Origin of the sequence: Mycobacterium sp. AMU20-3851 (assembly GCF_043974665.1) — a bacterium.
Lineage (GTDB): Bacteria > Actinomycetota > Actinomycetes > Mycobacteriales > Mycobacteriaceae > Mycobacterium.
In genome coordinates this window covers 1929235-2159920 of sequence record NZ_CP146371.1, presented here as the reverse complement: position 1 = coordinate 2159920, position 230686 = coordinate 1929235, and the positions used below count along the sequence as shown (strand labels likewise).

Sequence of the window (230686 nt, the reverse complement as noted above, 5' to 3'; positions counted from 1 at the left end):
ATCACCGTCGCACGCGCCGACATGATCGGGGTGAAGTAGAGCAGCAGGCCCGCGCCCACCACCAACACCGCGATCAGCACCGTCCACATCAAAACCTTGAGTCCACGGATCACCCCGCGGTGTGACGGTTTCGGCTGCTCGGCCTGCCCGAGGACGCGGCGCTTGGCTTCCCGACGGCCCTGCTCGATGGCCATGGCGCGCGCCTGCGCGGCCCGGCGCTCCTCCCGTTCGCGGCGGGCCCGGCGACGCGGCCCCTCGAAGTCCTGCTCGGAAGCCGCTTCGGCGTCCTCGGCGCCGGCGGCTGCCGTGTCGGCGGTTTCGTCGGCCGCCGCATCGGCGATGTCCTCGGCCGCCGCGTCGGGGGCCGAGGACGTTTCGGGCTCCTCCTGCCCGTCGGCCGGGTCGGCCATCTAGGGCACCGTCCGGTCGGTCATCTATCGCGCCATCCGGTCGGCCCGTGCATCCAGGGCGCTGAGGATCTCGCGGGACAACAGGGTGACATCGCCGGCGCCCATCGTCACCACCACGTCCGACGGCGCGGCCACCGCGGCCACGCGGTCGGCGACCGCCGAGAAATCCGGGACGTAGTGCACCGGCACGGTGACGTGCTCGGCGATGCTGCGCCCGCTGACCCCGGCGATCGGCTGTTCGCGCGCCGCGTAGACGTCCAGCACGAACACCTCGTCGGCGGTGCTCAGTGCCGCACCGAACTCGCGGGCGAAAGTCTGTGTGCGCGTGTACAGATGCGGCTGGAACACGACGATGGCGCGGCCGGCGGATTCGTCGGCCAGGGTGCGCAGCGCCGACAGCGCGGCCGACACCTTGGTCGGGTGATGGGCATAGTCGTCGAACACCTTGACCCCGGCCGACACCCCGACCAGCTCGAACCGGCGGCGGACACCCTCGAAATCGGCCAGCGCCTCCAGCACCACCTCGGGATCCGCGCCCGCCTCGGTCGCCGCGAGCAGCGCGGCCAGCGCGTTGAGCGCCATGTGCCGGCCGGGCACCAGCAACCGCATGGTCCGCGGCCTGTCCTCCCCCGCCAACTGCAGTTCGGCCACCGCGCTGGTGCCGTGCTGTTCCCAGCTCAGCAATGCGCCGGCCAGGTCGTCCCGCCCGCCGGACCCGTAGCGCAGCACCCGGATGCCCAGGGCCGCAGTGCGTTCGGCGAGCGCGGCCGCTCCCGGATCGTCGACGCAGACCACGAGTGCGCCACCGGGCTGCAACCGCTCCATGAACGCGTCGAACACGTCGATGTAGGCCTGCTCGCTGCCGAAGAAGTCGAGATGGTCGGCCTCGACGTTGGTCACCACCGCGATGTCGGGCCGGTACTGCACCAGCGACCCGTCGCTCTCATCTGCCTCGGCGACGAAGTAGGGGCCGCTGCCGTGGTGGGCGTTGGTGCCGGCCGCGCCGAGCTCTCCACCGACGGCGAAGGACGGGTCGAATCCGCAGTGCTGCAACGCCACGATGAGCATGGACGTGGTGGTGGTCTTGCCGGCGGTGCCGGTCACCATCAGCGTCTTGTCACCGGCCATCAGGTCGGCCAGCACCACCGGGCGCAGGATCACCGGGATGCCGCGGCGGCGTGCCTCGACGAGTTCGGGATTGGTCTTGGGGATGGCCGCGTGGGTGGTGACCACCGCGGTGGGGCCGCCGTCGAGCATGTCCAACGCCGACGCGTCGTGCCCGATTCGGATCTCCGCGCCGCGGGCCCGCAGCGCCGAGATGCCGCGGGATTCCTTGGCGTCCGAACCGGAGACCTGACCGCCGCGGTCCAGCAGGATGCGGGCGATACCGGACATGCCGGCACCACCGATTCCGACCATGTGCACGCGCTGCAGTTGTGGCGGTAGACCCTTCATCGCACGGCCTTTCGGTCGGTGCGGCCCTGACGCGCCACCTCGAGCGCCACTTCGGCGACGCGGCGGGCCGCGTCACGGTGCCCGGCCAGCGCGGCGGCCGTGGTCATCCTCTGCAGCCGGTCGGTGTCGGCGAGCACCGGCACCACGGTGTCGGCCACCTTCTGCGGTGACAGGTCGGCGTCGTCGAGCAGCAGGCCGCCGCCGGCGTCGACCACCGGAAGTGCGTTGAGTCGTTGCTCACCGTTGCCGATCGGCAGCGGCACGTAGACCGCGGGCAGGCCGATCGCACTGACCTCGGCGACCGTCATCGCGCCGGACCGGCAGATGGCCAGGTCCGCGGCCGCGTAGGCCAGGTCCATCCGGTCCAGGTAGGGCACCGCGACGTAGCGGACGCCGGGCGTACCGGACAGGTCCGGCAGTTCCAGGGTGTTCTTCGGCCCGTGTGCGTGCAGCACCGAAATACCCTTGGCGGCAAGTGCTTCGGCCGCACCGGAGACCGCCCGGTTGATCGATTGGGCGCCCTGGGATCCGCCGAACACCAGCAGCACCCGGGCGTCGTCGGCGAACCCGAAGGCGGCGCGCGCCTGCGCGCGCAGCGCAACCCGGTCCAGGGCGGTGATGCTGGCCCGCACCGGCACACCGACCACCTCGACCCGGCCGAGGCCCGGATCGGGCACCGCCGAGAGCACGCGCTGAGCCGACCGCGCGCCGAGCTTGTTGGCCCATCCGGCGCTCGCGTTGGCCTCGTGGATCACCACCGGGACACCGGGTCGCCGCGGCCCGCGCCGGGCGGCCAGGTAGGCGGGCACCGACACGTAGCCGCCGAAACCGATGACCACGTCGACGTGGACGTCGTCGAACACCGCCCGGGTCTCGCGGACGGCACTGCGCACCCGCAGCGGCAGCCGCAACAGATCCTTCGACGGTTTGCGCGGCAGCGGTACCGGCGTGATGAGTTGCAGGTCGTAGCCGCGTTCAGGAACCAGCCGGGTCTCCAGACCACGCTGGGTGCCCAGTGCGGTGATGCGCACCTGCGGTTCCAACTCGGTCAGTGCATCGGCCACGGCCATCGCGGGTTCGACGTGTCCCGCCGTGCCGCCCCCCGCCAGAACGACCGATATCGTGCTCACCCGTAACGCTGACCTTCCAATGACCGGCCTCGTCCCTGTGAACGCGGCTGTTGGCCACGGCCCTGCCGTGGCGCCTCGGATTGACCCCGGCGCGCGGTTTTCACCGGCCGGCCGGAGCCTCGACCCTCTCCATGATGCCCTGCGTGTCGGGTCGCACCTTCGCCAGGATGGTCACTTCGGCGCGAACCCGCGGTCCTGGCCGCCGGGGCGGCCCGGCGGGGCTTCTTGGCATTGCCGGCGGCGCGGTTCTTGGCCGCCGATTTCGCGGGCGATTTGGACGGCGCCTTCTTGACGGCCTTCTTGGCGGCCTTGCCGTCCTTGGTGCGCAGCCGGTCGCGCGCCACCTCCAGGCGACTGGGCACATACGGCGCGGGCAACGGCAGCCGCAGCAGTCGGTTGACGCGGTCGTCCCGGCCGGCGCGCAACGCGGCCACCGCCTCCGGTTCGTGCCGGGCGGCGTTGGTGATCACGCCGAGGATCAGCAGGGTGGTCGCCGTCGAGGTACCGCCGGCGGAGATGAGCGGCAGCTGCAGGCCGGTCACCGGCAGCAGGCCCACCACGTAACCGACGTTGATGAAGGCCTGCCCGATCACCCACAGCGTGACGGTGGCGGTGAGCAGACGCAGGAAGGGGTCGGCCGAGCGGCGCGCGATGCGCATGCCGGTGTAGGCGAACAGCCCGAACAGGCACAGCAGCCCGGCCGCGCCGATGTAGCCGAGTTCCTCGCCGATGATGGCGAAGATGAAGTCGTTGTGCGCGTTGGGCAGATAGTTGTACTTGGCGCTGCCCTGACCGAGGCCGTCACCGAAGATGCCGCCGTTGGCCAGCGCGTAGCGGGCCTGCCGGGCCTGGTACCCCGAGCCCTGGCCGTCGGCCATCGGATTGAGCCAGGACTGCACGCGGGCGGAACGGTAACCGGCGGACAACGCCAGCACCCCGCCGGCGAGGATCACCGCACCCATCGAGCTGAGGAACACCCGCAGCGGCAGGCCCGCGTACCAGAGCAGGCCGAGCACGATGATGCTCAGCGACAACGTCTGCCCGAGGTCGGGCTGCAGCACGATGAGAGTCAGGGCCAGGCCGGCGGCCGGCACCAGCGGAATCAGCATCTCGCGCAGGCTGGCCTGTTCCATCCGGCGGGCCGCCAGCAGGTGCGCACCCCAGATGGCCAACGCGATCTTGGCCAGCTCGGAGGGCTGCATGGAGAATCCGCCGAACACGAACCAACCGCGGGAGCCGTTGGCGATCGTGCCGATCCCCGGGATGAGCACCAGCACCAGCAGCACGATGCTGATCGCGAAGCCCGGGAAGGCCAGCCGGCGCATCAGCGAGATCGGCATGCGTAGCGCGAGGTAGAACAACACCAGGCCGACGGCTGTCCACATCACCTGCTTGGCGAAGACCGTCCAGGGCGAGCCGCCGGTGTCGTAGGAGTACACCCCCGATGCGGACAGCACCATGATCAGGCCGAGGCTGATCAGGATGGCGGCCACCGCGATGATCAGATGGAAGGACGTCATCGGCCGGCTCAGCCAGACACCGAAGCGGGTCCGCGGCTGGTCGACCGTCGCGGTGATGGCGGGTTTCGCCGCGCCGTCCTCGGCAGCTTTGCCGGGGCGTCGCAGCCGTGACCGCAGGCCACCCAGTGGATTCTTCACACGCAACCCACAGAAGTCACAGGCGTAACGCCAGCCCCACTAGTCCCCGGCACCCCAGAATCCTCCCCCGTCCCACGGCGTGCGGCGCGGATATCAGGGGCGTGTCGCCCGATCGAAGATGCCAGCTAACGCGATGGAGACCGGATGGTGGCCGCGACGATATGAAACCGGCCGCCGGACAGCTGTCGGCGAACGAGTGAACTACGCGCCGACGACCCCCGAGCGCGGCGCCTACGCGCCGACGATGCTGAGCCACTCGCCGTAGAACAGCGCCACACCCAGACCACACGCAATCGCGGTCAACAACCAGAACCGGATGATCACCGTCGTCTCCGCCCAACCCACCAACTCGAAGTGATGGTGGAACGGCGCCATCCGGAACACCCGCCGCCCGGTGGTCCGGAAGGCCAAGATCTGCACCACCACCGAGGTCACCTCGGCCACGAACAGCGCGCCCAGCACCACCGCCAGGATCTCGGTGCGACTGGTCACCGACAGACCGGCGATGACGCCACCGAGGGCCAGCGAACCGGTGTCACCCATGAAGATCTTGGCCGGCGCGGCATTCCACCACAGGAACCCGATGCAGGCGCCCGCGGTCGCCGCGGCCACCAACGCCAGATCCAGCGGATCGCGCACGTTGTAGCAGCCCAGCCCGGGGCTGGTCGCGCAGGCGTTGCGGTACTGCCAGAAGGTGATGAGCACGTACGCGGCACTTACCATGGCCATCGCACCGGCGGCCAGCCCGTCCAGGCCGTCGGTCAGGTTCACCGCATTCGACCAGGCGCTGACCAGGATCACCACGAACAACACGAACACCAGCGGCGGCAACGTCACGGTGGCGATCTCGCGCACGTAGGACAGTTGCGCGCTGCCCGGGGTCAGCCCCTCGGCATTGCTGAACTGCAGCACCAGCACGCCGAACAGCACCGCGGCGGTCAACTGACCGATGGACTTGGCACGCTTGTTCAGGCCCAGGTTGCGGGACCGTCGGATCTTGATCAGATCATCGATGAACCCGACGATGGCCAGCGCGGTGGCCAGCCCGAGCACCAGCAGGCCGGACGCCGACGGGCCCTCCCCGCCGAACGCCAGCCCGACCAGGTGAGTGCCCAGGTAACCGGCCCAGATGCCGGTGATGATCGCGACGCCGCCCATCGACGGGGTGCCGCGCTTCTTCTGATGGCTGGCCGGGCCGTCCTCGCGGATCTCCTGGCCGAATCCCTGTTTGGTGAACAGCCGGATCAGCACCGGGGTCAAGACGATGGAGACCGCCAGCGCGATGGCGACCGCGAACAGGATCTGCTTCACCGGTGTCAGCCCTCCTCGGCGAGCTGATCGGCCAGGGCACCGAGCCCGGCCGCATTGGAGGCCTTCACCAGCACGATGTCTCCCTCGGCGAGTTCGGCGCGCAGCAACGCCAGCGCGGCGTCGGCGTCGGGCACCTGGATGGCTTCACTGCCCCACGAGCCCTCCATCACCGCCCCCTGCTGCATGGCGCTCATCGCTCTCCCGGTTCCCACGACTATCAGACGAGACACATCTAAGCGCACGGCGAACCGGCCGATGCGATCGTGTTCGGTTATCGCATCGTCCCCGAGTTCACCCATCTCGCCCAGAACGGCCCAGCTACGCCGCTTCTGCCCGGCCGGCCCGGCGGACTGACGGGCCATCCACGCCAGTGCCTTGAGTGCGGCCATCATCGAGTCGGGATTGGCGTTGTAGGCGTCGTTGATCACCGTCACCCCGTCGCCGCGGGTGCTGACCTGCATCCGGCGGGCCGATACCGGGCCGGCCCCGCCGAGCGACTCGGCGACCTGCGCCGGGTCGGCGCCGCACTCCAGTGCCACCGCCGCGGCACACAGTGCGTTGGACACCTGATGCTCCCCGTGCACCGCCAGCGCGACGTCCACCGACCGGTCACCGGCGTGCAGCGTGAAGCGCGGGCGGGCCAGCTCGTCGAGCGTCTCGTCCGACGACCAGATATCGGCACCGGCCCCGCGTGACACCCGCACCACCCGGGCCGCGGTCCGCTCGGCCATCGCCGCGACGGCCGAGTCATCGGCGTTGAGTATCACCACCCCGGACGACGGGACAGCTTGCGGCAGTTCAGATTTGGTAGCCGCGATGATCTCGCGTGAACCGAACTCGCCGAGATGGGCGGTGCCGACATTGAGCACCACCCCGATCGAGGGCGGCGCGATCGCGGCCAGCGCCGCGATATTGCCGGGATGGCGCGCCGACATCTCCAGGATCAGGAAATCGGTCTCGGTGGTGGACTGCAGCACCGTCCACGGATGGCCGAGTTCGTTGTTGAACGATCCGGGCGGTGCGACCACCGCACCGAGCGGTGCCAGCACCGCGGCCAGCAGATCCTTCGTCGAGGTCTTGCCCGAGGATCCGGTGACCCCGATGATCCGCAGCCCCCCGGCCACCAGTTCGGCGGCGACCGCCGACGCGAGCCGGGCCAGTGCGGCCAGCACGGCGGCACCCGAACCGTGGGCGTCGTCGTGTTCCAGTGCGCCCGAGGCGGTGTCGGCGGCATCGGCGGGCGGCACGACGATCGCCGGCACCCCCACCGGGCGGGCGGCGAGCACGGCCACCGCGCCCGCGGCCACCGCGCCGGCCGCGAAATCGTGTCCGTCGGACCGCGCACCCGGCAGCGCCAGGAACAACCCGCCCTCGGTGATCTTCCGCGAATCGAACTCGACGGTGCCGGTGACCCTGGTCGCGGCCGCCTCCTCGGCGGTGATGTCGGCCAGTTCGCCGCCGACGATGTCGGCCACCTGCGCCAGCGTCAGCGCGATCATCGGGTCTGCCTCTCCAGTGCCTCTGCCAATTCCACCCGGTCGTCGAACGGGCGGGTGGTGCCCCGGCTGGTCTGCCCGGACTCGTGCCCCTTACCCGCGATCAGCACCACGTCCCCGGCGCGCGCCCAGTCGACGGCATAGTCGATGGCGGCGCGGCGGTCCCCGACCTCGACGACCTCGGCGTGCCCCCCGCGGGTACCGGCCAGCACCGCCGCCCGGATCACCGCCGGGTCCTCGTCGCGCGGGTTGTCGTCGGTGACCACCGCCAGATCGGCCAGCTCCGCGGCCACCCGGCCCATCGGTTCCCGTTTACCCGCGTCCCGGTTCCCGCCGGCCCCGAACACCACCGCAAGCCTGCCGCCGGCGGGCAGCTGGGCGCGCAGCGTTTGCAGTACCGCTTCCAGCGCCCCCGGCTTGTGCGCGTAGTCGACCAGCGCCAGAAAGCCCTGACCGCGGTCGACGCTCTCCAGCCGGCCGGGCACCGCCGCGGCCCGCAGACCGGGGGCGCTCTGTTCCGGCGACACCCCGACCACGTCGAGCAGCGCCACCGCCAGCAGGGCGTTGGCGATGTTGTAGTGCCCGGGCAGCGCGATCTGCAGCGTGTGCCGCGCCCCGGCCGGGTCGACGGCGACGAACTCCTGCGCACCGTGTCCCACCGTGCGCACCGCCGCGACGGTCCAGTCGGCGCCGGTGTCCCCGGTGCTGACCCGCACCGGCGCGACGGAGCGCGAGGCGATCTCACGACCGGCTTCGTCGTCCACACACACCACCGCGTGCGCGGCATGGGTCGGCGAGTCCGGCTCGAACAGCCGGGCCTTGGCGTCGAGGTAGTCCTGCATCGTCGGATGGAAGTCGAGGTGATCCCGGGACAGATTGGTGAAACCGCCGGCCTGGAACGCGGTGCCGTCCACCCGGCCCAGCGTCAGCGCGTGGCTGGACACCTCCATCACCACGGTGTCCACCCCGCGTTCGACCATCACCGCCAGCAGGGCCTGCAGGTCCGGGGCCTCCGGGGTGGTCAGCGCACTGGGCTCGTCGCGGCCGTCGATGCGGATCCCGACCGTGCCGATCAGTCCGGCGGTGCGGCCCGCGGCCCGCAAACCGGCCTCGACCAGGTAGGTGGTGGTCGTCTTGCCGGACGTGCCGGTGATCCCGATGACCCGCAGCGCCTGTGACGGATATCCGTAGACCGCGGCGGCCAGGCCGCCGAGCACCGCGCGGGGTTCGGGATGCACCAGCACGGGTGCGCCCAGGTCGGCGGCCAGGTGCTCGGCCCCCGCCGGATCGGTCAGTACCGCAATGGCTCCCGCGGCCACCGCGTCCACGGCGAACCTCGCCCCGTGCGCGGAACCACCGGGCAACGCAGCGAACAGGTCTCCGGGGCGTACGTCCTGGCTGCGCAGCGTCACGCCGGTGACGCGGAGGTCAGCCGGGTGCGGCGCCGCGACCCCGATCCGCTCGGCCAGCGATCCGAGCAATTCACCGACGGGATGGGAGGGACGCAGTTTCATGGCCTTGCCACAGTACCGGGGCAGCGGATCGACGCTCGGTGCGGCGCGGCCGCGCTCAGGTGACCTGCAGGGTGAGCGGCGGGCCCGGATCCGGCGACAACGGCACGTTCTCGCGCTGCAACAGCCAGGACGCGATGTTGTGGAACAGCGGCGCCATGGTGGTGCCGGGCTGTCCGTCGGCGGTGCGGTGCGGGTTGTCGGCCATGATGCCGACGACGTAGCGCGGATTGTCCGACGGAGCCATCCCGGCGAAGGTGATCCAGTAGTGGTCGTCGTAGTAGCAGCCGCAGTTCGGGTTGATCTGCTGGGCGGTGCCGGTCTTGCCCGCGACCTGATAGCCCTCGACGGCCGCCTGCCAGCCGGTGCCCTGCTGGACACCGCGCGGATCGCGCTGCACGGTCGCGCGTAACAGGTTGCGCACCGCGGCCGCGGTCTCCGGTGAGACCACCCGGATTTCTTCCGGTCGTTCTTCCGTGGTGCGGGTGCCGTCGGCGGCGATGGTGGACTTGATGATCCGCGGCGGGACCCGCACCCCGTCGTTGGCAATAGCCTGATACATGCCGGTCATCTGCAGCAGGGTCATCGAAAGGCCCTGTCCGATGGGCAGGTTGGCGAACGAACTGCCCGACCACTGGTCGATGGGCGGTACCAGGCCGGCACTCTCACCGGGCAGCCCGATGCCGGTGCGCTGTCCCAGGCCGAACTTGCCGAGCATGTCGTAGAAGCGTTCCGGACCGATGCGCTGGGCCAGCATCAGGGTGCCGACGTTGGAAGACTTCCCGAAAACCCCGGTGGTGGTGTAGGAGTCGACGCCGTGCTGCCACGCGTCGCGCACCGTGACGCCGCCCATGTCGATGGAACCGGGGACCGACAGCACCTCGTCGGGGTTGGTCAGACCGAGCTCGATCGCCGTGGCGGCGGTGACGATCTTGTTCACCGAGCCGGGTTCGAACGGCGAGGACACCGCCGGATTGCCCATCTGCCGATGGCCCTGGCGGCCGACGTCCTGGGACGGGTCGAAGGTGTTGTCGTTCGCCATCGCCAGTACCTCACCGGATTTGGCGTCCAGCACCACGGCCGACACGTTGCCCGCGCCGGAGACGTCCTTGACCTGCTGCACCTGCTGCTGCACGTAGAACTGGATGTCGTCGTCCAGGGTGAGCTGCACGGTGGAGCCGTCGACGGCCTCGTGCCGGTTGCGCATGCTGCCCGGGATCATCACCCCGTCCGACCCGCGGTCATAGGTGACCGATCCGTCGGCGCCGGCCAGCTTCGCGTCCATGGAGTCTTCCAGGCCCAGCAGGCCGTGACCGTCCCAGTCGATGCCGCCGACAATGTTGGCGGCCAACGAGCCGCCCGGGTACTGCCGGATGTCCTGACGCTCGGAGCCGACCTCGGGGAACTTGTCCATGATCGCCTCGGCGACAGCCGGATCGACGGCGCGGGCCAGATAGGCGAAGGTGTCCTTGCTGGTGAGCTTGCGCAGCACGGTCTTGGCGTCCGGCTTGTTGTTCAGCCGGGTGGCGATCTCGTCGGCGATCTCCCGGAGCCGGTCGTCGGGGTCGGGCTCGTCGGGGTCCTTGGCCTTGGCCTCTTCGAGTTCCTTGCGGACCCGGACCGGCTGGAAGGTCAGCGCCCGGGCCTCGATGGTGAAGGCCAGTTTGTCGTGGTTGCGGTCGATGATGCTGCCGCGCACCGCCTTCTGCACATCGGTCACCTTGAGCTGACCGGCCGCTTCGGCGCGCAGGCCGGCGGCGTTGGAGATCTGCAGATTGAACAGCTGAGCGGCAGCCACCACCAGCACCAGAAAAATGACCACATTGCCGGCCCGGTGCCGGAACACGAACGAGGAACTGCGCAAACCGGTCTGCGCTTCGGCGTGCCGGACCCGCCGGTCCGTCGCGACGTGTTCCTGGGTCTTCTTGGATCGGCTCATGCGGCCGGTACTCCGGGGGCCTCGACGTGTTCCTCGAGAACCGGTGCCCGGGCGGGCGCCGGGGCGGGACCGAGGTTCTCCATGCCGCCGACCGGCCCGGGCTGGGCGGGCAGTTCCGGGGCCGCCAGATGCGGCAGTCCTTCTGCGGGCGGCAGATCGGCGATCGGCGGCGCCGCAGCCGGGTCAACCGGGGCGGCCAACGGGGCCACGGGGGCGGTCGGGTCAACCGGGGCGGCCAACGGGGCCGCGGGGGCGGCCGGGGCGAGCGGGGCCGTCAACGGGGTCGCCGCGGCCGGGGCGGGCGTCTCCCGAGGCGGGACCCGCACCACCACCTCGCGCGGATCGACGACCCGCGGCGCCGGTGCATCGCCGGTCGGCGCCGGACGCGCGGTGCGTCCGGGAGCCGAAGATTCCGGAACCACGTCGGGCAGCGGGGTGTTCAGCGGCGGCGGGGGTACGCCCTCGGCGGGTTTGGGTGTGCCCACCACCACCCAGGCCCCGGTGGGATCCTGCACCAGGTGGGCGGTGTCGCGGGACGGGATCATGCCAAGCTCACGGGCGGCCTCGGCCAGCGCCGGTGGGGCCTGGGCCTCCAGCACATCACGCTCGAGCGCTTCCTTCTGCTGCGCCAGAGCCTGATTCAGCTGGCGCGCGTGGCCGAGTTGGTAGGAGCGTTCGGCAGCGTCGGTGGACAGCCACAGCGTGACGCCCAGCCCGAGGCCGAGCGCACTGATGACCAGCACCACGAAGGGCACCCGGGAGACCAGCTCCCGCGGGTTGAATTCGATGGCCGCCAGCCGGGTGATCAGCCGTTCCCGCAGGGGTGGGCGGACGACCTTGGGGGCCTTGGCCTTACGTGCCTTGGCACGCGCCTTGGCCTGGCTGGCGTTCTTCGGCCTGGCCGGCCCGTCGACGGGCCGGCGAACCGGGGTGGTACGCGGAGCCGGGCGTTGCGGACGCTGCTCGGGGGCGCTGCGCCGCTTGCGGGCCGGCGCCTCGGCGCGTCCCCGGGCACGCTGGGGCTTGGCGCGGCGCGGCTCGTCGGTGCCACGCTGCGGTGCGGGTCGCTTCCCCCTCATGAGCCATCCTTTCCGGCAACCTTTTCCAACGCCCGCAAGCGCACCGAGGCACTGCGTGGATTTCGTTCGATCTCGTCGGCGTCGGCCTGCTCGGCCCCCCGGGTCAGTGATACGAATTCGGCCTCATAGCCCGGCAACTCGACCGGGAGGCCGGGTGGCGTGCGCGACGCCGTTGCGGCGGTGAACAGCCCTTTGACGATCTTGTCCTCCAGGGACTGGTAGGCCATCACCACGATGCGGCCTCCCCCGGACAGCGCGGCCAGCGACGCGGGCAACGCCTCGCGCAAGGAGTCGAGTTCGGCGTTGACCGCGATCCGCAGCGCCTGGAACGTGCGCTTGGCCGGGTGTCCACCGGTCCGCCGGGTGGCGGCCGGGATCGCCTCGTACAGCAACTCGACCAGTTCGCCAGTGGTGCGCAGCGGCTGGCGCGCCCGGCGCTTGACGATGCGGGCGGCGATCCGGCCGGCGAAGCGCTCCTCGCCGTACTCACGCAGAACCCGGGACAGGGCCCGCTCGTCGTAGGTATTGAGAATGTCGGCCGCCGTCAGCTCGGCGTCGGGATCCATCCGCATATCCAGCGGGGCATCGTGGGCGTAGGAGAAACCGCGGTCCACCAGATCCAGCTGCATCGAGGACACCCCGAGGTCGAAAAGCACTCCGTCGACCGTGATCTCGTCACGATCGGCCCAGTAGCCGTCGTAGCGGGTGCGGACGTGGCGGAAGCGGTCCCCGAACGGAGCCAGCCGCTCGGTGGCGATGCGCAGGGCGTTGGGGTCCCGGTCCAGCCCGACGACGTGCAACCCGGGCAGTTCGGTGAGGAAGCGTTCGGTGTGGCCGCCGGCCCCGAGGGTGGCGTCCACCAGCACCGCGCCGGTGCCGTCGGGATGGTGGCGGGTGAGCGCGGGCTTCAGCAGTTCGACGCAGCGGTCGATGAGAACGGGAACGTGCCCGTGCGGGCCGGAGTCTTGAGGCACTGCGACTCCCCTGTCGCGATGAGGCGCCCCTGCAACGGGGTCCCTGCCCGAGAAGATGGACCTGGCGTCGGGGAAGTACGCCAGGGCCGGATCGGGCAGAGGCCGCGTTGCACGGGCATCGGGTTCAGATGATGTCGCGAAGAGTGTCATCGCTGGCCGCGGAGAAGGTCTCTTCGTGGGTCTCCTGGTACTGCTGCCAGGCCTGGGCATCCCAGATTTCGAGGTGCCCCAGCGAACCGGTCACCACGCACTCTTTGGACAGGTTGGCGTACCGGCGGTGCTCGGCCGACAGGGTGATGCGGCCCTGTGCGTCGGGATGCTGTTCATCGGCACCGGCCGCCAGGTTTCGCACATAGGCGCGGGCCTGCGGGTCGCTGCGCGATGCCAGCATCGCCTTCTCGGCAAGCTTCTCGAACTCCGCGCGCGGGTAGACAGCCAGGCTGTGATCTTGGCTTTTGGTGACCATCAACCCTCCTGCCAGTGCGTCGCGGAACTTGGCGGGCAGTGTGAGCCGCCCCTTGTCGTCGAGCTTGGGCGTGTAGGTACCGAGAAACATCTCGCCACCTCCGACCACTCGGCTGGATTCCGAGTCGTTTCCGCCCGCTTCGCGAAGCTCCGGTTGCTCCGCTGTCCGCCACTTTACCCCACAATCCCCCACTTGGCTCCATTTGCTGCCACCGAGTTACCCGAACACCCCACTCCACACCGCCAGATCCCACGCCAACCCCGGGGCGGACATGGGGTCACCCCCGAGCGGCGCGATGAAAGACCAGCTCAGAGCGGAAAGCCTGCGGGCGGGAGCGCCGTGGGGAACGGTGGGGCAAAAGTGGGGGGAACACCCTGCCCGGGTCGACACGCCGCCCCGGCCCGCCGGTTCGCAGGCACAAAAAACGGGGTAGCTCGCCAATCGAGCTACCCCGGTGGGGAAATGTGGAGCGGGCCGGCGCGGCTCATCCGCGAGGGCCCGGACGTCCTACTCGTCGAAGCGACGACGGAAGCGATCCTCCATGCGGCTGGTGAACGATCCGCCGGCATTCTTGTTGCGCTTGGTCCGCGACGGCCCCGAGGACGACGCCGCCTTGTCGACCGGCACGGGCCCGCGCGGACCGGTGATGGCGAACACCACGCCGCCGAACATGACGATGAATCCGATGACGGACAGGATCGGGAAGCTACCGATCATCGTCGCCTTGATGGCCACGCCGGATACCAACATCGCCAGACCGACGACGAACAGTGCGACGCCCTGCAAGCGACGACGAGCCGACGGGGCCCGCAGATTGCCACCCCGAACACTGGAGGCGAATTTGGGGTCCTCGGCATAGAGCGCGCTTTCGATCTGGTCGAGCATGCGCTGCTCGTGATCGGAGAGTGGCATCCGTCCCTCCTAGTCCCGCGCCCGGTCCCGGCTGTTCCGGAACCTCTCATCTCGTGTGCTGTGCCCGCAGTCGCGGGCATCCGATCACCATGATACGAGGTCAATCTGAGCCGTACCACCTACTTCGTCCACGATTGTATGACCTCCGCCACCAAAGTCGGCCATCACCTCACCCGCATGAGCACAACCCCGGACCCGGGACCGATAATGAAGGTGATCGTCCGCACGACCGACCCCGCGAAGGACCACCCGTTGCCGACATATCTGGTCGACCTCTCGGCCGAGGTGATGCGTCGACGGTTGAACGAGGCGCTGACGGTGTACGTGGACGCGATGCACTATCCCCGCGGCACCGAGGAGCAGCGCGCCTCGATGTGGCTGGAACACACCCGCCGGGCCGGGTGGAAGGCCGTCGCCGCGCTGAGCACCACCGAACCCCTCGCAGAACCGGCCCCTGCGGACGCGGCCGAGGCGCTGGACACCGGGGAGCTGCTCGGCATCGCGTACGGCTACAGCGGCGCGCCCGACCAGTGGTGGCAGCAGCAGGTGGTGCACGGTCTGCGTCGCACCGGGGCCCAGCCCGACCAGACCGATGCGCTGCTCGGGGACTATTTCGAACTCACCGAACTGCACATCCACCCGCGCGCGCAGGGGCACGGACTCGGTGAGGCCCTGGCCCGCCGGTTGCTCAGCGGGCGCCCCGAGGCCCGGGTGCTGCTGTCCACTCCGGAGATCAACGGTGAGGCAAACCGCGCCTGGCGGCTGTACCGCCGGCTCGGCTTCGGGGATGTCATCCGGGACTACCACTTCGCCGGGGATCCCCGCGCGTTCGCCATCCTGGGCCGGTCGCTGCCCCTGGACTGACGGGGTCTGGCACGATGACCGGGTGTCCGTGCGCCCCCGTCGCCACCGGCTTTCAGCCCTGGTCCTGCTGCTGTTGATCGTCGTGCCGTTCGCCGTCGGCTGCGTCCGGGTACGTGCCTCGATCACGGTGTCCCCCGACGACCGGGTCTCCGGTCAGATCGTTGCCGCTGCCAAGCCCCGCGATGACGACGACAAGGGACCGCAGCTGCTGAACTCGCTGCCGTTCAGCAACAAGGTGGCCGTCTCCCGCTACGAGCGCGGTGACTACGTCGGCTCCCAGGCCGTGTTCTCCGACCTGACGTTCGCCGAACTGCCCCAGCTCGCGAACATGAACCGGGACGCCGCGGGGGTGGACATCTCCCTGCGCCGCGCCGGTGACCTGGTGATCCTGGAAGGCCGGGTCGACCTGACCTCGCTGAGCGACCCGGAGGCCGACGTCTCGCTGAGTGTGTCGTTCCCCGGCGAGGTGACCTCCACCAACGGCGACCAGGTGTCCACCGGCGTCGTGGAGTGGAAGCTCAAGCCCGGCGTGGTGACCACGATGAACGCCCAGGCCCGCTTCACCGATCCGAGCGCGCGCTCGTTCACCGCGGCCGCGATCTGGCTCGGGATCGGGTCGATGATCGTGGCGGGCGCCATCGGCGCGCTGGCCTGGATGAGCCGCGACCGGTCACCGCGCGTCGGATAGCCGGTCGGCTCGGCGGGCGTATTCGGCAACGCGACCGCATAATTGCGTGCTGGTAGGCCTCCGACTCCCATGAGTCGCCATGGAGGCTCTACGCTGAAGGCGCTCGGGGGAGCAAATCGGGACCAGAAAGGGGCGACCGCTGAGCGTGGATACAGCGGCACCGTCAGCCGCCGAGTTGGTACACGCCGTCATCGAACAGCTGCGGCTGTACCTGGCCGAGCGCCGGCGTGACGCGGCCTATATCGGCAGTGAATACGCGGAGCTGACGGCAGCCCTCGAGGAGTTCGTGCTGCGCGGCGGCAAACGGGTGCGACCGGCGTTCGCCTACTGGGGTTGGCGCGCGGTCGCCGGCCCGGACCGCACGTCCGACGCCGACGCGCTGCGGCTGTTCTCCGCATTGGAACTGTTGCACGCCTGCGCCCTGGCCCATGACGACGTGATCGACGCGTCGGCCACCCGGCGCGGGCTCCCCACCGTGCACCGGCACTTCGCCGACCTGCACCGGGAGAACAACTGGCGCGGGTCCGCCGAACAATTCGGCCTGTCCGCCGCGATCCTGCTCGGCGACCTGTCCCTGGTGTGGGCCGACGACATCGTCGCCACCGCGGATCTGCCCGCCGACGCGCACCTGCGGGTGCAGAAGGTGTGGGCCGACATCCGCACCGAGGTGCTCGGTGGCCAGTACCTCGACATCGTCGCGGAAGCCAAGGGCGCGGACTCGGTGTCCTCGGCCATGAACGTCAACACCTACAAGACCGCCTCCTACACCGTGTCGCGGCCGCTGCAGCTCGGGGCGGCCGCCGCCGCGGACCGCCCGGACGTGCAGGCCATCTTCCATCAGATCGGCACCGACCTCGGGGTGGCCTTCCAGCTGCGCGACGACGTCCTCGGGGTATTCGGCGACCCCGCGGTCACCGGTAAGCCGTCCGGAGACGATCTCCGCTCGGGCAAGCGCACCGTGCTGCTGGCCGAGGCCGTCGAACTGGCCGAGCAGACCGACCCGGCGGCCGCCAAGCTGCTGCGCGAATCCATCGGCACCGAGCTGACCGATGTGGGCGTCAAGGAAGTGTGCATGGCCATCGAGTCCGTGGGCGCCCTGGCCGCAGTGGAGAGCCGCATCGCCATGCTGCACCGCCGCGCCCTGGATGCCATCGAACAGGCCAAGATCGATCCGCAGGCCAAGGTCGGACTCGCCGAACTGGCCGGCCTGGCGTCGAATCGGCTCGCCTGAGGAGATGTCTACCCCGGTCTCGGTCGAGTCCACGAAAACCGGCCTCAGCGCGCACATCTCCAGGCTGCTGCTGTTCGCCGCATCGCCGGAGGGCCGCCCGGCCCGGCTGGGATTTCTGGGCGCGGTGCTGATCACCGCGGGTGGTCTCGGCGCCGGAAGCACCCGCCTGCACGACCCGCTGCTGGAATCCCTGCACCTGTCCTGGCTGCGCTTCGGGCACGGCCTGGTGCTGTCCTCGGTGCTGTTGTGGGGCGGCGTCGCATTGATGCTGACGGCGTGGTTGTGGCTGGGCCGGCGCGTCGTCGATCGCTCCGCATCCCAGTACACGATGCTGGCCACCACCGGATTCTGGCTGGCGCCACTGCTGTTGAGCGCCCCGGTGTTCAGCCGGGACACCTACTCCTATCTGGCGCAGGGCGCGCTGTTGCGGGACGGTTTCGACCCCTATGTGGTCGGCCCGATCGAGAATCCGAACTCGCTGCTCGACGACGTCAGCCCCATCTGGACCACCACCACCGCCCCCTACGGACCGGCGTTCATCCTGGTGGCCAGGTTCGTCACGATGATCGTCGGCAACAACGTCGTCGAGGGCACCATGCTGCTGCGGCTGTGCATGCTGCCCGGGCTGGCGCTGCTGATCTGGGCGACGCCCCGGATCGCCCGGCACATCGGCGCGAACGCCCCTGCCGCCCTGTGGATCTGCGTGCTCAACCCCCTGGTCATCATTCACCTGATGGGTGGCGTCCACAACGAGATGCTGATGGTCGGGTTGATGATGGCCGCCATCGCCCTGACCTTCAGTGGCCGTCCGGTCCTGGGCGTCGGTTTCATCGCCACCGCCGTGGCGGTCAAGGCCACCGCCGGGATCGCACTGCCGTTCATGGTGTGGGTCTGGATGCGGCGGCTGCGCGACACCCGCGGCTATCACCCGGTCGCGGCGTTCGCCGTCGCGACCGCCGCCTCGGCGGTCATCTTCGGTGCGGTGTTCGCGGTGCTGTCCTGGCTGGCCGGCGTCGGCCTGGGCTGGCTGACCGCGCTGGCGGGTTCGGTGAAGATCATCAACTGGCTGACCCTGCCGACCGCCGCGGCCAACCTGATCAACGTGATCGGCGGGCTGGTGATGCCGGTCAACTTCTACGCCGTACTCGAGGTCACCCGCATCCTCGGCATCGCGACCATCGCCATCTCACTTCCGTTGCTGTGGTGGCGTTTTCGGCATACCGACCGGGACGCGCTGACCGGGACCGCGCTGGCGCTCGGCGTGGTGGTGCTGTTCGTGCCCGCCGCGCTGCCCTGGTACTACACCTGGCCACTGGCGGTGCTCTCGACGCTGTGGCAGAGCCGCGCCGCCGTCGCGCTGATCGCCGGGTTCTCCACCTGGATCATGGTGATCTTCAAACCCGACGGCGCGCACGGCATGTACTCGTGGATCCATGTCGGCCTGGCGACCGCGTGCGCCATCGCGGCCTGGTATGCGCTGTCGCGGGCGCCGGAACAGCCCGCGGTGCGGGCCGGCCAGTAGGTCAGTACGCCAGCGCCTGGGCCCGGCGGATCACCTCGCGGGCCTGATGCGAGCGCAGCGCGTCCACCGGCCGGGCATTCTCCACCCGTTCGGTGCTGCCGTCCCGGCTCAGTGTGAGCGACTCGTCCGGGGTGAACAGCCAGCGCATCGCCTCGGTGGCGTCGAAGCCGCCGTCCTTGAGCACGACCAGCAGACCGGGAAGCTGTTTGAGCACCTTCCCGTTCTCGTCGAAGAACACCTTCGGCACGACGACGGAGCCATTGCGGCGCACCGCCGCCAGCGTCCCGTCGCGCAGGTGCTGGTGCACCTTGCTGACCGAGACGCCGAGAAGCTTGGACACCTCCGACAGTTCGAGGACTGCTTCGTCGGGATCGAGGATGTCGTTGGCCGCCGGAATGCTCACGGACAGATTCTAGGCTCCCCGCATCCCGCCCGGAGGACGACACCGCGATCCGTACCATGTCTGCGGTGGAGAATTACCAGCGTCCGGACCCGCTCGTCGGCACCGCGCTGGAGGGGCGTTACCGCGTCGACGCGGTGATCGCCACCGGCGGGATGTCCACGGTGTACCGCGGGCTGGACACCCGACTGGACCGCCCGGTCGCGCTCAAGGTGATGGACGCCCGCTACTCCGGGGACAGCCAGTTCCTGGCCCGGTTCCAGCGCGAGGCCAAGGCGGTGGCCCGGCTCAAGGGTGAGGGTCTGGTCGCCGTGTACGACCAGGGCGGCGGCGCACCCGGCGCGGAGCCACCCTTTTTGGTCATGGAATTGATCGACGGCGGCACCCTGCGCGAACTGCTGCGCGAGCGCGGACCGATGCCCCCGCACGCGGCCGCCGCGGTGCTGCTGCCGCTCTGCCACGGGCTGGCGGTCGCGCACGCGGCCGGGTTGGTGCACCGCGATGTGAAGCCCGAGAACGTGCTGATCTCGGATGCCGGTGAGGTGAAGATCGCCGATTTCGGGTTGGTGCGCGCGGTCGCCGAGGCGGGCATCACCTCCACCAGCGTGATCCTCGGCACCGCCGCCTACCTGTCCCCCGAGCAGGTCGCCACCGGGGACTCGGACCCGCGCAGCGACGTCTACGCGATGGGGATCCTGGCCTACGAACTACTCACCGGGCGCACCCCTTTCACCGGGGACACCGCGCTGTCGGTGGCCTATCAGCGGATGGACCACGATGTGCCACCGCCGAGTTCGGCGATCGCGGGTGTGCCACCGCAGTTCGACGAGCTGGTGCGCCGGGCCACCGACCGCGATCCGGACGCCCGGTTCGCCGATGCCGACGCCCTCGGAGCCGCCCTCGCCGATCTGGTCGACGAACTCGGCCTGCCGCCGTTCCGGGTGCCCGCACCCCAGCAGTCGGCACAACACCGCGCCGCCACCGCGTTTCACAGCCGGGTGCAGTCGGCGCTGGCCCCGGACGCGCGCCCGACCGAACCGCACCGCGACACCCGGGTCTTCACCCCCGCCGAGTGGCAGCACCCACCGGAGCCCGCCCGCGATGTCGACAACTACCAGGACGAGCTCGAATACCGGCCCGCCGCAGCACAATTCGCCGGTATCGACATCGACGAGTTCCACTGGGCCCGGCAGCGCAGCAGGCGTGTGCTGCTGGCCTGGGTGGTCGTCGTGCTGATCCTGGCCGGATTGGCGGCCGCCGGCGGCTGGACGCTGGGCAACAACCTGCAGACGCTGCTCTGACGGCTGCGCGCAGAACTAGTCGCGGAGCATCTCCGCGACGAGGAACGCCAGCTCCAGGGACTGCTGGGTGTTCAGCCGAGGATCGCAGGCCGTCTCGTAGCGGCCGGCCAGATCGGAGTCCGAAATGTCCTGGGCGCCACCGAGACATTCGGTGACGTTCTCCCCGGTGATCTCGACGTGGATGCCGCCGGGGTGGGTGCCCAGCGCGCGGTGCACCTCGAAGAAGCCCTGCACCTCGTCGACGATGCGGTCGAAGTGCCGCGTCTTGTACCCGGTCGACGACTCATGGGTGTTGCCGTGCATCGGGTCGCACTGCCAGATCACCTGATGGCCGGACGCCTCGACTTTCTCGATGATGGCGGGCAGCACGTCGCGCACCTTCTGGTTGCCCATCCGGCTGATCAGGGTCAGTCGGCCGGCCTCGTTGCGCGGGTCGAGACGCTCGACGTACTCGACGGCCAACTCGGGCGAGGTGGTGGGCCCGATCTTGATGCCGATCGGGTTGGCGATCACCTCGGCGAGCGCGACATGGGCGCCGTCGATCTGGCGGGTCCGCTCCCCGATCCACAGGTAGTGCGCCGACAGGTCGTAGAGCTTCGGGTCGGCGGCGGCCACCGCGGCATCGGCCACGTCGACCGGCGAGGACCCGGTGTCCATCCGCAGCATGGCGCGCTCGTAGTCGAGCACCAGAGCCTCATGGCTGGCGAAGATCTCGGCGGTGTCCAGGTTGCGGTCGTTGACCCCGCATGCGGTCATGAAGTTCATGCCCCGGTCGATCTCGCCGGCCAGCGCCTCGTAGCGGGCTCCGGCCGGGGAGGTACGCACGAACTCCCGGTTCCAGTCGTGCACCTGGTGCAGCGAGGCCAGTCCGGAGGAGGTCAGGGCGCGGACCAGGTTCATCGCCGCGCTGGCGTTCGCGTACGCGCGTACCAGTCGGGACGGGTCGTGATCGCGGACCGCGGCATCGGGTGCGAAACCGTTCACCATGTCCCCGCGGTAGGACTTGAGCCCCAGTGCGTCGGTGTCTGCGGACCGCGGCTTGGCGTACTGGCCCGCGATCCGGGCCACCTTCACCACCGGCATGCTGGCGCCGTAGGTCAGCACCACCGCCATCTGCAGCAGGGTCCGGATGTTGGCCCGGATGTGCGGTTCGGTGTTGTCCACGAACGTCTCGGCACAGTCGCCACCCTGCAGCAGGAACGCCTCACCGCGGGCGACCGCGGCCAGCTGGGTCTTGAGCTTCTCGACCTCGGAGGCCACCGTGATCGGCGGCACGCTCTCCAGCACGGTGCGCATGGCCTTGGCGTGATCGGGGTCCCAGCTGGGCTGCTGCAGCGCCGGCTTGGCCAGTGCGGCGTCCAGCCGGTGGCGCAGGTCCTCGGGCAGCGGCGGCAGCGCGGGCAGCTGATCGATGGGCACGTCGACAGTCCAGTTCACCGCTCCATGGTAACCGCGCGACCGCTGCCGATTTACCCGCCATACCCGCAGCTCAGCCCGGGGAGCGCACCGCCCAGTCGCCCTGGTCGGTCATCAGCTCGTAGCGGCGCAGGTTGTGCCGGGCGTCGACCAGTGCATCGTGGGCGTCACGCGGCCGCGGGGGCATCCGCGGTGAGCCCTTGTCCTCCCAGAACTGGCGCAACTCGCGGGTGAACCGGGGTATCGCCGGCGGCAGGTCGGTCATCGGTCCCCACAGCTGGCACAACACCACATGGTCATAGGCGCCCACCCAGGCCCACAGCTCGATCGGTTCGTCGCCGTCGATGTCGAAGAAGTTCTCCAGGTCGCTGCGGATCTGGCGGCGCGAGCGCCACAGCTTCGACGACGGCGACGGCAGCTTGGGCAGCACGTTCTTGCGCACCCAGCTGCCGGCCCGCTCCGGATCGAATTCCGTTGAGATGGCGTAGTATTCGCGACCGTCCTCGGCGGCCACACCGATCGAGATGAGCTCGATGGTGCGCCCGTTGTCGATGAACTCAGTGTCGTAGAAATAACGCACTTCAGCGGGCTCCCTCGGTTTCTGCAGGCACGGCGGGCGCCGGAGCAGCGTGGATCTCGCGGTCCAGTTCCTCGTTGACCTTGGCGTCGTCCGGGAAATGCGGCTCGCCCGCGACGACGTGTTGAACCCACAACTTCGCCTGCACCACCGGTCTGCGCAACCGGCGTTCCCGTTCCAGCGCCTTGTGCATCTTGCGAGGCCGCATCGTATAACGCCAGCGCGCCCACGGTGCGTGCGGCCGGGACAGCCGGATGGCGCCGATCACCAGCAGCGGGGTGATGAACATGCCCACCAGGCCGGTCCACACCTTGCCCTTCATCAGCACCACCACCGCCAGCGCCAGCGTGAGCACGGCCATCACGATCACCGTCGCGCGGGCCTCCACGGTGTCGTCGGCCCGCCAGATGTCGATATCGAAGAAGGACAGCGGGTTGAACCCCAGGATCAGCAGGCCCGCCACGGCGATCGCCACGAACACGGCGTCCACCGAGGTGCGGCCGTCCTCGGCCCAGTACACGTCCTGCAGATGCAGGATCAGCGCGAACTCGTCGAGCACCAGCGCCGCGCCCATACCGAAAAGAACTGCCGCGACGGTGAACTCCGCCACTCCCCCGTTGACCGCCAGGGTCACCATCGTCACCCCGGACACCATCACCAGGATGACGCCGAACACCACGTGGTGCAGATGCACGCCACCGCCCACCGACAGGTTGCGCGGCTGCCACCACTTGCGCGGCGCGTCGGTGCTCGGATGGCTGCGGATGTAGCGGACGATGAGACGGGTCACGAAGAACGTCAGGATGAACGCGATCAGGCAACACAGCAGCGGTAGGCGGTCACTGGTGATGAAGTCCAGTCCGACGTTCAGGTGCACGGTCGAAAAAGATACGCTGCCCGCCGCCCGCCGACCGCCATCAGCGGGTGTGTGCCGTCCGCCGCGTCGCCCACCCCCGATAGGCTGGTCGACGACATGAGGATTCGGAGGTCGCCCGTCGGGGCTGGTGGGCGATCGGTCCTTGAGCGGGCCGGCGCGGGACAGATGCTGGCCTGGCGGCTCTTCCAGCTGGTCACCCTGGCGCTGCTGGCCTGGGCGGGTTGGCGCCTGCTCGGCCAGGCCATCTACCGCATCGACATCGACGTCTACCGGATGGGCGGGCGGGCCTGGCTGGACGGCACCGAGCTGTACAACGACGCCACCGTCTTCGAAACCCAGGCGGGGCTGGACCTGCCGTTCACCTATCCGCCGCTGGCCGCCGTCGCGTTCGCCCCGTTCGCCTGGCTGTCGCTGCCCGCGGCGAGCGCCGCGATCACGGTGACCACGCTGCTGCTGCTGATCGTCTCGACCCACATCGTGTTGACCCGGCTGAGCGTCTGGGAGACCTCGTCGCTGCGCGGTCCGGCCTGGGCCCGCCGGCTGTGGCTGGCCGTCGCGCTGGTGGCGCCGGCAGTGGTGTTCCTCGAACCCCTCCGGGCCAACTTCGATTTCGGCCAGATCAACGTGGTGCTGATGACGCTGGTGATCGCCGACTGCGTCCCGCGCCGCACCCCGTGGCCGCGAGGGTTGCTGCTCGGCCTGGCCATCGCGGTGAAACTGACCCCGGCGGTGTTCCTGCTGTATTTCCTGCTCCGCCGCGACTTCCGGGCTCTGCTGGTGACGACGGCCTCGGCGGCCGGGGCCACACTGCTCGGATTCGTGCTGGCCTGGCGGGACTCCTGGGTGTACTGGACCGAGACGCTGCGTGACACCGAGCGGATCGGCTCCGCGACGCTGAACACCAACCAGAACATCTCCGGGATGCTGGCCCGGCTCGGCGCCGGCGAGGACGCGCGATTCGTGCTGTGGGTCGCGCTGTGCTTCGCGGTTCTCGGCCTGACGGTGTGGGCGGGCCACCGGCTGCTGCGGGCCGGCGGGCCGGATGGCGACGAGGCGGTGCTGGCGCTGGTCTGTGTGGCGATGTTCGGCCTGGTGGTGTCGCCAGTGTCCTGGTCGCACCACTGGGTGTGGGTGCTGCCGACCGTGGTGGTCGCCCTGGTCCTCGGGGTTCGGCACCGCAACCTGGCGCTGGTCCTGGTCGGCCTGGCGGGGTTGGCGCTGACGATCTGGACGCCGATCACCCTGATGCCGGCACACCAGGAGACGGCGGCGACGCTGTGGCGCCGGCTGGCCGGCGGTTCGTATCTGTGGTGGGCGCTGCTGGTGATCGCGGCGGCGGGTCTGTTGCCCGGTAGACGGGACCGGGCCGAGGACGAGAAGCCCGCCGACGCGCTGCCCGCGGCGAGCTGACCGCCGCTAGCCCGCCTTGGCGGGGACGGCGGTCTTGCCGTCCGATTCGGCCTGCTGCTTGAGATCGGCGGCGTACAGGTCGACGTACTCCTGACCGGACAGCCGCATCAGCTCGTACATCACCTCGTCGATGACGGCCCGCTCGATGAACCGGTTACCGGCCAGCCCCTCGAACCGGCTGAAGTCCATCGGCTTGCCGAAGCGCACCTCGACCCGGCCGAAGTGCCACATCTTGCTGCCGGGCGGGTTGACCACGTTGGTGCCCACCATGGCCACCGGGATGACCGGGATACCGCTCTCCAGGGCGACCCGGGCCAGCCCGGTCTTGCCCTTGTAGAGCCGCCCGTCCGGCGAGCGGGTGCCCTCCGGATACATGCCGAGCAGCTTTCCCTCGCCGAGGATGCGCTGCGCGGTGGTCAGGGCGGCCTGCGCGGAATCCGCATCGGTGCGGTCGATCGGCACCTGGTTGGTCGAGGAATAGAAGAATTTCGTCAGCTTGCCCTTGAGGCCGGTACCGGTGAAGTACTCGGCCTTGGCCAGAAAGGTGATCCGGCGCTTGACCACCAGCGGCAGGTAGAAGCTGTCCGCGACGGCCAGGTGGTTACTGGCCAGAATCACCGCGCCGGAGTCCGGAACATATTCCAGCCCTTGCACTTTCGGCCGGCCCAATAGGGTCAGCAACGGGCCCATCAAGATGTACTTGTAGAACCAGAACCACATGGACCCTCCTGCAACGGCACCCGGGACCAGGACCGGGCCGGACGGGTCAACTCTACCCAGCCGAAGTGGGAGCGACCACATCGAGCACGGGCCGGCCGCTACTCCTCGAAGGTCACCGGGATCTGCTCGTAGCGGGTGCCCCGGTTCGGCGGCGTTCCGCCGTCCGGGCCCGGCGGTGGCGGCTCCGGGGCCGCGGCGTCGGAGGCATCACCGACCATCGCCTGGATCACCGTCAGCAGTGCCACGCTGTGTTCGGCGATCACCGTGAGCAACGGATGCTGTTCCCCGTTGACCAGCGCCGCGAGGGCGCACACCGGGCACCACACCTGCTGGCAGGGGCCGGGACCCGCGCTGTCGGCGGAGGTGGCCCGCGCGGCGGCCATCCGCACCGCGGGGTCGAGCTTGTCCAGGATGGCCTGGGCCAATTGCCGCAGTTCCGGCGGGATCTCGGGGTGGGCGCTCATCGCGCGGCCGCCGTCATTTGGGCCACACCGCCGGATTCGGCCTGAAACGTACTGTCAATTCCCCGCCCCGAAACTGTGCATCGAAGACGATGCAGCGCCGCAATACCGATGCCAGTCGAACCCGCCGCCGCATCCCGCCGGACCCGATGATGAGGTCATCGTCGACCCGGCCGAGCGTCAACGCGCCGGGGTCGACCTGCGGCAACTCTAACCGCATCCGGTAGACGGCCTCGAGACCGGTTCCGGACTCCCGGTCCACCACCGGACGCAGCGGCGCCGGCGGCGCGGACCCGTCGCGCAACCGGGCGGCGTCCAACAGCTCGCCGAGCGCCTTGGGCCCGATCGGCTCACCCGGCAGGTGCGGCACCAGCACCAGCTTGACGTCACCGATGGCCGCATCGAGCTCGTCGAGCACCGCACGCTGCTCGGCGATCCGCTCGGAATACCAGTCGAATGCCGGATGAGCGGGCAGGTTCCGGTACTCGAACGAGTCGTCCTGCACCAGAATCTGATTGACCAGCAATTCGGCCACCGACACGCCCATCAGCGTGAGCGCGCCCAGCGTCCGGGCGGCTTCGGCGGCGACCACCCGTTCGGCGGTGAGCACCAGGTGCGCACCGACCCGCGACGCGTCCGCGAGCAGGGCGGACAACCGTTCGGTGCCGTCGGCCACCCGCTCCAGCAGGGTCAGCATCGCGGCCGAGGCCAGATCGGCGGGCGGCTGCGCGAGGCGCCGGTACCGCGGCCAGGCCCGCTCCAGGTAGAGCCCGAAGGTGGCGGGCAGGGTGAGCATCCGCAGAGCGTCCGCGGTGGACGCGCAGTCCACCACCAGGTGGTCCCAGGCACCGGACTCGGCGAGCTCGGCCACCTCGTGCAGGCCGAGTACCTCCTGGATCCCCGGCAGGGCCGACAGCTCTTCGGGGGCAACGGTTCCCAGCTCGGACTGAGGGAACTTCTGTTCCAGGACGCCGGCGATCTCCCGCCACCGGGTTTCCAGCAGCGCCAGGGTGTCCAGTGCGAGTGCGTCCAGCGACCCCCCGCCACCGTCACCGGATCCGGTGTCCAGATCGGCGAACACCCGGGTGGGCTCGCGCCGCCCGGTCGGGACGACGCTGACGCCCAGCACGTCACCGGTGGAGTGTGCCTGATCGGTGGACACGATGAGCACCCGCAGCCCGCTGCGCGCGTCACGCACCGCGGTGGCGGTCGCCAACGTGGACTTTCCTACCCCACCCTTGCCGACGAACAGGCTGATCCGGGCCGGCGCGGGTACTTGGTCCGCACTCAGTTCACTCCCACCTCGACTCGTTTCTTGAGGTCCTTTAGCGCGGTGTCCGTCAGCCGCCGTTCGGCCTTGCGTTTCAGCAGCCCGATCATCGGGATGACCAGATCGACCGAGAGCTCATAGGTGACCTCGGTGCCAGAGCCCTTGGGCGACAACCGGTATGCCCCTTCCAGCGCACGCAACAGCGTGCTGGACACCAACGTCCAGGTGACCGACCGACGGTCGGCGGCCCATAGGTAGGTGAGCACCATGGTGTCCTTGAGCACCGCGGCGTCCAGCACCAAGCGGGCCGTCTTCGGGTTACCCGCACCGTCGGTGTCGAGCACCTCGGCTTCGGTGTACTCGGCGACCCAGTCCGGATAGGCACCGATGTCGGCGATGACGTCCATCACCGCCGAGGGATCGGCCTCGATATAGATCGTCTGCGCCGTCTTTTCCGCCACGTCACGAAATCTACCCGCACCCTCGACGGGCCTGCTCACCATCAGCTCAGGCGTGACACCCCGACCGGTCGGGCCGCCTCCAGCCTCGTCTTGATCTCGAACGACATCTTCTTCCCGGCCACCCGGCGGGCGTGGTTGAGCTTGGCCAGGTCGAGCTTCGCCGGGTCACCGGGCGGCTCGGCGTGCAGGAAGTAGTGCAGGATGACGCCGTCCATCATGGGCTGCAGCCACACCTCCATGGTGCCGGTCAGCGCCCCGGCGACGGTCCAGCGGTGACCGGCCGGACCGCGGTCCTCGACCACCGTCAGGCGCAGGTCCGGCCACCAGCGCCGCCAGCCGGCGACGTCGGCGACGGCCTGCCCGACCTCGGCCGGGTCGGCACACACAAAAGTCTCATCGGCGATCTGGACGCTGTTCATCACCGTCTAGCTTCACACATGGACCCGGGGCCCAATGAACGCACTGTGACCTGGTCGACGTGGCCGCCGACTAGGCTGTCGCGAAAAGATCGATTCCACGACCCGAGGGGCCAAGATCGTGCGTGAGTTCACCGTTCCGGCGTCGTTCGAGATCGCTGAGTACGACACCGTCGTCAACTCGGTGTACTCACACGAACGGCAGGATCCCGACCATGTGATCTTCCAGCGCGTGGTCGACGGCAGCTGGACCGATGTCACCTGTGCTCAGGCAGCTGCCCAGATCCGCTCGGCGGCTTTGGGATTGATCGCCCAGGGTGTGCAGGCCGGCGACCGGGTCGCCATCCTGTCGGCCACCCGCTACGAGTGGCCGATCATCGACTTCGCCATCCTGTCCATCGGCGCGGTCACCGTGCCCATCTACGAGACCTCGGCAGCCGAACAGGTGCGCCACGTGCTGGACAATTCGTCGGCCGTGCTGGTGTTCGCCGAGACCGACGGCCACGCCGCCATCGTCGAGCAGATCAGGGACAAGGTGCCCAACCTGCGCACCGTGTTGCGCGTGGACGCCCTCGACACGCTCGCCGAGGCCGGTGCGGGTGTCGACCCGGCCGAGCTGGACGCCCGGATCGCGGCCACCAGGTCCTCGGACCCGGCCACCCTGATCTACACCTCGGGCACCACCGGGCTGCCGAAGGGCTGCCAGCTGACCCACGCCAACCTGCTCTCGGAGATGCACGGCGCCAAGGCCTGCTTCCCGACCCAGCTGGCCAAGGGCGAGCGGATGCTGGTGTTCCTGCCGCTGGCCCACGTGCTGGCCCGGGCGATCACCATCGCGGCCTTCGCCAACAAGGTCACCCTCGGCTTCACCAGCGACATCAAGAATCTGGTCCCGACCTTCGCGGTGTTCAAGCCGACCCTGGTGGTGTCGGTGCCGCGGGTGTTCGAGAAGGTCTACAACACCGCCGATCAGAACGCCCGCGACGGCGGGAAGGGCCGCATCTTCGCACTCGCCGCGGACACCGCGATCGAGTACAGCAAGGCCCTGGACAAGGGCGGGCCCGGCCTGCTGCTCAAGGCCAAGCACGCGCTGTTCGACAAGCTGGTCTACGGCAAGCTGCGCGCCGCCCTCGGCGGCAACTGCCACGCCGCCATCTCCGGTGGCGCCCCGCTGGGCGCCCGGCTGGGGCACTTCTACCGCGGCGTCGGGCTGACCATCTACGAGGGCTACGGCCTCACCGAGACCAGCGCCGCCATCACCGTCAACCAGGTCGGCGCGATCAAGGTCGGTTCGGTCGGGAAGCTGTTGCCCGGCAACAGCATGCGGCTCGGCGACGACGACGAGCTGCTGGTCCGCGGCGGGGTGGTGTTCGGCGGGTACTGGCAGAACGAGGAGGCCACCAGGGACGCCTTCACCGACGGCTGGTTCCACACCGGTGACCTCGGCGCCATCGATGCCGACGGGTTCCTGACGATCATCGGGCGCAAGAAGGAGATCATCGTCACCGCCGGCGGGAAGAACGTCGCCCCGGCCGTGCTCGAGGACAGGCTGCGGGCCCATCCACTGATCAGCCAGGCGATGGCGGTCGGCGACGCGCAACCCTTCATCGCTGCGTTGATCACCATCGATCCGGAGGCCTTCGTCGGCTGGAAGCAGCGCAACGGCAAGCACGACGGCTCGTCGGTGGCGGATCTGACCGAGGACCCCGATCTGGTCGGTGAGATCGAACTGGCGGTCAAGGAGGCCAACCAGGCGGTGTCCAAGGCCGAGGCCATCCGCACCTTCCGCATCCTGCCGGTCGACTTCACCGAGGACACCGGCGAGCTCACCCCGACGCTCAAGGTCAAGCGCAAGGTGGTCGTGGAGAAGTTCGCCGAGCACATCGCGGCGATCTACGCCTGAGTCCCGCGGATCAGTCCACGAGCAGACGCTGCAGGCGCGCGCCCTGGGCCCGCCACTGCCAGTTTTCGACCACCCAGGCCCGGCCGGCCGCACCCATCCGGGCGGCGGTGTCCGGGTCGGCGAGCAGATCGCCGACCGCGGTGACGATCTCGTCGACATCGGTGCCGTCGACGACGCGGCCGGTCTCCCCGTCGCGGACCGTCTCCGGCGCACCCCCGGAACGGCCGGCCACCACCGGCACCCCGCACGCCGAGGCCTCCAGGAACACGATGCCCAGGCCCTCGACGTCCAGTCCGGCACCCCGGGTCCGGCACGGCATGGCGAACACGTCGGCCATCGCATGATGGGCAGCCAGTTCCTCGCCCGGCACGCCACCGGTGAACAGCACGTCATCGGCGACACCGCAGCGCTGCGCCAGCTCCTGCAGGGTCTGCCGGTACGGCCCGCCCCCGACGATCACCAGGGCGGCACCGGGCACCCGGCGCCGGATCCGGTCGAAACCGCGGATCAGCATGTCCTGGCCCTTGCGCGGCACCAGCCGCGACAGGCACACCACCACCGGCCGGTCCCCCAGCCCGTACCGCTCCCGCAACACCGCCCGGGCCGCCGGATCGGGGGCGAACCGGTCGACGTCCACGCCGGGTGACAGTCGTTCCAGGCAGGCCCGCGGACCGAACGCCGCGGCGAACCGGCGACGGGTGTAACTGCTGACGTAGGTCACAACATCGGCGTGATCACCGATGCGGCGCAGTGCATTTCGCGCCACCGGCAGCATCGACCAGCCCACCTCGTGTCCGTGCGTACTGGCCAGCACGCGGGACGCCCCGGCACTGCGGGCCAGGGGCGCCAGCAGCGCCAGCGGCGCGGCCGCACCGAACCACACGGTCTCGATCCCGTGTTCGGCGATCAGGGCGCGCATCCGACTGGCCACCGTCGGTTCCGGCAGCATCAGCGTGGTCGGGTGGCGCACCACCCGGTAACCGGCGTGGCGATCGTAATCCGGCGCGCCCTTCCATTTCGGCGCGTACACCGTCAGGTCGTGCGCACCGGCCGCGAGCTGACCGGCTGTGATTTGAGCTACGAACGCCTCCAAGTAGGACTGGATCCCGCCGCGGCGGGGCGGGAAATCGTTGGTCACCAACAGCACCCGGGTCATCTGCGCTCCTCACTACCGGTGATAACGCTATCCGCTCATCCACTGCCGCCACTGCAGCACCACCTCGTCGATCCCGGCGCCCAGGGTGTCCCGGACGGCCGTCTCCGCGTCCGGGTGTCCCGGACCGGCCGCGCGCAGGTATAACTCGCGCAGGGTGCCCGGGCCGTAACGGTCGGCGACGTAGCGGCTGAACCACCACGCCCGGTCGTAACCCAGGGAGCGCCCCGCGCCCTCGGTCTGCAGGTCGGTGTCCGAGGGCAGCCGGGCCAGTTCGGCCGCCCGTTGCGCGCCGGGTGGCGCGGCGGCCGGGCGGGCCACGTAGTCGGCCACCCCCTCGGTGAGCCACAGCGGTGCATCGGCGACCGTCCGGTCCCGGGCCGCGTAGTGAAAAAGCTCGTGGCGCACCACGATCCGCAGTGCCTCGTCGCTCATCTTCGCTGCGCCCGGGGCGAACACCATGCCCTCGGCGGTGGTGGCCGCGGCGATGTCCCCGGCGCCGTGGGCGAGGGCGCGGAACTGTTCCTGCGAGCCGGTCACCACGACCGCGATCTCACCTGGCCAGTCCGGACCCCAGAAGTCCGAGACCGCCGCCGTTGCGGCGGGCAGTTCGGCCCCGATGCGGTCGATCAGCTGCGCCGTGCCGGCACCGCCGAGGCCGCGCAGGTGTGCGGTGCGCCCGTCCGGCAGCGCGATGCTGGTGGTGGCGGCCGCAGCACCGGACGCGGTAATGGGCGGGCTGGGCGAGGAGTCAGGCGGCTGCCCGGCCTGACAACCGGCCAGCAGAACCACGGCTGCCAGCACACCGATCAGGCGAGGCAGCCCAGCGCCGATCAGGCGAGGCAGCTCAGTAACGACGAACGTTGTAGATGGGCGCGTTGTTGACCGGGGCCACCACGACGGGCTTCCCGAAGGTCGAGGCATGCACCATCATGCCGTCGCCGATGTAGATGCCGACGTGCGACGCATCCGAGTAGTAGGACACCACGTCGCCGGGCTGCATCTGGTCGGTGGAAACCGGCTGTCCGCCGGCGGCTTGGGCGTAGCTGGAATGCGGCAGCGAGATGCCGGCCTGACCGAACGCCCACTTGACCAGACCGGAGCAGTCGAACGCACCCGGGCCTTCGGCACCCCACGAGTAGGGCGATCCGATCCGGGTCAGTGCCGCCTGCACGGCCACCACGGCCGGTCCGGAGCCGGGCGCCGGGGGCGCGGCCGCCGGCGGCGCCATGTCGCCGGGCGGGATGCCCGCCGGCGGCGCGGCCAACACGCTGGGATCGTTGTTGGGCAACACTTCGGGGCCCGGTGCCGGAACCGTCGCCGGTACGGGCGGGATCGCCGCCAGCGTCTGCCGCTGGGCGGGCGTCAGCAGCTCGTACTGCGACTTGACGACGGCGATCTCGACCTGCAGTTTGCTTTGCTTGGCCTGCAGGTCTGCGCGCACCGCGGCGGCCTGTTCGGCCGCGGTCTTCGCGTCGGCCGCGGACTGCGCCGAGGCCGATTCGGCCTGCGCGGCCCGCACCGTGGTGGTGCGGAAGCTCTGCATCTGCGTCGACATCTCGGCGGCCATCACCCGCTGCACCGCGAGCTGGTCGATCAGCACCTGCGGCGAGCTGGCGGTCAGCATGGAGTCCAGGCCGTCGGTGCGCCCGCCCATGTACTGCGCGGCGGCGATCTTGTCGACCGAGCTCTGGAACTTTGCCAGATCGGCTCGGGCGGCGTTCACCGCGGCGGTGTCGGCGGCGTGCTTCTCCTCGGCGGCACGCTGCGCGGCCAGCTTGTTGTCCAGGTCCAGCTGGGCGGCGTGCATGTTCTCGGTGGCGATCTCGGCCTGGTGGGACAGCTCGTTGAGCTTTGCCAACGCGTCCTGAGCCGGGTCGGCCTGCACACTCGTGGCGAGTATGCCGCCGAATACCGTGAGCCCCGCTAACGCACCGATCAAGGGTCGCTGGACGCCACTCATACGTCGGTGTGTGCGATCAGGCCTCAAGATATTGCGTCCTTACAACTGCGCTTCAGCCGCGACGAGTCGCTATCAGGTCTCGAACAGGTTACGAAACGGCATCGGGCTTGTCCAACGGAAGACGTGAATTTAACAGCTTCCGGCGGCCGGAGTTCCGCTTCCCAGCGTTGCTGGAGGTCACTCGCGTGTCCTCATGCCACTCCAGTTCTACCATCCGGGCGCTCGTGCCGATGGATCGGAACGAGCCGCAGCCGCGGGGCGAGGCCGACCTCGGCGAGGACGTCCAACGCCTGTCGTTCGTCGTCCAGCAAGGTTTCCGGGACACCCAGCAGAACGCTGACCACGCAGTCCTGGCAGCCCGGGCCACGCACCGCGCAATCGTCGCAATCGATCACCACGGAGCCGGTGTCCAGCGGTTCGTCGGGTTGATTCACCTGTGCTCGGTTCATCGCTCGTCCTCTCGTTCTCGGTACGTCCTCCGCACCGTAACGACGGGTACCGACACGCCCGGAGGAGCGCGACACGGTGGGACCCGACCGTTGTCGGTGCCGGCGCCTAACGTTCCCGTCGTGCAGCAGCTGAGCTTCGGCGACGTGGCCCCATCTGCGGGCTTCGCCGGCGTGGCCCCGTCTGCGGGCGGCGACCCCGTCATCGATCTGGCGCTGTCCGACACCACCTTCGTGGTGGTCGATCTGGAGACCACCGGTGGCCGGGCCACCGCCAGTACGCCCGGCGGCAACGACCACGACGCCATCACCGAGATCGGGGCGGTCAAGATCCGCGGCGGGGTGGTGCTCGGCGAACTGGGCACCCTGGTCGATCCGGGTCGCAGCATTCCGCCGCAGATCGTCGCGCTGACCGGCATCACCTCGGCGATGGTCTACGACGCGCCCCGGATCGACAGCGTGCTGCCGGCGTTCCTGGAATTCTCCCGCGGGGCGGTCCTCGTCGCGCACAACGCAGGCTTCGACATCGGGTTCCTGCGGGCGGCCGCGCAGCGGCTCGGTCTGCCCTGGCCACACCCGCAGGTGCTGTGCACGGTGAAGTTGGCGCGCCGGGTGTTGACCCGCGATGAGGCTCCCAGCGTGAAGCTCTCGGCGCTCGCGCGGTTGTTCGGCGCTTCCACCACGCCCACCCACCGGGCGCTGGACGATGCCCGCGCCACCGTCGACGTCCTGCACGGGCTCATCGAGCGGGTGGGCAACCAGGGGGTGCGCACCTACCCCGAGTTGCGGGCCTACCGTCCCGACGCGGTCGCCCCGCAGCGGCGCAAGCGGCACCTGGCAAACGGCGTGCCGTCGACGCCGGGGGTATATCTGTTCCGCGGTCCCGGCGACGAGGTGCTCTACATCGGCACCGCGGTGGATCTCCGTCGCCGGGTCGGCCAGTACTTCACCGGTGCGGACCCGCGCACCCGGATGAAGGAGATGGTGGCGTTGGCCACCCGGGTCGACCACGTCGAGTGCGCCCATGAGCTGGAGGCCGGGGTGCGCGAACTCCGCCTGCTGGCCGCACACGCCCCGCCGTACAACCGCCGGTCCAAGTTTCCGCGCCGGTGGTGGTGGATCACGCTGACCGATGAGGCGTTTCCCCGGTTCTCGATCGTGCGGGCACCGCGCAGTCGGCACGCGATCGGCCCGTTCACCGCACGGGCGGACGCGGTCAGCACCGTCGACGTGCTGGCCCGCGGCACCGGGGTGCGAACCTGCACCGCGCGCCTGGGCCGCAACGCGCTGCACTACTGCGAGGAACGCGAGCTCTCCCCCTGCCCCGCACCGCGCGGCATCGACATGGCGCAGTACGCGGGCGCACCGCGCCGGGCCGCCGAACTCATCGACGGCACCGACAGTTCGGCTTTCGCGACGGTGCTGGGCCAGATCGAGGAACTCGCCGCCCTGCACCGCTACGAGACCGCGGCCCGGCTGCGCGACCACACCGCGGCGGCCGTGGAGACCACCTGGCGCGGGCAACGGCTTCAGGCGCTGGCCGCGGTGGACGAACTGATCGCCGCGCGCCCCGACGGGCGCGGCGGCTGGGAGCTGGCCGTCATCCGACACGGGCAACTGGCGGCCGCCGGATGTGCCCGCCGCGGTGTCCCGCCGATGCCCGTCGTCGAGGCGATCACCGCTGCGGCACAGACGATCCTGCCCTCCGAGGCGCCGCTGGGCGGGGCGCTGGTCGAGGAGACGGCGTTGCTCTGCCGGTGGCTGGCCGGCCCGGGTGTGCGCATCGTCAGCACCGGCGGCCTGGAGCGCAGCGACCCGGGGTCAGACATTGCAAGCGGCTACGCCAGCCCGATCGGCTGCGCGGCGCGGTGGGCCGAATGGGCGGCCACCGCCCGCTCGGCACGACTGGCCGCCCGCCGCACCGAGGCCGACTTGGACGGTGCCGCAGACGATTTCGATGACCGCTACGGAGTGCGCCGGCCGCGCCGGCCGCACGCCCAGGCGGTCTGAGTCAGCTGCCGGCCTTCTGGGTGAACCGCACCCAGTTCGCCAGAAGTCGTTCTGCCGCACCGGAATCGATCGCCTCGACCGCACGCGCCAAGCCGGATTCCCAGGCCGGGACCCACTGCGCGGCACCGGAGAGGCCGGCGTGCGCGACCATCGCGCCGGCGGCGTTGAGCACCACGGCATCACGCACCGGGCCCTTCTGACCGCCGAACACCGCGCGCACCGAGGCGGCGTTGGCCTCGGCGTCCCCGCCCACCAGCTCACTCAGATCGGCACGCCGGAATCCGAAGGCCGCCGGGTCCAGCGTCAGCCGCTCCACCGTGCCGGCCTGCACCCGCCAGATGGTGCTGGTGGTCGTGGTGGTCAGTTCGTCGAGGCCGTCGTCGCCGTGTACCACCAGCGCGCTGGAGCCGCGGGAGGCGAACACCCCGGCCATCACCTCCGCCAGGTCCCCCCAGGCGCAGCCGATCAGGCCGGCCCGAGGTGACGCCGGGTTCGTCAGCGGGCCGAGCAGGTTGAACACCGTCGGCACCCCGATCTCGCGACGCACCACCGAGGCGTGCCGGTAGGAGGGATGGAACTGCGGCGCGAAGGCGAACGCGATACCCACCTCGGCGGCACTGCGGGCCACCTCGTCGGGCCCCAGGTCGATCCGGACGCCGAGCGCCTCCAGGGTGTCGGCACCGCCGGACAGCGAGGACGCGGCCCGGTTGCCGTGCTTGATCACCGGGACACCCGCGGCGGCGGTCACGATCGCGGCCATCGTGGACAGGTTGACGGTGTTCGATCCGTCGCCCCCGGTGCCGACGATGTCGACCGCGTCGGTGCCGATCGCCGCGGCCGGGATCCGGCGGGCGTGCTTGAGCATGGTGTCGGCAAGTTCGGTGACCTCCGCGGAGGTCGGTCGCTTCATCCGCATCGCCACCGCGAACCCGGAGATCTGCGCCGGCGTCGCCGCCTGGGTCATGATCTGGTCCATCGCCCACGCCGCCTGGCCCCGCGCCAGGTCCTGATGAGTGGTCAGCCGGCCCAGGATCTGCGGCCAGGTGGTGGACATGACGGATGCGTTCTCAGCGGATGACACGCCGTGATGCTATCGCTCGGCCGAGACCCGAACCGAGGCCGTGCGCAGTCAATACCAGGACACGTTTCAACTCAATTACGAACCCGGGTGGAGTTAATCAACTACAAAGCGTCATACTTGCACCTGTGACGAGCGCTGTTGGGACTTCCGGGACCGCGATCACCTCCCGCGTACATTCGCTGAACCGACCGAATATGGTCAGTGTTGGCACCATCGTGTGGCTTTCCAGTGAGCTGATGTTCTTTGCTGGACTCTTCGCGATGTACTTCACTGCGCGGGCTCAGGCGCAGGGCGCATGGCCGCCCGAGCCGACTGAGCTCAACCTGTGGCTCGCCGTACCGGTGACCGCGGTGCTGATCGCTTCTTCTTTCACCTGCCAGATGGGCGTGTTCGCCGCCGAGCGCGGCGACGTGTTCGGGCTGCGCCGGTGGTACGTGATCACGCTGCTGATGGGAACGTTCTTCGTTCTCGGCCAGGCGTATGAGTACGTGCACCTGGTCCAGCACGGCACCACCATCCCGGGCAGCGCCTACGGGTCGGTGTTCTATCTGGCCACCGGCTTCCACGGCCTGCACGTGATCGGCGGTCTGGTCGCCTTCGTCTTCCTGCTCATCCGCACCAGGATGTCCAAGTTCACGCCGGCACAGGCGACGGCTGCGATCGTGGTGTCGTACTACTGGCACTTCGTCGACATCGTGTGGATCGCTCTGTTCGCCGTCATCTACTTCGTCCGATGATCGGTAAGCCGATGCGTCGGACGATCGGCTCCGCCGATGTGTCCGGTGAAAGTCACGCCATGAGAAGGGGTTCGATGACCAGCAAGTCTCGCCGCCGGTTACGCCGGCGGCTGTCCGCGGCGGTACTGCTGCTGCTCGGGCTGTCTGCCGCAGGCGTCACTGCCGCCACCCTGACGCCCACACCGCAGGTGGCAGTGGCCGATGAGTCGCAGTCCGCCCTGCTGCGGACCGGCGAGCAGTTGTTCGAGACCTCGTGCATCAGCTGCCACGGCGCCAACCTGCAGGGTGTCCCCGACCGTGGTCCCAGCCTGATCGGCACCGGCGAGGCTGCCGTGTACTTCCAGGTCTCCACCGGCCGCATGCCGGCCATGCGCGGCGAGGCTCAGGCACCCCGCAAGGACCCGATCTTCGACGAGCACCAGATCGACGCGCTGGGCGCCTACGTGCAGGCCAACGGCGGCGGACCCGTCGTGCCGCGCGAGGCCAACGGACACATCGCCGACGCGTCCCTGCTCGCCGGTGACGTCGCCCGCGGTGGCGACCTGTTCCGGCTGAACTGCGCCTCGTGCCACAACTTCACCGGCAAGGGCGGCGCGCTGTCCTCCGGTAAGTACGCGCCCGACCTCGGTGAGGCCGCCAAGGTGCCCGCCCAGGTCTACACGGCCATGCTCACCGGCCCGCAGAACATGCCGAAGTTCTCGGACCGCCAGCTCTCCCCCGAGGAGAAGGCCGACATCGTGACCTACGTGGTCGAAGCGGCGAACACCCCGGATCCGGGCGGCTACGGCCTCGGCGGATTCGGACCCACCACCGAAGGCATGGCCATCTGGATCATCGGAATGGTCGCCGCCGTCGCCATGACGTTGTGGATCGGAGCTCGCGCATGAGCGGGGACGTCAAGGGCAGTGACACCTCGGGCGCCCCGGTGCCCGGGCAGCCCACCGACGCCGAACTGGCGGAGATGTCACGCGAGGAACTGCTGGCCCTGGGCGGCAAGCTCGACGGTGTCGAGGTCGTCTACAAGGAGCCGCGCTGGCCGGTCGAGGGCACCAAGGCCGAGAAGCGGGCATCGCGGACCGTGGCCTACTGGCTGCTGGCCGGTGGCTTCTTCGGCCTGGCGCTGCTGCTGGTCTTCCTGTTCTGGCCGTGGGAGCACGTCCCCTACGGCGAGGAAGGGGAGCGCCTCTACACGCTGGCCACCCCGCTGTACGGCTTCACCTTCGGTATGTCGATCCTGTGCATCGGTATCGGCGCGGTGCTCTTCCAGAAGAAGTTCATCCCCGAAGAGATCACCATCCAGGACCGCCACGACGGCGCCTCCGCGGAGATCCACCGCAGGACGATCGCCGCGAACCTGACCGACGCCCTTGAAGGTTCGACCATCAAGCGGCGCAAGCTGATCGGCCTGTCGATGGGCATCGGCCTCGGCGCGTTCGGCCTGGGCACCCTGGTGGCCTTCATGGGCGGTCTGATCAAGAACCCGTGGAAGCCCGTCGTGCAGACGGCCGAGGGCAAGAAGGCCGTGCTGTGGACCTCCGGGTGGACCCCGCGGTTCCACGGCGAGACCATCTACCTGGCCCGCGCGACCGGTATCCCCGGCGAATCGCCGTACGTGAAGATGCGCCCCGAGGACATCGACGCCGGCGGCATGGAGACCGTGTTCCCGTGGCGCGAGTCCGACGGCGACGGCACCACCGTGGAGTCCAGCCACCACCTGTTCGAGATCGCGATGGGTGTCCGTAACCCGGTGATGCTCATCCGCATCAAGCCGCAGGACATGAAGAAGGTCGTCAAGCGGCAGGGCCAGGAGAGCTTCAACTTCGGTGAGCTGTTCGCCTACACGAAGGTCTGCTCGCACCTGGGCTGCCCGTCCTCGCTGTACGAGCAGCAGACCTACCGCATTCTGTGCCCGTGCCACCAGTCGCAGTTCGACGCACTGCACTTCGCCCGGCCGATCTTCGGCCCGGCGGCCCGCGCGCTGGCACAGCTGCCCATTACCATTGACAAGGACGGCTACCTGGTCGCCAACGGCGACTTCATCGAACCCGTCGGACCGGCATTCTGGGAGCGCAAATCATGAGTCCCAAGCTCGGAGAAATCGCAGCCAAACAGGGCGATGCGATCGACTCCCGGTATCACCCGTCCGCCGCGGTCCGCCGCGGAGTCCTGAACAAGGTCTTCCCCACGCACTGGTCCTTCCTGCTGGGTGAGATCGCGCTGTACAGCTTCATCATCCTGTTGATCACGGGTGTGTGGCTGACGCTGTTCTTCGATCCGTCGATGGCACACGTGACCTACGAGGGTGTGTACCAACCGCTGCGCGGTGTGCAGATGTCGCGGGCCTACGAATCGGCGCTGGAGATCAGCTTCGAGGTGCGCGGCGGTCTGTTCGTCCGCCAGATCCACCACTGGGCCGCGCTGCTGTTCGCGGCGTCGATCATGGTGCACCTGGCGCGCATTTTCTTCACCGGCGCGTTCCGGCGTCCGCGTGAGGCCAACTGGGTCATCGGCTCGCTGCTGCTGATCCTGGCGATGTTCGAGGGCTACTTCGGTTACTCGCTGCCTGACGACCTGCTGTCGGGCACCGGCCTGCGTGCCGCGTTCTCCTCGATCACCCTCGGTATGCCGGTCATCGGCACCTGGCTGCACTGGGCGCTGTTCGGCGGCGACTTCCCGGGCGAGATCATCATCCCGCGGCTGTACGCCCTGCACATCCTGCTGATCCCGGGCATCATGCTGGCGCTCATCGGCGCCCACATGGCGCTGGTCTGGTTCCAGAAGCACACCCAGTTCCCCGGCCCCGGCCGGACCGAGAAGAACGTCGTCGGCGTGCGCGTCATGCCGGTGTTCGCGGTGAAGTCGGGCGCGTTCTTCGCCCTCATCACCGGCCTGCTCGGCCTGATGGGCGGTCTGCTGCAGATCAACCCGATCTGGGTGCTCGGCCCGTACAAGCCGTCGCAGATCTCGGCGGGTAGCCAGCCGGACTTCTACATGATGTGGACCGACGGCCTGGCCCGTACCTGGCCGGCGTGGGAGTTCTACATCGGCAACTACACCATCCCGCAGTCGGTGTGGGTGGCGATGGGCATGGGCCTGGTGTTCATGCTGCTGATCGCCTACCCGTACATCGAGAAGAAGCTCACCGGCGACGATGCGCACCACAACCTGTTGCAGCGTCCCCGTGACGCACCGACCCGGACCGCTGTGGGTGCCGCCGCGATCTCGTTCTACCTGCTCATGACCTTCATGTGCATGAACGACATCATCGCGCTCAAGTTCCACATCTCGCTGAACGCGACGACCTGGATCGGCCGTATCGGCATGGTCCTGCTGCCGATGATGGTCTACTACATCACCTACCGGTGGGCGATCAGCCTGCAGCGCAGCGACCGCGCGGTGCTGGAGCACGGCATCGAGACGGGCATCATCACGCGGCTTCCGCACGGTGCCTACATCGAGCTGCACCAGCCGCTCGGCCCGGTGGACGAGCACGGGCACCCGATTCCGCTGGAGTACCAGGGCGCACCACTGCCCAAGCGGATGAACAAGCTCGGCTCCGCGGGCCAGCCCGGAAGTGGCAACTTCCTGTTCCCCGATCCGATCGAAGAGCACGAAGCGCTCGCCGAGGCGGCCCATGCCGCCGAGCACAAGGCGATCGCGGTGCTCAGGGAGAACCAGGACGCCATCCACGGAACGAACGGATCCAACGGGCACCACTAGTCCCGGAGGATCACCAGGAGGCCCGCGCAGCATCGCTGCGCGGGCCTCCTCGGTTTCTGGGTCGGGCAGAGGTTTCCGGGTCGGGCAGAAGGGACGAGACACATGCGACTGTGGTCGTTGCACCCACGGGCCCTGGACAGCCGCGGCCTGGTGGCCTGCTGGCGAGAGGCGCTGCTGGCCCAGAAGGTGCTGCAGGGCACGACGAAGGGGTTCCGGGAACATCCTCAGCTCGACCGTTTCAAGGCCTATCCGAGCCGGGCGGCGCCCACTCCCCTACCCTGCATCGGCGCCTACCTCTGGGTGGTGGCCGAGGAGGCGCAGCAGCGCGGCTACAAGTTCAACCGGGACCTGATCGTCGAGCCGCCGGACGCGGTGGTGCCATTGATCGACGTGGCCATCGGCCAGATCGACTACGAGCGTTGGCTGTTGGCCGCGAAACGCCGGGAGCGCGGCAGCGCCCCGGAGGGCTTCGGGCCCGCCGACGTCGATCCGACACCGCATCCGTTGTTCCAGACGGTGCCCGGCCCCATCGAACCGTGGGAGCGCGTCCTGCCCGCGTTCGGCTGACCCGGACGGGTCACCCCGGCAGCAGGTCAGTTGGCGCCGGTCACCGCGCGCAACTCGCGCAGGTAGAACCACGGCAGCACCGGCATCGCGACGGTGACGATCCCGGCGATGATGTAGAACGCGATCGCCGCGCCCCCGCTGTCGGTGGCCATCAGGTAGGTGGCGGCGCCGACGGCAAGGACACCGGCCCCCACCGCGCACGCGATGGACAGTGCGCACCGCACGTACACCTGGTCGACGAGCGCGGCACCGCGGGCGCCCAGTCCGCCGGCGTCGCCGACGCTGCGCGCGGTCTCCTGTCGGCGCCGTTCTGCCCGGGTGGGGACCGCGGCGATGTCCTCGGCCACCGATCCGCCGGCCGGGGTGTAGTCACGGATCGAGCGGTGCCCGCCCTGCCGGCGGGCCCGCACCAGCAGCGGGATCGCGATCACGATCACCGCCGCCGAGACGCCGATGACCGTGTACAGCACCCACGGCGTCTCCGATCCCGATGCCTCCGAGATCTCGGCGCGTACGGTGCCGCGTCCATTCGCCAGATCGACCAGGGCCACCGTCGCGGCGACCGCCGCGCCCAGGGCCAGCAGCCAGATCGCCGCGCAGGCCCCGAGCAGGATGCGTTCCAGGTTGTCCGGGCCGGACAGCGTGCGTCGGGTTGGTTCAGTGTCTTTGAGCATCAGCAACTCGTCTGTGCGGCATTACCGGTGTTGGACGACAGCACGGTGCCGTCGCTGGTGGTGATCGAGCAGTTCAGCCGGCTCACCAGGAACAGGCTGGACGCCTGCACCGAGCCGACCTCGGACTGCGAAATCGGGGTCACCGTCAACGACCACGGGATGTAGACGTTGCGCTGGGTGCGGCTGCGCCCTGACGCGTCGATGTAGGTGACGGTGATGATGTCGCCGGGCGCCTTGGTGCCGGTGACCGAGTAGGTCACCTGGCGCGGACCGGGCGGCCGCGTGGTGGTCGGCGGAGGCGGCGGCGCCTCGCTGGTGACCGGCGGCGGCGCCGGTTCCTCGGCCGGCGGCGGAGGCGGCGGTGGCTCCTGCGTCACCGTCACCGTCTCGGGCGGCGGTGGCGGCGGCTCCTCGGTTGTCGGAGGCGGAGGTGGCGGCGGCTCCTCGCTGGGTGGCGGCGGGGGCGTCGTGGTAATCGCATCCTGCACCGGCGGGGCCGTGGTGGTGGATGTCTGCGGGTTGGCCAGACCGGTGGTGTCGGTCCGGGTGACCAGCAGCGCGACCGAGGCGACCAACGCGACGGCGGCGATGATGGCCACCACACCGACCACCCAGGGCCAGCGCGGGGGCGGGCCCTCCTCCGCATCGGTCAGCGCATAGTTGTCGTAGTCGTAGAGCGCCGGATCCGGCGGCACGTACGGCGCGCTGCTGAACTGCTCCGATTCCGGGGCGGAGTATGCCCGGGAATGGATGTCGGTCTCGTCGGTGCCGGATTTCTTGTCCGCACCCGAAGACTCCGGTCCTGACGGCCCGCTCATCTGCTACTACCTCGGCCTATCCTTCTCGACTGCTGCCTCGGCAACACTACCCAACCAGGCGACGGCGGGGACCACGCCACCACGGCACGTCAGCGAACTGACGCACGGTTGTGACCTGGCGGGAAAGAGGTCAGTGCTTCTCGGGGCCGACGTAGTACTCGAAGACCAGCCCGGCCGCGGACGCCAGCACGAAGCAGATGCCCGCAACCATCAGCCACGGCAGCCACAGGGCGGTACCGACGGCGGCGATCGAGAAGGACAGCGCGATCAGGACCGGCCACCAGCTGTGCGGGCTGTAGAAGCCCAGCTCGCCGGCGCCGTCACTGATCTCGGCGTCTTCGTAGTCTTCCGGCCGGGTGTCGAGACGACGCGCGACGAAGCGGAAGAACGTACCGGTGATCAAGCTCAGCCCGGTGGTCAGCACCAGCGCGGTGGTACCGGCCCACTCCACGCCACCGGTGGCGAACATCGCGGTCAGGACGGCGTAGACGATCGCGCACAGCGCGAAGAACGCGGTCAGGAACTCGAACAACCTGGCTTCGATATGCATGTGTCAATCCCTACTTGCTCGCCTGGGCGGGAGCACCAACCTGCTCGCCGCGACGGGAATCGAACGGAGCTGTCGTGGTGGCCAACGGAGCCTGGTTGATCGCCTCCAGCGCCTGGGCGTTGGTGAGGCCGGCGGTCCGGGCGTCGAGGTAGGCCTTGAAGTCGTTGGGCTCGACGACGCGCACCTCGAAGTTCATCATCGCGTGGTAGGTACCGCACATCTCGGTGCAGCGTCCGACGAAGGCACCGGTCTGCTCGATCTCGCTGACCTGGAACACGTTGTCGGAGTTGTTCTCCTTGGGGTTGGGCAGCACGTCCCGCTTGAACAGGAACTCCGGCACCCAGAAACCGTGGATCACGTCGGCCGAGGCGATCTGGAACTCGATGCGCTTACCCTTGGGCAGCACCAGGACCGGGATCTCGGTGCTGGTGCCGAGGGTCTCGATCTTGTCGAAGTTCAGGTAGCTGCGGTCTTCGCCGTTGCGGCCGGCGATCGGGCCGACCTGCTTGATGCCGTGCGCATCGACGCCCTCGGGCACCGACTCCATGGCCGCCTTGCGCTCGTTGTCGACACCGTCGTAGGACAGGGTGCCGTCGGTGAACTCGACCTTCTGGTAACCGAATTTCCAGTTCCACTGGAAGGCGGTCACGTCGATGACGACCTCAGGGTTGGGATCCTTGTGCAGCATCCGCTCCTGCACGACCACGGTGAAGTAGAACAGCACCGAGATGATCAGGAAGGGCACCACCGTCAGCACCAGTTCCAGCGGCATGTTGTAGCCGAACTGGCGGGGCAGTTCGGTGTCGGTCTTCTTCTTGCGGTGGAAAGCGCTGGTCCAGAAGATCAGCGCCCACACGATGCCGCCGACGACGAACGACGCGATGACCGACCAGACCCACAGGTCACGGTTCAATCGGGCTTCGGGGGTGATGCCATCGGGCCACCCCAGTCCGAATACGTCCTGGTAGTTGCAGCCACTGAGCAGGATGGTCATACCACCCAGGACCACTGACAACGCCACCAAACGGTACCCGCGAGCGGTCACGTCGGCGCCTCCTAAATGAAGTCGGTGAACCGCAGCGCGGTCGGTCAATCTTGGCGAATACTACGCAGCGTAGACCACGCCTCCCGGAGTGAGCGAAGCGACCGACCGATTCGGCATACTGGCCCGGTGTGCGGACTGCTGGCGTATCTGACCGACCCGTCCGTCGAGACCTCCCCCGCGCTGGTCGAGGCGGTTTCGGGAGCCTCGCATCTGATGCGGCACCGTGGCCCGGACGAGCCCGGGACCTGGTCGGACGGCGACATCGTGCTCGGTTTCAACCGTCTTTCCATCATCGACATCGCGCACAGCCATCAACCGCTGCGCTGGGGTCCGCCGGAGTCCCCGGACCGGTACGCGTTGGTGTTCAACGGAGAGATCTACAACTACCTGGAGCTCCGCGAGGCGCTGCGCGACGAGTTCGGTGCGGTGTTTCACACCGACGGCGACGGTGAGGCGATCGTCGCCGGATTCCACCACTGGGGCACCGAGATCCTGACCCGGCTGCGGGGCATGTTCGCCTTCGCGCTGTGGGACACCGAGACCCGTGAGCTGCTGTGTGCGCGGGACCCGTTCGGGATCAAGCCGCTGTATCTGGCCACCGGTCCCGGCGGCACGGTCGCCGGCAGCGAGAAGAAGTGCCTCCTGGACCTGGCCGCGACGGCCGGGCTGGATCTCGGGATCGACGAACGCGCGGTGCAGCACTACACCGTCCTGCAGTACGTGCCCGAGCCCGAGACGCTGCAGCGCGGGATCCGGCGCCTGGAGTCGGGCTGTTACGCCCGTGTCCGGCCGGGACAGGAACCCGAGATCAGCCGCTACTTCCGGCCGAAGTTCACCGCTGTGCCGTTCAAGGCCGGCGCCGAGCAGGCCCGCTATGACGAGATCACCGCGGTGCTGGAGGACTCCGTCGCCAAGCACATGCGCGCCGACGTCACCGTGGGCGCGTTCCTGTCCGGTGGGATCGACTCGACGGCCATCGCCGCATTGGCGATGCGGCACAACCCGCGGCTGATCACGTTCACCACCGGCTTCGAGCGGGAGGGCTTCTCCGAGATCGACGTCGCGGTGGAGTCGGCCAAGGCGATCGGCGCCCGACACGTCACCAAGGTGGTGAGTGCGGCCGAGTTCGTCGCCGCCCTGCCCGAGATCGTCTGGTACCTCGACGAGCCGGTGGCCGACCCGGCGCTGGTGCCGCTGTTCTTCATCGCCCGCGAAGCCCGCAAGCACGTCAAGGTGGTGCTCTCCGGCGAGGGCGCCGACGAACTCTTCGGCGGTTACACCATCTACCGGGAACCGTTGTCGCTCAAAGCTTTCGACTACCTGCCACGTCCGGTGCGGCGGTCGCTGGGCCGGGCGTCGCAGCCGCTGCCCGACGGCATGCGCGGCAAGAGCCTGCTGCACCGCGGGTCGTTGACGCTGCAGGAGCGCTACTACGGCAACGCGCGCAGCTTCTCCGATGCGCAGTTGCGCGCGGTGCTGCCCGGGTTCCGGCCGGAGTGGACGCACACCGATGTGACCGCGCCGCTGTACGCGTCCTCCGACGGCTGGGATCCGGTGGCCCGGATGCAGCACATCGACCTGTTCACCTGGCTGCGCGGGGACATCCTGGTGAAGGCCGACAAGATGACCATGGCGAACTCCCTGGAACTACGGGTGCCGTTCCTGGATCCCGAGGTGTTCGCGGTGGCATCCCGGCTGCCGTACGACCAGAAGATCACCCGCACCACCACCAAGTACGCGCTGCGCCGGGCACTGGAGCCGATCGTGCCCGCGCATGTGCTCAACCGGCCCAAGCTGGGCTTCCCGGTGCCGATCCGACACTGGTTGAAGGCCGGCGAACTGCTGGACTGGGCGCATGCCACGGTGTCCGCGTCGCAGGCCGGTCACCTGATCGACCTGGCCGGGGTGCGCACCATGCTTGAGGAGCACCGCAATGGCGTCAGTGATCACAGCCGCCGGTTGTGGACGGTGCTGATCTTCATGCTGTGGCACGCCATCTTCATCGAGGGCAGCGTCACCCCGCAGATCAGCGAACCGACCTACCCGGTGCAGCTCTGATTTCCGCCCAACCGAACAAACGGCAGCAGGTCAGCCCAGCGCCGCCTCAGCCGATGCCGGCGCCGAGCGCCTTGGAGATCTCGGTTCCGGCTTCCTCGCCGTAGGCGGCGGTCAGCCGGCTGATGGCCGATTCGCGGTTCCAGCTCCATTCCTGCGGGCCGGGGGCCTCCAGCACCAGGGTGGCGACCATGGACGCCAACTGCGCGGACCGTTCCAGGCTCAGCCCGGCGGCCCGGCCGGTCAGGAAGCCGGCGCGGAACGCGTCGCCGATACCGGTCGGGTCCTCCTGGTGGGTTTCCGGGACGACGTCGACGTGGATGAACGTGCCGCCGTCACCGCCCGCTCCCGACACAATATCGACGCCCTTCTCCCCCAGCGTGGTGACGCGCAGCTTGATCTGGCTCATCACCTGCGCCTCGGACAGGCCGGACTTCTGCAGCAGCAGGTCCCACTCGTAGTCATTGGTGAACAGGTAGGTCGCCCCGTCGATGAGGCGGCGGATCTCCTCACCGGAGAGCCGGGCCAGCTGCTGGGACGGGTCTGCAGCAAACGCCAGCCCCAGGGAACGGCACTCCTCGGTGTGCCGGAACATCGCCTCCGGGTCATTGGCACCGATGATCACCAGTTCCGGTGCGCCACTGCGCTTCACGAGGTCGGCCAGGTCGATGTTGCGGGCCTCGGACATGGCACCGGGGTAGAAGGAGGCGATCTGCGCCATCGCCTCGTCGGTGGTGCAGACGAACCGCGCGGTGTAGGCGGACTCGGAGATCAGCACATTGTCGGTGTTGACGCCGTGGTCGTTCAGCCACTGCCGGTAGTCGCCGAAGTCCTGACCGGCCGCACCGACCAGCGCCACATCACCACCGAGCACCCCGATGGCGAAGGCCATGTTGCCCGCGACGCCGCCGCGGTGGATGACGAGGTCGTCGACCAGGAAGCTCAACGAAACCTTCTGCAGGTGCTCCGGCAGGAGTTGTTCGGAGAACTTGCCGGGGAACTTCATCAGATGGTCGGTGGCAATGGAGCCGGTCACGGCAATGGTCACTGGAGAAGCCCTTCGGTGTTCTTTAACGTCGCTAAGCGAACACTACAGAGGCGAGCACCCGCCCGCTTCGGTCCACGGTGGACACCACCCGGTGCGCTAGCCTGCAGGTGACTACGCCGAGCGGTCGGCTCCGACCGTCCGGCGCCCGCCCCGATCCCGGAAAGCAACCGATGTCCGGTCCTGTGCCGTATCCCGAATCCACTCCCCCGCAAGGCTTTCCGCCGAACCAGGGACCTCCGTTCACGCCGCCGCAGGCGGGCCCGTTCCCCGGTTCGTATCCGGGGCCGCTGCCGCCGCCGGTGCAGTATCCGAAACGCAAGCCGGTCCGCCTGATCCTGGCCGCGGTCGCCGCGGTGATCGTGGTGGCCGCCGCCGTCGGGGCGGTGCTGGTGATCTCGGCGGCCGAGGACGAGCCGGCCGCCGCGATGACCCCGGACACCGCCAAGACCGCCATCCAGGGTTTTCTGGATGCGCTGACCGACGGGGACGACCAGGCGATCGCCCGGCACGCGCTGTGCGGGCTCTACGACGCGGTCGATGACCGCAACTCGGACCTGGCGCTGGCCGATCTGACCTCGGACGCGTTCCGCAAACAGTTCACCCAGGTCGAGGTGGTCTCGGTGGACAAGCTGGTGCCGTGGTCGACGAGTCAGGCCCAGGCGCTGTTCACCATGAAAGTGGTGGCGCCCGGCTCGGGCCGCGGTGCGGCCAAGGTCGGTAGCGAACTGCAGGTGGTGGCCCAGCTACTGCAGTCCGATGACGAGATTCTGGTCTGCTCCTACGTCCAGCGGGCCCGGTGAGCCCGCTGGACGGTCAGCGGATCAGTTGAACGAATCGCCGCAGGCGCAGGAGCCGGTGGCGTTCGGGTTGTCGATGGTGAAACCCTGCTTCTCGATGGTGTCGACGAAGTCGATGGTGGCGCCCTGGATGTACGGCGCGCTCATCCGGTCGACGGTCAGCGCCACGCCACCGAACTCGGTGGTCAGGTCGCCGTCGAGGGTGCGGTCGTCGAAGAACAGGTTGTACCGCAGGCCGGCGCAACCACCCGGCTGCACGGCGATGCGCAGGGCCAGATCGTCACGACCCTCCTGATCGAGCAGCGCCTTGGCCTTGCTGGCGGCCGCCTCGGTCAGCACCGCACCATGGGTTTCGGTGGTGGTGTCGTCCTGAAGAGTCATTGCAGTCTCCTGAAGTACCGGTAGTGATTGGCGCAATCGCGATGTAGTCAACGGTACCTTGCCGGCGTGCTATTCCCGACCCGTGCGCGGGGATCAGTCGGGCCAGTCGGCCGCGGTGCGCTGGGACAGTCCCCGTAACTGCGTCCGGGCTTCGTCCATCGCCCGCTGCACGGATCCGGCGAATTCGCTGATCGAGTGGGCCGCGGCGATACCGGCCGCTCCCAGCGCAGCCGGATCGAGGGTGACCTGCCCGGCCAGCACCAGCACCGGGGTTCCGCGTTCGCGGGCCCCGCCGGCCAGCGCGCTGACCACCTTGCCGTGCAGCGATTGGTCGTCGAAACGGCCCTCACCGGTGATGATGAGGTCTGCGGCGGCCACGTCCGCGGCCAGATCGGTGTGCTCGGCGATCACCGCGGCCCCCGGCTCCCGGCGCCCGCCCAGCGCCAGCAGGGCGGCGCCGATCCCGCCGGCCGCACCGGCCCCCGGCTGATCGGCGACGTCACCACCGAGTTCGGCGGCCCAGGACCGCAGCCGGTCCTCCAGCAGTTCGACGGTGGCCGGGTCGGCCCCCTTCTGCGGACCGAACACCGCGGCAGCACCCATCGGTCCCAGCAGCGGGTGTTCGACGTCACTGGCGGCGATCAGTTCGATGCCGGCCAGCCGGGACCTCGCCTCGGACAGTCCGCCCAGCGCCTCGACGAGTCCGCGGCCGCCGTCGGTGCACGAACTGCCCCCGAGACCGACGACGATCCGCCGGGCGCCCGCATCCACCGCGGCGGTCATCAACTCACCCACTCCCCGGCTGTCCGCGGCCACCGCGGTCTCCGGGTCGGGGTGCCGGCCGAGCAGTGTCAGCCCGCACGCCTGCGCGCATTCGATGTAGGCGGTGCCGTCGTGCAGCACCCATTGTGCGTCGGTCCAGGTGCCCAGTGGACCGTGCACCGTCGCCGTCCGCCGCCCGCCGAGCCGGCTGGCCAGGACGTCGACGAAGCCGGGGCCGCCATCGGACTGCGGGGCCAGCGTCAGCCGGTCGCTGCCGCGGGCCGCCGCCCAGCCCGCGGCGATGGCCTCGGCGGCCTGCACCGCGGTGAGGCTGTCCCCGTAACAGTCCGGCGCGATCAGCACTCCCAGGCCCGTCATTCCAGCAGCGTAGAGCCTGGGTTTCGGAGGTGCATGCCGGGCGGTCGGCGGCCGGGAAGTAATCTGGACGGCGTGAATCTGCTCGGCCGCAAGAAGGACAATCCGTCACCGGACGACGACGAGTCGACGCCTCAGGCGGCCCCCGCCGGGGACGACACGACTCCCCGGGTGACCGCCCCGAAGGGCCGGCCGACTCCCAAGCGCAGTGAGAGCAGCCGTCGGCGCGGCCCCGTCGCCCCGGCCCCGATGACCACCGCCGAGGCACGCAAGCGCCGCAAAGAGGTCGGCGGCCCCAAGCTCACCAAGGAAGAGAAGCGCGCCCAGAAGCTGACCCGGCGCGCCGACATGGCCGACCGCCGGGAACGGATGATGGCCGGCGAGGACGCCTACCTGCTGCCCCGCGACAAGGGACCGGTCCGTCGCTACGTGCGCGACCTGGTCGACGCCCGCCGCAACCTGCTGGGCCTGTTCATGCCGATTGCGCTCGGCCTCATCCTGATCACGCTGTCGGTGCCCTCGCCCGCTGTGCAGCAGCCGCTGTCCTTCGCGATGCCGGTGCTGCTGGTCGTGATGGCCATCGACGGTGTGCTGGTGGGCCGGTACGTGAACCGCAAGGTCGACGAGAAGTTCCCGAACAACACCGAGACCGGTTTCAAACTCGGTTTCTACGCCGCCAGCCGCGCCTCGCAGCTGCGCCGGATGCGGGCGCCGCGGCCGATGGTCAACCGCGGCGACGACGTCTGACTCGGTATATGCCCGGCCGCTCCGCTGACCCTGGGGTGCGGGTATTGGTCCTCGGCGGGATCCGGTCGGGCAAGTCGCAGTGGGCCGAGACCGATATCGCCGCGCCGGCCGTGCGCTACGTGGCCACCGGCCGCACCGACTCCGGGGATCCCGAATGGTCGCGACGCGTACAGGCCCATCGCAGCCGCCGCCCGGTGCACTGGTCGACCCTCGAAACCGCCGATGTGGCTACGGCATTGCGCACCGACAACCGGACCGCGACGCTGGTCGACGACATCGGTGGCTGGCTGACCGCCACCATGGACCGCCGCGACGCCTGGAACGGCGGGTCGGTGAGCGCCGACATCGACGAATTGTGCGTCGCTGTCCGGGGATTCACCGGCAGACTGAGTCTGGTGAGCCCGGAGGTGGGGTTGACGATCGTCCCCGCGACTGCCGGTGGCCGGTTGTTCGCCGACGAACTGGGCACGCTCAACCAGCGGCTGGCCGCGCTGTGTGACCGGGTGGTGCTGGTGGTGGCCGGGCAGCCACTGGTCGTGAAGGAGAGCATGTGAGCACGTTCCCTGCGGTGGTCCCGCCGGATCCCGAGGCCGAGCGCGCCGCCCGGGCCCGGCAGCGCAGCCTGACCAAACCGCCCGGGTCGCTGGGCCGGCTGGAAGACCTTTCGGCGTGGGTGGCGGCCTGCCAGGGCACCTGTCCCCCAAGTCAATTCAGCCGTGCCCGGGTTGTGGTGTTCGCCGGTGATCACGGGGTCACCGCGGCGGGGGTCTCGGCCTTCCCGTCCGAGGTGACCGCGCAGATGGTGGCCAACTTCGACGCCGGCGGAGCCGCGATCAACGTGCTGGCCGAACTGGCCGGCGCCGGGGTCCGCGTGGTGGACATGGCGGTGGACGGCGACCCGCGCGATGACGCCATCGGCGCACACCGGATCCGCCGCGGCAGCGGGAACATCACGGTCGAGGACGCGCTGACCGCCGAACAGGCCGCCGACGCCGTCGCGGCCGGGCGCACCATCGCCGACGAAGAGGTGGACGCCGGCGCCGACCTGCTGATCGCCGGCGACATGGGTATCGGGAACACCACGCCGGCAACGACTTTGATCGCCGCACTGACCGGCTCGGAGCCGGTGGCGGTGATCGGGCGCGGCACCGGTATCGACGATGCGGGCTGGGCCCGTAAGGCGTCGGCGATCCGCGACGCGCTCTACCGGGCCCGCGGCGCCGTCGCCGATCCGTTTGCGCTGCTGCGGGTGTGCGGAGGCGCCGACCTGGCCGCGATGGCAGGTTTCCTGGCTCAGGCCGCGGTACGGCGCACCCCGGTGCTGCTCGACGGCGTGGTGGTCACGGCGGCCGCACTGGTCGCCGAGCAACTCGCCCCGGGCGCATCGGCCTGGTGGCGGGCCGGGCACCGGTCCACCGAACCCGCGCACACCCTGGCGCTGCGGCACCTGGAGTTGGAGCCGATCCTGGATCTGCGGATGTGCCTCGGGGAGGGCAGTGGTGCCGCGGTCGCGCTGCCGGTGCTGCGCGCCGCGGTGGCCACCCTGGCCTCGATGGCCACCTTCGCCGAAGCCGCAGTGGCCGGCGCCCCCGACTCTGACTCATGATCGCCTCGCTCGCTTCGGCTTTCGCGTTCAGCACCGTGCTGCCGATCCGAAGCGACCGACCGTTCGGGCGCGGCGCGCTGACCGCACTCCCGGTTGTCGGGGCGGTGCTGGGTGGCGTGGCCGCGGCAGTGGTCTGGGCGGGTGCCGAACTGTTCGGGTCCGGCCCGCTGCCGGGTGTGCTGGCGGTCGCGGCGCTGCTGCTGCTCACCCGCGGCCTGCACATCGACGGGTTGTCCGACACGGTCGACGGGCTGGGTTGCTACGGGCCCCCCGAGCGTGCGCTGACGGTGATGCGCGGCGGCACGGCCGGACCGTTCGGCGTGGCCGCCGTCGTGGTGGTGCTCCTGGTGCAGGGCCTGACCTTCGGCGCCGTCGGACCGGAGGCGGTTATCGTCGCCGTGCTGGCGGGGCGGGTCGCGGTGCTGGTCACCTGCCGGCGTTCGGTGCCGGCCGCGCCCGGCAGCACCCTGGGCACACTGGTCGCGGGCACCCAGCCGGTCTGGGTGGTGGCAGCCTGGGCGGTGGCCCTGGCCGCCGCGGCGGCGTTCGCCACCCCGCGGCCGTGGCAGGGTCCGTTGGTGGTGCTGGTGACGCTGGGCCTGAGCGCGGTGCTGGTGGCGCACTGCGTGCGCCGGTTCGGCGGCATCACCGGCGATGTGCTGGGCGCATCCGTCGAGGTCACGACCACGCTCACGGCGCTGGGTCTGGCTATCCATTAGCGTCGAAGGGGTGAGTGCGCCGACTTTCACGCTGGACAACCGCTTCGCCACCGACCTGCCCGAGCTGGCGATCAGCTGGCAGGCACAATCCCCGCCCGCCCCGACCCTGTTGCTGCTCAACGAGGCATTGGCCGATGAGCTGGGCCTGGATCCGGACTGGCTGCGTACCCCCGACGGTGTCGGCCTGCTCACCGGCACGACGCTGCCCGCGGCGGCGACGCCGGTGGCCCAGGTGTACGCGGGCCACCAGTTCGGCGGGTTGCAGCCGCGCCTCGGCGATGGCCGGGCGCTGCTGCTCGGCGAGTTCGGCGACGGCCGGGACCTGCACCTCAAGGGTTCGGGCCGGACACCGTTGGCGCGCGGCGGGGACGGGCTGGCCGCGGTCGGGCCGATGGTCCGCGAATACCTGATCAGTGAGGGCATGCACGCCCTGGGCATCCCGACCACGCGCTCACTGTCGGTGGTGGCCACCGGCGCGTCCGTGCACCGGGAGACGCCGCTGCCCGGTGCCGTGCTGGCCCGGGTGGCCGCCAGCCACCTGCGGGTCGGCAGCTTCCAGTACGCCGCCGGCACCGGGGACCTCGGGCTGCTGCGCCGACTGGCCGATCACGCGATCGCCCGCCATCATCCCGGCGCCGCGGCGGCCGCCAATCCGTATCTGGCGCTGTTCGACGCGGTGATCACCGTGCAGGCGCAGCTGGTGGCGCGCTGGATGCTGGTCGGATTCATCCACGGCGTGATGAACACCGACAACGTGACGATCTCCGGCGAGACCATCGACTACGGGCCGTGCGCGTTCATGGACACCTTCGACCCGGCGACCGTGTTCAGTTCCATCGACAGCTGGGGCCGCTACGCCTACGGCAACCAGCCGGCCATCACCGGATGGAACCTGGCGCGGTTCGCCGAGACGCTGCTGCCGCTGATCGACGACGACGTCGAGAAGGCCATCGAGGTCGCCACCGAGACCCTCGGTGGGTTCGCGGCCCGCTACCAGGAGGCCTGGCGCGCCGGGATGCACGCCAAGCTGGGCCTGCCCGCAGGTACCGATGACGCGCTGGTCGACGAGCTGCCCGCGCTGCTTGAGGAGCACAAGCTGGACTACACCTCGTTCTTCCGGGGCCTGGCGCGCGGCGACGTGGCGTTGGGGCTGATGAACTGGGTACCGCGCTGGCGCGCACATCAGCCCGACACCGCGGCGATGGACCGGGTCAACCCGGTCTACATCCCGCGCAACCACCTGGTCGAGGAGGCGCTGGCGGCCGCGACCGCCGGTGATCTGGAACCTGCGGCCCGCCTGCTGGACGTGCTCGGCGATCCGTTCACCGAACGGCCCGGGCTGCAGCGCTACGCCGCACCCGCATCCGAGGACTTCGCCGCGGGGTACCGCACGTTCTGCGGGACCTAGCGGCACCCGTCCAACGGGTCGCTCAGTTGAGCTTGGCCATCCAGCCGTGGGTATCGGCGAAGGTGCCGCGCTGGATACCGGTCAACGTGTCACGCAGGGCCATGGTGATCTCACCCGGCTTACCGTCGGCGATGGTGAACTCACCGTCGCGGTGCTTGACGTGCGAGACCGGGGTGATGACGGCGGCGGTACCGCAGGCGAACACCTCGGTGATCTCGCCCGCGGTGGCCTTCTTCTGCCACTCGTCGACGTCGATCTTGCGTTCCTCGATCGCGAAGCCGGCGTCAGTTGCCAACTGCAGCAACGAATCCCGGGTGATGCCCGGGAGCAGCGAACCGGACAGCTCCGGTGTCACCAGGCGCGCCGAGCCACCGCTGCCGAACACGAAGAACAGGTTCATCCCACCCATCTCTTCGACGTAGCGACGCTCGATCGCGTCCAGCCACACCACCTGATCGCAGCCCTGCTCGGCGGCCTGGGCCTGGGCCAGCAGCGAGGCGGCATAGTTTCCGCCGAACTTGGCGGCGCCGGTGCCGCCCGGCGAGGCCCGCACGTACTCGTGGGACAGCCAGACGCTGACCGGCTTGATGCCGCCCTTGAAGTACGCCCCGGCGGGCGAGCCGATCACCAGGTAGCGGTATTCGTCGGCGGGACGCACACCCAGACCGGGCTCGGTGGCGATGATGAACGGACGCAGGTACAGCGATTCCTCACCGCCGGCGGCGGGCACCCACTGCTCATCGACGGCGATCAGCTGGCGCAGCGACTCCAGGAACACGTCGGTGGGCAGTTCGGGGATGGCGAGCCGGTGCGCCGAACTCTGTAGCCGGGCGGCGTTGGCCTCCGGCCGGAACGACACGATGGAACCGTCGGCCCACCGGTAGGCCTTCAGCCCCTCGAAGATCTCCTGGCCGTAGTGCAGCACGATTGCCGACGGGTCCAGCTCGATCGGGCCGTACGGCACCACCTGCGCGTCGTGCCAGCCGTCGGCCCTGTTGTAGGACACCGACACCATGTGGTCGGTGTGATAGCGACCGAACCCCGGGTCGGCGAGGATGCCGGCTCGTACTTCATCGCTTGCCGGAGTGCTGGTGCGGGCAAGCGTGAATCCGAGAGGGCCGTCAGTCATGGACCGATTGTATCGCCCGAGGCTAGCGAGTTTTTACCGCCACGAACGGTGGGGTCACCACCTCGCATTCCAGTGCCCGGCCCCGCACGTCGACGGTGACCGTCTGCCCGTCGGTGATGCCGGCCGCACTGTCGATCAGCGCCAGCGCGATACCGACTTTCAGTGTCGGAGAGAAGGTTCCCGACGTGGTGACACCGATGGGCGCCCCACCATCGAGGACCGTCAGGTCGGCGCGCAGCACTCCCCTGCCCAGCGCCTTGAGCCCCCGCAGCACCCGCTTCGGGCCGGCCTGCTTCTCGGCCAGCAACGCTTCGCGGCCCCAGAACTGCTCCTTCTTCCAGCCCACCGCCCAGCCGGTGCGTGCCTGCAGCGGTGAGATGCCGAGCGAGAGCTCGTGCCCGTGCAGCGGGTAGCCCATCTCGGTGCGCAGGGTGTCCCGGGCGCCGAGGCCGGCCGGCTCACCACCGGCGGCGCGGACGGCCTCGAGGAGCGCGTCGAACACCACGCCGGCGCGGTCCCATTCCGGCAGCAGCTCGAACCCGTGCTCACCGGTGTAGCCGGTGCGGCACACCCGGGTGAACACACCGTCGAACTCGGCGTCCGCGTAGCCCATGTAGTCCATCGAGGTGGGCAGGCCCAGGTGAGCGACGATCTCGGCGGCTTTCGGACCCTGCACCGCGAGCACCGCGTAGGAGCGGTGCTCGTCGGTGATGGTCAGCCCGGCCGGGGCGTGACGCTGCAATTCGGCGACCACCGCCGCGGTGTTGGCCGCGTTGGGTACCAGGAAGATCTCGTCGTCGGACACGTAGTAGGCGATCAGGTCGTCGATCACTCCACCAGATTCGTTGCAGCACAGCGTGTACTGCGCTTTGCCCGGGCCGATGCGGTCGAGGTCGTTGGTGAGCGTGGCGTTGACGTAGGCGGCCGCACCCGGCCCGCGTACCAGCGCCTTGCCCAGGTGGCTGACGTCGAAGAGGCCGACGGAATTCCGGGTGGCGTTGTGCTCGGCGACGGTGCCCGCATACGACACCGGCATCAGCCATCCACCGAACTCGGCGAAACTGGCGCCCAGCGCGCGGTGGCGGTCTTCCAGCGGTCCGTGCAGCAGATTGTCAGTCACGAACACACCCTAAGCCCGCCATGCTGGCGGCACACTGATCCGGTGGTGGACTTCGACGCGCTGGAAGCGGCCGGCATCGCCGATCCGCGCGGCCGGCGCGCCCTGATCGAGTACCTCGACGGGCTGGGTTTCACCGCCGAGGAGATGGTCCAGGCCGAGCGGCGAGGACGGTTGTTCGGACTGGCCGGTGACGTGCTGCAGTGGTCGGGCCCGCCGGAGTACAGCCTGCGGTCGGCGGCCGAGACGCTGGGCCTGCCGGTCCAGGACGTGGCACGGGCCTGGGCGGCCCTGGGTCTGACGGTGGACGGCCCAGATGAGCCCGCATTGAGCAAGGCCGACGTCGACGGCCTGGGCACCTGGGCCGATATCCGGCGGATCCTCGGCGACGAGGCGGCCACCGGGTTGCTACGGGTGATGGGGGCCAGCATGGCGCGGCTGTCCGAGGCCATCTCGTCGACCATCCGGGCCGGCTCTCCGGACATCCAGATCGAGCAGTCCCACGATGAGCTGCGCACCGCCCGGGCGTACCGCGCCGCGGCCGCGTTCGTGCCGCGCCTGGGCGAGATGATCGACGCGGTGCACCGCCACCACCTGATGAACACCCGCCGCTATTTCGAGCACGTGGTGCGTGACGGGTCGGCAAATGTGGTCTGCGGTATCGGGTTCGCCGATCTGTCCGGATTCACCTCACTCACCCAGACGCTGACCACCGTCGAGCTGTCCGAACTGCTCAACGAGTTCGGTGCGGCCACCGCCGATGTCGTGCACTCGGCGGGTGGCCGGCTGGTCAAGTTCATCGGTGACGAGGTGATGTGGGTGGCCTCCGATCCCGGGCAGTTGCTGCGGGTGGCACTCGGCATCGTCGGGCACCCGCGGGCGGCCGAGGCCGGGCTGCAGATCAGGGCGGGTCTGGATTACGGCACCGTGCTGGCCATCAGCGGGGACTACTTCGGCAACCCGGTCAACCGGGCGGCCCGGCTGGTCTCCGCCGCCGCACCCGGCCAGATCCTGGTTTCCGAGGCGGTGCACACACTGATGCCCGAACAACCGACCGGCCCTCCGCAGGCGCTGAGCCTGAAAGGGTTCAGCGAGCCGGTCACCGCGTATCCGCTGATCTGATTAGGGTGAACGGGGTGAGCAGCGCATCTGGCTACCAGGCCCCCACCGTCACCGTCAGCTCGTCCCTGCCCGCCAGGGGCCTCTCCGAGGCCGTCCTGGTCGTCGGCGTCGTCACCGGCGACGACGGCCCGGTGGTGGCCGAGGCTCAGACCCACCTGTCCGCCGACGCGACCGCCGCGATCGAGTCCGGGCTCAAGGCGCTGGGTGCCACCGGCGGCGAGGGCCAGCTGCATCGCCTGGTGATCGACGAGCTCCCGGTGGCCAGCGTGCTGACCGTGGGGCTGGGTGAGGCGCGGGACTGGCCCGCCGACACCATCCGCCGGGCGGCCGGTGCGGCGGCCCGCTCGCTGGACAAGGTCGGCACCGTGGTGGCCGCGCTGGCCGCGGTGGACCTGGAGGCCACCGTCGAGGGTCTGATCCTGGGCGCCTACCGCTTCAACGACTTCCGCAGCGACAAGACCGCGCCCAAGGACAATGGTCTGGGCAAGATCGTCGCACTGGCTGCCGACGCCAAGGCGGTGACGAAGGCTGTAGCGCAGCGCGCCGTGGACATCGCCTCGTCGGTGGCGACCGCCCGGGACTTCGTGAACACGCCGCCGAGCCATCTCTATCCTGCCGAATTCGCCAAGCAGGCAAAGGCTTTGGGCGAAGCGGTCGGCCTACAGGTCGAGGTGCTCGATGACAAGGCGCTGGCCAAGGGCGGCTACGGCGGCATCGTGGGGGTGGGCAAGGGCTCGTCCCGGCTGCCGCGCCTGGTGCGGCTGACCCATAAAGGCAAGGGCCGCAACCCGAAGCGGGTCGCACTGGTCGGTAAGGGCATCACCTTCGACACCGGCGGCATCTCCATCAAGCCGGCCGCCAACATGCACCACATGACCTCCGATATGGGTGGTGCGGCCGCCGTCATCGCCACGGTGGTGCTGGCCGCCAAGCAGGACCTGCCCATCGATGTGATCGCGACCGTGCCGATGGCCGAGAACATGCCGTCGGCCACCGCACAGCGGCCCGGCGATGTACTGACCCAGTACGGCGGCATCACAGTCGAGGTGCTCAACACCGACGCCGAGGGTCGGCTCGTCCTGGCCGACGCCATCGTGCGGGCCTGCGAGGACGATCCGGACTACCTCATCGAGACGTCCACCCTGACCGGCGCGCAGACGGTGGCCCTCGGTGCCCGCACCCCGGGTGTGATGGGCAGCGACGAGTTCCGCGACCGGGTGGCGGGGCTGTCGCAGGAGGTCGGTGAAAACGGTTGGGCCATGCCGCTGCCCGAGGAGTTGAAGGACGATCTCAAGTCGACGGTGGCCGACCTTGCCAATGTCAGCTCGTCGCGTTACGCGGGCATGTTGGTCGCCGGTGTGTACCTGCGCGAGTTCGTCGCCGAGGGTGTGCAGTGGGCGCACATCGACATCGCCGCGCCCGCCTACAACACCGGTGGGCCGTGGGGTTACACGCCCAAGGGCGGTACCGGGGTGCCGACGCGCACCATGTTCGCGGTGCTGGAGGACATCGCCGCGAACGGCTGATGCGGCGAAAGCCGCTGCGGGGGTGGACGGTCGGCGCTTCGGATCTGGGACTGCCGGCCGCCGATCCCGTTCGTTGGTCGCCGATCGGGCACACCGGAGACCGCGCGCCCATCCAGCGGGGGCCTGCCCCCGCCACCCCCATCAACGCAGATTACTCCGCGCGGTACTGCGCATCACCTGCGGAAAGGCGTGCGCCGCCCCGTAGACCAGGTACGCCTCCGGGGTCACCGGCCGCACCGGCTTGTTCTTCTGCACCGCGTCCAGGATGGCCTTGGCCACCTTCTCGGGGCCGTACCGGCGGAACGCGAAGCCCTTCTTGATCCGGGTGCGCAGGGCGTCGACCTCGGATTCGTGGCCGGGCAGGTCGAATTGGGTGCCGTCGATGATGTTGGTGTCCACCACGCCGGGGCACACGGTGGTCAGCCCGATGCCCGCGGGATCCAGTTCGGCGCGCAGGCAATCCGAGAACATGAACACCGCGGCCTTGCTGGTGGCGTACGCGTTCATCACCCGGGTCGGTGCGTAGGCCGCCATCGAGGAAACGTTGACGACGTGCCCGCCGGACCCGCGCTGCACCATCCGCGGCGCGAAGGCCCGGCAGCAGTTCACCACCCCGCCGAAATTGACGTTCAGCACCCGGTCGTACTGCTCTGGCGAGGTGTCCAGGAACATCCCGGCGTGACCGACCCCGGCGTTGTTCACCAGGATGTCGGGCACACCGTGGGTGTCACACACCTGCTCGGCGAACCGGTTCACCGCGTCCGCGTCGGCCACGTCGAGACGGTAGGCGTGCGCGCTGCCGCCCGCGGCGGTGATCTCCGCGACGGTGGCCGCGGCGGCATCTTCGTCGATGTCGCTGACCACCACTTCGGCGCCCTGTTCTGCGAACGCCACCGCGGTGGCGCGGCCGATGCCGCTGCCGGCGCCGGTCACCGACACCAACCGGTCCCCGAACGGCGCACGTTCCACACCGACCCGGGCCCGGGCGAGTTCGCGATGTGCGGGCGCCCCGGAGAGGTGATCGACGAGTTGGGTGACGGCGCGGGCCAGTGCGGCCGGATGCGACATCGGCGCCCAGTGCCCGGCGATCAGGTCACGACGCCACAGTTGCGGCACCCAGGATCCGATCTCGGCGAAGGCGTAGGACCGTACGTACGGATCGTTGGCATTGACGATCAGCTGCACCGGGACGTCGACACGGTGGTCGGCACGGGCGGTACCCAACCCGCGAAAGAAGTTGGCGCGGTACACCTTCATGCTGTTCGCGGCATCGCCGACGAAGGTTGCCGAATGGTGGATGGCCTCCGGCGCGATGCCGTCCTTGAGCAGCCGGCGCCGCATGTTGCCCCGGGCGAACGCGAACCGCACGGCCGCCGGCGCCAGCACCGGAGTGGAGAACGCCCCCATGTAGGACAGCCGGGCCAACTGGCTGAGTCCGCGGACGAACCGCCGCGGCCGGTACGGCCGCTTGAGGCCGTCGATGACGAAGCGGTTGAGGTGGTCACTGCTCGGGCCCGACACCGAGGTGAACGACGCTACGACGGACGTGGATTCGGGCCGCGCGAGGTACTCCCACACCCCGACCGAGCCCCAGTCGTGGGCGAGCACATGCACCGGCGCGTCCGGGCTGACGGCGCCGGCGACGGCCGCGAAGTCGTCGGCGAAGCGGGCCATCGTGTAGCTGGAGAAGTGTCTGGGCACCGCCGAGGCACCCACCCCGCGGTTGTCGTACCGGATGATCCGGAACCGGTCGGCGAGCAACGGGACCACGCCGTCCCACAGCACGTGAGAATCCGGCCAGCCGTGCACCAGCACCACCGTGGGTCCGTCCGGATTGCCCTCTTCGAAGACGGCGATCCGGGTGCCGTCGGCACTGTCGACGAACCGTTCGGCCCTGTCAGTCATGGCTATCCTTCGAGGTCTCTGCGCATGGCCCGGTCGCGCTCGATCCGGCGTCGGGAATCGTAGTCGCGCATCCGCTGCGGATAGCCCACCTTCTGCACGTCGTAGACGGGAACGTTGAGCTTCCCGCTCAGCTTCCGGGCCCCCGCGTGCCCACCGGTGCGCCGCCGGGTCCATTCGCCGTCGGCGGCCACCAGCACCACGGTCACCTCGGTGACGGTCGTCTGGGGTTCGACGAACGCCTCCACACCGGTGTGGGTGGCAACCCAGTTGCGGAGGTAGGTCAGATCGGCTGAAGCTTGTTCACGGTCCTGCGCGCGCGATCCGCCTCGCGGGCGCCGCCACCTGTCCAACAGTCCCAACTGCGGATACTCCTCTCGCATGCCTTCTTCGATGGTGCCAGAGCATGGAGTCGACGGTCCGTCACGAACGAGCACCGCGGACATGACAGGATAGAAGGGCAGACAGCAATCGATACGTGACGATGACTTTCGAGGAGTCAAAGCCCATGGCAATCTCCGTCCAGATGCCCGCACTCGGTGAGAGCGTCACCGAGGGGACCGTCACCAGATGGCTCAAACAAGAGGGCGACACCGTCGCCGTCGACGAACCCCTCCTTGAGGTCAGCACCGACAAGGTCGACACCGAGATCCCCTCGCCCGCCGCCGGTGTGCTCACCAAGATCATCGCGGCCGAGGACGACGTCGTCGAGATCGGCGGCGACCTCGCTTTGATCGGCGAAGAGGGCGAGTCCGCCCCGTCTGGTGACTCCACCCCCGCCGAGGAAGCTCAGCCCGAACCCGAGCCGGAACCCGAGCCCGCCGCCGAAGAGGCCGAACCCGAATCCCAGCCGGCCGAACCCGAGCCGGCCAAGCCCGCCGCCTCCGGCGGCGGCAAGTCCACCTCGGTGACGATGCCCGAGCTGGGCGAGTCGGTCACCGAGGGCACCGTCACCCGCTGGCTGAAGAAGGTCGGCGACACCATCGAGGTGGACGAGCCGCTGGTCGAGGTGTCCACCGACAAGGTCGACACCGAGATCCCGTCGCCGGTCGCCGGCACCCTGCTGTCGATCAGCGCCGAAGAGGATGACGTGGTCGCCGTGGGCGGCGAACTGGCCAAGATCGGCGACGCCGGTGCCGCATCCGAGCCCGAGCCCGAGCCCGAGCCGGAGCCCGAACCCGAACCGGAGCCCGAGCCCGAGCCGGCCCCCAAGGCCGAGGCCAAGCCGGAACCCAAGCCCGAGCCCAAGCCGGAACCCAAGCCCGAGCCCAAGCCGGAGCCGAAGTCCGAACCCACGCCGGCGGCCGCGAGTGCGCCGTCCGGTGATGGTTCGCCCTACGTGACCCCGCTGGTGCGCAAGCTCGCCTCCGAGAACGGCGTCGACCTGGCCTCGGTGAAGGGCACCGGCGTCGGCGGCCGCATCCGCAAGCAGGACGTGCTCGCCGCCGCCGAGTCCAAGAAGGCTCCCGAGGCCCCGGCCGCGGCTGCCCCCTCGGCACCGGCCGCCAAGGCTGCCGCCTCGTCGGCACCCACACCGGCGCTGGCCCACCTGCGCGGCACCACCCAGAAGGCCAACCGGATCCGGCAGATCACCGCCAAAAAGACCCGGGAGTCGCTGCAGACCACGGCGCAGCTCACCCAGGTGCACGAGGTGGACCTGACCAAGATCGTGTCGCTGCGCGCCAAGGCCAAGAAGAGCTTCGCCGAACGCGAAGGCGTCAATCTGACCTTCCTGCCGTTCTTCGCGGTCGCGGTGGTCGACGCACTCAAGGCGCACCCGAACATCAACGCCAGCTACGACGAGGACAGCAAGCAGATCACCTACTACGACGCCGAGCATCTGGGCTTCGCGGTGGATACCGAGCAGGGCCTGCTCTCCCCGGTCGTGCACAACGCCGGCGACCTGTCCCTGGGCGGCCTGGCCCGCGCGATCTCCGATATCGCCGCGCGCGCCCGGTCGGGCAACCTGAAGCCCGATGAGCTGTCCGGTGGCACCTTCACCATCACCAACATCGGCAGCCAGGGCGCGCTGTTCGACACCCCGATCCTGGTTCCGCCGCAGGCGGCGATGCTGGGCACCGGCGCCATCGTCAAGCGTCCCCGGGTGATCGTCGACGAGTTCGGCAACGAGTCGATCGGTGTGCGTTCGGTGGCCTACCTGCCGCTGACCTACGACCACCGCCTGATCGACGGCGCCGACGCCGGCCGTTTCCTCACCACCGTCAAGCGCCGGCTTGAGGAAGGCGCTTTCGAGGCCGACCTGGGGCTCTAACCGATGGCGGGGATGGTCGTCGCGATCGCGGGTTCCTCGGGTCTGATCGGATCGGCGCTGACGACGGCGTTGCGCACCGCCGATCACCGGGTGATCCGCCTCGTGCGCCGTCGCCCGTCCTCCGCCGAGGAGGTGTTCTGGAATCCGGACACCGGTGAGTTCGACGTCGGCGAGCTGGCCGGCGTCGACGCCGTGGTGAATCTGTGCGGCGTCGGTGTCGGATCCAAGCGGTGGTCCGGGGCGTTCAAGCAGAGCCTGCGCGACAGCAGGATCGGCCCCACCGAGGTGCTTGCCGGGGCGGTCGCCGACGCCGGTGTGCCGGTGCTGGTCAATGCGAGCGCCGTCGGCTACTACGGCGACACCCGTGATCGCGTGGTCGACGAAACCGCCTCGCGCGGAAGCGGTTTCCTGGCGCAGCTGTGTGCGGACTGGGAGGCTGCCACCGCGGCGGCAGACCAGGGCGGCGCGCGGGTGGTGCTGCTGCGCACCGGGCTCGTGCTGTCGCCCGGTGGCGGGATGCTCAGCCGGTTGCGCCCGCTGTTCGGGTTCGGCCTGGGGGCCCGGCTCGGCAATGGGCGGCAGTACTTTCCGTGGATCAGCCTCGACGACCAGATCCGGGCGATCCAGTTCCTCATCGACCGCCACGACGTGTCCGGTCCGGTCAATATGACCGGGCCGGCGCCGGTCACCAATGCCGAGTTCACCGCGGCGTTCGGCCGTGCGCTGAAACGCCCGACCCCGGTGAGCGTGCCGGGGTTCGCGCTGCGCGCGCTGCTCGGCGAGTTCGCCGACGAGGGCTTGCTGAGTGGGCAACGGGCCATCCCGGCCGTGCTGGAGCGGGCCGGCTTCGGGTTCCGGCACAAGACCGTCGGCGAGGCGCTCGCCTATGCCACCGCCGGCGCGCCCCCGGCGTAGCGTTGTCTTTCATGGATTCCATCCGGTCTTCCTCGGCGCCCCTGCAGGTCAAACTGCTGGGCACGGTCGACTATCGCGAGGCCTGGCAACTGCAGCGCGAGATCGCCGAGGAGCGGGTGTCCGGCGGCCCGGACACATTGCTGCTGCTCGAACACCCCCCGGTCTACACCGCCGGGAAACGCACCGAGGCGCACGAGCGCCCCACCGACGGCACTCCCGTGGTGGACACCGACCGCGGCGGCAAGATCACCTGGCACGGACCGGGACAGCTGGTCGGTTATCCGATCATCGGGCTGACCGAGCCGCTCGATGTGGTGAATTTCGTTCGGCGCCTTGAGGAAGCGCTCATCTCGGTGTGCGCGGGCTTCGGGGTGGAGTCGGGCCGGGTCGAGGGCAGGTCCGGGGTGTGGGTCCCGGGCGTTCGCACCCCCGCCAAGGTGGCCGCGATCGGCATCCGGGTGGCACGCGGGGTTACCCTGCACGGCTTCTCGCTGAACTGTGACTGCGACCTGGACGCGTTCGGCGGCATCATCCCGTGCGGCATCGCCGACGCCGGGGTCACCTCGCTGACCGCTGAATTGGGTCGACCCGTCGCAGTGAAAGATGTCACCACCGCGGTGGCCGATGCCGTCTCCGACGCCCTGGACGGACGCATCCGAGTAGCATTGTCCGAGTGACTGTCGTACCCGAAGGCCGTAAGCTCCTGCGCCTCGAGGTGCGCAACGCCGAGACCCCGATCGAGCGCAAGCCGCCGTGGATCAAGACCAAGCTGCGCACCGGTCCGGAGTACACCGAGCTGAAGAGTCTGGTCCGCCGCGAGGGTCTGCACACCGTCTGCGAAGAGGCCGGCTGCCCCAACATCTACGAATGCTGGGAGGACCGCGAGGCCACCTTCCTCATCGGCGGCGAGCAATGCACCCGGCGCTGCGACTTCTGCCAGATCGACACCGGCAAGCCCGCCGAGTTGGACCGCGACGAACCCCGCAGGGTCGCCGAGAGCGTGCAGGCGATGGGTCTGCGGTACTCCACCGTCACCGGCGTTGCCCGCGACGACCTGCCCGACGGCGGGGCCTGGCTGTACGCCGAGACGGTCCGCCAGATCCACGCGCTCAACCCGAACACCGGTGTCGAGTTGCTGGCCCCGGACTTCAACGGCAACCCTGAGCAGCTCACCGAGGTGTTCGAGTCCCGGCCGGAAGTGTTCGCGCACAACGTCGAAACCGTGCCGCGCATCTTCAAGCGGATCCGGCCCGCGTTCCGTTACCAGCGCAGCCTCGACGTCATCACCGCCGCGCGCGACTTCGGCCTGGTGACCAAGAGCAATCTGATCCTGGGGATGGGCGAGACCCCCGACGAGGTGCGCACCGCGCTGGTCGACCTGCACGAGGCCGGCTGCGACATCGTCACCATCACCCAGTACCTGCGTCCGTCACCGCGCCACCACCCGGTGGACCGCTGGGTGCACCCCGACGAGTTCGTCGAGTTCACGACGTTCGCGGAGGGGCTCGGTTTCGCCGGCGTGTTGGCCGGACCATTGGTGCGCTCGTCCTACCGCGCGGGCCGGCTCTACGAGCAGGCGGCACGGGTTCGGACGGCCGCGACTCCACCCGTATCCTGATGTGATGGCGAAACGTACTCCCGCCCAGACCAAGGCAGCCAAGGCCGAGGCCAAGGCCGCCCGCAAGGCGGCGTCCAAGCAGCGGCGCAGCCAGCTGTGGCAGGCATTCCAGATTCAGCGCAAAGAAGACAAGCGCCTGCTGCCGTACATGGTCGGGGCGTTCGTCGTGATCGTCGGGGCCTCGGTGGCGCTGGGCATCTTCGCCGGCGGGTTCACCACGTACTTGATGATCCCGCTCGGCGTCATCCTCGGCGCACTCGTCGCGTTCATCATCTTCGGCCGTCGCGCGCAGAAGTCGGTGTACAAGAAGGCCGACGGCCAGACGGGTGCGGCGGCGTGGGCGTTGGACAACCTGCGCGGCAAGTGGCGCGTCACCCCCGGCGTCGCGGCGACCGGACACTTTGACGCGGTGCACCGGGTGATCGGTCGGCCCGGCGTGCTCCTGGTCGGTGAGGGCGCACCTTCACGGGTGAAACCGCTGCTGGCTCAGGAGAAGAAGCGCGTCGCGCGCCTGGTCGGCGATGTCCCGATCTACGACATCGTCGTCGGTAACGGCGAGGGCGAGGTGCCCCTGGCCAAGCTGGAGCGCCACCTCAACAAGTTGCCCGCCAACATCTCGGTCAAGCAGATCGATTCGCTGGAGTCACGGCTGGTGGCGCTGGGTTCGAAGGTCGGCCCGGCGGCCATGCCCAAGGGCCCGATGCCCAACGGCGCCAAGATGCGCGGCGTGCAGCGCACCGTGCGGCGCAAGTAGCAACTGCCGTCCGCGCGACGGTGTGACTGTCGTTACCGTCCGCTCGCCGCGCGAGCGCTCATCGCCGCACCACGGCGGTCTTGGTGGCCAGGTCGTGCAGGCTGCGCTGGTCGCTGTCGGTGAACAGCGCCGGAATCACCAGCGCGGTCAGCAGGCCGCGGGCGATCGCCCGGCCCACTCCCACATGCCGGCGGTTGTCGACGGACACCACCATCAGTCCGAGCGCTGCCTGACCTGGTGTGAAGCCGAACATCCGCACCGACACCACACCCAGCACCAGCCAGATCACCAGCACCGCGGTGGACAGGGCCTGCAGAGACAGCAGGCCCATGCTCATTCCGAGGGCGGCCAGACCGTAGGAGATCAGCCAGTCGACCAGCAGCGCTGCGGTTCGTCGACCGAATCCGGCGATGGAACCCGGCCCGTATTGCGGAAAACCCAGTCGATGGCCCGGGTACTCGTTCGGCGGCTCCCCCGGCGCGCCCGAGCTTGAAGGTTCGGGTCCAGACAACCAGGATGAGAGATCACGGGCCATGCAGCCAAGCATAGAGCGAGGGCCATTGCGTAACTTCTACGCAACATCCGGTTGATGACCGTGCAACATCGTGTCCTTAGCGTCAACGCGCGGGTCACCAGAAAAGGAGAATTCGTAGTGGCAGAAAAGACCTCCGATGACATCTTCAAGCTGATCAAGGACGAAAACGTCGAGTACGTCGACATTCGGTTCTGCGATCTGCCCGGTGTCGTCCAGCACTTCTCGATCCCGGCATCGGCGTTCGACGAGAGCGTGTTCGAGGACGGGCTCGCCTTCGACGGCTCCTCAGTGCGCGGCTTCCAGTCGATCCACGAGTCCGACATGATGCTGCTGCCCGATCCCAACACGGCGCGCATCGATCCGTTCCGGGCGGCCAAGACGCTGAACCTGAACTTCTTCGTGCATGACCCGTTCACCCGCGAGGCGTACTCGCGCGACCCGCGCAACGTGGCCCGCAAGGCGGAGAACTACCTCGTCAGCACCGGCATCGCCGACACGTGCTACTTCGGCGCCGAGGCCGAGTTCTACATCTTCGACTCGGTGAGCTTCGACTCGAAGATGAACGGCACCTTCTACGAGGTGGACTCCGAGTCCGGCTGGTGGAACAGCGGCGAGCCCTACGAGGCCGACGGCTCACCCAACCGCGGCTACAAGGTCCGCCCCAAGGGTGGCTACTTCCCCGTCGCGCCCTACGACCACTACGTCGACCTGCGCGATGAGATGGCCACCAACCTGACCAACGCCGGGTTCATCCTGGAGCGCGGCCACCACGAGGTGGGTACCGCCGGGCAGGCCGAGATCAACTACAAGTTCGACACGCTGCTGGCCGCGGCCGACGATGTGCTGCTGTTCAAGTACATCATCAAGAACACGGCATGGCAGAACGGCAAGACCGTCACCTTCATGCCGAAGCCGCTGTTCGGCGACAACGGTTCGGGTATGCACGCCCACCAGTCGCTGTGGAAGGACGGCAAGCCGCTGTTCCACGACGAGTCCGGCTACGCGGGCCTGTCCGACATCGCCCGTCACTACATCGGCGGCATCCTGCACCACGCCCCGTCGCTGCTGGCGTTCACCAACCCGACGGTGAACTCCTACAAGCGTCTGGTGCCGGGCTACGAGGCCCCGATCAACCTGGTGTACAGCCAGCGCAACCGCTCGGCCTGTGTCCGTATCCCGATCACCGGCAACAACCCGAAGGCCAAGCGCCTCGAGTTCCGCTGCCCGGACAGCTCGGGTAACCCGTACCTGGCGTTCGCGGCGATGCTGATGGCCGGCATCGACGGCATCAAGAAGAAGATCGAGCCGCTGGCCCCGGTCGACAAGGACCTCTACGAGCTGCCGCCGGACGAGGCCGCCAACATCCCGCAGGCCCCGACCTCGCTGGCCGCGGTGATCGACCGCCTCGAAGAGGACCACGAGTACCTCACCGAGGGTGGCGTGTTCACCGAGGACCTCATCGAGACCTGGATCTCCTACAAGCGGGAGAACGAGATCATGCCGATCCAGATCCGGCCTCACCCGTACGAGTTCTCGCTCTACTACGACGTCTAGGTCGCCGTAGGTCGTTGAGCGCAAACATTGGAGGCCCCCGGTTCGCCGGGGGCCTCCTCTGTGTCGGTGTCAGTGGGTAGGGTCGAAAACCATGATCAACCTGTCCGCCCGCCTGGACGCGTTCGCACCGACGGTGCTGAGCCTGTTCCGTATCGTGTTCGGATTCTTGTTCGCCGCGTTCGGCACCTCGAAGATGTTCGGCTGGCCGATTGCGATGACGCAACCATTCGGCGCTTGGCCCGCCTGGTACGCGGGCCTGATCGAACTGGTCGCCGGCCTGCTGATCATGCTCGGGTTGTTCACCCGTGCAGCGGCTTTCATCGCCTCCGGCACGATGGCGGTGGCCTACTTCTGGCAGCACCAGCCGATGGGGCTGTGGCCCATCGTCCCGCCGGAATACGGCGGCAACGGCGGGTTGAGCCCGATCCTGTTCTGTTTCGCGTTCTTCCTGCTGGTCTTCGCCGGTCCGGGACCCTATTCGCTGGATCGGCTACGCACCCGCACCCCCGAGACTGGCAATTAAACGGACCGTAGTCCTACCATTGGGCATGGCCACGACAGATATCGACACCAAGCTCACGAAGTTCGCTCCCGTTGTGCTCTCGGTTTTTCGAATCGTGTTCGGACTCCTGTTCACCCTGCACGGCACCCAGAAGCTGTTCGGGTTCCCCAGCGCCGCGTCCAGCGGCACCGTCCCGTTCGGCACCTGGCCGTACTGGTATGCCGGTGTCCTTGAGGTGGCCCTGGGACTGCTGATCCTGGTCGGGCTGTTCACCCGCATCGCGGCGTTCATCGCCTCCGGCCAGATGGCCTACGCGTTCTTCAGCTCGCACTTCCCGAAGGCATTCTGGCCCATCGACAACGGCGGTGAACCCGCGGTGCTGTTCTGCTTCGGGTTCTTCCTGCTGGTGTTCACCGGCGGCGGTGCGATCGCCCTGGACAACGTGATACGGCGCAGGTCGGCCGCGCCGGCGGTCTGACTCAGCCGGCTTCGCGCGCCCACGCCGGCGCGATGAAGATCCCCTCGGCTTCCACGGTCACGCCTTCGTCGTCCAGGATCTGGCCGCGGGCAAAGGCTTTGATGCCCTCGGTTCGTTCCACCCAGGCCTCGGCGCGCAGCGGCCCGAGCGGAGTGGCGCGCAGATATTTCAGCGTGAGCGTGCCGGTGAACCGCGGCTGGCGCAGTCCGTCACTGGCCACCTCACCGAGGATGTGGTCGAGCACCAGCGCGCAGATGCCACCGTGCACCCGTCCGGGTGGGCCCTCATAGGGTGCGCCGAGACTGAATTCGGTCCGGCAGCGGCCTGATTCGGTGTGCTCGACCGTCAACGGGGGCGCGATCGCGTTCCGCAACCCGATCACCGGATCGGCCAGGACCACCGGCCGCCCGGTCTCCGCGTGACGCATGGTCCGGGGCCCGTCGTGACGCTGTTGCTCCAGCGTCTCCGCGACCGCCTCCAGGGCGAGCTGTGCCTGCCGGATGGTCGCACTGTCGGCGCCGGTGCTGATGCTGGCCTCGACCAACCGGCGCACCGCCGCCGTCAGGGGCCCGTGCAGTGCCAGCTGACGGTCGTGTTCGTCGGCCGTGATCTCGGTGAACATCATCTGGTTCTATCAGGCGGCCGCGCCACCCCTGAACGCGCCCATCGGCGACGGTCGAGGGCACTTTTGTGGTGTACTTCCAGCAAAGCCGCCGCTGCCCCGACTCGGCCGGCGTCGAGACGGAGGCATTGGTCGTGAAGGACTCGATCACAGCGGGTGACGCGCGCTATGTGGGCCGCGTGGGCGCGCTCGCGGTGGCGCTGGGAATCGGGTTGGGCATCGGTTCCGGCGTCGTGCTGCCGACACCGACGGCATGGGCCGATCCGGACACCGGGGGCTCCGAGACCAGCCAGTCCGACAGCACATCCGGCTCCAGCGGTACCGACACCGCGGGCACCGAAACGGCCGGCACCGAATCGGGCGGGCACAACCCAGATACCGAGCCCGGCGCGAGCACCGCCGCGGCGGAGGCGGCCGTGCCGGACAGCATCGTCGAAGACGCCGCCGAGGTGACCGACCCCGACCCTGTCCCGGCCCGGACGATCAGCCCGAAGAAGAAGCCGCGCACCGCCATCACCGCTCGATCCGCCCGGACCGCGGCGGCGCCGTCGCGGACGACACGGCACGACGACGACGCCGAGCAGCCCGCGACGACGATCCAGCGCGCCACCGCCGCCGAATCGCCCGATAAGGTCTCGGCCCCGGTGGTCACCGCCTCCACATCGGCGGCCGCACTGAACGATGCTGTCCCCCGGGCTGTTCCGCAGCTTTCGCTGCCCACCCCGGCGCAGGTCGTCACCACTGTGCTGTCGGCGCTGACCGCGCCGTTTCACGGCAGCAAGCCCGGCACCCCCGTCGAGTTCCCGGGCCTGTGGGTGATGCTGGCGGCCGCCCGGCGCCAACTCGATCCCAGCCCGGCCGTCACCGCGGCATCGGCCCCGGCCGTCATGGCCGTCGCCGCAGCCGTCAACGGGCAGCCGATCATCGGCGAACCGGTTCTCGGCGAACCCGATCCGACCACCGGCGCCGTCGCCGGACGCGTGGTGGCCACCGATCCCGAGGGTGCCAGACTCAGCTACGCCCTGCTCACCCGCCCCACCGAAGGCACCCTGACCTTCACCTCCGCCGGGGTGTTCACCTACACCCCCACCGCCGCGCAACGCATCCGCGCCTGGCTGGGACCGGTGGACGACGCCGTGTTCACGCTGACCGTGTCCGACGGCACAACCGCCAAAGTCACCACCGCGGTGGCCATCCCGATCAGTCCCACCCCCGTCCACCTCCTGGCCCCGGTGACCGCGGCCGGCAACCCGACCGCGGTCGCGGCCACCAACAGCCGTGCCTACCTGGTCGATTCGACCGCGGGCACGGTGACGGTGGTCAACACCCTCGACGGCACGGTGCTCTCGACCATTCCGGTGGGACGCAACCCGGTTTCGGTGGTGGTCAAGGCCGACGGCAAGGCCGTGTACGTCGCGAACGCCGACGACCGTTCGATCTCGGTGATCGACACCGCCACCAACACCGTGAAACGACAGGTCACGCTCAGCTTCACACCCACCACCCTGGCCATCACCCCGTCCGGTTCGACGGTGTACATCGGCAATGCGACCGGCAAGATGGCCAAGCTGAGCACCTCCACCAACCGCGTCGCCGGCTGGGTCGGCAACACCACCGGCGCCACCTCGGTCATCGTCAGCCCGAACGGCAAACGGGTGTACGTGACGACACCGAACGGCATCACCGTCTACACCACCTCGTCGTGGACGAATGCCGCGAAAACCGTTGCCGGTACCGCGGGTTCGTCGGTGCTGGCGGTCAGCCGGGACAGCGCATCGGTCTATACCGTGACCGGCGGCACCGACGTCACGGTGCGCACGGCCACCGGCGCCGCGACCGGCTCCCAGTTCACCGTCGCCGCGCCGGTCACCGCCGGCAGCACCAACGTGGACGGAACCCTGCTGTTCCTGGCGTCCGCGGACGGCGGTTTCACCGTCTACGGCACCGCGACCCGCACCCGGCTGCGCACGCTGGACATCGGCAGCAGCGCCGGCATGATCGCGGCGAGCCCGGACGGGATGGAGCTCTACGTCACCGACCCGGCCGGCGGCGCGCTGCGCGTGGTGTCCCTGGTCCCGCCCAATCTGCGTCCGGAGGTGGTGGCGCCGACCGGCACCGGCGACGCGGTCACCGGCCGGGTGACCGGTTCCACCGGCGTCACCGACGGCGACGGCGACCCGTTGAAGATCACCGTGCTCACCAAACCGACCAAGGGCACCATCACCTTCGGCGCCGACGGCAGCTTCAGCTACACCCCCACCGCGACCGCCCGGCACAAGGCCGCCGCGGACATCGCGCCACTGTCCGCCCTGACCGATACGGTCACCATCACCGTCGACGACGGCCGCCGCGGCGTTGTCCAGCAGACCATCACCATCGCGGTGGTGCCGGCCAACATCGATCCCACCGTGAAAGTGGCCGTCGGAACGCCCAATTCGAGCACCGGCGTGATCACCGGTTCGGTGAAGGCCACCGACGCCAACGGCGACCGCATCTTCTACGACGGCACCACCGCCACCATGACCGGCACGCTCGTGGTCGGCGGTGACGGTCGGTTCACCTTCACCCCGACCGTCACCGCCCGCCATGCCGCAGCCGGGACCGACCCGGCGGCGGTGCGGATCGCGCACTACACCATCACCGTCGACGACGGGCACGGCGGCGTCGTCGAGGTGCCACTCGCACTCCCGATCAGCCCCCGTAACACCGCGCCCACCGCGCCCACCATCACCGGGCTGAACACCGACGCCGCCACCGGGCGGGTGACCGGGACACTCACCGTCACCGACGCCGACCGGGATGCGCTGACGTTCACCGTGCCCACACCGCCGTCCCGCGGCACGGTGGTGGTGAACGCCGACGGCACATTCAGTTACACCCCCACCGCCGCCGCACGCGCCGGCGGCGCCGGCACCGACTCGTTCCAGGTGACCGTCGACGACGGGCACGGTGGCACCCGGATGCTGACCGTCGCGGTCAGCATCGCCGCCTCCACACCGGGCAATGACCTGCCCGTGCTCGGCGCGGTCGCCTACTCCGTACACGCGGTCACCGGCGTGGTCACCGGCCAGGTGCACGTCACCGATGCGTCGCCGCTGAGCTATCTACTCGCCTCGGTCGCCCCCACCACCGGGGTGCTGAGCATCGACCGGTCCACCGGTGAATTCACCTTCACCCCGACCGCCGCGGCGCGCTACCGGGCGTACTTCACCCCCGGCGAGGACCAGCTGACGTTCACGGTGTCGGCCCTCGACGGCCAGGACGGCATCCCGGTGGACGTCAGCGTCCCGATCACCGCGGTGCACCCCGACGTCGACGGCACGCTCACCCTCGCCGAGTTGAAGAACCTGGCGCTGACCGGCTACGTCGACATCGCCAAGAACCCGAACGGCAAGGTGCGGGCGATCGACGGCACCTTCACCCTCGACACCGTGACCGGCGCGGCCTCGGCCGCGGCCCTGCTGAACCGGATGTCCACCCACCTGGGGATCCCCGCCGGGTTCGCCGACGCCGCGGACGTCACGGTGTCCACCAACGCATTCGGCTCCGTGTACTACCGGCTGCGCCCGACGGTCAACGGCCTGCCGGTGATGGGCGGCGAGGTGGTGCTGACCACCGACAGCACCGGCACGGTGACCAGCCTGATCAGCAGCTACGATCCGGCCGTCAGCAGCGTGTCCACCGTCCCCACCGGAACGGTGGACCGGGTGTCCAAGGTCATCGACCTGGTCAAGGCGGACCTGCTGTCCGACTTCGGTGGGCGCCCCAGCCAGGCGACCAAGGACGCGTTCCTGGCGACACTGAGCTTCGACACCGATCTGGTGATCTACAACGAAGATCTCAACAACCCACCCCAGCTGGCCTGGCGGGTGGTCGTCACCTCGGCGGCCGACAGCATCTACCCCTCGGTGGGGACCCGCTACTTCATCGCCGCCAACGGCCCGAAACCCGGCACCATCATCAACGAGTTCTCCACCGCCCAGCATGCACTCGCACCGGTACGGTCCTCCGGCACAGATCAATTGGGCAAGGTGCGGACCGTCGCCGCGGCCAACACCGGCACCTCGATCGTGCTGACCGACGCGGTCCGCAACATCAGCACCTACGCCACCACCTATCAGAGCGCCTGGTCCGGATTGCCCAGCATCCCGGGCACCGCGGTCGGTTACACGACGAGCTGGCTGAGGTCGGCGGTCTCCGCGCAGGCCAACATGATCCGGGTCCACGACTACTACTCGACGGTGCTGGGCCGGGATTCCTTCGACGACAACCACGCACCCGTGATGATGAGCATCGACTACAACCCCGGCGGAAGTTCGGCGACCGGTTGGCGCAATGCCGCCTGGTCCGGTTCGGTCCTGGTGTTCGGTGATGCCGGAAACACCCAGGCGGCACTGGATCTGGTGGCACATGAGTACACCCATGCCGTCATCCAGTACGTCAACGGTCTTGCCTACCTCGGCGAATCGGGCGCCCTCAACGAGTCCTACGCCGACATCATGGGTGCGCTCATCGAGAACAAGACCGGTGCGGCCCGCTGGCTGTTCGCCGAGGACGCGTCCGGAAACCCGTTCCGCAACATGGAAGACCCGTCGGATTACCGCCAGCCCGAGAACTACAGCGGACGCTACGTGGACAACTGCGGCTGCAACACCAACGACGACTTCGACTATGTGCACAGCAACAGCGGCATCGCGAACTTCGCCGCCTACAAGATGATGGAAGCGACCAAGGACGAGCTGTCCGGGGAGCAGTGGGCGCGGGTGTTCTACGACTCGCTGTACCGACTGCCCTCGACGGCGAAGTTCGTCGACGCCAGGTACGCGATCGTCAGCGCGGCCCGGGCCAACGGGTTCACCGACAGCCAGATCAGCGCCATCAAGGCCGCGTTCGACTCGGTCGGCGTCCGGGACAACCGGCTGATCTAGGCCGGCGGGCTAAGCCCCGAATACGTTGCGCACCACGGCTTTCGCCCGGCGCGTGACCCTCAGGTAGTTGTCCAGGAACTCCCCGCCGTCCCCGCCCGGCCAGCCCGCCGCCGCGGCGACGGCATTGAGTTGCCGTCCCGGCCCGGGCAGCTGGTCGGTGGGTTTGCCCCGCACCAGTACCAGCGCGTTGCGGGCCCGGGTGGCGGTCAGCCACGCGTCGCGCAGCTGTGCCACGTCCCCCTCAGCGAGCAACTCGGCAGCACCGATCGCGTCCAGCGTCTGCAGCGTCGAGGTGTTGTGCAGCGCCGGGATCTCATGCCCGTACCGCAACTGCAACAGCTGCACGGTCCACTCCACATCGGCCAGCCCGCCACGGCCCAGCTTGGTGTGCGTGTTGGGGTCCGCACCGCGCGGCAACCGCTCGGCATCCACCCGGGCCTTCACCCGCCGGATCTCCTGCACCGCTTCGGCAGACACCCCACCCGCGGGGTAACGGGTCTTGTCGATCATCAACAGGAACCGCTCGCCGAGCTCGACGTCGCCGGCCACCCGGTGCGCCCGCAGCAACGCCTGAATCTCCCAGGGCTGCGCCCACTGCGCGTAATAGGCCTCATACGAGGACAACGTCCGCACCAACGGCCCGTTGCGACCCTCCGGGCGCAGCCCGATGTCCACCTCCAGCGGCGGGTCGGCGCTGGGCGTGCCGAGCAGGGAGCGCACCTGTTCGGCGACGGTGGTCGCCCACTTCACCGCAACCGTCTCTTCCACACCGGAATTCGGCTCACACACGAACATCACGTCGGCGTCCGACCCGTAGCCGAGTTCGCCGCCACCGAGCCGGCCCATGCCGATCACCGCGATCCGGGCCGGCGGCCCGCCCTTGGGCGCCCTGTCCCGCATCACCACGTCGAGGGCGGCCTGCAGCACCGCCACCCAGATGGAGGTCAGCGCGCTGCACACGTCGGTCACCTCCATCATGCCGAGCAGGTCCGCCGAGGCGACCCGGGCCAGTTCCCGGCGCCGCAACGTGCGGGCCGCGGCGATGGCGCGCGCCGGATCCCGGTGCCGCCCTGCGGATGCCACCAACGCGCGGCCCACCGTATCCGGGTCCACCTCAGTCAGCTTCGGACCCTGCGGACCGTCGGCGTACAGCTGGATCACGTCGGGCGCGCGCATCAGCAGGTCCGGCACATAGGCCGAGATGCCCAGCACCCGCATCAGTCGTTTGGCGACCGCACCCTCGTCGCGCAACGTGGCCAGGTACCAGCGCAGGTCACCGAGCTCCTCGGAGATCCGCCGGTAGGACAGCAGCCCGGCATCGGGATCGGGGGTGTCGGAGAGCCAGTCCAGCAGGGTGGGCAGCAGAATCTTCTGGATCTGGCCGCGCCGGCCGCCCTCGCCGGTCAGTGCGGCCAGATGCGTCAGCGCGCTCTGCGGACCCTCGTAGCCGAGAGCGGCCAACTGACGTTCGGCTGCCTCGGTGCTCATCGAGTCGAACCCTTGCTTGCCAACCGATTCCAGCAGCGGCTGGTAGAAGAGCTTGGCATGCAGCCTGGACACCCGCATGCTCTGGCGCTTGAGTTCCTGGCGCAGCACACCGAGGGCGTCGTGCTGGCCGTCGGGGCGCATGTGCGCCGCGCGGGCCAGCCAGCGCATCCCCTCGTCGTCGTCGGACTCGGGCAGCATGTGGGTGCGCTTGAGTCGCTGCAGCTGCAGCCGGTGCTCCAGCAGACGCAGGAACTCATATGAGGCAGTCAGGTTCGCGGCGTCGTCGCGGCCGACGTAGCCGCCGGCACTCAGCGCGGCCAGCGCGTCCACGGTGGAGGCCACGTGCAGCGCGTCGTCGTTGCGGCCGTGCACCAATTGCAGGAGCTGCACCGCGAATTCGACGTCGCGTAGCCCGCCGGTGCCCAGTTTGATCTCCCGGTCCCGCACACCGGCCGGTACCAGTTCCTCCACCCGGCGGCGCATGGCCTGCACCTCGACGACGAAATCCTCACGCTCACAAGCGGTCCAGACCATCGGCATCAGCGCCTCGATGTAGCGGGCCCCGAGCTCGGGATCACCCGCGGCCGGCCGTGCCTTGAGCAGCGCCTGGAACTCCCAGGTCTTGGCCCACCGCTCGTAGTAGGCCACGTGCGATTCCAGCGTGCGCACGAGCTGGCCCTGTTTGCCTTCGGGCCGCAGCGCCGCGTCCACCTCGAAGAAGGTGTCCGCCGCGAACCGCATGAGCTCCCCGGCCACCCGGGTGCTGATCGCGTCCGCGTTCTCCACCACGAAGATGACGTCGACGTCACTGACGTAATTCAGTTCGCGGGCACCACATTTGCCCATCGCGATGATCGCGATCACCGGGGCCGGGGTGTCCTCGCCGCATACCGTGTGCACCGCCACGGTCAGCGCCGCCGCCAGTGCGGCATCGGCCAGGTCCGACAGGTGCGCGCCGACCGTGCTGAACTGCAGGACCGGTTCGTTCTCGACGGTCGGGGCCAGGTCGAGCCCGGCCAGCACCAGCAGGCGGTCCCGGTACAGGGTCTGCAACGCCAGGGAGGCCGACCGGCTGTCGGTGGCATTCTCGATGGCCTTCTCGGCCTCGGCGACGAAGGTCCGGCGTAACTCGTCGACGCCGGGCAACGACACCGGGCCACTCAGCAACCGCCAGGACTGCGGGCGGGCCGCCAGGTGGTCCCCGAGCGCCAGCGAGCCGCCCAGCACCGAGAAGAGCCGTCCGCGCAGCGCCTTGTCGGTCAGCAGCGCCCGGTTGAGTTCGGCCCAGTCCGGGCCGAGTTCGTCGGCCAGTCGCACCATCGCCTTCAGCGCGGCGTCGGCGTCGGGCGCCCGGGACAACGACCACAACAGTTCGACGTAGTCGTCGGTGTTCCACCCGAGCCGGTCCAGGTCGTCACGCGCGGTCAGCTCGACCAGGCCGAGCCGTCCCACGCCGGGCAGTTTGGGTCGCTGCGTCGCGGGTTTGGCCACGTTGACGACGTTACCCGGGAGGGGTGCGGACTAGAGCGACAGGTAGTGCTTGAGCTCGAACGGGGTGACGGTGCTGCGGTAGTCCTCCCACTCGGCCCGCTTGTTGCGCAGGAAGTAGTCGAACACGTGCTCCCCCAACGCTTCCGCGACCAGTTCGGAGTTCTCCATCTCCGAGAGCGCCACGCCCAGGCTGCTGGGCAGCTCCTTGTACCCCATCGCGCGCCGTTCCTCGGGGGTCAGGCTCCACACATTGTCCTCGGCCTGCGGCCCCAGCACGTAATTCTTCTCGATGCCACGCAGGCCGGCGGCCAGCAGCACCGCGAAGGCCAGGTACGGGTTGCAGGCCGAGTCGGGGCTGCGCACCTCGACCCGCCGCGAGGACGCCTTGTGCGGGGTGTACATCGGCACCCGCACCAGGGCGGAGCGGTTGGCCGCACCCCAGGACGCGGCCGTCGGCGCCTCGCCGCCGTGCACCAGCCGCTTGTACGAGTTCACCCACTGGTTGGTGACGGCACTGATCTCACTGGCGTGCTCCAGGATGCCCGCGATGAAGGACTTGGCCACGTCCGACAGCTGCAGCGGATCGTCGGGGCTGTGGAAGGCGTTGGTGTCACCCTCGAACAGGCTCATGTGGGTGTGCATGGCCGAGCCGGGGTATTCACCGAACGGCTTGGGCATGAACGAGGCCCGCACGCCGTCGGCCAGCGCGACCTCCTTGACGACGTACCGGAAGGTCATCACGTTGTCGGCCATCGACAGCGCGTCGGCGTAGCGCAGGTCGATCTCCTGCTGACCGGGCGCACCCTCGTGGTGGCTGAACTCCACCGAGATGCCCATCTGCTCCAGCGCGTCGATGGCGTGCCGACGGAAGTTGGGCGCCGAATCGTGCACGGCCTGGTCGAAGTAGCCGCCGTTGTCGGCCGGCACCGGCACGGTGCCGTCGGTGGGGCCGGGCTTGAGCAGGAAGAACTCGATCTCCGGGTGCACGTAGCAGGAGAAGCCGAGGTCACTGGCCTTGGCCAGCTGGCGCCGCAGCACATGCCGGGAGTCCGCCCAGGACGGCGAGCCGTCGGGCATGGTGATATCGCAGAACATCCGCGCCGAGTAGTGCTGTCCGCTGCCGTCGGTCCACGGCAGCACCTGGAAGGTGGACGGATCGGGACGGGCCACCGTGTCGGATTCGGACACCCGGGCAAAGCCTTCGATGGACGAACCATCGAAACCGATGCCCTCTTCGAAGGCTCCTTCGAGTTCTGCGGGCGCGATCGCCACCGACTTGAGGTAGCCGAGCACGTCGGTGAACCACAACCGGACGAAACGGATATCGCGTTCCTCCAGCGTGCGCAGCACAAATTCCTTCTGGCGGTCCATGCTGGAAGCCTAGGTACCAGCTGTTAAATCTGTGTTACACACGCGTCGCGGTTGAGCCGACCTGGACGTGATTGGGTGTTGCGGTGATCGGAAATGCCGGCTCGCCCGGATCCGAGGGTCTCCGGTGCCCGGCTCAGCTGCAGCGCAACCCCGCCGGCGGCGCAACGAGATCGGTCAGGAAGGCCAGCACGGTGGTGTCCACGCAGGCGTCCCCGTTGAACACCACGGTGTGCTGGGTGCCCTCGAAGGTGACCAGCGGCGCGTCGAGCTGACGGGCCAGTTCCACCCCGGCCTCGTACGGGGTGGCGGGGTCGCGGGTGGTGGACACCACGATCACTTTCCCGGGTCCGGGTGAGACCGCGGGCCCGGGCGCCGAGGTCGACGGCACCGGCCACATCGCGCAGATGTCGCGCGGCGCATAGCCGGTGAACGTGCCGTACTCCATGAACGGTGCCGCGGCGCGGGTGCGCAGGTCGGCGTCCACCCAGGCGGCCGGATCGGTCGGGAATGTCGAGTCCACGCAGCGGATCGCGGTGAACGCGTCCTGCTGACTGCGGTAGTGCCCGTCCGCGTCGCGGCGGTGGTATTCGTCGGCCAGCACCAGCAGATCACCGGGATCGGTGCCCCGTTGCAGTCCGAGCAGCCCGCTGGTCAGGTACGGCCAGTACCGCTTGCTGTAGAGCGCGTGTGCGGTGCCGGTGATGGCGTCCGCGTAGCCGAGCCCGCGCGGGTCGGACGTCGGTGCCGGCTGCTGCACCAGCGGGTCGATGAGCTGGTGGTAGCGCTCCACGAACTGGGTGGGGTCGGTGCCCAGCGGGCAGCCCGCCGAGGTGGCGCAGTCGGCGGCGTAGTCCTCGAAGGCTTGCTGGAATCCGCCGAGCTGACGGACGCTTTCGCTGATCGGGTCGGACCCCGGGTCCAGCGCCCCGTCGAGCACCATCGCCCGGACCCGGTGACCGAACCGCGCGGCGTAGGCGGTGCCCAGTTCGGTGCCGTAGGAGAAGCCGAGATAGTTCAGCTGCTCGTCGCCGAGCGCCGCGCGCACCACGTCCATGTCCTGCGCGGTCGACGCGGTGCCCAGGTTGGCCAGGAACTGCGGCCCCATCCGGTCCAGGCAGGACTTGGCGAATTTCCCGAAGACCTCTTCGATGTGGGCCACCCCGCCCGGGCTGTAGTCGGCCAGCGGTTCGGCGCGGTACGCGTCGAACTCGGCGTCGCTGCGACAACGCAACTGCGGCGTCGAATAGCCGACACCGCGCGGGTCGAAGCCCACCAGGTCGAACCGCCGCCCGATCTCGGTCTCGGCCAGCGCGGTGCCCATCGAGGCGACGGTGTCCACCGCCGAGGCCCCCGGCCCGCCCGGGTTGACCATCAGCGTCCCGATCCGCTGCCCGGAGGCCGGGATCCGGATCAGCGCCAATTGTGCTTGCGCGCCTTCGGGATCGGGGTTGGACCAGTCGATCGGCACCGGGACGGTGGTGCACTGAGCCGTGGCGATCACCGGTGCGTCACCGAGGAACTGGACACAGTCACCCCAGGCCGGCGGCTGCCCGTACAGCGCGGCGGACGGTTCGGCGTGCGCGGGTGCGCCCATCACGCCGGCCGCCGTGAGCGTGGCCAGCAGCACTGCAGAGATCTTGCCAGCCAGCCGCATGGCGATCATGCTCGCACGACCGGTGCCGTGACCCGGGCGGCGAATCAGCGCAGAGACACCCCGGGTACCAGACGGAGACCCGGCCGTGACCCGTGGCTCAGCAGCGGGTGCCCTCCGGCGGGAGAATCCCGTCGATCACGTACTTGGCCGAGATGTCGTCGACGCACTGGTTGCCCTGGAACACCACGGTGTGCTGGGTTCCCTCGTAGGTGAGCAGCGTGCCGCCGAGCTGCTTGGCCAGGTCCACGCCGGCCTGGTACGGAGTGGCCGGGTCGTTGGTGGTCGACACCACCAACGACGGCGGCAGCCCGGGCACATGCAGCTCGTGCGGCTCCGAGGTGGGCGGCACCGGCCAGAAGGAGCAGGTGCCCATCGGCGCCATGCCGGTGAACTCGCCGTAGCTCAGGAAGGGCGCCACCTCGCGGGATCGGCGGTCCTGCTCGACGACCGTGGCCCGGTCGGTGATCGGCGGTTCGTCGACGCAGTTGACGGCCACCCGCACGTCGGTGGAATTGTTGTAGTGGCCGTTGGCATCCCGGCCCATGTACAGATCGGCCAGCGCCAGCATGGTGTCCCCGCGGCCGCCGCGCAGTTCCTTGAGCCCGTCGGTCAGGTGACGCCACAGGTTGGGCGAGTACAGCGGCAGGATGGTCCCGACGATCGCGTCGCTGTAGCCCAGGCCCCGCGGATCGGCCGTCGGCGCCGGGTTGTCGACCAGCGGGTACACCAGGTCCTTGTACACGTCGGTGGCCTTCGCGGGGTCGGTGCCCAGCGGGCAGTCCGGCTCCTTCGCGCAGTCCGCGGCGTAATCGTCGAACGCGGTCTGGAAGGCCGCCGCCTGACGCAGGTCGGCCTCGACCGGATCGGCGTTGGGGTCCACCGCGCCGTCCAGGATCATCGCGCGCACCTTGTCGCCGAACAGCTCGGCGTAGGTGGCACCGATCCGGGTGCCGTAGGAGTATCCGAGGTAGGTCAGCTTCTCGTCGCCGACCGCTTCCCGCATGGCGTCGAGATCCTTTGCCACACTTTGCGTTCCGACGTTCGCCAGGAACTCCTCGCCCATTTTCTCGACGCACCGGTCGATGAACGCCTTGGTCTCGGACTCGATGTGCTCGACGCCCTCCTCGGTGTATTCGACCGTCGGGTCGGCGCGCAGCCGGTCGTTGTCCTCGTCGGAGTTGCACCACAGCGCGGGCTTGGAGCCGCCGACGCCGCGCGGGTCGAACCCGACCAGATCGAACCGTTCCCGTACCGACTGCGGCATCGTGCCGACCAGGTTGACCGCGGCCTTCACACCCGACTCACCGGGCCCGCCCGGGTTGATGAACAACGATCCGATCTTCTCGCCGGTGGCCTTGATCCGGATCATGGCGATCTGCGCGACCTCACCGTCCGGGTTGTCGTAGTCGACCGGAACCGACAGCAGGCCGCACTCGGCGCCCATCGGCATCCGCGCCTCCCCCGCGCCGGCCTCGCACGGCGCCCACTGCACGGGCGTGCCGGGACGGGGAGCGGACAGCACGGCACGGCCGTCGACGACGTTGCTGCATCCGGACACCAGGAGCAGCGCCATGGCGGCCGCGAGGCCCCCGCGCTTGAGGTTCATGGCTGACCATGCTGCCATGCGTCGACATCGGGGCAGGTGAGGCTACCTACATGCGGCGAGTAACTCGGCCAGTTCGACGGCGAAGTCGTCGGCCATCTCCCACAGGTCGGGCAGCAGTTCCGGGCATGAGATGAGGCCGACGTCGAGTTTGCCGTTCAGCGACATGACGGTGATGTTGAGCCCGGAACCATGGAAGATCGGGCCCAGCGGGTACATCGCCTTGACCTCGCTGCCGAGCAGGTAGAGCGGAATCTGCGGGCCCGGGACGTTGGACACCACCAGGTTGTGCACGGGCGCGGCGGCGGACAGGTTGCTGCGGGCGTACACCCGCATCGCCACGCCGAACACCGCGGGGGCGGCGAATTGCGTCCAATCCTGCAGCAGCGTCGCGCCGATCGCCGAACTGTGTTGTTTGGCCACCGAATTGGCCGAGGCGATCGCCATCAACCGTTCGGCCGGGTCGGCCAGGTCGGTGAAGAGCGTGGAGAACATCCCGGACACCTGGTTGCGGCCGGGCCGGTCGGACTTGTCGTGCACCGACACCGGGATCATCGCCACCAGCGACGAGTCGGGCAGCTCGTCGCGGTCGAGCAGGAACCGCCGCAGCACGCCGGACACCAGCGCCAGCACCACGTCGTTGACCTTCACCCCGAAGTGGCCCCGGACCGTCTTGATGTCGGCGAGGTCCAGTTCGGCGAACGCCACATTGCGGTGGCCCGTCACGTTGGCGTTGAACGGCGTCTTGGGCGCCGCGAACGGCGCGGCCATGGTGAGTCCCTTGGTGGCCCGGCGCGCGGTGTCGACCACGGTCGACACCGTGGAGGGCAGCATGTTGACCAACTTCAGCGGACGAGTGACGAACTTGACCGCCCCGTTGATGGCGATCTCCAGTTCGGAGGCGTCCCCGGGCCCCTCGACCGGGTCCGGGGGCGGCGCGTCCGGTTCGGTGGTGCACAGCGTCGACATCAGATTGGCCCCGGTGACCCCGTCGACGGCGGCGTGGTGCACCTTGGTCAGCAACGCGAGCCGTCCGCCGTCGTGCGCGTCGGTGCCCGCGACGTTCTCGATCACCCACATCTCCCACAGCGGGCGGCTGCGGTCCAGCGGCAGCGAGGCGATGTGCCCGCAGATCTCGGAGAGTTCGGTGCGCCCGCCCGGGGACGGCAAGCCGATCCGGTGCAGGTGGCGCTGAACGTCGAAGTCCCGGTCCTCCACCCACACCGGGTGGTCCAGGTTCAGTCGGCTGTCGGCCAGCTTCTCCCGGAACTCGGGCATCGCCTTGATCCGCATGGCCAGTTCGTCGCGCAGCCGGTCGAAGGTGTAGCCGCCGGGCATGGTGGAGGTGTCCAGTTCCAGGACCGAACAGACATGCAGCGGCTGAGCGGCGGTTTCGAGGTAGAGGAAGCTGGCGTCGAGGCCACTGAGCCGTTGAAGTGCGCGCCGTTGCATGGTGCCGATGGTAGGTGCGGGTGACCGCGATGTGAGGAAATCCACTCAACTCCGCCGTTCACCTGCGGGTGCCCGAGTGGCAGACTGGTCGGCGTCAGATGACCCGGGGACCCGCAGTGGCCTCGAGGATCAACCCGACAACACACATCGAGGGACAAAGATGTCTGAGCAGTCCGTTTATGGTGCCACCAAAGCTCCCGTGAAGGTTCGCACCCACCATCTCCAGAAGTGGAAGTCCGAAGGCCACAAGTGGTCGATGCTCACCGCGTACGACTACTCCACCGCCCGTATCTTCGACGACGCCGGAATCCCGGTGCTGCTCGTCGGCGACTCCGCCGCCAACGTGGTGTACGGGTACGACACCACCGTGCGGGTCACCGTCGATGAACTGATCCCGCTGGTGAGCGCGGTGGTACGGGGTGCCCCGCACGCGCTGGTGGTCGCCGATCTGCCGTTCGGCAGCTACGAGCGCAGTGCCGACCAGGCGCTGGATACCGCGACCCGGTTCATGAAGGAAACCGGTGCGCATGCGGTCAAGCTGGAGGGCGGCGAGCGGGTGACCGCCCAGATCGCCGCACTCACCCAGGCCGGTATCCCGGTCATCGCCCACATCGGGTTCACCCCGCAGAGCGTGAACGGGCTGGGCGGTTACCGGGTGCAGGGTCGCGGTGACGCCGGCGACGAGACCATCCACGACGCCATCGCCGTCGCCGAGGCCGGCGCGGTCGCGGTGGTGCTGGAGATGGTGCCCGCCGAGCTGGCCACCCAGATCACCGGCAAGCTGACCATTCCGACCGTCGGCATCGGCGCGGGCCCGAACTGCGACGCCCAGGTACTGGTGTGGCAGGACATGGCCGGTCTGACATCGGGCAAGACCGCGAAGTTCGTCAAGCGGTTCGCCGAGATCGGTACCGAGTTGGGCCGTGCGGCAAGGCAGTACGCCGACGAGGTGGCCGGCGGGGTGTTCCCCGCCGACGAGCACTCGTACTAGGGGACTAGCCGAACTCCGGGGCGCGCTTGCCCAGGAACGCCGCGACACCCTCCTTACCGTCGGCTCCCGCGGCGTTGCCTGCGATGAACCGCGCCTCGAGTTCGAGCTGGGTTTCGTAGTCCGCGCCGTAGCTGTTCAGCAGCAGCTGCTTGACCGCGGAGTTGGATCCCTTTGCGCCAGTGGCGACTTCGCGGGCCAGTTCCTCGACCTTGGCCGGCAGTTCGGCATCCGGGACCACCGCGGTCACCAGGCCCCACTCCAGCGCCTGGGCGGCCTTGAGCACCCGGTTGGTGATCATCAGTTCCTGGGTGCGCCGCAAGCCGATCAACCGGGGCAGCACGTAGGACGCGCCACCGTCGGGGCTCAGTCCGGCCTTGGTGTAGGCCATGGTGAACGACGCCGATTCGGCGGCCAGCACCAGATCGCCGGCGACTCCGAGCGAGAAACCGGCGCCCGCCGCGACCCCGTTGACCGCGGTGATGAGGACGGCGTCCATCCGGGCGAAGGTCGACATGGCCCGGTGCAGATCGTTGGCGATGCCCTTGACGAAGACGCCGGGGTCCTCGGCGGCCGCCATGGCCTTGAGGTCGCCGCCGGCGCAGAAGAACCGGCCCGCGCCGGTGAGGGTCACCACCTTGGTCTCGGCGGTGTCGCACAGCGTGGCCGCGTCGGCGAGGTCGCGCGTCATCGCGGCGTTCATCCCGTTGGCGGCCTCGGGCCGGTCCAGCACGATGTTGACGACGGATCCTGCCCGGGTGAACTTCAGCGTCTCGAATGCGGTCATGGCGCACACGGTATTACGCCCAGACCCGAAGGTGTAACACGCGGTCCCCGATCCGGTGGTTGCGGGCAGACCGGTCCCACGCTCACCGCATGATTGCTCGCCCCGGTATGGCAGGCTGGTGATCATGCCTGCTGCCAAGCCAAAGACGTCGCGCCACACTGAGGTTGAGCGCAAGTTCGACGTCGTCGAGAGCACCGTCTCACCCTCGTTCGAGGGGCTGGCCGTGGTGTCCCGGGTACAGCACTCCCCGACCCAGACGCTGGAGGCCGTGTACTTCGACACCGCCGACTACGACCTGGCAGCCCACAAGATCACCCTGCGCCGCCGCACAGGCGGCGCCGATGCCGGGTGGCATGTGAAGCTGCCCGCCGGCCCGGACGCCCGCACCGAGGTGCGGGCCCCGCTGGCCGATTCGGTGCCCGACGAGGTGCGCGACGTGGTCGCGGCGATCGTGCGGGACCGGCCGCTGGCCGCGGTGGCCCGGATAACCACCCAACGCACGATCTCGGAGTTGTTCGGCGCCGACGATGCACCGATCGCGGAGTTCTGCGATGACCAGGTGACCGCGGCCGCGCTGCGGCCGGACAGTGAGCCGCAGCTGTGGCGGGAGTGGGAGTTGGAACTCGCCGAGGGCGCCGGTTCGGCGGACATCCTGGATCGGCTGTCGAACCGGCTGCTGGACGCCGGCGCGGTGCCGGCCGGACACGGTTCGAAACTGGCCCGGGTGCTCGCCACCGCCGAACCCGACGCGCCCGCGGTCGCGCCCTCGGACCCGGTGCGCCGGGCGGTGGCCGCGAACATCGAGGACCTGATCGCGTGGGACCGTGCGGTGCGCGCCGATGTGCACGATTCGGTGCACCAGATGCGGGTGAGCACCCGCAAGATCCGCAGCCTGCTGGCCGACGAGTCGTTCGGCCTGCCCGATGACGCCTGGGTGCTCGAGGAGCTCAAGCTGCTGGCCGGCATCCTCGGCGTGGCCCGTGACGCCGAGGTGCTCGCCGAGAAGTACGAGGACGCGCTCGCTGAGCTGGCCCCGGAACTGGTGCGCGGGCGGGTACGCGAGCGTCTGGTCGACGGCGCCCGGCAGCGTTACGCCACCGGGTTGCGCCGCTCGTTGACGGCGATGCGTTCAGAGCGATACTTCCGGCTACTGGACGCCCTCGACGAGTTGGTGGCGGCACCGTCGGAGACCGCGGGGCGCTCCGGCGCCGAATCGGCCGCGGCCAGCCTGGCAGCCGCCTACAAGAAGGTCCACAAGGCCGCCAAGCGCGCGGAGTCGGAGGGCACCGATGAATCCCTGCATCGGATCCGCAAGCGCGCCAAGCGTCTTCGCTATACCGCGTCGGCCACCGGGCATTCCGCGGTGGCCGAGAAGGCCAAGGCGGTGCAGAGCCTGCTCGGCGACCACCAGGACAGTGTGGTCAGCCGCACCCACCTGCTGGAGGAGGCCGACGCCGCGCACGCGGCCGGTGAGGACACCTTCACCTATGGGCTGCTGTACCAGCGGGAGATCGAGGTCGCGTTGGAGTCCGAGGCCGAGATCGGCGATGCCCTGAAGGCCCTCAAGAAGGCCGTTCGGAAGTAGGGGGCGGACGAGCTGGCCTGTAAGCCGGATTCTGTCCCGACCCTCCCGGTAAAACCGGGACGGCCGGTGGCGACCATCCATCTGGACACACCGTCGCCGGGTGCCTCAAGCGGCCTACCCGCAAGCTCGGGCGAGCAGCCCTCGAACGCTTGCGCGACCGCGACCAGGTCGCGGCCTTCTTGGCCTTGCTTCGGGTGGGGTTTACCTAGCCATCCCGGTCACCCGGGATGCTGGTGCGCTCTTACCGCACCTTTTCACCCTTACCACCTGCCCAAACAGCTCAGGTGGCGGTCTGTTTTCTGTGGCACTGTCCCGCGGGTTGCCCCGGATTGCCGTTAGCAATCACCCTGCTCTGTGAAGTCCGGACTTTCCTCGAATTTCTCCGCGGTCGCCCGGCCAACTCGTCCGCGCAGATCACCGTACCCTTAAGGACATGGCACAGGTGCCGCCAGCCCGATATCTGCTGCGAGCCAAGGACCTGGTCGATGCCCGCTACGCCGAGCCGATCACGGTCGACGACCTCGCTGCCGCCGCCGGACTGTCCCGGGCACACTTCACCCGGATGTTCACCCGCACGTTCGGGGAATCGCCGCATGCGTATCTGCAGAGCCGGCGTCTGGAACGGGCCGCGGCGCTGCTGCGCTACACCGATCGTTCGGTCGCCGAGATCTGCGCGATGGTCGGGCTGACCAGTGTCGGCTCGTTCACCACGACCTTCGCCCGGGTGTACGGCAAGCCGCCGGCGGCGTACCGGGCCGCGCAACCGCCGGCGAGTGCCTACGCCCGGGTGCCCGGTTGCATCGTCCGACGCGATACCCGCCGTGCCCCCGGCAGCCGGACCAAGACAGCACACGGGAAGAAGACGGGCGATGGCGACCGGTCGTAGCGTTGCCCCCATGATCAGGATTGCAAGTGCACACCTTTGGGTTCATGACCAGGAGGTCGCCCTCCGCTACTGGACCGAGAAGGTCGGATTCGAAGTACGCCAGGACGTCTCACTGCCCGATGTCGACGGGATCTTCCGCTGGCTGACGGTCGGCCCCCGAGGCCAGGACGATGTGTCCATCGTGTTGATGGCGGTGCCCGGCCCGCCCGTCATGGACGCCACCACTCAGGAGCAGGTGCGGGAACTGACCGCCAAGGGTTTCGCCGGGACGATATTCCTGTCCACGGATAACTGCCAGGCCAGCTTCGAGGAATTGCGTTCCCGCGGAGTGGAGTTCACCGAGGAACCCACCGAGATGCCCTACGGCATCGACTGCGGATTCCGTGATCCGTCGGGCAACAGCGTTCGGCTCACCCAACTGGCGGATGTGAGCGCACTGGGCTGACGGTCAGAAGGGTGGCGGGTCCGGGTCGCTGTTGGAATGGCCCCCGCCGCCCAGGATGTCGTTGTCGGTGATGCCGCTGTTGTTCAATCGCCGACCGTGCGTGGTGTCGTCGTTTCGTGCTGCCGCGAGGGCGAGTTCGGTTGCGTTGCGGGTGCGTTCGGCGTTGATGCGGTAGTCGCGGTCTTGGGCGCGGGTGCGGGCCCGGGTGGGCTTCATGGCGTCCCGGTGCTCGTCGTGGAGCAGGCTGATGTGTCGTGGTGGTGGGACGTCGGTGTGGCTGTTCCAGTGCGGGAACAGGATCGCCGCGCCCGCGGTGGTGACATAGGTGTGCCCGGTGGGTGCGCGCCATTCGGTGCTGCCGTCGGGTCCGGCGGTGACGGTCCAGCCGTTGGGGCCGGTGCGAAATGTCTTGAGTAGGTGATGTTCACGGCAGAGCGGGCGCAGGTTGCCGGGGTGGGTGGCCCCGGCCGGCCACGGGGTGAGGTGGTCGATGTCGCAGCGGTGCGCGGGTTTCGAGCAACCGGGGAAGCTGCAGGTCTGCGATTGCATCCGCACGAACGCGGCCAGTGCGGTGGAGGGCCGGTATTGACGTTCGGTGGGTAGGTTCGCGGCCTCGGAGAGGGTGCGGACTTTGGCGCCGGTGGCGATGAGTTCGGCCAGCATGGCCGCGGGGATGATGGCGCCGTCGAGAGTGATTCCGGCGCCTGCGCCGGGGTGGGTGGCCGCGGGCCGGGAGTCGGGTGCGTCCGGTTCGGGTGTCCGGGCGGCGGGCTGATCCGGTGTGTCCGGTTCAGGGGCCGGCTCCGGCGTGGTCTCGGGTTCGGATTCGGTGGGTGCGGGGCTCAAATCACGTCGGGGGCCGCCAGTTCCTTGCGGTGCCGGGGTCGGTTGCGGTCCGGGTCCGGGTTCGGGCCGTGCCTCAGCGCCGGGCACCTGATCGGTGAGTGCATAGATGACGACCGCCGTGGACCGCGGGTCTTTACCGCTGCCTTCACAGTCGGGGTCTCCGCACTGACATGCCAACCGCAGTAGGGAGGGGCCGACGATGCCGAGGGCGCCCAGGGCAGCGGCGAGGCGTTCGCGCAGCGGCCGCGGATCATTCGGGCACACGGTCGCGGCCAGATCGTGCAGGCGCTGTTTGACCGCCTCCTTGTCGGTGGCCCGCAATCGCCCCCAGAACGAACACACCCCATTCGGGTCATTGCGGTCATCGAACTCCACATAGAGATCCTTGGCCGCGGTCTTGGACCGGATCACCGCGAGGGGATCGAATTTCTCCACCCACAGATCGACTGCCCGGGTCAGCTTCGTTTCTGACAGGGTGCCGTAGCGGGCGGCCTCGCAGGCGATCGCGGCATCGATCAACGCCAAGGCGTCCTCATCGACGACCAGTCGGGTGCGCCAGGCGATCTCGGCGATCACCTTCGCCGATACCGCCCCGGTCGCGAACACCGCCGCGGTGCGCGGCAACCGCTCCCGCAGCGCCCTACCGATATGCATCTGGGTAGATGCGGCGTGCTCGCCCAGATTGCACGCCGCACTCACCTGCGCTTTGGCGTAGGCCCAGCCATCGATCACCGCATGGGCACTGCCGTCGTCCTCGTCCTCACACTGGCGGGCTGTCACCTCAGCGATCAACGCCAACCGATCCGCGGCAGCCATCGCCTCCGCACGGGTCGCCGCCGTCACCGCGCAGATGAGCTCCTCATCACTCATCCCCGCCAGTCCAACCCGATCGAACATACTTTCGATGATAAATCGACCCACCGACAAGTTGCGGCGTCTCGGTGGCGGTGACCGGTTCGATTTGGGAGTCAGGCGACCGAGGCCCCGACACCGCCGAATCGTTGACTCATCAGACGTGCGCGTGAACGGGAGATTCGTTGCCTCATAGAAAATGCGCGCGTCCGCCGGACCCAGTCCACCACCCGACTCAGCCCGCCCGCCGCAACACCATCACGTTGTCGATCAGATGCCCCAGCTGCCCGTCCGGCCCGATGGCCTCACGCTCGACCGGACCCACCTGGACACGCTCCCAGCTCTCGTCGAGGTCGAGCGACGCGACGACCTCCTCGGCGCTGGGGAACTCCACGTGCCGATGGTTCGACCAGGGCGGGGCCTCGCCGTGATCGACGATCAGGAGGAGCCCGCCCGGCGTCACCGCCTCCGCCGCGCGTCGCAGCACCCGCACCCGGTCCAGCGGGATCTTCGAATGCAGAAACTGCGCCGACACCAGATCGAACTGGCCCTCGGGGAAACTCTCTTCGAGGTCGTGGTGCTGGAAGTCGATGTGACTCAACAACTCCCCCGCATCCGCAGCAGCACGGTCCAGCGCGACGCGGGAGACATCGGTGGCCACCACCGTCCACCCATGCGAGGCCAGCCAAATGGCGTCCCCGCCCTCACCACATCCCAGATCCAGGGCGCGCCCGGGTTGCAGCGACTCGGCCACCTCGATCAGCCGCTGGTTCGCCTTCCCACTCCAGATCCGGTCGCGCTGGCCATAGTGGGCATTCCAGTGCTGCTGCGCATCCGGGACCGGCCAGGGCGGCACCGGCAGGCCCACCTCGTCCGCCAACAGGCTCTGCACCATGGCAGTGGCCGCCAGTGATCCGCTCGCCACCGAGGCGGCCACCTGTGGGACCTGTACCCCGGCATCACCGGCGGCGAACACCCCCGGCACGGTGGTCCGCTGGAACTGATCGACGACGATGGCATCCAACGCAAGAGGATTCGGCGGCGCGAACTCCACGCCGAGGTGAGCCGCCAGATGCGAGCGCTGCTGCAGGACCGCGGCCACCAGGACACCACGCCGTGGTAGCGCCGGGCCCGAGGTGAACCGCACCTCGATCAATTCCCCTGCTTCCGAATGGAATTCGGCGACCTCACGGGTGTCCACCGAGATGCCGGCGGCTTCCAGCAACGAGCCGTCGACCGCCCCGCCGTTGCTGAGGACCACGATGTCATCGGTCCAGCCCTTCAGCATCAACGCCATGTGCACGGCCCTGTCCCCGTCGGCGAGCACCGCCAGCGGTTGATCCCGGACCTCCCAGCCGTGGCAGAACGGGCAGTGGAAGGCCGCACCTCCCCACAACACATCCAGTCCGGCGACCTGCGGCGGCCGGTACCGCATTCCGGTCGCCAGCAATACCCGCCGGGCCCGTTCCCGGCCGCCGTCGGCCAGTTCCACGACGAAGCCGGCCCCATCGGGGTGCACCGCGCTCACCGTCGCCGACCGGACGTTCACGCTCGTATACTCGGCGAGCTCCGCGCGGCCCGCCGCATACAGTTCCGCGGGCGGGGTGCCATCGTGGCCGAGCAGCCCGCCGATGCCGTGTGCGGCCAGATTGCTCTGGTCACCCTCGTCGAGCAGCAGAGTCTGCCGACGCGCCCGACCCAGCACCAGTGCCGCACTCAGGCCGGCGGCTCCCCCACCGACGATCACGCAATCCCATTCGCTATCCATGCCATCGAGCTTGCCGATCGCCAGGCAGAATGCCAAGCTGGTTTGCCATGGAGGCAAAGAGCGTCGACGAGACGGTCCGCAAGCGACTGCGCGATCTGCGCACTCAGCAGGGGTTGACGCTGCAGGACGTCGCCGAACGCGCCAGCATCGACGTCTCCACGTTGAGCCGGCTGGAGTCCGGGAAACGGCGCCTGGCCCTCGACCACCTGCCCCGGTTGGCCTCCGCCCTGGCCGTCAGCACCGACGAACTGCTGCGCGAACCCGAATCCGAGGACCCACGCGTCCGCGGCAGTTCACACACCCGGCACGGTGTGACCTACTGGCCGCTGACCCGGCACGGCGCCACCGGAGGAAGGCACACCTTCAAGGTGCGGGTGAGCGCCAAACGCAACACACCCCCGGCCGAACTGCCGACCCACGAGGGGCAGGACTGGATGTACGTGCTGTCCGGGAACCTACGCCTGATCCTGGGCGAGCGGGACTTCGTCATCAATCCCGGTGAGGCCGTGGAATTCTCGACGTGGACCCCGCACTGGTTCGGCACCGTCGACGGACCGGTCGAAGCGATCATGATCTTCGACGTGCACGGCGAACGCCTGCACCTGCGCAGTTAGTCCAGGTACGAGGTCTGGTTCACCAACCGCACCGAGGCCAGCCCGTCCGGATAGAACTCCGCGATGCTCAGCGACGCGAGATCCAGGTGCAGCCGGTAGAGAATCCCGGCGTTACCGTCCAGCGCCAGGCGCAACATGGACTTGATCGGCGTCACGTGTGAGACCACCAGCACCGTCGACCCCGCGTAGTCGGCGACGATCCGGTTCCGCGCGCGACGCACCCGTTCGGCCACCGTGTCGAAGCTCTCCCCGCCCGGCGGTACCACGCTGGTGTCCCGCAACCAGTGCTGGTGCAGATCCGGATCGCGTTGCGCGGCTTCGAGGAACGTCAGGCCCTCCCAGGCACCGAAATCCGTTTCGATGAGGTCATCGTCGACAAGGACGTCGAGACCGAGTTGCTTGGCGGCCGCCTCCGCCGTGTCGCGGGCACGCTGCAACGGCGAGGACAGCACCGCATCGATGCCGCCCCTGTCACCCAGATACCGGGCGGCCGCCTCGGCCTGACGACGACCCAGATCGGTCAGTGCCGGGTTACCCCTCCCCGAGTAGCGACGGTCCACCGAAAGTTCGGTCTGCCCGTGGCGCAACAGGAACACCCGGGTCGGCTCACCGCGTGCACCGCTCCAGCCCGGTGACGCCGGGGCTGCGGCCGGGGCAACCGACGTCTGCTGCGCCGCAGCGTCCATCGCCTCGTTGGCCAACCGGTCGGCATGGGAGTTCTCGGCCCGCGGAATCCAGCCGTAGTCGATGCTGGCGAATCGCCGGGCGAGTTGCACCGCTTCGCGATTGAGCTCGACCAGGTCGGGATGTTTGACCCGCCACCGGCCGGACATCTGCTCGACCACCAGCTTGGAATCCATGAACACCACGACCTCGTCGGCATCCAGCTCGGCCGCCGCGGTCAGACCGGCGATCAGGCCGCGGTACTCGGCGACATTGTTGGTCGCCGATCCGATCGATTCCTTACGTTCGGCGAGCACCGTCGAACGGTCCGCGCTGAACACCACCGCGCCATACCCGGCCGGACCCGGGTTGCCACGCGACCCGCCGTCCGCCTCGATGACAACCTTCACGACAAGATCACCTTCACGATTTCAGCCGCAGCAGGATCGCACCGCACTCCGGGCAGCGCAGCACGTCGTCGGGTTCGGCCGCCGAGATACGGGCCATCTCACCACGATCGATCTCGATCCGGCAGGCACCGCAACGCCGCCCCTGCAGCAGGCCGGCCCCGATGCCGCCGCGCTCGGCCTGCTTCTCGTACAGCGCCAGCAACTCCGGCGCCAACGAGCCGGCCAACCCGGAACGACGCACCCCGCAACCCTCACGGGCGCTGTCGATCTCCGCCTGCGCCTCGTCGCGGGCGCGTTGCGCGGCCGACAGCTCGTTCTGCAGCTGGTCGATGCGGGCCAACTCCTCGGATTGCTGTGCCTGCAACGCCTCCCGGCGCTCCATCACCTCCAGCAGCGAATCCTCCAGCGAAGCCTGGCGTCGCTCCAGCGTCTCCAGCTCATGCTGAAGCTCACTGAGCTGCTTGGGATTCACCGTGCCACCGGCGAGCAGTCCGCGGTCCCGCTCCTCCCGCTGCCGGACGGACTCGATCTCGCTCTCCAGCTTGCTGATCTCGCCGTCGAGATCTTCCAGCGCGATACCAACGACGGCCAGCTGGTCGTTGGCAACTCGGTGCTGCTCCTGAAGCCGGTCGACCTCCTGCTGCTCGGTGAGATTAGCGGCGCGGTGCGCGATCCGGCGCAACTCGGCGTCGACGTCAGCCAACGTCAACAGCGTCCGCTGCTGGTCGATTTCAGCTTTCATGAATGAGGACCTCCATCGATATTCCACGGATCGGTGCGCACGGTGCTCACCCGCACCGGTAAAGACTCGTCGAAACTGCCGCGCAGCAGTGCCGCCGCCTGGTGACACCAGGGGAACTCACTTGCCCAGTGCGCCACGTCGACCAGCGCCACGTCGGACACCCGGCCGTGTTCGTCGGCGGGATGATGCCGCAGGTCCGCGGTGACGTAGGCCTGCACGCCGGCCCCTTTCACCGCACCGAGCAGCGAATCGCCGGCGCCACCGCAGACAGCCACCCGCGACACCACCGCGTCGGCGACCCCGGCGGCACGCACCCCCCAGGTAGTCTTCGGCAATGCCCCGTGGACGCGGGACACGAACTGTGACAACGGTTCCGGCTCCGGAAGCGAACAGATCCGGCCGATCCCCACGTCGGCCGGCAGCGGTGCCAGCGCGAACACGTCGAAGGCCGGTTCCTCGTAGGGGTGCGCGTGGCGCAGTGCCGCGAGTACCCGGCCGCGCAGCTTCGCCGGGGCGATCACCTCGACCCGATCCTCGGCGACCTGTTCGACGGCACCCACCTGCCCGATGGCCGGCGAGGCCCCCTCGAGCGGCAGGAACTGGCCGGTGCCACCGACGCTCCAACTGCAGCAGGAGTAGTCACCGATCTGGCCGGCACCCGCTGAGAACAACGAATCCCGCAGCGCACCAGCGTGTTCGACCGGGACGAAAACCACCCACTTGTCCAGATCGGGCCCGGACGGCCCACGCGAGAGCACGTCCTCGACCACCAGGCCCAGCGTGTCAGCGAGGGCGTCGGAGACACCCGGCGACGCCGAATCGGCGTTGGTGTGCGCGGTGAACAGCGACTGCCCGGCCCGGATCATCCGGTGGATCAGCGCACCCTTGGCGGTGGACGCGGCCACGGTGTCCACACCGCGCAGCAGCAGCGGATGGTGTGCCAGCAGCAGACCCCCCTCGGGCACCTCGGCCAGCACGGACTCGGTGGCGTCCACCGCGACGGTCACCGATGTCACCGGCTCCCCGGGGTCCCCGCACACCAATCCGACCGAATCCCAATCATGGGCCAGCGCAGGCGGATACGCGGCGTCGAGAACGCCGATCACTTCCCCCAGAGTCACACTCACCGCAGCACCTCCGTCAGCGCATCGACCAGTCGGGGCCACTCGGCGCGCACCGCCACCCGCAGGTATCCGTCGTCCAGGCCGACGAAGGTGTCGCATCGTCGCACCGCGATCCCCTTGGCCTTCAGGTGTTTTCGAGCCAGATCCGGATCGGGGACCCGCAAGAGCAGAAACGGCGCGTGCCCGTCGAGCACGTCCAGCCCGGCGTCGCGCAGGCCGGCCATCATCGCCGCACGCAGCGCGGCGAGTCCGTGCGCGCCCGCAGCAGCCTCGGCGACCGCCTCCGGCGCGCAGCAGGCCGCCACCGCTTCCAGTTGCAGCGTGCCCAGCGGCCAGTGCGCGCGCCGCGCAGTCAGCCGGGCCAGTACCTCCGGGGCGCCCAGTGCGTATCCGACCCGCAGACCGGCCAGCGACCAGGTCTTGGTGAGGCTGCGCAGCACCACGACGTCGGGCAGCGACATCCCGGCCAGCGATTCCGGCTCGCCCGGGACGGCGTCGGCGAAGGCCTCGTCGACGACCACGATGCGGCCGGGCCGGCGCAGCGCGAGGATGTCGCGGACCGGGTGCAGGACCGAGGTCGGATTCGTGGGGTTACCGACGACCACGAGATCGGCCTCGGCCGGAACGGCGGCGGGGTCGAGGGTGAACGGTGCTTCGAGCACCACCTGTGTGATGGGCACCCCGGCCGCGCTGAGTACGGCCTCCGGTTCGGTGAACGACGGTGCGATCAGGGCCGCGAGCCGCGGCGTCAACTCCGGCAGCAGGGCGAACCCCTCGGCTCCGCCGGCCAGCAATGCCACCTCGTCGACCGTCCGGCCGTGCCGCTGCGCGACCGCCTGCGTCGCCCGGTCGACGTCGGCGGTGCTCGGGTAGTGCCCCAGGTCGGTGAGCCGCGCGGCGAGGCGCTCGACCAGCCAGGACGGCGGGCCGGCCGCGCGCACGTTGACGGCGAAGTCCAGCATTCCGGGCGCCACGGCCTGGTCACCGTGATAGCGCGCCGCCTGCCGGACCTCGTGAACCACAGCACGACCCTAGTGCGCCGCCCGGGCACTGTTGAACATCGGCGACAATGAAGGGGTGGCTGACACTGTGACCCGGGCTCCGGAACTGGTTCTCTTCGATCTCGACGGCACGCTGACCGACTCCGCCGAAGGTATCGTCGCCAGCTTCCGGCACGCGCTGCACAGCGTCGGCGCCACCGTCCCCGAGGGTGATCTGGCCAGCAGGATCGTCGGCCCGCCGATGCACCACACGTTGAGCTCGATGGGTCTGGGTGCTCGAGCCGACGAGGCGATCTCCGCCTACCGGGCCGACTACACGACCCGTGGCTGGTCCATGAACACCGTCTTCGACGGCATCCCGGATCTGCTGGCCGACCTAAAGCGGGCCGGTGTCCGGCTGGCGGTGGCCACCTCGAAGGCGCAGCCCACTGCCCAGCGCATCCTCGCCCACTTCGGGTTGGACGAACACTTCGAGGTCATCGCCGGTGCCAGCCCGGACGGTACCCGCGCCGCGAAGGCCGATGTGGTCGCCCATGCGCTGGCGCAGCTCGGACCGCTGCCGGAGCGGGTGCTGATGGTGGGTGACCGCTCGCATGACGTCGAGGGCGCCGCCGAGCACGGCATCGACACCGTGGTCGTGGACTGGGGATACGGGCGCACCGATTTCGACGGTCCGGGTGCCTCCGTGCCCCGGCACCGGGTGGCGACCGTCGAGGAGCTACGGGAGGTGCTGGGTGTCTAGCCGGCGGGCTGGAGCGCAGCGACCGGGGGATCACAAGCGCCGATTGCACGTGGCCTTCGTCTGCTCGGGCAACATCTGCCGCTCCCCGATGGCCGAGAAGATGCTGGCCCACCAGATCCAGGAACGCGGTCTGGCCGAGCGGGTTCGGGTGACCAGCGCCGGCACCGGCGGCTGGCACGCCGGCGACGGGGCGGATCACCGCACCAATGCGGTGCTGCATGCGCACGGCTACCCGAGCACGCACCGCGCCGCGCAGCTCGACGACGATCACCTGGCCGCGGACATGGTCGTCGCGATGGGGCGCAACCACCAGCGCTTCCTTGCCGAGCTGGGTGTGCCGCCGGAGCGGCTGCGGATGATGCGGTCGTTCGACCCGCGCTCGGCGGCCTTCACCCTCGACGTCGAGGACCCGTATTACGGCGGCCCGGAGGATTTCGAGTCGGTCTTCACCGTCATCGAGGCATCGCTGCCCGGCCTGCACGAGTGGATCGACGAACAGTTGGAGCGGCACTCATGAAGCGCTGGGCGTTCCTGTTACGGCCGCAGTGGCTCGCGCTCTATGTCGTGGTGGCGGCCTTCGCGTGGCTGTGTTTCACGGTGCTGGCGCCCTGGCAGCTGGGCAAGAACACCACCACCTCGCGGGAGAACGCCCAGATCGCCAGCTCGCTGAACACCGAGCCGGTGGCATTGACGACGTATCTGCCGGAGCAGGATTCGTCGGCGCACGAACACCAGTGGCAGCGGGTCACGGCCACCGGCCGCTACCTGCCGGACAAGCAGGTGCTGGCCCGGCTGCGGTCGGTGGACGGCGCCCCGGCCTACGAGGTTCTGGTCCCGTTCGACGTCGACGGCGGACCGACCGTCCTGGTCAACCGGGGTTACGTCAAGCCCGAGCAGGGCACCGCGGTGCCGCCCATCGCCCCGGCCCCGGCCGAGCCGGTGACCATCACCGCGCGGCTGCGGGACGCGGAGGGATTGTTCCCGGGCAAGGACCCGTTCGTCGCCGAGGGCGCCCAGCAGGTGTACACCATCAACCCGGGACAGATCTCCACGCTCACCGGTGTCCCGCTGACCGGGTCCTACCTGCAGCTGGTCGAGGATCAGCCCGGCGGCCTCGGCGTCATCCCGCTGCCTGTCCTGGACGCCGGGCCGTTCCTGTCCTACGGGATCCAGTGGATCGCATTCGGCATCATCGCCCCGATCGGGGTCGCGTATTTCGTGATGGCCGAGGTCAAGGTGCGGCGCCGGGAAAAGGCGCTCGCAAACGCCCAAAACGCCGAGGCTGCCGATTCCGCCGGGCCGACCAAACCGGCGCCGGTCAGCACCGAGCAGAAGTTGGCCGACCGGTACGGCAAGCGGCGCTGACGGCCACCGCCAACACCGTCGCCCCCAGCTGTACCGCCCGCGAGAGCCGCACCCCGCGACGCAGATCCGCGGCTTCCGGCGCCGGGCCATCGCCCAGGGTCGGCCGCATCTCCAGGCGGTGCGCGTACTGCGTCGGGCCGCCCAGACGCACGCCCAACGCTCCGGCGAACGATGCCTCGGCCACCCCCGCGTTGGGGCTGGGATGCTTACTCGCATCGCGCCGCCAGGCCCGCCAGGCCGCCCCCGGCGCACCGCTGCACGCCAGCACGATGAGTCCGGTCGCACGGGCCCCGAGGTAGTTCACGACGTCGTCGAACCGTGCTGCGGCCCAGCCGAACTGCAGGTATTTCGGGGAGGTGTGACCGATCATCGCGTCGAGGGTGTTCGCGCCGCGGTACACCAGCAGGCCCGGCACCCCGGCCACCGCGCCCCACAGGATCGGCGCGACCTGTGCGTCGGAGGTGTTCTCCGCGACCGACTCCAACGCGGCCCGAGCCAGGCCCGGGGCGTCCAGCGCCGCCGGGTCCCGTCCACACAACGACGGCAGCAAGGCCCGCGCTCCGTCGGTGTCCCGGCGCTCCAGCGCGTCCGCCAGCTGGCCGCCGGTGCGGGCCAACGAAGTCCCGCCGAGCACCACGTAGGTGGCCAGCGCGGTGGTCGCGGCCGTCCAGAGAGGTCCGCGGCGGCGCCCGGTGCGTTCCACCGCCACCCCGAGCGCACCCAGCCCGCCGAGCAGCACCGCGGTGTGCACCGCCCCGGCAACCCGGTTGTCGGCGTAACTGCGGCGTTCCAGTGCGGCAGCGACGGTCCCGAACGCGGCCACCGGGTGGCCCCGCTGCGGGTCGGCCAGGCACACGTCGGCCAGGTAACCGGCCGCCAGGCCGACGGCTCGGGCTGAGCTTCTGCGCACAAACACGTCGGCAGCGTCTCACAAGGTGGTGTACTCGACTCCATGAGGCTGGGTCCGCCGCGGCACCCCCGGCGGGTCGCCGATCTGATCAATCCCGCCGCGGCACTGGCGCCGGCCGCCAACGTGATCATGCAGCTGGCCTCCCCCGGCGTCGGGTACGGCGTGCTGGAGAGCCCGGTGGACAGCGGCAACGTCTACAAACACCCGTTCAAACGGGCCCGCACCACCGGCACCTATCTGGCCGCGGCGACGCTGGGCACCGAACGGGACCGGGCATTGATCCAGGCGGCGGTGGACAGCTCACACCGCCGGGTCCGGTCACGTCCCGACAGTCCGGTGCGCTACAACGCATTCGACCCGCGGTTGCAACTGTGGGTGGCGGCCTGCCTGTACCGGTATTACGTCGACCAGCACGAGTTCCTGTACGGCCCGCTCGACGACGAGTCAGCCGACGCGGTGTACCGGGACGCGGCCCGGCTGGGCACCACCCTGCAGGTGCGCGAGGACATGTGGCCGGCGGACCGGGTCGCCTTCGCGGAGTACTGGAACCGCTCGCTGGACGAGTTGCGCATCGACGAACCGGTGCGCGCGCATCTGCACGGGGTCGCCGCGCTGGTGTTCCTGCCGTTTCCGCTCCCCCAGTTGGCCGGCCCCCTGAACCTGTTCGCCACGACCGGTTTCCTGCCCGCCGAGTTCCGCACCTTGATGCGGCTGCCGTGGGGCGCACAGCGGCAGCGGGTGTTCGACGCGCTGCTCGTGGCACTGCGGGTGACCGACCGGGTCGTCCCGCGCGAGGTGTGGCTGCTGGGCTACCAGCTGTACCTCTGGGATATGCGGGCCCGCGCCCGACGCGGCAAGCGGGTGGTGTGAAACCGACGAAGCAGGAAGGCCAACCAGGAGGGCAAGTCATGACATTCGCAACGCTCAATCACGTGGCGGTCACCGTCAGTGACATCGAGGCCAGCGGTCGCTGGTACCGCGACCTTATCGGTGCCGACCCGGTGCTCGACGAACACACCGACGGCGGATTCCGGCATCTGGTGTGGGCGCTCGACGATGGCACGCTGTTCGGGATCCATCAGCACGATCAACCGATCGAGGGCGGTGCGTTCACCGAATTCCGGGCCGGGTTGGACCATGTCGGATTCGGCGTGGCGTCCCGCGCTGAACTGCAGGACTGGGCCGCCCGGCTCGACGAGCTGAACATCGCGCACGGCGGCGTCGTGGATGCGCATTACGGGTCCGGGCTGAGTTTCCGGGACCCGGACGGAATCGCATTGGAGTTCTTCGCCCCGCCCGCCTAGGTGCGCCGGAGTAAACCTTGCAGCAGTGGGTACCTCCAGAGGCATGTTGACGAAGATCACAGGCGCCGCCGTCCAGTTCGCCGAAGGAGTCGGAGGTATCTTCGGCGTCCGGATCGGTACCGAAGAGCCGTTCTATCTTCAGGAGGACCGCCTCGGCGACGTCGAGATCCGTAGGTACGGGCCGCGCATCGCGGCGCAGACCCGGGTCTCCGGCGACGGCAGCGATGCCCGCAGCGAGGGGTTCCGGCGGTTGGCCGGCTACATCTTCGGGGGCAACCACCGCGCCGAGACGATCGCGATGACGGCCCCGGTTGCCCAGCACGGCGAGAAGATCGCCATGACCGCACCGGTGGCGCAGAGTAACCAGGGTGGCAGCGGCGACTCCGTCATCCGCTTCTACATGCCTTCCAAGTGGTCGATGGACACCCTGCCCGAACCCGACGACCCGACCGTGACGGTGGTGCAGGTGCCCGCGGAACGGTTCGCCGTGCTGCGGTTCACCGGTGACCGCAGCCCCACGGCCGTCACGAAGAAGTCCGCCGAACTGCTGAAGGCGCTGCACGGCAGTCGGTTCCATCCTGACGGCGATCCGGTGGCCTGGTTCTACGACCCGCCCTGGACGTTGCCGTTCCGGCGGCGCAACGAGGTCGCGGTGCCGTTGAGCGCGTGAGGGCGGGTGGCGCCGACTGTTACAGTCCAGCCGTCCATATGAGGTAGCACGAGGAAGCCGGTGTGATTCCGGCGCGGTACCGCCACTGTGAACGCAGCGCCCCCGGGCGTTCGTGAGCCAGACCGTCGCCACACCTCTGTTCTTCCTACCGGGGCGGAGTTCCCCGAGAGGGTGGTTGCGTCATGCACCACCTGGTTCTGGTCGGTATGGGAGCCGACAGTCCTGCGCGCGAAACGGATTTGACGAACCTCGCCGATCAGGTCGGGGCCCGGCTGGCCTAATCTGCAGATCGGGTCGCCCACCCTGCATCAGGTTCTCGACGACATCGCCGCGGACGGCTCACCCGATGAGGTGCGCCTGGTCGCGGTGCCGAGTGCGGGCGCACCGGCACCCGCGTGGTCCTGGTTGCGCCGGGTGGCCGCCGACTGGATGCGGCGCAACCCGGACAGTCTGGATCTGCGGGTCGCCGACCGTGACACCGCTGACGGGTTGCAGCGCAACACGTTAGAAGATGACAGACTCAGCTGTCCGACCTGCACACGGAGCCTTCCTTCTCGCCCGATCAGTATCCGGCGGCATGGTCGTAGAGGTTGCGCAGCGGGCTGCCGTCCAGGAAACGGCGCAGGTTGTCGGTGAAGATGTCCACGATCTTCGCGTTCTCCGACGGTGCGTTGGCCGCCGCGTGCGGGCTCAGGATCACCGAGTCCAGGTCCCACAGCGGCGATTCGGGCGGCAGCGGCTCGACGCGGGTGACATCCAGTACCGCGGCGCGCACCCTCGCGCTCCTCAGCGCGTCGACGAGCGCGTCCTCGTCGATGGTCGCTCCCCGACCGACGTTCACGACGATGGCCCCGTCGGGCAGCGCTGCGAGCTGCCGGGCGCCGATCATGGCCTCGGTCTCGTCGGTGATCGGTGCGGCGACCACCAGGATGTCGGCGGTCGGCAGGCGCGCGGCCAGTTGGTCCCGGGTCAGCGAGGCGGTGAACGGCGCGCCGAGGTCGCGTGGCCGGCGCACGACGCCGGTACTGGTGACATCGAAGGCGGCCAGCAGTTCGGCAATCCGGGTGCCGATCTGCCCGGCCCCGACGATGAGGGCGTGGCGGCCGGCGAGTTCGGTCACCCCGCCCGGGTGCCACAGCCGGTCGCGGCGGTCGGCGGCCAGACCGGGTAGATCGCGGGCGAAGTACAGGATGCCGGCTAGCGCGAACTCGGCCAGCGGGCCGGCGTGGACGCCCGAGGCGGTGGTGACGGTGAGTCCGGTGTGCCGCAGCCCCAGAGTCGCCATCCGGGTGCCCACTCCGGCCGCGGTGGCCTGCACCCACCGCAGCCGCGGCGACTGCGTCAACGTTTCGGCCGGGCGGCGCCAGTCGAAGTCGAACAGCACGTCGGCCGACGCCAGCAGCCGCGTCCACTGATCGTCCTGCTCGGCGCTCAAGGTCCGGGCGGTGCCGACGTGGTCGGCGGGCCAGCGGGGTTCGGGCAGCAACTCGGGGTGGTAGTGCACCCGCAGCCGGGGGTCCGTCTCCGCGATCTGCTCGACGAGGTCGGGTGGCAGATAGGAGGCGATGAGGACGTCGAGTGGGCTCATGACCGGACGGCGGCGACGGGCGGGGCCGTCCTCGGATCGGCCGTCACCGGGTGTCTCGTCTCCAGCCTGTTTGTCGCCCGCACGAGACCAGTAGACACCAGAACCGGCATCGGTGACTGCTCAGTTCGAGGCCGGCGCCGGCCTGCTCAGTACATGTACTCCGCCGGGCAGGACAGATCCACGTAAACCGTAGCGCCGGGACCGTCCTCGAACGGGCCCCGGATTCCTTGGACCGAACAGTTGGACAGCGGTCCGTTGCGGGTTCCGTTCACCTGCACGTTGTAGCCCTGGGCGCGCAGGTCCTGCACCGTCTCGGCGGCCGACGATGTGCCCGATGGTGCGGCCGACGCCGCGGGCGTGCTTCCAAAAAGACTCGCCGACAACGCAATGAGCGCGGCCGACCCGATACGTATGCTCAGCATTTCTGAATTCCTTTCGGGCAGAGTTCCATCAGCCCGGCAGCGGACTCCGGGCCCGCAAGGTCATGAGATGCACCAACACTTCTCGACGATGCGTCGTACTCATACATCCTCGGACTTCGTCGCCCGGTTCCCCAGCCGGTAAGCCTCAGGCTTCACCGGGGGTTATCCCCACCTCGGGCTGTGCGGTGTCAGACCGCGCTGCACGCGTACTCGGGCGCGGCACCGGCGCCACCCAGACCGGCGCTGCCGACGAACTGCAACCGGATGGCATTGGACTGCGGGATCACCACCGCGACTCCGTCGTGCGAGGTCCAGTCCGTCGGGAGGAACACCAGCTGGCTGCCCGACCGGAGCACCAGCTTCAACCCGTCGTACCGGTACGCGTAGGCTGCATCTACTGCGGGACAATGGGTTTGCGTCACACCGGGGGCTGCGATGTTGAGGTTCTTCTCGCTGTACAGAATGGTGCTGGGGTAGGTGGGCAGCTCCCGGACGAACTGCGCGGCCCGGGACCGCCCGACCGCGGCCGAATAGTCGTTGGCGGCCCAGAACAAGCTGAGCCCGACCAGTACGAAGATCGTCGCCCACTCCGCCAGCGCGAGCCCGCTCGGGCCTGCCCCAGGGTCCGGGCCGAGCAGGCTGCGCCGCAAATAGGTGGCATAGCCGATCAAGAGGATGCCGACGGCGAGCGTGAGCGGTGCCGCGGCCACCCGGTCGTTGAGCGGCGTCTTCACCACGATGCTGAGCGCACCGGCCGCCGCGCCCACGGCCCCGACCGCGGTGACGCCCCAACTGGCCCGCCGCCAACGAGGATTCGTCGGATCGGCGGCGATGCGCCGACAGATCAGGTGATGCACCCGGACGGCGATCAACCCGGCCACGGCCAGCACGACGAGTGGCACGAACAGTCCGTCCTGGCTGCGCATCAGATAGTCGGATGTGGTCAGCCCCAAGGTCGTCGAGTGCACGCCGAAGTAGTCGAAGAAGTAGTAGGCGTGCGACCAGCCGAAGTAGAACAGCAGGGCGGTCACCGCTGTTGTCGGCGCCACCGCGGCACCGACGATGCGGGCCAACCGCGGCAGATCGGCGGACGGCGGGCGGGCTTGAGGCTCGGCTTCCGATCCGGTCGGCGTCTCTTCGGTGGTCAGCGCGTTGATCACTCCGGCACCTCGTCGGTCTCGGTGGCGGGCGTTGCAGATGATTCGGATGTCGACGTGTCCGTGGCGGGATCCGGTGTCTCGGGGTCGGGCTCTGGGCTGGGGTCCACGGGCTCCGTGTAATGCCAGACGCAGTTCAGCGTGATGACCGCCGGCTCGGTGTGGGTGACGGGCTGCTGTTGGTCCGGGGACTGGATGAACGCACAGAAGTCGCGTTGCGCGGAGACATCGGCGGGCGGATCCGGCTCGTGGCGGGCCGCGGTGACCGTGAAGCCGCACAGCGTGCCGTCGGGGCACTGTTCGCGAATCGCGTTCTCCACGTACCCGATCACGCCGCCGGGATATCGCTCCGGATCGTCGTCGACCGGTTGACCCTGCTGTTGAATCGCCGGGATGGTGATCGGCGAGGCCAGTGCCTGCCCGTCCTTCGCGCCATCTCCGACCGGGCCGCCGTGCGCCTCACCGTCCCCCTGACCCATCGGGGAGCCGTGCGCCTCTGGCGGTGTCCGCGACGTCGTGGGCGCCGCCGCAGTCGACTGTGCGGAACCAGTCACCGGTGGGTCGACCTGCTTGGCGCAGCATGCCAGGGTCAGGACGCACAACATACCGACGGCCGCGCGCGCTGTTCCGTGCCTTGTCATGGCATGACGGTGCACCTTGTTCGGCGCGGTGACATAAGTAGTTCGCTACCCGAATCACGACGGGTTGGAGTGGTGGGGTGCAGCGGCGGCCGGTGCAAGGTCACGAACGCTAAATGGTCAATAACACCTTGACCGCACGGCGCTCGTCCATTGCCCGATAGCCTTCCGCGGCGTCGGACAGCGGCAGTGTCAGATCGAAGACCTTGCCGGGATCGATCTTGCGGTCCCAGATCAACTGGATGAGTTCGGGAAGGAAACGGCGTACCGGCGCCGGTCCGCCGTGCAGGTGGACCGCGGAGAAGAACAGCTCGCCACCGGGCAGCGCGACGTCGTGGTTGACCCCGACGAAGCCGACGTGGCCTCCCGGGCGGGTGGAGCGGATCGCCTGCATCATCGACTCCTCGGTGCCGACCGCTTCGATCACGCTGTGGGCGCCGAGGCCGTCGGTCAGTTCCTTGACCTGGGCGACTCCCGCGTCGCCGCGCTCCTCGATGAGGTCGGTGGCGCCGTAGAACCGGGCGAGTTCCTGACGGTCAGGGTGACGCGAGAACACGATCATCCGTTCGGCGCCCAACTGCTTGGCGGCCAGCACGCCCATCAGTCCCACCGCACCGTCACCGACGACGGCGACGATCTTTCCCGGCCCCGCTTCGGCCGCCACTGCGGCGAACCACCCGGTGCCCAGGACGTCGGACGCGGCCAGCAGCGACGGAATCAACTCGGGGTCGGGTTGTCCAGGTGTGGCGACGAGGGTTCCGTCGGCCAGCGGAATACGGGCACGCTCGGCCTGGGTGCCGATCGCGGCGCCCATCAACACGGCGTGCACACATCGGCTCTGGTAGCCCGCCCGGCAGATCTCGCAGGTGTTGTCGGAGGCGAAGAACGAGCCGACGACGAAATCACCGACCTTGACGTTGCTGACCTCCGAGCCGATCTCCTCGACGACGCCGACGTACTCGTGGCCCATCACCTGGTGATCAGGCGGCTCGATACCTCGATACGGCCACAGGTCAGAGCCACAGACGCAGGAGGCGCTCAGCCGGATGACCGCATCGGTGGGCTCGATGATCGTCGGTTCGTCGCGTTCCTCCACCCGGACGTCGCCGGGGCTGTGCATGACGACTCCACGCATGGTGAGTTCCTCACTTCCTGTTCGGTGTGGCCGCGGCGGCGGGTGCCGCGTCAGCCGCGGTACTGCTCGTCGGTGACGTGCTCCATCCAGTCCACGGCCCGCCCGTCCACCGTCGCCTGGACGGCGATGTGCGTCATGGCCGCGTCGCCGGCGGCGCCGTGCCAATGCTTGACGCCTCGACGGCGGATACACCGCTTGACCCAGTGCACAGCGGTACACCAGGACAACAATCGAAAGGTCAAACGATGACATCGCTGACAAACCTCCTCAAACCCGCGCTGGGTGCCACCATGGTCGCGGTCGGCGCGCTCGCGCTGACCGGGTGCGGCTCGTCATCCGGAGACGTGCACCCACGCGCCGATTCCTCATCAGTCGTCAATTGGGACAAGACGTTTCCCAAGAGTGACGGCGTTGACGTCGAGAAGGTCAGTTTCGAGAACCGGCTCGGCATAGACCTGGTCGGCGACCTGTATATTCCGGCGAACATCGATTCCTCGATGCGTCATGCCGCCATCATCGTCGGCCACCCGTACGGCGGAGTGAAGGAACAGACCTCAGGACTGTACGCCCAGCAGATGGCTCGAAGAGGTTTCGTAACACTTGCTTTCGACGCTTCATACGGCGGCGAAAGCGGTGGGACACCTCGCAATATCGCCTCCCCCGAAGCTTTCACCGAGGACTTCAGCGCGGCCGCCGACTACCTCGGCACCCGGTCGCTGGTCGACCGGAACCGCATCGGCGTGATCGGCATCTGCGGCAGCGGCGGCTTCTCGCTGGCCGCAGCCGCAGCCGACCCACGCATCCGCGCGTTGGCCACCGTGAGCATGTACGACATGGGTCGCGCCTTGCGGCAAGGACTCAACGACACCGTCCCCGAACGCCAACGGCAGGCGAATCTCGCCGCCGTCGGCCAGCAGCGCTGGGCCGAGGTCGACGGTGCTGCACCCCAGATGGTGGCCGGCACTCTTGAGCAACTGACACCGGAAGCCACTGCAGTGGACCGGGAGTTCTTCGACTACTACCGCACACCCCGCGGTCAGCACCCGCGGTCCACCACCGAGTTCACCTACACCAGTCAATCGGCGATGAACGCCTTCTTCCCGATGACGCAGATCGCCACGATCTCGCCGCGACCATTGCTCTTCATCGCCGGCGAGAACGCACACTCGCGGTACTTCAGCGAAGATGCCTTCGCTCAGGCCGCCGAACCCAAGGAACTGGTGATCGTGCCCGGCGCAGGTCATGTGGATCTGTATGACCGCACCGAGATGATCCCGTTCGACCAATTGGACAGATTCTTCGGCCAGAACCTGGCCTGACCGAAACAACGACGCCGACCCGGGCGGGAACACCGGTGTCGACCTGCAAGAACTTGAGTGGGCGCGGACGGTATCGAACCGCCGACCGCTGGTGTGTAAAACCAGAGCTCTACCACTGAGCTACGCGCCCCGTCGCAGGCAACTTACACGCCGTGCCCGCATGCGGAGAAATCCCGTGCCGAGAATCCTCAGTCGCTGCGCAACACCGCCAGGGCTGCCCGCCAGACCGACTGATCACGGGGCTCGCCGGGCTGCATCATCTCGGCGAACCGGATCACCCCGTCCCGGTCGAGCGCGAAGGTGCCCCGGTTCGGGTAGCCGGCGTCGGCGTTGAACACGCCGTAGGACTGCGTCACCGCCCCGTGCGGCCAGAAATCGGCCAGCACCGGGAACAGGAACCCGTTCTGCACCGCCCAGACCTTGTGGGTGGGCGGCGGGCCGACCGAGATGGTGAGCACCGCGGTGTCCTCGTTCTCGTACTCGGGCAGCCGATCGCGGATCTCCCCGAGTTCGCCCTCGCACACCCCGGTGAAGGCCAATGGGAAGAACACCAGCAGGACGTTGCGCCCGCGCAGGGACGACAGCGTGACGGAGCGACCGTGCTGGTCCTTGAGGGTGAAGTCCGGCGCGGCGGCACCGACCTGGAGCATCAGCGCCGGCCGGCGGCCTTGGACTTCGGCTGCACCAGCCGGCTGGCGATCCAGCCACCCAGGTTCGCCGACGAGGTCTGCATCAGGCCCGCGGTGGGCGCCGACTCGGCGATCTCGGCGGGCTGCACATGGCCGGGCTTACCGGTCTTGGGCGTCACCACCCAGATGACGCCGTCATCGGCCAGCGGCGTGATGGCGTCCATCAGCCGGTCGACCAGGTCGCCGTCGTCGTCACGCCACCACAGCAGGACGACATCGACCACCTCATCGGAGTCCTCGTCGAGCAGCTCGCCGCCGATGGCGTCCTCGATATCAGCCCGGATATCGTCATCGGTGTCCTCGTCCCAACCAAGCTCCTGGACGTTCTGACCCTTGGCGATGCCCAACTTCTGGGCGTAGTTCGGGTCGGAATCCTTCCCCGCCGCGACCACCTTCTGTCCTCCCTCTTGCTGCTTCGTGTGAGCCTCCGAAATTCTGGAGCTCCTATCGTCGCATGTCGTCTTGTGTTACCCGCCGTCTGGCGGCAAGTTGGACCAAACTCATCAGTAGGCGGCGTCGCACAGGTCCAGTGCCACGGTCCGGGAATCGTTCAGTTGGTTGATCGCGTCGTTGAACGGGCCGGGCCCGATATCGGTGGCGATCGCCGACGCCACCGCCCGTGCGGCGTCCACCCAGCGCGTCAGCGCGCCGCTCAACTCCGGCCCCAGCGGATCGGACAGACTGCCCGCGACCTGATCGGCGCTGCCGTTGAGCGCGTCGATGGCCGGCCTGGCCGTCGCCGCCACGTCGGCGTTCTGGTTGTAGGCGTCGACGTAGCCGTTGACCGCGGTGATGGCCTCCGCGCTGGTGTTGCTCAGCGCCTCGCACGAGCTGTGCACGGCGCGCTTGGTGATCGAGACCTGGCGTTCGGACTCCCGCGCGCTGGCGCTGGCCTCGGACTCGGCGATCGACGCGGACACCGAGGCCTGGTAGACCGGTGCGTCGGCCTTGTCCACCGTCGCGGTACCGCTGGTGACGCTGGCGCATCCGACCACGACCATGGCCAGGGCGGCCGGCGCGCCCAGTACCAGCGCAGCGATGCGCAGACGCGTCGGTGCAGGACAGCCCCGCCAACTATTCAGCATCATCGCCAAACCTACCGGTTCACCCGCCCGAACGGCAGATCATTGCGGTAGCCAACCCCGCGCGGCCGAGTGCGGCAGGATAGGGGGACGATAGAGGGCGCCACAAGCGCCAATTATCCGATACCAAGCACCTTTCTACCGAGGAGCCGTAGTTGACCACCGAGTTCGCGCGCCACGACCTGGCCCAAAACTCAGGCACCACAGGCGAACCCGACCGGGTTCGCGTCATCCGGGAGGGCGTTGCCTCCTATCTGCCCGATATCGACCCCGACGAGACCGGCGAATGGCTGGAATCGTTCGACGAGATGCTGGACCGGCACGGACCGGCCCGCGCGCGCTACCTGATGTTGCGCCTGCTGGAGCGGTCCCGGGAGAAGCGGGTCGCCATCCCGGCACTCACCTCCACCGATTACGTCAACACCATCCCCACCGAACTGGAGCCCTGGTTCCCCGGTGACGAGGATGTCGAGCGACGTTATCGAGCCTGGATCCGCTGGAATGCCGCCATCATGGTGCATCGAGCCCAGCGCCCGGGAGTCGGTGTGGGCGGCCACATTTCGACGTACGCGTCCTCGGCGTCGCTGTACGAGGTGGGGTTCAACCACTTCTTCCGCGGCAAATCCCACCCGGGTGGCGGAGACCAGGTCTTCATCCAGGGGCACGCCTCCCCCGGCGTGTATGCACGCGCCTTCCTGGAGGGCCGGCTGTCCACCGACCAACTGGATGGTTTCCGTCAGGAGCACAGCCATCCCGGCGGCGGACTGCCGTCCTACCCGCACCCCCGGTTGATGCCCGACTTCTGGGAATTCCCGACGGTGTCGATGGGCCTGGGCCCGATGAACGCGATCTATCAGGCCCGGTTCAACCACTACCTGGCCGACCGCGGCATCAAGGACACCACCGATCAGCATGTGTGGGCGTTCCTCGGCGACGGTGAGATGGACGAACCGGAGAGCCGCGGCCTGATCCAGGTGGCGGCCAACGAGGCGCTGGACAACCTGACCTTCGTCGTCAACTGCAACCTGCAGCGCCTCGACGGCCCGGTACGCGGGAACGGCAAGATCATCCAGGAACTGGAGTCGTTCTTCCGGGGTGCCGGCTGGAACGTCATCAAGGTGGTGTGGGGCCGCGAGTGGGACGCCCTGCTGCACGCCGACCGCGACGGTGCCCTGGTCAACCTGATGAACACCACGCCCGACGGTGACTACCAGACCTACAAGGCCAATGACGGCGCCTACGTCCGCGACCACTTCTTCGGCCGCGATCCGCGCACCAAGGCTCTCGTGGAACCGATGACCGATCAGGAGATCTGGAACCTCAAGCGCGGCGGTCACGACTACCGCAAGGTGTATGCCGCCTACCGCGCGGCGATGGAGCACAAGGGCCAGCCCACGATCATCCTGGCCAAGACCATCAAGGGCTACACGCTCGGCCAGCACTTCGAGGGTCGTAACGCCACGCACCAGATGAAAAAGCTTGCGCTGGAAGACCTCAAGACGTTCCGCGACGTCACCCGGGTGCCGATCTCGGACGCCGATCTGGAGAAGGACCCCTACCTGCCGCCGTACTACCACCCCGGGCCCAACGCCCCGGAGATCCGGTACCTGCTCGACCGCCGGCGCACCCTGGGCGGGTTCCTGCCGGAACGGCGCACCAAGTCCAAGGCGCTCAAGCTGCCCGGCACCGATACCTACGCCGCGCTCAAGAAGGGCTCCGGCAAGCAGCCGGTTGCCACCACCATGGCGACCGTGCGCACGTTCAAGGAACTGTTGCGGGACAAGAACATCGGGCCGCGCATCGTGCCGATCATCCCGGACGAGGCGCGCACCTTCGGGATGGATTCGTGGTTCCCGAGCCTGAAGATCTACAACCGCAACGGGCAGCTCTACACCGCGGTGGACTCGGAATTGATGTTGGCCTACAAGGAGAGCGAAGTCGGCCAGATCCTGCACGAGGGCATCAACGAGGCCGGGTCCACGGCTTCGTTCACCGCGGTGGGCACGTCCTATGCCACCCAGAACGAGCCGATGATCCCGATCTACATCTTCTATTCGATGTTCGGGTTCCAGCGCACCGGCGACGGCCTGTGGGCCGCGGCGGACCAGATGGCCAAGGGTTTCGTGCTCGGCGCCACCGCGGGCCGCACCACGCTCACCGGTGAGGGGCTGCAGCACGCCGACGGGCACTCCCTGCTGCTCGCCTCGACGAACCCGGCCGCGGTCACCTACGACCCGGCGTTCGCCTACGAGATCGCGCACATCATCGAAAGCGGTCTGAAGCGGATGTACGGCGACGATCCCGAGAGCATCTTCTTCTACATCACCATCTACAACGAGCCGTACGTGCAACCCGCGGAGCCGGAGAACTTCGACCCCGAGGGCGTGCTGCGCGGGATGTACCGGTTCCGCGCGGCGCCGGAGAAGCGGTCCAGCACCGCGCAGATCCTGGCGTCGGGCGTCTCGATGCCCGAGGCGCTCAAGGCGGCCGACCTGCTCGCCGAGAAGTGGGATGTCGCCGCCGACGTCTGGTCGGTGACCAGCTGGGGCGAGCTCAACCGGGACGGTGTCGCGGTGGAGAAGGCCCGGCTGCGTCGTCCCGACCAGCAGGCGCCGACCGCCTACGTGACCGAGGTGCTGGCCGATTCCGCCGGCCCGGTGGTCGCGGTGTCGGACTGGATGCGTGCGGTACCGGAGCAGATCCGGCCGTGGGTGCCGGGCACCTACGTGACGCTGGGCACCGACGGGTTCGGTTTCTCCGACACCCGCCCGGCGGCCCGGCGGTACTTCAACACCGACGCCGAATCGGTGGTGGTGGCGGTGCTGGAGGCGCTGGCCCGGGATGGGGAGATCGACCCGTCGGTCGCGGTCGCAGCGGCCAAGGAGTACCGCATCGACGACGTGACGGCGGCCGACGTTTCCTACGCGGACACCGGTAGCGCCTGACCCAGACCGGACGGTCGGGCATCCCTATATCGCCTACTCACAAAAGTGAGGCGTATCTTTTGGGGATGCCCGACAACCGGTTCGCTCCTCCCCCGGCATCCACGCTGGAAGTGCTGCAAAGCGTGCCCGAATCGGCGTTGCGCCGGCTCAAGCAGTACTCGGGCACGCTGTCCACCCAGGCCGTCCATGCGCTGGAGACCCGGCTGCCGTTCTTCGCCGACCTGGAGGCATCCCAGCGCGCCAGCGTGCAACTCGTCGTGCAGACCGCGGTGATCAACTTCGTCGAATGGATGCGCGACCCGGACAGCGATGTCGGCTACACGGCGCAGGCCTTCGAGGTGGTGCCCCAGGATCTGCGCCGCCGGGTGGCCCTGCGCCAATCCGTGGAGATGGTGCGCGTCACCATGGAGTTCTTCGAGGAGGTCGTGCCTTTACTGGCGCGCAACGAGCAGCAGTTGACGGCGCTGACCGCGGGCATCCTGCGCTACAGCCGCGACCTGGCCTTCGCGGCGGCCACGGCCTATGCCGATCAGGCCGAGGCGCGCGGAGCCTGGGACACCCGGATGGAGGCCAACCTGGTCGACGCGGTGGTCCGCGGGGACATCGGCCCCGAACTGCAGTCCCAGGCGGCCGCGCTGAACTGGGACGCAACCTCCCAGGCGACCGTCATCGTCGGGTTGCCCCGCCCGGACCGGCTCGACCAGACCGGCGACGATGTACACGCCGCGGCGGACAAGTGCGGGCGCTCGGCACTGTCCGACGTGCACGGCACCTGGCTGGTCACCATCATCACCGGCAGCCTGTCCCCGACCGAACGGTTCCCCGCGGAGCTGCTGAACGTGTTCGGCGACGGTCCGGTGGTCGTCGGCCCGACGGTGCCGACGCTGGGCGCCGCACACCGCAGCGCCGCCGAAGCCATCGCCGGAATGAACGCGGTGGCCGGCTGGAGCAACGCACCCCGGCCGGTCTCATCCCGCGAACTGCTACCCGAGCGGGCGCTGCTCGGCGATCCCAGCGCGGTGGCCGCCCTGGCGACCGAGGTGATGCGCCCGCTCGCCGACGCCGATCCGGCGCTGGCCAAAACCCTGGACGCCTACCTCGATTCCGGCGGTGCCATAGAGGCGTGCGCACGTAAATTGACGGTTCATCCAAACACAGTTCGTTACCGACTCAAGCGAATCACGGACTTCACAGGCCGCGATCCGACCGTGCCCCGCGACGCCTACGTCCTGCGGGTCGCGACCACGGTCGGTCGACTCAAGGGTGACGGAAGCCACTTCACCACAGCAAATAGCCCCGGTGCGATGTCCGGTGGACAGCAAACGACACGGTGGGGTGGCTACGCCTCGTGACCGCAGATCGCGGCTCGGTCTCAGCACGGTCGCGTCACGTGCGGTTTTGTAGACTCTCCACAAAAGAATAAGACAAGGTTCATAATCTCTTACACGGCACGAAGAGCACTTCACAGTGTTTTCTTAATCCGTGCCTGAAAACACTGTGCTTGCGCTGCTTGCTCCCGGACAGGGCTCGCAGACCCCCGGCATGCTCAGCCCGTGGCTGGAACTGCCGGGTGCCGCCGAGCGTCTGGCCACCTGGTCGGAGATCAGCGGGCTGGACCTGGTCCGCCTCGGCAGCACCGCCACCGCAGAAGAGATCACCGACACCGCGGTGACCCAGCCCCTGGTGGTCGCCGCGACGCTGCTGGCCCACGAAGAGGCCACCCGCCGCGGTGTGCTCTCCGGCGATGCCGCGGTGGCCGGCCACTCGGTCGGTGAGATCGCCGCCTACGCCATCGCCGGTGTGATCAGTGCCGACGACGCCGTCAAGCTCGCCGCCACCCGTGGCGCCGAGATGGCCAAGGCCTGCGCGCTGGAGCCCACCGGCATGGCCGCCGTCCTCGGTGGCGAAGAGGCCGACGTCCTCGAAGCCCTGGCCCGCCTGGATCTGATCCCCGCCAACCGCAACGCCGCCGGACAGATCGTCGCCGCCGGCGCGGTCGCCGCGCTGGAGAAGCTGGCCGAGGACCCGCCGGCCAAGGCCCGGGTCCGCGTCCTGGCCACCGCCGGGGCGTTCCACACCCACTACATGGCCCCCGCCGCCGAGGGTTACGCCGCCGCCGCGGCCGAGGTGGCCACCAACGAGCCGACCGCGACCCTGCTGTCCAACGCCGACGGCAAGCCCGTCGCCGACGCCGCGGACGCCATGACCAAACTGGTCGCCCAGATGACGCGGCCGGTGCGCTGGGATCTGTGCAGCGAGACGCTGCGCGGCCTGGGCGTGCGGGCCATCGTCGAGTTCCCGCCCGCGGGCACCCTGGTAGGCATCGCCAAGCGCGAGCTGAAAGGCACCCCGACCAAGGCGATCAAGGCGCCCGAAGACCTGGACGGGCTCGCCGAGCTGTAGAGCGCGCACGTCCACCCGAGCACCACCCACAGTCACAACCACATAAGAGCTTTACCCCGGATCGCACTCGCTTTCGGGCAACGAGAAAGAAATGAAGGGAGCCACATCGTGGCCGCCAGCCAGGAAGAAATCATCGCCGGTCTCGCCGAGATCATCGAAGAGGTCACCGGTATCGAGCCGTCCGAGGTCACGCTGGAGAAGTCCTTCGTCGACGACCTGGACATCGACTCGCTGTCGATGGTCGAGATCGCGGTGCAGACCGAGGACAAGTACGGCGTGAAGATCCCCGACGAGGACCTCGCCGGCCTGCGCACCGTCGGTGACGTCGTCGCCTACATCCAGAAGCTCGAAGCCGAGAACCCCGAGGCTGCTGCTGCCCTGCGCGAGAAGTTTGGCTCGGAATGACCAAACCTTCCACTGCTAACGGCGGGTTCCCGAATGTCGTGGTGACCGCCGTTACGGCGACCACCTCACTGGCACCGGACATCGAGAGCACGTGGAAGGGCCTGCTGGCCGGCGAGAGCGGCATCCGCAAGCTCGAGGACGACTTCGTCGAGAAGTGGGACCTGGCAGCCAAGATCGGTGGGCACCTCAAGGAGCCGCTCGATCCGCTGATGTCCCGCCTCGAGATGCGGCGCATGTCCTACGTGCAGCGGATGGCCAAGTACCTCGGCAACCAGCTGTGGGAAACCGCGGGTAAGCCCGAGGTCGATCCCGACCGGTTCTCGGTCGTGATCGGCACCGGGCTGGGTGGCGGCGAGAAGATCGTCGAGACCTATGACGCGATGAACGAGGGCGGGCCCCGCAAGGTGTCCCCGCTCGCCGTTCAGATGATCATGCCCAACGGTGCTGCCGCCGTCGTCGGCCTCGAGCTCGGGGCCCGCGCCGGTGTCATCACGCCGGTGTCGGCCTGTTCCTCGGGTTCGGAAGGCATCGCCCACGCATGGCGCCAGATCGTCATGGGTGACGCCGATATCGCCGTGTGCGGTGGTGTCGAGGGTGCCATCGAGGCGCTGCCCATCGCGGCGTTCTCGATGATGCGTGCGATGTCGACCCGCAACGACGATCCGGAAGGCGCCTCGCGCCCGTTCGACAAGGATCGCGACGGGTTCGTCTTCGGCGAGGCGGGTGCGCTCATGGTCATCGAGACCGAAGAGCACGCCCTGGCCCGCGGCGCCAAGCCGCTGGCCCGCCTGATGGGTGCCGGTATCACCTCCGATGCGTTCCACATGGTGGCTCCGGCCGCGGACGGCGCTCGCGCCGGCCAGGCCATGAAGCGCGCGATGGAGACCGCGGGTCTGTCGCCCAAGGACATCAACCACGTCAACGCGCACGCCACATCGACCTCGATCGGTGACGTCGCGGAGGCGAACGCCATTCGGGTGGCGGGGGTGGAGCATGCTGCGGTGTACGCACCGAAGTCGGCTCTGGGCCACTCGATCGGTGCGGTGGGTGCCCTGGAGTCGATCCTGACGGTGCTGGCACTGCGTGACGGTGTGATTCCGCCGACGCTCAACTACGAGACTCCCGATCCTGAGATCGATCTCGATGTTGTCGCGGGAGAGCCTCGGTATGGCGACTACCAGTACGCCATCAACAACTCGTTCGGATTCGGCGGCCACAATGTGGCTCTGGCGTTCGGACGTTACTGAGGTAACCAAGAAGAACCGGTAGCAGATGGTGGGGAACGGCTTGAACAAGCTGTCTACGGGGAACGGTCTACCCAACGTGGTCGTCACTGGCATCGCCATGACGACCGCGTTGGCGACCGATGCGGAGACGACCTGGAAGAAACTACTGGACGGCGAGAGCGGAATCCGCAAGCTCGATGACCCGTTCGTCGAGGAGTACGACTTACCGGTCCGCATCGGCGGGCACCTGCTCGAGGATTTCGACAGCGAGTTGACCCGCGTCGAGCTTCGCCGACACTCCTACCTGCAGAAGATGGCGACCGTCATCGGACGCCGGGTATGGGAGAACGCGGGCTCCCCCGACGTCGACCCCAAGCGGCTCATGGTGTCCATCGGGACGGGGCTGGGTTCCACCGAGGAACTCGTCTTCGCCTATGACGGCATGCGCGCCAAGGGTCTTCGGGCCGTTTCCCCGCTGGTCGTCCAGATGTACATGCCCAACGGGGCGGCGGCGGCCGTCGGCCTGGAGCGCCAGGCCCGGGCCGGCGTCAGCACCGTGATCTCGGCCTGCGCCTCGGGTTCCGAGGGCATTGCCAACGCCTGGCGCAACATCGTCCTCGGCGAGGCGGACGTCGCCATCTGCGGTGGTGTGGAGACCAAGATCGAGGCGGTGCCGATCGCCGGCTTCGCCCAGATGCGGATCGTGCTGTCCAACACCAACGACGACCCGCAGGGCGCCTGCAGGCCGTTCGACCGGGACCGCAACGGGTTCGTCTTCGGTGAGGGCGCCGCGATGATGGTCATCGAGACCGAGGAGCACGCGAAGGCCCGCGGGGCCAACATCCTGGCCCGCATCATGGGTGCCAGCGTGACCTCCGACGGCTATCACATCGTTGCGCCGGACCCCAACGGGGAACAGGCCGGTTACGCGATGACCCGCGCCATCGAACTGGCCGGGCTGCAGCCTTCCGATATCGACCACGTCAACGCGCATGCCACCGGGACCACGGTGGGCGATGTCGCCGAGGGTGTGGCGATCAACCGGGCGATGAAGGGGCACAAGCCGGCGGTGTACGCACCGAAGTCGGCTCTGGGCCATTCGGTCGGCGCGGTGGGCGCGGTGGAGAGCATCCTCACCGTGCTCGCCTTGCGGGACGGGGTGATTCCGCCGACGCTGAACCTCAAGAATCTGGATCCAGAGATCGACCTGGATGTCGTGGCTGGCGAGCCGCGGTCCGGTGACTACAAGTACGCGATCAACAATTCGTTCGGATTCGGTGGGCACAACGTCGCGCTCACCTTCGGAAAATACTGACAGAAGTACCCGAAGGCGCCGGTCACCATCCGACGCGTAACCAGGAGGACTGGATGACCATCATGGCTCCCGAAGCGGCCGCCGAGTCGCTCGACCCGCGCGATCCGCTGCTGCGCCTGAAGACCTTCTTCGACGACGGCAGCGTCTCGTTGCTGCACGAGCGCGACAAGTCCGGTGTCCTGGCGGCCGCCGGCACCGTCAACGGTGTGCGGACCATCGCGTTCTGCACCGACGGCACCGTCATGGGTGGCGCGATGGGTATCGAGGGGTGCGCACACATCGTCGACGCCTACGACGTCGCCATCGAGGAGCAGAGCCCGATCGTCGGGATCTGGCACTCCGGTGGCGCGCGGCTGGCCGAGGGCGTCAAGGCGCTGCACGCGGTCGGGCTGGTCTTCGAGGCGATGATCCGCGCTTCGGGCTACATCCCGCAGATCTCCGTGGTGGTCGGCTTCGCCGCCGGCGGCGCCGCATATGGACCGGCGCTGACCGACGTCATCGTGATGGCTCCGGACAGCAAGGTTTTCGTCACCGGCCCCGATGTGGTGCGCAGCGTGACCGGCGAGGACGTCGACATGGTGTCCCTCGGCGGCCCGGAGGCCCATCACAAGAAGTCCGGTGTCTGCCACATCGTCGCCGACGATGAACTCGACGCCTACGAGCGCGGCCGTCGCCTGGTCGGATTGTTCTGCCAGCAGGGTCATTTCGACCGCAGCAAGGCCGAGGCCGGGGACACCGACCTCAAGGCCCTGATGCCCGAGTCCGCACGGCGTGCCTACGATGTGCACCCGATCGTCGAGGCACTGTTGGACAAGGATTCGCACTTCGAGGAGTTCCAGTCCCGCTGGGCCCCGTCCATCGTGGTCGGCCTGGGCCGGCTGGCCGGGCGCACCGTCGGCGTCATCGCCAACAACCCGCTGCGCCTCGGCGGCTGCCTGAACTCCGAAAGCGCCGAGAAGTCAGCGCGTTTCGTGCGCCTCTGTGATGCCTTCGGCATCCCGCTGGTGGTCGTCGTGGACGTCCCCGGCTACCTGCCCGGTGTGGATCAGGAGTGGGGCGGCGTGGTGCGCCGCGGCGCCAAACTGCTGCACGCATTCGGTGAGGCCACCGTCCCGCGCGTCACGCTGGTCACCCGCAAGATCTACGGCGGCGCCTACATCGCGATGAACTCGCGCTCACTGGGTGCCACCAAGGTGTTCGCCTGGCCGGACGCCGAGGTCGCCGTGATGGGCGCCAAGGCCGCGGTCGGCATCCTGCACAAGCGCAAGCTGGCCGCCGCCGCCGACCATGAGCGCGACGCCCTGCACGAGGAACTGGCCGCCGAGCACGAGCGGATCGCCGGCGGCGTGGACAGCGCCATCGAGATCGGTGTGGTGGACGCGAAGATCGATCCCGCGCACACCCGCAGCGTGATCACCCAGGCACTGGCCGAGGCGCCCGCCCGGCGCGGCCGGCACAAGAACATCCCGCTGTAACCAGTCTGCGATTTCGGCGCGTTCACGTTCGCTCAGCGAATGTGAACGCGCCGAAGTTGTTTCTCGGGGGCGCTACCGGGTGGTGTAGCCGCCGTTGGCGAAGATGGTCTGTCCGGTGATCCAGTGCCCCTCGCCGGCCAGGAACACCACCAGCGGTGCGATGTCCTCGATCATGGTCAGGCGGTTGCCCATCGCCTGGGACCGGTGGAAGGCCACCCGTTCCGGGGTCTCCTGCCCGTAGAAGAACGGGGTGTCCATCGGCCCCGGGCCGACGTTGTTGACGTTGATGTCACGTGCGGCGAACTCCTTGGCCGCCGCCCTGGTGAAGTGTTCGACCGGGCTCTTGGCGCCGGCATAGGTGGCGTAGCCCTCGGTGAACGCGGCCAGCAACGAGGTCACGATGGTGATCACCGAACCACCGTCGGCGAGTTTGCGGCCGGCCTGCTGGATGAAGAAGAAGGCCGCCTTCGCGTTGATGTCGAACATCGAATCATATTCGGCCACAGTGGTTTCCACGATCGGCTTGCGCAGTACACGACCCGTGGTGTTGATCGCGATGTCCACGCCGCCGAAGGCACCGATCGCCGCGTCGAACAGCGCCTCGACATGGGCCGGTTCGGTCAGGTCGGCCTGGAACTTGATGGCCTTGGCGCCGGCCTCCTCGACCTCGGCGATGGTCTCGTCGGCGTCGGCTTCGGTGGCCGCGCCATGGTAGTGCACCGCGACGTTCACCCCCCAGGTCGCCAACGTCGCACTGATGAGACCGCCGAGGTTCTTGGCCCCACCGGCGATCACCGCGGACTTCCCGTGCAGGTTCGTGCTCACTGACACGACGGTAAATCACCGAACCGACAAACAGGAAACGCAAGAATCCGAGGAATCCACAAGTAGTTCTTGTGCAACACTGGGCCGATGACGCGACCATTTCCGGACCTGCGTCGACTGCGGCACTTCATCGCTGTCGCCGAAACCGGCAGTTTCACCGGGGCCGCGAACGGCCTGCACCTGAGCCAGCAGGCGCTGAGCAGTTCGGTGGCTCAACTGGAGAAGGAACTCGGTGCCACGCTGTTCACCCGGGACGGCCGCCGGGTGGCGCTGACCCACGCCGGTGAGCTGCTGCTCGACGAGGGCCGCACGCTGCTGGCCGCGGCCTACACCGTCACCGACCGGGTTCAGCGGGCGGCGGCCGGAGCCGAGGGCGAGTTCGTGGTGGGCTACGCACCGACCCTCAGCGGCACCGAAGCCTACGTGCACCTGGAACCGGCCATCGACGCGTTTCCGGACCGATCCTTCACCTTCCGGCAGCTCTTTCCCGATCAGCTGGTACGCGAGATCATCGAGGGCACAGTACATCTGGGGTTGCGCCGCGGCATCGTGCCCTATGCCGACCTGGCCACCGCCGTGATCGGCTACGACCGGGTGCGGTTGGCACTGCCCGCCGAACACCGGCTGGCCACCGAGTCCGTGATCGACATCGGCGAACTGGCCGGTGAGACGGTGGCGCTGTGGGCTCCGCCCGGGGCGTCCTCCTACAGTGATTTCCTGATGGGCGCCTGCCGGCGCGCCGGATTCGAACCGGACTACCTCGTGAGCCGGGTGCAGGGTTCGGCCCCGGTCGCCGCACCGCTGACCACCGGTGGGGTCGCATTCGTCACCACACCCGCCGGCGCCGCGATGAACGGCCGGGTGCAGGTGGTGGACCTGGAACCGGAACTGCTGGTCGGTGTGCAGGCAATGTGGCTGCGGCACACCAGCTCCGCGGAACGGGACGCGGTGTTGGCCGCCGGTCGTTAGCCGGTGAACTCGGCAGCCGCGGCGTGTGCCCGTGCCCGGTCCTCGGGCACCAGACCGATCCGGGTGCGCCGGTCCAGGATGTCGTCCGGGGTCAGTGCGCCCTCATAGCTGACGGCATAGTCGAATTCGGCTCGGATCACGTCGATCCCGTCGGCGACGGGGTCGGTCGGCCGGTCGCAGGCGGCCCGCGCGATGACATTGGGCGCCTCGGCGCCGTACCGGGCCACCAGTGAGGACGGCAGGTCATGCGCGGTCCGCAGCGTCGACACCGGATTGGCCGGTGCACCGACCAGAGGCAGGTTACGGGTGCGGCACGGCGCCGCGTCCAGCCCCCGCAGCGCCACCGCCCGGTCCACCACGTCCTCTGCCATGTACCGGTATTCGGTGAGCTTGCCACCGATCACGCTGATCACCCCGTTGCCCGATTCGGTCACCGCGTGGTCGCGGGACAGGTCGGCGGTGTGGCCCTCGCTCTCGATCAGCGGCCGCAGCCCGGCGTAGCGACCGCGCACATCGGCGGCGGTCAGGGCGGTGTCCAGCGCGGTGTTGACGGTGTCGAGCAGGAACGCCTCCTCGGCCGGGGTCGGTTGCGGCACATCGGGTATGGGTCCCGGTGCGTCCTCGTCGGTGAGGCCGAGGTAGACCCGGCCCAGCTGTTCGGGCATGGCGAAGACGAACCGGTTGAGCTCGCCCGGGATCGGGACCGTCAGCGCCGCCGTCGGATTGCCGAAGGTCGCGGCGTCGAACACCAGGTGGGTGCCGCGGCTGGGCCGCAGCCTGATCGACGCGTCCACCTCCCCCGCCCATACCCCGGCGGCGTTCACCACCGCGCGGGCGCGGATCTGCACCGTCTGCCCCGTCAGCTCGTCGGTGAGATGGACCGAATCCCCCTGCGCGCCCTGCGCGGACACCCGGGTCAGCACCGAAGCCCCGTGTTGGGCGGCGGTGCGCGCCACCGCGGTGACCAACCGGGCGTCGTCGATCAGTTGGCCGTCGTAGGCCAGGAAGGCGCCGTCGAGTCCGGCGCGGCGCACGGTGGGGGCCAGTTCGGCCGCCCGGCCCGCGTCGATCCGGCGGGACCGCGGCAGGACGGTCGACGGCGTCCCGGCCAGCGCACGCAGCCCGTCGCCCGCGATGAAGCCCGTGCGCACCAGGGCACGCGCGGCGCGGCTCATGCCGGGCAGCAGCGGAACCAGCTGCGGCATGGCCGAGACCAGATGAGGAGCGTTGCGGGTCATCAGGATTCCGCGCTCGATGGCGCTGCGCCGGGCGATGCCGACGTTGCCGCTGGCCAGGTAGCGCAGCCCGCCGTGCACCAGCTTGGAGCTCCACCGGCTGGTGCCGAAGGCCAGATCGTGTTTCTCGACCAGCACGACACGCAGTCCGCGGGTGGCGGCGTCCAGTGCGATGCCGGTTCCGGTGATGCCGCCGCCGATCACCAGCACGTCGACCGGGTCGCCGTCGGTGAGTGCGGCGAGCTCGGCGCTGCGGCGGGCGCGGTTCAGTGCGCTTCGGGTCATCGCTTCAGGTATCCGTTCAGGGCGTGGCCGAGTTCGGTGGCCAGCGCGTCGCCGCCGAGGATCGGCTCGACCATCTGCGCGGACTGCACCGTGGACTGGGTGATGAGCAGGCACATCGCCGCCAGCCTGCGCGGGTCCCCGGGGCGCACGCTGCCGTGTTCCTGGGCGAGTTCGATCTGCCCGGCGACCGCGTCGATGAGGATCTGCTGGCTGGTGCCGAGGCGTTCGGCGATGTAGACCATGGCAAGTTCGGGGGCGTTGTGCAGCACGGCCATCACGATCTCGTCGTGCTGGAGTTTCCCGGCGACGGCGACGATGCGGCCGACCAGCGCCTCGCGCCCCGGCTCCCGGCCCCCGGTGTCGTCGAGCACCCCGACCACCCGGGCGGTGAGCAGCGCGGCGAGGATCGACCGAGTGTCCGGCCAGCGCCGGTACACCGTGGGACGGCTGACGTCGGCACGGCGGGCGATCTCGGCCAGCGTCACCCGGTCGACACCGAAGGCGAGCACACAACTGGCGGCCGCATCCAGGATGCGGTCGTTCAGGGTGTCGGCGCCCTCGCCGGAGGCCTCGTTACTGATTGACATGATGTGTAAGACTGTAACGCATGATGCGAGCCGGCACCGAACTACAGCCCCCGATGAAGTGGAATGCCTGGGGTGATCCGCAGGCGGCCAAACCGCTCTCCGACGGCATCAAGGCCCTGCTCAAACAGGCACTCGGCATCGATGGTCCGGCGGCCCCGGATCTGGACATCGCCGAGGTCCGGGTGCGCCCCTCGGCACTGGCCGACGCCGACCGGCAAGCGTTGGAGTCCGCGATCGGAGCGGAGTACTGCCGCGTGGACGATCACAGCCGGTTGTTGCGCGCCGGCGGCAAGTCGACACTGGACCTGTTGCGCCGCAAGGACACCGGGGTGCAGGATGCGCCGGATGCCGTGTTGTTGCCGGCCGACGAGAACGAGGTCGCCGAGATCCTGCGGGTCTGTACCGAGCGCCGGATCGCGGTGGTCCCGTTCGGCGGCGGCACCAGTGTGGTGGGCGGCCTCGACCCGGAGCGCGGAGATTTCGCCGCCGTCGTCTCGCTGGATCTGCGCCGGCTCGACGCACTGCACGGTCTCGACGAGGTATCCGGCGAGGCCGAATTCGGCGCCGGCGTCACCGGGCCCCGCGCCGAGGAACTGCTCGGTGCCCGCGGCTTCTCGCTCGGGCATTTTCCGCAGAGTTTCCAGTTCGCCACCATCGGCGGGTTCGCCGCGACCCGCTCCTCCGGACAGGACTCCGCCGGGTACGGCCGGTTCGACGATATGGTGCGCGGCCTGCGGGTGGTCACCCCGGCCGGGGTGCTCGACCTGGGCCGGGCTCCCGCCTCGGCGGCCGGGCCCGACCTGCGTCAGCTGATGGTGGGATCCGAGGGCGTGTTCGGCATCATCACCAGCGTCCGGGTGCGGGTGCATCCGGTGTCGCAGTCCACCCGCTACGAGGCGTGGTCGTTCCCGGATTTCGGCACCGGCGCCGATGCGTTGCGGGCCGTGATCCAGACCGGCACCGGACCGACGGTGATCCGGCTGTCCGATGAGGCCGAGACCGGGGTGAACCTGGCCACCACCGAGCACATCGGCGAGCAGAGCATCACCGGTGGCTGCCTGGCGATCACGGTGTTCGAGGGCAGTCCGGCCCACACCGAGAGCCGGCACGCCGAGACCGCGGCGCTGCTGCGGTCCCGCGGCGCCACCTCACTGGGTGAGGCGCCCGCGCGCAACTGGGAGCACGGCCGGTTCGGTGCGCCGTACCTGCGCGATTCGCTGCTTGCCGCGGGCGCCTTGTGCGAGACGCTGGAGACCGCGACCAACTGGGCAGGCGTGCCGGTAGTCAAGGCAGCCGTCACCGCGGCGCTGTCCGAAGCGCTGGGCCAGGCCCTGGTGATGTGCCACATTTCGCATGTGTACCCCACCGGTGCGTCGCTGTACTTCACCGTCGTCGCCGCCCAGCAGGGTGATCCCATCGAGCAGTGGCGGCGCGCCAAGGCCGCGGCCTCGGACGCCATGGTGCGCTCCGGCGCCACCATCACCCATCATCACGCGGTCGGCGCGGATCACCGGCCGTGGATGCAGGCCGAGATCGGCGATCTCGGCGTCGAGGTCCTGCGGGCGGTCAAGGCGCGGCTGGATCCCGCCGGAATTCTCAACCCCGGCAAGCTGATTCCATGATCGGCCGGGTCACCGTCCTGACCAACCCGGCGTCCGGGCACGGCAGTGCTTCGCACGCCGCGGAGCGGGCGATCACCCAACTGCACCGTCGCGGGTTGGACGTGGTGGCCATCGCCGGCCGCGACGCCGCCCACGCCCGTCAACTCACCGAGGGCGCCCTGGAACGCGGCATGGATGCGCTCGTGGTGGTCGGGGGTGACGGCATCGTCTCGCTGGCGTTGCAGGTGCTGGCCCGGACCGACACCCCGCTGGGCATCATCCCGGCCGGCACCGGCAACGACCATGCGCGTGAATTCGGCATTCCGACAAGCGATCCCGAAGCCGCCGCGAATGTGGTCGCCGACGGCAACGTGACGACGATCGACCTCGGCCTGATCACCGGGGCCGACGGCACCCGCCGGTGGTTCGGCACCGTGATGGCCGCGGGATTCGATTCACTGGTCACCGACCGGACCAATCGGATGCGCTGGCCGCACGGGCGGATGCGCTACAACCTCGCCATGGTTGCCGAGATCTCGAAACTGCGCCTGCTGCCGTTCCGCCTGGTTTTCGACGGCGAAGTGGTGGTCACCGATCTGACCCTGGCCACCGTGGGCAACACCCGCAGTTACGGCGGCGGCATGCTGATCTGCCCCGGCGCCGACCCGACCGACGGCATGTTCGACGTGACCATGGTGGCGTCGGCCTCGCGCACCCGGCTGATCCGGTTGTTCCCCACCGTGTTCAAGGGCACGCACGTCGACCTCGACGAGGTGACCACCCGCCGGGCGCGCACCATCGAGGTGGATTGTCCCGGCATCAACGCGTACGCCGACGGCGAGTTCGTCTGCCCGCTACCGGTCGAGGTGAGCACGGTGCCCGGCGCGCTGAACATCCTGGTCCCGAGCTGATGCTCAGTCCCCCTTGGGGATTCGCAATCCGAGCGTGTGCCGGGCACCCTCGGCGAGCTCGTGCCGAAGATCGATACCGGGCGGGTTCTGCACGGCCGGGTCGGCGGCCGCGGACATTCCGGACAGCACCATGGCGGCCCGGACCCGGCCGCCGGGGCCGGGGTGCGCGGCGGCCAGCAGGGTCATCTGCCGGTTGATCAGACCGCTCCACCGGGGGCGGCTGCGAATGAACTCCAGGACCGCCGGATCACCGCGCAGCATCGACACCGTGGCGCGGTTGTCGGCGGCCAGTGCCGCGTAACCCGTGATCATCCGCTCGGCGCGGGCGGCCACCGAAGGCTGGGCCTCGGCATCGGTGACGATATCCGCCAGCGTGTCCAGCACCGGGCCGATCAGGGCCTGCAGGATCTCGTCGCGAGCACGAAAGTGGTGATATATCGCGCCTTTTCGGAATCCCAGCCGGTCGGCGATCATCTGCAGCGAGGTGCCCGCGTAGCCGTGCTCGCCGAACAGTTCGGCGGCGGCCGCCAGCAGCCGGTCCCGGGTCGCGGGTTCGGCGCCCGGCTCACCCGAAGTGCCCATCGTCACTCCCCTCCGAGGCTGTGAATGCCCTCACGATAGTTGGACGATCGTCCAGCATGCGGCGATCATGGATGGGGAATCTACTGGACGATCGTCCAGACATCCCGAAAGGACCCGCCTGCCATGACATTCGAGCTCGCCAACAAAGTCGCCATCGTCACCGGCGGCGCGGCGGGCATCGGCGGGGCCGCGGTCCGGCATTTCCTCAAGGAGGGCGCCTACGTCGTCATCGCCGACGTCAATGCCGATCAGGGCGAGGCGATGGAAGCCGAACTCGGCCCCGACTGTGCGTTCAAGTACACCGACGTCTCCGAGCGCAGCGATGTCGAGGACCTGGTGAACTTCGCGGTCGCCACCTTCGGCGGTCTCGACATCATGTTCAACAACGCGGGCATCTCCGGCACGATGCAGCCCAACCTCCTCGACGATGACTTCGCAGACTTCGAGCAGGTGCTCAAGGTCGACCTGCTCGGCGTGATGCTGGGCACCCAGATCGCGGCGCGCCACATGAAGGACAACGGCGGCGGCTCGATCATCAACACCACCTCGATCGGCGGGATGCAGGCCGGGTGCACCGTGCTGTCCTACCGGGCCGCCAAGGCCGGCGTCATCCACTTCAGCAAGTCCGCGGCAATCGATCTGGCCGAGTACGGAATCCGGGTCAACTGCATCGCCCCCGGCGGTATCCCGACGGCGATCCTGTCCTCGGCGACCGGCGATGCCGAGGATTCCGGAACCACGTCGGCGATCCGCCGGATCATCGCCGAGGACCGTCCGCTGAAGTTCGACGGCGACACCTCCGACATCGCCAACGCCGCCGTCTATCTGGGCAGCGACCGGTCCCGCTACGTCACCGGCATCGTGCTGCCGGTGGATGGCGGCATCACCGCCGGCAACCCGCGCAACCCGTTGCGCGCGATGCTCGCCGAGGCAATGGCTTCCTGACTTACAAACGCAATGTCACCCTGACAGCCGCGCCACGCATATATGTGCGCGGCAACGCTGCCAGGGTGACATTGCGTTCAGAAAGTGTCAGCCGACTCCGCGGTTCAGCCAGGTGACCTCACCGGTGTCCCCACCACCGCGGTAGGGCTCCAGCGATTCGTCCCACGCGGTGCCGAGCACCGAGTCCAGATCGGCGGCCAGCGCATCGGCCCCGGAGGCCATCAGGCTGCGCAGCCGCTGCTCGCCGACCATCACGTCGCCGTTGGCGCTCATCACTCCGTGCCACAGCCCGAGCTGCGGGGTGTGGCACCAGCGATGTCCGTCGACACCCTCACTGGGGTCTTCGGTCACCTCGAAGCGCAACACCGACCACGACCGCAGGGCATTGGCCAACTGCGCGCCGGTACCCACCGGGCCCACCCAATTCGTGACAGCGCGAAGCTGCCCGGGCATGGCGGGCTGGGGCGTCCACTTGAGGTTCGCCCGCGCCGACAGGGTCGACGAAAGTGCCCACTCCACGTGTGGGCATACCGCCGCGGGCGAGGCGTGAACGTAAACCACGCCAGTTGTCGCCTCGGCGAACTGGTTCGACGCACGCATACTTCTGCTCCTTCGGCTCCACGAGGGACGTCTTCCCCAACGACCTGGTGTTACCGAACTGTGCAGCTGTTTCGTGCGTGTCTATTGTGCCTTGTGGGACGCGTGTTGCGCTAGTGTGCCCCGAATTCTCTCAGGACTCCATCAGAGATGGCCGGCCACAGCGGATGGGCCCAGTCCCCGAAGTCCCGATCGGTGAGTACCACAAAGGCCAGGTCAACGGCCGGATCCACCCACAGGAACGTGCCCGATTGACCGAAGTGGCCGAAGGTGCGCGCGGAGTTCGCAGAGCCGGTCCAGTGCGGTGATTTCTCCGACCGGATCTCCAACCCCAATCCCCAGTCGTTGGGGCGCTGCGATCCGAAGCCGGGCAGTACGCCGTTCAGGCCCGGGAACTGCACCGACGTCGCCTCGCGGTGCAGTTCCGCCGAGACCAGTTCGGGGCGCAGCAGGTCCGCGGCGAACGCGGCCAGATCTGTCACCGAGGAGTAGCCGCCGTAACCGGCCGCGGGCGCCCCGCCGCGCAACGTCGAGGACCGCATGCCCAGCGGCTCGAACACCGCCTCGCTCAGGTACTGCCCGAACTCGATGCCGGCGGCCTCCTGCAACGCCTCGGCCAGCAGGGTGAACCCGTAGTTCGAGTAGATCCGGCGTGTCCCCGGCGCAGCGAGCACGTCCGAGGTCTGCATCGACACGCCGGAGGTGTGAGCCAGCAGATGGCGCACGGTCGCGCCGGGCGGGCCGGCCGGCGTGTCCAGTTCGAAGACGCCCTCCTCGACGGCGATCTGCGCCGCGCGAGCCGCCAGCGGCTTGGTCACCGAGGCCAGCCGGAACACCTGTGCGGTGTCACCGTGCGTGCCGAGTACACCCGCCGGCCCGACCACCGCGGCAGCAGCGGTCCGAACCGGCCAGTCGTCGAGAAGTTCCAGAGCGCCCACGCGCAGGATGCTACTTGCGACCAGACTGGACACCTGTCCGGCAGACCCTCGGGCCGGGTATTAGGTTATAGGCATGAGTCAGACGGTGCGTGGTGTGATTTCTCGGTCCAAGGGTGCGGCGGTGGAGTTGGTCGACATCGTGATCCCCGATCCGGGCCCGGGCGAGGTGGTGGTCGCGGTGCAGGCCTGCGGGGTCTGCCACACCGACCTGACCTACCGCGAAGGCGGCATCAACGACGAATACCCCTTCCTGCTCGGTCATGAAGCCGCCGGCATCGTCGAGTCCATCGGCGAGGGCGTCACCCACGTCGCCGTCGGCGACTTCGTCATCCTGAACTGGCGCGCGGTCTGCGGCGAATGCCGGGCCTGCAAACGCGGGCGCCCGCACCTGTGCTTCGACACCTTCAACGCCACCCAGAAAATGACCCTCACCGACGGTACCGAGCTCACCCCGGCGCTGGGCATCGGCGCCTTCGCCGACAAAACCCTCGTCCATCAGGGCCAGTGCACCAAGGTCGATCCGCAAGCCGACCCCGCCGTGGCCGGCCTGTTGGGCTGCGGGGTCATGGCCGGGCTCGGCGCGGCGGTCAACACCGGCGCGGTCGGCCGCGATGACACCGTCGCGGTCATCGGCTGCGGCGGGGTCGGCGATGCCGCCATCGCCGGGGCCGCCCTGGTCGGGGCCAAGACGATCATCGCCGTGGACGTCGATGACCGGAAACTCGACACCGCCCGCGACTTCGGGGCCACCCACACCGTCAACGCCCGCGACCTCGACCCCGTCAAAACCATCCAGGACCTCACCGACGGGTTCGGCGCCGATGTCGTCATCGACGCCGTCGGACGCCCCGAAACCTGGAAGCAGGCCTTCTACGCCCGCGATTTGGCCGGCACCGTCGTCCTGGTCGGCGTCCCCACCCCGGACATGACCCTGGAGATGCCGCTGGTCGACTTCTTCTCCCGCGGCGGTTCGTTGAAGTCGAGCTGGTATGGCGACTGCCTACCCGAACGCGACTTCCCCACCCTGATCTCGCTGTACCGCCAGGGCCGGCTGCCGCTGGAGAAGTTCGTCACCGAACGCATCAGCCTCGACGCCATCGAAGACGCCTTCCACAAGATGCACGCCGGTGAGGTGCTGCGCTCGGTGGTCGTGCTGTGAGCATCCAGCGGGTCGTCACCTCCGGCACCTTCGAACTCGACGGCGGCTCCTGGGAGGTGGACAACAACATCTGGCTCGTCGGCGACGACAACGACGTCATCGTCTTCGACGCCGCGCACACCGCCGCACCCATCATCGACGCCGTCGCCGGGCGCAACGTGGTGGCCGTCGTGTGCACCCACGGGCACAACGATCACATCACCGTGGCGCCCGAACTCGGCGCCACCCTGGATGCCCCGGTGTTCCTCCACCCCGCCGACGAGATGCTCTGGAACACCGTCCACCCCGGCGCCGAGTTCCGTACCGTCGACGACGGCCTGGTCCTCACAGCCGGCGGCATCGAACTGCACGCCCTCCACACCCCCGGCCACTCGCCGGGCTCGGTCTGCTGGTCCGCCCCCGACCTGGGCGCCGTCATCTCCGGGGACACCCTCTTCCAGGGCGGCCCCGGCGCGACGGGGCGCTCCTACTCCGACTTCCCCACCATCCTGGACTCCATCAAGAACCGCCTCGGCCTGCTCCCGGACGAGACCGTGGTCTACACCGGCCACGGCGACACCACCACCATCGGCGGCGAACTCACCCACTACGACGACTGGGTCACCCGCGGCCACTGACGAACGGAAGTGGCCCGTCGACACCGCCACTGAGTACACGATTCGTGACGGGGAGCACTAAGCTCCCCTCATGAGACGGCGGTTACTGCTGATCATCGTCGGATTTCTGGCGATGATCCTGACGGCGTCGTGTGCCGCACCGCCGTCGCAACCGGCCGATCCGGTCTCGCCGAAGCCACCGATCCCGACGCTCGGGGTCTCGGGCACCTCGCTGACCCTGGACGACAAGCCGTGGTGGCCGATCGGCATCAACGCCTATCAGCTGGCCACCGATTGGTCCGTCAACGCCGGGTGTGGTGCCCAGGTGGATCTCGACGCGTACTTCAGCCGGCTCCAGCCCCATTCGCTGACCCGGTTCAATGCGTTCTCCAGTCTCGCGGTGAACAAGCACACCGGGCTGCTCGACTTCTCGGCCATCGACGCGGTCGTACGCGCGGCGGAGCGGCACGGACAACTGCTCGTCGCGGTGCTGTCCAGCAATGAGGGTGCGTGCGAAGGTGACTCGTTCAAGGACTACGAGTGGTTCGCCCGGGGGTGGCGCACCGAGGTCTCGCCCGGCGCGCCGATGACGTTCGAGGCCTGGCTGGACACCGCGGTGCAGCGCTGGCGCGACTCGCCGGCGTTGGCCGGCTGGACCGCCGTCGGGGAACCCGAACCGTCGGATTGCCGGGACCCGCAGTGTGATTGGACCCGCCGCTACTGCCATCCGGACTCACCGGACGTACTGCGCTCGTTCTACGACGCCACCGGCGCCCGGATCCGCGAAATCGACCCGGACACAGTCATCTTCAGCGGCCACGCGGGCGGCGGGCAGTGCGGCTCGGCCGGTGAGGCCTTCGAGCTGGTGAACGCGTCGCCCGGGGTGGACGTGCTGGAGTACCACTTCTACCACGGCATCGACTATCTGCCCGGAAACATGTTCGACGGTCTGGTGCGGCGCACACAGCAGGCCCGGGCACTGAACAAGCCGCTGCTGATCACCGAGATCGGCATGCAGGCCGGATCCTGCGGGTCGGTCCACCACCGGGAGCGGGTGCTGCGCGAAGCGTTCACCGAGATGCGCAGGCAGGGCACCGCAGGTGCGATGTTCTGGTCCTTCGTCCCGGATCCCCGGGCCGGCGAATGCACGCTGGACATCGGGCCCAGCGATCCGCTGATGCAACTGGTCGGCACCTCCCCGGGCTGACCGCTTTTCCGATCACGCTGAGCCTGTACCTACCCGCACGGCGGTGCCGCGCCGATAGTCGTATGCCATGACGACCTCGAGTGGACGCTCCGCCGCGATCATCGGCGCCGGCCAGACCGGCGTGACGGCGGCACTGGGACTGTTGGACAACGGATTCGATGTCACGATCTACAGCGACCGGGATCAGGACGCGTTGCGCAACGACGTTCCGGCCACCGGCACCGCACTGATCTTCGGTGCGGCCCAGCGCGCCGAGGAAAGCCTGGGGCTCAACACCTATCTGGCCACCGCACCGCTGTCCACCGGTCAGAGCGTGCGCGTCGTCGACGACGGTACCGAGGCGATCGCCTTCGACGCCTGGTTCGACGGTACCCGCGGCATCGCGGTCGACACCCGGCTCAAGGCCGATGACCGGTTGACCCTGTTCCGGCGCCGCGGTGGGCGATTCGTGGTGGAAGCCGTCGACCCGGCGCGACTCGACGCCATCGCCGAAAAGGCGGACCTGACGCTGGTCGCCACCGGCCGCGGCGGCCTGTCCGCGCTGTTCCCGGTCGATCCGGCGCGCACCGTCTACGCCGAGCCGCAGCGCAGCCTGCTGGCCTTCTCGGTGACCGGGCTGGGGCACGGACCCGATGTGTTCGCCCACCGCGGCCCGGCGGGCGGGCAGCACGAGGCATTCACCGCGGTGAGCGGTCAGGGCGAGACGTTCTGGGGGCCGTACCTGCACAAGGACGCCGGTCCGAGTTGGGCGTTCCTGGGATGGGCGTTGCCCGGCAGCGACTGGGAGCGCCGCTTCGCCGGCGTCACCGACGCGGCGTCGGCGCTGGAGGTGACCACCGGTCTGCACCGCGACTACATCGATTGGGATCTGCCGGAGGTCAGCCGGTTCCGGGTGATCGAGGAGGATCCACATTCCTGGCTCACCGGTGCGGTGACCCAGTTGGTGCGCCGCGGGGTCGGCCACACCGCCGGCGGGCATCCCGTTGCGGCGCTGGGTGATACCGCGATCTCCTACGACCCGATCGCCGGTCAGGGCGCGCAGGGTGGGTTGGTGCAGGCGGCCGCGCTGGTGCACCGGGCCGCCGCGCACGACGGCCCATTCGACACGGCCTGGCTGACGGCGGCCTTCGAGGAGTTCTACGACCACCGCGGACGGTCGGCGCAGTTGGTGACTCAATTGTTCCTGTCCGACCCGGCTTTCGCCGAGATCGGCGGTCTTTTCTTCGCCGCGGCCAGCACCAGCCCGCGGTTCGCCGGCAAGTTGTTCGGACTACTCGACGACCCGCGCCGGTTCGACGGGGTGACCTCCGAGGACGCCGCCAAGGCGCTCATCACCGAGTTCGCCGGTGAGCCCGCCGATGAGGTGCTTGCCCGGTTCGAGCCGCCGGGCAGTTTCGCGCGGTCGGAACTGCTGTCACCCGCCGCCTAGCAGTCTGCGTTTCTCGGTCTCGAACTCGGTCTCGGTGAGTGCACCGCAGTCGCGCAGTGCGGTCAGGTTGTTCAACTGCTGCAACCGGATGCCCTCCTCGGTGGGGATGTACGGCGGCGACCGGAATTCCGACGGCGTGTCACCGATGTCGAAGGTCGGCGGCGGGGTGCCCGGCACGGGCCGCGGTGTGGCGCGCACCTTGGCCGCCCAGACCCGCGCGAGGATCAGCACCGCCGCCGCGACCCCGGACAGCGCGGCGCACCACCACGGCAGCCCGCCGTACCGGCTGCCGTGGCCGAAGGCCAGCCGGGGGCTGACGAAGGCGCTGACATTGCCGTCGGTACGGATCCGGTAGGCGCCATCCTCGGCGACCTGGGCCACCCACACCCGGACGCGGGCATCGTTGTTGACCGTCGTTGTGGCGCCGATGCTTTCGGTGACCGTCGGCTCCGGGACACCGGCGGGCGGGTCGATGGCCATCCGCAGATCCGGTATCGGCAGGCCGCCGTCGCCGCCGCCGCTGATCTGGGTGTGGAAGCTGACGTTGACCGAGCCGGCCGGCAGGTGCAGCGTGGCGGTGCCGGGGACGGGGACCTCGCCGTAGGCGTTGTACCGGTCGAAGACGAAGGCGTTGAGCAACAACGACGCGATGAACCCGACCCCGGCCACCACCATGGTCAGCACGGCAAGGATGGTGAGGAGGCGTGGCGCCGCCGCTCGGCTCATGGGGTGCAGTCTGACACGGGCGGGATCCGCACGCCGCGGTTCATCGACGCCCGGGGGGACAGCTTCGTCGGCGCACCGGAGGGCCTACGGTCGAGACGTGAAGTTCGATGAGTACCGCAGTTACGACGCGACCGGACTGGCCCGACTGGTGGCCGACAAGGACGTCACCCCGGACGAGTTGCTGGAGGTGGCGCGGGCCCGGGCGGCCGAGGTGAATCCGCGGATCAACGCGATCGTGCGCGAGGTCCCAGCCCCGCCCGCAGACCCGGTCGCCGGGCCGTTCACCGGCGTGCCGTTCCTGATCAAGGATCTCTCCCAGGACTACGCGGGGCTGCCGACCTCCGCCGGATCGAGGGCACTGGCCTCGATCCCGGCCGCGGAGCACGCGACGATTGTGCAGCGCTGGATCGACGCCGGGCTGATCATCTTCGGTAAGACCAACACCCCGGAATTCGGCGCGAAGGGGATCACCGAGCCCACGTTCTGGGGCCCGGCGCGCAACCCGTGGGATCTGAGCCGCAGCCCCGGCGGATCCTCGGGTGGCTCGGCCGCCGCGGTCGCCGCGGGAATCGTGCCCTGCGCCGGCGCCAATGACGGTGGCGGGTCCATCCGCATCCCGGCGGCGTGCTGCGGGCTGGTCGGCCTGAAGCCCGGGCGCGGGCTCACCCCGATGGGCCCGGCGACGGCGGAGTCGCTGCACGGTTCGGCCGCCCAGGGTGTGGTCTCCCGCAGCGTGCGGGACACCGCGGCCATGTTCGACGTCATCAGCGGCGGCGAACCGTGGGGGCCGTACGTGCCCGGGCTGCCCGGCTCCTCGTTCGCCTCCGCCGTCGGAGAGGATCCCGGCAAACTGCGCATCGGGGTGCGGGTGCCCACCGCGATCACCCCGTCCCCGCACCGCGAGGCGTATGCCGCGGTCGCGGCGACCGTGCAGACCCTGACCGAGCTCGGCCACCACGTCGAGGAACTGCCCGAGGCCCCGTTCGACGACGCCGCACTGGCCCGGGAGTTCCTGCTGTCCTGGTTCGTCTATACGGCATGGGAATTGGCTGAGGCCAAACGGATCTCGGGCGCCGGCGACGACGGGTTCGAACGCGACACCCTGATCCTGGCCGCCCTCGGCCGGGCGACGAGCAGCGTCGACTACCTCGATGCCGTGCAGCGCCGACACGAGCACACCCGCCGGTTGACCACCTACTTCGAGTCCTTCGATCTGCTGCTCACCCCGACGCTGGCCACCCCGCCGCCCAAGATCGGCGCCTTCGATCTACCGACGATCCTGGAACGCGCCTCGGATCTGCTGATCAAGACCCGCACCGCGCAACTGCTGCGGTTCACCAAGATCGTCGACGACACAGTCGAACAGAATCTGGGCTGGGTGCCCTACACGCAGTTGGCCAACATCACCGGACGTCCGGCGATCTCGCTGCCGTTGCACTGGACCGCGGACGGTCTGCCGCTCGGCGTCCAGTTCGTCGCGCCGCTGAACGGGGAATCCCTGCTGCTCCGGCTGGCCGGGCGGCTCGAGGAGGCGATGCCGTGGGCGGACCGGGTGGCGCCGGTGGGCGGCTGACCGAGCGGCTCGGCCGTATCTCCCCTGCGGGCCCGGCTGTTGTTATCGTCGGAAATATGCCCGAGTCAAGCGTGGTGGTGCGGCCGGTGCCGGTGGGCAGCGGCGACTACAGCGCCAGTTCGCGGCTGCAGGCCGCGGGGCTGACGAAGGCCATCGCGCTGTTCGAGGAGGCTGCCGCGGTGGTGCCGATCCCCAAGGCGCCGCTGCCCATCCTGATCGCCGATTACGGCGCCGCGAACGGCCACAACTCGCTGCTCCCGCTCAATGCCGCGATCAAGGTGCTGCGTAAACGCGCACGCCCCGAGCATGCGATCGCGGTGACCTACACCGACGTCCCGGAGAACGACTTCAGCGCACTGTTCCGGACCCTGCGAGAGGACCCGGACAGCTACCTCGACCACGATCCCTGCACCTACTCCTCGGCGGTGGGCCGGTCCTACTACAGCCAGATCCTGCCGCCGAACACCGTCAGCCTGGGCTGGTCGTCCTGGTCGGTGTTGTGGCTGAGTTCGGTGCCGGCCCCGGTCACCGACCACATCCTGGCCGCGTTCAGCGCCGACGAGGCCACCCGGTCCGCGCACGAACGCATGGCCGCCCGCGACTGGCACGAGTTCGTGGCCTTCCGGGGCCGTGAACTGTGCCCCGGCGGACGCGCGGTGGTGATGACGATGGCGGTCGCCGAGGACGGTGAGTTCGGCTACCGGGAGGTGTTCGCCGCGCTGATGGCCGAGCTCGGTGAGCTGGTCTCGCGGGCAGTCATCACCGCCGACGAGTTCCGCAGCATGAACATCCCGATCGTCGGCCGTCGCGCCGCCGACTTCCACACCCCGTTCGCGCCCTCGGGCCGCCTCGAGCAGCTCACCATCGAGCATCTGGAAGTCTTCGATGCCGAGGACAGGTTCTGGGGGCAGTACCAGAAGGACCGGGACGCAAAGGCTTTCGGTGCACAGTGGGGGGCGTTCCTACGGGCGGCGGTGTTCGGAACGCTGGCCGGCGCGGTCGGCGCGGATGCGCCCGGCAGCGCCGAGACCGCGGCGCGGCGCGCGGTGTTCTGCGACGCGCTGGAGTCCGGGGTCGCGGCCCGGATGGCCGACGCACCACAGCAGACCCAGATCCCGATGGCCCAGATCGTGCTGCACAAGAAGCCGCGTCCGCCGCGTTAGCCCCGGGGTGCGACGGCGGCGTCGATCAGGTGCGGACCCGGCTCGGCCAGCGCGTCGGTGAACTGCTCGGCCAATTCCTCGGCGGTCGTGGCGCGTGTCGCGGGCACACCGAAACCCGTTGCGATGGAGACGAAGTCGATGTCCGGGCGGCCCAGCGTCAACAGTGACTGCGCCCGGTCACCGGATGCGGCGCCGACCCGGCCCAGTTCCATCTGCAGGATGGCGTAGGCGTGATTGTTCAGGATCACGACGGTGATGTCGAGTTGTTCGCGGGCCATCGTCCACAGCGCCGAGATGGTGTACAGCGCACTGCCATCGGCCTGCAGGGCGATGACCGGACGGTCCGGGGCCGCGACCGCGGCACCCACGGCCACCGGCAGACCCTGCCCGATGGCCCCACCGGTCAGGGTCAGCACATCATGGGGCGGTGCCGCGGCCGTCGCGGATGGGATCAGCACCCCACTGGTATTCGCCTCATCGGAGATGATCGCGTTCTCCGGCAGCAGCGCACCGATGACCTGAGCCCAGTTCACCACGGTGAGCGGACCTTTCGGCAGCACCGGAGGTACCGCCTGAGCTACCGGAGCCGGTGGCGCGCCCAGATACCCGGCCAGCGCAGTGAGGTCCGCGGGGTCCAGGGTGTGCACCTGCGCACCGGTGGGCACCAGCCCGCTGGCCCGGCCGGGGTAGGCGAAGAACGCCACCGGGGCGCGGGTGCCGACCAGCACGATCTGGGTGGCGCCGGCCAGCTGTTGTTCGGCCTGTTCGGCGAGATAGCCGAGCCGTTCGACGGCCGGGATACCGCGTCCCCGGGCAAGTCTGGCCGGGAAGGTCTCCACCAGGACCCGGGCCCCGGTGGCCGACGCGACCCGCGCGGCCGCGGTCAGTCCCGCGGCGGAGGTTGCTCCCCCGCCCAGCAGCAGCACGGTGTGCCCGCCGTATTCGCGCAGCAGTTCGGCGGTCGCCGGTACCCCGATGCCGCTCGGACCGGTATCCGGCGCAGTGTCCACGGCCGGCGGTTCGGTGCTCTCGGCCGGCCCCCAGGAGTAGTCGGCGGGCAGGATCACGGTGGCCACCCGGCCGGGCGGACCGATCGCACCGGCGACCGCCCCGTCCAACGCGGAGGCCAGCGCCGATGCCGAATGTGGCCGGTACACAAGCCCTTCCGGCCAACCGGCCAGTGCCTCGATGTCCGACTCCAGGGGCGCGTCGAACTCGGCGTGATAGGTGGCGTGGTCGCCGACCACGTTCACCACCGGGGTGTGCGCGCGGCGGGCGTTGTGCAGGTTCGCCAGCCCGTTGGCCAGACCGGGCCCCAGGTGCAGCAGGGTGGCGGCGGGGCGACCGGCGATGCGGGCGAAGCCGTCGGCGGCGCCGGTCGCGACACCCTCGAACAGGCACAGCACCGCCCGCATCTGTGGGTGCGCGTCCAGCGCGGCGACGAAATGCATCTCGGAAGTGCCGGGATTGGCGAAACACACGTTGACGTCGCCGGCCAGCAGCCGCTGCAGGACGACGTCGGCTCCGGTGGTCATGTCAGCGGATGGTGCCGGCGCCGGGGATCAGCGGCAGGTCCAGCGCGGTCACCCAGCCCGGCGGCAGATCGTTGACCGCGGGCACCGCGTTCAGCGCCCGCAACCCGGTGGCCAGACAGCCCGCGGCGGCCGCGTCGCGCCCGGACCCGTCGGTGAACCGGAACGCGGTCTCCTGCGAGATGCTGGGCGTGCCTTCGATGTCGACCCGGTACACATCGTTGTCGTTGCCGGTCGGCCAGTCCGGCGCGGCATCCAGCCCGATGCGGTTGACGTGCTCGAGCTGGATGCGGGTCTGCCCGTTGAACCGTCCGTTGACGGTGAACCGGACCGCGGCCACGTTGCCCGCGGCGATGACGCCCTTGGCGGACTGCCGGTCGGTCGGGGTCACCCACTTCTCCCAACTGGTGGTGATCTCGTCGAGGGTGATGCCTGCCGCGTGCGCGATCATCGGAACCGTTGCGCCCCAGGCCATGATCAGGATCTCCGGGCTTTCCAGCAGCGGCCGGTACTCGGGTGGACGGCCGATGCCCATCTCGAATTCGTAGTCGCCGGTGTAATTGGTGTAGTCGAGCAGTTCGGACGCCCGCACCGTTTGGACCTCGGAGCACAGTCCCATCAGCGTGAGCGGGAACAGATCGTTGGCGAATCCGGGATCGATCCCGGTGGTGAAGCAGGACGCTCCCCCGGTCTCACACGCCTCGGTGACCGGCTGGATCCAGTTCGGCGGGTTGAGGTGCATGGCCGGCCAGACCCACGGGGTCATCGCCGTCGAGCAGACGTCGATCCCGGCCCGCAGGAAGCGGGTGATCAGGTCGATGTTGGCGTCCGCATGGGCGGCCGTGGGCCCGTAGTGCACCAGGGCGTCTGGTTTCAGTGCGATCAGTGCGTCGACGTCGTCGGTGGCCGCCAGGCCCAGCGTGGACCCCAGCCCGCAGATCTCACCGACGTCGCGCCCGACCTTGGCCGGGTCACTGACGCCCACGCCGACGAGGTCGAACAGCGGGTGCCGGACGATCTCGGCGATCACCATCGTCCCGACGAATCCGGTACCCCACACCACCACGCGCTTGGTCATCGCCACCCTCTCGGCCTCAGCAGCAGCGGTCAGCTAGAAGCAACGACGGAGGCCGCCGGGTTCACAGACGAGCGGATACCGCTGCACCGGGATCGGCAACGGTTCACGGAAGCTGAGGGTGAAGTGCTTGGTGTCGATGGTGGCCGGCAGGCCGCACACCTGATTGTGCGAGACGCTGCGGGTGCCGCTCATCGTGTCGGTGTTGAACTTGACCATCTCCAGGATGGCCTGCTCGCTGCCGTCCGGGCAGGTCAACCCGTCCTTCACGTTCGTGGAGAACGCCCACTGGCCATTGGTCAGTTTCGCGTCGCCACCGACCATCCAGGACGTCGGGGTGCCGGCCACGTGCAGGGTGCAGGCGACCGGGTCGCGGATCTCGGCACGCAGGTCGCCGACCACGGGCACGCAGACCGGGTAGATCGTCCAGGTCCCGACGGACGGCACACCTTCCTGGCGGTAGTCGTAGATCCCCTCCAGGACCTGCTGTTGCGCCTGGGCCGGACCGGCAAAGCCGACCATGGCAGCAACGAGCAGGACGGCACTGAACAAGCCGCGAAAGATGTTCACCCCCGCAGTATCGCAGGGCACTTCCGACACGTCCGCACTTTGTCCCGTGAGAGAGTCGCCGTCATGACCTCATTGGACGGAAAAGTGGCGTTGGTGACCGGTGTCTCGGCGGGCCTGGGCGCGGCGACGGCGAAGTTGTTCGCGGAGCGCGGCGCAACGGTGTACGGGGTGGCCCGGGACTCCGAGCGGATGGCCGAGGTGTTCGCCGACGTGCCGGGCGGCCGGTTCGGGTCCTACGACATCAGCACCGCCGACGCCTGCAAGCAGGCCGTGGCGGACTGCGTCGCGGCGTTCGGCCGCATCGACGTGCTGGCCAATGTGGCCGGGTTCCACCAGATGCGGCGGACCGCGTCGGTGACCGATGCGGACTGGGATTTCGATTTGGCGGTGAACCTGAACGGTCCGTTCTATCTGAGCCGCGCCGCGTTGCCGCACCTGCTGGCCGCCGGTGGCAACATCGTCAACGTCTCCTCGGTCGCCGGGGTCGAGGGCGAGGTGTACTCGGCCGGGTACTGCGCGGCCAAGCACGGACTGATCGGGCTGACCCGGGCGATGGCGGTGGAGTTCACCAAGGAGAAGTTGCGGGTGAACGCCGTCTGCCCCGGTGGGATGCTGACCGCGCAGGTCACCGAGTTCGCCGCGCCCGAGGACGCCGACTGGGATCTGATCATGCGGATCGCCGCGCCGCGCGGAATGATGGACCCCGTCGATGTCGCCAAGACCATCGCCTTCCTGGCCAGTGACGACGCGGCGGCGATCCACGGCGCGGTGTACCGCGTCGACAACGGAAAGGGCGCCGACTGATGAACCGTCAGGCCATTGCCGAAACCGATTCCCGCACAACCTCGGTCGCCACCGTGGGCAGTACCGCGGTCGAGGGATCCGTCGCGACCGTCGGCAGCGCGGCGGTCGTGGGATCGATCGGCACCGTCGGCAGCGCCGGGGTGGCCGGATCCGTCGCCACCGTGCACAGCGCCGGGGTCGCGGGGTCGATCGGCGTCGGCGGGAGCGCCGGGGTGGCCGGCGGCTTCGCGGTGGTGGGCAGCGCGTTCACGGTGCTGTGCGCCGCACTGGTCGGCTGTGTGGCCTGTCTGGCGTGCGTAGCCTGCAGCGGGTGCCGGGGTTGCGTGGCGTGCGCGGGCTGCACCGATTGCGTGGGGTGCATCGGATGCGTGGACTGCTCGGGCCTACGCGGCGCGGTCGGGCTCCGCGGCGTTCACGCCTAGATCTGGCGACGCCGCCCCAGCAGCCCGGCCGCACCGACCGCGCCCAGGCTGAGCACCGCGCACGCGATCGCCGCGGTGATCAGGTAGGTCTGGCTGCGGTCGGTCGAGGGCACCTCCTCGGAGGCCAGCCGCAACCGGTAGTCACCGGGTAGCGGGGCCTCCCGCGGAGTGTCCAGACCCGGGTACTGCTGGGTCCGGTGCACCTCGAATTGCCTTTCACCGCCGGCGTTCTGCTTCCACACGCCCCACACCGGGGTGACCCCGTCGAGGAGCACCCGGCGCTCGCCGTAGCGGGCGTCGTCACCGACGTCGACGATGCGCTGCACCCGGAACGGCTCGTACACCGCGTCCGAGTACCGCACCTGCACCGGCACGTTGTCGTAGCGCCACAGCGGCGGCGGGGGCGGCGGGGCCAGCGCGCCGATGGTCGGGATGAACCCGCCCCCGAAGAAGCTGCCGACCGCGACGCTGACGGCGGTGTTGACGGCGTTGAGCACGACCGCGGTGAAGCTGTAGGCGGCCAGGTCGGCGACGTACATGACCATCCGCTGCAGCGGCGGGATGACCACTGTCCTGGGCCGGTTCTCGTATTCGTAGACGATGCGCACCGGGTCGCGGTACGGGTTGACGATCATCGGCCGGTAGAACTCGTCGTACTGCACCCAGTCCGAGCTCCACTGCCGCACCCGACGGTCGAAGTCACGCTGCTCCGCGCGCAGGTCGCGCTGATCCTCGCGCAGTTGCCGTTGGTCCTCGCGCAGTTGGCGCTGATCTTCGCGCAGATCGCGGCGCTCCTCGCGGAGACGGTCCTCTTCGTTGGAGATACCGATCAACGACGACAGCTGCGCGAGCTCCTCGACCTTGGCCGGCTCGGGTTTCACCTCGACCGGCTTGGCGTTGCTGGCGAGCACCACGTCCTCGACCGGGGCGTCGAGAACCTGCGGCTTGAGCGTTTCGATCACCCGGGCGGCCGGCTCGACCTCGGTGGACTCGACGGTCTCCGCCGCGTCGTCGGTTGCCGATGCATCGGTCTCACGAGCATCGGTCTCGGGCGCATCGGTCTCGACGGTGTCGGTTGCGGCCGGCTCGGTCTGTGCGGCATCGGTCTTCCGGACCTCGGTGTCCGAAGCCGGTTTCTCCGTTGCCGTTTGACCGGCCTCCGCCGGCTTCGGCGCCTCGGTGGTCTCGCGTCCGGCCGACTTGGGCCCGTCTTCTGCCCTGCTGGATGCCGCCGAGGTTTCGATCGGTGCGGCGGCGGGGGCGGTTGTCTCCGCCGGCGCCGAAGGTGAGGTGGTCACCCGGGTGCTCGGCCGCTTGGTGGTGGTCACCGGCGCCTCGGCCCGGGGTTCGGGTTGAGGTTTGGGTACCACGGTCTCGGGTGCGGCCGGCTCCGGTGCGGCGGTCCGACTCGGCGTGACGACCGCAGGTTCGGGGGCGGGTTCGGCAGCCGGTTCCGGTGCCGCGGTCACCGCGGGCGCCTCCGGGGTCGCCACGGGCGCCTGCGTCTGCGGCGGTGACGCGGGCGCCTCCGCAGTGACCTCGGGTGCCGCCGGGGTCGCCTTCGGGGCCTCGTCCCGGCCGCCCCGGCCTTGCCCGTTTTGGCCCTGCCCGCCACCCGACTCGGAGCCACGCGACTCGGACCCACCCGACGAGGACGGCGCCTGCACCGTCGTCGTCACGATGACGTCGGAGTCACCACCGTCCGGTTTTGCCATCGCCGGCGCCGCCCCGACCGTCAGGGCGGTCAGCGAGATCACCACGCCGGAGGCGACCCCGGCCACCAGGGATCGCCGCAGAAATTCCTCACGCGCTGCACCCATCGTGCATCGACTCCTCAACTATCAAAGAGTGCGGCGTTCTCAGCCACCACTGCCATCGCAGTCATCTCCCCCAACACCGGCCCACGGGGCCCAGCAGTTGTCTTGCATGGTTCATCGCTGCAGCCGACGCAGTGTTACAGCCAGATCCGGTCAAGATCCCGCCAACCGGGATGGAGCCGGCGGCCACCGGTCGTTGTGCTGATCAGCGCCACGAAAGGAGGTGCAACAGTGAGGAAGGGCACACTCGCCAACACCGTCGCCACCGCCGTGGCGGCACTGGCCGCGTGCGTGGTCGTGCTGGGCGCCGGCCCGCGCACCGACGACGACCTCGTCGATCAGACCGAGGACAACCAGAACTCGCAGAGCGTCATCACCCTGCCGGGGTCCGGGCCGATCATCGTGTTCTGAAACCGGGGTCTTCCGGTAGCCGCGGAGTCTGACACCATCGGTCCCGGATCGTCGACGGGAGAACGGGATGGCTGCGCGCGAATTCGTGCTGACCGACGAATTCCGCGACGCCATGGCGCTGCTCGCCGAGGGCCGGCACGTGTTCCTGACCGGCAAGGCCGGCACCGGCAAGTCGACACTGATCCGCCGGTTCATGGCCCAGACCGACCGCAAGGTCGTCGTGGTCGCGCCGACCGGGATCGCCGCGCTCAGCGTCGAGGGCTACACCATCCACCGGCTGTTCGGCTTCAACGCCACCACCAGCCTCGCCGACATCCGGACCGGCCGCTACTACCCCGGCCGGTTCGCAAGGACGGTGAAGGCACTCGACACGCTGATCATCGACGAAGCGTCAATGGTGCGGGCCGACCTGTTCGACAAGGTGGCCGCCGCGCTGGAACGCTTCGGTCCCGATCCGGGCACCCCGTTCGGCGGGGTGCAGATCGTGCTGGTGGGCGATCTGCACCAGTTGCCGCCGGTGGTGACCGAGGCCGAGGCCGCGTTCTTCACCGACCGGTACGCCACTCCGTACTTCTTCTCGGCCGACTCGTTCCGCCGCGAGGACTTCCCGATGGTCTCGTTGACCACCGTGTTCCGCCAGCTCGGCGACGACCGGATGACGGCCATTCTCAACGAGATTCGCGAGGGCCTGCTGCTCGGGCATGCGCAGGAACAGCTCAACGCGCGCACCGACCCAGACTTCGTCCCGCCCGAGGACGAGTTCTGGCTGACCCTGGCTCCGACGAACCGGCTGGTGACCGCACGCAACCGGCAGCAGCTGGAGCGGCTGGCCGGCGAGGAGATCGTGCACCATGCCCGCCAGTCCGGTGATCTGAGCCTGTTCGACGCGCCCGCTGACGAGACGCTGCGCTTCAAGGTCGGCGCCCAGATCATGATGCTCACCAACGATCAGGCGGACCGCTGGGTCAACGGCACGCTCGGCAAGGTGATCGCCCGGGTGCAGGGCGACGAATCGGCGGTCGTCGTCGAGTTCACCGACGGCAGCCGGGCCGAGGTCGCACCGTTCACCTGGGAGGCGACCCAGCCGGTCGTCGACGGCGGCGGCCTGCGCCACGAGGTGTGCGGCACGTTCACCCAGTTGCCGTTCAAGCTGGCCTGGGCGATCACCATCCACAAGAGCCAGGGCCAGACGCTGGACCGGTTGATCGTCGACCTGACCGGCGGCATGTTCTCCTACGGGCAGCTGTATGTGGCGTTGAGCCGGTGCACCTCGATGACCGGGCTGGTGCTCAAACGTCGTGTGCTGCCCAAGGATCTGAAGACCGACCGCCGGATCGCCCGCTTCCTGGCCGGCAGCGGGGAAACGGACCCCGGTGCTCGCCGGTTTTGTGCGATCGGGATGTCGACCGTCGGCGAGGAGGGCCGGATGTCGCGGCCTCGACCGGTGGAGATCGCCATCGCCTTCGATGACGGCACCGCGGTCAGCACCCTGGTCAACCCGCAGCGCGACCTCGCCGACGCGCGGCAGGCGTACGGCATCGGGGTGTCCGACATCCTGCTGGCACCGACGCTCGCCGAGGCGTGGGGCGTCATCGCACCGATGTTGACCGGCTGCACCCCGGTCGGCGTGGGCGTCGACGAGACCCTGGGTCTGCTCGACTTCGAGCTCAAACGACTCGGCCAGGTGACGGTGATGCCGCTCGGTGTCGAGGTGGGGCGCCGCGGCGCCCGGGCCGCCGGGGGCACCGCACTGGAGCGCGCGACCGCCACCCTGGCGGCGTTCACCGAGTCGGGTGTCACCGCCGCCGGGTCGACGCCGTTCGGCGATCCGCCCGAATCGCTCTCCGGGCACCTCGTCACCCGAGACCACAACCCGACGCCCACGGCGGCCACGCTGCCGGCGTTGTCGGCGCTGCTCGCGGTCAGCCGCCAGGTCGGGCCCGCGCTGCTCGGACGGCCCGGCCCCGCCGACGAGCTGCCGGCCACCCCGTGGATCGCGGCGGCCCGGCACTCGGTGGCCGACCAGCTGCGGGCGGCCGCCGGCCGGGTCCGGCTGACCGTGGACGCCCTGACCCGGCTACGGGCCGCCGAAGAGTTGCTGGGCGTCCCGATCCTGGACGACAACCTCGACAGCGCCAATGCCGGGGCGGACATCACCTCAGTTCTGGTGCCAGGCGCGCGGATCTGTTTCACCGGCACCGCGCTCGACGAGGCCGGGCGTGAGGTACCGCGGGAGGAGATGATGCGGCTCGCGGAGGCGGGCGGGCTGGCTCCGGTGAAGACGGTCACCAAGACGCGGTGCGAGGTGTTGGTCACCGCGGAGGTCGGCACCCAGTCCGGCAAGGCACGCAAGGCACACGAACTGGGCAAACCGGTGTTCTCGGCGGAGGACTTCCTGATGTGGGCGAGCCGGCACCGCTGACGCCGCCGAAGCAGCCCGGGGCGGTTCGTGTGGAGGCGGGCGGCCGGGCACTTTAAGGTCGTACCGTGAACCGGCTGGATCGCTTCTTCGAAATCAGCGCACGCGGATCGACAGTCGCCTCCGAGATGCGCGGTGGCGTCGTCACATTCATCGCGATGGCGTACATCATCGTGTTGAACCCGATCATCCTGTCCGGGGCGCCCGACGTCGCGGGCAATCAGCTGGGCTTCACCCAGGTCTCGGCGGTGACCTCGCTGGCCGCGGGCGTGATGACCATCGCGTTCGGCGTCATCGCCCGGCTCCCGTTCGCATTCGCGGCCGGGCTCGGGATCAACTCCTTCCTCGCCTCCTCGGTGGTCGGCTCACTGACCTGGCCCGAGGCGATGGGGCTGGTGGTGATCAACGGCCTCATCATCGTCGCGCTGGCCGTCACCGGACTGCGCAGGATGATCTTCGACGCGGTGCCGATGCCGCTCAAGCTGGCCATCACGGCCGGTATCGGGCTGTTCATCCTCTTCATCGGTCTGGTGAATGCCGGGTTCGTTGCCTCCACCGGCAGCCCGTCCCCGCCGGTCGGTCTCGGCGGCCACGGCGAAGGATCGGTGACCAGCATCCCGACCGTCATCTTCGTGTTCACCCTGTTGGTGACCGGCGTCCTGGTCGCCCGCAAGGTCCGCGGCGGCATCCTGATCGGTTTGATCACCGGCACCATCGTGGCCGTCGTCGTCGAGGCCATCTGGCATCTGGGGTCCGCCCAGGAGAACCCGGGCGGCTGGGGCCTGTCGGTGCCCACCCTCAGCGGCTCGCCGTTCGCGCTGCCCGACCTGTCCCTGGTCGGCGAGTTCAGCCTGGACAGCTTCGGCCGGATCGGCATCCTGGCCGCGGTGATGCTGGTGTTCACCCTCGTCTTCACCAACTTCTTCGACGCCATGGGTACCTTCACCGGACTGTCCCGCCAGGCCGGGGTCGCCGACGAGCACGGCAACTTCCCCCGGCTGCAGTCCGCGCTGGTGGTCGAGGGTGCCGGCGCGGTGGTCGGCGGCGCGGCCTCTGCCTCCTCGAACACGGTGTTCATCGAGTCCGGCGCCGGGATCGGGGCCGGTGCGCGCACCGGGCTGGCCAGTCTGGTGACCGGCGGGTTGTTCCTGGCCGCAATGTTCTTGACGCCGCTGGCGGCGATCGTACCGACCGAGGTCGCGGCCGCCGCACTGGTGATCGTCGGCGCGATGATGGCCTCGCATCTGCGCGAGATCGACCTTGCGGACTTCTCGATCGCGCTCCCGGTGGTGCTGACGGTGGCGGTGATGCCGCTGAGCTATTCGATCGCCAACGGTATCGGCGTCGGCTTCATCGCCTGGGCCGTCGTGCGCACCGCGGCCGGCAAGGGCCGCGAGATCAGCCCGCTGCTGTGGGTGGTCGCGGCCGGCTTCCTGCTGTACTTCGCCCGCGGCTGGCTCGACTCCATGCTCGGGGTGTGAACCCCGTCGACGAGGTCAAGCCCGACCGGCGACCGCACGTCATCCGGCTCGCCCTGCTGGCGGTCTTCCTGCTCGGCCTGTACTACCTGATCGGGGTGGCGCGGGTCTTCGACCTGGACGACATCCGCGGCGCGGTGGCCGCGACCGGACCGGCCGCACCGTTGGTCTACGTGGTGGTCTCCGCCATTCTGGGCAGCCTGTTCGTGCCCGGCCCGCTGCTGGCCGCGGGCAGCGGCGTGCTGTTCGGCCCGGTGCTGGGCACCTTCGTCACCCTGGGCGCAACGGTGGGCACCGCGACGATCGCCAGCCTGGCCGGCCGCCGAGCCGGCCGGGACAGCACCCGCGCGGTGCTCGGCGTGCAGCGCGCGGACCGGATCGACGCCCTGATCGAGCGCGGCGGGCTGTGGGCCGTGGTGGGCCAGCGGTTCGTCCCCGGAATCTCGGATGCGATGGCGTCGTACGCGTTCGGCGCGTTCGGGGTCCCGTTGTGGCAGATGATGCTCGGCGCGTTCATCGGCTCGGTCCCGCGGGCGTTCGTCTACACCGCGCTGGGCGCTTCGGTCGGGGACCTGTCCTCACCGCTGGTCTACGTGGCGATCGCGGTGTGGTGCGCGACCGCGGTCATCGGTGCGTTCGCCGCGCACCGGGGATACCGGGGCTGGCGGGCCGGCCGCACCGGCGACGCCGGTTCGCAGGACGGCGACGCGTGACGGATGATCGGGGCATGCGACGCGACGTGGGGGCTGAACTCGAAGTCAACATCACCGCCCCCACCACGCTGGAGTTCCAGATCGCCGTCGCCCCGCATCCGGGCGCCGAGGTGTCCGAGTCGCTGAGTTTCGTATTGAACGGCGAAGCCGTGGACGCCCAGGAGATCAGCGGCACACACGGCAACCGCATCCACAAGTTCGACGCCGGCGTGGGGCATCTCCGGGTGGACTATTCGGCGACCGTCGTCGGTGTCGCCGAGCCACCGCCGGTGACCGACTCCGACCTGTCGATGTACCTGCGGCCCAGCCGATACGCCGAGGCCGACAAGCTGTTCGGCTTCGCGGGCACCGAATTCGGGGCGCACTCCGATCACGCGACCCTGGTGGCCGAGGTGACCGCCTGGGTGGGTCGCCGCCTGCAGTACGTGCCGGGTTCCAGCGATCCGATCGACGGGGCGGTGGACACCATGCTGGCCGGAGCCGGAGTGTGCCGCGACTATGCGCACCTGGTGGTGGCGCTGCTGCGCGCGGTGAAGGTACCGGCCCGGTTGGTGTCGGTGTACGCGCCGGGCCTGTTCCCGATGGACTTCCATGCGGTCGCCGAGGCGTTCGTCGACGGGCAGTGGCGGGTGGTCGACGCCACCCGGCTCGCGCCGCGGGACAGCCTGGTCCGCATCGCCACCGGACGCGACGCCGCGGACACCGCGTTCCTGGACAACCACAACGGCGCGATCTTCCTGAACCGGCTCAGCGTTCGGGCCATCACCGAGGGTGACCTGCCGACGGATTCGGCCGACCGCCTCGTGACGCTGTACTGACCCGTCCGGTGAGGCAAGGCTGTCCTGCCATCGACGGCGACGATCTGGTAAAAAGCAAGTACCTCTAATCGATCAGGAGTGGCTTCCGACGTGCCCGACTCTCCCGCGGCCCCGGTCGTCGCCCCCCACCAACAGCGGCGCGGCGGCATCGCCGGCTTCATCCGCCGGTTCGCCGTCCTGATCATCATCGCCTGGGTCGCACTCGTCGCCCTGCTGAGCCTTACGGTGCCCCCGCTGGAAATCGTCGGGCAGATGCGGTCGGTCTCGATGAGCCCGGACTACGCCCCCGCGGTGGTGGCCAGCAAGCGGGTCGGCCAGGTGTTCGACGAGTACAAGTCGGACAGCTCCGTGATGATCGTGCTGGAGAGCGAGCATGCCCTCGACGCCGACGCGCACTACTTCTACAACGACATGGTCGACCGGCTGGAGGCCGACACCGAACACGTCGAGCACGTCCAGGACTTCTGGGGCGACCCCCTGACCCAGGACGGCGCGCAGAGCTCCGACGGCAAGGCCGCCTACGTCCAGGTGTATCTGGCCGGCAACATGGGCGAGTCACTGGCCAACGAATCGGTACAGGCCGCCACCGACATCGTCCGGGCCGTCCCGCCCCCGCCGGGCGTCGAGGTCTTCGTGACCGGCATGTCCGCGCTGGCTGCCGATCAGCAGATCTCCGGTGACCGCAGCGTCCAGGTGATCGAAGGCGTCATCTTCCTGGTCATCATCACCATGCTGCTGCTGGTGTACCGCTCGATAGTCACCACGATTCTGGTGCTGGTGATGGTGGTGCTCGGCCTGACCGCGGCCCGCGGCGTGGTCGCGTTCCTGGGGTATCACGAGCTGATCGGGCTCTCGACGTTCGCCACCCAGCTGCTGGTGACGCTGGCGGTGGCCTCGGCCACCGACTACGCGATCTTCCTGATAGGCAGATATCAGGAGGCCAGAACCGTCGGCGAGGACCGAGAATCCGCGTACTACAGCATGTTCCACGGCACCGCCCACGTGGTGTTGGGTTCCGGGCTGACCATCGCCGGCGCCATGCTGTGCCTGCACTTCACCCGGCTGCCGTACTTCCAGACCCTCGGTGTGCCGATGGCCTTCGGCATGGTGGTGGTCGTCCTCGCCGCGCTCACGCTGGGCCCGGCGATCATCACCGTCGCCAGCCGCTTCCGCAAGATCCTGGAACCCAAGCGCTCCATGCGCATCCGCAGCTGGCGACGGGTCGCCGCGGTCGTGGTGCGCTGGCCGGGTGCGGTGTTGTTGGCGACCATCGCGCTGTCCCTGATCGGTCTGCTCGCGCTGCCCGGCTACCGGACCAACTACAACGACCGCAACTATCTGCCCGAGGACCTGCCGGCCCAGCAGGGCTACGCGGCCGCCGAGCGGCACTTCGGGGTGGCCCGGATGAATCCGGAGCTGCTGCTCATCGAGACCGACCGCGACCTGCGTAACTCGGCGGACTTCCTGGTGATCGACAAGATCGCCAAGGCGGTGTTCAAGGTGCCCGGCGTCGGCAACGTGCAGGCCATCACCCGGCCGCAGGGCGAGCCGCTGGAGTTCAGCACCATCCCCGCCCAGATGAGCATGGGCGGCACCAATCAGCAGATGAACCAGAAGTACATGGAAGACATGTTCGCGAACATGCTGCTGCAGGCCGACGACATGCAATCCACCATCGACACCATGAACCGGATGGTGGCGTTGATGACGGAGATGAGCGCCACCACGCACAGCATGGTCGGCAAGACCGATGCGATGGCCGCCGATATCCGTGAACTGCGCGACAACCTCGCGAACTTCGACGACTTCATCCGCCCGCTGCGCAATTACCTGTACTGGGAACCGCACTGCTACAACATCCCGATGTGCTGGGCGGGGCGCTCGATGATGGACGCGCTCGACGGCACGGACACCATGACCTCGAAGTTCGAGGAGATCCTGCCGGACATGCACCGGCTCGACGCGCTCATGCCGCAGATGCTGGAGACGATGCCGTCCCAGATCGCGTCCATGGAATCCTCCCGCGAAATGATCCTGCGGATGTACCAGACCCAGAAGGGTATGCAGGACCAGGGAATGGCGATGCAGGACAACCAGAGCGCCATGGGTGACGCGTTCAACGACGCCTTGAACGACGACACCTTCTACCTGCCGCCGGAGATCTTCAACAACGAAGACTTCAAACGCGGGATGGAGAGCTTCATCTCCCCCGACGGAAAATCGGTGCGGTTCATCATCTCTCACGAGAACGATCCGCTGACCCCGGACGGCATCAAACTGGTCGACAAGATCACGACCGCCGCCAAGGAGGCCATCAAGGGCACCCCACTGGAGGGGTCGAAGATCTACCTGACCGGTACCGCTGCGGCCTTCAAGGACATGCAGGAAGGCAATGACTGGGATCTGATCATCGCCGGGATCGCGGCACTGAGTCTGATCTTCATCATCATGCTGCTGATCACCCGCAGCCTGGTGGCCGCGGCCGTCATCGTCGGCACCGTGGTGGTGTCCCTGGGCGCCTCGTTCGGTCTGTCCATCCTTGTCTGGCAACACATTCTGGGTATCGAACTGCACTTCATGGTGATGGCGATGGCGGTGATCGTGCTGCTCGCCGTCGGCGCGGACTACAACCTGCTACTGGTGGCCAGGATCAAGGAGGAGATCCACGCGGGTCTCAATACCGGCATCATCCGCGCCATGGGCGGCACCGGATCGGTGGTGACCGCCGCCGGCCTGGTGTTCGCGTTCACCATGATGTCGATGTTCGTGTCCGAGATGACGGTGGTGGCTCAGGTCGGTACCACGATCGGGCTCGGTCTGTTGTTCGACACCCTGGTGATCCGGTCGTTCATGACGCCGTCCATCGCCGCGCTGATGGGCAAGTGGTTCTGGTGGCCGCAGCTGGTCCGTCAGCGTCCGGCCCGGTCGGCGGCACCGCCGAAACCGCTGGAATCCGTCGGGTAGTCCCAGCGCTCATGTACGAGGACGAGAAGTCACGTCCGGTGCAGTGAGGCGAGACCGCCTCAGCCCGTGACGAATTCGAGTGCGGCGTTCAAGGCCGGACGGTGCCGCAACAGCCGGTAGTGCGCCAGCCGCCCCAGGCCCTTGGTGGTGAACAGCTTGGCGTTCGGCCAGATTCCGACGATCTCTTCGCTGGTCTCGTAGGGAGTGTCGGGATCGTCGGGGTCATGGATGATCAGCAGCGGCGGGTTGTCGGCGCGCGGTGCGATCACCGAAATGTCCGTGTCTCCCAACGGCATCTCGATTCGATGTTCGAGCCGGCGGCGCAAGCCTTCACGGATTCGCGGGCCGAATCCGTGCCGCGCGGTGAACATGTCGATGTACACCGGGAAGTTGCCCATCGGCGCCAGGAACACCAGTCGTTGGGCGGACGTCCCCCAGGCCACCGCGAAGGCCGTCGCCTTCGCGCCGAGAGAGTGACCGATGATCGCGCGGGCCGGCCCGAACTCGTCCACCACGGCCTGCACGGCCTTGGCACACTCGATGAGCGTCGTGCGACCCGGCGCGAGATCGCCGGGTTCCGAGTCGTTGTGGCTGGGCAGATCGATGGCAATGACGCGGTATCCGGCCTCGACGAGGGGTTTGATGAAGGTGCCCAGGTGGGCCTGACACCCGCCCCAGCCGTGGATCAGGTACACCGGCTCGCCCTCACCCCAGGAAGCGCCCGCGATCCGGTGCCCCTCCCAGGTAGCTTCGATCGGCTGACCGGGCGGGACACCGGGTGGCATCCGCAGGCTCATCTCGACCACCGGCGGGGTGCACCATAGTTCGGTAGCCCACCGCGCGCCCTCCCCCGGCGCGTACCGTTCCAGCAAGCTGAACCTGTGCCGCACCTCCGGACTGACCGGCGGTTCGACGCCGGACCCGGTGTCGTTCGACTCTCTTTCCGCCTCAGCCATCAGGTTCCCCCATGCACCTCACCTTAATGGGGTCACCGGCCGTGGGCACGTGCCGATGGCTCAGTTCGGTGGCAACCGCTGCGGATGCCCAGTTCAGCCACACTCTCAGCAGAACCCGGCCGGCGCCCAGCTTCGAGCAACCCGGCGATCGGCCTGCGCGGCGCGCAGGTAGGCCAGGAAGGCCCTCAGTACCGGTTGCGGATTGTCGTGGCGCCAGATGATCGAATGCGGATAGACCGGGGTGGGATCGACGATGGGGATCCGTCGCAAACCGTACGACTCCGGCCACAGGTATCGAGAGCCCTCGCCGACCAGAGTGGACAGCTCAGCCGAGGATGCGAGTTCCTCGAGGAGTACGTCCACTCCGAAGCTGGGTCCGATCGTGTCGATCTGGATCCCCCACGTCCGGCTGAATTCGTCGTAGTACGCGCCCCAATCGGTGTCGGCGCGCACGCCTGGCATCCAGACCCGGTGTGCCCGCAGATCCGCCGGTGTGACGGAGGCCGTCTGTGCCAGCGGGTGTTTGGGCCCGACCAGGAGCTGGTGGCGGTCATCGATGACGCGGGCGGCGCGTAGAGCGGACGGGATCCGCTGGGCCCGGGCGGTGCCGATGGTGCGAAAGGTCGCATCGATGCTGCCGTCCAACACCGCGGCCAGGGCGGCTTGAGTGTTTGCATCGGGAAGAGTCACGACATCGAGGTCGACATCCGGGTGGCTGCGATGGAACGCATGCAGGGAGGTCGCCGGAGCGATGCGGAGGTTGAGCACGTCGATCCGAACGGCCCTGTCCCGCGGATTGACCGAGTCCGCCGCGCGTGCCGCCGCGACGAGCAGTTCACGTGCATGCGGAAGAAAGGCCTGGCCGTCCACGCTCAAGTGGGCGCTTCTGCCGGATCGAACGAACAGTGACACACCGAGCCCGCGTTCAAGTGCGGCAATGCGTTTCGACACGGCCTGCTGCGTCACCCCGAGTTCATCAGCCGCGGCCTGAAACTGTCCCGCGTCGACGACCGACACGAACGTTCGGACGGTTTCCACATCCACAGCCCCACCCTATCGACACAACCGGCGGTTGTGACTCGCCGTGACGGTGGTTGTTTGTCCTGCGCACACCGTCCGCGGTTTGCTCTGCATTCGAGGGTCGCTTCGACGAGAGGATCACCATGGACTTTGCGGCACGGGTGCGGCGGGCCATCCGGCTCACCGCAGAACTGAACACGCTTCCATACGCAGACCAGAACGCCATCCACGCGGCGTGGCGCGAGCTGACCGGGCAGACGGTCGATGCGGACTTCCACCTGATCCCGCCGGTCTACTCCGACCATGGAATCAATATCCGCGTCGGCCGAAATGTGTTCGTGAACCAGAACTGCCGCTTCAACGACATCGGCGGTATCGACATCGGAGACGACGTGATGCTCGGCCCGAACGTCAGCCTGCTCACGTCGGGGCATCCGGTGGAACCGGCGAAGCGACGGGCCGGGATCACCTCGGCACCAATCAGTATCGGGCGAAACGTCTGGATAGGAACGTCGGCTCTGATCATGCAGGGCGTCACCGTGGGAGCGGATGCCATCGTCGGTGCCGGCGCCGTCGTCACCCGCGATGTTCCCCCGGGGACGTTGGTGGCCGGAGTACCCGCAACGGTGATCAAGAGGATCGACTGACACGACGGATCGGGCCGGGCACGTCGCTGTAGCGTTTCGATTTTTTGTCAGACCCCTCTGCGAGAATGTCGGTATGCCGCCGCCGACAACACCTTTCGCCGAGCACTACGTGACACCGCGGCTGGATGTGTTGTTCGACGAGATCGCCGAGCTGACCGGGCAGCGCAACGCCATCGATGGCCGGTTGGTGGAGATCATCGCCGAGATCGACGGGGACCATCTGTGGGGCGCGACGGGCTGCAAATCGGTCGAAGCGCTGGTGGCCTGGAAAGCCGGCGTGACCCCGCGTAATGCGGAGACGATGGTCGCGGTGGCCCGCCGGCTCGACGAGTTGCCGCGTATGGCAGAGGGATTGCGTGAGGGCCGGTTGTCGTTGGATCGGGTCGGGGTGATCGCCGAACGCGGCGGCCAGGGCTGCGATGACCACTACGCAAACCTGGTGAAGTACGCCACGGTGACCCAGCTGCGCACCGCGGTCAAGATGGAACCCCGCCCCGAACCAGACCGCAAGCCGGAACCCAAGCGTTCGTTCTCCTCTGTCGATGGCGAGGGCTACACCACCTACAAGATCCGGCTGCCCAAGCTGGAAGCCGCGAAGTTCGACGCCGCGGTCGCCTCACACAAGGACGCGTTGGTCGCCGACTGGCGACGCGACCACGACGCCGGAGACAGCGACGACGAGCAGGCCGGTGCGCGGACCTCCGAGCAGGCGCCACCCTTCCCCAACACTGTCGACGCGTTCATGAGCCTGATCGAAGCCGGCTGGGACACCGACGTCGCCGCCCGCCCGCACGGGGCACACACCACCGTGGTGGCCCACCTCGACCTGGACCGCCACGCCCACACACCCGTCGCCGCCCTGCATCTAGGGCCCGCACTCACCGACGCCGACCGCCGCTACCTGTTGTGCGACGCCACCTGCGAAGTCTGGTTCGAACGCCACGGTGTCCCGATCGGGGCCGGGCGCACCACCCGCACCATCAGCCGCCGCCTGCGCCGCGCCCTGGAGCACCGCGACCACTGCTGCGTGGTGCCCGGCTGCGGCGCCACCCGCGGCCTGCACGCACACCACCTCGTGCACTGGGAAAACGGCGGCCCCACCGACCTGTCGAACCTGGTGCTGCTCTGCCCCTTCCACCACCGCATGCACCACCGCGGCGAGATCACCCTCACCGGCCCCGCCGACAAACTCACCGTCACCGACAGCGACGGCGATCCGATGACCGGCGCGGCACTGGCCCGCCCACCCACCACGGACCCACCAGACGTACCACCATGCACAGGACCCACCGGCGAACGCGCCCAATGGTGGTGGTACACCCCGTACGAACCGAAGGCGCCACCGGCGGTCAATTAGGCTCGGGCTGGACACCCAATTCCGCGAGCAGGCGACGAACGCGGCGTTCGATGTCGTCGCGGATCGGGCGCACAGCCTCCACCGATTGGCCGGCCGGGTCCGGCAACTCCCAGTTCTCGTAGCGCTTTCCCGGATAGAACGGGCACACATCGCCGCACCCCATGGTGACGACGACATCGGCATCGCGTACGACCTTATCCGTCCACGGTTTCGGATACTCGGCCGTGATGTCGATGCCAACCTCGGACATCGCCGCTACCGCTGCAGGATTCACCGAGTCGGCGGGCTCGGAGCCGCCCGACCAGGCAAGTGCACTGCCATCCGCGAGATGGTTGAAGTAGCCCAATGCCATCTGGGAGCGCCCCGCGTTGTGCGTGCACAGGAACAACACCGCCGGTTTGCGATCGGTCATTGCACACTGCTTTCCTGTTGTGGCCGTTGAGTTTCAGAACCGAATCGGTGGCGTAGTCGCAATGCGACGTAGACGAGCGCCACCAGAACGGGAACTTCGATCAACGGCCCGACAACGCCGGCCAGAGCCTGCCCCGATCCCGCACCGAAGGTTGCGATGGCGACCGCGATGGCCAGTTCGAAGTTGTTGCCCGCCGCGGTGAACGCCAACGTGGTGGTGCGCTCATACCCGAGCCCGACAGCCGCCCCGAGCAGGTAACCGCCGCACCACATCACCGCGAAGTATGCGAGCAACGGGATGGCGATCCGCACGACGTCGAGCGGACGACTGGTGATCTGTTCACCCTGCAGCGCGAACAGGATGACGATGGTGAACAACAGGCCGTACAGTGCCCACGGCCCGATCGCCGGCAGGAACCGGGACTCGTACCAGGACCGGCCTCTCGTTCGCTCCCCCCACCGTCGCGACACATAGCCGGCCAGCAAGGGCAGGCCCAGGAAGATCAGCACCGACTGCGCAATCTCCCACGGCGACACACCGATCGAGGTCGTTTCCAGTCCCAGCCAACCCGGCAGGATCGAGAGATAGAACCAGCCGAGAACGGCGAACATGATGACCTGGAACAGCGAGTTCAGGGCGACCAGCACGGCAGCGGCTTCCCGGTCACCGCAAGCGAGGTCGTTCCAGATGATGACCATCGCGATGCACCGCGCGAGCCCGACAATGATCAGGCCGGTGCGGTACTCGGGGAGGTCGGGAACCAGCAGCCACGCCAGGGCGAACATCAGTGCGGGGCCGAGTATCCAGTTCAGGACAAGTGAACTCACCAACAGTCGGCGATCACGGGTCACCGAGCCGAGTCGATCGTATCGGACCTTGGCGAGCACCGGATACATCATGACCAACAGCCCGATGGCGATCGGTATCGAAATACCATGCAACTGAACTCTATTGAGTGCGCCACTCAGCCCGGGGATCAGGCTGCCCAGCACCAGGCCCGCGACCATCGCCAGGCCGATCCACGCCGGAAGGAATCGATCGAGCTTGGAGAGGTTCCCGACGACCGAGCCGGCGTATGGCTCGCCCGTCATGCGTTACTGGTGCAGCAGGTACTCGTCGCTCCGCCGTCGCTTTGCAGTGCCGCCGAGTTGGTGCCGAAGGTCTCCGAGTCGGCCAGCACCGTGTAGACCTCCCACTTCTCCCCCGCCGGACCGCTGACCCAGACCTTGTCCTGGACCGCGAAGCAGCAGGTGCTGCTCAACTCTTCCTCGGTGAACAGACCCTCGCCGGTGAGACGGGCGATCTCGGCATGTACCGCGTCGCTGGATTCGACCTCGACACCGAGGTGATTAAGCGTGCCACCGTGACCCGGGTTTTCGATGAGGACCAGTTTGAGCGGGGGATCGGCGACGGCGAAGTTGGCATATCCCGGCTTCACCTTCGCCGGGGCGGTGTTGAACAGCTTGGAGTAGAACGTGATGGCCTGATCGAGGTCATCGACGTTGAGGGCGAGTTGGGCGCGGGACATGAGCGTCTCCCTACCTTTGCGGCTTATATCGAACCGAGGCCATCTTCCCACCTCTTCGACATTTGTCAATAAGGTGTGGCACGATGGTTGGGTGCCGAAATCGCTGCCCACCATCGACGTCTCCGCCCCGGTGTGTTGCGCACCCGTGGCCGCCGGCCCGGCCGGCGACGAGGCAGCACTGGAGATCGCTTTACGGCTGAAGGCATTGGCCGACCCGGTCCGAGTCAAACTGGTCTCGCTGCTGTTCAGCAGCAGCGCCGGCGAGGAGTGCAGCAGTGACCTCGCGGTGGCGGTGGGCCTGGCCGAGTCAACGGTGAGCCATCACCTGTCCCAGTTACGCAAGGCAGGGTTCGTCGAGTCCGAGCGGCGCGGGATGAACGTGTACCACCGCGCCCGGCGGGAGTCGCTGGTCGCCCTGTGTTCGGTCCTGGACCCGAATTGCTGCCGCTGACGCTTTGGTGCTGCGGCACAGGAGATTACGTCCGGCGATCTACTGGCGCAGATGCCACGGGCAGAACGCCGCGGCAGCCCCGAATACCATGAACGTGGCCTTCTCGACCGGGATCGCGTCGGCCGACATCAGCTTCGCGGTGGCCTGCTGCCACGTATAGCGGTCCTCATCCATGGCCGCACAGACCGCCATGCCGGCGGTGACCATTTCCTCACGCCCCGAGTAGAAGGAATCGATGTCCCGGCTGTGCATGAACTGCACGAACGCGTACTCGGCTTGCTCATCGGCCGCCGCCGACGCCGGGGGTACCACCGCACCGACAGCCAATGCAGCGGCTCCCGCTACAGCGAGCTTGCGGAACATATTATCCCCCGGGTCAAAATGAGCTAGGAGCACTGTAGCGGCTCACTGCCTTTGCTGGCCAACTACCCGTGCCTTCGGAACGCCGATTGTGGCCGTCCGGCCAAACACCGACGGGCAAAGCGTCAGCGACATGGGGCTAACCGGCCGTGCGGGCCTGCCGGGTGACAACGGACCGGCCGAGGAGCGGCTCCAGCAGTCCCGCGGTCGAGGTGTCGACGACATGCGGGATCGCATTCACGATCGACTGGGCCGTGAACACCAGCGAAGGATTCGCCCGCTCCCCCGGCCCGTCCTCGAACGCCACCTGCAGACGCAGGCTGGGCCGCCCTTCGATCCGGTGCACCATCCCGGCGCCACCCTCTGGTTCGGGCCACGACTCGGGCCAGGGCGTTGTCGATACGGTGGCGAAATACTGCACGGCCACCACCGGGACGCCCTCGACGATGCCGGCCAGCTTCCAGCGATGGCCGCAGATCGTGCCCGCGGGGATCACCTCCAGCGCGGTCGCCAGGTCATGCGGCGCGAGCAGGGTCTCCCACTCCAGGTCGATGTCATCGAGTTCGAGGCCGAGCGCGTCGGCGATGTACCGGACGACCGCGTCCCAATCGTGGCGCACCTTTCCGGACGCGATACGCGCCGGCACGTGTCCGTCGGGCTTACCGAAGCCCATCGATTCGTGCAGCACGTCCCAGATCGGGTACACCAGGTCCAGGCCCACCGCGTACTCATCCATCCGGTAGCTGTCGACCCGCCCGGCACCGGCCAGGATGGCGACCGGGAGGTTCAGGCTGATGATGCCGGGCTCACAACCCGAGGCGTAGAACGTCGATCCCCCTTCCTGACAGGCGGATTCGAGCCGTGACCGCCACTTTTCCGGCGCGCTCGGCGGGTACACCATCGGGATTGTGGAGATGGTGACGACGTTGATGCCGTGACGCAGCAGTTGCGCGATCTCGCGGTAGGCATCCTCCTCGCGGCCGACGGCGGTCCGGCAGTAGGTGACGCAGTCCGGGCGCTGACTCAGCACGGCATCGAAGTCGCCGTGGGCGATCACCCCGGTGTCGGCCCGTCCGCAGATGCTGCCGGCGTCCTTGCCGACCTTGTCCGGGGAGGACACGAGCAGCCCGGCGAGTTCGATGCTCGGGTCGTCGATCAGGCCGCGCAGCGCCTCACGCCCGGTCAGCCCGGTTCCGGCATGAACCACGGTGTACGTCATGCGATCCTCCTCGATCACGCACCATTACAGACCTGCGCAACTGTGTAAGCCTGGTGGAAACGTACGTTCAGACCGACCCGGCGTCTACCCTCCTGCGCGGTGCAGCTACTTCGGATCGGGGCCATGCACCGTCCGGATTACGAACAAATCCGCAAAGACCCGGCCGTCGCAACCATTTGCTGGTTATCTGCGGCCCATGAAGACGATGACGTTCCTGCTGATGGCGACGATCGTGATGGCCGGCGCACCGGTGTCGTCGGCATCCCCCGAAGCAACAGGATCGTCGTGCGACTCGAACTACACCGGCGCCTGCGTACCGGTCGCCAGCGATGTGGATTGCGAGGGCGGCAGCGGGAACGGTCCGGAGTACGTGGCCGGCCCCGTCACGGTCGTCGGCAATGACATCTACAAGCTCGACAGCAACGACGACGGGATCGGCTGCGAATAGGCGACTGGTCGGCGTCCCCACGGCTAGCGGTTGACTCTCAGCTCCAGCCGTTCGAGGCGGCGGACCAGGATGCTGGGCAACCACTGCCCGACATCGGCGGCTTCGATCCACCTGGTCTGCTCCAGCAGCATCCGCAGGACGATCCGGGCCTCCAGCCGCGCCAGCGCCGCACCGACGCAGAAGTGCGCGCCCTTGCCGAACGTCACATGCCCTTTGGACCCTTGACGGTCGAGCCGAAACTCGTTGGGCGCGTCGAACTGTCGAGGATCGCGGTTGGCCGCGCCCCACATCAGCAGCAACCGTGAATCGGCCGGGACGGTGACTCCGCCCAACGTGGTGTCCCGGACGACGTGGCGGTAGTGACCGCGAAACGGCGCCTCGAAACGCAGTGTCTCTTCGATGAACGCTCCCAGCAGATCGGGCTCGGCGCGGAGCTGCTCCTGGATATCACTGTGACTCACCAGAATCCACGCCGCGCTTCCCAGCAACGAGGCGGTGGATTCACCTGCGGCACTGAACAGGGTGAGCATGACGGCCAGCGCCGGAAGCTGCTCCAGCTCGCCCGAGGCGTAGCGGGCCGCGAGATCGCTGATCAGACCGTCCTGGCCGCTGTCCGCTGCTGCTGCGAAGTGTTCGAGGACGTAGCCCGCCAACTCCATCGCCGCCATCCGCGCGGTGTCGAGTTGGGCGGTGTCGACCACGCCGTCGAGCAGGGTTGTGGTGGCGTAGCCCAGGCGGATCAGCCGGTCGACATCGCCGTCGGGGAGGCCGAGCAGCCTGGCCACCACCATCATCGGCAGTCGGTTGGCCATCGCACTCATCCATTCGATCCGGCCGTCGGTCAAGCCGTCGGACCACAGTTGGATCGCGGTGGCTTCGGCGAACTCCTCGATGACCCGGATTCGCTTGGCGGACAGGTGCGGTACCAGCAGCTTGCGGTGCACGTCGTGCACCGGGTCATCGGCGGTGGCGAGCGCGTTCTGCGGCCCGCCCAGCGGTCCCATGTCGAACGGGGTGACGGTTCCGTCGTCGTGGTACACCATGGTGGCGGTGAGGTTCGAGGAAAAGTCCTCGACGCGGGTCACCGCGTCCATCACCGCTTCCCAGCCGCACACCGCGTAGAAGCCCGAATCACCGATGCGTTGCACCGGGGCGTCGTCGCGCATCCGGTCGTAGAGCGGGTACGGGTCCTGGAGCGCATCGTGTCCGAAGAAGTCCGTCGCGTTCGACAACAAGGGCATGCGCTCAGGTTGACGGCGGGTGTGCGACGGCGTCAACGCTGCGCGACAAACACGAAAGCCGGGGAGGACGCAGCCCGCGCGTCGGCTTCTCATCGGGATCGACCGACCTGCGGATTCGATGAGAATTCTGTCCATATTCTTCTCACGGTGATAAAACTGCCTCATGGGCTCTCGACGGAGCGATGATTGGCTGGTGGGGCGGGACCGGCACGGTGCGGCCGCGGAGCGGATCTACGCCGCGGCCGGCGACCTGATGTCAAAGCACGGGTTCGAGGCGTTCAGCATCGACGCACTGGCCGCCGCCGTGCACTGTTCGCCGGCGACCATCTACCGCCACACCGGAGGCAAGGCCGCGATCCGCGACGCCGTGGTCGGCCGTCAAGCCGAACGCATCCTCGAATCGGTGCGCGAAGCCATCGACGGACTGACCGGGGCGGAGCGCGTGGTCACCGCGACCACCGTTGCGCTGCAACGCCTGCGGGCCGATCCGCTGGCCCAGATCATGCGGTCGATGACCACGCTGCCGGGCAACGACTGGATCACCGACTCCCCCATCGTCACCCGCTTCGCCGACGAGATGGTCGGAGGTGCTGCTGATCCGCTGGCATCACAGTGGTTGATCCGGACGTTCCTGGCGCTGTGGTACTGGCCGGTGAAGGACGCCGAGGCCGAACGGGAGATGGTGAGGCGGTATATGGGGGCTGGGTATGGGGGTAGCGCCGTCGGCGAGGACGAGTGATCTGGTGGGGCTGTTGAGCTTCGGTTGATGCTTGACGGATCTGTTGCGGTTGATCCTTGACACTCGTTGTGTGGTTTAGGGCGCTGTGCTGGTGCGCAGAGCCCGTTTGTTTCGTACCTCCCCGGCACTGGTGCGTGCAGCGGTCTTGACCAGAACATCGCCGATATAGAAGCGCAAGAGGTCACCGTCGACATGGACATCGCAACGCGACCCGGCGTAGTGGCGTCCCAAACTGACCTGCTGCCAGGACACGCACACCACACCGTTGGTCGTCACACGGCGACTCACCCAATCCGAACCAGTGCGCTCCGCGCACAACCCGTCAAGGACAGGCGGGCCCGCCTCGGGGACCGGTCCCGCTTCCGCTGCGGGACTGAACCGCGAGGCGGGCGTGCACATCTGCAGCGCCTGGTGCGGACGCTCAGCGTTGTAGAACGCCACCCATTCATCCAGCGCCTGCTGGGCAACCTTCAGACTGCTGAAAGGCGCCCGACCGCTGAGGAATTCAGCCCGCAGACTGCGATGAAACCGCTCTATCTTGCCCGTCGTGGTCGGTGAGCGCGGCTGGGTCAGCAGATGTTCGATACCGTTCTGGCGGCAGATCGCATCGAAGAGCACCTCCACCGGCGGATGGTGGAACCGGCCGGTGAATACCTTGCCGTTATCGGTCAAGATCTGAGATGGCACCCCGTAGGTAGCCAACGCCGACCGCAGCCCGTCGCACACTGCCCGAGTGCGTTCTCGAACCATCAACCGTGCGCACACGCACATCCGGGAATGATCGTCGATCCCGGTCAAGGCCTTGGCGCTGGTGCCATCGGCCAGCGGGAAACCGCCGACCACATCCATCTGCCACAGCTCCATCGCCGCGGCACGCTCCCAGCGTTTCCATTTCCGGGCCCGGCGATCACGCCGGTGCGGATCGATCAGCTGGGCCCGCACCAACGCCCGATAGGCCGCCGATTCCGACGGCACCGACTCGACGCCCCGCTTGGCCAACTCGAACACCAGCCGTCGCGGGCCCCAGTACGGGCGCGAGCGCCGCAACTCCAACAACCGGGCCTCCACCTCGGCCGGCATCTGATGCGGACACGACACCGGCCGGTGTGACCGGTCCGCCAGCCCCTCGAGTCCTTCGGCCTCATACCGGGCCAACCAGGCGTGCAGCGTCTGCCGCGACACCCCCACCTTCGAAGCGACCTGCGAGATCGACAACCCATCACTGATCACCGCCAACACGGCCTGATACCGCTGCTCAGCCACGCTCAACTCCCTCATCTAGGGAGTGTCAAGGATCAACCGAAGCAACTGTCAAGCATCAGCCGAAACACTGTCAGGCATCAACCGACACAGAAAAGGCACGCATCAACCGAGGTCATACAGTGATCTGGTGGGGCGGGCGGGGCTCGAACCCGCGACCAAGGGATTATGAGTCCCCGGCTCTAACCAACTGAGCTACCGCCCCGACGCGTAATGCGGCACCTATGTTCGCACAGCCCCCCTACCCGGCACACAACCCGGTTAGTCTCACCGGGTGATCCGATTCCTGCTGCGCATCGCGGTCTTCCTCGGTTCCTCGGCGATCGGCCTGCTGGTCGCATCGCTGCTGGTGTCCGGCATGACGCTGCGCCCGCTCGGGTTCCTCACCGCGGTGGTCATTTTCACCGTCGCCCAGGGCATCCTGTCGCCGTTCTTCCTCAAGATGGCCAACAGGTACGCCTCGGCATTCCTCGGCGGTATCGGCCTGCTCTCCACCCTGGCCGCCCTGATCCTGGCCTCACTTTTCTCCAGCGGGATCAGCATCCGCGGCATCGGCTCCTGGATCGCCGCGACGGTCATCGTCTGGCTGGTCACCGCCCTCGCCACCGTGATCCTGCCGGCGTTGGTCCTGAAGAAGAAGGCCGCTACGAGCTGAAGACGGGCTGTCCGTCGGCACCCAGCAGGTACTGCTCCACCCCGTCGGCGACCCGCGGCGCGTCACCGCCGAGCGCCACCGCGATCTTGTTGGTGCCGTTGCGCATCACATCCAGCGTGATCTCCAGCGCCTGCTCTACCGAGAAATGTTCGCGCACAAGCGCTGCCGCCTCGCCGACCGATGCCGGAGTCCAGATCAACGCGTCCACATAGCGCAGCGCCGCCTTGTGCGCCTCGGTCAATTGCTCGGACTGCCCGTAGGACCCGATGTCGTCGTACAGCGACTCCGACCCACCGGCTTCCAGCGCCGTCGTCTCCCGCAGCGACTTACACAGCCGGCAGTTGTGCTGGGTGGCCCCGCGTAGCCGGATTATCTCGGTGGTCAACGGATCCAGCCCGCGCAGCGCCCCGACCGCCGAGGTGAACCGATTGAGCAGCGCATCGGCCGGATGGGTGTCGTGGTCCCAGACGCTCGGGTCCGGGAACGTCATGCCCAGCGCACCCAGACCGGCGCGCACCCGCGGCACGAAGTCGGCGATGAACGTCAACGCCGTCACTCCCAACACCTCGGCCCCGTAGGCCGCGATCAGCGCCGAGCGCTGCTCCACGGACACTTCGGCGACGTCGACGCTGAACTGTTCGGCGAACTCCGCCAGCACCGGTTCGTTCGGGGACGCCGCCGCTGCCGTGTCTTCCGATGGCAACGGGGCCAGCCCGAGCGCCCGCGCGCACACCGTGCGCACCACCATGCTCTCCCGGGCCAGTCCGTCCGGGGACAACGCCACCAGGCTGGTCAGCAGGTCCATCACGAGCCGATTATCGCCCCTGACCGACCGTGGACAGACCGAAGTGCAGAATCTGCCCGGTATCCGACACAACAGGCGGTGGCCGGGAGGGGCCGAGCTACTGAGCCTGACTCACCGAGGACATGTGGAAGTCGGGGATCCGCAACGACGGCATGGTCGCCCGGGTCGCCCAATCACCCCATTCCCGTGGCAGCGTCGGCTCGCTGACCCCGGCCTCGGTGGCGCGGCGCAGCAGATCCAGCGGGCTCTCGTTGAACCGGAAGTTGTTCACCGCCGCGGTCACCTCGCCGTCCTCGATCAGGTACACCCCGTCACGGGTCAGCCCGGTCAGCAGCAGCACCGCCGGATCCACCGTGCGGATGTACCACAGCGTGGTCAGCAGCAGCCCGCGTTCGGTGGATGCGATCATGTCCGCCAGCGAGGCGGTGCCACCGGTCATCAGCAGGTTGTCCGCCGGAACCGCCACCGGCGCACCGAATTCCGCGGCCGCCGCACGTGGATAGGCCAACGCGTTGATCATCCCGTCGCGCAGCCAGTCCACCCGGCCGATGTCCATCCCGTTGTCGAAGATCGAGACCTGCTCCGATGACCGCGACACCGCCACGAAGGGCTGGCATTCCTGGCCCGGCGCCGTGGGGTCGGAGTACATCGTCAGCCCCAGATCGGTGAGCTTCTCCCCCACCCGGGTTCCGCCCGGCGCCGACAACGCGGTGCGGCCCTCCTGCGCGCCACGGCCATCCATGCTCCAACCCAGATAGATGAGCATGTCGGCAACCGTCGACGGCGGCATCAGCGTCTCGTACCGCCCCGCCGGCAGATCGACCGTGCGGTGCGCCCAGCCCAGCCGCAGCGACAACTCGTCGAGCAACGCGTCGGTGGACACGCCGACGAAATCGGGTGTGCCCACCCCGGCCCACGCGCTGGCTCCGTTGCGCTTGGCGTTGATCTCCACCGACCCGGTGGGCTGGGTATAGCGCCGGCGCAGCCCGCTCGAGTCACCCAGGAACGTCGTGGCCAGCACGTGCCGGGCGTACCCGTACAGCTTGTCCTCACCACGGAAACCTCGCACCAAACCGGTTGCCACATCGGCGAATACATCGGCACCGGTGGTCGGCACCGGGGCATCCCAATCGGCCGGCGCGTCGCCACCCGGCAATCCCGGCGCACTGTCGGTGGCCGCCGGCGCCGACGCGGCCGCCTGCTGGGACGCGGCGACCAGTGCGCCGAGCGCGGCCGGGTCCACCTCCGTGGAACTCACCGAGCCGACGTGCGCCGCCTCGCCGCGGCGCAGCACCGAGATCACCGTGGTGGTGCGGGCCTGCGATTCCCCGTTGGTGGTCATCGAATTGCCGGCCCAGCGCAGCGACGCGTCGGCCCGGTCGGTGACGATGACGGTGGTCTCGTCGGCGCCACCGAGCCGGGCGGCTTCGGCGAGCGCCTGATCGACGACCTCCTGCGGCGCGATCACCGGCCACCCTCCGCCTGCGTGTTCAACACATTGACCCCTCGAAACAACGCCGACGGGCAGCCGTGGCTGACCGGGGCGACCTGACCGGGCTGCGCCTTGCCGCAGTTGAACGCACCGCCGAGACGCCAGGTGGACGGCCCGCCGACAGCCTCCATCGACCCCCAGAAGTCGGTGGTGGTGGCCTGATACGCCACGTCGCGCAACTGCCCGTCGAGCTTGCCGTCCCGGATCCGGAAGAACCGCTGCCCAGTGAACTGGAAGTTGTACCGCTGCATATCGATCGACCAACTCTTGTCGCCGACGATGTAGATGCCGTCGGACACCCGCGCGATGAGATCCGCGGTGGACAGGTCCTCGGTGCCCGGCTGCAGTGACACGTTCGCCATCCGCTGGATCGGGACGTGGTGCGGGGAGTCGGCGTAGGAACAGCCGTTGGAACGCGCCTCGCCCAGCCGCGGCGCGAACACCCGGTCCAGCTGGTAGCCGACGAACAACCCGTCCCGCACCAGATCCCAGCTCTGCGAACGCACCCCTTCGTCGTCGAAACCGACTGTGGCCAAGCCGTGTTCGACGGTGCGGTCGGCGGTCACGTTCATCACCGGCGAGCCGTACCGCATGCTGTTCAGCTTGTCCGGGGTGGCGAACGAGGTGCCGGCGTAGGCCGCCTCATAGCCGATCGCCCGGTCGTATTCGGTGGCGTGCCCGATGGATTCGTGAATGGTCAGCCACAGGTTGGACGGGTCGATCACCAGATCGGTCGGGCCCGCGGTCACGCTGGGCGCCTTGACCTTCTCGGCCAGCAGCGCGGGCAGCTCGGCCAGCTCGGCACTCCAGTTCCACACGCCGTCGTCGACGACGGCCTCCCAGCCGCGGGCGGTCGGCGGGGCCAGGGTGCGCATGGTCTCGAAGCTGCCCGCCGACGGGTCGACGCTGGTCGCCTCCAGCGACGGCTGCAGCCGCACCCGCTGCTGGGTGGTGGAGGTGCCGAAGGTATCTGCGTAGTAGGTCTGTTCCTTGACCGCCTGCAGACTGGCGGACACATGGTCCACGCCGTCCGCGGCGAGCAGCCTCTCGGAATAGTCGGCCAGCACGGCGATCTTGTCCGCGCCCGGCACCGTGAACGGGTCGATGCGGTAGTCCGACACCCAGCTCAGATCGTCGTAGACCGGTTCGGCGGCCAGTTCGATGCGTTCGGCGTTCAACGGCGCTAGCGTGGTCGCGACCCGGACCGCGCGGCGCGCCGTCTCGGCCGCCACCGCCGGATCCAGTTCGGCGTGCGAGGCGAAGCCCCAGGTGCCGTCGACGATCACCCGCACCGCCAGCCCGATCTCACGGTCCAGGGTGGAGGTCTCCAGCTCCCCGTCGCGCAACTGCACGACCTCGGTGGTGAGCCGCTGGATGCGCAGATCGGCATAGCTGGCGCCGGCCGCGCGGGCCGCCGACAGCGCGGCATCGGCCAGCGTCCGGCGCGGCAGTGCGAGGAAGTCGGGATCCACGGAACGACTTGTCACGGACCCCACCGTAGTGGGAGAGGTTTGTCGTCAGGGGCGGGCGGGGGGTGCACTCCGCCCCTGACGACGGGAGGAAAGCCTCAGCGCACCGGATCGAAGGCGCGCAGGGCGTCGGGCTGTTTGCCGGTGGTGATCTGCTCGGTCAGCATCCGCCCGGTGGCCGGGCCGTGGGCGAGTCCCCACATGCCGTGACCGCCGGCGACATACAGACCGTCGCTGACCTGCCCGACCACCGGCAGGCCGTCGGCGGTCACCGGACGAGGCCCCACCCAGACGTCGCTGCGTTCGTCCCAGCGCACCCCGTCGAGGAACCGGGACGCCGACTCGAGGATGGATCGCACCCGGGCCGGCACCACCGGGTCGTCGGGGCCGCGGAATTCCATGGTGCCCGCGACACGCATCGCCCCTTGGTACGGCGTGCAGGCCACCCGCACGGTGGGCAGGTAGATCGGGCCGGGCATCGGACGGTCCAGCGCCACGGTGAACGAGTAGCCGCGCCCGGCGCGCAGCGGGACCCGGACCCAGCGGCGGGCCAGATCGGGCAGCCAGGCACCGGTGGCCAGCACGACGGCGTCGGCGGTCAGCGCCTCACCGGCGCTGGTGCGCAGCACTACCCGGCCGGCGGTGCTGATGTCGACGATCCGCTCGGTGCGCAGGGTGGCTCCCCGTTCGACGACGGCCCGGCCCAGGGCGGTCACGAACCGGCCCGGGTCGATGAAGCGCTGCTGTTCGACGGCCAGGGCCACGGTGGCGGTCGGGCCGGCCAGCGGCACCGCGTCGCGCAGCGCGCCCCCGGTGAGCATGTCGGTCTGCACCGGCAGGCCGGCCCGCTCCAGGACGTCGATCTCGGCACGCAGTTCGGCGGCCTGTGCCTCGTTCTCGAACAGCGCGGTGATCGCGGCATCGGTGACCGGTGCGTCGACCCCGTTGGCGACGAGCACGTCGAAGGCCTCCAGGCTCTCGATGTTCAGGTCGTGGTTGCCGCGCACCACCCGTTCGACGCCGGCATGGCTGCAGTGCCGGGCGAAGGTGGCCAGAAACCGCGCCAGCCGCAGATCCGCGCGCAGCGGAATGTGCAGCGGGGCCGAGGGATTGAACAGCGACCGCAGCCCGTAGGTGAGCGTCCCGGGCTGGTTGAGCGGGATGGTCAGCGCGGGCGACACCCAACCGGCATTGCCCCAGGACGAGCCGGCCGCCACCCCGGCGCGGTCCACCACGGTGACCTCGACGCCGCGTTCCTGCAGGAACCACGCCGTCGACAGACCGACGATCCCGGCACCGACCACGATGACACTGCGCGGTCCTTCGCCGATCCGCTCGACGCCGACCATTCCGATGACCTCCACACTCGTTGCGCTGCTGGTGCCACCATCATCGACAGTGGACAGCACGAGGGCGCTGCGGAAACGGCCAATCCGCCGGGCGCGGTTTGTCGGCTGCCGACAAACCGCCGGCGCCGTTATGTGGTCTTGAGGAAGGTGGCCGCCTCGAGGTAGCCGGCCACCCCGCACAGCACGGCCACCAGGAGCAGCACCACGTAGTCGGCGACACGGGGGCGGGCCGGGGCGGCCGCGATCTGACCGGCGCCCCCGCGGGCGGTGATGGCATCACCCATCTCGTCGGCGCGCCGCAGCGAGACGGTGACCGCGGCGGCGAGCAGATCGATCACTTCGGCGAACCACTGCTTGCGGCGGGCCCTGCGGGATTCGGGCCGCACCCGTGGACGCAGCCGCCGGGCCGCGTACAGCACCCGGAACTCGTCGATGAGCATCGGGAAGGCACGCAGCGCCAGCGCCACGGTCACCGCCCAGTCGTCGATCGGCAGCCGCAGGAACCGTAGCGGCCGTCCCAAACTGGAGATCGCGGGCGCGATTTCGGCGACGTTGGTGGTCCAGGACACCAGGGCACCCAGTCCGAGCAGCACGATCGAGACCGCGGTGATGCGCAGGAACTTCAGCAGCCCGCCCAGTTCCAGTTCGAGCCCGCCCAGCGCGATGATCGGGGTGCCCCCGGCGAAGGCCGCCGTCACTCCGCCGAGCAGCACGATCAGCCACAGCCAGCCGGGCACCGAGGGCAGCGCGCCGCGGGGGATCCGCGCGAGCATGATCGCGGCCGCGACCAGCAGGGCGACGAACGCGATGGGCAGCCAGCCCGGGTAGAACATCATCAGCACCGACAGCGCCGCCACGGTGATGAGTTTCGTTCCGGCCCAGAGCCGGTGGATGACGGTGTCGCCGGGTACCGGCCGCAGCAGGACGACGGGTCTGCGCTGTGCACTCATGAGCTGGCTCCCGTCGCAACCGGCACCAGTGCCCCGTCGCGCAGATGCAGGGTGCGGGGGCAGAGGTCCTCCAGGCCCGCGAAATCGTGGGAGATGACCACGACGGTCAGGCCGCCGCGGCGCAGTTCCTCCAGCAGGCGCAGCAGACCGCGGGCGCTGGCGGCGTCCAGCCCGGCCAGCGGCTCGTCGAGCACGATGGCGCGGGGCGAGCGGGCCAGCAGCCCGGCAAGCACCACGCGGCGCATCTGCCCGCCGGAGAGTTGGTCGATGCGGCGGTCGGCCAGCGCGGCTTCCAGCCCGACGGTTGCCAGGGCCGCCTCCACCCGGGCCCGGTCCCGGGCCGGGAACCCTGCCGCGGAGGCGATCTCGCGGCCGACGTGGCTGCGCATCAGCTGCAGTCTGGCCGCCTGGAAGGACAGCGCGACCGCGCCGACCTGCTGGGCGACCGGTTTCCCGTCGAGCAGGCAGGTTCCGGTGGTGGGCTCGGTCAGCCCGGCCAGGATCCAGGCCAGCGTCGACTTTCCGGACCCGTTCAAGCCGTGGATGAGCACCCCGTCGCCTTCGTGCACGACCAGGTTGATGTCGCGCAAGGCGTCGTTGGCCCATGGGGTTCCGTCGGCGTAGCGGTGACTGACGTTGCACAGTTCCAGCACCGGAACCTCCGAGCGCACCTCGGCGCTGGGTTCGGGTACCTCGGCGGACTGCACCATCTCCGACCCGCCGGTCAGGTTGACCACCCGGTCGGCCGCCTCGGCTTCCTCGTTGTAGTGCGTGATGTGCACGAGCGTGGTCTGGTGCTTGCCGGTCAGCCCGCCGAGCACCGACATCAGGGCCTCGCGGCCCTCCTGGTCGACCATGCTGGTGACCTCGTCGGCGATCAGCAGCGACGGCTTGCGGGCCAGCGCGGCGGCCACCGCCAGGCGTTGCAGCTCGCCCCCGGACAGGCTGCCGGTGTCGCGTTCGGCCAACCCGTCCAGGCCGACCTCGGCCAGCAGGCCGGGCACGTCGACCCGGGTTCCGGCCGGCAGTCCCCAGACCACGTCGTCGGCGACCCGAGTGCCGAGCACCTGGCTCTCTGGATGCTGCAGGATCACCGCGGTGCCGCCCGGGGCGCCGAGACCGACCGCGCCGGGTCGGGCCACGGTGCCCTCGGTCGGTTGGCGCCCGGCCAGCAACAGCATCAGGGTGGTCTTGCCGGAGCCGTTCGCGCCGGTGACGGCCAGGTGTTCCCCGGATTGCACGTCCATGCTCAGCGGGCCCAGCGCGTCTCGGGTGGTGCCCGGGTAGCGGAACACCACATCGCGCAGGGCCAGCGGGACCGGGGCGACCGGCCCGTCGGAGGTGACGACGTCCAGCTTGTGCACGTCGGGAACCCCGAACAGCCGGGACAGCACCCGGGACAGGGCCCACCAGCCGACCAGGCTGACGGCCATGATGGCGAACAGTCCGTAGCCGAAGATCAGGATCGGCCAGTGCTGCAGCGCGACTCCGAACAGCTCCCGGAACTGCTCGGCGGCGGGCCGCAGTTCGGGGATGTAGCTCCAGATCGCGACGGTGCCGTCGACGTTGGCCGCCATCGCGGTGAAGACCAGCTCGCGCAGCCGGGAGGCGATCAGCAGCGCGATCACCGCGACGATGCCGAACAGCGCGCCGGCGATCATGGACACCAGCACCACCACGGGTAGCCCGCGCCCGCGGCGTTTGACGATGCCGGTCAGCCCGCCGATGTAGGCGCAGTTGAGGACGGTCATCAGTCCGCCGAACCCGGCGATCAGGAAGGCGATCAGCGCGCCGGCGATGGTGGCGGCCAGCAGCACCCGCAACCGGTAGCGGTAGGCGAGCAGCCCCATCGGGACGGTGCCCAGCAGCGACAGCGCGGCCGCAAACGGGACGACGACCGCGATGATCGCGATCGCCGCGCACAGGGCCGCCATCACGGCGGCCTGGGCGAGTTCGTTCGGCTGCAATGACCCGGCCCGGCGCGGGATTCTCGAACCGGGAGGCATCACCCGATTCTGCCAGGTGGCAGGAGTACTTCGGCCGGCCGCACTGTGACGGTTCCCACGTCCGGGCATTTGCATATACATAGAGATTCTATGTAACTTGGATCGGGTGAATGGTCCGGACAACACGGCAGCCCTCGGAGCCGACCTGCTGGCCGTGGTCGCGCGGATCAACCGGTTGGCCACCCAACGCATCGAGTTGCCGCTGCCGGTCGCGCAGGCCCGACTGCTGGCGATCATCGAGGACCGGGGTCGCACCCGGATCTCGGAACTGGCCGCCATCGATCACTGCTCGCAGCCGACCATGACCACCCAGGTACGCCGCCTCGAGGACGCCGGCCTGGTATCGCGCACCGAGGACCCCGGGGATGCCCGGGCCGTGCTCATCGACATCACCGACACCGGCCGCCAGACCCTGGCCCGGGTGCGCGCCGATCGCAGTGCCGCGATCAATCCCTATCTGGAACACCTCGGCGCCGCCGAGCGCAGCGCGCTCGTCGACGCGATCCGGGTGCTGCGTGGGCTGCTCGACGACGCCCAGCAGGACCGCTAACGAAGAGTCAGGAGCCCCACGCCATGTGGCGTCAACCGAAAGCCGTTTGGGCCGTTGCCTTTGCCTCCGTCGTCGCCTTCATGGGCATCGGCCTGGTGGACCCGATCCTCAAACCCATCGCCGAGAATCTGGACGCCTCCCCGTCGCAGGTGTCGCTGTTGTTCACCAGCTATATGGCGGTGATGGGCGTGACCATGCTGATCACCGGGGTGGTCTCCAGCCGGATCGGGCCGAAGAACACGCTGCTGCTCGGCCTGGTGATCATCATCGCCGGAGCCGGACTGGCCGGCATGTCCGAGACGGTGATGGAGATCGTCGGCTGGCGGGCATTGTGGGGCCTGGGCAACGCGCTGTTCATCGCGACCGCCCTGGCGACCATCGTGAACTCCGCGAAAGGTTCGGTGGCTCAGGCGATCATCCTGTACGAGGCCGCACTGGGTCTGGGTATCGCCGTCGGCCCGTTGGTCGGTGGTGCGCTCGGCTCGATCTCGTGGCGCGGGCCGTTCTTCGGGGTGTCGGCGTTGATGGTCGTGGCGCTGTTGGTCACCGTCTTCCTGCTGCCGAGCACGCCGCGCCCGCAGCGCGCCACCAGCCTGCTCGACCCGTTCCGCGCGCTGCGTCACCGCGGGCTGCTGGCCGTATCGGTCACCGCGCTGCTCTACAACTTCGGCTTCTTCACCCTGCTCGCCTTCACCCCGTTCCCGCTGGACATGAGCGCCCACCAGATCGGTCTGATCTTCTTCGGCTGGGGCGTGGCGCTGGCGTTCACCTCGGTGGTGGTCGCCCCTCGTCTGCAACACCGGTTCGGCACGGTGCCGACACTGCTCGTCAATCTGGTGGTGATGTCGGCGACGCTGGCCGTGATGGCGATCGGCGCGGACAGCAAGGCCGTGCTGGCCACCTCGGTGGTGGTGGCCGGTCTGTGGTGCGGCATCAGCAACACGCTGATCACCGAGACGGTCATGAAGGTCTCCCACGCAGAGCGCGCGGTGGCGTCGGCCGCCTACAGCTTCCTGCGCTTCGGCGGCGCCGCGGTGGCACCGTGGTTGGCCGGGGTGCTGGGCGAGCAGATCAGCGTGCACATGCCGTTCTGGGTGGGTGCGGCCGCGGTGCTGGCCGGCGCCGCACTGCTGTTCGCCACCCGCGGGCACATGAGCGGTGTGGACGCACCCGAGTCGCGGGTCGAGGAGCTGACCGACGAGGCCACCGCGGTCACCGTCGGGAACTGAGCGGCCCCTCCCGGATATGGGCCGGGCCCAAGGGAATTCAACAGTCCCGGGCATTGTGGTCCGCCCAAGATCTGGCGGCCCCGAAGCTCAGGTGACGGTCACGCCGATCAACGATCCCACCCCGTAGGTCGCCGCGATCGCCACGAAGCCGAAGGCCAACTGGCGCAATCCGCCGAGCAGCCGCGAGCGCCGGGTGAAGCCGGCGGCCACCGCACCGGCGATCAGCAGACCGACTCCGCCGCAGGCCAACCCGGCCCACAACGATTCGTAACCCAGCAGGTACGGGATCAGCGGGATGATCGCCCCGATCGCGAACATCACGAACGACGATCCGGCCGCCACCCAGGGAGACGGCTTCTCCCGCGGATCGACCCCGAGTTCCTGCACCAGATGGAAGTTCACCGCCCGGTTCTCGTCCCGGTGGATCTCGCTGGTCGCCGCGGACGCCGTCTGCGGGGTCATCCCCATCTCGACGAGCATCGCCTCCAACTCGGCGCGCTCGGCCGTCGGGTCCGTGCGGAACGAGCGGCGCTCCACCTTGACCTCGGAGTCGATCTGCTCGTTGGCGGTGGTCACCGAGGTGTACTCCCCCAATGCCATCGAGAACGCTCCGGCCAGCAGCCCCGCGACACCGGCCAGCACCACCGCCTGCGCGCTGGCCCCGGCCGCCACACCGGCGATCAGGGCGGTATTGCTGACCAGCCCGTCCATCGCGCCGAAGGTTGCCGCACGCAGCCACCCTCCCGTGACATTGGCATGACGGTGATCGATGACATGGGGCAGGCCGGTGGGTGACACCGGTTCGGGCCGCTGGGTCATGGGTCGATTGAACCCCGGTCACCGCCCACCGTTCTAGTCAGGTTTACCTACATCGGCGGCGGGGCACGTTACCGTCCACTATGACCATTTCTGCCGAGACCACCAACGCTGATACCACCACAGCTGAACATCTCCGCAATGCGCTCGACGGTCGCTGGCGCGACGTGAAGAACAAGGTCCGGGCCGAACTGTCCGGTGAGGTCTTCCGTCCGCACTACACGCCCAACACCGTCATCGCCCGAACCAAGGTCGGCGAACAGCTCAAGATCATGGCCGCGCGCGGTGCGGCCGAGGACGGGTTCAAGAAGGAGCACGGCGGCAACGGTGACGTCGGTGCCGCCGTCACCCAGATCGAGATGCTCGCCATGAGCGATCTGTCGTTGATGGTCAAGGCCGGTGTGCAGTGGGGCCTGTTCGGCGGGGCCATCGAGAACCTGGGTACCGAACGCCATCACAAGGCCTACGTGCGCAAGATCATCAACCTGGAACTGCTGGGCTGCTTCGCCATGACCGAAACCGGCCACGGCAGCGACGTGCAGTCACTGGAGACCACCGCCACCTACGACCCGGCGACCCAGGAATTCGTCATCGACTCCCCCACCCCGTCCGCCCGCAAGGACTACATCGGCGGTGCCGCCGAAACCGCCCGCGTCGCAGCGGTGTTCGCGCAGCTGATCACCCCGGATGGGGAAGGCCACGGGGTGCACTGCTTCGTGGTCCCGATCCGCGACGACGAGGGCAACGATCTGCCCGGCGTCACCACCTCGGACTGTCACTACAAGGGCGGGTTGCCCGGGGTGGACAACGGGCGCATCCAGTTCGACCAGGTCCGCGTCCCGCGGGAGAACCTGCTCAACAAGTACGCCGACGTGGCCGAGGACGGCACCTACTCCTCGCCGATCGAGAACGTCGGCCGGCGGTTCTTCACCATGCTCGGCACGCTGATCCGCGGCCGGGTCACCGTCGGTGGCAGCGCCGCGGCAGCGGCCCGGGTGGCCCTGGACATCGCGACCCGGTATGCGCTGGAGCGCAGGCAGTTCGAGGCGCCGGGTGATGACAACGAAGTGCTGATCATGGACTACCTGGTGCATCAGCGCCGGTTGTTCCCGTTGATCGCCAAGTCCTACGCGCTGCAGTTCGCGCAGAACGAACTGGTGGCCAAATGCCATGAGCTGCAGACCTCGGACAGTCCCGACCCCGAGGAGCAGCGCGAGCTGGAGTCCCGGGCGGCCGGCCTGAAGGCTGCCAACACCTGGCACGCCACCAAGGCCATCCAGGAGGCCCGCGAAGCCTGCGGCGGTGCCGGCTACCTCGCCGAAAACCGGCTGATCGCGCTGAAGGCGGACACCGACGTGTTCACCACCTTCGAAGGCGACAACCACGTGCTGACCCAGCTGGTGGCCAAGGAACTGCTGACCGCCTACGCCGACGACATCAAGGGCATGAGCCCGGTCGAATGGGTGCGGTTCGCGGCGAACTTCGCCGGCGAGCGGGTACTCAAGCGGACCGCCGCGCAGACGATCATGCAGACCATCCTGGACACCCGGCAGGACAACGAGGAGGAAGGCTCACTGTTCAACCGGGGCACCCAGGTACAGATGTTCGAGGACCGCGAGGAGTACATGCTGGCCTCGGTCGCCCGGCGACTGCAGAACAAAGCCAAGGAGATGTCGGCGTTCGACGCCTTCAACCACGTTCAGGACCATGTACTGCATACTGCGCGGGCGCATATCGACCGGGTGATTCTGGAAGCGTTCGTGGCCGGCATCGACGCCTGCCCCGACGAAGAGGCCCGCGAGATCCTCGCCACGGTGTGCGACCTGTACGCGCTGTCGGTGATCGAAGAGGACAAGGCCTGGTTCATCGAACACCGGTTCATCTCGACCGAGCGCGCCAAGGCCGTCACCCGCGGCATCAACGATCTGTGCCGACGGCTGCGTCCGCACGCCGAACTGCTCGTCGACGGGTTCGGCATTCCCGAGCAACTGCGCTACGCGGAGATGCTGCACCCCGAGCACATCCCGGACGCCGACGAGCACCAGGAGAAGGACGCCCTCGCGTCCGGCACCATCGAGCCGAAGTAGCTCCTCAGGGGGTAGGCGTCGGTATCGGGTCCAGCGACTCGAGCCGGCCGTCCTCACCGATCTGGAAGCGCACCTGCCCGATCCCGGTCGGGCAGCACGGCTTGTCCTCGCCCTGACGCCATTGGTAGGACACCGTCGCGATGTTCTCGCCCAGCGGCACCACGGTGGTGTACGGGCGCGGCCGCGGCGTTGGCGGCCCCAGCGGGTTGTTGCGGCCGAAGAACAGCACCTGCACGGCCGCGTCCGGGGCGTCATCGCCGGTGCCGATCACCACCCAGTGCAGCCGGCAGTCACCGGTGTGCCCGCGCGACACCTCGGTCCACCGCTCGCCGACCTGCTGGATGGCGGTCTTGACGGTCTCGGCCGTCGGGGTGTCCTCGGCCGGGCAGTCCGAGCTGGACTGCGGCGCCGAGTTCGGCGGGCTCCAGCCACAGGAGGCCAGCAGGACGGTGAGTGCCGCAAGGGCCGGAGCAATCCGCTTGAGCCGCATGGCTGCGAGCTTACGGAGGGCGAACCGGCTCCCCGGGGTGGACTCGTCGCTCCGGCGTGCACAGCGAATGTCGCAGGTAGCATCGACCGCATGGGATTTCGCCGTTTTCGCCGGTTGACCATCGGCCTGGGCGCCGCCGGCGCACTGACCGCTTCGACGCTGGCAACCGGCGCCGCCCCAGTTGCCTCCGCGCAGCCGTGCCCCGACGCCGAGGTGATCTTCGCCCGCGGCACCGACGAGGCCCCCGGCGTCGGCATGACCGGCCAGGCATTTGTCGACGCCCTGCGCGGTCACCTACCGGGCAAGAACATCGGTGTGTACGCGGTGAACTACCCGGCCACCGGGGATTTCGGCAACCCGGCCGTCTTCCCGTCGACCATGTTCGCCGGCGCCGCCGATGCCGGCGGCCGGGTTCGGTACATGGCGGCGAACTGCCCGAACACCAAACTGCTGCTCGGCGGGTTCTCTCAGGGCGCCGCGGTGGCCGCCTACGTGACCACCTCCGACATCCCCGCCGAGGTGCACGACCACGTGGCCGGGGTGGTGCTGTTCGGTAAGCCGACCGCCGCGCTGCTGAACGGGTTCGGTGCTCCGGCCGCCAACATCTCCCCCCTCTACAACGGGAAGTCGCTGGATCTGTGCGCCCCCGGGGACAGCATCTGCGACGGCTCGCCCGGTTCGCTGCTGGCCTCGCTGGCGCATGCCCTGTATCCGCTCAACGGCCTGGTCGGTTCGGCAGCGGCCTCGGCCGCGGGCCGGCTGGCCTGACCCGGAAAGCAAAGAAGGCCAGCGCTTTCGCGCTGGCCTTGTGTTGCTCCCCCGGATGGACTCGAACCATCAACCGTCCGATTAACAGTCGGAAGCTCTGCCAATTGAGCTACAGGGGAATGAACCGGAACAGACTCTAGCGCATGGACTACGCCACGCTCGAATCGCCTGGTAGAAGGCCTGGAGAGCCACCGATCGGCGCGCATCGGCAGCGATGAGGCAGGATGGAGATCGTCCTGCTGTCGTCGTGAGGGGAGCCCAGTGTTCCGGTTGGTCTTCGTACTTGGAGTCGGCTACGTGCTGGGCGCGAAAGCGGGCCGGCACCGCTACGAGCAGATCTCCGCGACCTATCGCGCGCTCACCGAGAACCCGGCCACCAAGGCCGTGATCGACGCCGGGCGCCGCAAGGTGGCCGACCGGGTGTCACCCGATCCGGCGATGGTGCGATTGACGGCGATCGACGCCGAGACATCGGTGCTGCAGCCCGAACAGCCCGACGTGCAGACCCCGGAGCAACAGAACCCGAAGACGCGCTAGCGTCAGCCCAGCGGGATGTTCGTGTTCCAGCTGTTGCCGGGGAAGATCGGCGAGGTGCAGAACCCGCCGTTGCAGAATCCGGCACCCGGGGTGCCGACGGCGACGCCGTTCCCGTTGGAGTAGGACAGGCAGTTGCCGTCATCCTTGTTGCCGAACCAGGCCAGGCAGGCCGGGCCGGCCTGCACCGATTCGGCGGGCGTGGCCGAGAGCGCCAGCACCGGCGCCGCGACGGCCGCTGCGAAGGCACCGACCACGATGAACCTGCGCTTCTGACCGCTCAGAGATGCCACGGGAGTGCCTTTCTAGACAGTGACTTGCGTTCCCACCATAACGGTTGTGTCGCGGTCATGCAGACAAGTCGTCACCACTGGCCTGTTCCAGCAGGCTGCGGCGATACGTCTCCATGGCCACCAGGTCGCCGAACAGGGCGTGATACTCGTCGCTGTTGTCCACCGGGGACATCCGCTGCAGCTTCGACTTGACCTCGGCGATCTGCCGGCCGACGGCCACCTCCTGCAGTCTGGCGATCACCCCGGAGATGTAGCGGGCCAGTTTCTCGTCGTCCTCGATGCGGATGGCGTCCACCCCGAGTTCGTTGACCAGGTTGGCCGCATCCGGTGAGCCGGCCTGCTCGCGGACGGTCTCGATCCACTGCGCGCCGGACAGTCCCGCGGACATCCCGCCGGCGGCGGCGATCGCGGTGCGTACCGCGGCGTAGCCGGGGTGGGTGAAGTTCTCCACTGCCAGGCTGTCGAACACCGGCCCGGCCAGTCCCGGATACTGCAGTGCCGCCTTGAGCGCCTCACGCTGCGGGCGCAGGATCGGATCGCGCGGATCCGGCCGGGCCACCGCGGGTTGCGGCCGCGGCGCGGTCTCGGTGTGCTGCCGCCGGTTCGCGGTGGACGAGCCCCGGCCGGTCTTGCCGCCCTTGCGCCCGGCCTCCTCCCGGACCCGGCCGAGCACCTGACCGACGTCCTGCCAGCCCACCCAGCCGGCGAGCTGGCGGGCGTACTCGTCACGCAGCGTCGGGTCCTTGATCCGGGCCACCATCGGCACGCAGCGGCGCAGGGCGGCCACCCGGCCCTCCGCGCTGTCCAGGTTGTGGTCGGTCAGCGCGGTGCGGATGGCGAACTCGAACAGCGGTGCGCGGCGGGCCACCAGGTCGCGCAGCGCACCGTCCCCGGAGCGCAGCCGCAGATCGCAGGGGTCCATCCCGTCCGCGGCCACCGCCACGTATGACTGCCCGGCCAGGTTCTGCTCGCCCTCGAAGGCCTTGACCGCGGCCGCCCGGCCCGCGGCGTCACCGTCGAAGACGTAGATGAGCTCACCGCGAAAGAAGTTGTCGTCCATCATGAGTCGGCGCAGCATCGACAGATGCTCGTCACCGAACGCGGTGCCGCACGCGGCCACCGCGGTGGTCACCCCGGCCTGGTGCATGGCCATCACATCGGTGTAGCCCTCCACCACCACAGCCTGATGCGCCTTGGCGATGTCACGCTTGGCCAGATCCAGCCCGAACAGCACGTTGGACTTCTTGTAGAGCACCGTTTCCGGGGTGTTGACGTACTTGGCTTCCATGTGGTCGTCGTCGAAGAGCCGGCGCGCCCCGAACCCGATGGTCTCCCCCGACGACACCCGGATCGGCCACAGCAGCCGGCGGTGGAACCGGTCCATCGGGCCGCGTTTGCCCTCCCGGCTCAGCCCGGCGGCCTCCAGTTCCTTGAACTCGAAGCCCTTGCGCAGCAGGTGTTTTGTCAGGGTGTCCCAACCCGACGGCGCGTAACCGCAGCCGTACCTCGCGGCCGCCTCCCCGTCGAAGTTGCGGTCGAGCAGATACTGCCGTGCCGGCGCGGCTTCCTCGGAGCGCAGCGCCTCGGCGTAGAACTCCTGCGCAGCGGCGTTGGCGGCGATCAGCCGGCTGCGGCTGCCCCGGTCGCGCTGCACGTTGGTGGCCGCGCCGCCGGTGTAGGTGACGGTGTAACCGACCTTGTCGGCCAGCAGTTCGACCGCCTCCACGAAAGTGACGTGCTCGATCTTCTGCAGGAAGGCGTAGACGTCGCCACCCTCACCGCATCCGAAGCAATGGAAGTGCCCGTGGTTGGGCCGCACATGGAAGGACGGTGACTTCTCGTCGTGGAACGGGCACAAGCCCTTGAGCGAGTCCACTCCGGCGCGCCGCAGCTGGACGTAATCGCCGACCACGTCTTCGATGCGGACGCGTTCCCGGATGGCGGCGATGTCGCGATCCGGGATGCGGCCGCGGCCACCCTTTGTCGCTTCCATTCCGGCCATCAGGGCAGTCTATCGGCCCGTCACAGCGGCCTCGGCGAACGCACTTCGTGTACGCGTTCCAGCCGTGACTCGGTGTAGGAGGCGATCTGGTCGATGACCACCCGCAGCCGGGTGCCGTCGTCGTCGGCCTCGGCGAACTCGAGCGCGAACTGCGGATCCAGACCGCTGGGGGCCTGCGCCCACAGCGCGAGCGCGACCTCCCGGATCAGGGTGCGCTGGTCGGCCTGAACCTGCAGGTGACGGTGGTCGGACATGATGAACTGCAGCGCCAGCATCTTGAGCACCGCGACCTCGGCGCGCACCAGCGGCGGCACCTCGAGGTTCGCCTTGAAGCGCCGCAGCGGGCCGGGGCCGGCGACCGCGCGGGTCTCGGAGATGGCCGCGTTGGCGAAGCGCCCGACGAACTCGCTGGTCAAGTTCTTCAGGGCGACCGACGCCGTCAGCGTGCCGTCGTACTTGCCGACGGCCTGCACGACCGGCATCCGGGACAACCGCAGTGCGGCCTCCAACAGCTCGTCGTGGCTGATCGCCGGGAACGCCCTGGCGCCGAGTCCGGCCAGCGCGTCGGCTGCGTCGTTGTCACCCAGCACCCGTAGGTCGATGCGCCCGGAGATGACACCGTCCTCGACGTCGTGCACCGAGTACGCGACATCGTCGGCCCAATCCATCACCTGGGCCTCCAGGCTGGGCCGCCCGGCCGGTGCCCCCTCGCGCAGCCAGCCGGCCGCGATCGCGTCCTCGGTGTAGAAGCCGAACTTCTTCGGGTTCTCCGCACGGGTCCACGGATACTTGGTGACCGCGTCCAGCGCCGCCCGGGTCAGGTTCAGCCCTGCCGACCGCCCTTCGGCGTCAAGCACTTTGGGCTCCAGTCGGGTCAGGATCCGCAGGTTCTGGGCGTTGCCCTCGAATCCGCCGAAGGCGTCGGCGATCTCATTGAGGGCCCGTTCCCCGTTGTGCCCGTAGGGCGGATGCCCGATGTCGTGAGCCAGGCCGGCCAGGTCGACCAGGTCCGGATCGCAACCGAGTCCGACGGCCATCCCACGGCCGATCTGGGCGACCTCCAGTGAGTGGGTGAGCCGGGTGCGCGGGGTGTCGCCGTGCCGCGGGCCGACCACCTGGGTCTTGTCGGCGAGCCGGCGCAGCGCCGCGCAGTGCAGTACCCGGGCCCGGTCCCGGGCGAACGCGGTGCGGTGCTCGGTAGCCGTCCTGGTCGGCTTGTATTCACCCAGCCCAGCACCCTTCGGCGACTCCGGTACCAGCCGCTGCCGGTCGAAGTCGTCGTAGGAGTCGTATACGTCGCGTTCTGTTGCCACCGCCGCACAGTCTGCCAGCAGCGGCGCAGCCGTTATGACATGACCGCATCACGCGGGCAGCGTGTTCATTAGATTGGCGGCATGCGTATCGCCCGACTGCTCAGTGTGGTGCTCGCGGTTCTGACCGCCGGCCTGCTGGTTGCGCCGACCTCGGCGGCCCAGCCGCCGTTCCGGCTGCCCGGTTATGTGGTGGATCAGGCCGGTGCGCTGACTGCACCGCAGGCCGACCGGGTGAACCAGGCGGTCAATACCCTCTACAACGACCGCCGGGTCCGGTTGTGGGTGGTGTACGTGGATTCCTTCTCCGGGCAGGCCGCCACGGACTGGGCCTGGGCCACCAGGCGAACCAGCGATCTCGGCAGTGAGGACGCGCTGCTGGCGGTGGCCACCGGCGACCGGGCGTATGCACTGCTGGCGCCGACGGCCGGCAACGTGGATGTGGACGCGCTGCGCCGCGACAAGGTCGAGCCCGCGTTGCGCGAGGGCCGGTGGGCCGATGCGGCGATCGCCGCGGCCGATGGCCTCAACTCGTCGGGATCCGCTGACGGCGAACTGAACTGGGCGGGGGTCCTGGCCATACTCGGCGTCATCCTGCTGGGGGTGGCCGCGCTGCTGCTGTGGTCGCGCCGGCGCAAGCGCAAGCGCCGGGAGGCCGACTTCGCCGCCGCGCAGCGGGTCGACCCCTCCGATCCGAACGCGCTGGCTTCGGTCCCACTGGATGCCCTCGACGAACTGTCCCGCTCCATCGTGGTCGAGGTCGACAACGCGGTGCGCACCAGTGAGAACGAATTGGTGCTGGCCGTCGAGGAATTCGGCGAGCAGGACACCGCGCCGTTCCGCACCGCGGTCACCGCCGCCAAGACGACGCTGACCCAGGCCTTCAATGTCCGCCAGATCCTCGACGACGCGGTGCCCGAGACCCCGCAGCAGCGCCGCGATCTGCTGACCCGGGTGATCGTCGCCGCGGCCAAGGCCGACCGCGAACTCGACGCCCAGCGCGAGGCGTTCGCCAAGCTGCGCGATCTGGTCATCAACGCGCCCACCCGACTCGACGCGCTGACCCAGCAGATGGTCGACCTGACCGCGCGGGTGGCGCCGGCCGAGCAGACGCTGGCCGGTCTGCACCAGCAGTTCGCCGCGACCGCACTGCATTCGGTGGCCGACAATGTGGAGACCGCCAAGCACCGGCTGGCGTTCGCCGACCAGAACATCACCCACGCCCGCTCCCTGGTGGCCCGTCCGGCCGGCAGCCAGGCCGGGCTGGTCGATTCGATCCGCGCGGCCGAGGCCGCGCTGGGACAGGCCCGGACCATGCTGGACGGGGTGGACAGTGCCGCAACCGATATCAACCGTGCGATCGCGACGTTGCCGGATGCGATCACCGACATCCAGAACGGGATCAGGGCCGCCGACGCGCAATTGGGCCAGGGCGGGATCGCCGAGGCCGACGCGTTGACCGCTGCCCGGGATGCCGCGACCCGCGCGATGCAGGAAGCCCAGACCAACGGCGGCACCGATCCGTTGGGCGCCTTCACCGCCCTCACCCAGGCCGACGCCGACCTGGACCGGCTGCTGGCCGACGTCGCGGAGGAACGCGAGGCCGCCGAACGGTTGCGTCGCGCCTACGAGCAGGCCCTGTTCACCGCGCAGTCCCGGGTGCGGGGCGTCTCGGATTTCATCGACACCCGCCGCGGCAGCATCGGCCCGGAGGCGCGCACCCGGCTCGCCGAGGCGGTCCGTCAGCTGCAGGCCGCCCAGGACAAGCAGGGCACCAACTTGTCAGAGGCCATCGCGCACGCCAACGGTGCTGCGATGCTCGCCGGGCAGGCGCAGCAGATCGCCAACAGCGATGTAGCGAGAACCCAGCAGCAGTACAACAACTACGGCGGCTTCGGCGGCGGTGGCGGCTCGAACACCGGAGCGATGCTGGGCGGCATCATCATCGGCAACATCCTGTCCGGGGCGCTGCGCGGCGGCATGGGCGGTGGCGGCGGCTGGAGTTCCACGACCTTCGGCGGCTCCGGCGGCGGCGGTTTCAGCGGCGGTGGGATAGGCGGCGGCGGCGGGCGGTTCTAGCCCTACTCCCGCGAGCGTGCGTGTCTGCGGGCAACACGCCGCGCGTCATCCCGAGATATCGCACGCTCGCGGAGGTTTCGGCGGACTCAGCGACCGGCCAGATGCTCGGCGAGCTTCCCGAGGTGGGCCTTGTAGCCCATCTTCATACCGAACGCCGCCATCTTGGCCTTGTCGCCGATGTTGGTGATGGTGACGTCCAGGGTGAGCGTGGTGCGGCCGTCCTGCTCGGCCAGCGTGATGTCGTTGGTGTGCTGGATGGTCGAGGTCGACTCCTCGCCCGCAGTCCAGGACCGGGCGTCATAGGTCATCCGTGAGGTCGGGTCCACCCGGGTGAAGGTGCCCGACATGGGCCAGCGGGTGCCGGCGTACTTGCCCATCGCCTCGCCGGCCTCCATCACCACATAGATCTCCCCCTCGACCCGAGCATCGATGCGGCACTCCGGCACGGTGGTGTTCTTCGGCCCCCACCACTGCTTGAGCCGGTCGGCCTGGGTCCAGGCGTCCCAGACCGCCGTGGCCGGCGCATCGTAGGTCCGCTCCAAGGTGAACTGCTTCTTCTTCTTCAGCAGCTGCAGGATCATCGTTTCACTCCCCGTTCGTTGTCGATTTCAGGTATTCGCCGAGGTTGTCGAGCCGGTCCTCCCACAACCGCTCGAAGGATTCGGCCCACCGGCCGATGTCCTCAAACGGCGCGGCCTCGAGCTGATAGATGCGCTGACGCGCCTGGGCATGGCTGCTGACGATCCCCGAATCACCAAGCACCCGAAGGTGTTTGGACACCTGCGGTTGCCGGATTCCGAGCGCCTCGGCGATGGCACCCACCGACAGCGGCCCTGCCCTGAGCAGATCCACGATCCGCAGGCGGCTCGGCTCCCCCAGTGCCACGAACACCGCCGCCTGCATGCCAGCCACCATAAGTCGACGGACGTATTCCCGTCAAGGAATATGTTCCCACCCGTCCCCGCGAGCGTGCGTGTCTGCGCGCAACACGCCGCCCTCTCACCCGAGACGGCGCACGCTCACGCCGCGCAGGAGCGCGTGAGTTCGAATTCGATCCGGCGCACCAGATCCTGCTGCCGGCGCCGGACGTCGTCGGACACGATCGACAGCACGGTCCAGCCCATCTCCTGCAGCGCCGCTCGCTTCTGCCGGTCCCGGGTGAAGCTGTCCGGGTCGCTGTGCCAGTCGAACCCGTCATACTCGACAGCCAGCCGCGAATCCGGCCAGGCAAAGTCCACCCGCCACAACCGGCCGGAGCGATCAATGATCTCGTACTGCAACTCCGGAGTCGGCAGCCCGCCGTCGCGCATCACCAGCCGGGCCTCACTCTCCATCGGCGACTCGGCGCGCGCGTCAGCATGCGGAACCAGTTCGCGCACATGCACGATCCCGCGCCTGCCGCGCTGATCCGACACCGCGTCGAGCAACCCGGCACGGTCGCAGGTTCCGCTGCGCAGGGCGGCGTCCAGGGTGGCCAGCACACGCGGACGACGCAGCGCGCGGGCCACCTCGACCGCCGTCCACGCCGCAGCGGCGACCGGCCGGCCGCCGACGACCGCCAGCGGGACACCTTCGCGGCGGTGGATGATCAGCCCGTCCGAGGCCCGCAACTGATGGCCCACCGGGTTGAGCACATGCAGGTCGACGTCGCCCTCGGTGTCGAAACCGTAGGCCGCTGCCGCCGTGGCCAGACACATCGCCACCGGTTCGTTCGCCCGAAGATCCAAGCCGCGCAGCCGGATACCGTCGTCGGGCTCGGCACCCGAATACACGCCGGGCCAGACCTTGAGCAGCTCGCCGGTACGGATCCTGGTGTCAAGACGGCTGCGACTCAACACATTCAGCAGCTGAGCGGTGGTCGCCACGCCACCCTGACGGTCGAGCAGTTCGGCAACGCCATCGGTCATGGTGCCGATCGTCGGTCAGCGCAACGCCGAGCACGAGGCCCGACGGCACATCTGTGGATCGATCGGCGGCTGTGGACACGCAGACTCCCGTCGAGCGTGCGTGAACTCGCATCGGCAGCGGCGTGTCGGCCAACGGACACGCACGCTCGCGGGAAGTGACTAGCAGCCCTTGAGCCGGACCGCCAGGTAGTCGGACACCTCCGAGATGGCCACCCGCTCCTGGGTCATGGCGTCGCGCTCGCGGATCGTGACGGCGTGGTCTTCCAGCGAGTCGAAGTCCAGGGTGACGCAGAACGGCGTGCCGATCTCGTCCTGGCGCCGGTAGCGCCGCCCGATCGCGCCGGCGTCGTCGAACTCGACGTTCCAGCTCTGGCGCAGCTCGGCGGCCAGGTCCTTCGCCTTGGGCGACAGGTCGGCGTGCCGGGACAGCGGCAACACGGCCGCCTTGACCGGAGCCAGCCGCGGATCCAGCTTGAGCACGGTGCGCTTGTCCACCCCGCCCTTGGCATTGGGCGCCTCGTCCTCGGTGTAGGCGTCCACCAGGAACGCCATCAGCGAACGGGTCAGCCCGGCTGCCGGCTCGATCACGTACGGCACGTAGCGGGTGTCGTTGGCCTGGTCGTAGAACGACAGGTCCGCACCCGAATGCTTTGCGTGCGTGGACAGGTCGAAGTTGGTGCGGTTGGCGATGCCCTCCAGCTCACCCCACGGGTTGCCGGCGAAACCGAACTTGTACTCGATGTCGACGGTGCCGTCAGAGTAGTGCGACAGCTTCTCCTTGGGGTGGTCGTAGAGCCGCAGGTTGTCCCGGTCGATGCCGAGGTCGACGTACCACTGCAGCCGGGTCTCGATCCAGTACTTGTGCCACTCCGGGGCGGTCGAGGGCTCGACGAAGAACTCCATCTCCATCTGCTCGAACTCGCGCGTGCGGAAGATGAAGTTGCCCGGGGTGATCTCGTTGCGGAAGCTCTTACCGATCTGGCCGATGCCGAACGGCGGCTTCTTCCGCGCGGTGGTGACCACGTTGGCGAAGTTGACGAAGATGCCCTGCGCGGTCTCCGGGCGCAGGTAATGCAGCCCGTCCTCCGACTCGATCGGACCCAGGTAGGTCTTGAGCATCATGTTGAAGTCACGGGGCTCGGTCCACTGCCCCTTGGTGCCGCAGTCCGGGCAGACGATCTCGTCCATCGACACCGAATCCGGGTCGTCGAGACCCTTCTTCGCCGCGTACGCCTCCTGCATGTGGTCCTGGCGGTGACGCTTGTGGCAGTTCAGGCATTCGACGAGCGGATCGTTGAAGACGTCGACGTGGCCGGAGGCCACCCACACCTGGCGCGGCAGGATGATCGCGCTGTCCAGGCCGACGACGTCGTCGCGGGAGGTGACGACGGACCGCCACCACTGCTTCTTGATGTTCTCCTTGAGCTCCACCCCGAGTGGGCCGTAGTCCCAGGCGGACTTCGTACCGCCGTAGATCTCGCCCGATTGGAAGACGAGGCCACGGCGTTTCGCCAGGTTTGCAACGGTGTCGATGATGGATGCCACGGGTGAACAGCGTAGCGATGAGACGGCCGCCACCCCACCGCGGGACCTGCCCGGCAAGAGATTGACATGCGCGGGCGTGCATGTAATCTGACTCCATAATGAAAACCATTTCCAGTACTGGTCACGAGCACGAGCATGCCGGCGAGCCGTTCCCCGAGCTGCCGTCCCGGGAACTGCTGGACACCACCGGGGACCTGCTGCGTGCGCTGGCCGCGCCGCTGCGCATCGCCATCGTGCTGCAGCTTCGCGAGTCGCAACGCTGTGTGCACGAGCTCGTCGACGCCCTCGACGTTCCCCAACCGCTGGTCAGCCAGCATCTGCGGATCCTCAAATCGGCCGGCGTGGTCGCCGGTGAGCGCAGCGGTCGCGAGGTGATGTACCGCCTCGTCGACGATCACCTGGCCGAGATCGTGGTGGCGGCGGTCACCCACGCCGCGGAGGACGTCTCATGACCACGCCGGTGCGATCCACCAAGCAGCGCGCGGCCATCTCGGCGCTGCTGGAGGGCATCGCCGACTTCCGTTCGGCGCAGGAACTGCACGACGAACTGCGCAAACGCGGCGAGGGCATCGGCCTGACCACCGTCTACCGCACGCTGCAGTCGATGGCCGCCGCCGGCCAGGTCGACACCCTGCGCACCGACACCGGCGAATCGGTGTACCGGCTGTGCTCGCAGCATCACCACCATCACCTGGTGTGCCGGATCTGCGGCAACACCGTGGAGGTCGACGGCGGGGCCGCCGAGGCGTGGGCCGACGAGACCGCCGCCGCGCACGGGTTCAGCGACGTCAGCCACACCTTCGAGATTTTCGGGGTGTGCGGGGGATGCAGCGTCAACTGACGCGCGCGTACTCCAGCACCACGCCCAGCGTCAGCGGCGCGAGTTCGATGTCGCCGGGGTCATGCGGATCCACCCAGGCCATCTCGACGATCTCCGCCCCCAGCCGCGGCGGGCCGTCGAGCTGCACGGCGAACAGGTCGGCGGCCACCCGGTGTCCGGGTTCGTTGGCCGCCGCCGCATCGTGATGCCCGAGCGCCTCGACGTTCGTGATCCCGGCGCCGAGTTCCTCACGGACCTCGCGGCGCAACGCATCCAGCGGGCTCTCCCCCGCCTCGAACTTCCCGCCCGGCTGCATGAACGCCGTGGTACCACGCTTGCGGACCACCAACACGTGGTTGCAATCATCGAGGACGACGGCCGCCACGATGCGGATGACCGGAGTCACGAGGTCAGCGTGCGCCGCACGTCGGCGCCGGTGGCCAGCACCATCATGATCAGCGTGCCCAGCGCCTCGTCGGACAGGCCGGATCCGGGAAAGTTGTAGCGCAGCAGCACATCCGCGGTGTCGTTTGCTTTCTCGACGAGTGACACGGTACCCAGCAGGGTGCCGCGGGTGTGTCCGGCGACCGTCTCGCGCAGTGCATCGTCGAGTGGCAGATCCCAGGCCAGGATCTGGTTCAGCGACACCAGATCCAGCCCCTCGGCCACGTTGACCACCCGCAGGGAGGCGAAGGTGCCGTCATAGTGCACCGTGACCGCGCCGTCGTCCTCGCGGGTGACCGGCAACAACGCCTCGGCGACCGCGACCAAACGCTCCTGGAGGGACATCAGGCCCGCCCCCTCAAGCACATCATTCGGCTCTGCCGAAGCGGCGGTTGCGGTTGACGTACTCCTCGCAGGCAGCCCACAGGTCGCGGCGGTCGTAGTCGGGCCAGAGTTTGTCCTGGAAGACGTACTCGGCGTAGGCCGCCTGCCAGATCAGGAAGTTACTGGCCCGCTGTTCACCCGAGGTCCGGATGAACAGGTCCACATCCGGAATGTCCTTGCGGTGCAGGTGTTTGGCGAAGGACGCCTCGCTGATCCGGGACGGGTTGATCTTGCCTTCGGCGGCCTCCTCGGCGAGCGCCTTGGCGGCCTCCACGATCTCGGTGCGCCCGCCGTAGTTCACGCAGTAGTTGACGGTGATGACATCGTTGCCGACCGTCATCTGCTCGGCGATGTCGAACTCCTTGATGACGCTGCTCCACATCCGCGGGCGCGACCCCACCCAGCGCATGTTGACGCCCATGGCGTCCAGGTTCTCCCGGCGCCGGCGCACCACCTCGCGATTGAAGCCCATCAGGAAGCGCACCTCCTCGGTGCTGCGCTTCCAGTTCTCGGTGGAGAACGCGTACACGCTCAGGTGCTTGATGCCCAGTTCGATGGCACCACACGTGATGTCGATCAGGACGGCCTCGCCCATCTTGTGGCCCTCGGTGCGGCCGAGCCCGCGCTGGGTGGCCCACCGGCCGTTGCCGTCCATCACGACCGCGACGTGGTTGGGCACCTGGTCGGCGGGGATCTGCGGGGCCACCGCCTTGGACGGATGCTGCGGAGGACGGGAGAACCTGCCGTTGGTCCGCGGGGGCAATTCGGGGAACACCACCGGCCACGTCGAGACGTCCGGAAAGACCGGGTAGTCCTCAGGCGCCGGGGGCAGTTGCGGGTAGGTGGTCTTGCCCCGTTTGGTAGCCATGGGGCATATCCTGCCGGAAGGCCCCCGACCCCCGTTCAACGGCCGCACTATCGACCCGGTATGCGCGCTCGACCAGCGGTAATGTCCGCAGTTGGCGTTCCAGATGCCACTGCAGGTGCGCGGCCACCAGCCCACTGGCCTGGCTGCGGTGCGCGGAGGTGGACGTCTCGGCGAACTCCCAGTCCCCGTCGTGCAGGGCGGCCATCAGCGCCAGCACTCCCTGCGGCGGCGTCACCGACCCGGACGGTCGGCAATGCACGCACACGCTGCCGCCGGCGGCGACGTGGAAGGCCCGGTGCGGGCCGGGGGCGGCGCAGCGGGCACATTCGGTGAGCGCCGGCGCCCAGCCCGCGATCCCCATCGCGCGCAGCAGATAGGAGTCCAGCACCAGTTCGCGCGGACGCCGGCCGGCGGCCACCGCGCGCAGTGCCGCCACCGTGAGGCTGTGCAGTTCGGGCACCGGGGCGCGCTCCTCGCCGGCGACCCGCTCGGCGGTCTCCAGCACCGCGCAGGCGCTGGTGTAGCGGCCGTAGTCGCAGACGATGTCCGCGGCGAACGCGTCGATGGACTGCACCTGGGTGACGATGTCCAGATTGCGGCCGGGATGCAGCTGAACGTCGATGTGCGCGAAAGGCTCCAGCCGGGCCCCGAACTTGCTGCGGGTGCGGCGCACCCCCTTGGCCACGGCGCGCACGACACCGTTCTCCCGGGTCAGCAGCGTCACGATCCGGTCGGCCTCGCCGAGCTTGTGCTGGCGCAGCACAACAGCTCGATCCCGGTACAACCGCATCGGTCCAGTGTCGCACCGGTGACCGACATCCGACGATTCGCAACGCCGGATATCCTCGACCACAGAATGGTTCCCACCCCAGAATTTCCCACCCGCATGGCTGCCTCTGCAAAATTTCCCACCCTGACCCAGTTGCAGTACCGGCTCAGAAGTGGCGCCACGACGTCCGATGAACTGGTACGCCGGTCCCTGAAAGCCATCGAGGCCAGCCAGCCCACCCTGAATGCCTTCCGGGTGGTGCTCACCGACCGGGCGCTCGCCGATGCTGCCGAAGCCGACCGCAAACGAGCTGCCGGACAACATCTTCCGCTGTTGGGCATCCCGATCGCGGTCAAGGACGACGTGGACGTGGCCGGGGTACCCACCCGCTTCGGTACCGAGGGGGAACTCCCCGCCGCAACCGCCGACGCCGAGGTCGTGCGGCGGCTGCGGGCCGCCGGCGCGGTGATCGTCGGCAAGACCAACACCTGCGAACTCGGTCAGTGGCCGTTCACCAGCGGACCCGGCTTCGGGCACACCCGCAATCCGTGGTCGCGCGAGCACAGCCCCGGCGGCTCCTCCGGCGGCAGCGCCGCCGCGGTGGCGGCCGGACTGGTGACCGCCGCGATCGGATCCGACGGCGCGGGCAGCGTCCGGATCCCGGCGGCCTGGACCCATCTGGTCGGCATCAAACCCCAGCGCGGCCGCATCTCGACCTGGCCGCTTCCCGAGGCCTTCAACGGCATCACCGTCAACGGTGTGCTGGCCCGCACCGTCACCGATGCGGCCATCGTGCTCGACGCCGCCGCCGGCAACGCCGACGGTGACCTGCACAAGCCGGAACCGGTGCGGGTGTCCGAGCATGTGGGCCGTGCCCCCGGCCCGCTGCGCGTGGCGATGTCCACCGCCTTCCCCTTCAATCTGTTCCGGTCCACGCTGCACCCGGAGATCGCCGCGGCGCTGCGGCGGGTGGCCGGCCAGCTCGAACAGCTCGGGCACACCGTCACCGAGGCCGACCCGGACTACGGCCTGCGGATGTCCTGGAACTTCCTGGCCCGCTCCACCTCGGGGCTGGTGGAGTGGCAGCACCGGCTCGGGCCCGGTGCACGGCTGGACAAGCGCACCGTCAGCAACATCCGGACCGGCTGGCTGCTGTCCCAGCACACCCTGCGCAAGGCTCGGGCCGCCGAGGCGCAGGCCCAGCGCCGGGTCGGCTGGATCTTCAACATCGCCGATGTGGTGCTCGCCCCCACCACGGCGTTGCCCCCGCCCCGGGTCGGCGAATACGACGGCCGGGGGCCGATGGCCACCGACCGGGCGATGATCCGGGCCTGCCCGGCGACCTGGCCGTGGAATCTGCTGGGCTGGCCGTCGATCAACATCCCGGCCGGCTTCACCTCCGAGGGCCTGCCCATCGGGGTGCAGCTGATGGGGCCGGCCGACAGCGAACCCATGCTCATCTCGCTGGCCGCCGCGCTGGAAGCCGTCAACGGCTGGGGGGTCAAGCAGCCGGATCCCTGGTGGGAGTCCGAGGTGCTGACGTAAGGTCACCGGCTATGAACACCGCCCACCGTTGCGCCGCGGCCTTACCGGTCGTCGCCCTGGCCGCCGGGGCGGTGCTGACCGCGCCCACCGCCAACGCCGACAACCGCCGGCTCAACAACAGTGTGGTCGCCAACGTGTACACGATGCAGCACAAGGCCGGCTGCGACACCGACATCAAGGTCAATCCGAAGCTCCGCCTGGCCGCGCAGTGGCACACCAACGACGTGCTGCACAACCGTGCCCTCAACGGGGACATCGGCTCGGACGGCACCACGGTCGCCGACCGCGCCCGCAACGCCGGATACGCCGGGGCGGTCGCGGAGACGGTCGCGATCAACCCGGCGCTGGCGATCAGCGGCATCGAGTTGATCAACCAGTGGTTCCACCGGCCCGACTACCACGCGATCATGTCCGACTGCGCGAACGTGGACATCGGCGTCTGGTCGGAGAGCGTGCTGGACCGCACCGTGGTGGTAGCGGTGTACGGCAAGGGCGACGGCGCGCCGCCCGTCCCGTCCGATATCCGCGATTTCGGCCAGGTTCCCGGCTGGACGCCGTAGGCCTCGCGGGCAGTTCAGAAGCCCAGACGCCCCAGCTGTTTCGGGTCGCGCTGCCAGTTCTTGGCGATCTTGACCCGCAGATCCAGATACACCTTGGTGCCGAGCAGCTTCTCGATCTGAGTACGCGCCGCGGTACCCACCTCACGTAACCGGGCACCGCCCTTGCCGATCACGATGCCCTTCTGGCTGTCGCGTTCGACGTAGAGGATGGCGCGCACATCGATCAGGTCGTCGCGGTCCGCGCGCTCTTCGACATCCTCGATGACGACGGCCAGCGAGTGCGGCAGCTCGTCCCGCACACCTTCGAGCGCGGCCTCCCGGATCAGCTCGGCCATCAGCACTTCCTCGGGCTCATCGGTGAGTTCGCCGTCGGGGTAGTACGCCGGGCCGGGCGGCAGGTGAGCCACCAGCACCTTGGTCAGCACATCGAGTTGCTCACCGGCGGTGGCCGAGACCGGCACGATCTCGGCGTCCGGGCCGACCAGTTCACTGACCGCCATCAACTGGGTGGCGACCCGTTCCTTGGCCACCTTGTCGATCTTGGTGACGATCGCGATCAGCTTGGTCCGGGGCGCCACGGCCCGGATCTGTTCGTAGATCCACCGGTCACCGGGCCCGATGTTCTCGTCGGCCGGGATGCAGAACCCGATCACGTCCACCTCCGAGTAGGTGTCCTTGACCAGGTCGTTGAGCCGCTGGCCGAGCAGCGTGCGCGGGCGGTGCAGTCCGGGGGTGTCGACCAGGATGATCTGGAAGTCCTCGCGGTGCACGATGCCGCGGATGGTGTGCCGGGTGGTCTGCGGGCGGTTCGAGGTGATGGCGACCTTCTGCCCCACCAGAGCATTCGTCAGCGTCGACTTCCCGGTGTTGGGTCGGCCGACGAAACACACGAAACCGGACCGGAATTCGTCGCTCATATCGGGTTCCCGGTCCGGTCGGTGACGATGACGGTGGCTTCCGGGGACAGCTCGGTCACCGCGGCGACTCCGTCGTCCGCCGCCGATCCGCCGACCAGCACCGCCGACTCCAGCCCCTCGGCCCCACTGGACACCGCCGCGGCGACGGCGGCCTGCAGCGCGGTCAGGTTCAGCGCAGCCAGCGCGACCGGAGCACCGGCGTAGGTGCGTCCGTCCAGATCTCGCACCGCGGCGCCCTGGGCAGCCTCGGCGCGACCCATCGCGCCGCGGGCCAGCGTCACCAGCTTGGCGTCCTCGTCGGACAGACCACTCATGCTTCCTCCTCGGGTGGCGCTTCCGGGCCGATCAACACGGTGCCGACGCGCACCCGGCCCCGATGGTCGGGGCCGCCCTCGGCCCGCAACCGCAATCCGTTCCAGCTGACCTGCGCACCGGGCAGCGGCACCCGGCCCAGTTCGTGGGCCAGCAGTCCGCCGACGGTGTCGACCTCCAGGTCCTCGTCGATCTCCAGGTCCTCGTACAGCTCGGTCAGGTCCGCGATCGGCACCCGCGCGGACACCCGGAAGCGGTTGTTCCCCAACTCTTCCCACGGGGCCACCTCGTCGGCGTCGTACTCGTCGTTGATCTCGCCGACGATCTCTTCGAGCACATCCTCGATGGTGACCAGGCCGGCGATCGCGCCGTACTCGTCGACCAACAGGGCCATGTGGTTGCGGTCGCGCTGCATCTCGCGCAGCAGCGTGTCCAATGGCTTGGAGTCCGGGACGAACACCGCCGGCCGCATGACGTCACCCACCCGACTGTCGTTGCGCTCGTTCTCGGTACGCGTGCGCTGGACCAGATCCTTGAGGTAGACCACGCCGACGATGTCGTCGACGTTCTCCCCGATGACCGGTAGCCGCGAGTGCCCGCTGCGCACCGCCAGCGACAGTGCCTGCCCGGCCGTCTTGTGGCTCTCGATCCAAACCATCTCGGTGCGCGGCACCATCACCTCGCGGGCCGGGGTGTCGCCGAGTTCGAAGACGGACTGGATCATCCGGCGTTCGTCGTCGGCCACCACACCGCGCTGCTGGGCCAGGTCGACCACCTCGCGCAGCTCGATCTCGGAGGCGAACGGCCCGTTGCGGAATCCGCGGCCCGGGGTCAGCGCGTTGCCGATCAGCACCAGTAGCCGGCTGACCGGGGTGAGCAGCACCGAGATCGCGTGCAGCGGAAGGGCCGCCGCCAACGCGATGGTGTAGGCGTTCTGCCGGCCGACGGTCCGCGGGCCCACCCCGATGACGACGAAGCTGATCACCACCATGATGGCCGCGGCGGCGAACAGCCCCCAGGCCACGCCCAGGTAACCATCCAGATAGGACACCAGCAGCACGGTCGCGCTCACCTCGCAGGTGATGCGCAGCAGCACAACGAGGTTGATGTAGCGGGGACGGTCGGCCAACACGCGGGCCAGCCGGATGGCACCGGGCCGCTCGTCGCGGACCATCTCCTCCACCCGGGCCAGCGAGGCGGTACTGATCGCGGCGTCGACCGCCGCGAAGAGGCCACCGAGGCCGATGAGGACGATTGCGCCGAGCAGCGGAGCGAGGCCGGTCACTGTTGGTCGAAATATCGCGACTTGTCGAGCAGTCGGCGATCCTTCTCGTTCTGCAGGTCCTGGCGATAGGACTCCACCTGATCGGCCACCCACTCCTCCAGGAGCCGGCGCTGCAACGCGAACATCTCCTTCTCCTCATCGGGCTCGGCGTGGTCGTAGCCCAGCAGGTGCAGCACGCCGTGCACGGTGAGCAGCGCGAGTTCCTGCCCGAGCGAATGTCCGGCCTTCTCAGCCTGTTTCGCGGCGAACGCCGGGCACAGCACGATATCACCGAGCATCGACGGTCCCGGCTCCGCCGCGTCCGGGCGGCCACCGGGCTCCAGCTCGTCCATCGGGAAGCTCATCACATCGGTGGGACCGGGCAGGTCCATCCACCGCATGTGCAGATCGGCCATCGCGGGCTCGTCGAGCAGCACCATGGACAGTTCGGCGGCCGGGTTGACGTTCATCTGGGCGATGGCGAACTTCGCCACGCTGATCAGTTCCTGCTCGGAGACGTCCATCCCCGATTCGTTGGACACTTCAATACTCATGCGGCTCCCTCGCAGGCTCGGGTCCCGCATGTCATCTCTTGATTCGCTCCGCAAGCGTCGCTCATCTACGCGACCGTCCGCCCGAGGAACGGCGCTGAGCACGGTTGTACAGGTCGGGCTGGTCCTCGTGGCGCGAGTAGGCGTCCACGATCTGCGAGACCAGCCGGTGCCGGACCACATCGGCGCTGGTGAGCTCCGAGAAGTGGATGTCCTCGATACCGTCGAGGATGTCCGAGGCCGCCCGCAGGCCGGAGTGCGCGCCGCCGGGCAGGTCGACCTGGGTGACGTCGCCGGTGACGACCATCTTGGAACCGAAACCCAACCGGGTCAGGAACATCTTCATCTGCTCCGGCGTGGTGTTCTGTGCCTCGTCCAGGATGATGAACGCATCGTTGAGGCTGCGGCCACGCATGAACGCCAGCGGCGCGACCTCGATCACCCCGGCGGCCAGCAGGTTCGGGATGGCGGCGGGATCCATCATGTCGTGCAGCGCGTCGTACAGCGGCCGCAGGTAGGGGTCGATCTTCTCGGTCAGGGTGCCGGGCAGAAAGCCAAGGCGCTCACCGGCTTCCACCGCCGGGCGAGTCAGGATGATCCGGTTGACCTCTTTGGCCTGCAGCGCGGCGACGGCCTTGGCCATGGCCAGATAGGTCTTGCCGGTACCGGCCGGCCCGATGCCGAAAACGATGGTGTGCGCGTCGATGGCGTCGACGTAGCGCTTCTGGTTGAGCGTCTTGGGCCGGATCGTCTTGCCCCGCCGGGACAGGATGTCCAGCGTGAGCACCTCGGCGGGCGACGCATCGGCCGCACCGGTCAGCATGGCGACGCTGCGCCGCACGGCATCGGGGTTGAGCGGCTGCCCGCGGGAGATCACCGCGACCAGTTCGGTGACCACGCGCTCGGCCAACGCCACATCGGCCGACTCACCGCTGAAGGTGACGGCATTGCCGCGGACGTGGATGTCGGCGGTCAGCAGTTCTTCCAGGACACGCAGGTTCTCATCGGCCGAGCCGAGCAGGCCCACGATGTTGTCGGGCGGAACAGTGATGCTCCTTCGTACCGGTCCGGATAACGGACCAGCGGTCGTCTCGCGGGGCGTCACGTGGAGTTTCGTGCCTGCTTTCTTGTGCTCTGGTTATGGTGGCGCCCAGTTTACCGCTGGTCACCGGGCCGTCCCAATGGTTAGTTGCTGGAATCATCCGCACCGGTGGGGATATCCCACCGGCGCGAGAGCACGCCGATCGCCCCGAGCGCCACCGCCGCGGCCGTGGAGGTGCGCAGCACGGACGGGCCCAACCGCACCGCGCGGGCCCCCGCGGCGGTCAGCGCGGCCAGCTCCTGATCGGAGATTCCGCCCTCCGGACCGACGATGAGCAGCACCGATTCGAGATCGGCCACCCCGGTGTCGGCGAGCGGGACGGTCGCCGATTCGTGCAGCACCAGGGCCAGCGCGGCCGGGACCCGGACCAGCAGGTCGGTGGTGGACACCAGGCCCTGCACCTCGGGGATGTACGGCCGTCGGGACTGCCGGGCGGCCGACCGAGCCACCGCCTCCCAGCGCCGCAGGCCCTTGTCGACCTTGGCCGCCGACTCCCAGCGCGCCACGCACCGGTGCGCCTGCCAGGCCAGGAAGGCGTCGGCGCCGGCCTCGGTGGCCAGCTCGACCGCCAGTTCCGAGCGTTCCGATTTGGGCAGGGCCTGGGCGATGGTGACGGTCGGCGACGGGCGGGGTGCCGTGCGCACCGACAGCACCCGGGCCGTCAGCCGACCCTTGACCGCCTCCTCCACGACGACGTGCGCGACGGTCCCGGCGCCGTCGCTGAGATCGAGTTCCTCGCCGACGCGGGTCCGCCGGACCGTGGCGGCGTGGTGCCCCTCGTCACCGTCGACGACGGCCGTGCCGCCCACACCGGGCAGAGAGTCCACGTAGAACAGGGATCTCATCTGCGGACTATGCCCTTGACCGCGATCCGCTGCGCTTCTCGCTCACCGCCCGGAGAACGTCTCACGCAACCGGCTGAACAATCCCCCGTTGGCCGCCCCCGCGTTGTTGCGGCTGGACTTCACCTCGGCGACATCGCGCGGGCGGTGTTCCTTGAGCTTGCGCAGCAGTTCGGAGTCGGTGTTGTCCAGCCGGGTCGGGATCAGCACCTCGATGTGGGCGTGCAGGTTGCCGCGCACCCCCGAACGCAGGTGCGGCATGCCGTGCCCGCGCAGGGTCGTCACCGCGCCGGGCTGGGTGCCGGGCGGGATCTCCAGCTCGATCGGGCCGTCGAGGATGGCGTCGACGGTGACCGTGGTGCCCAGCGCCGCGTCGAACATCGGCACCGAGACGGTGCAGTGCAGGTCGTCGCCGTCGCGCACGAACACGTCGTGGGGCTGCTCGTGCACCTCGACGTACAGGTCGCCGGCCGGGCCGCCACCGGGACCGACCTCGCCCTGGGCCGCCAGCCGCACCCGCATACCGTCGCCGACACCGGCGGGGATCTTGACGCTGATCTCGCGGCGAGCCTGGACCCGGCCGTCGCCACCGCACCGGTGGCACGGATCCGGGATGACCTCACCGACCCCGCCGCAGACTGGGCAGGGCCGCGACGTCATGACCTGACCCAGCAGCGAACGCTGCACGGTCTGCACCTCGCCCTGGCCGTGGCAGGTGTCGCAGGTCTTGGGCACCGAATTGCCGTGGGTGCCCTTGCCCTGGCACAGATCGCACAGCACCGCGGTGTCCACCGCGACCTGCTTGGTCACACCGGTCGCGCATTCGGACAGGTCCAGCCGCATCCGCAGCAACGAATCCGAGCCCGGGCGCACCCGGCCGATCGGGCCGCGCGAACCCGCGCCGCCGCCGAAGAACGCCTCGAAGACGTCGCCGAGCCCGCCGAATCCCCCGGCGAACCCGCCGCCGCCCGCGCCCGCGCTCTCCATCGGGTCGCCGCCGAGGTCGACGATGCGGCGCTTCTCGGGGTCCGAGAGCACCTCGTAGGCCAGCTGGATCTCGGTGAAGCGCGCCTGGGCCGCCTCGTCCGGATTGACGTCGGGATGGAGTTCGCGAGCCAGCTTGCGGTAGGCGCGTTTGAGCTCCGAATCACTGGCGTTTTTGCTCACGCCGAGCAGACCGTAATAGTCGCGTGCCACGCTAAAAACCTCTCTCGTGCCGCCGTCGGGCGGCATCCCCTCACCGGGTACCCAGGACCTCACCTATGTAGAGCGCGACGGCGGCCACGTTCGCGATGGTGCCCGGATAATCCATCCGGGTCGGACCGACCACGCCCATTCCGCCGTAGACCTTGCCCGAGCTGCCGTAGGCGGTGCTGACCACCGATGTTCCCAGCATCTGCTCTGCCTCGGTCTCGTGCCCGATACGCACCGTGACCTTACCGGCCTGCTGCTGCATCTCGAGCAGCCGCAGCACCACCACCTGTTCCTCCAACGCCTCGAGCACCGAGCGCAGCGAGCCGCCGAAGTCCGCGGTGTTGCGGGTGAGGTTGGCGGTGCCGCCGAGCAGCAGCCGCTCCTCGGTGTGCTCGACGAGCGTCTCGACCAGAACCGTCGCGGCCCGGCCGACCGCATCGCCGAGGCCGCCGCGCCCGTCCAGCGCGCTGGCCAGGTCGGCCACCGCCACCGAGGCCGCCGAGAGCGGTTTGCCTTCCAATGCCGCACCGAGGCGCTCGCGCAGCTGGGACAGCTCGTGCTCGTCGATGGCATCGCCGAGTTCGACCACCCGCTGGTCCACGCGTCCGGAATCGGTGATGACCACCAGCAGCAGCTTGGCCGGGGTCAGCGCGACCACCTCCAAGTGGCGCACCGTCGAGGTGGACAGGGTGGGGTACTGGATGATGGCGACCTGGCGGGTCAATTGGGCCAGCAACCGGACCGCGCGGCGCAGCACATCGTCGAGGTCGACCCCGGATTCCAGGAAGCTCATGATGGCCCGGCGTTCGCCGGCCGACATGGGCTTGACGTCCTCTAGGCGGTCGACGAACTCGCGGTAGCCCTTCTCCGTCGGCACCCGCCCGGAGCTGGTGTGCGGCTGGGTGATGTAGCCCTCGGCCTCCAGCACCGCCATGTCATTGCGCACCGTCGCGCTCGAAACGCCGAGGTTGTGGCGTTCGACGAGCGACTTGGATCCGATGGGTTCCTTCGTCGCCACGAAATCGGCGACGATGGCCCTCAGCACCTCGAAGCGACGGTCGTCGGCACTACTCATGATGCACCAACACTGTTCACCCACCCTTGCTGTTCGTCCTGGCGTCATTTTACGGGCACCAACAGCACATATTCATCGCGACACCGGTCACTCCCCCGCACCGGCCGCCGGCGGGTGGTTCCGAGTGCAAAGACTTCGCCGACATCGCCGGTCGATAGCGGTTAACCTCACCTGCATGGGAGCCCGCCGGTGATCTTCAAAGGTGTCCGCGATGGCAAGCCGTATCCCGAACACAATCTGACCTACCGGCAGTGGGCACAGATCCCGCCGCGTCAGATCCGGCTCGACGAACTGGTCACCACCACCACCGTGCTCGCCCTGGATCGGTTGCTGTCGGAGGACTCCACGTTCTACGGCGACCTGTTTCCGCACGCCGTGCGCTGGCAGGGCGACATCTATCTCGAAGAAGGTGTGCACCATGCGGTCCGCGCGGCGCTGCGCAACCGCACGGTGCTGCACGCCCGGGTCTACGAGATGGACGACGCCCTGCCCGTCTAGCCGATTTCGGCCATGGCGTCGCGCAGGCTCTTGGGCCGCAGGTCCTTCCAGTACTCCTCGACGTAGGCCAGGCAATCGGCGCGGGTGCTCTCCCCGTACACCACCCGCCAGCCGACGGGCACCTCGGCGAACGTCGGCCACAGGCTGTGCTGGTCCTCGTCGTTCACCAGCACGAAGAAGACGCCGTCCTCATCGTCAAACGGATTGCTGCTCATCGCTTCTCCTCGTGGTGGTCTCGGTCGTGGTGAACAATTCCGATCCCAGCACCCGGTCGGACAACCGGCCCAGGCAGCTGAGGTTCGGGAAGCCGGGGCCCTGGGTCAACCCGGCCAGCCCGGGCAGGAACAGTTTGGGTTCGACGTCGTCGACGGATAGGTCGTAGCCGATCGACTCCTGGATGCTGTCGGCGGTCAGCGCCTTGCCCATCCCCAACTCCAGCATGTCGAGCGCCTCCTGCCGCAGCAGCGGCACGAACCACATCGCGTTGGCGCCGGAGCCGTCGATGACCAGGTCGAAACCGTGCACCGTCTCCAGCCGCTCCCCGCCGCGTTCGGTCTGCAGCGTCAGCCGGATGCGTTCGTCGCGGGCCACCGCGTGCGCGACCCGGCCGCGCAGGTGCCGGATCCGGTCGTCGGCGAGCAGCGCCTCCTGCACCCGCACCGAGAACACCCCGCGGTCGGTGCGGTTCATGGCATCGCGCTTCTCGGCCAGTGTCAGCCCCGCCCAGTGGATGGGATCCGAATACAGCGAGTTCTCGAAGAAACCCTCACCGCGGGTGAACAGCGTCACCTGGGGCGAGATCACGGTGATGGTCGAAACCCGGTGCCGGAACAGCTCGTCGAGCATGGTGCCGGCCGTTTCGCCGCCCCCGATGACCGCGACCCGCTCGGCGGTGATCAGCTCGTGCTGGGCGGCCCGGTGCCAGAACTGGGCGATGGAGAGCACCCGCGGGTTCCCGGGCAGGATGGAGCGCTCGGCCTGTCCGGGGCCGCTGACCATGAGCGCCTCGGCGTGCACGGCGCCCTCCCGGGTGACCAGTTCCCACTTCGGCCCGCCGGGTCCGTCGTGCAGTCCGATCTCGGTGACCTCACCGTTGCGGACGGTCATCCCGACGTTGTCGGCCACCCAGGTCAGGTACTGACTCCAGCGCTTGTGGGTGGGGGCGGGCCGGCCGCGGTCGACCCACTCCGCGAACTGCCCGGTCGCGATCAGATAGGACTGCCAGCTGTGCCGCATCATCCGCTGGTCCAACTCGGCGTTGCGCCGGGCCACCAGCGAGGACCGGTACGGGAAACCGATGTCCTTCTCCGGCCCGGTGCCCAACCGGTGCTGGCCGTCGGTCCAGCCGCCCGCGGACTGCCAGTTGGCAGCCACCGCGGTGCGTTCGATCGCCACCACCTCGGGCGTCGGCACCCCCATCGCGCGCAGTTCCGCGGCCTTGGCGGCCACCGCGATCGCCTTCACGCCGGCACCGATGATGGCCAGGGTGGGGGTCGGGTTCGTTGTCACTGGATCACCTCTCGTAGAGCGTCCTGCCACAGCGCCTGCAGCGCGGCGACGTCATCGGCGGACAGAATCTCGGGCAGCGTGCGCCACTGCGTACCCAGCACAGGGGCGCCGTCCTTGTCGACCATCGCCACGTTCAGCGTGATCTCGTGACGCACCGCCAGATTGGGTTCCGGCGTGCGTGACACCCCGATCAGCAGATCGCGGTCCAGGGTCAGCGCCGCACTGACCGGCTGGTGCAGTCGGCCCAGGTAGTTCAGCAGTATCTGCGGTTCCCGATGCGCGGCAAGCCGCTGCGCGGTGTCGGAGCGCAGGTACCGCAACAGTGCGTAATCGATTCCGTCGCCCGGCAATTCGGCGAGCTCGGCGGCGATACCGGGTAGGTCGTCGGCGTGCAGGCGCACCGGGTAGATGGCGCTGAGCAACCCGACCGTGTCACCGGTGTCGATCTGGCCGTGGCCTTCGGCATACCCCGCCGACACCACGGCGTCGGCGCGTCCGTAGGTTTCCAGCGCTAGAAGTGTTGGCGGGGTATGCTGTCCGCGTTGCCTGCGCCAGGCCGAGATCATCCTTGCGGTGGCCGCGGCCAGCACGTCGGGCACCGGGACCGGGGCAGCCAACACTTGCGCGGTGACGGCGCGGCCGACGAAGGACATCGACACCTCGACGTCGGCGGCCCGATCGGTCTCCGGGCGCACCCGGCGCGCGCCCAGTTCCGGGTCCGGGCCGGCCAGCTGGCGCTCCCAGAAGTCGCAGGTCTCCAGTTTGAGCGCACGTTCGGCCAGCAGTCTTGACCAGTGCCGCAGCGAGGTGTGTTCGCGCACGACTGCCGGGCGTCGACCGGCAGTGATTGCGTGCCAACCGGTTTCGATCTCGCCCAGCACGATCTGCCAGGACGCCGGATCCATGGCCAGCACGTGCGCGGTGATCAGCAGCACCTCGTCGCCGCCGGCGTGGCGCAGCCACACCGCGTCGAACATGACACCCTGCTCGGGGTCCATGCGCTGAACCGCGGCGTCGGTGTGTTCCGCGACCGCGGCCACCAGATCCCCGGACACGGCAACCTCGGTGAGGACCTCGGCGCGGCGGTATTCGACCAGCGTCATGGTCTGCCGGTCCAGTCGGCTGCGCAATGCCGCGTGCCCGTCGATCACGGTGCGCAGCAATGTCTCCAGCCGTTCCCCGGTGATACCGACGGGCAGCCGGATCGCCTCGGTCTGCGCCAGCCGGCGCGGGTCACCGTGAGCCAGCAGCCAGTGCCCTGCCGCCGTCAGCGGGATGGGACCGGTGTCGGTGTCGTCGGCCGGGGCGGTGTCGGCATCGGCTTCGGCGTCGATGGCGGCCCCGAGTTCGCGGATGCTCGCGCACTCCAGCATCAGCCGGGCCCGTACCGACACCCCGCGGCGGCGTACCGCCTGCACCACCGACAACGCGACGATGCTGTCCAGACCGAGATCGAGGAAGTCGGCGTTGACGTCCACGATCCTGGTGTCCAGGAGATCGCCGAGCACCTCGGCGAGCACGGTTTCGGTGGCGGTGGCGGGGGCCGCGAACTCGGTGGGCGCCCCGACGCCGCGGTCGGCGTCCAAGGCGGCCAGTGCGGCGTCGTCGACCTTGCCGTGCGAGGTCAGCGGGATCGCATCGACGTCGATGATGTGGTGCGGGACAAGGTATCTGGGCAGCGTGCTGGTCAGCATCCGGCGCAGTTCGGCCGGGGTGGTGCCGGCGACCACATATGCGGTCAGCCGCGGCCCGCTGCGATGCCGGCGCACCGCCACGTGCGCGTGCCGCACATCGGGGTGGCGGTGCAGCGCGGCGGCCACCTCGGCGGGTTCCACCCGGAAACCGCGGATCTTGACCTGGTCGTCGCTGCGCCCGAGGAACTGCAGCGCTCCCTCCGGCGGACCGGAGCGCAGCGACCCGGGGGATGTCGAGTCCGGCAGGCGCCGCACCACATCCCCGGTGCGGTACATCCGGGCCCCCGGATTCGCGGGATCGGCGACGAACCGGCTGGACGTCTCACCGGCTCGCCCCAGGTAGCCCCGGGTGAGCTGACCGCCGGTCAGGTAGAGCTCCCCGGCCACCCCGGCGGGCACCGGTCGCAACCAGCCGTCGAGCACGTGTGCGGTCATCGATCCGGTCGGGAGGCCGATGCAGGGTTGCTCGTTCTCGGCGATCGCGGCCACGACCGCCTCGACGGTGGTCTCGGTGGGCCCGTAACAGTTGTGCGCGCGCATCCCGGTCCGCGCGCATTCCGCGCGGATGCCTTGCCAGGCCGCGGTATCGATGTTCTCCCCGCCGAGGGCCAATACGGCCAGCGGCACGGTGGACAGCAGGCCGGCGGCGCGCAGCTGGGTGAACATCGAAGGCGTGGTGTCGATCATGTCCACGCCGACGCGGGCGATGGTGGCCACCAACGCCTCGGCGTCGCGCTGCACATCGTCGCCGATGATGTGCAGCCGGTGCCCGCCGAGCAGCGCGACCAGTGGCTGCCACGCCGCGTCGAAGGTGAACGACCAGGCGTGCGCGATGCACAGCGGGCGGTTCAGCCGGGACTGTGCGGGGGCCAGCACATTGTGTAGGTGATCACGGCCGTAGGCCAGCACGGCAGCGTGGGTGCCGATGACGCCCTTGGGTTTTCCGGTCGTACCGGAGGTGAAGATGATGTAGGCACCCTGGCCCGGGCGGGCCCGGGCGGGGGTGTACTCCGCATCGGGTTCGCCGGGGATCTGGTCCAGCAACGCATCGTCGATGACCAGGTCCGCGCCGGTCTGCCCGATGATCTCGCGGACGCGGTCTCCGGGCATTCCCGGGTCCAGCGGCACGATGAGGCCACCGGCCTTCAGCACGGCCAGCATCGCCACCACGTAATCGGGGCCGCGGCGCAACAGGATCGGCACCGGGGTCTCCGCACGCACTCCCCTGCGCTGCAGCACGGCTGCCACCCGGTCGGCGGCGGCATCCAGCGCGCGGTAGCTGAGTTCACCATCCGCACCGAAGCACGAGGGCGTGCCCGGATCCCAGCTCAGCGCGATGTCGTCCGGCCGGTCGGCGGCGACCGCGGCGACCGCGGTGTGGAAGTCACCCTCGACCTCGGCGAGGGTGACCGACGAGGTGGCGACCTCGCCGTCGAGGAGAACCGATACCTCGCGCAGGGGACGGCCCCAGCACTGCAGCAGGCGTTGCACGACGGTCAGTACCCGGGAACCGAGCGTCCCGGCATCCAGCAGACCCAGTGCGCCGTCCAGGGTTTCGACCAGGACGGTCAGCCGTCCGTTCGTCGGGTGCGCGGCGATGGTCACCGGGAAGTGCGACAGGCTCTCCAGCGCGGCGGGCCGGATCACCGCCGAGCCCAGGTCGAACTCACCACTGCCGACCAGTCCGCCCGGCGGGAAGTTCTCGTAGACCAGCAAGGTGTCGTACAGATCGCCGATCCCACCGCAGGCACGCAGCTCGGTGTGGCTGAGGTAGCCGTGGTCGCGCAGTTCGGCCGCTTCCCGCTGCAGCGCAAGGCAGAGCTGCCCGACCCGTCCGCCCGGATCCAGCCGGATCCGCAGCGGCACGGTGTTGATGAACAGTCCGACCATGGACTCCACCCCGGACAGCTCGTCGGGCCGGCCGGAGACGGTCACCCCGAACACCACATCGGACCGATCGGTGAAGGCAGAAAGTATTGTCGCCCAGGCCATCTGGAAAAGGGTGCTGACGGTGACCCCGCGGCTGCGGGCCGCGTCCAGCAGCGCGGTGGTGGCCTGCTCATCCAGGTCGATCTCGGCGCGCCGGGGCAGCCCGGGGACCGGGTCGCCGCCCAGCGCCGGGGTGAGCATGGTCGGGCCGTCCAGGCCGGCGAGGTGGGTACGCCAGCGCTGCTTGCTGACCTCGGGATCCCGCCCGGCCAGCCAGCCGATGTAGTCGCGGTACGGCCGCGGTGCCGCCGGCAGCGCGGCGAGGTCACCGCCGGCCCGGTATAGCCCGATCAGCTCGCTGACGAACACCGGCAGCGACCAGCCGTCGATGACGATGTGGTGGGCCACCACCACCAGCCGCCACCGCTGTTGCGGCATCTGCACCAGCAGGAAACGGATGGCCGGACCCTTGGCCAGGTCGAACGGTCGGCTGCGTGCCTCGGCCTCCAGCGCCGCGGCCTCCTCCGGGCTGGCCACGATGTGCTGCCAGGCCAGCTCGAAGGTGGCCGGGACGATGGCGACCGGCCGGCTGAGGTTGCCCTGGAAGAAGCTGACCCGCACGTTCGGGTGGCGTTCCAGCATCGCCTCCGCGCAGGACCGCAGCAGGTCCGCGTCCAGGCCCCCTTCCACATCGGCGGCCATCGCGATGAAATACGGGTCGGCCCCGGCCTCGCTGTCGGTCAGACCGGCAAGCGAAAACAACCCCTGTTGCAGCGGGCTGAGTGCCATCACATCGAGGATGGCGGGCTTCTGGTCAGGCACTGCCGCTGTCCCATCCCGCCGTCAGCGCGGCCAGTTCGTCGGGCGACAGACCGGACGCGGCCATCGGCTCGTGCCGGGTATCGGCCTCCTGCAGCTGCCCGGCCTTGGCGTCCAGCGCGGCGCCGAGTTCGGCGAGTACGGGGTGCTCGAAAACCATCCGCGCGGTCAGCGGCAGCCCGCCGTCGCGGGCCCGCGCGGCGAGCTGGACGGCCAGGATGCTGTCGCCACCGAGGGTGAAGAAGTCGTCGTGCCGACCGAATTCGGGCACCGACAGCAGGTCGGTCAACATGTTCGCCAGGGCGCGCTCGGTGTCGGTGCTGGCCGGTTCGCTCGGCCCGCCGGCCACGATCACCGGACGCGGCAGCACCGCGCCGTCGAGCGTGGACAGCAGCGAGATCGGCAGTGCAGCATGGGTTTCCGGCAGCGCCGCGCGCACCGTCTCGATGAAGGCCGCCGGGTCGCGGACCGGCTCGGCCGGCACCAGATAACCGCCGAGCACCGTGCCGCCGCGGGTCTCCCAGTAGCGCGTGGCGGCCGCGGCGACACCGGGCACGGCCTCCAGTGCGGCCTGCAGTTCGGGCTCGCCGCGCTCCAGGTAGTCCAGGGTGCCGTCCGGGTTCCACCGGGCCCGGTCGCCGGTGCGGTACAGCCGCGCGTGCTGACCGAACGGATTCTGCGGGTACCGGTATGCGGCTGCTTCGTGGGCACTTTCGGACGAATCGTCGATCGCGCCGCCGGCGTAGTACACGTCTCCGGTGACGCCGACCGCCACCGGCGCCAGCCATTCGTCGAGCAGATAGACCCGATCGGCGCCCGCGGTCTGCGGCAGGCCGGGCAGCGGCGCCGCCGCGCCGCTCCACTGCGCGACGATACGGGCACCCTCGTCGTCATCGGCGATGGTGATATCGCGCAGGGTGGCATCGGGATCGCCGGCGAAGGCCTGCACCACCCGGTCCAGCCAGGTGATCAGCCGCCGCGCGGTCTCCTGCCGGTACAGCTCGGTGCGGTAGATGACGGTGCCCTGGTATCCGGCCGGGGTGCCGTCGGGGGCTGTCTCGGCGAAGAAGTTCAGCGACAGGTCGGCGTGCGCGACGTCGAACGTGGGTTCCAGTGGGGTGAACCGGGTCTCCCCCTGCGCTGAGCTTTCGATGACCTGATCGGCGGGTAGTTCCTCCCGCACGTGCACGACGACGCCGAACAGCGGGTTGCGCGACAGCGAGCGCACCGGGCTGACCGCATCGACCACCCGGTCGAACGGCAGGTCCTGGTGGGCGTAGGCGCCCAGGGCCATCTCCCGGGCGCGCCGCAGCACCTCGCGCACGGTCGGGTTGCCGTCCAGCTTGTTGCGCAGCACCACGATGTTGATGAAGAAACCGATCAGCCGATCGAGTTCAGGTTCGGTGCGTCCGGCGACCGGGGTGCCCAGCGGGATGTCGGTGCCCTCACCGGCCTTGTGCAGGGCGACCGCGACGGCGGCCTGCAGCAGCATGAACTCCGTGATGCCGAGTTCCCGGGTGAGTTCGGTCAGTTTGGCCCGGGTGTCGGCGTCGATGGTGAACGCCAGTGCGTCGCCCTCGCCGTCCGGGACCGGCGGGCGGGCGAAGTCCGGGCGCAGCCCGTTCTCCTCCGGCAGCCCGGACAGCTGCTCCACCCAGTAATCACGCTGGACGGCAATGCTTTCGGCGTCCCCGCCGAGGAGCTCGGCCTGCCAGGCGGCATAGTCGGCGTACTGCACAGGCAGCGGCTCGAACTCCGGTGCCTGCCCCTGACAGCGGGCCCGGTAGGCGGTCAGGATGTCGGTGAACAGCACGCCGGCCGACCAGTGATCGGCGGCGATGTGATGCACCACCAACGACAACACGTGCTCGTTATCGGTCGAGAGCACCGCGGCCCGGATCGGCAGGTCGTGCTCCAGGTCGAAGCAGTACCGGCGCTCTGCGGTCAGTTCGGCCTGCAGCCACTCCTCGCCGGCGCCGCGGGCCCGGCGCACCGGAACCGGGCCGGCCGGGTGCACGATCTGATAGGGCGCCCCGTCGATCTCCCGGTAGGTGGTGCGCAGGATCTCATGCCGGGCCACCACATCGGAGATGGCGGCCACGAACGCCTCCGGGTTGTTCGGCCCGCTCAACCGGGCCGCGAACGGGATGTTGTTCACCGGATTCGGGCCGTCGATGCGGAACTGGAACCACTGCCGCAGTTGTGCGGCCGACATCTGCAGCGGGCCACCACGTTCGACGGGTGTCATCGCCGGGCGGTCCGAGCGCCCACCGGCGGCGGTGATCTCGTCGATGTGCGCGGCGATGCCGCTGACGGTGCCCAGCTCGAAGATCTCCTGCACACCGATGTCGACGCGGCAGCGCGAGCGCACCGCGGCCACCAGTTTGGTGGCCAGCAGCGAGTGCCCGCCGAGTTCGAAGAAGGAATCGTCCGCACCGACGGTGTCCCGGCTGAGCAGGTCACCGAACAACTCGGCGATCACCCGTTCGGTGTCGGTGCCGGGTTCCCGGTATTCGGTGGCGACCACGATCTCGGGCTCCGGCAGAGCCTTGCGATCGATCTTGCCGTGCGCGGTGATCGGGATCTCGTCGACGGCCACATAGGCGGCCGGGATCATGTACTCGGGCAGGGCGGCGGCGACGCGGGCCCGGATCCGATCGATCTCGACCACGCCGTTCTCACCGGCCGGGGTGACGTAGCCGACCAGGCTCTTGCCCAGCCCCGGCACATCGCTGACCACCACGACGGCCTGACCGACCGACGGGTCCACCGAGATGGCGGCGGCCACCTCGCCGAGTTCGATCCGGAAGCCTCGGATCTTCACCTGCTCATCGGCGCGGCCGACGAACTCGATGTCCCCGTCCGCGTTTCGGCGGGCGAGGTCACCGGAGCGGTACATCCGCTGCCCGGGGTTGAACGGATCGGCGACGAACCGTTCCGCGGTCAGCCCAGGCCGGTGGTGGTATCCGTGCGCGACATGTGTTCCACCGATGTAGATCTCGCCGATCACCCCGACCGGTACCGGCTGTAGGTAGTCGTCGAGCAGGTGGATGCTGGTGTTGATCTTCGGGGTGCCGATCGGCACGATGCGCGAACCCTGCTTGCCCTCGACCTTGTAGCGGCTGCAGTTGAGCACCGTTTCGGTCGGGCCGTAGAAGTTGTGCAGCAGCGAATCGAACATGGCGTGGAACTTGTCGGCGACCTCACCGGGCAGCGCCTCGCCGCCGATCGGGACTCGTTGCAGGGTGCGCCATTCGTTGACCCCGGGCAGCGACAGGAACAGGCCCAGCAGCGACGGCACGAAGTGCATCGAGGTGACGCCCTCGTTGCGCAACAGGTCGGTCAGGTAGCCGATGTCGGTGAGCCCGTCCGGTTTCGGGATGACCAGCCGGGCTCCGGCGGCGAGCATGCCGAAGATCTCACCGATCGACACGTCGAAGCCCTGCGAGGCCACCTGCAGCAGCCGGTCGGAATCGGAGACCTCGTACTCCGGACCGAACCAGGCGAAGTACTCGGCGATCGGCCGGTGCGGCACCGGGACACCCTTGGGCAGCCCGGTGGAACCGGAGGTGTAGATCAGGTATGCCGTGTTGTCGGGCAGCAGCGGACGCACCCGGTCGGCGTCGGTCGGGTCGGCACTGGAGTAGTCGTCCAGATCGGTGGCCAGCCCGCGCAGCACGACCTTGGGGTCGGAATCGGACAGGATGTAGGACAGCCGGTCCTCGGGGTAGGTCGGGTCGACCGGCAGGTACACCGCACCGGCCTTGACGATGCCGAGCGCGGTGATGACCAGTTCCGGGGACTTCTCCATCAACACCGCGACCCGGTCCTCGGTGCCGATGCCCTGGGCGATCAGCGAGTGCGCCAACCGGTTCGCCGTCTCGTTGATCTCGCGGTAGCTGTAGTGGCGACCCTCGTACACCACCGCGGTGACGTCGGGGGTCTCGGCCGCCTGCGCCTCGACCAGCGCGGTCAGGGTGGTGGCGGGGGTTTCGAACCGCTCGCCGTGCGACACCGCGCGCAGCCACTCGGCGTCCTCGGCGGACAGGATATCGAGGCGGGCCAGCGGGCGTTCCGGATCGGCGAGCGCATGCTCCAGCAGCACCGCAAAAGATTTCAGCATCCGGGCGGCCAGGTCGGCGTCGATGATCTCGGTGAGGTGCTCGACCTCGACCACCGCGTTCGTGCCGTCCCACTCGACCATGAACCCCAGCGGCAGCTGGGTGACATGGCCGCGGAGCTCACCGCGGACGCACTTCACGCCGTCGGGGTTGAAGCCGCCGCCGTCGGGCTCGCGAAACCCGAAGCTCACCCGGGTCATCCGCTCGGCCCCGTGCCGGCGGTCCGGGTTCAGTTCGCGCACCACCCGATCCAGGTTGATGCGCTGATGGGCGAACGCGCCCAGCGCGGTGTCGCGGGTGGCCAGCACCGTCTCCCGGAAACCGGCCGAGGCGTGCGGCCGCAGCCGCATCGCCACGGTATTGCCGTAATAGCCGAGGGCATCGTCGGATCCGCGGTTGAGCACCGGGCTGGCGACCAGGAAATCGTCGGTGTGGGTGTACCGGTTGATCAGCACGCCGAAGGCGGCCAGCAGCACCATGTACGGGGTGGCGCCGGTCTCCTGCGCCAGCGCGGACACCTTGGCGGTGGTCTCCGAGGACAGCGGCAGCGAGGCCCGCTGGGATTTGAACGCGGTCGGGATGGCCGACCCGGTCGGTCCCGGAAGTTCCAGCGGCTCAGGCGGATCGGTCATCACCGCGCGCCAGTGCGCCAGGTCCTCGCCGGTGGTATCGGCGGGCACGGCCGGCGGCCGCGGGGTGGGACCGAGTTCGGCGCCCCCGTAGGCCCGGGTGAGGTCGTCGAAGAAGATCCGCCAGCAGCCGTCATCCCAGGCGATGTGGTGGGCGACCAGCAGCATCATGTGCTCGTCGGCGGCCAGCCGCACCAGGGTGATGCGCAGCGGGGAATCGGTGCTCAGGTCGAAGCTGCGGCCGAACTCGCGCTGCGCCAACACCTCCAGGCGCAGCCCACGGGCCCGTTCGGACATCTCGGACAGGTCGTGGAAGGTCCAGGACGGGCGCAGGTCGTCATGCACGACGGGCTGCGGCTCACCGTTCTCGTCGGCGGTGTAGGTGGTGCGCAGCAACGGGTGCCGGCGCCCGACCGCATCGAGTGCGGCCTGCAGGCGATCGGCGTCCAGCGCACCGGTCAGCCGGTAGGACAGGCTGATGTTGAGCAGCACTCCGGTCGGGTCGAAGGCCTGGACGAACCACATCCGGCGCTGCCCGTCGGACAATGCGTTCTCGTCGGTCTGCCCGGCCGCTGCCGAGGCCAGGCCGCGTTCGGCGAGCTTGCGACGCATCAGTTCCAGGCGCGCCTCGGCTCCCGACCTGGCGCCGGTGGTCGTTGCGTCTACGGTCTCAGTCACGGATGCGTGCCTTCTTCTCTGGTTGTTCCAGGTGCTCGATGACCTCCGCGACGGTCGCGCCGCCGAGGATGGTCGCCAGCGGCACGTTGACCCCGGCCGCCTTCTTGAGCTTCTTGCGTAGGTCGAGCGCCAACAGTGAGTCGACGCCCAGATCGAGCAGTGAAGCGGACGGCTCCAGTGCCGTGTCCGCGGGGAGATTGAGGACCGCGCCGAGAGCCACCTGCAGCACACCCGCGGCGTCCAACCCGTCCAGGGACGGTTCGGGTGCTGCCGCGGCTGCCCCGTCCGTCGCGCCGCCGGGCGCGCTCCCCAGGAAGACCTGCAGCCGGTCCGGGTCGGCGGTGAACACCAGCGGATCGGCGGTGAAGTCGCGCAGGCAGGCCTCCACGGCCCGGTCCGGCGCCATCGCGCGCAGCCCGGACCGTTCGACGCGGGCCACCTCCTCGGCGGCGATGATGCCGGGCTGCCCGGGTGAGCCCGGCCACAGCCCCCAGCGCACCGAGGTGCACGCCCGGCCGTCGGTACGTAACTGGACCGCCATGGCGTCCAGCAGCCGGTTCGCGGCGGCGTACGCGGTGTGCCCGCTGCCGCCCCACAGTCCGGACACCGAGGAGCACAACACGATCCGGGCGTCCTCGCGCAGCGGCCAATGCTGGGTGACGGTGGCCAGCCCGAGCACCTTCGCCGCGACGGTATCGGAGAGGGTCTGCCCGGTCAGCTCACGGTGCCCGACGATGGTCGCCGCGCCGGCCGCGTGGATGACCAGAGATGCGCCGGCGCCGGCGAATTCGGCGGCCGTCGCGGCCACTGCCGCCGGATCGGTGATGTCGCAGGGCGGTGCCAGCACCTCGACACCGGCCGGTGCCGATGCGGCCAGCAGCGCCGGGTCGATCCCGGACCGGCCGAGCAGCACGATCCGGCGGGCCCCGCGGGCGCTGAGCTGCTGCACGAAGTGCGTACCCACGGCCCCATTACCGCCGGTGATCACCACTTCGTCGAGAAGTGTTGTCTCCCAGATGGGTTGGGGTAAACGGTCCTCGACAACGGCCCGGCCGAACAGTGCCGGCCCGGATTCGGTGTCCCGCAGCGCCAGTTCACCCGCCGGCCCGTGCAGAGCCGTGGCGGTCTGTGCGGCGGCCGCGGTGTCCAGTTCCCAGGACGGCAGATCCAGGTGCCCGAAGGACTGGTCGGGGTGCTCGAGCCCGACGCTGCGGTGCATCGCGGCCAGCGCAGCCTGGGCGGGCAGCGGTCCCGGCTCGCCGGGGCGGACCTGTTCCCCGCCGACGGTGAGCAGCCACACGTCGCGGCACAGCGGCCCGATGGCGTCGGTGTAGGTCAGCAGACCGGTCTCGATTCGGTCGGCCAGTGCGTGGGCCGCGGTGACCGCGTCGAGGTGATCCAGGACCGGGGCCAGGACCACGAGCAGGTCCGCGTCCTCCGGGTCGGTGAGGTCCAGGTGCGCACCCAGGGCCTCGGTGATCCGGCCGTCATCGCCCAGGTCGATCACCGCGGCACGGCGGCGTCCATCCCGACCCGGTGTGACCGGCTCCCAGCGTTCGGTCATCACCTTCAGCCCCGGCACCGGCGGCAGCGGTTCGGCTGCCGCCCAGTGGTGCTGGGCGCGCATCGGGGCGAACGGGAAGTCCGGCAGCAGTTTCAGGTCGGCGTCGAGCGCTTGCGCCCACCCGAATCCGGGATCGGCGACGGCCACCGCGGCCAGGTTGGCGCTCAGCCGGTCGGTGATCGGTTCGTCGCGGCGGCCCGAGCCGACCAGCAACGGCGGATCCGACACGTCCTCGAGCACTTCGGCCATGGCATACATCAGCGCCGGGTGTGCGGAGAGTTCGACGAACACGTCGGCTCCGGCGGCGGTGGCCGCGCGGACCGCGTCGTCGAAGCGGACGATGCTGCGCAGGTTGGTGTACCAGTAGTCGGCGAAGTCGGTGCCGGCCGGCACCGGCTGGGCGGTGGCCGACCCGATGAACACCACTTCGGTGGGTCCGAAAGTGCCCTGCGGAAGCAGGGTTTCGAGCTCGGGGCGCTTGGAGTCCAGTTTGGTGGTGTGCGCGGGGAACCACATCTCGATCTCTTTGGCGAACCGTCCGGCCTCGTTGATGCGGTGTACCAGGGCCGCGACGGTGTCGGTGTCTCCGGAGACCGCGACCGAGGACGGGGAGTTCACCACCGACAGTTCGGCCCAGCCGGGTGTGTCGGCGATCGCCTGCTGCGCCTGTGCGGGATCGACCCCGAGCACGGCCACCCGGTACGGGCCGGTCAGCCCGTCGAGCAGGGTGGCCCGGGCGGCGACCACGCCGACGGCCTGCTCCAGGGTGATGGCGCCGGCGATGTGGGCGGCGCCGATCTCGCCGAGGCTGTGCCCCACGGTGATGTGCGGGACGACACCGCAGGACTGCCATACCCGGGCGAGCGCCACCCCGTGCACGAACTGCGCACCCTGGATCTGGAGCTGGGAGAAGTCGTTGGTCTGCGCGCCGGGTTCGGCCAGCAGATAGGCCAGCGGGGACGGATACCCGGCCGCGGCGAACTGCGCGGCGCACCGGTCCACCTCCGCGCGGTACACCGGCAACCGGTCATAGGCCTCCACGCCCATGGCCGGCCACTGGCTGCCCTGTCCGGGGAAGACGAAGGCCACCCGCGGCGGACCCGGGCGGTCCGAGCGGGTGACCAGCGGGTGGTCTTCCCCCGCGCTGAGCGCCGCCAGGGCGGCGCAGAGTTCGGTGATGTCGGCGGCGCGGATCACCGCGCGGTACTTGCGGACCCGGCGGGTGCGTGCCAGTGTCGCGGCCACCCGGGCCACCTCGGCCGCCCCGCGCAGTTGCGGGCGGCGCTGCAGGTGGTTGCGGATCGCGCAGGCGTCCTGGCCGATGAGGTCCTCGGCGTGGGCGCTGAGCAGCACCGGGATCCGGCCATCGGGCATCGGGGTGGTGGCCATCAGGCGGCCTCCCGCGGACTGTCCGGGATCGACACCACGGCGTGGGTGTTGGTACCACTCATCCCGAACGCCGAGACCGCGCCGATCCGCTGCCCGTCGATCGCCGGCCAGTCGGTGAGCGTGGTGGCCAGGCGCAGACCCTGGGCGTCCCAGTCGATTTCCCGGCTCGCCGCGTCGATGTGCAGGCTGGCGGGTACCGCGCCGCGCTGGGCGGAGATGATCACCTTGGCCAGCCCGAGCGCGCCCGCGGCGGCCTGGGCGTGGCCCACATTGGATTTCACCGAACCCAGCAGTGCGCCCGCACCGGGGTCGGTGGCGCCGTAGGTCCGGGCCAGCGCCCGCAGTTCGGTGCGGTCCCCGAGCCGGGTCGCGGTGCCGTGCCCCTCGATCATGCCGACCTGCTCGGGGCGGACACCGGCACGTTCGATGGCGCGGGCGAACAACCGCTGCTGGGCGGTGCCGCTGGGTGCGGTCAGCCCGACGGTGCGGCCGTCGGAGTTGACCGCGGTGGCACGCAACTCGGCCAGCACCCGCCGGCCGCTGCGGATCGCCGCCGAGCGGCGCTGCAGCAGGAACATGGCCGCGCCCTCGGCCCACACGGTGCCGCTCGCGGCGGCACTGTAGGGCCGGCAGTGTCCGTCGTCGGAAAGTGCGTGCTGCTTGGAGAATTCCACGAAGTAACCCGGGGTGCCCATCACGCAGACACCGCCGGTCAACGCCATGTCGCAGTCGCCGTTGCGGATCGCCCCGGCCGCGGTGTGCAGCGCGGCCAGCGCCGAGGAGCACGAGGTGTCCACCGTGAGTGCCGGGCCGGCCAGGTCCAGCGTGTAAGCGATCCGGCCCGAGATCACTCCCAGCGACGTGCCGGTGATCAGATGACCACTGTGCGTGGAATATTCGGACAGTTCCGGCCCGTACTCCAGCGCTGAGGCGCCGATGTAGCAGCCCACGTCATGGCCGGCGACGTCGTCGGGGTTGATCCCGCTGTTCTCCAGCGTGCGCCAGGCCAGCCGCAGCGCCACCCGCTGCTGCGGGTCCATCGCATCGGCCTCCCGCGGCGAGATGCCGAAGAAGGACGGATCGAAAAGCGCAGCGTCGGATAGGAACCCACCCAGATCGTGGATCTGCTTGAAACCGTCCCGCCGCGACCCCTCCAGCAGGTCGGTCACCGACCAGCCGCGGTCGCCGGGAAACTGACCGAGCGCCTCGCGCTGCCCGGACAGCAGATCCCAGAAGGAGTCGGCCGAGTCGACGCCACCCGGCGCCTCCAGCGCCATGCCGACGATCACCACCGGATCGTTGCTGAGGCCGTTCTCAGAGTACATGGACCAACTCCGCCACGTCCGCGGTATGGTCGTTGATGTAGAAGTGGCCCCCGTCGAACATGGACACGGTGAAGGCGCCGCTGGTGTGGGTTTCCCAGCGCCGCAACATGTTTTCGCTGACCCGGTGATCGGTGTCGCCGCCCAGGGTGTGGATGTCGGCGGCGATGCGGACGTCGGCGTCGCACCCGTACCGGTTGAAGGCGGCGTAGTCGGCCCGCACCGCCATCAGCAGCAGTTCCACGAAGTCGTCGTCGGCCAGCAGCTGGGGGTCGGTGCCACCGAGATCGACCATCTCGGCGATGATCTCGGTCTCGGCCATCGGCAGATCCGGTGCGGCGGCCACCGTGGACGGCGCCTCGCTGGCCGACACCCACAGCGAGCTGACCTCGATGCCCTTGCTCTCGGCGACCCGGGCGAATTCGAACGCCACCACTGCGCCCATGCAGTGCCCGAACAACCGCAGCGGACCCAAACCGGCCCAGTCGCCACCGTCGAACAGGTCCGCCGCGAGTTCGCCGACGGTGGCCGGCGCGGGGTGGGTCAGTCGGTCCCCGCGCTGCGGGTACTGCATGACGTAGGCATCCGAGCCGGCCGTGGCCAACGCGGTACCCAGTCCCCGGTAGGCCAGCGCCGCCCCACCGGCATGCGGGAACACCAGCGTCGCCGGGGCGCCGGAACCTCTGCCCGGGTCGCTTCGCTCTCCCCCGCAAGCGGGAGGTGCCCCCAGCCCGCCGGGCGACCCCGCCGGGTACCGCTTGATCCAGGGCTTGAAGATCTCGGTGCTCACGCGCGGCCCGCGGTGTCGAGTTCGGAGGTCCCGTCCAGTTCGGAAACGACATCTTCGTCGTCCATCGCGGCGACCTCCAGATACAGCTCGGCCACCAATTCCAGCCGCTGCCCGTCGGATTCGCGTTCGGTGAGACGCCGAGCGATCGCGGCGACGGTGCGGGTGGCGAACACGTCGGGCACCATGATCGTGGGCGTGTCCAGCCAGTCCCGCACCTGGGCGACCAGCTGGGTGGCCATCACCGAGTCACCGCCGAGACCGAAGAAGTCGTCATCGACGCCGATGGTTTCGGCCCGGCCGAGCAGGTCGGACATGATCCGCGCGAGCGCGGTCTCCAACGCCGTCGACGGCGCCCGGTAACCGCGTGCGGCGGGCAGTTCGGCTTCGGCCAGGCGCAGCGCCACGGCCACCCGGTCGATCTTGCCGCCGCCGGCGTTGTACGGGATCTTGTCGGCGGCCACGATGACCTGCGGGATCATGTGCGCGGGAAGAAGATCGGCCAGCGCAGTCAGCACGTGGTCGGTGCTGACCGCGGGATCGTCGATGCGCACCAGCGCGCCCAGCACGTCCTTGCCGCCGTCGACGGGGATCACCGCCGCGACCGCCGCACCCACCCCGGGTACCCGGTTCAGCGCGGCCTCGACCTCGCCGAGTTCGATGCGGTAGCCGCTGAGCTTGACGCGCTGGTCGGTGCGGCCGATGAACTCCAGCGTGCCGTCCGGCCGGTAGCGCGCCAGGTCACCGGTCCGGTACCAGGTGCGGCCGTCGTGCTCGACGAACTTCTCGGCGGTCAGGTCGGGACGACCGCGGTAGCCGCGGGCGATGCCACGGCCGCTGAACCACAGTTCGCCGGGCACCCAGTCCGGGCAGTCCTCACCGGACGGGCTGACCACCCGGCAGGCGTTGTTCGGGAACGGTACGCCGTAGGGCACCGAGGGTGCGTTCGGAATCTCGTCCTGCGGGCCGATTTCGGAGATGGTGCCGTGGATGGCCGTCTCGGTCGCCCCGCCGAGGCCGGCGAAGCACATCTGCGGCGCCCGGGCGCGCAGTGCCCGGACCATGTCGGGACGCACCCAGTCACCGCCGGCGAGCACCACCCGCAGCGAGCTGATGTCGCCGGGCACCTCGGTGAGCATCTGCAGCCAGCCGGGCAGGAAGTTGACCACCGACACCCGGTGCTCCGCGATCAGGCGGGCCCAGGCGTCCGGGTCGCGGCGCTGGTCCTCGTCCACCATGACGATGGCGCCACCGGCGCGCAGCGTGCCGAACACATCGGGTACCGACATGTCCGATTCCAGGTGCGACAACGCCAGCGCCCGGTCTCCGGCACCGATCTCGAAGTGCCGGTAGAGGAATTCCAGCGTGTTGAGCACCGCGTCGTGGGTCAGCTCCACACCCTTGGGTTCACCGGTGGACCCGGAGGTGAACAACACATAGGCCAGATCGTCCGGGGCGACGGTAACCGGACTGAAAGATGCTGCGCCGGTATCGATATCACCGATACGCAGCGACGGGACGGTTGCCTCGGCGAGTACCCCCGGGACGTCGGTACCGCAGATCAGCGCGAACTTCACCCCACCGGTGGCCAGCATGCGGTGAGCCCGGTCGGCCGGCTGGTCCACGCCGACCGGCAGATATGCCGCACCGGCGGTGAGGATGCCCAGCAGCGCGGGAATCTGTTCGGCCCCCTTGGGACCCAGCACCGCCACGACGTCCCCGGAGCCGACGCCGGCCCCCTGGAGCGCGGCGGCGACTGCGAGCGCGCGGTCCCTGAGTTCGCCGTAGCGCATGGTGCCGCCGGAGGCGATCAGCGCGAGGGCCTCCGGGTTGGCGGCGGCGTTGCGGAAGAACCCGTCGACCAGGTTGTCACCGCTGGGCGGTGCGGTGGTCGCGTTGACGGCGTCGCGGACGGTGCGTGAGGACGCGGCCAGCGCGGGCGGATCCGGCCGGTCCCAGGCCGCGTCGTCGGCCGCCAGGCGGGCCAGTTCGGCGACCTCGTAGGCGAACATCGCCTCCGGAACCCCGGGCGGGAAGGCTTCGACCCGGACGTCCCAGTTGATCATCAGACCGTTGACCAGCGGGGTGGCCTGGGCGTCGATGAGCACCTGCGGCCCCTGGGAGATGGTCCACACCGGCTCGCCGAACTGGTCGGTGACGTCGCCGGCGAACAGATCGCCCAGGCCCAGGGCGCTGGTGTAGACGATGGTGGCCAGCGTCTGGGTGCCGCGGTGCCGGCTCATATCGCGCAGCACGTTCAAACCCGACACCGACGAGTGCGCTGCCGTGGCGTGCAGGGTCTCCTGCACGGCGCGGGCCCGGGCGGCCGGGGTATCGGCATCGGCGAGATCGATATCGAGCATCAGCGAGGAGGTGAAGCACCCCACCAGCTTGTCGACGTCGGCGTGATAGGGCTCGCGACCGAACATCGGCAGGTTGAGCAGGAATCGCGAGCTGGTCGACCAGCGGGCCAGCGCATTGGAGTAGGCCGCCGCGACCGCCATCGCCGGGGTGATGCCGCGTTTGTGGGCATTGGCGTACAGCGCATCGCGGGTCGGCACGTCGAAGATGTGCCACAACCTGATGTTGCGCAACGGGTTTGCCTGCTCATCGCGCGGAACCAGCGGCAACGCAGGGGGTTCGGGAAGATCGGGGACCCGCTCCGCCCACCACTGCACGTCCTCCTGCGACGGCGGCGGGGTCGAGGCGGTCAGTTGTGCCCGGTATTCGCGGTAGGTGTATCCGAGTTCAGGGAGGTCGACGCCGCGGTAGAGGGCGGCCAGGTCTGCCATGAAGTTGCGGAAGCTGACCGCATCGGCGGCCTGCATGTCCATATCCACGTGCAGACGGGTGCGCCCGCCGGTCAGCAGGGACAGCGAAATCTGCAGAACCTCGTTGTCCAGCAACTGATGCGATTTGTCGTCACGGATGCGTTCGAGGCGCTCGCGGGCGACCGCGGGGTCGAGGTCGGTCAGGTCGTAGACGGTGACCGGCAACCCCCGGTCGCTGATCCGCTGGGTGCCGTCGGGCAGGATCTCCTGACGCAACATCGGATGGCGGGCAACAAGTTTCGTCGCCGCCCGCTGAAGTCGATCCGGATCCACACCGGCGCCGTCGAATTCGACGTAGAGGTGCGCGGCCACGCCGCCGAGTTCCTGCTCCCCGTGGCGGCCCACCCACATGGCGTGCGCGATCGGAGCCAGGGAGAAGGGGGCGTCGGGATCGGCATCCGGGCCGCCGGTGGCCTCGGATGATGTGCCGGATGTCGCGTGGGATTCCGCGGCGGGTGCCGCCGGGACGTGCTCGGCCACCAGCTCCTGCCAGGCGGCCACCGTCGGGTGGGCGGCCAACGCGGCGAAGCCGACCGCGATACCTTGCTTACGCCAGCGTCCCGACAGCGACATCATCCGGATGGAGTCGAGGCCGGAGGCGATGAGATCGGCATCGGGATCCAGCGCGTCCGGCGCGATCCCGAGCAGTTCAGCCACCTCGGCGCGCACGGTGTCTGATGTCGTCGCAGCGACGCCCACTCTGGTTCCTCCGAAGATTTAGTACAGGCTCCCCTAACTCAGGTGAGGCTACCTTATATTCGTATTTGCATTACACCTACCCAGAGGGACGGTTTTTCCAGGATGAGCACGGCTTTTTCGCAGGAATGCGGCGATCTGAACAGCGGTTTCGTCCCGTTCCCGGCCGATCGCGCTGCCACCTACCGGCAGGCGGGCTACTGGACCGATGAACCGCTGGACTCCATTCTCAGCAACGGCGCGAGAAAATGGCCCGACACCGCGGCGATCATCGACTCCGAGCGCCGGTATACCTTCGCCGAACTGGACTCGCTGGCCGATCTGGTCGCGGCCCGTCTGCGCGCGCTGGGGCTGCGTCCCGGCGACCGGATACTGCTGCAGTTACCCAACAGCACCCAGTTCGCCGTCGCCTTCTTCGGATTGTTGCGCGCGGGAGTGGTGCCGGTGATGTGCCTGTTCGGGCACCGCTCCGCCGAACTCAGCCACTTCGCCGCGGTGAGCGGTGCGGTCGGACTCATAATCACCGATACGGCAGCCGGATTCGACTTCCGCGAGATGGCCGCGACGCTGCAGCAGGAACATCCCGCGCTGCGTCACGTGATCGTCGACGGTGATCCCGGCCTCTATCTCCCCTGGTCCACGCTCACCGCACCGGCGCACGGCGGCGAACCGACCACCCCGCCGGCCCGGGAGAACTTCGACGCGGCCGCCCCGGCCCTGCTACTGGTCTCCGGTGGCACCACCGGACTGCCGAAGCTGATCGCGCGGACCCACAACGACTATCTGTACACCGCGGTCGCCTCGGCCCAGACCTACCTGATGACCAGCGCGGACACCTACCTCGTCGCGTTGCCCGCCGGCCACAACTTCCCGTTGGCCTGCCCCGGTCTGCTCGGCGCGATGACCGTCGGCGCCCCGACCGTCTTCACCGCCGACCCCAGTCCGGAGAACGCGTTCGGCCTCATCGACAAGTACCAGGTGACGGTGACCGGCCTGGTCAACGCCCTGGCCAAGGTGTGGTCGCAGGCCTGCGACTGGGAACCCGTGCTGCCCACGTCGCTGCGCGTGGTCCAGGTCGGCGGATCCCGGATGACCGCCGAGGAAGCCGAGTTCATCCTCGACAAGCTCACCCCGGGCCTGAGCCAGATCTTCGGCATGGCCGAGGGAATGCTGAACTTCACCCGCCCCGGCGACCCGGTCGAGGTGCAGGTGCACACCCAGGGCCGGCCGATGTCCGACCTGGACGAGATGCGGGTGGTCGACGAGAACGGCGCCGATGTGGCTCCCGGCGAAGAGGGCGAACTGCTGGTACGCGGCCCGTACACGATCAACGGGTACTACCGCGCCGAGGAGGCCAACGCCCGCTCGTTCAGTCCGGACGGCTACTACCGCTCCGGTGACCGGGTGCGCATCTTCGCCGACGGTCCGCGGGCCGGCTACGTCGAGGTGACCGGCCGGATCAAGGATGTGATCCACCGCGGCGGCGAGACCGTGTCGGCCTCCGACCTGGAGGAGCACCTGTTCGCCCACCCGGACATCTATGCCGCGGCCGCGGTCGCCATGCCCGACGAGTACCTGGGTGAGAAGATCTGTGCCGCAGTCGTTTTCTCGGGCAAGCCGGTGACCCTGGCCCAACTCAACAGCTTCCTGGACGCCCGCGGGGTGTCGGCGCACACCAAGCCGGACATGCTCGCCGCACTGCCGGCACTGCCGAAGACCGCGGTCGGCAAGGTGGACAAGAAGCAGATCATCGAACTGCTGAGGTCGTCATGACGGCTAATCCGTTCATGCAGTTGCCATCTCGGTCACGGGTGTGTGCAGAGGCACACAACGTAGACCTCCGCCTGCCGTCGGCACGTGCCACGATCTGTGTAAACGCAACCGATGCGGCACCGCCGGCCGCGAACCAGAACCGATGATGTGAAGAGGATCCGCAGCCGTGACGCTTAACGGAAGTACCTCCGGGCAGCAGGAACCCACCCTGGAACCGATCGCCATCATCGGCATCGGGTGCCGACTGGCCGGCGATATCGAAACCCCGGCAGATTTCTGGCGGTTCCTGCTCGACGGCGGCAGCGCGGTCGGCGAGGTCCCCGCCGAGCGGTGGGAGCCGTACCTGCGCCGGGATCCCCGGAACGCGGCCATTCTCAAGGCCACCACGCAAAGGGGCAGTTTCCTGTCCGATCTACCCGGCTTCGACGCGGAATTCTTCGGGGTGTCCCCGCGCGAGGCCGAACTGATGGATCCGCAGCAGCGCCTCGCGCTTGAGGTGAGCTGGCAGGCCCTGGAGGACGCCGGGGTGCCGCCCCGCGCCCTGGCCGGCAGCGACACCGCGGTGTTGATGGGCGTCAACTCCGACGACTACGGCAAGCTCGTCATGGAGGACCTGCCCGGCATCGAGGCCTGGACCGGTATCGGCACCGCGCTGTGCGGGATCGCCAACCGGGTGTCGCACCTGCTCGACCTGCGCGGCCCGAGTGTGGCATTGGACGCCGCGTGCGCGGCCTCCCTGGTCGCCGTCCATCAGGCCTGTCAGCTGCTGCGCGCCGGTGAGACCTCGCTGGCGCTGGCCGGCGGGGTCAGCGCGCTCATCGGCCCCGGCCTGACCCGGGTGCTCGACGTCGCCGGCGCCACCGCGCCGGACGGCCGGTGCAAGTCCTTCGACGACTCCGCCGACGGGTACGGGCGCGGCGAGGGTGCGGCAGTGGTGGTCCTCAAACGCCTCGCCGACGCCCAGCGCGACAACGACCGGGTGTTGGCGGTCGTGCGCGGCGGCGCGGTCGCCCAGGACGGCAGGACCGTCGGCATCATGTCCCCCAACGGCGCCGCGCAGGAGCAGATGTTCCGGCGCACCTGCGACACCGCCGGCATCGACCCGGCCAGCGTCGACTTCGTCGAGGCGCACGGCACCGGCACCCCGACCGGTGACCCGGTCGAGCTGAACGCGCTGTCGGCGGTCTACGGCGTGGGCCGACCCGCCGACCGGCCCTGCCTGGTGGGTTCGGCCAAACCGAACACCGGTCACCTCGAAGGTGGCGCCGGGGTGGTCGGCTTGGTGAAGGCGACCCTGGCGCTGCATCACGAGGCGGTTCCGCCGACCGCCGGGGTGCGCACACCCACCACCGCGGTGGACTGGCGCACCAACGGCCTGCGGGTGAACACCGAGACCGAGAGCTGGCCGCGTGGACCGCGCCCGCGCCGCGCGGCGGTGTGCAGCTACGGCTACGGCGGCACCATCGCGCACGTCCTGCTCGAGGAGGCCCCGGCCCCGGGCGCCGTGCCGATCGGAACGCCGAAAACGTCCGGTATCCAAGTGGTTCCGGTCTCCGGACGGTCGCCGTCCCGACTGGCCGCCAACGCCGAGGCGCTCGCCGACCACCTGCGTTCCGCACACGACGAGCTGCCCGAAGTGGCGGCCACCCTGTGGTCACGGCGCTCACACGAACCGGTGCGGGCCGCGATCGTCGCCGAGGACCACAAGGAACTCGTCGTCGGCCTGGACGCGCTGGCCGCCGGCGAGCGCAACTCCTCGGTGGCCACCGGTTCGGTGGTGCCCGGTGCGTCCGACGGCGCGGTCTGGGTGTGCTCCGGGCACGGCTCGCACTGGGTGGGCATGGGCGCCGAACTCCTGCGCGAGGAACCGGAGTTCGCCGCCGTCATCGACGCCATCGACCCGGTCTTCGGCGCCGAACTCGGCTTCTCCGCCCGCGAGGCACTGGCCACCGGCGAGCACGGCGGCACCGACCAGGTGCAGGCGCTGACCTTCGCCATGCAGGTCGGCCTGGCCGCGGTACTGCGATCCCGCGGCGCGGCACCGGCGGCCGTGATCGGCCATTCCGTCGGCGAGGTCGCCGCGTGCGTCATCTCCGGGGTGTTCGATCTGACCGACGGCGCCAAGGTGGCCTGCTACCGCGCCCGCGGGTTCCGTGCGGTGCAGGGCAAGGGTGCCATGGCGCTGGTCGCCCTGTCCTTCGCCGAGACCGAGCAGCGCCTGGCCGGCCGCACCGATGTGGTCGCCGCGATCAGCGCCTCCCCCGAATCGACCGTCATCTCCGGCACCGCCGACGAGGTGCGGGCCCTGGCGGCCCACTGGGCGGAGGCCGGGATCGTCACCCGGATGGTGAACACCGACGTCGCCTTCCACAGCCCCGCCATGGACGATCTGACGGCCGAGCTGGCCCGACTGACCGGGGCATTGCACCCACAGCCGCCCACCATCCCGCTGTACAGCACCGCGATGGCCGACCCGCGGTCGACCGCGGGGCGCGGACCCGACTATTGGGTGGCCAACCTGCGGGGCCGGGTCCGGTTCGCCGAGGCCGTCACCGCCGCGGCCGCGGACGGTCACCGGTTGTTCCTGGAGGTTGCCGCGCACCCGGTTGTCTCCCATTCCATCGTCGACGCCTTGTCGCACAACGGAATCGACGACTACGCCGTACTGCCGCTGCACCGCCGCAACATGCCCGAGGTCCGCTCGGTCAGCACCGCGATCGCCGCACTGCACTGCCACGGCGCACCGGTCGCACTCGGCCCCTCGCAGCCGCGGTGGGCCCACGATCTGCCCGGTACCCAGTGGCAGCATCGCCGGTTCTGGCGCACCCCGGCCGCGCCTCCGGGCGGTGGTGCGGTGCATGATCCGCAGACCAACACCCTGCTGGGCGGCCGGCTCGAGGTGACCGGTGCGGTGCCGGCCAAGGTGTGGCAGACCCAGCTCGACATGGACACCCGGCCCTACCCGGGTGATCACCCGGTGCAGGGCACCGAGATCATCCCGGCCGCGGTGCTGCTCAACACCTTCCTGACCGCGACCGGTGGTGACATCACCGATGTCCGGTTGCGCACCCCGGTCGCGCCGGGGCGGGCACGCGCGGTGCAGGTGGTGCTGCAGGACCGCGCGCTGGCGCTGTCCTCCCGGATTCACGACGACGCCGCCGACGGCGACACCGACCGCAGTGGCTGGCTCACGCACTGCACCGCGACCGCGGCCGCCCCGGCGGCGCTGCCGGCCGCGGTCGACCCCGACGCCGTGCGGGCCCGCTGCACCGAGGTGCTGCCGTCCGGCCATGTGATGGACACGCTCGCCGAACTCGGCGTGGCGGCCATGGGATTCCCTTGGCAGATAACCGAACTGCTGCGTGGCGACGGCGAGATGCTGGCCGTGGTCCGCGCCGAACCGGACGGCTCGGCGCCGGCCACCTGGGCCGGCCTGCTGGATGCCGCGACGTCGGCGGCCTCCATCGTGTTCGCCAGCCCGCTGCGCCTGCGGATGCCGGCCCGGATCGACCGGCTGTCGCTGCGCGGTGCGCCGGTTCCGTTGGCGGTCATGCACATTCGCCGCGGCACCGGCAGCTCCATCGCCGATGTGACGATCACCGATGCGGACGGCGCGGTGGTCGGCTTCATCGGCGGCATGTTCTTCGATCAGCTGGAGAACCCGGGCGGCAACGACGTCGGCCGGATGATCCAGCAGCTGGCCTGGCATCCGACCCCGTGGCAGAGCTCATCCCGACCGGCCCAGGTCATCCTGGTCGGCGGGGACGCCGCGACGTTGGCCTGGTGCATGCGCGATCTCGCGGCCGCCGATGTGGACCACCGGCTGTGCAAGACCCCGGAGGAGATCCCCGCCGCGCCGGCCCAGGGTGCGGTGGTGCTGGTGTTGCCCGGCGCCGGGGAGACCCCGGTCGACAACGTCACCGTGGTGCACCGGACGCTGACCGCCCTGCTGGATCGGTCCTCGCAGGTCCAGCTGTGGGCACTGACCCGAGGCGTCTACGAGGGCAGTGAGATCGACGGCTCACCGCTGTGGGGGTACTCCCGGATCGCCGCCGCCGAACATCCCGGGCTGTGGGGCGGCGTCATCGATGTCGCCGACGACAGCCTGCCGATCGGGGTGCTGGCCGCGCTCGGCGGCCACGGGGTGGTCGTGGTCCGCGACGACATCGCACTGACCGCCCGGCTGGCCCCCGCTGCGACCACCCGGCGTGCGACGCTGACCTGCTCCCCGGCCGGCACCTACCTGATCACCGGCGGCACCGGGGCGCTCGGGGTGCGGATGGCCGCGCGGCTGGCCGATCTGGGCGCGCGCCGCATCGTGCTGCTGTCGCGCAGCGGCATCGCCGACCGCGCGGACTGGCAGCCCGACCAGGAGCCGATCCGCACCATCGTGGCGCTGGAGGAACGCGGCGTATCGGTGCGGGTGGCCGCCGTCGACATCGCCGCGCCCGGCGCGGCCGACGGGCTGCGGGCCGCGCTGGCCGACCTACCGCCGGTGCGCGGTGTCGTGCATGCCGCCGGTGTGGAGGCCGGGGCGCTGCTGGCTGGTACCACCGCCGAGGACTTCGCGGCCGCCATGCACCCGAAGGTGGACGGCACGCTGACCCTGCACGAGGTGTTCCCCCCGGGCGAGCTGGACTGGATGGTGCTGTTCTCCTCCTGCGGCTATCTGGCCGGGTTCCCGGGCCAGGGCGCCTACGCCTGCGCGAACGCGTTCCTGGACGCGTTCGCCCAGCACCGGCGCAGCCTCGGTGACCGCACCACCGCGGTGGCCTGGACCGCCTGGCGCGGTCTCGGAATGGGTTCGGAATCAAGCTTTGTCGCCGCGCAACTCAGCGCTCTGGGCATGGGCACCGTCGGCGCCGACGACGCGATGCGGGCCCTGGATCTCGCGGTGCGCGCGGATCAGCCGCACATCGTGGTACTGCCGGTGACCGCGGACGCCGCGTCGGTGCCGATGCTCGCCGATATCGCGCCACGGGATGACGACGACGTCGACGGTTCCGGCCTGAGCGGGTTGGCTGTGCCGGTCGGGCGCGACGACGTGGACATCGCGGAGTGGGTCGGCGATCTGGTGGTGGCCACGGTGGCAGCCGAACTGGGCTTGGCCGAGGACGGGGTGGACCCGCGGCTGCCGCTGGCCGAGATCGGGGTGGACTCCATCATGACCGTCGCGCTGCGCAAACAGCTGGAGCGCAAGACCGGGCTGGCGCTACCGCCGACCCTGCTGTGGGAGCACCCGACCGCCGCCGCTGTCACCACCCGGATCGTGGAACTGCTTACACCACACGATCATTCGGCACAGGATGAGGTGAGCGCGGAAGTCGGGGCGGCCTGTTCCTGAGCGGTCAGTCCTCAAGAAGGTCGCGTACCACCGCATCGGCCAGCAACCGGCCCCGGTCGGTGAGCACGAGCCGGTCGGCGCTGGCGTGCACCAGCCCGTCGAACAGCGCCACCTGCGCGCGGCGCTGTTCATGTTCGGTCAGCACCGCTTTGGGCAATCCGCTGCGCAAACGCATCCGCAGCATCACGTCCTCGATGTGCCGGGCGGTGTCGTCGAGATCCTCGGAATCGGCCACCGGCAGCCGCCGTTCGGCCAGAGCCTGGGCATAGGCGTTGGGATGCTTGACGTTCCACCACCGGGTGGCACCGAGGAAGCTGTGCGCACCCGGGCCGGCACCCCACCAGTGCCCGCCGTCCCAGTAGCCGAGGTTGTGCCGGCACTCGCCGCCCGGCCGGCTCCAGTTGGACACCTCGTACCACTGCATCCCGGCCGCCGACAGCCGCGCGTCGAGCAGCTCGTAGCGGTCGGCCAGCACGTCGTTGTCCGGGGCGGGCAGCTCACCGCGCCGGACGCGGCGCGCCAGGGCGGTGCCGTCCTCGACGATCAACGCGTAGGCCGAGATGTGGTCGACGCCCGCACCCAGCGCGGTGTCGATCGAACGCCGCAGATCGTCGTCGCTCTCGCCCGGGGTGCCGTAGATCAGGTCCAGGTTGACGTGCTCGAACCCCTCGGCGCGGGCCTCCAGCGCGGCGGCCGGGGCCCGGCCCGCCGAGTGCACCCGGTCGAGCACCGCGAGCACGTGCGGCGCGGCCGACTGCATGCCCAGTGAGATGCGGGTGTAGCCGGCCGCGCGCAGCCGGGCGAACAGGGCCGGGGAACTGGACTCCGGATTGGCCTCCGTGGTGACCTCGGCGCCGGGGGCCAGCGGGAAATGTTCCCGCACGGCGGCCAGCACCGCGGCCAGCCCGTCCGCGCCGAGCATGGTCGGGGTGCCGCCGCCGACGAAGACGGTGTCCACCGGCCGGGACCCGACCCGTTGGGCGGCCAGTTCCAGCTCGACCCGTACCGCGGCCAGCCAGCCGTCCGGGTTGGCGCCCCCCAGCTCGGAGGGGGTGTAGGTGTTGAAGTCGCAGTAGCCGCAGCGGGTGGCGCAGAACGGCACGTGGATGTAGATGCCGAACGGCCCGCCACTTCTCATACCGGGAATTGTCCCAGAGTTGGTTTTGCTCACCGTGAGCCCAACTCTTGGCCCGATTGGGGCAGGTGGGGGCCTCCGTGGCACAATGGCCGACGTGACCGCCGCCGTTGACAGCACCACCCGCATCACGCTGGTGGCCCGGCGCCATGTCGATTTCAAGCGCACCTGTACCTGTTGCTGTCTTCCTTGATCCCGTAGACCTGCCCACCTACCCATAGCTGGTCGCCGGATCTGCGCTTCCGGAACAGCCACCGGTGCACTGCGCGATCCTGAGCCGGCTCCAGAACAACACGGAGCTCCGAGACATATGACCGAGACAGTCGCCAAGCCCGCCGGTACCGATAAGCCGAAGCCGGTGAAACGCCCCCGCGGGGAGGGCCAATGGGCGCTCGGCTACCGGGAGCCGCTCAACGCCAATGAGCAGGCCAAGAAGGACGACAACCCGCTCAACGTGCGGGAGCGCATCGAGAACATCTACGCTCCGGGCGGCTTCGACAGCATCGACAAGGGTGATCTGCGCGGCCGTTTCCGCTGGTGGGGTCTGTACACCCAGCGCAAGCCCGGCTACGACGGCACCTGGACCGGTGACGAGAACACCGACATGCTGGAGGACTCGTACTTCATGCTGCGGGTCCGCAGCGACGGCGGTGCGCTGAGCGCGGCCGCGCTGCGCACCCTCGGCGGCATCTCCACCGAGTTCGCCCGCGACACCGCCGACCTGTCCGACCGGCAGAACGTCCAGTACCACTGGATCGAGGTCGAGAACATGCCGGAGATCTGGCGTCGCCTCGACGCGGTCGGCCTGCAGACCACCGAGGCCTGCGGCGACTGCCCCCGCGTCGTGCTGGGTTCCCCGCTGGCCGGTGAGTCGCTGGACGAGATCATCGACGGCACCCCGGCCGTCAACGAGATCGTCAAGCGCTACATCGGCAAGCCCGA

204 protein-coding genes, 3 tRNA genes, 1 other RNA gene and 2 pseudogenes (2 of these 210 running past the window's edge) are annotated in these 230686 nt (G+C 69.1%); 88 read left to right on the top strand and 122 right to left on the bottom strand.

Annotation, left to right across the window (positions count from 1 at the left end; genetic code table 11):
* The 12 genes from V4U86_RS10390 to V4U86_RS10335 all read right to left on the bottom strand — a co-directional run.
* Window positions 1–410: the beginning of a cell division protein FtsQ/DivIB gene (locus tag V4U86_RS10390; protein ID WP_395311150.1), read on the bottom strand. It extends 553 nt beyond the left edge of the window; only the first 410 of its 963 coding nucleotides appear in the window; it begins with the start codon at window positions 408–410; its stop codon lies off the left edge, out of view.
* Between the two features lie 24 nt (window positions 411–434).
* A complete protein-coding gene (gene murC / locus V4U86_RS10385) occupies window positions 435–1865 on the bottom strand; it encodes a UDP-N-acetylmuramate--L-alanine ligase (RefSeq protein ID WP_395311149.1) in 1431 nt (476 codons plus the stop codon).
* On the bottom strand, window positions 1862–2995 hold the full coding sequence (gene murG, locus V4U86_RS10380; protein WP_395311148.1) for an undecaprenyldiphospho-muramoylpentapeptide beta-N-acetylglucosaminyltransferase: 1134 nt from the start codon (window positions 2993–2995) through the stop codon (window positions 1862–1864). Before murG ends, murC begins: the two co-directional genes overlap by 4 nt.
* Window positions 2992–4641, bottom strand: coding sequence for a putative lipid II flippase FtsW (gene ftsW / locus V4U86_RS10375; RefSeq protein WP_395311991.1), 1650 nt, complete (start codon window positions 4639–4641; stop codon window positions 2992–2994). Before ftsW ends, murG begins: the two co-directional genes overlap by 4 nt.
* A 243-nt stretch (window positions 4642–4884) precedes the next feature.
* Window positions 4885–5964 carry a phospho-N-acetylmuramoyl-pentapeptide-transferase gene (gene mraY / locus V4U86_RS10370; RefSeq protein WP_395311147.1) on the bottom strand — a complete coding sequence of 360 codons (1080 nt, stop codon included), beginning with the start codon at window positions 5962–5964 and terminating at the stop codon, window positions 4885–4887.
* 5 nt (window positions 5965–5969) lie between these two features.
* Window positions 5970–7463 carry a UDP-N-acetylmuramoyl-tripeptide--D-alanyl-D-alanine ligase gene (locus V4U86_RS10365; RefSeq protein ID WP_395311146.1) on the bottom strand — a complete coding sequence of 498 codons (1494 nt, stop codon included), beginning with the start codon at window positions 7461–7463 and terminating at the stop codon, window positions 5970–5972.
* Window positions 7460–8974: a UDP-N-acetylmuramoyl-L-alanyl-D-glutamate--2,6-diaminopimelate ligase gene (locus tag V4U86_RS10360; RefSeq protein WP_395311145.1), complete on the bottom strand. Its 1515-nt coding sequence runs from the start codon at window positions 8972–8974 to the stop codon at window positions 7460–7462. Before V4U86_RS10360 ends, V4U86_RS10365 begins: the two co-directional genes overlap by 4 nt.
* 55 nt (window positions 8975–9029) lie before the next feature.
* Window positions 9030–10910, bottom strand: coding sequence for a peptidoglycan D,D-transpeptidase FtsI family protein (locus V4U86_RS10355; protein ID WP_395311144.1), 1881 nt, complete (start codon window positions 10908–10910; stop codon window positions 9030–9032).
* Entirely contained in the window at window positions 10907–11989 is a 1083-nt protein-coding gene (locus V4U86_RS10350) for a hypothetical protein (RefSeq protein ID WP_395311143.1), read from the bottom strand. The genes V4U86_RS10355 and V4U86_RS10350 overlap by 4 nt, the downstream gene beginning before the upstream one ends.
* Window positions 11986–13113, bottom strand: coding sequence for a 16S rRNA (cytosine(1402)-N(4))-methyltransferase RsmH (gene rsmH, locus V4U86_RS10345; RefSeq protein ID WP_395311142.1), 1128 nt, complete (start codon window positions 13111–13113; stop codon window positions 11986–11988). Before rsmH ends, V4U86_RS10350 begins: the two co-directional genes overlap by 4 nt.
* Window positions 13088–13519, bottom strand: coding sequence for a division/cell wall cluster transcriptional repressor MraZ (gene mraZ / locus V4U86_RS10340; RefSeq protein ID WP_395311141.1), 432 nt, complete (start codon window positions 13517–13519; stop codon window positions 13088–13090). The genes rsmH and mraZ overlap by 26 nt, the downstream gene beginning before the upstream one ends.
* A gap of 417 nt (window positions 13520–13936) precedes the next feature.
* On the bottom strand, window positions 13937–14341 hold the full coding sequence (locus V4U86_RS10335) for a DUF3040 domain-containing protein (protein WP_395311140.1): 405 nt from the start codon (window positions 14339–14341) through the stop codon (window positions 13937–13939).
* Window positions 14342–14593: 252 nt separating this feature from the next.
* On the opposite strand from V4U86_RS10335, the gene V4U86_RS10330 reads away from it, so the two are divergent.
* The 4 genes from V4U86_RS10330 to V4U86_RS10315 all read left to right on the top strand — a co-directional run bounded on the left by V4U86_RS10330 (window position 14594) and on the right by V4U86_RS10315 (window position 18646).
* Window positions 14594–15205: a GNAT family N-acetyltransferase gene (locus tag V4U86_RS10330; protein ID WP_395311990.1), complete on the top strand. Its 612-nt coding sequence runs from the start codon at window positions 14594–14596 to the stop codon at window positions 15203–15205.
* A 22-nt stretch (window positions 15206–15227) separates the two neighbouring features.
* Entirely contained in the window at window positions 15228–15893 is a 666-nt protein-coding gene (locus V4U86_RS10325; RefSeq protein ID WP_395311139.1) for an LppM family (lipo)protein, read from the top strand.
* Window positions 15894–16038: 145 nt separating this feature from the next.
* On the top strand, window positions 16039–17124 hold the full coding sequence (idsA2, locus tag V4U86_RS10320; protein ID WP_395311138.1) for a bifunctional (2E,6E)-farnesyl/geranyl diphosphate synthase: 1086 nt from the start codon (window positions 16039–16041) through the stop codon (window positions 17122–17124).
* Between the two features lie 4 nt (window positions 17125–17128).
* Window positions 17129–18646: an alpha-(1->6)-mannopyranosyltransferase A gene (locus V4U86_RS10315; RefSeq protein WP_395311137.1), complete on the top strand. Its 1518-nt coding sequence runs from the start codon at window positions 17129–17131 to the stop codon at window positions 18644–18646.
* A 1-nt stretch (window position 18647) separates the two neighbouring features.
* On the opposite strand, the gene V4U86_RS10310 is transcribed toward V4U86_RS10315, so the two are convergent.
* Window positions 18648–19049, bottom strand: a complete 402-nt coding sequence (locus tag V4U86_RS10310; RefSeq protein WP_395311136.1) for an Rv2175c family DNA-binding protein — start codon at window positions 19047–19049, stop codon at window positions 18648–18650.
* Window positions 19050–19105: 56 nt separating this feature from the next.
* On the opposite strand from V4U86_RS10310, the gene V4U86_RS10305 reads away from it, so the two are divergent.
* On the top strand, window positions 19106–20347 hold the full coding sequence (locus tag V4U86_RS10305; RefSeq protein WP_395311135.1) for a protein kinase domain-containing protein: 1242 nt from the start codon (window positions 19106–19108) through the stop codon (window positions 20345–20347).
* Between the two features lie 15 nt (window positions 20348–20362).
* On the opposite strand, the gene V4U86_RS10300 is transcribed toward V4U86_RS10305, so the two are convergent.
* The 3 genes from V4U86_RS10300 to V4U86_RS10290 are packed head-to-tail and all read right to left on the bottom strand — an operon-like array spanning window position 20363 to window position 23217.
* On the bottom strand, window positions 20363–21784 hold the full coding sequence (locus tag V4U86_RS10300; protein ID WP_395311134.1) for a class II 3-deoxy-7-phosphoheptulonate synthase: 1422 nt from the start codon (window positions 21782–21784) through the stop codon (window positions 20363–20365).
* Between the two features lie 52 nt (window positions 21785–21836).
* Window positions 21837–22343, bottom strand: coding sequence for a polyadenylate-specific 3'-exoribonuclease AS (locus V4U86_RS10295; RefSeq protein ID WP_395311133.1), 507 nt, complete (start codon window positions 22341–22343; stop codon window positions 21837–21839).
* A 1-nt stretch (window position 22344) separates the two neighbouring features.
* On the bottom strand, window positions 22345–23217 hold the full coding sequence (locus tag V4U86_RS10290; RefSeq protein ID WP_395311132.1) for a hypothetical protein: 873 nt from the start codon (window positions 23215–23217) through the stop codon (window positions 22345–22347).
* A 96-nt stretch (window positions 23218–23313) separates the two neighbouring features.
* On the opposite strand from V4U86_RS10290, the gene V4U86_RS10285 reads away from it, so the two are divergent.
* Complete coding sequence (locus V4U86_RS10285) at window positions 23314–24627, top strand: glycosyltransferase 87 family protein (protein ID WP_395311131.1); 1314 nt, start codon at window positions 23314–23316, stop codon at window positions 24625–24627.
* A 6-nt stretch (window positions 24628–24633) separates the two neighbouring features.
* Here V4U86_RS10285 and V4U86_RS10280 read toward each other — a convergent pair whose 3' ends face one another.
* From V4U86_RS10280 to V4U86_RS10260, 5 genes are all read right to left on the bottom strand, one after another.
* Window positions 24634–25347, bottom strand: coding sequence for a lysophospholipid acyltransferase family protein (locus V4U86_RS10280; RefSeq protein ID WP_395311130.1), 714 nt, complete (start codon window positions 25345–25347; stop codon window positions 24634–24636).
* 98 nt (window positions 25348–25445) lie between these two features.
* Window positions 25446–25811 carry a hypothetical protein gene (locus tag V4U86_RS10275; RefSeq protein WP_395311129.1) on the bottom strand — a complete coding sequence of 122 codons (366 nt, stop codon included), beginning with the start codon at window positions 25809–25811 and terminating at the stop codon, window positions 25446–25448.
* Between the two features lie 13 nt (window positions 25812–25824).
* Window positions 25825–27099 carry an ArsA family ATPase gene (locus V4U86_RS10270; protein WP_395311989.1) on the bottom strand — a complete coding sequence of 425 codons (1275 nt, stop codon included), beginning with the start codon at window positions 27097–27099 and terminating at the stop codon, window positions 25825–25827.
* Window positions 27096–27539 (bottom strand): SRPBCC family protein, encoded by a 444-nt coding sequence (locus tag V4U86_RS10265; protein ID WP_395311128.1) that lies wholly within the window; start codon window positions 27537–27539, stop codon window positions 27096–27098. The genes V4U86_RS10270 and V4U86_RS10265 overlap by 4 nt, the downstream gene beginning before the upstream one ends.
* 41 nt (window positions 27540–27580) lie before the next feature.
* Window positions 27581–27958, bottom strand: a complete 378-nt coding sequence (locus V4U86_RS10260; RefSeq protein ID WP_395311127.1) for an SRPBCC family protein — start codon at window positions 27956–27958, stop codon at window positions 27581–27583.
* A 118-nt stretch (window positions 27959–28076) separates the two neighbouring features.
* On the opposite strand from V4U86_RS10260, the gene V4U86_RS10255 reads away from it, so the two are divergent.
* The gene (locus V4U86_RS10255) at window positions 28077–29858 is read left to right on the top strand and encodes an AMP-dependent synthetase/ligase (protein ID WP_395311126.1); all 1782 of its coding nucleotides are present in this window, start codon (window positions 28077–28079) and stop codon (window positions 29856–29858) included.
* Window positions 29859–29868: 10 nt separating this feature from the next.
* On the opposite strand, the gene V4U86_RS10250 is transcribed toward V4U86_RS10255, so the two are convergent.
* The 4 genes from V4U86_RS10250 to V4U86_RS10235 all read right to left on the bottom strand — a co-directional run bounded on the left by V4U86_RS10250 (window position 29869) and on the right by V4U86_RS10235 (window position 33423).
* The gene (locus V4U86_RS10250; RefSeq protein ID WP_395311125.1) at window positions 29869–31014 is read right to left on the bottom strand and encodes a glycosyltransferase family 4 protein; all 1146 of its coding nucleotides are present in this window, start codon (window positions 31012–31014) and stop codon (window positions 29869–29871) included.
* A 27-nt stretch (window positions 31015–31041) separates the two neighbouring features.
* Window positions 31042–31815 (bottom strand): peptidase, encoded by a 774-nt coding sequence (locus V4U86_RS10245; protein ID WP_395311124.1) that lies wholly within the window; start codon window positions 31813–31815, stop codon window positions 31042–31044.
* A gap of 43 nt (window positions 31816–31858) precedes the next feature.
* Complete coding sequence (gene ripC, locus V4U86_RS10240) at window positions 31859–33001, bottom strand: peptidoglycan hydrolase RipC (RefSeq protein WP_395311123.1); 1143 nt, start codon at window positions 32999–33001, stop codon at window positions 31859–31861.
* A gap of 164 nt (window positions 33002–33165) precedes the next feature.
* Entirely contained in the window at window positions 33166–33423 is a 258-nt protein-coding gene (locus V4U86_RS10235) for a hypothetical protein (RefSeq protein ID WP_395311122.1), read from the bottom strand.
* A gap of 171 nt (window positions 33424–33594) precedes the next feature.
* Here V4U86_RS10235 and V4U86_RS10230 point away from each other — a divergent pair.
* Window positions 33595–35352, top strand: a pseudogene (locus V4U86_RS10230) (DEDD exonuclease domain-containing protein); the annotation flags it as partial.
* Between the two features lie 79 nt (window positions 35353–35431).
* Here V4U86_RS10230 and trpD read toward each other — a convergent pair.
* On the bottom strand, window positions 35432–36484 hold the full coding sequence (gene trpD, locus V4U86_RS10225) for an anthranilate phosphoribosyltransferase (RefSeq protein ID WP_395311988.1): 1053 nt from the start codon (window positions 36482–36484) through the stop codon (window positions 35432–35434).
* Window positions 36485–36636: 152 nt separating this feature from the next.
* Between trpD and V4U86_RS10220 the strand changes: the two genes are divergently transcribed.
* The 5 genes from V4U86_RS10220 (at window position 36637) to V4U86_RS10200 (ending at window position 41535) form a co-directional block, all read left to right on the top strand.
* Window positions 36637–37248 carry an aa3-type cytochrome oxidase subunit III gene (locus tag V4U86_RS10220; RefSeq protein ID WP_073854108.1) on the top strand — a complete coding sequence of 204 codons (612 nt, stop codon included), beginning with the start codon at window positions 36637–36639 and terminating at the stop codon, window positions 37246–37248.
* A 59-nt stretch (window positions 37249–37307) separates the two neighbouring features.
* Window positions 37308–38135: a cytochrome bc1 complex diheme cytochrome c subunit gene (locus V4U86_RS10215; protein WP_395311121.1), complete on the top strand. Its 828-nt coding sequence runs from the start codon at window positions 37308–37310 to the stop codon at window positions 38133–38135.
* A complete protein-coding gene (locus V4U86_RS10210) occupies window positions 38132–39328 on the top strand; it encodes a cytochrome bc1 complex Rieske iron-sulfur subunit (protein WP_395311120.1) in 1197 nt (398 codons plus the stop codon). Before V4U86_RS10215 ends, V4U86_RS10210 begins: the two co-directional genes overlap by 4 nt.
* Window positions 39325–40968: a cytochrome bc1 complex cytochrome b subunit gene (locus V4U86_RS10205; protein WP_395311119.1), complete on the top strand. Its 1644-nt coding sequence runs from the start codon at window positions 39325–39327 to the stop codon at window positions 40966–40968. Before V4U86_RS10210 ends, V4U86_RS10205 begins: the two co-directional genes overlap by 4 nt.
* A gap of 102 nt (window positions 40969–41070) precedes the next feature.
* Entirely contained in the window at window positions 41071–41535 is a 465-nt protein-coding gene (locus tag V4U86_RS10200) for a pyrimidine dimer DNA glycosylase/endonuclease V (RefSeq protein WP_395311118.1), read from the top strand.
* Window positions 41536–41561: 26 nt separating this feature from the next.
* Here V4U86_RS10200 and V4U86_RS10195 read toward each other — a convergent pair whose 3' ends face one another.
* The 4 genes from V4U86_RS10195 to V4U86_RS10180 form a co-directional block, all read right to left on the bottom strand.
* Window positions 41562–42209 carry a DUF2561 family protein gene (locus V4U86_RS10195; protein WP_395311117.1) on the bottom strand — a complete coding sequence of 216 codons (648 nt, stop codon included), beginning with the start codon at window positions 42207–42209 and terminating at the stop codon, window positions 41562–41564.
* Window positions 42209–43027: an MmpS family transport accessory protein gene (locus V4U86_RS10190; RefSeq protein ID WP_395311116.1), complete on the bottom strand. Its 819-nt coding sequence runs from the start codon at window positions 43025–43027 to the stop codon at window positions 42209–42211. Before V4U86_RS10190 ends, V4U86_RS10195 begins: the two co-directional genes overlap by 1 nt.
* Window positions 43028–43157: 130 nt before the next feature.
* Window positions 43158–43577 carry a cytochrome c oxidase subunit 4 gene (locus V4U86_RS10185; protein WP_395311115.1) on the bottom strand — a complete coding sequence of 140 codons (420 nt, stop codon included), beginning with the start codon at window positions 43575–43577 and terminating at the stop codon, window positions 43158–43160.
* 10 nt (window positions 43578–43587) lie between these two features.
* Window positions 43588–44622, bottom strand: coding sequence for an aa3-type cytochrome oxidase subunit II (locus V4U86_RS10180; protein WP_395311114.1), 1035 nt, complete (start codon window positions 44620–44622; stop codon window positions 43588–43590).
* 126 nt (window positions 44623–44748) lie between these two features.
* On the opposite strand from V4U86_RS10180, the gene asnB reads away from it, so the two are divergent.
* Window positions 44749–46680, top strand: coding sequence for an asparagine synthase (glutamine-hydrolyzing) (gene asnB / locus V4U86_RS10175; protein WP_395311113.1), 1932 nt, complete (start codon window positions 44749–44751; stop codon window positions 46678–46680).
* A 46-nt stretch (window positions 46681–46726) separates the two neighbouring features.
* Here the strand turns inward: asnB and V4U86_RS10170 are convergent, their stop codons facing one another.
* Window positions 46727–47725: a carbohydrate kinase family protein gene (locus V4U86_RS10170; RefSeq protein WP_395311112.1), complete on the bottom strand. Its 999-nt coding sequence runs from the start codon at window positions 47723–47725 to the stop codon at window positions 46727–46729.
* A 170-nt stretch (window positions 47726–47895) separates the two neighbouring features.
* On the opposite strand from V4U86_RS10170, the gene V4U86_RS10165 reads away from it, so the two are divergent.
* Window positions 47896–48525, top strand: coding sequence for a hypothetical protein (locus tag V4U86_RS10165; protein ID WP_395311111.1), 630 nt, complete (start codon window positions 47896–47898; stop codon window positions 48523–48525).
* A 21-nt stretch (window positions 48526–48546) separates the two neighbouring features.
* Here the strand turns inward: V4U86_RS10165 and V4U86_RS10160 are convergent, their stop codons facing one another.
* Window positions 48547–48903, bottom strand: coding sequence for a HesB/IscA family protein (locus V4U86_RS10160; protein ID WP_395311110.1), 357 nt, complete (start codon window positions 48901–48903; stop codon window positions 48547–48549).
* Window positions 48904–48996: 93 nt separating this feature from the next.
* Window positions 48997–50043: a glycerate kinase family protein gene (locus V4U86_RS10155; RefSeq protein ID WP_395311109.1), complete on the bottom strand. Its 1047-nt coding sequence runs from the start codon at window positions 50041–50043 to the stop codon at window positions 48997–48999.
* A 72-nt stretch (window positions 50044–50115) separates the two neighbouring features.
* Between V4U86_RS10155 and V4U86_RS10150 the strand changes: the two genes are divergently transcribed.
* From V4U86_RS10150 to V4U86_RS10130, 5 genes are read left to right on the top strand one after another with little or no spacing between them, the layout of a single operon-like run.
* Window positions 50116–50787: a DUF3043 domain-containing protein gene (locus V4U86_RS10150; RefSeq protein WP_395311108.1), complete on the top strand. Its 672-nt coding sequence runs from the start codon at window positions 50116–50118 to the stop codon at window positions 50785–50787.
* A gap of 35 nt (window positions 50788–50822) precedes the next feature.
* Entirely contained in the window at window positions 50823–51341 is a 519-nt protein-coding gene (locus V4U86_RS10145) for a bifunctional adenosylcobinamide kinase/adenosylcobinamide-phosphate guanylyltransferase (protein ID WP_395311987.1), read from the top strand.
* Entirely contained in the window at window positions 51338–52393 is a 1056-nt protein-coding gene (gene cobT, locus V4U86_RS10140; RefSeq protein WP_395311107.1) for a nicotinate-nucleotide--dimethylbenzimidazole phosphoribosyltransferase, read from the top strand. Before V4U86_RS10145 ends, cobT begins: the two co-directional genes overlap by 4 nt.
* Window positions 52390–53112 carry an adenosylcobinamide-GDP ribazoletransferase gene (locus tag V4U86_RS10135; RefSeq protein WP_395311106.1) on the top strand — a complete coding sequence of 241 codons (723 nt, stop codon included), beginning with the start codon at window positions 52390–52392 and terminating at the stop codon, window positions 53110–53112. The genes cobT and V4U86_RS10135 overlap by 4 nt, the downstream gene beginning before the upstream one ends.
* 10 nt (window positions 53113–53122) lie before the next feature.
* Entirely contained in the window at window positions 53123–54520 is a 1398-nt protein-coding gene (locus tag V4U86_RS10130) for a protein adenylyltransferase SelO (protein ID WP_395311105.1), read from the top strand.
* 22 nt (window positions 54521–54542) lie between these two features.
* Here the strand turns inward: V4U86_RS10130 and V4U86_RS10125 are convergent, their stop codons facing one another.
* Both V4U86_RS10125 and gcvT read right to left on the bottom strand, forming a co-directional pair.
* On the bottom strand, window positions 54543–55649 hold the full coding sequence (locus tag V4U86_RS10125) for a branched-chain amino acid aminotransferase (protein WP_395311104.1): 1107 nt from the start codon (window positions 55647–55649) through the stop codon (window positions 54543–54545).
* Window positions 55650–55671: 22 nt separating this feature from the next.
* Window positions 55672–56769, bottom strand: coding sequence for a glycine cleavage system aminomethyltransferase GcvT (gene gcvT / locus V4U86_RS10120; protein WP_395311103.1), 1098 nt, complete (start codon window positions 56767–56769; stop codon window positions 55672–55674).
* A gap of 42 nt (window positions 56770–56811) precedes the next feature.
* On the opposite strand from gcvT, the gene V4U86_RS10115 reads away from it, so the two are divergent.
* On the top strand, window positions 56812–57888 hold the full coding sequence (locus V4U86_RS10115) for an adenylate/guanylate cyclase domain-containing protein (RefSeq protein WP_395311102.1): 1077 nt from the start codon (window positions 56812–56814) through the stop codon (window positions 57886–57888).
* A 14-nt stretch (window positions 57889–57902) separates the two neighbouring features.
* Complete coding sequence (locus V4U86_RS10110; protein ID WP_395311101.1) at window positions 57903–59414, top strand: leucyl aminopeptidase; 1512 nt, start codon at window positions 57903–57905, stop codon at window positions 59412–59414.
* 141 nt (window positions 59415–59555) lie between these two features.
* Here V4U86_RS10110 and V4U86_RS10105 read toward each other — a convergent pair whose 3' ends face one another.
* Together V4U86_RS10105 and V4U86_RS10100 are read right to left on the bottom strand one after the other, a co-directional pair.
* Complete coding sequence (locus V4U86_RS10105) at window positions 59556–61319, bottom strand: SDR family oxidoreductase (RefSeq protein WP_395311100.1); 1764 nt, start codon at window positions 61317–61319, stop codon at window positions 59556–59558.
* A 2-nt stretch (window positions 61320–61321) separates the two neighbouring features.
* Complete coding sequence (locus V4U86_RS10100; protein ID WP_395311986.1) at window positions 61322–61678, bottom strand: oxidoreductase; 357 nt, start codon at window positions 61676–61678, stop codon at window positions 61322–61324.
* A 146-nt stretch (window positions 61679–61824) separates the two neighbouring features.
* On the opposite strand from V4U86_RS10100, the gene sucB reads away from it, so the two are divergent.
* From sucB to V4U86_RS10075, 5 genes are read left to right on the top strand one after another with little or no spacing between them, the layout of a single operon-like run.
* Window positions 61825–63588, top strand: coding sequence for a 2-oxoglutarate dehydrogenase, E2 component, dihydrolipoamide succinyltransferase (gene sucB / locus V4U86_RS10095; protein WP_395311099.1), 1764 nt, complete (start codon window positions 61825–61827; stop codon window positions 63586–63588).
* 3 nt (window positions 63589–63591) lie between these two features.
* Window positions 63592–64503: a TIGR01777 family oxidoreductase gene (locus V4U86_RS10090; protein ID WP_395311098.1), complete on the top strand. Its 912-nt coding sequence runs from the start codon at window positions 63592–63594 to the stop codon at window positions 64501–64503.
* An 11-nt stretch (window positions 64504–64514) separates the two neighbouring features.
* Window positions 64515–65180, top strand: a complete 666-nt coding sequence (gene lipB / locus V4U86_RS10085) for a lipoyl(octanoyl) transferase LipB (RefSeq protein ID WP_395311097.1) — start codon at window positions 64515–64517, stop codon at window positions 65178–65180.
* Window positions 65177–66121: a lipoyl synthase gene (lipA, locus tag V4U86_RS10080; protein WP_395311096.1), complete on the top strand. Its 945-nt coding sequence runs from the start codon at window positions 65177–65179 to the stop codon at window positions 66119–66121. Before lipB ends, lipA begins: the two co-directional genes overlap by 4 nt.
* 4 nt (window positions 66122–66125) lie before the next feature.
* Complete coding sequence (locus V4U86_RS10075) at window positions 66126–66875, top strand: DUF4191 domain-containing protein (protein WP_395311095.1); 750 nt, start codon at window positions 66126–66128, stop codon at window positions 66873–66875.
* 58 nt (window positions 66876–66933) lie between these two features.
* Here the strand turns inward: V4U86_RS10075 and V4U86_RS10070 are convergent, their stop codons facing one another.
* A complete protein-coding gene (locus V4U86_RS10070; protein ID WP_395311094.1) occupies window positions 66934–67410 on the bottom strand; it encodes an RDD family protein in 477 nt (158 codons plus the stop codon).
* A gap of 117 nt (window positions 67411–67527) precedes the next feature.
* Between V4U86_RS10070 and glnA (V4U86_RS10065) the strand changes: the two genes are divergently transcribed.
* From glnA (V4U86_RS10065) to V4U86_RS10055, 3 genes are all read left to right on the top strand, one after another.
* Window positions 67528–68964 (top strand): type I glutamate--ammonia ligase, encoded by a 1437-nt coding sequence (gene glnA, locus V4U86_RS10065; protein WP_395311093.1) that lies wholly within the window; start codon window positions 67528–67530, stop codon window positions 68962–68964.
* A 91-nt stretch (window positions 68965–69055) separates the two neighbouring features.
* Window positions 69056–69487, top strand: coding sequence for a DoxX family protein (locus V4U86_RS10060; protein WP_395311092.1), 432 nt, complete (start codon window positions 69056–69058; stop codon window positions 69485–69487).
* Between the two features lie 25 nt (window positions 69488–69512).
* The gene (locus V4U86_RS10055) at window positions 69513–69944 is read left to right on the top strand and encodes a DoxX family protein (RefSeq protein ID WP_395311091.1); all 432 of its coding nucleotides are present in this window, start codon (window positions 69513–69515) and stop codon (window positions 69942–69944) included.
* A gap of 1 nt (window position 69945) precedes the next feature.
* Here V4U86_RS10055 and V4U86_RS10050 read toward each other — a convergent pair whose 3' ends face one another.
* The gene (locus tag V4U86_RS10050) at window positions 69946–70566 is read right to left on the bottom strand and encodes a PaaI family thioesterase (protein ID WP_395311090.1); all 621 of its coding nucleotides are present in this window, start codon (window positions 70564–70566) and stop codon (window positions 69946–69948) included.
* 134 nt (window positions 70567–70700) lie between these two features.
* Here V4U86_RS10050 and V4U86_RS10045 point away from each other — a divergent pair, with 134 nt between their 5' ends.
* Entirely contained in the window at window positions 70701–75494 is a 4794-nt protein-coding gene (locus tag V4U86_RS10045) for an Ig-like domain-containing protein (RefSeq protein WP_395311089.1), read from the top strand.
* A gap of 9 nt (window positions 75495–75503) precedes the next feature.
* On the opposite strand, the gene V4U86_RS10040 is transcribed toward V4U86_RS10045, so the two are convergent.
* The 5 genes from V4U86_RS10040 to V4U86_RS10020 form a co-directional block, all read right to left on the bottom strand.
* Window positions 75504–78473: a bifunctional [glutamine synthetase] adenylyltransferase/[glutamine synthetase]-adenylyl-L-tyrosine phosphorylase gene (locus V4U86_RS10040; RefSeq protein WP_395311088.1), complete on the bottom strand. Its 2970-nt coding sequence runs from the start codon at window positions 78471–78473 to the stop codon at window positions 75504–75506.
* 30 nt (window positions 78474–78503) lie between these two features.
* Entirely contained in the window at window positions 78504–79844 is a 1341-nt protein-coding gene (glnA, locus tag V4U86_RS10035; RefSeq protein WP_395311087.1) for a type I glutamate--ammonia ligase, read from the bottom strand.
* Between the two features lie 133 nt (window positions 79845–79977).
* Window positions 79978–81507, bottom strand: a complete 1530-nt coding sequence (locus V4U86_RS10030; protein WP_395311086.1) for an alpha/beta hydrolase — start codon at window positions 81505–81507, stop codon at window positions 79978–79980.
* Between the two features lie 88 nt (window positions 81508–81595).
* Complete coding sequence (locus V4U86_RS10025) at window positions 81596–83104, bottom strand: alpha/beta hydrolase (RefSeq protein ID WP_395311985.1); 1509 nt, start codon at window positions 83102–83104, stop codon at window positions 81596–81598.
* A gap of 42 nt (window positions 83105–83146) precedes the next feature.
* Complete coding sequence (locus V4U86_RS10020; RefSeq protein WP_395311085.1) at window positions 83147–84553, bottom strand: WS/DGAT/MGAT family O-acyltransferase; 1407 nt, start codon at window positions 84551–84553, stop codon at window positions 83147–83149.
* A 160-nt stretch (window positions 84554–84713) separates the two neighbouring features.
* On the opposite strand from V4U86_RS10020, the gene panB reads away from it, so the two are divergent.
* Window positions 84714–85544, top strand: coding sequence for a 3-methyl-2-oxobutanoate hydroxymethyltransferase (gene panB, locus V4U86_RS10015; RefSeq protein WP_395311084.1), 831 nt, complete (start codon window positions 84714–84716; stop codon window positions 85542–85544).
* Between the two features lie 4 nt (window positions 85545–85548).
* Here panB and V4U86_RS10010 read toward each other — a convergent pair whose 3' ends face one another.
* Window positions 85549–86328, bottom strand: a complete 780-nt coding sequence (locus V4U86_RS10010) for an enoyl-CoA hydratase/isomerase family protein (RefSeq protein WP_395311083.1) — start codon at window positions 86326–86328, stop codon at window positions 85549–85551.
* Window positions 86329–86452: 124 nt separating this feature from the next.
* On the opposite strand from V4U86_RS10010, the gene V4U86_RS10005 reads away from it, so the two are divergent.
* Window positions 86453–87913, top strand: coding sequence for a CHAD domain-containing protein (locus V4U86_RS10005; RefSeq protein ID WP_395311082.1), 1461 nt, complete (start codon window positions 86453–86455; stop codon window positions 87911–87913).
* Between the two features lie 4 nt (window positions 87914–87917).
* Here the strand turns inward: V4U86_RS10005 and rnpB are convergent.
* Window positions 87918–88317, bottom strand: an RNA gene (rnpB, locus tag V4U86_RS10000) — RNase P RNA component class A.
* Window positions 88318–88346: 29 nt separating this feature from the next.
* Here rnpB and V4U86_RS09995 point away from each other — a divergent pair.
* A complete protein-coding gene (locus V4U86_RS09995) occupies window positions 88347–88799 on the top strand; it encodes a helix-turn-helix domain-containing protein (protein ID WP_395311081.1) in 453 nt (150 codons plus the stop codon).
* Between the two features lie 10 nt (window positions 88800–88809).
* Window positions 88810–89244 (top strand): VOC family protein, encoded by a 435-nt coding sequence (locus tag V4U86_RS09990; protein ID WP_395311080.1) that lies wholly within the window; start codon window positions 88810–88812, stop codon window positions 89242–89244.
* 3 nt (window positions 89245–89247) lie between these two features.
* Here the strand turns inward: V4U86_RS09990 and V4U86_RS09985 are convergent, their stop codons facing one another.
* Window positions 89248–90987, bottom strand: coding sequence for a DUF222 domain-containing protein (locus tag V4U86_RS09985; RefSeq protein WP_395311079.1), 1740 nt, complete (start codon window positions 90985–90987; stop codon window positions 89248–89250).
* 190 nt (window positions 90988–91177) lie between these two features.
* Complete coding sequence (locus V4U86_RS09980) at window positions 91178–92710, bottom strand: FAD-dependent oxidoreductase (RefSeq protein WP_395311078.1); 1533 nt, start codon at window positions 92708–92710, stop codon at window positions 91178–91180.
* Between the two features lie 47 nt (window positions 92711–92757).
* Between V4U86_RS09980 and V4U86_RS09975 the strand changes: the two genes are divergently transcribed.
* Entirely contained in the window at window positions 92758–93324 is a 567-nt protein-coding gene (locus tag V4U86_RS09975; RefSeq protein ID WP_395311077.1) for a helix-turn-helix domain-containing protein, read from the top strand.
* On the opposite strand, the gene V4U86_RS09970 is transcribed toward V4U86_RS09975, so the two are convergent.
* The 4 genes from V4U86_RS09970 to cobC are packed head-to-tail and all read right to left on the bottom strand — an operon-like array spanning window position 93321 to window position 97285.
* On the bottom strand, window positions 93321–94397 hold the full coding sequence (locus tag V4U86_RS09970) for a bifunctional RNase H/acid phosphatase (RefSeq protein WP_395311076.1): 1077 nt from the start codon (window positions 94395–94397) through the stop codon (window positions 93321–93323). The genes V4U86_RS09975 and V4U86_RS09970 overlap by 4 nt on opposite strands.
* A gap of 13 nt (window positions 94398–94410) precedes the next feature.
* Window positions 94411–95139, bottom strand: coding sequence for a zinc ribbon domain-containing protein (locus tag V4U86_RS09965; RefSeq protein ID WP_395311075.1), 729 nt, complete (start codon window positions 95137–95139; stop codon window positions 94411–94413).
* Window positions 95136–96266: a YqfO family protein gene (locus V4U86_RS09960; RefSeq protein ID WP_395311074.1), complete on the bottom strand. Its 1131-nt coding sequence runs from the start codon at window positions 96264–96266 to the stop codon at window positions 95136–95138. The genes V4U86_RS09965 and V4U86_RS09960 overlap by 4 nt, the downstream gene beginning before the upstream one ends.
* Complete coding sequence (gene cobC, locus V4U86_RS09955; RefSeq protein ID WP_395311073.1) at window positions 96263–97285, bottom strand: Rv2231c family pyridoxal phosphate-dependent protein CobC; 1023 nt, start codon at window positions 97283–97285, stop codon at window positions 96263–96265. The genes V4U86_RS09960 and cobC overlap by 4 nt, the downstream gene beginning before the upstream one ends.
* A 55-nt stretch (window positions 97286–97340) precedes the next feature.
* Between cobC and V4U86_RS09950 the strand changes: the two genes are divergently transcribed.
* From V4U86_RS09950 to V4U86_RS09940, 3 genes are all read left to right on the top strand, one after another.
* On the top strand, window positions 97341–98006 hold the full coding sequence (locus tag V4U86_RS09950) for an HAD-IA family hydrolase (protein WP_395311072.1): 666 nt from the start codon (window positions 97341–97343) through the stop codon (window positions 98004–98006).
* Between the two features lie 88 nt (window positions 98007–98094).
* A complete protein-coding gene (locus tag V4U86_RS09945; RefSeq protein ID WP_395311984.1) occupies window positions 98095–98523 on the top strand; it encodes a low molecular weight protein-tyrosine-phosphatase in 429 nt (142 codons plus the stop codon).
* Window positions 98520–99371: an SURF1 family cytochrome oxidase biogenesis protein gene (locus tag V4U86_RS09940; protein ID WP_395311071.1), complete on the top strand. Its 852-nt coding sequence runs from the start codon at window positions 98520–98522 to the stop codon at window positions 99369–99371. The genes V4U86_RS09945 and V4U86_RS09940 overlap by 4 nt, the downstream gene beginning before the upstream one ends.
* Here V4U86_RS09940 and V4U86_RS09935 read toward each other — a convergent pair.
* Window positions 99325–100287, bottom strand: a complete 963-nt coding sequence (locus tag V4U86_RS09935; protein ID WP_395311070.1) for a cobalamin biosynthesis protein — start codon at window positions 100285–100287, stop codon at window positions 99325–99327. The two genes, V4U86_RS09940 and V4U86_RS09935, sit on opposite strands and share 47 nt — an antisense overlap.
* A 36-nt stretch (window positions 100288–100323) precedes the next feature.
* On the opposite strand from V4U86_RS09935, the gene V4U86_RS09930 reads away from it, so the two are divergent.
* The 3 genes from V4U86_RS09930 to V4U86_RS09920 are packed head-to-tail and all read left to right on the top strand — an operon-like array spanning window position 100324 to window position 102255.
* A complete protein-coding gene (locus tag V4U86_RS09930) occupies window positions 100324–101151 on the top strand; it encodes an oxygenase MpaB family protein (protein WP_395311069.1) in 828 nt (275 codons plus the stop codon).
* Window positions 101152–101189: 38 nt separating this feature from the next.
* Window positions 101190–101585 carry a VOC family protein gene (locus V4U86_RS09925; RefSeq protein ID WP_395311068.1) on the top strand — a complete coding sequence of 132 codons (396 nt, stop codon included), beginning with the start codon at window positions 101190–101192 and terminating at the stop codon, window positions 101583–101585.
* Window positions 101586–101628: 43 nt separating this feature from the next.
* On the top strand, window positions 101629–102255 hold the full coding sequence (locus V4U86_RS09920) for an SOUL family heme-binding protein (RefSeq protein ID WP_395311067.1): 627 nt from the start codon (window positions 101629–101631) through the stop codon (window positions 102253–102255).
* 308 nt (window positions 102256–102563) lie between these two features.
* Here the strand turns inward: V4U86_RS09920 and V4U86_RS09915 are convergent, their stop codons facing one another.
* The 7 genes from V4U86_RS09915 to V4U86_RS09885 all read right to left on the bottom strand — a co-directional run bounded on the left by V4U86_RS09915 (window position 102564) and on the right by V4U86_RS09885 (window position 107404).
* Window positions 102564–102695 (bottom strand): hypothetical protein, encoded by a 132-nt coding sequence (locus V4U86_RS09915; RefSeq protein ID WP_395311066.1) that lies wholly within the window; start codon window positions 102693–102695, stop codon window positions 102564–102566.
* 122 nt (window positions 102696–102817) lie between these two features.
* Window positions 102818–103843, bottom strand: coding sequence for a D-2-hydroxyacid dehydrogenase (locus V4U86_RS09910; RefSeq protein WP_395311065.1), 1026 nt, complete (start codon window positions 103841–103843; stop codon window positions 102818–102820).
* 146 nt (window positions 103844–103989) lie between these two features.
* Window positions 103990–104265: a hypothetical protein gene (locus V4U86_RS09905; RefSeq protein WP_395311064.1), complete on the bottom strand. Its 276-nt coding sequence runs from the start codon at window positions 104263–104265 to the stop codon at window positions 103990–103992.
* A 188-nt stretch (window positions 104266–104453) separates the two neighbouring features.
* The gene (locus tag V4U86_RS09900) at window positions 104454–105425 is read right to left on the bottom strand and encodes a hypothetical protein (RefSeq protein ID WP_395311063.1); all 972 of its coding nucleotides are present in this window, start codon (window positions 105423–105425) and stop codon (window positions 104454–104456) included.
* Entirely contained in the window at window positions 105422–106063 is a 642-nt protein-coding gene (locus tag V4U86_RS09895; protein ID WP_395311062.1) for a hypothetical protein, read from the bottom strand. The genes V4U86_RS09900 and V4U86_RS09895 overlap by 4 nt, the downstream gene beginning before the upstream one ends.
* A gap of 109 nt (window positions 106064–106172) precedes the next feature.
* The gene (locus tag V4U86_RS09890; RefSeq protein WP_395311061.1) at window positions 106173–107195 is read right to left on the bottom strand and encodes a zinc-dependent alcohol dehydrogenase family protein; all 1023 of its coding nucleotides are present in this window, start codon (window positions 107193–107195) and stop codon (window positions 106173–106175) included.
* A gap of 50 nt (window positions 107196–107245) precedes the next feature.
* Entirely contained in the window at window positions 107246–107404 is a 159-nt protein-coding gene (locus V4U86_RS09885) for a hypothetical protein (protein ID WP_395311060.1), read from the bottom strand.
* Window positions 107405–107440: 36 nt separating this feature from the next.
* Between V4U86_RS09885 and V4U86_RS09880 the strand changes: the two genes are divergently transcribed.
* The gene (locus V4U86_RS09880; RefSeq protein ID WP_395311059.1) at window positions 107441–108514 is read left to right on the top strand and encodes an alpha/beta hydrolase; all 1074 of its coding nucleotides are present in this window, start codon (window positions 107441–107443) and stop codon (window positions 108512–108514) included.
* Between the two features lie 58 nt (window positions 108515–108572).
* On the opposite strand, the gene V4U86_RS09875 is transcribed toward V4U86_RS09880, so the two are convergent.
* The 4 genes from V4U86_RS09875 to V4U86_RS09860 all read right to left on the bottom strand — a co-directional run bounded on the left by V4U86_RS09875 (window position 108573) and on the right by V4U86_RS09860 (window position 110288).
* Window positions 108573–108644, bottom strand: a tRNA-Val gene (locus V4U86_RS09875).
* Window positions 108645–108702: 58 nt separating this feature from the next.
* Window positions 108703–109164, bottom strand: coding sequence for a peroxiredoxin (locus tag V4U86_RS09870; protein ID WP_395311058.1), 462 nt, complete (start codon window positions 109162–109164; stop codon window positions 108703–108705).
* Window positions 109164–109595, bottom strand: coding sequence for a DUF3052 domain-containing protein (locus tag V4U86_RS09865; protein ID WP_087024679.1), 432 nt, complete (start codon window positions 109593–109595; stop codon window positions 109164–109166). The genes V4U86_RS09870 and V4U86_RS09865 overlap by 1 nt, the downstream gene beginning before the upstream one ends.
* Window positions 109596–109706: 111 nt before the next feature.
* Window positions 109707–110288: a hypothetical protein gene (locus V4U86_RS09860; RefSeq protein WP_395311983.1), complete on the bottom strand. Its 582-nt coding sequence runs from the start codon at window positions 110286–110288 to the stop codon at window positions 109707–109709.
* A 152-nt stretch (window positions 110289–110440) separates the two neighbouring features.
* Between V4U86_RS09860 and aceE the strand changes: the two genes are divergently transcribed.
* The 7 genes from aceE to V4U86_RS09825 all read left to right on the top strand — a co-directional run bounded on the left by aceE (window position 110441) and on the right by V4U86_RS09825 (window position 120054).
* Window positions 110441–113230: a pyruvate dehydrogenase (acetyl-transferring), homodimeric type gene (aceE, locus tag V4U86_RS09855; RefSeq protein WP_395311057.1), complete on the top strand. Its 2790-nt coding sequence runs from the start codon at window positions 110441–110443 to the stop codon at window positions 113228–113230.
* 65 nt (window positions 113231–113295) lie between these two features.
* Window positions 113296–114582: a PucR family transcriptional regulator gene (locus V4U86_RS09850; protein ID WP_395311056.1), complete on the top strand. Its 1287-nt coding sequence runs from the start codon at window positions 113296–113298 to the stop codon at window positions 114580–114582.
* 145 nt (window positions 114583–114727) lie between these two features.
* Window positions 114728–115633: an ACP S-malonyltransferase gene (locus tag V4U86_RS09845; RefSeq protein ID WP_395311982.1), complete on the top strand. Its 906-nt coding sequence runs from the start codon at window positions 114728–114730 to the stop codon at window positions 115631–115633.
* Window positions 115634–115741: 108 nt separating this feature from the next.
* Complete coding sequence (acpM, locus tag V4U86_RS09840; protein WP_395311055.1) at window positions 115742–116038, top strand: meromycolate extension acyl carrier protein AcpM; 297 nt, start codon at window positions 115742–115744, stop codon at window positions 116036–116038.
* Window positions 116035–117285: a 3-oxoacyl-ACP synthase KasA gene (gene kasA / locus V4U86_RS09835; RefSeq protein ID WP_395311054.1), complete on the top strand. Its 1251-nt coding sequence runs from the start codon at window positions 116035–116037 to the stop codon at window positions 117283–117285. The genes acpM and kasA overlap by 4 nt, the downstream gene beginning before the upstream one ends.
* A 25-nt stretch (window positions 117286–117310) precedes the next feature.
* Window positions 117311–118579, top strand: a complete 1269-nt coding sequence (kasB, locus tag V4U86_RS09830) for a 3-oxoacyl-ACP synthase KasB (protein ID WP_395311053.1) — start codon at window positions 117311–117313, stop codon at window positions 118577–118579.
* 53 nt (window positions 118580–118632) lie between these two features.
* A complete protein-coding gene (locus V4U86_RS09825; RefSeq protein WP_395311052.1) occupies window positions 118633–120054 on the top strand; it encodes an acyl-CoA carboxylase subunit beta in 1422 nt (473 codons plus the stop codon).
* Between the two features lie 72 nt (window positions 120055–120126).
* On the opposite strand, the gene V4U86_RS09820 is transcribed toward V4U86_RS09825, so the two are convergent.
* Complete coding sequence (locus V4U86_RS09820; RefSeq protein ID WP_395311051.1) at window positions 120127–120879, bottom strand: SDR family oxidoreductase; 753 nt, start codon at window positions 120877–120879, stop codon at window positions 120127–120129.
* Window positions 120880–120966: 87 nt separating this feature from the next.
* On the opposite strand from V4U86_RS09820, the gene V4U86_RS09815 reads away from it, so the two are divergent.
* The gene (locus V4U86_RS09815; RefSeq protein WP_395311050.1) at window positions 120967–121848 is read left to right on the top strand and encodes a LysR family transcriptional regulator; all 882 of its coding nucleotides are present in this window, start codon (window positions 120967–120969) and stop codon (window positions 121846–121848) included.
* Here V4U86_RS09815 and V4U86_RS09810 read toward each other — a convergent pair.
* Window positions 121845–123368, bottom strand: coding sequence for a glycerol-3-phosphate dehydrogenase/oxidase (locus V4U86_RS09810; protein WP_395311049.1), 1524 nt, complete (start codon window positions 123366–123368; stop codon window positions 121845–121847). The two genes, V4U86_RS09815 and V4U86_RS09810, sit on opposite strands and share 4 nt — an antisense overlap.
* Window positions 123365–123958 (bottom strand): TetR/AcrR family transcriptional regulator, encoded by a 594-nt coding sequence (locus V4U86_RS09805; RefSeq protein ID WP_395311981.1) that lies wholly within the window; start codon window positions 123956–123958, stop codon window positions 123365–123367. Before V4U86_RS09805 ends, V4U86_RS09810 begins: the two co-directional genes overlap by 4 nt.
* Window positions 123959–124008: 50 nt before the next feature.
* Between V4U86_RS09805 and V4U86_RS09800 the strand changes: the two genes are divergently transcribed.
* Both V4U86_RS09800 and V4U86_RS09795 read left to right on the top strand, forming a co-directional pair.
* Window positions 124009–125577, top strand: coding sequence for an FAD-binding oxidoreductase (locus V4U86_RS09800; protein ID WP_395311980.1), 1569 nt, complete (start codon window positions 124009–124011; stop codon window positions 125575–125577).
* Window positions 125574–126467: a diacylglycerol kinase gene (locus tag V4U86_RS09795; protein ID WP_395311048.1), complete on the top strand. Its 894-nt coding sequence runs from the start codon at window positions 125574–125576 to the stop codon at window positions 126465–126467. The genes V4U86_RS09800 and V4U86_RS09795 overlap by 4 nt, the downstream gene beginning before the upstream one ends.
* Window positions 126468–126470: 3 nt before the next feature.
* On the opposite strand, the gene V4U86_RS09790 is transcribed toward V4U86_RS09795, so the two are convergent.
* Window positions 126471–127049, bottom strand: a complete 579-nt coding sequence (locus V4U86_RS09790; RefSeq protein WP_395311047.1) for a TetR/AcrR family transcriptional regulator — start codon at window positions 127047–127049, stop codon at window positions 126471–126473.
* A 123-nt stretch (window positions 127050–127172) separates the two neighbouring features.
* Here V4U86_RS09790 and V4U86_RS09785 point away from each other — a divergent pair, with 123 nt between their 5' ends.
* On the top strand, window positions 127173–127994 hold the full coding sequence (locus V4U86_RS09785; protein WP_395311046.1) for an SDR family NAD(P)-dependent oxidoreductase: 822 nt from the start codon (window positions 127173–127175) through the stop codon (window positions 127992–127994).
* 87 nt (window positions 127995–128081) lie between these two features.
* On the opposite strand, the gene V4U86_RS09780 is transcribed toward V4U86_RS09785, so the two are convergent.
* Both V4U86_RS09780 and V4U86_RS09775 read right to left on the bottom strand, forming a co-directional pair.
* Entirely contained in the window at window positions 128082–128594 is a 513-nt protein-coding gene (locus V4U86_RS09780; protein ID WP_073853935.1) for a DUF3145 domain-containing protein, read from the bottom strand.
* 110 nt (window positions 128595–128704) lie between these two features.
* Entirely contained in the window at window positions 128705–129529 is an 825-nt protein-coding gene (locus tag V4U86_RS09775) for a serine hydrolase domain-containing protein (RefSeq protein WP_395311045.1), read from the bottom strand.
* 73 nt (window positions 129530–129602) lie between these two features.
* Here V4U86_RS09775 and V4U86_RS09770 point away from each other — a divergent pair, with 73 nt between their 5' ends.
* The 4 genes from V4U86_RS09770 (at window position 129603) to V4U86_RS09755 (ending at window position 133920) form a co-directional block, all read left to right on the top strand.
* Complete coding sequence (locus tag V4U86_RS09770; RefSeq protein ID WP_395311044.1) at window positions 129603–130688, top strand: S-(hydroxymethyl)mycothiol dehydrogenase; 1086 nt, start codon at window positions 129603–129605, stop codon at window positions 130686–130688.
* Window positions 130685–131305 carry an MBL fold metallo-hydrolase gene (locus V4U86_RS09765; protein ID WP_395311043.1) on the top strand — a complete coding sequence of 207 codons (621 nt, stop codon included), beginning with the start codon at window positions 130685–130687 and terminating at the stop codon, window positions 131303–131305. The genes V4U86_RS09770 and V4U86_RS09765 overlap by 4 nt, the downstream gene beginning before the upstream one ends.
* A gap of 70 nt (window positions 131306–131375) precedes the next feature.
* Window positions 131376–132491 (top strand): beta-mannosidase, encoded by a 1116-nt coding sequence (locus tag V4U86_RS09760; RefSeq protein WP_395311042.1) that lies wholly within the window; start codon window positions 131376–131378, stop codon window positions 132489–132491.
* A gap of 67 nt (window positions 132492–132558) precedes the next feature.
* A complete protein-coding gene (locus tag V4U86_RS09755; RefSeq protein ID WP_395311041.1) occupies window positions 132559–133920 on the top strand; it encodes a styrene monooxygenase/indole monooxygenase family protein in 1362 nt (453 codons plus the stop codon).
* On the opposite strand, the gene V4U86_RS09750 is transcribed toward V4U86_RS09755, so the two are convergent.
* A complete protein-coding gene (locus V4U86_RS09750; protein ID WP_395311040.1) occupies window positions 133906–134646 on the bottom strand; it encodes an SHOCT domain-containing protein in 741 nt (246 codons plus the stop codon). The two genes, V4U86_RS09755 and V4U86_RS09750, sit on opposite strands and share 15 nt — an antisense overlap.
* A 97-nt stretch (window positions 134647–134743) precedes the next feature.
* On the opposite strand from V4U86_RS09750, the gene V4U86_RS09745 reads away from it, so the two are divergent.
* Together V4U86_RS09745 and V4U86_RS09740 are read left to right on the top strand one after the other, a co-directional pair.
* Window positions 134744–136219, top strand: coding sequence for an amidase (locus V4U86_RS09745; RefSeq protein WP_395311039.1), 1476 nt, complete (start codon window positions 134744–134746; stop codon window positions 136217–136219).
* Between the two features lie 56 nt (window positions 136220–136275).
* Window positions 136276–137382 (top strand): SAM-dependent methyltransferase, encoded by a 1107-nt coding sequence (locus V4U86_RS09740; RefSeq protein WP_395311038.1) that lies wholly within the window; start codon window positions 136276–136278, stop codon window positions 137380–137382.
* Here V4U86_RS09740 and V4U86_RS09735 read toward each other — a convergent pair.
* The 3 genes from V4U86_RS09735 to V4U86_RS09725 are packed head-to-tail and all read right to left on the bottom strand — an operon-like array spanning window position 137379 to window position 140559.
* A complete protein-coding gene (locus V4U86_RS09735; protein ID WP_395311037.1) occupies window positions 137379–138917 on the bottom strand; it encodes an acetolactate synthase large subunit in 1539 nt (512 codons plus the stop codon). The two genes, V4U86_RS09740 and V4U86_RS09735, sit on opposite strands and share 4 nt — an antisense overlap.
* A 1-nt stretch (window position 138918) precedes the next feature.
* Window positions 138919–139992: an NAD(P)H-dependent amine dehydrogenase family protein gene (locus V4U86_RS09730; RefSeq protein WP_395311036.1), complete on the bottom strand. Its 1074-nt coding sequence runs from the start codon at window positions 139990–139992 to the stop codon at window positions 138919–138921.
* A 33-nt stretch (window positions 139993–140025) separates the two neighbouring features.
* Window positions 140026–140559 carry a hypothetical protein gene (locus tag V4U86_RS09725; protein ID WP_395311035.1) on the bottom strand — a complete coding sequence of 178 codons (534 nt, stop codon included), beginning with the start codon at window positions 140557–140559 and terminating at the stop codon, window positions 140026–140028.
* A 63-nt stretch (window positions 140560–140622) separates the two neighbouring features.
* Here V4U86_RS09725 and V4U86_RS09720 point away from each other — a divergent pair, with 63 nt between their 5' ends.
* Complete coding sequence (locus V4U86_RS09720; RefSeq protein ID WP_395311034.1) at window positions 140623–141363, top strand: SDR family NAD(P)-dependent oxidoreductase; 741 nt, start codon at window positions 140623–140625, stop codon at window positions 141361–141363.
* 7 nt (window positions 141364–141370) lie between these two features.
* Here the strand turns inward: V4U86_RS09720 and V4U86_RS09715 are convergent, their stop codons facing one another.
* Both V4U86_RS09715 and V4U86_RS09710 read right to left on the bottom strand, forming a co-directional pair.
* Window positions 141371–141724 carry a hypothetical protein gene (locus V4U86_RS09715; RefSeq protein ID WP_395311033.1) on the bottom strand — a complete coding sequence of 118 codons (354 nt, stop codon included), beginning with the start codon at window positions 141722–141724 and terminating at the stop codon, window positions 141371–141373.
* 57 nt (window positions 141725–141781) lie between these two features.
* Window positions 141782–143605, bottom strand: coding sequence for a hypothetical protein (locus V4U86_RS09710; RefSeq protein WP_395311032.1), 1824 nt, complete (start codon window positions 143603–143605; stop codon window positions 141782–141784).
* A 228-nt stretch (window positions 143606–143833) separates the two neighbouring features.
* Between V4U86_RS09710 and V4U86_RS09705 the strand changes: the two genes are divergently transcribed.
* The 6 genes from V4U86_RS09705 to V4U86_RS09680 all read left to right on the top strand — a co-directional run bounded on the left by V4U86_RS09705 (window position 143834) and on the right by V4U86_RS09680 (window position 152405).
* Window positions 143834–144013, top strand: coding sequence for a hypothetical protein (locus tag V4U86_RS09705; protein ID WP_395311031.1), 180 nt, complete (start codon window positions 143834–143836; stop codon window positions 144011–144013).
* A 67-nt stretch (window positions 144014–144080) separates the two neighbouring features.
* Window positions 144081–146435, top strand: coding sequence for an AAA family ATPase (locus tag V4U86_RS09700; RefSeq protein ID WP_395311030.1), 2355 nt, complete (start codon window positions 144081–144083; stop codon window positions 146433–146435).
* A gap of 65 nt (window positions 146436–146500) precedes the next feature.
* Window positions 146501–147913, top strand: a complete 1413-nt coding sequence (locus V4U86_RS09695) for an NCS2 family permease (RefSeq protein ID WP_395311029.1) — start codon at window positions 146501–146503, stop codon at window positions 147911–147913.
* A complete protein-coding gene (locus tag V4U86_RS09690; RefSeq protein WP_395311028.1) occupies window positions 147910–148623 on the top strand; it encodes a TVP38/TMEM64 family protein in 714 nt (237 codons plus the stop codon). Before V4U86_RS09695 ends, V4U86_RS09690 begins: the two co-directional genes overlap by 4 nt.
* A gap of 14 nt (window positions 148624–148637) precedes the next feature.
* The gene (locus V4U86_RS09685; protein WP_395311027.1) at window positions 148638–149441 is read left to right on the top strand and encodes a transglutaminase-like domain-containing protein; all 804 of its coding nucleotides are present in this window, start codon (window positions 148638–148640) and stop codon (window positions 149439–149441) included.
* 90 nt (window positions 149442–149531) lie between these two features.
* Entirely contained in the window at window positions 149532–152405 is a 2874-nt protein-coding gene (locus tag V4U86_RS09680; protein WP_395311026.1) for an RND family transporter, read from the top strand.
* Window positions 152406–152464: 59 nt separating this feature from the next.
* On the opposite strand, the gene V4U86_RS09675 is transcribed toward V4U86_RS09680, so the two are convergent.
* Together V4U86_RS09675 and V4U86_RS09670 are read right to left on the bottom strand one after the other, a co-directional pair.
* A complete protein-coding gene (locus V4U86_RS09675) occupies window positions 152465–153361 on the bottom strand; it encodes an alpha/beta fold hydrolase (protein WP_395311025.1) in 897 nt (298 codons plus the stop codon).
* Window positions 153362–153466: 105 nt separating this feature from the next.
* Complete coding sequence (locus tag V4U86_RS09670; RefSeq protein ID WP_395311979.1) at window positions 153467–154399, bottom strand: LysR family transcriptional regulator; 933 nt, start codon at window positions 154397–154399, stop codon at window positions 153467–153469.
* 125 nt (window positions 154400–154524) lie between these two features.
* Here V4U86_RS09670 and V4U86_RS09665 point away from each other — a divergent pair, with 125 nt between their 5' ends.
* Both V4U86_RS09665 and V4U86_RS09660 read left to right on the top strand, forming a co-directional pair.
* Window positions 154525–155028: a DapH/DapD/GlmU-related protein gene (locus V4U86_RS09665; RefSeq protein ID WP_395311024.1), complete on the top strand. Its 504-nt coding sequence runs from the start codon at window positions 154525–154527 to the stop codon at window positions 155026–155028.
* Between the two features lie 73 nt (window positions 155029–155101).
* Window positions 155102–156385 (top strand): HNH endonuclease signature motif containing protein, encoded by a 1284-nt coding sequence (locus tag V4U86_RS09660; protein ID WP_395311023.1) that lies wholly within the window; start codon window positions 155102–155104, stop codon window positions 156383–156385.
* On the opposite strand, the pseudogene arsB reads toward V4U86_RS09660, so the two are convergent.
* A pseudogene (arsB, locus tag V4U86_RS09655) lies at window positions 156378–157888 on the bottom strand (ACR3 family arsenite efflux transporter). The gene V4U86_RS09660 and the pseudogene arsB sit on opposite strands and share 8 nt — an antisense overlap.
* The gene (locus V4U86_RS09650) at window positions 157885–158325 is read right to left on the bottom strand and encodes an ArsI/CadI family heavy metal resistance metalloenzyme (protein WP_395311022.1); all 441 of its coding nucleotides are present in this window, start codon (window positions 158323–158325) and stop codon (window positions 157885–157887) included. Before V4U86_RS09650 ends, arsB begins: the two are co-directional and overlap by 4 nt.
* 91 nt (window positions 158326–158416) lie before the next feature.
* Here V4U86_RS09650 and V4U86_RS09645 point away from each other — a divergent pair, with 91 nt between their 5' ends.
* Window positions 158417–158776, top strand: a complete 360-nt coding sequence (locus V4U86_RS09645; protein ID WP_395311021.1) for an Rv2640c family ArsR-like transcriptional regulator — start codon at window positions 158417–158419, stop codon at window positions 158774–158776.
* Window positions 158777–158815: 39 nt separating this feature from the next.
* On the opposite strand, the gene V4U86_RS09640 is transcribed toward V4U86_RS09645, so the two are convergent.
* Window positions 158816–159103, bottom strand: a complete 288-nt coding sequence (locus V4U86_RS09640; RefSeq protein ID WP_395311020.1) for a DUF732 domain-containing protein — start codon at window positions 159101–159103, stop codon at window positions 158816–158818.
* A gap of 172 nt (window positions 159104–159275) precedes the next feature.
* The gene (locus tag V4U86_RS09635) at window positions 159276–160355 is read right to left on the bottom strand and encodes a dihydrodipicolinate reductase (protein WP_395311019.1); all 1080 of its coding nucleotides are present in this window, start codon (window positions 160353–160355) and stop codon (window positions 159276–159278) included.
* 196 nt (window positions 160356–160551) lie between these two features.
* On the opposite strand from V4U86_RS09635, the gene V4U86_RS09630 reads away from it, so the two are divergent.
* Complete coding sequence (locus V4U86_RS09630; RefSeq protein WP_395311018.1) at window positions 160552–160803, top strand: hypothetical protein; 252 nt, start codon at window positions 160552–160554, stop codon at window positions 160801–160803.
* A 23-nt stretch (window positions 160804–160826) separates the two neighbouring features.
* On the opposite strand, the gene V4U86_RS09625 is transcribed toward V4U86_RS09630, so the two are convergent.
* Entirely contained in the window at window positions 160827–162044 is a 1218-nt protein-coding gene (locus V4U86_RS09625; RefSeq protein ID WP_395311017.1) for a cytochrome P450, read from the bottom strand.
* Window positions 162045–162207: 163 nt separating this feature from the next.
* On the opposite strand from V4U86_RS09625, the gene V4U86_RS09620 reads away from it, so the two are divergent.
* Window positions 162208–162783: a TetR/AcrR family transcriptional regulator gene (locus V4U86_RS09620; protein WP_395311016.1), complete on the top strand. Its 576-nt coding sequence runs from the start codon at window positions 162208–162210 to the stop codon at window positions 162781–162783.
* 75 nt (window positions 162784–162858) lie between these two features.
* Here the strand turns inward: V4U86_RS09620 and V4U86_RS09615 are convergent, their stop codons facing one another.
* Complete coding sequence (locus tag V4U86_RS09615) at window positions 162859–164061, bottom strand: IS481 family transposase (RefSeq protein WP_395311015.1); 1203 nt, start codon at window positions 164059–164061, stop codon at window positions 162859–162861.
* A 110-nt stretch (window positions 164062–164171) separates the two neighbouring features.
* A tRNA-Ile gene (locus V4U86_RS09610) sits at window positions 164172–164248 on the bottom strand.
* Between the two features lie 69 nt (window positions 164249–164317).
* Here V4U86_RS09610 and V4U86_RS09605 point away from each other — a divergent pair.
* Entirely contained in the window at window positions 164318–164698 is a 381-nt protein-coding gene (locus tag V4U86_RS09605; protein ID WP_395311014.1) for a hypothetical protein, read from the top strand.
* Here V4U86_RS09605 and V4U86_RS09600 read toward each other — a convergent pair.
* The 6 genes from V4U86_RS09600 to V4U86_RS09575 form a co-directional block, all read right to left on the bottom strand.
* Entirely contained in the window at window positions 164688–165503 is an 816-nt protein-coding gene (locus V4U86_RS09600) for a carboxymuconolactone decarboxylase family protein (protein WP_395311978.1), read from the bottom strand. The genes V4U86_RS09605 and V4U86_RS09600 overlap by 11 nt on opposite strands.
* Window positions 165504–165600: 97 nt before the next feature.
* A complete protein-coding gene (locus tag V4U86_RS09595; RefSeq protein WP_395311013.1) occupies window positions 165601–166971 on the bottom strand; it encodes a metallopeptidase TldD-related protein in 1371 nt (456 codons plus the stop codon).
* Window positions 166968–168482 carry a TldD/PmbA family protein gene (locus V4U86_RS09590; protein WP_395311012.1) on the bottom strand — a complete coding sequence of 505 codons (1515 nt, stop codon included), beginning with the start codon at window positions 168480–168482 and terminating at the stop codon, window positions 166968–166970. Before V4U86_RS09590 ends, V4U86_RS09595 begins: the two co-directional genes overlap by 4 nt.
* Window positions 168483–168562: 80 nt before the next feature.
* Entirely contained in the window at window positions 168563–169813 is a 1251-nt protein-coding gene (locus tag V4U86_RS09585; protein ID WP_395311977.1) for an NAD(P)/FAD-dependent oxidoreductase, read from the bottom strand.
* Window positions 169814–169941: 128 nt separating this feature from the next.
* On the bottom strand, window positions 169942–170763 hold the full coding sequence (locus V4U86_RS09580; RefSeq protein WP_395311011.1) for a CbiQ family ECF transporter T component: 822 nt from the start codon (window positions 170761–170763) through the stop codon (window positions 169942–169944).
* Window positions 170760–172769 (bottom strand): ATP-binding cassette domain-containing protein, encoded by a 2010-nt coding sequence (locus V4U86_RS09575; RefSeq protein WP_395311010.1) that lies wholly within the window; start codon window positions 172767–172769, stop codon window positions 170760–170762. The genes V4U86_RS09580 and V4U86_RS09575 overlap by 4 nt, the downstream gene beginning before the upstream one ends.
* Before the next feature lie 106 nt (window positions 172770–172875).
* Between V4U86_RS09575 and V4U86_RS09570 the strand changes: the two genes are divergently transcribed.
* Together V4U86_RS09570 and V4U86_RS09565 are read left to right on the top strand one after the other, a co-directional pair.
* The gene (locus tag V4U86_RS09570) at window positions 172876–173319 is read left to right on the top strand and encodes a MarR family winged helix-turn-helix transcriptional regulator (protein ID WP_395311009.1); all 444 of its coding nucleotides are present in this window, start codon (window positions 172876–172878) and stop codon (window positions 173317–173319) included.
* 23 nt (window positions 173320–173342) lie between these two features.
* Complete coding sequence (locus V4U86_RS09565; RefSeq protein ID WP_395311008.1) at window positions 173343–174548, top strand: MFS transporter; 1206 nt, start codon at window positions 173343–173345, stop codon at window positions 174546–174548.
* 87 nt (window positions 174549–174635) lie between these two features.
* On the opposite strand, the gene V4U86_RS09560 is transcribed toward V4U86_RS09565, so the two are convergent.
* Complete coding sequence (locus V4U86_RS09560; RefSeq protein WP_395311007.1) at window positions 174636–175367, bottom strand: VIT1/CCC1 transporter family protein; 732 nt, start codon at window positions 175365–175367, stop codon at window positions 174636–174638.
* Between the two features lie 80 nt (window positions 175368–175447).
* Between V4U86_RS09560 and V4U86_RS09555 the strand changes: the two genes are divergently transcribed.
* Window positions 175448–177451, top strand: a complete 2004-nt coding sequence (locus V4U86_RS09555; protein ID WP_395311006.1) for an acyl-CoA dehydrogenase — start codon at window positions 175448–175450, stop codon at window positions 177449–177451.
* Between the two features lie 4 nt (window positions 177452–177455).
* Here V4U86_RS09555 and V4U86_RS09550 read toward each other — a convergent pair whose 3' ends face one another.
* On the bottom strand, window positions 177456–177941 hold the full coding sequence (locus V4U86_RS09550) for an LppP/LprE family lipoprotein (RefSeq protein ID WP_395311005.1): 486 nt from the start codon (window positions 177939–177941) through the stop codon (window positions 177456–177458).
* Window positions 177942–178031: 90 nt separating this feature from the next.
* Between V4U86_RS09550 and V4U86_RS09545 the strand changes: the two genes are divergently transcribed.
* The gene (locus V4U86_RS09545) at window positions 178032–178709 is read left to right on the top strand and encodes a cutinase family protein (RefSeq protein ID WP_395311004.1); all 678 of its coding nucleotides are present in this window, start codon (window positions 178032–178034) and stop codon (window positions 178707–178709) included.
* A gap of 46 nt (window positions 178710–178755) precedes the next feature.
* Here the strand turns inward: V4U86_RS09545 and V4U86_RS09540 are convergent.
* Window positions 178756–178828, bottom strand: a tRNA-Asn gene (locus V4U86_RS09540).
* 142 nt (window positions 178829–178970) lie between these two features.
* On the opposite strand from V4U86_RS09540, the gene V4U86_RS09535 reads away from it, so the two are divergent.
* Window positions 178971–179246 (top strand): hypothetical protein, encoded by a 276-nt coding sequence (locus tag V4U86_RS09535; RefSeq protein ID WP_395311003.1) that lies wholly within the window; start codon window positions 178971–178973, stop codon window positions 179244–179246.
* Between the two features lie 2 nt (window positions 179247–179248).
* Here V4U86_RS09535 and V4U86_RS09530 read toward each other — a convergent pair whose 3' ends face one another.
* Genes V4U86_RS09530 through V4U86_RS09520 form a run of 3 tightly spaced genes read right to left on the bottom strand, consistent with a single transcriptional unit; the run spans window position 179249 to window position 182851 of the window.
* Window positions 179249–179536 (bottom strand): DUF7155 family protein, encoded by a 288-nt coding sequence (locus V4U86_RS09530; RefSeq protein WP_395311002.1) that lies wholly within the window; start codon window positions 179534–179536, stop codon window positions 179249–179251.
* A 55-nt stretch (window positions 179537–179591) separates the two neighbouring features.
* On the bottom strand, window positions 179592–181529 hold the full coding sequence (dnaG, locus tag V4U86_RS09525) for a DNA primase (RefSeq protein WP_395311976.1): 1938 nt from the start codon (window positions 181527–181529) through the stop codon (window positions 179592–179594).
* Between the two features lie 29 nt (window positions 181530–181558).
* A complete protein-coding gene (locus V4U86_RS09520; protein WP_395311001.1) occupies window positions 181559–182851 on the bottom strand; it encodes a deoxyguanosinetriphosphate triphosphohydrolase in 1293 nt (430 codons plus the stop codon).
* A gap of 81 nt (window positions 182852–182932) precedes the next feature.
* Here V4U86_RS09520 and V4U86_RS09515 point away from each other — a divergent pair, with 81 nt between their 5' ends.
* The gene (locus V4U86_RS09515) at window positions 182933–184927 is read left to right on the top strand and encodes a TPM domain-containing protein (protein WP_395311000.1); all 1995 of its coding nucleotides are present in this window, start codon (window positions 182933–182935) and stop codon (window positions 184925–184927) included.
* 86 nt (window positions 184928–185013) lie between these two features.
* Here the strand turns inward: V4U86_RS09515 and V4U86_RS09510 are convergent, their stop codons facing one another.
* From V4U86_RS09510 to V4U86_RS09495, 4 genes are all read right to left on the bottom strand, one after another.
* On the bottom strand, window positions 185014–185508 hold the full coding sequence (locus tag V4U86_RS09510; RefSeq protein ID WP_395310999.1) for an SRPBCC family protein: 495 nt from the start codon (window positions 185506–185508) through the stop codon (window positions 185014–185016).
* Window positions 185509–185512: 4 nt separating this feature from the next.
* Window positions 185513–185830 (bottom strand): ArsR/SmtB family transcription factor, encoded by a 318-nt coding sequence (locus V4U86_RS09505; protein ID WP_395310998.1) that lies wholly within the window; start codon window positions 185828–185830, stop codon window positions 185513–185515.
* A 116-nt stretch (window positions 185831–185946) separates the two neighbouring features.
* On the bottom strand, window positions 185947–186834 hold the full coding sequence (locus V4U86_RS09500; protein ID WP_395310997.1) for an endonuclease domain-containing protein: 888 nt from the start codon (window positions 186832–186834) through the stop codon (window positions 185947–185949).
* 159 nt (window positions 186835–186993) lie between these two features.
* Complete coding sequence (locus V4U86_RS09495; RefSeq protein WP_395310996.1) at window positions 186994–188412, bottom strand: glycine--tRNA ligase; 1419 nt, start codon at window positions 188410–188412, stop codon at window positions 186994–186996.
* Between the two features lie 65 nt (window positions 188413–188477).
* Between V4U86_RS09495 and V4U86_RS09490 the strand changes: the two genes are divergently transcribed.
* Together V4U86_RS09490 and V4U86_RS09485 are read left to right on the top strand one after the other, a co-directional pair.
* Window positions 188478–188831 carry an ArsR/SmtB family transcription factor gene (locus V4U86_RS09490; protein ID WP_395310995.1) on the top strand — a complete coding sequence of 118 codons (354 nt, stop codon included), beginning with the start codon at window positions 188478–188480 and terminating at the stop codon, window positions 188829–188831.
* Window positions 188828–189220 (top strand): Fur family transcriptional regulator, encoded by a 393-nt coding sequence (locus V4U86_RS09485; protein WP_395310994.1) that lies wholly within the window; start codon window positions 188828–188830, stop codon window positions 189218–189220. Before V4U86_RS09490 ends, V4U86_RS09485 begins: the two co-directional genes overlap by 4 nt.
* Here V4U86_RS09485 and V4U86_RS09480 read toward each other — a convergent pair.
* The 4 genes from V4U86_RS09480 to recO are packed head-to-tail and all read right to left on the bottom strand — an operon-like array spanning window position 189213 to window position 191685.
* On the bottom strand, window positions 189213–189605 hold the full coding sequence (locus tag V4U86_RS09480; protein WP_395310993.1) for an NUDIX hydrolase: 393 nt from the start codon (window positions 189603–189605) through the stop codon (window positions 189213–189215). The two genes, V4U86_RS09485 and V4U86_RS09480, sit on opposite strands and share 8 nt — an antisense overlap.
* Window positions 189602–189988: a hypothetical protein gene (locus V4U86_RS09475; protein WP_395310992.1), complete on the bottom strand. Its 387-nt coding sequence runs from the start codon at window positions 189986–189988 to the stop codon at window positions 189602–189604. The genes V4U86_RS09480 and V4U86_RS09475 overlap by 4 nt, the downstream gene beginning before the upstream one ends.
* A gap of 22 nt (window positions 189989–190010) precedes the next feature.
* Window positions 190011–190895: a decaprenyl diphosphate synthase gene (locus tag V4U86_RS09470; RefSeq protein ID WP_395310991.1), complete on the bottom strand. Its 885-nt coding sequence runs from the start codon at window positions 190893–190895 to the stop codon at window positions 190011–190013.
* Window positions 190843–191685 carry a DNA repair protein RecO gene (gene recO / locus V4U86_RS09465; RefSeq protein WP_395310990.1) on the bottom strand — a complete coding sequence of 281 codons (843 nt, stop codon included), beginning with the start codon at window positions 191683–191685 and terminating at the stop codon, window positions 190843–190845. The genes V4U86_RS09470 and recO overlap by 53 nt, the downstream gene beginning before the upstream one ends.
* Window positions 191686–191751: 66 nt before the next feature.
* Between recO and V4U86_RS09460 the strand changes: the two genes are divergently transcribed.
* Both V4U86_RS09460 and V4U86_RS09455 read left to right on the top strand, forming a co-directional pair.
* A complete protein-coding gene (locus V4U86_RS09460) occupies window positions 191752–193209 on the top strand; it encodes an amidase (protein WP_395310989.1) in 1458 nt (485 codons plus the stop codon).
* Between the two features lie 11 nt (window positions 193210–193220).
* Window positions 193221–193769, top strand: a complete 549-nt coding sequence (locus V4U86_RS09455) for a CAP domain-containing protein (protein WP_395310988.1) — start codon at window positions 193221–193223, stop codon at window positions 193767–193769.
* 14 nt (window positions 193770–193783) lie between these two features.
* Here the strand turns inward: V4U86_RS09455 and era are convergent, their stop codons facing one another.
* The 8 genes from era to hrcA all read right to left on the bottom strand — a co-directional run bounded on the left by era (window position 193784) and on the right by hrcA (window position 201026).
* On the bottom strand, window positions 193784–194686 hold the full coding sequence (era, locus tag V4U86_RS09450) for a GTPase Era (RefSeq protein WP_395310987.1): 903 nt from the start codon (window positions 194684–194686) through the stop codon (window positions 193784–193786).
* The gene (locus tag V4U86_RS09445) at window positions 194683–195000 is read right to left on the bottom strand and encodes a cytidine deaminase (protein WP_395310986.1); all 318 of its coding nucleotides are present in this window, start codon (window positions 194998–195000) and stop codon (window positions 194683–194685) included. The genes era and V4U86_RS09445 overlap by 4 nt, the downstream gene beginning before the upstream one ends.
* A complete protein-coding gene (locus tag V4U86_RS09440; protein WP_395310985.1) occupies window positions 194997–196283 on the bottom strand; it encodes a hemolysin family protein in 1287 nt (428 codons plus the stop codon). Before V4U86_RS09440 ends, V4U86_RS09445 begins: the two co-directional genes overlap by 4 nt.
* On the bottom strand, window positions 196280–196816 hold the full coding sequence (ybeY, locus tag V4U86_RS09435; protein WP_395310984.1) for an rRNA maturation RNase YbeY: 537 nt from the start codon (window positions 196814–196816) through the stop codon (window positions 196280–196282). The genes V4U86_RS09440 and ybeY overlap by 4 nt, the downstream gene beginning before the upstream one ends.
* A 61-nt stretch (window positions 196817–196877) precedes the next feature.
* Window positions 196878–197918, bottom strand: a complete 1041-nt coding sequence (locus tag V4U86_RS09430) for a PhoH family protein (RefSeq protein ID WP_395310983.1) — start codon at window positions 197916–197918, stop codon at window positions 196878–196880.
* Between the two features lie 80 nt (window positions 197919–197998).
* Window positions 197999–198760: a 16S rRNA (uracil(1498)-N(3))-methyltransferase gene (locus V4U86_RS09425; RefSeq protein WP_395310982.1), complete on the bottom strand. Its 762-nt coding sequence runs from the start codon at window positions 198758–198760 to the stop codon at window positions 197999–198001.
* A 42-nt stretch (window positions 198761–198802) separates the two neighbouring features.
* Entirely contained in the window at window positions 198803–199954 is a 1152-nt protein-coding gene (dnaJ, locus tag V4U86_RS09420; RefSeq protein ID WP_395310981.1) for a molecular chaperone DnaJ, read from the bottom strand.
* A gap of 40 nt (window positions 199955–199994) precedes the next feature.
* Complete coding sequence (gene hrcA / locus V4U86_RS09415; protein WP_395310980.1) at window positions 199995–201026, bottom strand: heat-inducible transcriptional repressor HrcA; 1032 nt, start codon at window positions 201024–201026, stop codon at window positions 199995–199997.
* A 189-nt stretch (window positions 201027–201215) separates the two neighbouring features.
* Here hrcA and V4U86_RS09410 point away from each other — a divergent pair, with 189 nt between their 5' ends.
* Window positions 201216–201524 (top strand): type II toxin-antitoxin system VapB family antitoxin, encoded by a 309-nt coding sequence (locus V4U86_RS09410; protein ID WP_395310979.1) that lies wholly within the window; start codon window positions 201216–201218, stop codon window positions 201522–201524.
* Here V4U86_RS09410 and V4U86_RS09405 read toward each other — a convergent pair.
* Genes V4U86_RS09405 through V4U86_RS09370 form a run of 8 tightly spaced genes read right to left on the bottom strand, consistent with a single transcriptional unit; the run spans window position 201521 to window position 221495 of the window.
* Window positions 201521–201739, bottom strand: coding sequence for an MbtH family protein (locus V4U86_RS09405; RefSeq protein ID WP_395310978.1), 219 nt, complete (start codon window positions 201737–201739; stop codon window positions 201521–201523). The genes V4U86_RS09410 and V4U86_RS09405 overlap by 4 nt on opposite strands.
* Window positions 201720–203033, bottom strand: coding sequence for an NADPH-dependent L-lysine N(6)-monooxygenase MbtG (mbtG, locus tag V4U86_RS09400; RefSeq protein ID WP_395310977.1), 1314 nt, complete (start codon window positions 203031–203033; stop codon window positions 201720–201722). The genes V4U86_RS09405 and mbtG overlap by 20 nt, the downstream gene beginning before the upstream one ends.
* On the bottom strand, window positions 203030–207445 hold the full coding sequence (locus V4U86_RS09395) for a condensation domain-containing protein (protein ID WP_395311975.1): 4416 nt from the start codon (window positions 207443–207445) through the stop codon (window positions 203030–203032). The genes mbtG and V4U86_RS09395 overlap by 4 nt, the downstream gene beginning before the upstream one ends.
* A 25-nt stretch (window positions 207446–207470) precedes the next feature.
* Window positions 207471–212903 (bottom strand): amino acid adenylation domain-containing protein, encoded by a 5433-nt coding sequence (locus V4U86_RS09390; protein ID WP_395310976.1) that lies wholly within the window; start codon window positions 212901–212903, stop codon window positions 207471–207473.
* Window positions 212896–215856: a mycobactin polyketide synthase MbtD gene (gene mbtD, locus V4U86_RS09385; protein WP_395310975.1), complete on the bottom strand. Its 2961-nt coding sequence runs from the start codon at window positions 215854–215856 to the stop codon at window positions 212896–212898. Before mbtD ends, V4U86_RS09390 begins: the two co-directional genes overlap by 8 nt.
* Window positions 215856–217181 carry a polyketide synthase gene (locus V4U86_RS09380; RefSeq protein WP_395310974.1) on the bottom strand — a complete coding sequence of 442 codons (1326 nt, stop codon included), beginning with the start codon at window positions 217179–217181 and terminating at the stop codon, window positions 215856–215858. Before V4U86_RS09380 ends, mbtD begins: the two co-directional genes overlap by 1 nt.
* Window positions 217171–217968, bottom strand: a complete 798-nt coding sequence (locus V4U86_RS09375) for a thioesterase II family protein (RefSeq protein ID WP_395310973.1) — start codon at window positions 217966–217968, stop codon at window positions 217171–217173. Before V4U86_RS09375 ends, V4U86_RS09380 begins: the two co-directional genes overlap by 11 nt.
* Window positions 217965–221495 carry an amino acid adenylation domain-containing protein gene (locus V4U86_RS09370; RefSeq protein WP_395310972.1) on the bottom strand — a complete coding sequence of 1177 codons (3531 nt, stop codon included), beginning with the start codon at window positions 221493–221495 and terminating at the stop codon, window positions 217965–217967. The genes V4U86_RS09375 and V4U86_RS09370 overlap by 4 nt, the downstream gene beginning before the upstream one ends.
* 102 nt (window positions 221496–221597) lie before the next feature.
* Here V4U86_RS09370 and V4U86_RS09365 point away from each other — a divergent pair, with 102 nt between their 5' ends.
* Window positions 221598–223265 (top strand): (2,3-dihydroxybenzoyl)adenylate synthase, encoded by a 1668-nt coding sequence (locus V4U86_RS09365; protein WP_395310971.1) that lies wholly within the window; start codon window positions 221598–221600, stop codon window positions 223263–223265.
* 166 nt (window positions 223266–223431) lie between these two features.
* On the top strand, window positions 223432–228609 hold the full coding sequence (locus V4U86_RS09360) for a type I polyketide synthase (RefSeq protein WP_395310970.1): 5178 nt from the start codon (window positions 223432–223434) through the stop codon (window positions 228607–228609).
* 4 nt (window positions 228610–228613) lie between these two features.
* Here V4U86_RS09360 and hemW read toward each other — a convergent pair whose 3' ends face one another.
* Complete coding sequence (gene hemW, locus V4U86_RS09355; protein ID WP_395310969.1) at window positions 228614–229747, bottom strand: radical SAM family heme chaperone HemW; 1134 nt, start codon at window positions 229745–229747, stop codon at window positions 228614–228616.
* Between hemW and V4U86_RS09350 the strand changes: the two genes are divergently transcribed.
* Complete coding sequence (locus tag V4U86_RS09350) at window positions 229722–229937, top strand: Ms4527A family Cys-rich leader peptide (RefSeq protein WP_395310968.1); 216 nt, start codon at window positions 229722–229724, stop codon at window positions 229935–229937. The genes hemW and V4U86_RS09350 overlap by 26 nt on opposite strands.
* Before the next feature lie 117 nt (window positions 229938–230054).
* On the top strand, window positions 230055–230686 hold the start of the coding sequence (locus tag V4U86_RS09345; protein ID WP_395310967.1) for a nitrite/sulfite reductase. 1075 nt of this gene lie beyond the right edge of the window; the window shows 632 of its 1707 coding nt (coding positions 1–632); the start codon lies at window positions 230055–230057; the stop codon falls past the right edge of the window.

Bases quoted from the DNA above. Each gene is read 5' to 3' on its own strand.
- V4U86_RS09365 (WP_395310971.1), top strand. From the start codon at position 221,598: ATGAGCACGGCTTTTTCGCAGGAATGCGGCGATCTGAACAGCGGTTTC.
- V4U86_RS09395 (WP_395311975.1), bottom strand. From the start codon at position 207,445: ATGGCACTCAGCCCGCTGCAACAGGGGTTGTTTTCGCTTGCCGGTCTG.
- V4U86_RS10070 (WP_395311094.1), bottom strand. From the start codon at position 67,410: ATGGCCCGTGATCTCTCATCCTGGTTGTCTGGACCCGAACCTTCAAGC.
- V4U86_RS10205 (WP_395311119.1), top strand. From the start codon at position 39,325: ATGAGTCCCAAGCTCGGAGAAATCGCAGCCAAACAGGGCGATGCGATC.
- V4U86_RS10275 (WP_395311129.1), bottom strand. From the start codon at position 25,811: ATGAGCGCCCACCCCGAGATCCCGCCGGAACTGCGGCAATTGGCCCAG.
- V4U86_RS09560 (WP_395311007.1), bottom strand. From the start codon at position 175,367: ATGACCCAGCGGCCCGAACCGGTGTCACCCACCGGCCTGCCCCATGTC.
- V4U86_RS09425 (WP_395310982.1), bottom strand. From the start codon at position 198,760: ATGAGATCCCTGTTCTACGTGGACTCTCTGCCCGGTGTGGGCGGCACG.
- V4U86_RS10190 (WP_395311116.1), bottom strand. From the start codon at position 43,027: ATGAGCGGGCCGTCAGGACCGGAGTCTTCGGGTGCGGACAAGAAATCC.
- V4U86_RS09815 (WP_395311050.1), top strand. From the start codon at position 120,967: ATGACGCGACCATTTCCGGACCTGCGTCGACTGCGGCACTTCATCGCT.
- trpD (WP_395311988.1), bottom strand. From the start codon at position 36,484: ATGTCCACCACCTGGCCGCAGATCCTGGGCCGGCTGACCACTCATCAG.
- V4U86_RS09785 (WP_395311046.1), top strand. From the start codon at position 127,173: ATGACATTCGAGCTCGCCAACAAAGTCGCCATCGTCACCGGCGGCGCG.
- V4U86_RS10125 (WP_395311104.1), bottom strand. From the start codon at position 55,649: ATGACTGACGGCCCTCTCGGATTCACGCTTGCCCGCACCAGCACTCCG.
- V4U86_RS10235 (WP_395311122.1), bottom strand. From the start codon at position 33,423: ATGAACCGAGCACAGGTGAATCAACCCGACGAACCGCTGGACACCGGC.
- V4U86_RS09730 (WP_395311036.1), bottom strand. From the start codon at position 139,992: ATGACCAAGCGCGTGGTGGTGTGGGGTACCGGATTCGTCGGGACGATG.
- V4U86_RS09625 (WP_395311017.1), bottom strand. From the start codon at position 162,044: ATGCCCTTGTTGTCGAACGCGACGGACTTCTTCGGACACGATGCGCTC.
- V4U86_RS09505 (WP_395310998.1), bottom strand. From the start codon at position 185,830: ATGCAGGCGGCGGTGTTCGTGGCACTGGGGGAGCCGAGCCGCCTGCGG.
- V4U86_RS10010 (WP_395311083.1), bottom strand. From the start codon at position 86,328: ATGACCGCATTCGAGACGCTGAAGTTCACCCGGGCAGGATCCGTCGTC.
- V4U86_RS10285 (WP_395311131.1), top strand. From the start codon at position 23,314: ATGAGGATTCGGAGGTCGCCCGTCGGGGCTGGTGGGCGATCGGTCCTT.
- V4U86_RS09665 (WP_395311024.1), top strand. From the start codon at position 154,525: ATGGACTTTGCGGCACGGGTGCGGCGGGCCATCCGGCTCACCGCAGAA.
- V4U86_RS09720 (WP_395311034.1), top strand. From the start codon at position 140,623: ATGACCTCATTGGACGGAAAAGTGGCGTTGGTGACCGGTGTCTCGGCG.
- V4U86_RS09770 (WP_395311044.1), top strand. From the start codon at position 129,603: ATGAGTCAGACGGTGCGTGGTGTGATTTCTCGGTCCAAGGGTGCGGCG.
- V4U86_RS09545 (WP_395311004.1), top strand. From the start codon at position 178,032: ATGGGATTTCGCCGTTTTCGCCGGTTGACCATCGGCCTGGGCGCCGCC.
- V4U86_RS10055 (WP_395311091.1), top strand. From the start codon at position 69,513: ATGGCCACGACAGATATCGACACCAAGCTCACGAAGTTCGCTCCCGTT.
- V4U86_RS09485 (WP_395310994.1), top strand. From the start codon at position 188,828: ATGACCACGCCGGTGCGATCCACCAAGCAGCGCGCGGCCATCTCGGCG.
- V4U86_RS10060 (WP_395311092.1), top strand. From the start codon at position 69,056: ATGATCAACCTGTCCGCCCGCCTGGACGCGTTCGCACCGACGGTGCTG.
- V4U86_RS10280 (WP_395311130.1), bottom strand. From the start codon at position 25,347: ATGTGGTTCTGGTTCTACAAGTACATCTTGATGGGCCCGTTGCTGACC.
- V4U86_RS09850 (WP_395311056.1), top strand. From the start codon at position 113,296: ATGCCCGACAACCGGTTCGCTCCTCCCCCGGCATCCACGCTGGAAGTG.
- V4U86_RS09780 (WP_073853935.1), bottom strand. From the start codon at position 128,594: ATGCGTGCGTCGAACCAGTTCGCCGAGGCGACAACTGGCGTGGTTTAC.
- V4U86_RS09985 (WP_395311079.1), bottom strand. From the start codon at position 90,987: ATGTTCGATCGGGTTGGACTGGCGGGGATGAGTGATGAGGAGCTCATC.
- V4U86_RS09755 (WP_395311041.1), top strand. From the start codon at position 132,559: ATGACGACCTCGAGTGGACGCTCCGCCGCGATCATCGGCGCCGGCCAG.
- V4U86_RS09800 (WP_395311980.1), top strand. From the start codon at position 124,009: ATGAAGTGGAATGCCTGGGGTGATCCGCAGGCGGCCAAACCGCTCTCC.
- V4U86_RS09750 (WP_395311040.1), bottom strand. From the start codon at position 134,646: ATGAGCCGAGCGGCGGCGCCACGCCTCCTCACCATCCTTGCCGTGCTG.
- V4U86_RS09620 (WP_395311016.1), top strand. From the start codon at position 162,208: ATGGGCTCTCGACGGAGCGATGATTGGCTGGTGGGGCGGGACCGGCAC.
- V4U86_RS09635 (WP_395311019.1), bottom strand. From the start codon at position 160,355: ATGACGTACACCGTGGTTCATGCCGGAACCGGGCTGACCGGGCGTGAG.
- V4U86_RS10335 (WP_395311140.1), bottom strand. From the start codon at position 14,341: ATGCCACTCTCCGATCACGAGCAGCGCATGCTCGACCAGATCGAAAGC.
- V4U86_RS10250 (WP_395311125.1), bottom strand. From the start codon at position 31,014: ATGACCCGGGTGCTGTTGGTGACCAACGATTTCCCGCCCCGCCGCGGC.
- recO (WP_395310990.1), bottom strand. From the start codon at position 191,685: ATGCGGTTGTACCGGGATCGAGCTGTTGTGCTGCGCCAGCACAAGCTC.
- V4U86_RS10165 (WP_395311111.1), top strand. From the start codon at position 47,896: ATGTCCGGTCCTGTGCCGTATCCCGAATCCACTCCCCCGCAAGGCTTT.
- dnaG (WP_395311976.1), bottom strand. From the start codon at position 181,529: ATGGAAGCGACAAAGGGTGGCCGCGGCCGCATCCCGGATCGCGACATC.
- V4U86_RS09795 (WP_395311048.1), top strand. From the start codon at position 125,574: ATGATCGGCCGGGTCACCGTCCTGACCAACCCGGCGTCCGGGCACGGC.
- V4U86_RS10020 (WP_395311085.1), bottom strand. From the start codon at position 84,553: ATGCAACGGCGCGCACTTCAACGGCTCAGTGGCCTCGACGCCAGCTTC.
- V4U86_RS09455 (WP_395310988.1), top strand. From the start codon at position 193,221: ATGAACACCGCCCACCGTTGCGCCGCGGCCTTACCGGTCGTCGCCCTG.
- V4U86_RS09790 (WP_395311047.1), bottom strand. From the start codon at position 127,049: ATGGGCACTTCGGGTGAGCCGGGCGCCGAACCCGCGACCCGGGACCGG.
- V4U86_RS09510 (WP_395310999.1), bottom strand. From the start codon at position 185,508: ATGATCCTGCAGCTGCTGAAGAAGAAGAAGCAGTTCACCTTGGAGCGG.
- V4U86_RS09870 (WP_395311058.1), bottom strand. From the start codon at position 109,164: ATGCTCCAGGTCGGTGCCGCCGCGCCGGACTTCACCCTCAAGGACCAG.
- V4U86_RS09615 (WP_395311015.1), bottom strand. From the start codon at position 164,061: ATGAGGGAGTTGAGCGTGGCTGAGCAGCGGTATCAGGCCGTGTTGGCG.
- sucB (WP_395311099.1), top strand. From the start codon at position 61,825: ATGGCAATCTCCGTCCAGATGCCCGCACTCGGTGAGAGCGTCACCGAG.
- V4U86_RS09460 (WP_395310989.1), top strand. From the start codon at position 191,752: ATGGTTCCCACCCCAGAATTTCCCACCCGCATGGCTGCCTCTGCAAAA.
- V4U86_RS09470 (WP_395310991.1), bottom strand. From the start codon at position 190,895: ATGGCTACCAAACGGGGCAAGACCACCTACCCGCAACTGCCCCCGGCG.
- V4U86_RS10155 (WP_395311109.1), bottom strand. From the start codon at position 50,043: ATGACGGGCCTGGGAGTGCTGATCGCGCCGGACTGTTACGGGGACAGC.
- V4U86_RS09500 (WP_395310997.1), bottom strand. From the start codon at position 186,834: ATGACCGATGGCGTTGCCGAACTGCTCGACCGTCAGGGTGGCGTGGCG.
- V4U86_RS09675 (WP_395311025.1), bottom strand. From the start codon at position 153,361: ATGGCTGAGGCGGAAAGAGAGTCGAACGACACCGGGTCCGGCGTCGAA.
- kasA (WP_395311054.1), top strand. From the start codon at position 116,035: ATGACCAAACCTTCCACTGCTAACGGCGGGTTCCCGAATGTCGTGGTG.
- V4U86_RS09490 (WP_395310995.1), top strand. From the start codon at position 188,478: ATGAAAACCATTTCCAGTACTGGTCACGAGCACGAGCATGCCGGCGAG.
- V4U86_RS10185 (WP_395311115.1), bottom strand. From the start codon at position 43,577: ATGCATATCGAAGCCAGGTTGTTCGAGTTCCTGACCGCGTTCTTCGCG.
- V4U86_RS10260 (WP_395311127.1), bottom strand. From the start codon at position 27,958: ATGAACAGCGTCCAGATCGCCGATGAGACTTTTGTGTGTGCCGACCCG.
- V4U86_RS09825 (WP_395311052.1), top strand. From the start codon at position 118,633: ATGACCATCATGGCTCCCGAAGCGGCCGCCGAGTCGCTCGACCCGCGC.
- V4U86_RS09810 (WP_395311049.1), bottom strand. From the start codon at position 123,368: ATGACCCGAAGCGCACTGAACCGCGCCCGCCGCAGCGCCGAGCTCGCC.
- V4U86_RS09650 (WP_395311022.1), bottom strand. From the start codon at position 158,325: ATGTCCCGCGCCCAACTCGCCCTCAACGTCGATGACCTCGATCAGGCC.
- V4U86_RS10160 (WP_395311110.1), bottom strand. From the start codon at position 48,903: ATGACTCTTCAGGACGACACCACCACCGAAACCCATGGTGCGGTGCTG.
- V4U86_RS09350 (WP_395310968.1), top strand. From the start codon at position 229,722: ATGCCGAACGGCCCGCCACTTCTCATACCGGGAATTGTCCCAGAGTTG.
- V4U86_RS10355 (WP_395311144.1), bottom strand. From the start codon at position 10,910: ATGAGCCGATCCAAGAAGACCCAGGAACACGTCGCGACGGACCGGCGG.
- mraZ (WP_395311141.1), bottom strand. From the start codon at position 13,519: ATGTTTCTCGGTACCTACACGCCCAAGCTCGACGACAAGGGGCGGCTC.
- V4U86_RS09700 (WP_395311030.1), top strand. From the start codon at position 144,081: ATGGCTGCGCGCGAATTCGTGCTGACCGACGAATTCCGCGACGCCATG.
- V4U86_RS10090 (WP_395311098.1), top strand. From the start codon at position 63,592: ATGGCGGGGATGGTCGTCGCGATCGCGGGTTCCTCGGGTCTGATCGGA.
- V4U86_RS10075 (WP_395311095.1), top strand. From the start codon at position 66,126: ATGGCGAAACGTACTCCCGCCCAGACCAAGGCAGCCAAGGCCGAGGCC.
- V4U86_RS10195 (WP_395311117.1), bottom strand. From the start codon at position 42,209: ATGCTCAAAGACACTGAACCAACCCGACGCACGCTGTCCGGCCCGGAC.
- V4U86_RS10050 (WP_395311090.1), bottom strand. From the start codon at position 70,566: ATGTTCACCGAGATCACGGCCGACGAACACGACCGTCAGCTGGCACTG.
- V4U86_RS09905 (WP_395311064.1), bottom strand. From the start codon at position 104,265: ATGCTGAGCATACGTATCGGGTCGGCCGCGCTCATTGCGTTGTCGGCG.
- V4U86_RS09890 (WP_395311061.1), bottom strand. From the start codon at position 107,195: ATGCGTGGAGTCGTCATGCACAGCCCCGGCGACGTCCGGGTGGAGGAA.
- V4U86_RS09600 (WP_395311978.1), bottom strand. From the start codon at position 165,503: ATGGACCTGCTGACCAGCCTGGTGGCGTTGTCCCCGGACGGACTGGCC.
- V4U86_RS10305 (WP_395311135.1), top strand. From the start codon at position 19,106: ATGTCTGCGGTGGAGAATTACCAGCGTCCGGACCCGCTCGTCGGCACC.
- V4U86_RS09980 (WP_395311078.1), bottom strand. From the start codon at position 92,710: ATGGATAGCGAATGGGATTGCGTGATCGTCGGTGGGGGAGCCGCCGGC.
- kasB (WP_395311053.1), top strand. From the start codon at position 117,311: ATGGTGGGGAACGGCTTGAACAAGCTGTCTACGGGGAACGGTCTACCC.
- V4U86_RS09585 (WP_395311977.1), bottom strand. From the start codon at position 169,813: ATGGTCGGCGTCGAGCGGATCGGCGAAGGACCGCGCAGTGTCATCGTG.
- V4U86_RS09965 (WP_395311075.1), bottom strand. From the start codon at position 95,139: ATGAAAGCTGAAATCGACCAGCAGCGGACGCTGTTGACGTTGGCTGAC.
- V4U86_RS09760 (WP_395311042.1), top strand. From the start codon at position 131,376: ATGAGACGGCGGTTACTGCTGATCATCGTCGGATTTCTGGCGATGATC.
- V4U86_RS09930 (WP_395311069.1), top strand. From the start codon at position 100,324: ATGAGGCTGGGTCCGCCGCGGCACCCCCGGCGGGTCGCCGATCTGATC.
- V4U86_RS09920 (WP_395311067.1), top strand. From the start codon at position 101,629: ATGTTGACGAAGATCACAGGCGCCGCCGTCCAGTTCGCCGAAGGAGTC.
- V4U86_RS10025 (WP_395311985.1), bottom strand. From the start codon at position 83,104: ATGAACCTCAAGCGCGGGGGCCTCGCGGCCGCCATGGCGCTGCTCCTG.
- V4U86_RS09515 (WP_395311000.1), top strand. From the start codon at position 182,933: ATGCGTATCGCCCGACTGCTCAGTGTGGTGCTCGCGGTTCTGACCGCC.
- rsmH (WP_395311142.1), bottom strand. From the start codon at position 13,113: ATGACACTCTTCGCGACATCATCTGAACCCGATGCCCGTGCAACGCGG.
- V4U86_RS09975 (WP_395311077.1), top strand. From the start codon at position 92,758: ATGGAGGCAAAGAGCGTCGACGAGACGGTCCGCAAGCGACTGCGCGAT.
- hemW (WP_395310969.1), bottom strand. From the start codon at position 229,747: ATGAGAAGTGGCGGGCCGTTCGGCATCTACATCCACGTGCCGTTCTGC.
- V4U86_RS09860 (WP_395311983.1), bottom strand. From the start codon at position 110,288: ATGCTGAATAGTTGGCGGGGCTGTCCTGCACCGACGCGTCTGCGCATC.
- V4U86_RS10030 (WP_395311086.1), bottom strand. From the start codon at position 81,507: ATGATCGCCATGCGGCTGGCTGGCAAGATCTCTGCAGTGCTGCTGGCC.
- V4U86_RS09945 (WP_395311984.1), top strand. From the start codon at position 98,095: ATGGCCGAGAAGATGCTGGCCCACCAGATCCAGGAACGCGGTCTGGCC.
- V4U86_RS10215 (WP_395311121.1), top strand. From the start codon at position 37,308: ATGAGAAGGGGTTCGATGACCAGCAAGTCTCGCCGCCGGTTACGCCGG.
- panB (WP_395311084.1), top strand. From the start codon at position 84,714: ATGTCTGAGCAGTCCGTTTATGGTGCCACCAAAGCTCCCGTGAAGGTT.
- V4U86_RS09735 (WP_395311037.1), bottom strand. From the start codon at position 138,917: ATGACCACCGGAGCCGACGTCGTCCTGCAGCGGCTGCTGGCCGGCGAC.
- V4U86_RS09710 (WP_395311032.1), bottom strand. From the start codon at position 143,605: ATGGGTGCAGCGCGTGAGGAATTTCTGCGGCGATCCCTGGTGGCCGGG.
- V4U86_RS10135 (WP_395311106.1), top strand. From the start codon at position 52,390: ATGATCGCCTCGCTCGCTTCGGCTTTCGCGTTCAGCACCGTGCTGCCG.
- lipB (WP_395311097.1), top strand. From the start codon at position 64,515: ATGGATTCCATCCGGTCTTCCTCGGCGCCCCTGCAGGTCAAACTGCTG.
- V4U86_RS09660 (WP_395311023.1), top strand. From the start codon at position 155,102: ATGCCGCCGCCGACAACACCTTTCGCCGAGCACTACGTGACACCGCGG.
- V4U86_RS10210 (WP_395311120.1), top strand. From the start codon at position 38,132: ATGAGCGGGGACGTCAAGGGCAGTGACACCTCGGGCGCCCCGGTGCCC.
- V4U86_RS09740 (WP_395311038.1), top strand. From the start codon at position 136,276: ATGCCCGAGTCAAGCGTGGTGGTGCGGCCGGTGCCGGTGGGCAGCGGC.
- glnA (WP_395311087.1), bottom strand. From the start codon at position 79,844: ATGGACCGCCAGAAGGAATTTGTGCTGCGCACGCTGGAGGAACGCGAT.
- V4U86_RS09925 (WP_395311068.1), top strand. From the start codon at position 101,190: ATGACATTCGCAACGCTCAATCACGTGGCGGTCACCGTCAGTGACATC.
- V4U86_RS09565 (WP_395311008.1), top strand. From the start codon at position 173,343: ATGTGGCGTCAACCGAAAGCCGTTTGGGCCGTTGCCTTTGCCTCCGTC.
- V4U86_RS10105 (WP_395311100.1), bottom strand. From the start codon at position 61,319: ATGACTGACAGGGCCGAACGGTTCGTCGACAGTGCCGACGGCACCCGG.
- V4U86_RS09405 (WP_395310978.1), bottom strand. From the start codon at position 201,739: ATGAGCAGCAATCCGTTTGACGATGAGGACGGCGTCTTCTTCGTGCTG.
- V4U86_RS09880 (WP_395311059.1), top strand. From the start codon at position 107,441: ATGACATCGCTGACAAACCTCCTCAAACCCGCGCTGGGTGCCACCATG.
- mbtD (WP_395310975.1), bottom strand. From the start codon at position 215,856: ATGGCCACCACCCCGATGCCCGATGGCCGGATCCCGGTGCTGCTCAGC.
- V4U86_RS10315 (WP_395311137.1), top strand. From the start codon at position 17,129: ATGTCTACCCCGGTCTCGGTCGAGTCCACGAAAACCGGCCTCAGCGCG.
- murC (WP_395311149.1), bottom strand. From the start codon at position 1,865: ATGAAGGGTCTACCGCCACAACTGCAGCGCGTGCACATGGTCGGAATC.
- V4U86_RS09995 (WP_395311081.1), top strand. From the start codon at position 88,347: ATGGCACAGGTGCCGCCAGCCCGATATCTGCTGCGAGCCAAGGACCTG.
- V4U86_RS09555 (WP_395311006.1), top strand. From the start codon at position 175,448: ATGACCATTTCTGCCGAGACCACCAACGCTGATACCACCACAGCTGAA.
- V4U86_RS09475 (WP_395310992.1), bottom strand. From the start codon at position 189,988: ATGTCCCTCCAGGAGCGTTTGGTCGCGGTCGCCGAGGCGTTGTTGCCG.
- V4U86_RS10360 (WP_395311145.1), bottom strand. From the start codon at position 8,974: ATGAAACTGCGTCCCTCCCATCCCGTCGGTGAATTGCTCGGATCGCTG.
- hrcA (WP_395310980.1), bottom strand. From the start codon at position 201,026: ATGAGTAGTGCCGACGACCGTCGCTTCGAGGTGCTGAGGGCCATCGTC.
- V4U86_RS09910 (WP_395311065.1), bottom strand. From the start codon at position 103,843: ATGAGCCCACTCGACGTCCTCATCGCCTCCTATCTGCCACCCGACCTC.
- V4U86_RS09685 (WP_395311027.1), top strand. From the start codon at position 148,638: ATGCGACGCGACGTGGGGGCTGAACTCGAAGTCAACATCACCGCCCCC.
- V4U86_RS10365 (WP_395311146.1), bottom strand. From the start codon at position 7,463: ATGATCGCGCTGACGCTGGCGCAGGTGGCCGACATCGTCGGCGGCGAA.
- V4U86_RS10350 (WP_395311143.1), bottom strand. From the start codon at position 11,989: ATGAGGGGGAAGCGACCCGCACCGCAGCGTGGCACCGACGAGCCGCGC.
- V4U86_RS09715 (WP_395311033.1), bottom strand. From the start codon at position 141,724: ATGCACCCCACGCAATCGGTGCAGCCCGCGCACGCCACGCAACCCCGG.
- V4U86_RS09895 (WP_395311062.1), bottom strand. From the start codon at position 106,063: ATGACAAGGCACGGAACAGCGCGCGCGGCCGTCGGTATGTTGTGCGTC.
- V4U86_RS09580 (WP_395311011.1), bottom strand. From the start codon at position 170,763: ATGAGTGCACAGCGCAGACCCGTCGTCCTGCTGCGGCCGGTACCCGGC.
- ybeY (WP_395310984.1), bottom strand. From the start codon at position 196,816: ATGAGTATTGAAGTGTCCAACGAATCGGGGATGGACGTCTCCGAGCAG.
- V4U86_RS09380 (WP_395310974.1), bottom strand. From the start codon at position 217,181: ATGTACTCTGAGAACGGCCTCAGCAACGATCCGGTGGTGATCGTCGGC.
- era (WP_395310987.1), bottom strand. From the start codon at position 194,686: ATGAGCGACGAATTCCGGTCCGGTTTCGTGTGTTTCGTCGGCCGACCC.
- V4U86_RS09630 (WP_395311018.1), top strand. From the start codon at position 160,552: ATGAAGACGATGACGTTCCTGCTGATGGCGACGATCGTGATGGCCGGC.
- V4U86_RS10005 (WP_395311082.1), top strand. From the start codon at position 86,453: ATGCCTGCTGCCAAGCCAAAGACGTCGCGCCACACTGAGGTTGAGCGC.
- V4U86_RS09990 (WP_395311080.1), top strand. From the start codon at position 88,810: ATGATCAGGATTGCAAGTGCACACCTTTGGGTTCATGACCAGGAGGTC.
- V4U86_RS09575 (WP_395311010.1), bottom strand. From the start codon at position 172,769: ATGCCTCCCGGTTCGAGAATCCCGCGCCGGGCCGGGTCATTGCAGCCG.
- V4U86_RS10200 (WP_395311118.1), top strand. From the start codon at position 41,071: ATGCGACTGTGGTCGTTGCACCCACGGGCCCTGGACAGCCGCGGCCTG.
- V4U86_RS09940 (WP_395311071.1), top strand. From the start codon at position 98,520: ATGAAGCGCTGGGCGTTCCTGTTACGGCCGCAGTGGCTCGCGCTCTAT.
- V4U86_RS09445 (WP_395310986.1), bottom strand. From the start codon at position 195,000: ATGAGTGGTCTGTCCGACGAGGACGCCAAGCTGGTGACGCTGGCCCGC.
- V4U86_RS09550 (WP_395311005.1), bottom strand. From the start codon at position 177,941: ATGCGGCTCAAGCGGATTGCTCCGGCCCTTGCGGCACTCACCGTCCTG.